The organism is Methylobacterium sp. CM6246, assembly GCF_054818005.1.
This window is the reverse complement of sequence record NZ_JBTXKY010000001.1, coordinates 230,261-450,435: the sequence shown is the minus strand read 5'-3', so window position 1 is coordinate 450,435 and position 220,175 is coordinate 230,261. Positions and strand designations below refer to the sequence as shown.

General features: G+C 68.6%; 228 protein-coding genes, 1 tRNA gene and 9 pseudogenes (1 of these 238 cut by a window edge). 115 read left to right on the top strand and 123 right to left on the bottom strand.

Annotated features, from left to right (window positions below):
* Positions 1-418 precede the first annotated feature (418 nt).
* Positions 419-1,672, top strand: a complete 1,254-nt coding sequence (locus ACYQPG_RS02285; RefSeq protein WP_461230163.1) for an acyltransferase family protein — start codon at positions 419-421, stop codon at positions 1,670-1,672.
* Between the two features lie 3 nt (positions 1,673-1,675).
* On the opposite strand, the gene ACYQPG_RS02280 is transcribed toward ACYQPG_RS02285, so the two are convergent.
* Both ACYQPG_RS02280 and ACYQPG_RS02275 read right to left on the bottom strand, forming a co-directional pair.
* Positions 1,676-2,755 carry an acyltransferase family protein gene (locus ACYQPG_RS02280; protein ID WP_147906521.1) on the bottom strand — a complete coding sequence of 360 codons (1,080 nt, stop codon included), beginning with the start codon at positions 2,753-2,755 and terminating at the stop codon, positions 1,676-1,678.
* A gap of 385 nt (positions 2,756-3,140) precedes the next feature.
* Positions 3,141-3,293, bottom strand: a complete 153-nt coding sequence (locus tag ACYQPG_RS02275) for a hypothetical protein (protein ID WP_187193450.1) — start codon at positions 3,291-3,293, stop codon at positions 3,141-3,143.
* A 187-nt stretch (positions 3,294-3,480) separates the two neighbouring features.
* Here ACYQPG_RS02275 and ACYQPG_RS02270 point away from each other — a divergent pair, with 187 nt between their 5' ends.
* On the top strand, positions 3,481-4,218 hold the full coding sequence (locus tag ACYQPG_RS02270) for a sugar transferase (protein ID WP_147939439.1): 738 nt from the start codon (positions 3,481-3,483) through the stop codon (positions 4,216-4,218).
* Positions 4,219-4,585: 367 nt separating this feature from the next.
* On the opposite strand, the gene ACYQPG_RS02265 is transcribed toward ACYQPG_RS02270, so the two are convergent.
* Positions 4,586-5,422 carry a family 16 glycosylhydrolase gene (locus tag ACYQPG_RS02265; RefSeq protein ID WP_461230162.1) on the bottom strand — a complete coding sequence of 279 codons (837 nt, stop codon included), beginning with the start codon at positions 5,420-5,422 and terminating at the stop codon, positions 4,586-4,588.
* Between the two features lie 200 nt (positions 5,423-5,622).
* On the opposite strand from ACYQPG_RS02265, the gene ACYQPG_RS02260 reads away from it, so the two are divergent.
* On the top strand, positions 5,623-6,648 hold the full coding sequence (locus ACYQPG_RS02260) for a glycosyltransferase family 2 protein (RefSeq protein WP_461230161.1): 1,026 nt from the start codon (positions 5,623-5,625) through the stop codon (positions 6,646-6,648).
* Positions 6,649-6,670: 22 nt separating this feature from the next.
* Here ACYQPG_RS02260 and ACYQPG_RS02255 read toward each other — a convergent pair whose 3' ends face one another.
* Both ACYQPG_RS02255 and ACYQPG_RS02250 read right to left on the bottom strand, forming a co-directional pair.
* Complete coding sequence (locus ACYQPG_RS02255) at positions 6,671-6,979, bottom strand: hypothetical protein (RefSeq protein WP_147906517.1); 309 nt, start codon at positions 6,977-6,979, stop codon at positions 6,671-6,673.
* 431 nt (positions 6,980-7,410) lie between these two features.
* Positions 7,411-7,686, bottom strand: a complete 276-nt coding sequence (locus ACYQPG_RS02250; protein ID WP_147906516.1) for a hypothetical protein — start codon at positions 7,684-7,686, stop codon at positions 7,411-7,413.
* 540 nt (positions 7,687-8,226) lie between these two features.
* Here ACYQPG_RS02250 and ACYQPG_RS02245 point away from each other — a divergent pair.
* Positions 8,227-9,867, top strand: a complete 1,641-nt coding sequence (locus ACYQPG_RS02245) for a methyl-accepting chemotaxis protein (protein WP_461230160.1) — start codon at positions 8,227-8,229, stop codon at positions 9,865-9,867.
* A gap of 153 nt (positions 9,868-10,020) precedes the next feature.
* Here the strand turns inward: ACYQPG_RS02245 and ACYQPG_RS02240 are convergent, their stop codons facing one another.
* Both ACYQPG_RS02240 and ACYQPG_RS02235 read right to left on the bottom strand, forming a co-directional pair.
* Positions 10,021-10,242: a hypothetical protein gene (locus ACYQPG_RS02240; protein ID WP_147939441.1), complete on the bottom strand. Its 222-nt coding sequence runs from the start codon at positions 10,240-10,242 to the stop codon at positions 10,021-10,023.
* 72 nt (positions 10,243-10,314) lie between these two features.
* On the bottom strand, positions 10,315-10,536 hold the full coding sequence (locus ACYQPG_RS02235) for a DUF6894 family protein (protein ID WP_147906513.1): 222 nt from the start codon (positions 10,534-10,536) through the stop codon (positions 10,315-10,317).
* Between the two features lie 320 nt (positions 10,537-10,856).
* On the opposite strand from ACYQPG_RS02235, the gene ACYQPG_RS02230 reads away from it, so the two are divergent.
* The gene (locus tag ACYQPG_RS02230) at positions 10,857-12,215 is read left to right on the top strand and encodes a UDP-glucose dehydrogenase family protein (protein ID WP_147939442.1); all 1,359 of its coding nucleotides are present in this window, start codon (positions 10,857-10,859) and stop codon (positions 12,213-12,215) included.
* A gap of 104 nt (positions 12,216-12,319) precedes the next feature.
* Here ACYQPG_RS02230 and ACYQPG_RS02225 read toward each other — a convergent pair whose 3' ends face one another.
* The 4 genes from ACYQPG_RS02225 to ACYQPG_RS02210 form a co-directional block, all read right to left on the bottom strand.
* Positions 12,320-13,147, bottom strand: coding sequence for a LuxR C-terminal-related transcriptional regulator (locus ACYQPG_RS02225; RefSeq protein ID WP_461230159.1), 828 nt, complete (start codon positions 13,145-13,147; stop codon positions 12,320-12,322).
* 956 nt (positions 13,148-14,103) lie between these two features.
* The gene (locus ACYQPG_RS02220) at positions 14,104-15,282 is read right to left on the bottom strand and encodes a glycosyltransferase family protein (protein ID WP_461230158.1); all 1,179 of its coding nucleotides are present in this window, start codon (positions 15,280-15,282) and stop codon (positions 14,104-14,106) included.
* 59 nt (positions 15,283-15,341) lie between these two features.
* Positions 15,342-17,750, bottom strand: coding sequence for a GumC family protein (locus tag ACYQPG_RS02215; protein WP_461230157.1), 2,409 nt, complete (start codon positions 17,748-17,750; stop codon positions 15,342-15,344).
* A 137-nt stretch (positions 17,751-17,887) separates the two neighbouring features.
* Entirely contained in the window at positions 17,888-19,198 is a 1,311-nt protein-coding gene (locus ACYQPG_RS02210; RefSeq protein ID WP_461230156.1) for a polysaccharide biosynthesis/export family protein, read from the bottom strand.
* Between the two features lie 350 nt (positions 19,199-19,548).
* On the opposite strand from ACYQPG_RS02210, the gene ACYQPG_RS02205 reads away from it, so the two are divergent.
* Genes ACYQPG_RS02205 through ACYQPG_RS02175 form a run of 7 tightly spaced genes read left to right on the top strand, consistent with a single transcriptional unit; the run spans position 19,549 to position 26,144 of the window.
* Positions 19,549-20,079: an acyltransferase gene (locus ACYQPG_RS02205; RefSeq protein ID WP_147939447.1), complete on the top strand. Its 531-nt coding sequence runs from the start codon at positions 19,549-19,551 to the stop codon at positions 20,077-20,079.
* A gap of 14 nt (positions 20,080-20,093) precedes the next feature.
* Positions 20,094-21,122 (top strand): Gfo/Idh/MocA family protein, encoded by a 1,029-nt coding sequence (locus ACYQPG_RS02200; RefSeq protein ID WP_461230155.1) that lies wholly within the window; start codon positions 20,094-20,096, stop codon positions 21,120-21,122.
* Positions 21,119-22,234: a DegT/DnrJ/EryC1/StrS family aminotransferase gene (locus ACYQPG_RS02195; protein ID WP_147939448.1), complete on the top strand. Its 1,116-nt coding sequence runs from the start codon at positions 21,119-21,121 to the stop codon at positions 22,232-22,234. Before ACYQPG_RS02200 ends, ACYQPG_RS02195 begins: the two co-directional genes overlap by 4 nt.
* On the top strand, positions 22,218-23,249 hold the full coding sequence (locus ACYQPG_RS02190; RefSeq protein ID WP_147906505.1) for an SDR family NAD(P)-dependent oxidoreductase: 1,032 nt from the start codon (positions 22,218-22,220) through the stop codon (positions 23,247-23,249). The genes ACYQPG_RS02195 and ACYQPG_RS02190 overlap by 17 nt, the downstream gene beginning before the upstream one ends.
* The gene (locus ACYQPG_RS02185; RefSeq protein WP_461230154.1) at positions 23,246-24,382 is read left to right on the top strand and encodes a DegT/DnrJ/EryC1/StrS family aminotransferase; all 1,137 of its coding nucleotides are present in this window, start codon (positions 23,246-23,248) and stop codon (positions 24,380-24,382) included. Before ACYQPG_RS02190 ends, ACYQPG_RS02185 begins: the two co-directional genes overlap by 4 nt.
* Positions 24,379-25,179, top strand: coding sequence for a polysaccharide deacetylase family protein (locus ACYQPG_RS02180; protein WP_461230153.1), 801 nt, complete (start codon positions 24,379-24,381; stop codon positions 25,177-25,179). The genes ACYQPG_RS02185 and ACYQPG_RS02180 overlap by 4 nt, the downstream gene beginning before the upstream one ends.
* A complete protein-coding gene (locus tag ACYQPG_RS02175) occupies positions 25,176-26,144 on the top strand; it encodes a glycosyltransferase family 2 protein (RefSeq protein WP_461230152.1) in 969 nt (322 codons plus the stop codon). Before ACYQPG_RS02180 ends, ACYQPG_RS02175 begins: the two co-directional genes overlap by 4 nt.
* 168 nt (positions 26,145-26,312) lie before the next feature.
* Here the strand turns inward: ACYQPG_RS02175 and ACYQPG_RS02170 are convergent, their stop codons facing one another.
* The 3 genes from ACYQPG_RS02170 to ACYQPG_RS02160 are packed head-to-tail and all read right to left on the bottom strand — an operon-like array spanning position 26,313 to position 30,046.
* Positions 26,313-27,980, bottom strand: a complete 1,668-nt coding sequence (locus ACYQPG_RS02170) for a glycosyltransferase (protein ID WP_461230151.1) — start codon at positions 27,978-27,980, stop codon at positions 26,313-26,315.
* 15 nt (positions 27,981-27,995) lie between these two features.
* Positions 27,996-29,228, bottom strand: a complete 1,233-nt coding sequence (locus ACYQPG_RS02165; RefSeq protein WP_461230150.1) for an ABC transporter ATP-binding protein — start codon at positions 29,226-29,228, stop codon at positions 27,996-27,998.
* Positions 29,228-30,046, bottom strand: a complete 819-nt coding sequence (locus tag ACYQPG_RS02160; protein WP_246692058.1) for an ABC transporter permease — start codon at positions 30,044-30,046, stop codon at positions 29,228-29,230. Before ACYQPG_RS02160 ends, ACYQPG_RS02165 begins: the two co-directional genes overlap by 1 nt.
* A gap of 433 nt (positions 30,047-30,479) precedes the next feature.
* On the opposite strand from ACYQPG_RS02160, the gene ACYQPG_RS02155 reads away from it, so the two are divergent.
* From ACYQPG_RS02155 to ACYQPG_RS02140, 4 genes are all read left to right on the top strand, one after another.
* Positions 30,480-31,559 (top strand): glycosyltransferase family 2 protein, encoded by a 1,080-nt coding sequence (locus ACYQPG_RS02155; protein ID WP_461230148.1) that lies wholly within the window; start codon positions 30,480-30,482, stop codon positions 31,557-31,559.
* 215 nt (positions 31,560-31,774) lie between these two features.
* Positions 31,775-33,274: a 2,3-bisphosphoglycerate-independent phosphoglycerate mutase gene (gpmI, locus tag ACYQPG_RS02150; protein ID WP_147906548.1), complete on the top strand. Its 1,500-nt coding sequence runs from the start codon at positions 31,775-31,777 to the stop codon at positions 33,272-33,274.
* A gap of 104 nt (positions 33,275-33,378) precedes the next feature.
* Complete coding sequence (locus tag ACYQPG_RS02145) at positions 33,379-34,794, top strand: lipopolysaccharide biosynthesis protein (protein ID WP_147906497.1); 1,416 nt, start codon at positions 33,379-33,381, stop codon at positions 34,792-34,794.
* Between the two features lie 10 nt (positions 34,795-34,804).
* Positions 34,805-35,968, top strand: coding sequence for a GNAT family N-acetyltransferase (locus ACYQPG_RS02140; protein ID WP_461230147.1), 1,164 nt, complete (start codon positions 34,805-34,807; stop codon positions 35,966-35,968).
* Here ACYQPG_RS02140 and ACYQPG_RS02135 read toward each other — a convergent pair.
* From ACYQPG_RS02135 to ACYQPG_RS02120, 4 genes are all read right to left on the bottom strand, one after another.
* Positions 35,940-36,296 carry a hypothetical protein gene (locus tag ACYQPG_RS02135; RefSeq protein ID WP_147906495.1) on the bottom strand — a complete coding sequence of 119 codons (357 nt, stop codon included), beginning with the start codon at positions 36,294-36,296 and terminating at the stop codon, positions 35,940-35,942. The two genes, ACYQPG_RS02140 and ACYQPG_RS02135, sit on opposite strands and share 29 nt — an antisense overlap.
* Before the next feature lie 7 nt (positions 36,297-36,303).
* On the bottom strand, positions 36,304-36,531 hold the full coding sequence (locus ACYQPG_RS02130) for a hypothetical protein (RefSeq protein ID WP_147897275.1): 228 nt from the start codon (positions 36,529-36,531) through the stop codon (positions 36,304-36,306).
* Between the two features lie 310 nt (positions 36,532-36,841).
* Complete coding sequence (locus ACYQPG_RS02125) at positions 36,842-38,272, bottom strand: protein adenylyltransferase SelO (RefSeq protein ID WP_461230146.1); 1,431 nt, start codon at positions 38,270-38,272, stop codon at positions 36,842-36,844.
* 68 nt (positions 38,273-38,340) lie between these two features.
* Positions 38,341-38,820, bottom strand: a complete 480-nt coding sequence (locus ACYQPG_RS02120) for a tRNA (cytidine(34)-2'-O)-methyltransferase (RefSeq protein ID WP_147906493.1) — start codon at positions 38,818-38,820, stop codon at positions 38,341-38,343.
* A 179-nt stretch (positions 38,821-38,999) separates the two neighbouring features.
* On the opposite strand from ACYQPG_RS02120, the gene ACYQPG_RS02115 reads away from it, so the two are divergent.
* Together ACYQPG_RS02115 and ACYQPG_RS02110 are read left to right on the top strand one after the other, a co-directional pair.
* Positions 39,000-39,497 (top strand): PRC-barrel domain-containing protein, encoded by a 498-nt coding sequence (locus tag ACYQPG_RS02115; protein ID WP_461230145.1) that lies wholly within the window; start codon positions 39,000-39,002, stop codon positions 39,495-39,497.
* A 99-nt stretch (positions 39,498-39,596) separates the two neighbouring features.
* A complete protein-coding gene (locus tag ACYQPG_RS02110; protein WP_461232407.1) occupies positions 39,597-40,178 on the top strand; it encodes an SCO family protein in 582 nt (193 codons plus the stop codon).
* A gap of 43 nt (positions 40,179-40,221) precedes the next feature.
* Here the strand turns inward: ACYQPG_RS02110 and ACYQPG_RS02105 are convergent, their stop codons facing one another.
* Positions 40,222-40,860, bottom strand: a complete 639-nt coding sequence (locus ACYQPG_RS02105) for a PilZ domain-containing protein (RefSeq protein ID WP_147852858.1) — start codon at positions 40,858-40,860, stop codon at positions 40,222-40,224.
* Between the two features lie 229 nt (positions 40,861-41,089).
* Complete coding sequence (locus ACYQPG_RS02100) at positions 41,090-41,689, bottom strand: PAS domain-containing protein (protein WP_147852857.1); 600 nt, start codon at positions 41,687-41,689, stop codon at positions 41,090-41,092.
* A gap of 347 nt (positions 41,690-42,036) precedes the next feature.
* Between ACYQPG_RS02100 and ACYQPG_RS02095 the strand changes: the two genes are divergently transcribed.
* Positions 42,037-42,858, top strand: coding sequence for a rhomboid family intramembrane serine protease (locus tag ACYQPG_RS02095; protein WP_461230144.1), 822 nt, complete (start codon positions 42,037-42,039; stop codon positions 42,856-42,858).
* A gap of 141 nt (positions 42,859-42,999) precedes the next feature.
* Complete coding sequence (locus tag ACYQPG_RS02090) at positions 43,000-43,431, top strand: CBS domain-containing protein (protein ID WP_461230143.1); 432 nt, start codon at positions 43,000-43,002, stop codon at positions 43,429-43,431.
* Positions 43,432-43,483: 52 nt separating this feature from the next.
* Here ACYQPG_RS02090 and ACYQPG_RS02085 read toward each other — a convergent pair whose 3' ends face one another.
* The 4 genes from ACYQPG_RS02085 to folE all read right to left on the bottom strand — a co-directional run bounded on the left by ACYQPG_RS02085 (position 43,484) and on the right by folE (position 47,551).
* A complete protein-coding gene (locus ACYQPG_RS02085) occupies positions 43,484-45,055 on the bottom strand; it encodes an alkaline phosphatase D family protein (protein ID WP_461230142.1) in 1,572 nt (523 codons plus the stop codon).
* 149 nt (positions 45,056-45,204) lie between these two features.
* A complete protein-coding gene (locus ACYQPG_RS02080) occupies positions 45,205-46,188 on the bottom strand; it encodes a patatin-like phospholipase family protein (protein WP_147941080.1) in 984 nt (327 codons plus the stop codon).
* The gene (gene hisI / locus ACYQPG_RS02075; protein ID WP_147941081.1) at positions 46,185-46,607 is read right to left on the bottom strand and encodes a phosphoribosyl-AMP cyclohydrolase; all 423 of its coding nucleotides are present in this window, start codon (positions 46,605-46,607) and stop codon (positions 46,185-46,187) included. The genes ACYQPG_RS02080 and hisI overlap by 4 nt, the downstream gene beginning before the upstream one ends.
* Positions 46,608-46,714: 107 nt before the next feature.
* The gene (folE, locus tag ACYQPG_RS02070) at positions 46,715-47,551 is read right to left on the bottom strand and encodes a GTP cyclohydrolase I FolE (RefSeq protein WP_461230141.1); all 837 of its coding nucleotides are present in this window, start codon (positions 47,549-47,551) and stop codon (positions 46,715-46,717) included.
* Between the two features lie 251 nt (positions 47,552-47,802).
* Between folE and ACYQPG_RS02065 the strand changes: the two genes are divergently transcribed.
* The 7 genes from ACYQPG_RS02065 (at position 47,803) to uraD (ending at position 50,892) form a co-directional block, all read left to right on the top strand.
* A complete protein-coding gene (locus tag ACYQPG_RS02065) occupies positions 47,803-48,294 on the top strand; it encodes an iron-sulfur cluster assembly scaffold protein (protein WP_147906484.1) in 492 nt (163 codons plus the stop codon).
* Between the two features lie 6 nt (positions 48,295-48,300).
* The gene (yidD, locus tag ACYQPG_RS02060) at positions 48,301-48,675 is read left to right on the top strand and encodes a membrane protein insertion efficiency factor YidD (RefSeq protein WP_461230140.1); all 375 of its coding nucleotides are present in this window, start codon (positions 48,301-48,303) and stop codon (positions 48,673-48,675) included.
* Between the two features lie 132 nt (positions 48,676-48,807).
* Positions 48,808-48,978 (top strand): DUF3606 domain-containing protein, encoded by a 171-nt coding sequence (locus ACYQPG_RS02055; RefSeq protein ID WP_147906482.1) that lies wholly within the window; start codon positions 48,808-48,810, stop codon positions 48,976-48,978.
* Positions 48,978-49,241, top strand: coding sequence for a DUF2934 domain-containing protein (locus tag ACYQPG_RS02050; protein ID WP_147941089.1), 264 nt, complete (start codon positions 48,978-48,980; stop codon positions 49,239-49,241). Before ACYQPG_RS02055 ends, ACYQPG_RS02050 begins: the two co-directional genes overlap by 1 nt.
* A gap of 245 nt (positions 49,242-49,486) precedes the next feature.
* Complete coding sequence (gene uraH, locus ACYQPG_RS02045) at positions 49,487-49,999, top strand: hydroxyisourate hydrolase (protein WP_246692901.1); 513 nt, start codon at positions 49,487-49,489, stop codon at positions 49,997-49,999.
* Positions 50,000-50,024: 25 nt separating this feature from the next.
* Entirely contained in the window at positions 50,025-50,378 is a 354-nt protein-coding gene (uraH, locus tag ACYQPG_RS02040) for a hydroxyisourate hydrolase (RefSeq protein ID WP_147857696.1), read from the top strand.
* A gap of 4 nt (positions 50,379-50,382) precedes the next feature.
* The gene (uraD, locus tag ACYQPG_RS02035) at positions 50,383-50,892 is read left to right on the top strand and encodes a 2-oxo-4-hydroxy-4-carboxy-5-ureidoimidazoline decarboxylase (RefSeq protein WP_147906480.1); all 510 of its coding nucleotides are present in this window, start codon (positions 50,383-50,385) and stop codon (positions 50,890-50,892) included.
* A gap of 6 nt (positions 50,893-50,898) precedes the next feature.
* On the opposite strand, the gene ACYQPG_RS02030 is transcribed toward uraD, so the two are convergent.
* From ACYQPG_RS02030 to ACYQPG_RS02010, 5 genes are all read right to left on the bottom strand, one after another.
* The gene (locus tag ACYQPG_RS02030; protein ID WP_147941086.1) at positions 50,899-52,140 is read right to left on the bottom strand and encodes a methyl-accepting chemotaxis protein; all 1,242 of its coding nucleotides are present in this window, start codon (positions 52,138-52,140) and stop codon (positions 50,899-50,901) included.
* A gap of 155 nt (positions 52,141-52,295) precedes the next feature.
* On the bottom strand, positions 52,296-55,448 hold the full coding sequence (locus ACYQPG_RS02025; RefSeq protein ID WP_461230139.1) for an Rne/Rng family ribonuclease: 3,153 nt from the start codon (positions 55,446-55,448) through the stop codon (positions 52,296-52,298).
* A gap of 903 nt (positions 55,449-56,351) precedes the next feature.
* Positions 56,352-57,680, bottom strand: coding sequence for a glycolate oxidase subunit GlcF (gene glcF, locus ACYQPG_RS02020; protein ID WP_147906477.1), 1,329 nt, complete (start codon positions 57,678-57,680; stop codon positions 56,352-56,354).
* A gap of 46 nt (positions 57,681-57,726) precedes the next feature.
* The gene (gene glcE / locus ACYQPG_RS02015) at positions 57,727-58,914 is read right to left on the bottom strand and encodes a glycolate oxidase subunit GlcE (protein WP_461230138.1); all 1,188 of its coding nucleotides are present in this window, start codon (positions 58,912-58,914) and stop codon (positions 57,727-57,729) included.
* 122 nt (positions 58,915-59,036) lie between these two features.
* Positions 59,037-60,479, bottom strand: a complete 1,443-nt coding sequence (locus ACYQPG_RS02010; protein WP_147906475.1) for a lipopolysaccharide biosynthesis protein — start codon at positions 60,477-60,479, stop codon at positions 59,037-59,039.
* 429 nt (positions 60,480-60,908) lie between these two features.
* Here ACYQPG_RS02010 and ACYQPG_RS02005 point away from each other — a divergent pair, with 429 nt between their 5' ends.
* Positions 60,909-62,618: a methyl-accepting chemotaxis protein gene (locus tag ACYQPG_RS02005; RefSeq protein WP_461230137.1), complete on the top strand. Its 1,710-nt coding sequence runs from the start codon at positions 60,909-60,911 to the stop codon at positions 62,616-62,618.
* 124 nt (positions 62,619-62,742) lie between these two features.
* Here ACYQPG_RS02005 and ACYQPG_RS02000 read toward each other — a convergent pair whose 3' ends face one another.
* Entirely contained in the window at positions 62,743-63,243 is a 501-nt protein-coding gene (locus ACYQPG_RS02000) for a GNAT family N-acetyltransferase (protein ID WP_147906544.1), read from the bottom strand.
* 848 nt (positions 63,244-64,091) lie between these two features.
* Between ACYQPG_RS02000 and ACYQPG_RS01995 the strand changes: the two genes are divergently transcribed.
* The gene (locus tag ACYQPG_RS01995) at positions 64,092-65,258 is read left to right on the top strand and encodes a type III PLP-dependent enzyme (RefSeq protein ID WP_461230136.1); all 1,167 of its coding nucleotides are present in this window, start codon (positions 64,092-64,094) and stop codon (positions 65,256-65,258) included.
* A 130-nt stretch (positions 65,259-65,388) separates the two neighbouring features.
* Positions 65,389-65,940 carry a GNAT family N-acetyltransferase gene (locus tag ACYQPG_RS01990; RefSeq protein WP_461230135.1) on the top strand — a complete coding sequence of 184 codons (552 nt, stop codon included), beginning with the start codon at positions 65,389-65,391 and terminating at the stop codon, positions 65,938-65,940.
* A gap of 35 nt (positions 65,941-65,975) precedes the next feature.
* On the opposite strand, the gene ACYQPG_RS01985 is transcribed toward ACYQPG_RS01990, so the two are convergent.
* Positions 65,976-66,545 (bottom strand): PAS domain-containing protein, encoded by a 570-nt coding sequence (locus ACYQPG_RS01985; protein ID WP_147906471.1) that lies wholly within the window; start codon positions 66,543-66,545, stop codon positions 65,976-65,978.
* Between the two features lie 271 nt (positions 66,546-66,816).
* Here ACYQPG_RS01985 and dgcN point away from each other — a divergent pair, with 271 nt between their 5' ends.
* Positions 66,817-67,830, top strand: coding sequence for an N-acetyltransferase DgcN (gene dgcN / locus ACYQPG_RS01980; protein WP_147906470.1), 1,014 nt, complete (start codon positions 66,817-66,819; stop codon positions 67,828-67,830).
* A 1-nt stretch (position 67,831) separates the two neighbouring features.
* Positions 67,832-68,815: an N-acetyl-D-Glu racemase DgcA gene (dgcA, locus tag ACYQPG_RS01975; RefSeq protein ID WP_461230134.1), complete on the top strand. Its 984-nt coding sequence runs from the start codon at positions 67,832-67,834 to the stop codon at positions 68,813-68,815.
* A gap of 125 nt (positions 68,816-68,940) precedes the next feature.
* Here the strand turns inward: dgcA and ACYQPG_RS01970 are convergent, their stop codons facing one another.
* Positions 68,941-69,279 carry a DUF1491 family protein gene (locus ACYQPG_RS01970; RefSeq protein ID WP_461230133.1) on the bottom strand — a complete coding sequence of 113 codons (339 nt, stop codon included), beginning with the start codon at positions 69,277-69,279 and terminating at the stop codon, positions 68,941-68,943.
* Between the two features lie 277 nt (positions 69,280-69,556).
* Here ACYQPG_RS01970 and ACYQPG_RS01965 point away from each other — a divergent pair, with 277 nt between their 5' ends.
* A complete protein-coding gene (locus ACYQPG_RS01965) occupies positions 69,557-69,847 on the top strand; it encodes a hypothetical protein (RefSeq protein ID WP_147897041.1) in 291 nt (96 codons plus the stop codon).
* A gap of 77 nt (positions 69,848-69,924) precedes the next feature.
* On the opposite strand, the gene ACYQPG_RS01960 is transcribed toward ACYQPG_RS01965, so the two are convergent.
* On the bottom strand, positions 69,925-70,623 hold the full coding sequence (locus ACYQPG_RS01960) for a peptidoglycan-binding domain-containing protein (protein ID WP_461230132.1): 699 nt from the start codon (positions 70,621-70,623) through the stop codon (positions 69,925-69,927).
* Between the two features lie 27 nt (positions 70,624-70,650).
* Positions 70,651-72,528: a sensor histidine kinase gene (locus ACYQPG_RS01955; protein WP_147906466.1), complete on the bottom strand. Its 1,878-nt coding sequence runs from the start codon at positions 72,526-72,528 to the stop codon at positions 70,651-70,653.
* A gap of 272 nt (positions 72,529-72,800) precedes the next feature.
* On the opposite strand from ACYQPG_RS01955, the gene ACYQPG_RS01950 reads away from it, so the two are divergent.
* Positions 72,801-73,121: a hypothetical protein gene (locus ACYQPG_RS01950; RefSeq protein ID WP_461230131.1), complete on the top strand. Its 321-nt coding sequence runs from the start codon at positions 72,801-72,803 to the stop codon at positions 73,119-73,121.
* Between the two features lie 50 nt (positions 73,122-73,171).
* On the opposite strand, the gene ACYQPG_RS01945 is transcribed toward ACYQPG_RS01950, so the two are convergent.
* The 3 genes from ACYQPG_RS01945 to ACYQPG_RS01935 form a co-directional block, all read right to left on the bottom strand.
* Positions 73,172-74,302, bottom strand: a complete 1,131-nt coding sequence (locus tag ACYQPG_RS01945) for a hypothetical protein (protein ID WP_461230130.1) — start codon at positions 74,300-74,302, stop codon at positions 73,172-73,174.
* Between the two features lie 226 nt (positions 74,303-74,528).
* A complete protein-coding gene (locus ACYQPG_RS01940) occupies positions 74,529-74,885 on the bottom strand; it encodes a hypothetical protein (RefSeq protein WP_147906463.1) in 357 nt (118 codons plus the stop codon).
* 71 nt (positions 74,886-74,956) lie between these two features.
* Positions 74,957-75,418, bottom strand: a complete 462-nt coding sequence (locus ACYQPG_RS01935; protein ID WP_461230129.1) for a GNAT family N-acetyltransferase — start codon at positions 75,416-75,418, stop codon at positions 74,957-74,959.
* A gap of 311 nt (positions 75,419-75,729) precedes the next feature.
* Between ACYQPG_RS01935 and ACYQPG_RS01930 the strand changes: the two genes are divergently transcribed.
* Positions 75,730-75,930, top strand: a complete 201-nt coding sequence (locus ACYQPG_RS01930; protein ID WP_461230128.1) for a hypothetical protein — start codon at positions 75,730-75,732, stop codon at positions 75,928-75,930.
* Positions 75,931-76,067: 137 nt separating this feature from the next.
* On the opposite strand, the gene ACYQPG_RS01925 is transcribed toward ACYQPG_RS01930, so the two are convergent.
* Entirely contained in the window at positions 76,068-76,571 is a 504-nt protein-coding gene (locus ACYQPG_RS01925) for a Ros/MucR family transcriptional regulator (RefSeq protein WP_147855615.1), read from the bottom strand.
* Positions 76,572-76,952: 381 nt separating this feature from the next.
* Here ACYQPG_RS01925 and ACYQPG_RS01920 point away from each other — a divergent pair, with 381 nt between their 5' ends.
* The 4 genes from ACYQPG_RS01920 to ACYQPG_RS01905 all read left to right on the top strand — a co-directional run bounded on the left by ACYQPG_RS01920 (position 76,953) and on the right by ACYQPG_RS01905 (position 79,658).
* Positions 76,953-77,363, top strand: a complete 411-nt coding sequence (locus ACYQPG_RS01920) for a PaaI family thioesterase (RefSeq protein ID WP_147940359.1) — start codon at positions 76,953-76,955, stop codon at positions 77,361-77,363.
* Between the two features lie 71 nt (positions 77,364-77,434).
* Positions 77,435-78,367 carry an oxygen-dependent coproporphyrinogen oxidase gene (gene hemF / locus ACYQPG_RS01915; RefSeq protein WP_461230127.1) on the top strand — a complete coding sequence of 311 codons (933 nt, stop codon included), beginning with the start codon at positions 77,435-77,437 and terminating at the stop codon, positions 78,365-78,367.
* Positions 78,368-78,377: 10 nt separating this feature from the next.
* A complete protein-coding gene (locus ACYQPG_RS01910; RefSeq protein WP_147906460.1) occupies positions 78,378-79,496 on the top strand; it encodes an ATP-dependent DNA helicase in 1,119 nt (372 codons plus the stop codon).
* A 72-nt stretch (positions 79,497-79,568) separates the two neighbouring features.
* Positions 79,569-79,658 (top strand) — tRNA-Ser (locus ACYQPG_RS01905).
* A gap of 335 nt (positions 79,659-79,993) precedes the next feature.
* Here the strand turns inward: ACYQPG_RS01905 and ACYQPG_RS01900 are convergent.
* From ACYQPG_RS01900 to ACYQPG_RS01885, 4 genes are all read right to left on the bottom strand, one after another.
* Positions 79,994-81,802 carry a recombinase family protein gene (locus tag ACYQPG_RS01900; protein ID WP_461230126.1) on the bottom strand — a complete coding sequence of 603 codons (1,809 nt, stop codon included), beginning with the start codon at positions 81,800-81,802 and terminating at the stop codon, positions 79,994-79,996.
* The gene (locus ACYQPG_RS01895) at positions 81,795-82,265 is read right to left on the bottom strand and encodes a DUF2924 domain-containing protein (protein ID WP_461230125.1); all 471 of its coding nucleotides are present in this window, start codon (positions 82,263-82,265) and stop codon (positions 81,795-81,797) included. The genes ACYQPG_RS01900 and ACYQPG_RS01895 overlap by 8 nt, the downstream gene beginning before the upstream one ends.
* Positions 82,262-82,849, bottom strand: coding sequence for a DUF3489 domain-containing protein (locus ACYQPG_RS01890; protein ID WP_461230124.1), 588 nt, complete (start codon positions 82,847-82,849; stop codon positions 82,262-82,264). The genes ACYQPG_RS01895 and ACYQPG_RS01890 overlap by 4 nt, the downstream gene beginning before the upstream one ends.
* 667 nt (positions 82,850-83,516) lie before the next feature.
* On the bottom strand, positions 83,517-83,861 hold the full coding sequence (locus ACYQPG_RS01885) for a hypothetical protein (RefSeq protein ID WP_461230123.1): 345 nt from the start codon (positions 83,859-83,861) through the stop codon (positions 83,517-83,519).
* Positions 83,862-83,978: 117 nt separating this feature from the next.
* On the opposite strand from ACYQPG_RS01885, the gene ACYQPG_RS01880 reads away from it, so the two are divergent.
* Positions 83,979-84,383 carry a hypothetical protein gene (locus ACYQPG_RS01880; protein WP_461230122.1) on the top strand — a complete coding sequence of 135 codons (405 nt, stop codon included), beginning with the start codon at positions 83,979-83,981 and terminating at the stop codon, positions 84,381-84,383.
* Between the two features lie 47 nt (positions 84,384-84,430).
* Here ACYQPG_RS01880 and ACYQPG_RS01875 read toward each other — a convergent pair whose 3' ends face one another.
* The 4 genes from ACYQPG_RS01875 to ACYQPG_RS01860 form a co-directional block, all read right to left on the bottom strand.
* Positions 84,431-85,402 carry an alpha/beta fold hydrolase gene (locus ACYQPG_RS01875; RefSeq protein WP_461230121.1) on the bottom strand — a complete coding sequence of 324 codons (972 nt, stop codon included), beginning with the start codon at positions 85,400-85,402 and terminating at the stop codon, positions 84,431-84,433.
* Positions 85,403-85,514: 112 nt separating this feature from the next.
* Positions 85,515-85,877, bottom strand: coding sequence for a hypothetical protein (locus ACYQPG_RS01870; protein WP_461230120.1), 363 nt, complete (start codon positions 85,875-85,877; stop codon positions 85,515-85,517).
* A 599-nt stretch (positions 85,878-86,476) separates the two neighbouring features.
* Positions 86,477-86,725 carry a hypothetical protein gene (locus ACYQPG_RS01865; protein ID WP_461230119.1) on the bottom strand — a complete coding sequence of 83 codons (249 nt, stop codon included), beginning with the start codon at positions 86,723-86,725 and terminating at the stop codon, positions 86,477-86,479.
* Positions 86,726-87,938: 1,213 nt separating this feature from the next.
* Positions 87,939-88,181 (bottom strand): hypothetical protein, encoded by a 243-nt coding sequence (locus tag ACYQPG_RS01860; RefSeq protein WP_461230118.1) that lies wholly within the window; start codon positions 88,179-88,181, stop codon positions 87,939-87,941.
* A gap of 568 nt (positions 88,182-88,749) precedes the next feature.
* Here ACYQPG_RS01860 and ACYQPG_RS01855 point away from each other — a divergent pair.
* Positions 88,750-88,947 carry a hypothetical protein gene (locus tag ACYQPG_RS01855; protein ID WP_461230117.1) on the top strand — a complete coding sequence of 66 codons (198 nt, stop codon included), beginning with the start codon at positions 88,750-88,752 and terminating at the stop codon, positions 88,945-88,947.
* A 273-nt stretch (positions 88,948-89,220) separates the two neighbouring features.
* Complete coding sequence (locus tag ACYQPG_RS01850; protein ID WP_461230116.1) at positions 89,221-89,475, top strand: hypothetical protein; 255 nt, start codon at positions 89,221-89,223, stop codon at positions 89,473-89,475.
* A gap of 21 nt (positions 89,476-89,496) precedes the next feature.
* On the opposite strand, the gene ACYQPG_RS01845 is transcribed toward ACYQPG_RS01850, so the two are convergent.
* The 3 genes from ACYQPG_RS01845 to ACYQPG_RS01835 all read right to left on the bottom strand — a co-directional run bounded on the left by ACYQPG_RS01845 (position 89,497) and on the right by ACYQPG_RS01835 (position 92,076).
* Complete coding sequence (locus ACYQPG_RS01845) at positions 89,497-89,994, bottom strand: hypothetical protein (protein WP_461230115.1); 498 nt, start codon at positions 89,992-89,994, stop codon at positions 89,497-89,499.
* A gap of 43 nt (positions 89,995-90,037) precedes the next feature.
* Positions 90,038-90,553: a lytic transglycosylase domain-containing protein gene (locus ACYQPG_RS01840; RefSeq protein ID WP_461230114.1), complete on the bottom strand. Its 516-nt coding sequence runs from the start codon at positions 90,551-90,553 to the stop codon at positions 90,038-90,040.
* 443 nt (positions 90,554-90,996) lie between these two features.
* Positions 90,997-92,076 carry an IS630 family transposase gene (locus ACYQPG_RS01835; RefSeq protein WP_461230113.1) on the bottom strand — a complete coding sequence of 360 codons (1,080 nt, stop codon included), beginning with the start codon at positions 92,074-92,076 and terminating at the stop codon, positions 90,997-90,999.
* Positions 92,077-92,175: 99 nt separating this feature from the next.
* Between ACYQPG_RS01835 and ACYQPG_RS01830 the strand changes: the two genes are divergently transcribed.
* Positions 92,176-92,307, top strand: coding sequence for a hypothetical protein (locus ACYQPG_RS01830; RefSeq protein WP_461230112.1), 132 nt, complete (start codon positions 92,176-92,178; stop codon positions 92,305-92,307).
* Positions 92,308-92,838: 531 nt separating this feature from the next.
* On the opposite strand, the gene ACYQPG_RS01825 is transcribed toward ACYQPG_RS01830, so the two are convergent.
* Both ACYQPG_RS01825 and ACYQPG_RS01820 read right to left on the bottom strand, forming a co-directional pair.
* Entirely contained in the window at positions 92,839-93,114 is a 276-nt protein-coding gene (locus ACYQPG_RS01825) for a hypothetical protein (RefSeq protein WP_461230111.1), read from the bottom strand.
* Positions 93,115-93,215: 101 nt separating this feature from the next.
* Positions 93,216-93,452, bottom strand: coding sequence for a DUF6894 family protein (locus ACYQPG_RS01820; RefSeq protein WP_461230110.1), 237 nt, complete (start codon positions 93,450-93,452; stop codon positions 93,216-93,218).
* Positions 93,453-94,083: 631 nt separating this feature from the next.
* Between ACYQPG_RS01820 and ACYQPG_RS01815 the strand changes: the two genes are divergently transcribed.
* On the top strand, positions 94,084-94,899 hold the full coding sequence (locus ACYQPG_RS01815; RefSeq protein ID WP_461230109.1) for a transglutaminase-like domain-containing protein: 816 nt from the start codon (positions 94,084-94,086) through the stop codon (positions 94,897-94,899).
* A 785-nt stretch (positions 94,900-95,684) separates the two neighbouring features.
* On the opposite strand, the gene ACYQPG_RS01810 is transcribed toward ACYQPG_RS01815, so the two are convergent.
* From ACYQPG_RS01810 to ACYQPG_RS01795, 4 genes are all read right to left on the bottom strand, one after another.
* Positions 95,685-95,816, bottom strand: coding sequence for a hypothetical protein (locus ACYQPG_RS01810; protein ID WP_461230108.1), 132 nt, complete (start codon positions 95,814-95,816; stop codon positions 95,685-95,687).
* A 2-nt stretch (positions 95,817-95,818) separates the two neighbouring features.
* The gene (locus ACYQPG_RS01805; RefSeq protein WP_461230107.1) at positions 95,819-95,992 is read right to left on the bottom strand and encodes a hypothetical protein; all 174 of its coding nucleotides are present in this window, start codon (positions 95,990-95,992) and stop codon (positions 95,819-95,821) included.
* 334 nt (positions 95,993-96,326) lie between these two features.
* A complete protein-coding gene (locus ACYQPG_RS01800) occupies positions 96,327-96,947 on the bottom strand; it encodes a PAS domain-containing protein (RefSeq protein ID WP_461230106.1) in 621 nt (206 codons plus the stop codon).
* 1,270 nt (positions 96,948-98,217) lie between these two features.
* Positions 98,218-98,670, bottom strand: a complete 453-nt coding sequence (locus ACYQPG_RS01795) for a Ros/MucR family transcriptional regulator (RefSeq protein WP_461230105.1) — start codon at positions 98,668-98,670, stop codon at positions 98,218-98,220.
* A 407-nt stretch (positions 98,671-99,077) separates the two neighbouring features.
* Between ACYQPG_RS01795 and ACYQPG_RS01790 the strand changes: the two genes are divergently transcribed.
* The 5 genes from ACYQPG_RS01790 to ACYQPG_RS01770 all read left to right on the top strand — a co-directional run bounded on the left by ACYQPG_RS01790 (position 99,078) and on the right by ACYQPG_RS01770 (position 101,111).
* Positions 99,078-99,332 (top strand): hypothetical protein, encoded by a 255-nt coding sequence (locus ACYQPG_RS01790; protein WP_461230104.1) that lies wholly within the window; start codon positions 99,078-99,080, stop codon positions 99,330-99,332.
* Positions 99,333-99,582: 250 nt separating this feature from the next.
* Positions 99,583-99,714 (top strand): hypothetical protein, encoded by a 132-nt coding sequence (locus tag ACYQPG_RS01785; RefSeq protein ID WP_461230103.1) that lies wholly within the window; start codon positions 99,583-99,585, stop codon positions 99,712-99,714.
* Between the two features lie 51 nt (positions 99,715-99,765).
* A complete protein-coding gene (locus ACYQPG_RS01780) occupies positions 99,766-100,554 on the top strand; it encodes a Crp/Fnr family transcriptional regulator (RefSeq protein WP_461230102.1) in 789 nt (262 codons plus the stop codon).
* Positions 100,551-100,796, top strand: coding sequence for a hypothetical protein (locus ACYQPG_RS01775; protein ID WP_461230101.1), 246 nt, complete (start codon positions 100,551-100,553; stop codon positions 100,794-100,796). Before ACYQPG_RS01780 ends, ACYQPG_RS01775 begins: the two co-directional genes overlap by 4 nt.
* A gap of 63 nt (positions 100,797-100,859) precedes the next feature.
* Entirely contained in the window at positions 100,860-101,111 is a 252-nt protein-coding gene (locus tag ACYQPG_RS01770) for a DUF6894 family protein (RefSeq protein WP_461230100.1), read from the top strand.
* A gap of 213 nt (positions 101,112-101,324) precedes the next feature.
* On the opposite strand, the gene ACYQPG_RS01765 is transcribed toward ACYQPG_RS01770, so the two are convergent.
* The 7 genes from ACYQPG_RS01765 to ACYQPG_RS01735 all read right to left on the bottom strand — a co-directional run bounded on the left by ACYQPG_RS01765 (position 101,325) and on the right by ACYQPG_RS01735 (position 105,599).
* Positions 101,325-101,510 (bottom strand): hypothetical protein, encoded by a 186-nt coding sequence (locus tag ACYQPG_RS01765; RefSeq protein ID WP_461230099.1) that lies wholly within the window; start codon positions 101,508-101,510, stop codon positions 101,325-101,327.
* A gap of 7 nt (positions 101,511-101,517) precedes the next feature.
* Positions 101,518-101,709 (bottom strand): hypothetical protein, encoded by a 192-nt coding sequence (locus ACYQPG_RS01760; protein ID WP_461230098.1) that lies wholly within the window; start codon positions 101,707-101,709, stop codon positions 101,518-101,520.
* Complete coding sequence (locus tag ACYQPG_RS01755) at positions 101,706-101,969, bottom strand: hypothetical protein (protein ID WP_461230097.1); 264 nt, start codon at positions 101,967-101,969, stop codon at positions 101,706-101,708. Before ACYQPG_RS01755 ends, ACYQPG_RS01760 begins: the two co-directional genes overlap by 4 nt.
* A gap of 907 nt (positions 101,970-102,876) precedes the next feature.
* On the bottom strand, positions 102,877-103,080 hold the full coding sequence (locus tag ACYQPG_RS01750) for a DUF2934 domain-containing protein (protein ID WP_461230096.1): 204 nt from the start codon (positions 103,078-103,080) through the stop codon (positions 102,877-102,879).
* Positions 103,081-103,127: 47 nt separating this feature from the next.
* The gene (locus ACYQPG_RS01745) at positions 103,128-103,514 is read right to left on the bottom strand and encodes a hypothetical protein (RefSeq protein ID WP_461230095.1); all 387 of its coding nucleotides are present in this window, start codon (positions 103,512-103,514) and stop codon (positions 103,128-103,130) included.
* A gap of 69 nt (positions 103,515-103,583) precedes the next feature.
* Entirely contained in the window at positions 103,584-104,234 is a 651-nt protein-coding gene (locus tag ACYQPG_RS01740; protein WP_461230094.1) for a BON domain-containing protein, read from the bottom strand.
* 219 nt (positions 104,235-104,453) lie between these two features.
* Positions 104,454-105,599: an acetate/propionate family kinase gene (locus ACYQPG_RS01735; protein ID WP_461230093.1), complete on the bottom strand. Its 1,146-nt coding sequence runs from the start codon at positions 105,597-105,599 to the stop codon at positions 104,454-104,456.
* 178 nt (positions 105,600-105,777) lie between these two features.
* Here ACYQPG_RS01735 and ACYQPG_RS01730 point away from each other — a divergent pair.
* A pseudogene (locus ACYQPG_RS01730) lies at positions 105,778-108,265 on the top strand (phosphoketolase family protein); the annotation flags it as partial.
* Between the two features lie 118 nt (positions 108,266-108,383).
* Entirely contained in the window at positions 108,384-108,701 is a 318-nt protein-coding gene (locus ACYQPG_RS01725) for a c-type cytochrome (protein WP_461232406.1), read from the top strand.
* A gap of 1 nt (position 108,702) precedes the next feature.
* On the opposite strand, the gene ACYQPG_RS01720 is transcribed toward ACYQPG_RS01725, so the two are convergent.
* Entirely contained in the window at positions 108,703-109,404 is a 702-nt protein-coding gene (locus ACYQPG_RS01720) for a DUF1003 domain-containing protein (protein ID WP_461230092.1), read from the bottom strand.
* The gene (locus tag ACYQPG_RS01715; protein ID WP_461230091.1) at positions 109,404-110,222 is read right to left on the bottom strand and encodes a universal stress protein; all 819 of its coding nucleotides are present in this window, start codon (positions 110,220-110,222) and stop codon (positions 109,404-109,406) included. Before ACYQPG_RS01715 ends, ACYQPG_RS01720 begins: the two co-directional genes overlap by 1 nt.
* A gap of 216 nt (positions 110,223-110,438) precedes the next feature.
* Between ACYQPG_RS01715 and ACYQPG_RS01710 the strand changes: the two genes are divergently transcribed.
* Positions 110,439-111,257, top strand: a complete 819-nt coding sequence (locus ACYQPG_RS01710) for a universal stress protein (protein ID WP_461230090.1) — start codon at positions 110,439-110,441, stop codon at positions 111,255-111,257.
* Positions 111,258-111,391: 134 nt separating this feature from the next.
* The gene (locus ACYQPG_RS01705) at positions 111,392-111,805 is read left to right on the top strand and encodes a hypothetical protein (protein WP_461230089.1); all 414 of its coding nucleotides are present in this window, start codon (positions 111,392-111,394) and stop codon (positions 111,803-111,805) included.
* Positions 111,806-111,850: 45 nt separating this feature from the next.
* Here ACYQPG_RS01705 and ACYQPG_RS01700 read toward each other — a convergent pair whose 3' ends face one another.
* The 7 genes and pseudogenes from ACYQPG_RS01700 to ACYQPG_RS01670 form a co-directional block, all read right to left on the bottom strand.
* Positions 111,851-112,594 (bottom strand): oleate hydratase, encoded by a 744-nt coding sequence (locus ACYQPG_RS01700; RefSeq protein ID WP_461232405.1) that lies wholly within the window; start codon positions 112,592-112,594, stop codon positions 111,851-111,853.
* 99 nt (positions 112,595-112,693) lie between these two features.
* Positions 112,694-113,165: pseudogene (locus tag ACYQPG_RS01695) on the bottom strand (oleate hydratase); the annotation flags it as partial.
* Positions 113,166-113,229: 64 nt separating this feature from the next.
* Entirely contained in the window at positions 113,230-114,090 is an 861-nt protein-coding gene (locus tag ACYQPG_RS01690) for a universal stress protein (RefSeq protein WP_461230088.1), read from the bottom strand.
* A 114-nt stretch (positions 114,091-114,204) separates the two neighbouring features.
* The gene (locus ACYQPG_RS01685; protein WP_461230087.1) at positions 114,205-114,786 is read right to left on the bottom strand and encodes a GlcG/HbpS family heme-binding protein; all 582 of its coding nucleotides are present in this window, start codon (positions 114,784-114,786) and stop codon (positions 114,205-114,207) included.
* 17 nt (positions 114,787-114,803) lie between these two features.
* The gene (locus tag ACYQPG_RS01680) at positions 114,804-115,517 is read right to left on the bottom strand and encodes a hypothetical protein (protein WP_461230086.1); all 714 of its coding nucleotides are present in this window, start codon (positions 115,515-115,517) and stop codon (positions 114,804-114,806) included.
* 72 nt (positions 115,518-115,589) lie between these two features.
* Positions 115,590-116,237 (bottom strand): BON domain-containing protein, encoded by a 648-nt coding sequence (locus ACYQPG_RS01675; RefSeq protein WP_461230085.1) that lies wholly within the window; start codon positions 116,235-116,237, stop codon positions 115,590-115,592.
* 692 nt (positions 116,238-116,929) lie between these two features.
* Positions 116,930-117,637 (bottom strand): Crp/Fnr family transcriptional regulator, encoded by a 708-nt coding sequence (locus ACYQPG_RS01670; protein WP_461230084.1) that lies wholly within the window; start codon positions 117,635-117,637, stop codon positions 116,930-116,932.
* On the opposite strand from ACYQPG_RS01670, the gene ACYQPG_RS01665 reads away from it, so the two are divergent.
* The gene (locus ACYQPG_RS01665; RefSeq protein WP_461230083.1) at positions 117,636-118,004 is read left to right on the top strand and encodes a hypothetical protein; all 369 of its coding nucleotides are present in this window, start codon (positions 117,636-117,638) and stop codon (positions 118,002-118,004) included. The genes ACYQPG_RS01670 and ACYQPG_RS01665 overlap by 2 nt on opposite strands.
* An 88-nt stretch (positions 118,005-118,092) precedes the next feature.
* On the opposite strand, the gene ACYQPG_RS01660 is transcribed toward ACYQPG_RS01665, so the two are convergent.
* Entirely contained in the window at positions 118,093-118,659 is a 567-nt protein-coding gene (locus ACYQPG_RS01660) for an OsmC family protein (protein WP_461230082.1), read from the bottom strand.
* Between the two features lie 158 nt (positions 118,660-118,817).
* On the opposite strand from ACYQPG_RS01660, the gene ACYQPG_RS01655 reads away from it, so the two are divergent.
* The 5 genes from ACYQPG_RS01655 (at position 118,818) to ACYQPG_RS01635 (ending at position 123,521) form a co-directional block, all read left to right on the top strand.
* Positions 118,818-119,747 carry a LysR family transcriptional regulator gene (locus tag ACYQPG_RS01655; RefSeq protein WP_461230081.1) on the top strand — a complete coding sequence of 310 codons (930 nt, stop codon included), beginning with the start codon at positions 118,818-118,820 and terminating at the stop codon, positions 119,745-119,747.
* 182 nt (positions 119,748-119,929) lie between these two features.
* Positions 119,930-120,748, top strand: coding sequence for a PRC-barrel domain-containing protein (locus ACYQPG_RS01650; RefSeq protein ID WP_461230080.1), 819 nt, complete (start codon positions 119,930-119,932; stop codon positions 120,746-120,748).
* 63 nt (positions 120,749-120,811) lie between these two features.
* The gene (locus ACYQPG_RS01645; protein ID WP_461230079.1) at positions 120,812-121,381 is read left to right on the top strand and encodes a hypothetical protein; all 570 of its coding nucleotides are present in this window, start codon (positions 120,812-120,814) and stop codon (positions 121,379-121,381) included.
* Between the two features lie 52 nt (positions 121,382-121,433).
* A complete protein-coding gene (locus ACYQPG_RS01640) occupies positions 121,434-121,673 on the top strand; it encodes a hypothetical protein (protein ID WP_461230078.1) in 240 nt (79 codons plus the stop codon).
* Positions 121,674-121,904: 231 nt separating this feature from the next.
* Entirely contained in the window at positions 121,905-123,521 is a 1,617-nt protein-coding gene (locus tag ACYQPG_RS01635; protein WP_461230077.1) for an HWE histidine kinase domain-containing protein, read from the top strand.
* Between the two features lie 137 nt (positions 123,522-123,658).
* Here ACYQPG_RS01635 and ACYQPG_RS01630 read toward each other — a convergent pair whose 3' ends face one another.
* From ACYQPG_RS01630 to ACYQPG_RS01610, 5 genes are all read right to left on the bottom strand, one after another.
* Positions 123,659-125,083, bottom strand: coding sequence for a site-specific DNA-methyltransferase (locus ACYQPG_RS01630; protein ID WP_461230076.1), 1,425 nt, complete (start codon positions 125,081-125,083; stop codon positions 123,659-123,661).
* Between the two features lie 67 nt (positions 125,084-125,150).
* The gene (locus tag ACYQPG_RS01625) at positions 125,151-126,281 is read right to left on the bottom strand and encodes a hypothetical protein (protein WP_461230075.1); all 1,131 of its coding nucleotides are present in this window, start codon (positions 126,279-126,281) and stop codon (positions 125,151-125,153) included.
* The gene (locus tag ACYQPG_RS01620) at positions 126,281-126,661 is read right to left on the bottom strand and encodes a DUF5681 domain-containing protein (protein ID WP_461230074.1); all 381 of its coding nucleotides are present in this window, start codon (positions 126,659-126,661) and stop codon (positions 126,281-126,283) included. The genes ACYQPG_RS01625 and ACYQPG_RS01620 overlap by 1 nt, the downstream gene beginning before the upstream one ends.
* Complete coding sequence (locus ACYQPG_RS01615; RefSeq protein WP_461230073.1) at positions 126,651-127,466, bottom strand: hypothetical protein; 816 nt, start codon at positions 127,464-127,466, stop codon at positions 126,651-126,653. Before ACYQPG_RS01615 ends, ACYQPG_RS01620 begins: the two co-directional genes overlap by 11 nt.
* Positions 127,467-127,487: 21 nt before the next feature.
* Positions 127,488-127,763 (bottom strand): hypothetical protein, encoded by a 276-nt coding sequence (locus ACYQPG_RS01610; RefSeq protein ID WP_461230072.1) that lies wholly within the window; start codon positions 127,761-127,763, stop codon positions 127,488-127,490.
* A 93-nt stretch (positions 127,764-127,856) separates the two neighbouring features.
* On the opposite strand from ACYQPG_RS01610, the gene ACYQPG_RS01605 reads away from it, so the two are divergent.
* On the top strand, positions 127,857-129,212 hold the full coding sequence (locus tag ACYQPG_RS01605) for a DUF6538 domain-containing protein (RefSeq protein ID WP_461230071.1): 1,356 nt from the start codon (positions 127,857-127,859) through the stop codon (positions 129,210-129,212).
* A gap of 392 nt (positions 129,213-129,604) precedes the next feature.
* Here ACYQPG_RS01605 and ACYQPG_RS01600 read toward each other — a convergent pair whose 3' ends face one another.
* From ACYQPG_RS01600 to ACYQPG_RS01580, 5 genes are all read right to left on the bottom strand, one after another.
* Positions 129,605-130,345 (bottom strand): hypothetical protein, encoded by a 741-nt coding sequence (locus ACYQPG_RS01600; protein WP_461230070.1) that lies wholly within the window; start codon positions 130,343-130,345, stop codon positions 129,605-129,607.
* 340 nt (positions 130,346-130,685) lie between these two features.
* On the bottom strand, positions 130,686-131,537 hold the full coding sequence (locus ACYQPG_RS01595) for a fumarylacetoacetate hydrolase family protein (RefSeq protein WP_461230069.1): 852 nt from the start codon (positions 131,535-131,537) through the stop codon (positions 130,686-130,688).
* Between the two features lie 59 nt (positions 131,538-131,596).
* Entirely contained in the window at positions 131,597-132,208 is a 612-nt protein-coding gene (locus ACYQPG_RS01590; protein WP_461230068.1) for an alpha/beta hydrolase, read from the bottom strand.
* Complete coding sequence (locus ACYQPG_RS01585) at positions 132,205-133,599, bottom strand: MFS transporter (RefSeq protein ID WP_461230067.1); 1,395 nt, start codon at positions 133,597-133,599, stop codon at positions 132,205-132,207. The genes ACYQPG_RS01590 and ACYQPG_RS01585 overlap by 4 nt, the downstream gene beginning before the upstream one ends.
* An 81-nt stretch (positions 133,600-133,680) precedes the next feature.
* The gene (locus tag ACYQPG_RS01580) at positions 133,681-134,223 is read right to left on the bottom strand and encodes a carboxymuconolactone decarboxylase family protein (protein ID WP_461230066.1); all 543 of its coding nucleotides are present in this window, start codon (positions 134,221-134,223) and stop codon (positions 133,681-133,683) included.
* Positions 134,224-134,375: 152 nt separating this feature from the next.
* Here ACYQPG_RS01580 and ACYQPG_RS01575 point away from each other — a divergent pair, with 152 nt between their 5' ends.
* Both ACYQPG_RS01575 and ACYQPG_RS01570 read left to right on the top strand, forming a co-directional pair.
* The gene (locus ACYQPG_RS01575; protein WP_461230065.1) at positions 134,376-135,278 is read left to right on the top strand and encodes a LysR substrate-binding domain-containing protein; all 903 of its coding nucleotides are present in this window, start codon (positions 134,376-134,378) and stop codon (positions 135,276-135,278) included.
* Between the two features lie 85 nt (positions 135,279-135,363).
* The gene (locus ACYQPG_RS01570) at positions 135,364-136,014 is read left to right on the top strand and encodes a polysaccharide deacetylase family protein (protein ID WP_461230064.1); all 651 of its coding nucleotides are present in this window, start codon (positions 135,364-135,366) and stop codon (positions 136,012-136,014) included.
* An 8-nt stretch (positions 136,015-136,022) separates the two neighbouring features.
* On the opposite strand, the gene ACYQPG_RS01565 is transcribed toward ACYQPG_RS01570, so the two are convergent.
* Positions 136,023-136,970 carry an IS481 family transposase gene (locus ACYQPG_RS01565; RefSeq protein WP_147899421.1) on the bottom strand — a complete coding sequence of 316 codons (948 nt, stop codon included), beginning with the start codon at positions 136,968-136,970 and terminating at the stop codon, positions 136,023-136,025.
* Positions 136,971-137,109: 139 nt separating this feature from the next.
* Here ACYQPG_RS01565 and ACYQPG_RS01560 point away from each other — a divergent pair.
* Positions 137,110-138,058 (top strand): annotated as a pseudogene (locus ACYQPG_RS01560) (IS110 family RNA-guided transposase).
* 279 nt (positions 138,059-138,337) lie between these two features.
* Here ACYQPG_RS01560 and ACYQPG_RS01555 read toward each other — a convergent pair.
* Positions 138,338-138,691 (bottom strand): hypothetical protein, encoded by a 354-nt coding sequence (locus ACYQPG_RS01555; protein ID WP_461230063.1) that lies wholly within the window; start codon positions 138,689-138,691, stop codon positions 138,338-138,340.
* Positions 138,692-138,913: 222 nt separating this feature from the next.
* Between ACYQPG_RS01555 and ACYQPG_RS01550 the strand changes: the two genes are divergently transcribed.
* The 4 genes and pseudogenes from ACYQPG_RS01550 (at position 138,914) to ACYQPG_RS01535 (ending at position 143,844) form a co-directional block, all read left to right on the top strand.
* Entirely contained in the window at positions 138,914-139,546 is a 633-nt protein-coding gene (locus tag ACYQPG_RS01550) for an IS110 family RNA-guided transposase (RefSeq protein WP_461230062.1), read from the top strand.
* Positions 139,547-139,851: 305 nt separating this feature from the next.
* Positions 139,852-140,728: pseudogene (locus tag ACYQPG_RS01545) on the top strand (integrase core domain-containing protein); the annotation flags it as partial.
* Between the two features lie 291 nt (positions 140,729-141,019).
* Positions 141,020-143,377, top strand: coding sequence for a bifunctional diguanylate cyclase/phosphodiesterase (locus tag ACYQPG_RS01540; RefSeq protein WP_147909908.1), 2,358 nt, complete (start codon positions 141,020-141,022; stop codon positions 143,375-143,377).
* Entirely contained in the window at positions 143,374-143,844 is a 471-nt protein-coding gene (locus ACYQPG_RS01535; protein ID WP_419830983.1) for a BLUF domain-containing protein, read from the top strand. The genes ACYQPG_RS01540 and ACYQPG_RS01535 overlap by 4 nt, the downstream gene beginning before the upstream one ends.
* A 258-nt stretch (positions 143,845-144,102) precedes the next feature.
* Here the strand turns inward: ACYQPG_RS01535 and ACYQPG_RS01530 are convergent, their stop codons facing one another.
* A complete protein-coding gene (locus ACYQPG_RS01530; RefSeq protein WP_187193442.1) occupies positions 144,103-144,279 on the bottom strand; it encodes a hypothetical protein in 177 nt (58 codons plus the stop codon).
* A 224-nt stretch (positions 144,280-144,503) separates the two neighbouring features.
* Positions 144,504-144,668, bottom strand: a complete 165-nt coding sequence (locus ACYQPG_RS01525) for a hypothetical protein (RefSeq protein WP_187193443.1) — start codon at positions 144,666-144,668, stop codon at positions 144,504-144,506.
* A 366-nt stretch (positions 144,669-145,034) separates the two neighbouring features.
* On the opposite strand from ACYQPG_RS01525, the gene ACYQPG_RS01520 reads away from it, so the two are divergent.
* Both ACYQPG_RS01520 and ACYQPG_RS01515 read left to right on the top strand, forming a co-directional pair.
* Positions 145,035-145,220 (top strand): hypothetical protein, encoded by a 186-nt coding sequence (locus ACYQPG_RS01520; protein WP_461232531.1) that lies wholly within the window; start codon positions 145,035-145,037, stop codon positions 145,218-145,220.
* Positions 145,205-145,378 (top strand): annotated as a pseudogene (locus ACYQPG_RS01515) (DUF4113 domain-containing protein); the annotation flags it as partial. The gene ACYQPG_RS01520 and the pseudogene ACYQPG_RS01515, both read left to right, overlap by 16 nt.
* 253 nt (positions 145,379-145,631) lie before the next feature.
* On the opposite strand, the gene ACYQPG_RS01510 reads toward ACYQPG_RS01515, so the two are convergent.
* From ACYQPG_RS01510 to ACYQPG_RS01500, 3 genes are all read right to left on the bottom strand, one after another.
* Complete coding sequence (locus ACYQPG_RS01510) at positions 145,632-145,865, bottom strand: hypothetical protein (RefSeq protein WP_147941622.1); 234 nt, start codon at positions 145,863-145,865, stop codon at positions 145,632-145,634.
* Positions 145,866-146,299: 434 nt separating this feature from the next.
* The gene (locus ACYQPG_RS01505) at positions 146,300-146,485 is read right to left on the bottom strand and encodes a hypothetical protein (protein ID WP_147909903.1); all 186 of its coding nucleotides are present in this window, start codon (positions 146,483-146,485) and stop codon (positions 146,300-146,302) included.
* Positions 146,486-146,685: 200 nt separating this feature from the next.
* Entirely contained in the window at positions 146,686-146,952 is a 267-nt protein-coding gene (locus tag ACYQPG_RS01500) for a hypothetical protein (RefSeq protein ID WP_147941623.1), read from the bottom strand.
* A 149-nt stretch (positions 146,953-147,101) separates the two neighbouring features.
* On the opposite strand from ACYQPG_RS01500, the gene ACYQPG_RS01495 reads away from it, so the two are divergent.
* From ACYQPG_RS01495 to ACYQPG_RS01475, 5 genes and pseudogenes are all read left to right on the top strand, one after another.
* On the top strand, positions 147,102-147,257 hold the full coding sequence (locus ACYQPG_RS01495) for a hypothetical protein (RefSeq protein ID WP_187193444.1): 156 nt from the start codon (positions 147,102-147,104) through the stop codon (positions 147,255-147,257).
* Positions 147,258-147,473: 216 nt separating this feature from the next.
* Complete coding sequence (locus ACYQPG_RS01490) at positions 147,474-147,752, top strand: hypothetical protein (RefSeq protein ID WP_147909900.1); 279 nt, start codon at positions 147,474-147,476, stop codon at positions 147,750-147,752.
* A gap of 76 nt (positions 147,753-147,828) precedes the next feature.
* Positions 147,829-148,433: pseudogene (locus tag ACYQPG_RS01485) on the top strand (Na+/H+ antiporter NhaA); the annotation flags it as partial.
* 131 nt (positions 148,434-148,564) lie between these two features.
* Positions 148,565-149,335 (top strand): potassium channel family protein, encoded by a 771-nt coding sequence (locus ACYQPG_RS01480; RefSeq protein ID WP_147909899.1) that lies wholly within the window; start codon positions 148,565-148,567, stop codon positions 149,333-149,335.
* 104 nt (positions 149,336-149,439) lie between these two features.
* Positions 149,440-150,469 (top strand): annotated as a pseudogene (locus tag ACYQPG_RS01475) (ISL3 family transposase).
* A 119-nt stretch (positions 150,470-150,588) separates the two neighbouring features.
* Here ACYQPG_RS01475 and ACYQPG_RS01470 read toward each other — a convergent pair.
* Positions 150,589-151,284: a FadR/GntR family transcriptional regulator gene (locus tag ACYQPG_RS01470; RefSeq protein ID WP_419830979.1), complete on the bottom strand. Its 696-nt coding sequence runs from the start codon at positions 151,282-151,284 to the stop codon at positions 150,589-150,591.
* A gap of 322 nt (positions 151,285-151,606) precedes the next feature.
* Here ACYQPG_RS01470 and ACYQPG_RS01465 point away from each other — a divergent pair.
* Together ACYQPG_RS01465 and ACYQPG_RS01460 are read left to right on the top strand one after the other, a co-directional pair.
* Positions 151,607-151,987: pseudogene (locus ACYQPG_RS01465) on the top strand (ATP-binding cassette domain-containing protein); the annotation flags it as partial.
* A 598-nt stretch (positions 151,988-152,585) separates the two neighbouring features.
* Entirely contained in the window at positions 152,586-153,077 is a 492-nt protein-coding gene (locus ACYQPG_RS01460) for a hypothetical protein (RefSeq protein ID WP_419831109.1), read from the top strand.
* A 22-nt stretch (positions 153,078-153,099) separates the two neighbouring features.
* On the opposite strand, the pseudogene ACYQPG_RS01455 reads toward ACYQPG_RS01460, so the two are convergent.
* Positions 153,100-153,465 (bottom strand): annotated as a pseudogene (locus ACYQPG_RS01455) (hypothetical protein); the annotation flags it as partial.
* 123 nt (positions 153,466-153,588) lie between these two features.
* Here ACYQPG_RS01455 and ACYQPG_RS01450 point away from each other — a divergent pair.
* Positions 153,589-153,771 carry a hypothetical protein gene (locus ACYQPG_RS01450; RefSeq protein ID WP_147909917.1) on the top strand — a complete coding sequence of 61 codons (183 nt, stop codon included), beginning with the start codon at positions 153,589-153,591 and terminating at the stop codon, positions 153,769-153,771.
* An 88-nt stretch (positions 153,772-153,859) separates the two neighbouring features.
* Entirely contained in the window at positions 153,860-154,084 is a 225-nt protein-coding gene (locus ACYQPG_RS01445; RefSeq protein ID WP_147909918.1) for a hypothetical protein, read from the top strand.
* Positions 154,085-154,131: 47 nt separating this feature from the next.
* Here ACYQPG_RS01445 and ACYQPG_RS01440 read toward each other — a convergent pair whose 3' ends face one another.
* Positions 154,132-154,602, bottom strand: a complete 471-nt coding sequence (locus ACYQPG_RS01440; protein ID WP_461230061.1) for a cupin domain-containing protein — start codon at positions 154,600-154,602, stop codon at positions 154,132-154,134.
* Between the two features lie 584 nt (positions 154,603-155,186).
* Here ACYQPG_RS01440 and ACYQPG_RS01435 point away from each other — a divergent pair.
* Complete coding sequence (locus ACYQPG_RS01435) at positions 155,187-156,020, top strand: outer membrane protein (RefSeq protein WP_419830977.1); 834 nt, start codon at positions 155,187-155,189, stop codon at positions 156,018-156,020.
* An 803-nt stretch (positions 156,021-156,823) separates the two neighbouring features.
* A complete protein-coding gene (locus tag ACYQPG_RS01430; RefSeq protein WP_003600567.1) occupies positions 156,824-157,006 on the top strand; it encodes a DUF3606 domain-containing protein in 183 nt (60 codons plus the stop codon).
* Positions 157,007-157,116: 110 nt separating this feature from the next.
* Here ACYQPG_RS01430 and ACYQPG_RS01425 read toward each other — a convergent pair whose 3' ends face one another.
* The 5 genes from ACYQPG_RS01425 to ACYQPG_RS01405 all read right to left on the bottom strand — a co-directional run bounded on the left by ACYQPG_RS01425 (position 157,117) and on the right by ACYQPG_RS01405 (position 160,857).
* Positions 157,117-158,526, bottom strand: coding sequence for an amidase (locus ACYQPG_RS01425; protein ID WP_419830975.1), 1,410 nt, complete (start codon positions 158,524-158,526; stop codon positions 157,117-157,119).
* A gap of 147 nt (positions 158,527-158,673) precedes the next feature.
* A complete protein-coding gene (locus ACYQPG_RS01420; protein ID WP_461230060.1) occupies positions 158,674-159,357 on the bottom strand; it encodes a type 1 glutamine amidotransferase domain-containing protein in 684 nt (227 codons plus the stop codon).
* Positions 159,358-159,456: 99 nt separating this feature from the next.
* Positions 159,457-159,699, bottom strand: coding sequence for a hypothetical protein (locus ACYQPG_RS01415; protein ID WP_147941822.1), 243 nt, complete (start codon positions 159,697-159,699; stop codon positions 159,457-159,459).
* Positions 159,700-159,835: 136 nt separating this feature from the next.
* Positions 159,836-160,432 (bottom strand): TetR/AcrR family transcriptional regulator, encoded by a 597-nt coding sequence (locus ACYQPG_RS01410; protein WP_147941823.1) that lies wholly within the window; start codon positions 160,430-160,432, stop codon positions 159,836-159,838.
* Positions 160,433-160,686: 254 nt separating this feature from the next.
* Complete coding sequence (locus ACYQPG_RS01405) at positions 160,687-160,857, bottom strand: hypothetical protein (protein WP_246692700.1); 171 nt, start codon at positions 160,855-160,857, stop codon at positions 160,687-160,689.
* Between the two features lie 176 nt (positions 160,858-161,033).
* On the opposite strand from ACYQPG_RS01405, the gene ACYQPG_RS01400 reads away from it, so the two are divergent.
* Positions 161,034-163,364, top strand: coding sequence for an FdhF/YdeP family oxidoreductase (locus ACYQPG_RS01400; RefSeq protein ID WP_246692699.1), 2,331 nt, complete (start codon positions 161,034-161,036; stop codon positions 163,362-163,364).
* 231 nt (positions 163,365-163,595) lie between these two features.
* Here ACYQPG_RS01400 and ACYQPG_RS01395 read toward each other — a convergent pair whose 3' ends face one another.
* Entirely contained in the window at positions 163,596-163,844 is a 249-nt protein-coding gene (locus tag ACYQPG_RS01395; RefSeq protein ID WP_147908051.1) for a hypothetical protein, read from the bottom strand.
* Complete coding sequence (locus ACYQPG_RS01390) at positions 163,841-164,626, bottom strand: Crp/Fnr family transcriptional regulator (protein WP_461230059.1); 786 nt, start codon at positions 164,624-164,626, stop codon at positions 163,841-163,843. Before ACYQPG_RS01390 ends, ACYQPG_RS01395 begins: the two co-directional genes overlap by 4 nt.
* A 548-nt stretch (positions 164,627-165,174) precedes the next feature.
* Here ACYQPG_RS01390 and ACYQPG_RS01385 point away from each other — a divergent pair.
* From ACYQPG_RS01385 to ACYQPG_RS01315, 15 genes are all read left to right on the top strand, one after another.
* Positions 165,175-166,302 carry an SDR family NAD(P)-dependent oxidoreductase gene (locus ACYQPG_RS01385; protein WP_419830972.1) on the top strand — a complete coding sequence of 376 codons (1,128 nt, stop codon included), beginning with the start codon at positions 165,175-165,177 and terminating at the stop codon, positions 166,300-166,302.
* A complete protein-coding gene (locus ACYQPG_RS01380; protein WP_461230058.1) occupies positions 166,299-167,408 on the top strand; it encodes an SDR family NAD(P)-dependent oxidoreductase in 1,110 nt (369 codons plus the stop codon). The genes ACYQPG_RS01385 and ACYQPG_RS01380 overlap by 4 nt, the downstream gene beginning before the upstream one ends.
* Positions 167,405-168,697: a TIGR04295 family B12-binding domain-containing radical SAM protein gene (locus ACYQPG_RS01375; protein WP_147908054.1), complete on the top strand. Its 1,293-nt coding sequence runs from the start codon at positions 167,405-167,407 to the stop codon at positions 168,695-168,697. Before ACYQPG_RS01380 ends, ACYQPG_RS01375 begins: the two co-directional genes overlap by 4 nt.
* The gene (locus ACYQPG_RS01370; protein ID WP_461230057.1) at positions 168,682-169,833 is read left to right on the top strand and encodes a glycosyltransferase family 4 protein; all 1,152 of its coding nucleotides are present in this window, start codon (positions 168,682-168,684) and stop codon (positions 169,831-169,833) included. The genes ACYQPG_RS01375 and ACYQPG_RS01370 overlap by 16 nt, the downstream gene beginning before the upstream one ends.
* Positions 169,830-170,942: a CgeB family protein gene (locus ACYQPG_RS01365; protein WP_461230056.1), complete on the top strand. Its 1,113-nt coding sequence runs from the start codon at positions 169,830-169,832 to the stop codon at positions 170,940-170,942. Before ACYQPG_RS01370 ends, ACYQPG_RS01365 begins: the two co-directional genes overlap by 4 nt.
* Positions 170,939-172,033 carry a CgeB family protein gene (locus ACYQPG_RS01360; protein ID WP_147939321.1) on the top strand — a complete coding sequence of 365 codons (1,095 nt, stop codon included), beginning with the start codon at positions 170,939-170,941 and terminating at the stop codon, positions 172,031-172,033. Before ACYQPG_RS01365 ends, ACYQPG_RS01360 begins: the two co-directional genes overlap by 4 nt.
* Positions 172,030-173,157, top strand: a complete 1,128-nt coding sequence (locus ACYQPG_RS01355) for a CgeB family protein (protein WP_419830968.1) — start codon at positions 172,030-172,032, stop codon at positions 173,155-173,157. Before ACYQPG_RS01360 ends, ACYQPG_RS01355 begins: the two co-directional genes overlap by 4 nt.
* A gap of 34 nt (positions 173,158-173,191) precedes the next feature.
* Complete coding sequence (locus tag ACYQPG_RS01350; RefSeq protein ID WP_419830967.1) at positions 173,192-174,220, top strand: UDP-glucuronic acid decarboxylase family protein; 1,029 nt, start codon at positions 173,192-173,194, stop codon at positions 174,218-174,220.
* Between the two features lie 69 nt (positions 174,221-174,289).
* Positions 174,290-175,402, top strand: coding sequence for an inositol-3-phosphate synthase (locus ACYQPG_RS01345; RefSeq protein WP_147908059.1), 1,113 nt, complete (start codon positions 174,290-174,292; stop codon positions 175,400-175,402).
* Entirely contained in the window at positions 175,399-175,983 is a 585-nt protein-coding gene (locus tag ACYQPG_RS01340; protein WP_147939317.1) for a histidine phosphatase family protein, read from the top strand. The genes ACYQPG_RS01345 and ACYQPG_RS01340 overlap by 4 nt, the downstream gene beginning before the upstream one ends.
* A 7-nt stretch (positions 175,984-175,990) precedes the next feature.
* Positions 175,991-177,106: a CgeB family protein gene (locus ACYQPG_RS01335; RefSeq protein ID WP_147908060.1), complete on the top strand. Its 1,116-nt coding sequence runs from the start codon at positions 175,991-175,993 to the stop codon at positions 177,104-177,106.
* A gap of 2 nt (positions 177,107-177,108) precedes the next feature.
* On the top strand, positions 177,109-177,903 hold the full coding sequence (locus ACYQPG_RS01330; RefSeq protein ID WP_147939316.1) for a nucleotidyltransferase family protein: 795 nt from the start codon (positions 177,109-177,111) through the stop codon (positions 177,901-177,903).
* 17 nt (positions 177,904-177,920) lie between these two features.
* Complete coding sequence (locus ACYQPG_RS01325; protein WP_147939315.1) at positions 177,921-178,724, top strand: TIGR04290 family methyltransferase; 804 nt, start codon at positions 177,921-177,923, stop codon at positions 178,722-178,724.
* Entirely contained in the window at positions 178,721-179,620 is a 900-nt protein-coding gene (locus tag ACYQPG_RS01320; RefSeq protein WP_461230055.1) for a glycoside hydrolase 5 family protein, read from the top strand. The genes ACYQPG_RS01325 and ACYQPG_RS01320 overlap by 4 nt, the downstream gene beginning before the upstream one ends.
* 9 nt (positions 179,621-179,629) lie before the next feature.
* Entirely contained in the window at positions 179,630-181,387 is a 1,758-nt protein-coding gene (locus ACYQPG_RS01315; RefSeq protein WP_461230054.1) for a hypothetical protein, read from the top strand.
* Positions 181,388-181,424: 37 nt separating this feature from the next.
* Here ACYQPG_RS01315 and ACYQPG_RS01310 read toward each other — a convergent pair whose 3' ends face one another.
* The 4 genes from ACYQPG_RS01310 to ACYQPG_RS01295 all read right to left on the bottom strand — a co-directional run bounded on the left by ACYQPG_RS01310 (position 181,425) and on the right by ACYQPG_RS01295 (position 183,089).
* Entirely contained in the window at positions 181,425-181,643 is a 219-nt protein-coding gene (locus ACYQPG_RS01310) for a hypothetical protein (RefSeq protein WP_147908064.1), read from the bottom strand.
* Positions 181,643-181,828, bottom strand: a complete 186-nt coding sequence (locus ACYQPG_RS01305; RefSeq protein ID WP_147908065.1) for a hypothetical protein — start codon at positions 181,826-181,828, stop codon at positions 181,643-181,645. Before ACYQPG_RS01305 ends, ACYQPG_RS01310 begins: the two co-directional genes overlap by 1 nt.
* Before the next feature lie 105 nt (positions 181,829-181,933).
* Complete coding sequence (locus ACYQPG_RS01300) at positions 181,934-182,113, bottom strand: hypothetical protein (RefSeq protein WP_461230053.1); 180 nt, start codon at positions 182,111-182,113, stop codon at positions 181,934-181,936.
* 115 nt (positions 182,114-182,228) lie between these two features.
* Entirely contained in the window at positions 182,229-183,089 is an 861-nt protein-coding gene (locus tag ACYQPG_RS01295) for an SDR family oxidoreductase (protein ID WP_461230052.1), read from the bottom strand.
* Positions 183,090-183,922: 833 nt separating this feature from the next.
* Between ACYQPG_RS01295 and ACYQPG_RS01290 the strand changes: the two genes are divergently transcribed.
* The 3 genes from ACYQPG_RS01290 to ACYQPG_RS01280 are packed head-to-tail and all read left to right on the top strand — an operon-like array spanning position 183,923 to position 186,558.
* Positions 183,923-184,648: an NUDIX hydrolase gene (locus ACYQPG_RS01290; protein ID WP_147939312.1), complete on the top strand. Its 726-nt coding sequence runs from the start codon at positions 183,923-183,925 to the stop codon at positions 184,646-184,648.
* 17 nt (positions 184,649-184,665) lie between these two features.
* Positions 184,666-185,652 carry an SPFH domain-containing protein gene (locus ACYQPG_RS01285; RefSeq protein WP_147939311.1) on the top strand — a complete coding sequence of 329 codons (987 nt, stop codon included), beginning with the start codon at positions 184,666-184,668 and terminating at the stop codon, positions 185,650-185,652.
* 12 nt (positions 185,653-185,664) lie between these two features.
* On the top strand, positions 185,665-186,558 hold the full coding sequence (locus ACYQPG_RS01280; protein ID WP_461230051.1) for an NAD(+)/NADH kinase: 894 nt from the start codon (positions 185,665-185,667) through the stop codon (positions 186,556-186,558).
* A 110-nt stretch (positions 186,559-186,668) separates the two neighbouring features.
* On the opposite strand, the gene ACYQPG_RS01275 is transcribed toward ACYQPG_RS01280, so the two are convergent.
* Positions 186,669-187,046 (bottom strand): hypothetical protein, encoded by a 378-nt coding sequence (locus ACYQPG_RS01275; protein ID WP_147939309.1) that lies wholly within the window; start codon positions 187,044-187,046, stop codon positions 186,669-186,671.
* Between the two features lie 134 nt (positions 187,047-187,180).
* Between ACYQPG_RS01275 and ACYQPG_RS01270 the strand changes: the two genes are divergently transcribed.
* Positions 187,181-187,558 carry a PH domain-containing protein gene (locus ACYQPG_RS01270; RefSeq protein ID WP_461230050.1) on the top strand — a complete coding sequence of 126 codons (378 nt, stop codon included), beginning with the start codon at positions 187,181-187,183 and terminating at the stop codon, positions 187,556-187,558.
* A 27-nt stretch (positions 187,559-187,585) separates the two neighbouring features.
* On the opposite strand, the gene ACYQPG_RS01265 is transcribed toward ACYQPG_RS01270, so the two are convergent.
* The 3 genes from ACYQPG_RS01265 to serA form a co-directional block, all read right to left on the bottom strand.
* Entirely contained in the window at positions 187,586-188,146 is a 561-nt protein-coding gene (locus ACYQPG_RS01265) for a cytochrome b (protein WP_419830963.1), read from the bottom strand.
* Positions 188,143-189,198, bottom strand: a complete 1,056-nt coding sequence (locus ACYQPG_RS01260) for a catalase family peroxidase (RefSeq protein ID WP_419830962.1) — start codon at positions 189,196-189,198, stop codon at positions 188,143-188,145. Before ACYQPG_RS01260 ends, ACYQPG_RS01265 begins: the two co-directional genes overlap by 4 nt.
* A 229-nt stretch (positions 189,199-189,427) precedes the next feature.
* A complete protein-coding gene (gene serA, locus ACYQPG_RS01255) occupies positions 189,428-190,651 on the bottom strand; it encodes a phosphoglycerate dehydrogenase (protein ID WP_461230049.1) in 1,224 nt (407 codons plus the stop codon).
* 413 nt (positions 190,652-191,064) lie between these two features.
* Between serA and ACYQPG_RS01250 the strand changes: the two genes are divergently transcribed.
* The 6 genes from ACYQPG_RS01250 to ACYQPG_RS01225 all read left to right on the top strand — a co-directional run bounded on the left by ACYQPG_RS01250 (position 191,065) and on the right by ACYQPG_RS01225 (position 197,834).
* A complete protein-coding gene (locus ACYQPG_RS01250) occupies positions 191,065-192,021 on the top strand; it encodes a GlxA family transcriptional regulator (RefSeq protein ID WP_147908075.1) in 957 nt (318 codons plus the stop codon).
* Positions 192,022-192,161: 140 nt separating this feature from the next.
* On the top strand, positions 192,162-192,608 hold the full coding sequence (locus ACYQPG_RS01245; protein WP_147908076.1) for a (2Fe-2S)-binding protein: 447 nt from the start codon (positions 192,162-192,164) through the stop codon (positions 192,606-192,608).
* A 10-nt stretch (positions 192,609-192,618) separates the two neighbouring features.
* A complete protein-coding gene (locus tag ACYQPG_RS01240; protein ID WP_419830960.1) occupies positions 192,619-194,880 on the top strand; it encodes a xanthine dehydrogenase family protein molybdopterin-binding subunit in 2,262 nt (753 codons plus the stop codon).
* Between the two features lie 72 nt (positions 194,881-194,952).
* Positions 194,953-196,014, top strand: coding sequence for an SLAC1 anion channel family protein (locus ACYQPG_RS01235; RefSeq protein WP_461230048.1), 1,062 nt, complete (start codon positions 194,953-194,955; stop codon positions 196,012-196,014).
* 224 nt (positions 196,015-196,238) lie between these two features.
* Positions 196,239-197,288, top strand: a complete 1,050-nt coding sequence (locus ACYQPG_RS01230) for an alpha/beta fold hydrolase (protein ID WP_461230047.1) — start codon at positions 196,239-196,241, stop codon at positions 197,286-197,288.
* A gap of 45 nt (positions 197,289-197,333) precedes the next feature.
* Positions 197,334-197,834, top strand: coding sequence for a cytochrome P460 family protein (locus tag ACYQPG_RS01225; RefSeq protein WP_461230046.1), 501 nt, complete (start codon positions 197,334-197,336; stop codon positions 197,832-197,834).
* A gap of 42 nt (positions 197,835-197,876) precedes the next feature.
* On the opposite strand, the gene ACYQPG_RS01220 is transcribed toward ACYQPG_RS01225, so the two are convergent.
* From ACYQPG_RS01220 to ACYQPG_RS01210, 3 genes are all read right to left on the bottom strand, one after another.
* Positions 197,877-198,878: a 4-hydroxyproline epimerase gene (locus ACYQPG_RS01220; RefSeq protein WP_147908081.1), complete on the bottom strand. Its 1,002-nt coding sequence runs from the start codon at positions 198,876-198,878 to the stop codon at positions 197,877-197,879.
* A 10-nt stretch (positions 198,879-198,888) separates the two neighbouring features.
* Positions 198,889-200,139, bottom strand: a complete 1,251-nt coding sequence (locus ACYQPG_RS01215; protein ID WP_461230045.1) for an NAD(P)/FAD-dependent oxidoreductase — start codon at positions 200,137-200,139, stop codon at positions 198,889-198,891.
* A gap of 426 nt (positions 200,140-200,565) precedes the next feature.
* A complete protein-coding gene (locus tag ACYQPG_RS01210) occupies positions 200,566-201,588 on the bottom strand; it encodes a glycosyltransferase family 2 protein (protein ID WP_461230044.1) in 1,023 nt (340 codons plus the stop codon).
* Between the two features lie 595 nt (positions 201,589-202,183).
* Between ACYQPG_RS01210 and ACYQPG_RS01205 the strand changes: the two genes are divergently transcribed.
* Entirely contained in the window at positions 202,184-202,504 is a 321-nt protein-coding gene (locus tag ACYQPG_RS01205) for a hypothetical protein (RefSeq protein ID WP_147939300.1), read from the top strand.
* An 18-nt stretch (positions 202,505-202,522) separates the two neighbouring features.
* Here ACYQPG_RS01205 and ACYQPG_RS01200 read toward each other — a convergent pair whose 3' ends face one another.
* Both ACYQPG_RS01200 and ACYQPG_RS01195 read right to left on the bottom strand, forming a co-directional pair.
* Positions 202,523-202,927 (bottom strand): lysozyme inhibitor LprI family protein, encoded by a 405-nt coding sequence (locus ACYQPG_RS01200; RefSeq protein ID WP_419830953.1) that lies wholly within the window; start codon positions 202,925-202,927, stop codon positions 202,523-202,525.
* Positions 202,928-202,953: 26 nt separating this feature from the next.
* A complete protein-coding gene (locus tag ACYQPG_RS01195) occupies positions 202,954-204,054 on the bottom strand; it encodes a hypothetical protein (protein ID WP_461230043.1) in 1,101 nt (366 codons plus the stop codon).
* Positions 204,055-204,854: 800 nt separating this feature from the next.
* On the opposite strand from ACYQPG_RS01195, the gene ACYQPG_RS01190 reads away from it, so the two are divergent.
* Positions 204,855-205,079, top strand: coding sequence for a hypothetical protein (locus ACYQPG_RS01190; RefSeq protein WP_147939296.1), 225 nt, complete (start codon positions 204,855-204,857; stop codon positions 205,077-205,079).
* A gap of 13 nt (positions 205,080-205,092) precedes the next feature.
* Here the strand turns inward: ACYQPG_RS01190 and ACYQPG_RS01185 are convergent, their stop codons facing one another.
* Positions 205,093-206,568 carry a protein adenylyltransferase SelO gene (locus ACYQPG_RS01185; protein ID WP_461230042.1) on the bottom strand — a complete coding sequence of 492 codons (1,476 nt, stop codon included), beginning with the start codon at positions 206,566-206,568 and terminating at the stop codon, positions 205,093-205,095.
* Positions 206,569-207,052: 484 nt separating this feature from the next.
* Here ACYQPG_RS01185 and ACYQPG_RS01180 point away from each other — a divergent pair, with 484 nt between their 5' ends.
* Positions 207,053-209,194, top strand: coding sequence for a PAS domain-containing protein (locus ACYQPG_RS01180; protein WP_461230041.1), 2,142 nt, complete (start codon positions 207,053-207,055; stop codon positions 209,192-209,194).
* A 10-nt stretch (positions 209,195-209,204) separates the two neighbouring features.
* Here ACYQPG_RS01180 and ACYQPG_RS01175 read toward each other — a convergent pair whose 3' ends face one another.
* From ACYQPG_RS01175 to ACYQPG_RS01150, 6 genes are all read right to left on the bottom strand, one after another.
* The gene (locus tag ACYQPG_RS01175) at positions 209,205-210,260 is read right to left on the bottom strand and encodes a serine endopeptidase (RefSeq protein ID WP_461230040.1); all 1,056 of its coding nucleotides are present in this window, start codon (positions 210,258-210,260) and stop codon (positions 209,205-209,207) included.
* 161 nt (positions 210,261-210,421) lie between these two features.
* The gene (locus ACYQPG_RS01170) at positions 210,422-211,735 is read right to left on the bottom strand and encodes an MFS transporter (protein ID WP_147908090.1); all 1,314 of its coding nucleotides are present in this window, start codon (positions 211,733-211,735) and stop codon (positions 210,422-210,424) included.
* A gap of 36 nt (positions 211,736-211,771) precedes the next feature.
* Positions 211,772-211,915, bottom strand: a complete 144-nt coding sequence (locus tag ACYQPG_RS01165; RefSeq protein ID WP_187278418.1) for a hypothetical protein — start codon at positions 211,913-211,915, stop codon at positions 211,772-211,774.
* Positions 211,916-212,112: 197 nt separating this feature from the next.
* Complete coding sequence (locus ACYQPG_RS01160; protein ID WP_461230039.1) at positions 212,113-212,616, bottom strand: Ros/MucR family transcriptional regulator; 504 nt, start codon at positions 212,614-212,616, stop codon at positions 212,113-212,115.
* A 350-nt stretch (positions 212,617-212,966) separates the two neighbouring features.
* Positions 212,967-213,263 carry a hypothetical protein gene (locus ACYQPG_RS01155; protein ID WP_147939292.1) on the bottom strand — a complete coding sequence of 99 codons (297 nt, stop codon included), beginning with the start codon at positions 213,261-213,263 and terminating at the stop codon, positions 212,967-212,969.
* Positions 213,264-213,323: 60 nt separating this feature from the next.
* On the bottom strand, positions 213,324-213,695 hold the full coding sequence (locus ACYQPG_RS01150; protein WP_461232404.1) for a hypothetical protein: 372 nt from the start codon (positions 213,693-213,695) through the stop codon (positions 213,324-213,326).
* 230 nt (positions 213,696-213,925) lie between these two features.
* On the opposite strand from ACYQPG_RS01150, the gene ACYQPG_RS01145 reads away from it, so the two are divergent.
* Entirely contained in the window at positions 213,926-214,255 is a 330-nt protein-coding gene (locus ACYQPG_RS01145) for a hypothetical protein (RefSeq protein WP_461230038.1), read from the top strand.
* Between the two features lie 21 nt (positions 214,256-214,276).
* Here the strand turns inward: ACYQPG_RS01145 and ACYQPG_RS01140 are convergent, their stop codons facing one another.
* Positions 214,277-214,510 (bottom strand): DUF2171 domain-containing protein, encoded by a 234-nt coding sequence (locus ACYQPG_RS01140; RefSeq protein ID WP_092037671.1) that lies wholly within the window; start codon positions 214,508-214,510, stop codon positions 214,277-214,279.
* A gap of 227 nt (positions 214,511-214,737) precedes the next feature.
* Between ACYQPG_RS01140 and ACYQPG_RS01135 the strand changes: the two genes are divergently transcribed.
* Positions 214,738-214,923 carry a hypothetical protein gene (locus tag ACYQPG_RS01135; protein WP_147908094.1) on the top strand — a complete coding sequence of 62 codons (186 nt, stop codon included), beginning with the start codon at positions 214,738-214,740 and terminating at the stop codon, positions 214,921-214,923.
* A gap of 74 nt (positions 214,924-214,997) precedes the next feature.
* On the opposite strand, the gene ACYQPG_RS01130 is transcribed toward ACYQPG_RS01135, so the two are convergent.
* Positions 214,998-215,261, bottom strand: coding sequence for a hypothetical protein (locus ACYQPG_RS01130; RefSeq protein ID WP_147939290.1), 264 nt, complete (start codon positions 215,259-215,261; stop codon positions 214,998-215,000).
* A gap of 230 nt (positions 215,262-215,491) precedes the next feature.
* On the opposite strand from ACYQPG_RS01130, the gene ACYQPG_RS01125 reads away from it, so the two are divergent.
* On the top strand, positions 215,492-215,857 hold the full coding sequence (locus ACYQPG_RS01125) for a hypothetical protein (RefSeq protein ID WP_419830945.1): 366 nt from the start codon (positions 215,492-215,494) through the stop codon (positions 215,855-215,857).
* Positions 215,858-216,223: 366 nt separating this feature from the next.
* Positions 216,224-216,487, top strand: coding sequence for a hypothetical protein (locus ACYQPG_RS01120; RefSeq protein WP_147853809.1), 264 nt, complete (start codon positions 216,224-216,226; stop codon positions 216,485-216,487).
* A gap of 30 nt (positions 216,488-216,517) precedes the next feature.
* Here ACYQPG_RS01120 and ACYQPG_RS01115 read toward each other — a convergent pair whose 3' ends face one another.
* Complete coding sequence (locus ACYQPG_RS01115) at positions 216,518-217,258, bottom strand: DUF4336 domain-containing protein (protein WP_461230037.1); 741 nt, start codon at positions 217,256-217,258, stop codon at positions 216,518-216,520.
* 104 nt (positions 217,259-217,362) lie between these two features.
* Positions 217,363-217,941 carry a YgjV family protein gene (locus ACYQPG_RS01110; RefSeq protein WP_461230036.1) on the bottom strand — a complete coding sequence of 193 codons (579 nt, stop codon included), beginning with the start codon at positions 217,939-217,941 and terminating at the stop codon, positions 217,363-217,365.
* 534 nt (positions 217,942-218,475) lie between these two features.
* On the opposite strand from ACYQPG_RS01110, the gene ACYQPG_RS01105 reads away from it, so the two are divergent.
* A complete protein-coding gene (locus tag ACYQPG_RS01105; protein WP_461230035.1) occupies positions 218,476-219,438 on the top strand; it encodes a methyltransferase in 963 nt (320 codons plus the stop codon).
* Positions 219,435-220,175, top strand: the 5' portion of a protein-coding gene (egtD, locus tag ACYQPG_RS01100) for an L-histidine N(alpha)-methyltransferase (RefSeq protein ID WP_461230034.1). The gene runs 219 nt beyond the window's last position; 741 of the gene's 960 nt are visible here — the first part of the coding sequence; the start codon lies at positions 219,435-219,437; its stop codon lies beyond the right edge, outside the window. The genes ACYQPG_RS01105 and egtD overlap by 4 nt, the downstream gene beginning before the upstream one ends.

Here is a 220,175-nt window from a genome sequence, read left to right as displayed (position 1 = left end):
TTTCGCGAGTCAAGAAAAAGATGTCGTCCAGATCGAGATTTGGCTTTTTCGGCTGTGCGTCCTGACAGATCTTGGGCGTTGCTGAGGGTTGTGCCGCCTCATGCCTGTGTCCCGGCTGTGTATTTTCTATTCATATGCAGGGCCGATGCCCGGCGCCATCGGGTGTGGCCCCGATTGGAACAGGGGCGCCTGCAAGCCGATTGCGCCACGCGGTCGCTCGTCCGGGCAAAATCCCGTCCGGCTACGCCCTTCGGAGGAGGCCCGCCCCGCCAAGGGTGGACGGCAGCCGCACCCCAGGCGGCGGATCTGGCGCGGGATCCCTCCTTTTGCGCGGCTGCGGCCGTCCCTCGCCTCGGGCCAACCGGTGGCATGGATCGGAGGCGCCGCGCCCCGCTGCGTGTCCGTGCGAGGCTCTCTCATGCGTCAACAGATGCCCCGTCGCGGGCGGACGATCGGAGGTGCGCTCGCGGCCGGCGGCGGCTACGGCGCCGGCTTCGATACCCTGCGCCTGGTGCTCGCGCTGCTGGTGATGCTGTTCCATGCCGGCGCCACGGTGGGCAGCACGCTCTGGACCGATACGCTGTCGCCGCTGACCGGCAGCCTCGTGCCGCTGTTCTTCGGCGTCAGCGGTTTCCTGGTCGCGGGCAGCGCGTCGCGGCTCCCGGCCGGACCGTTCCTGATCAACCGCGCCGTGCGGATCCTGCCCGCCCTCACCACCGTGACCCTGGTCACGGCCTTCGTGATCGGCCCGGTGTTTTCCACCGATGCTCCGGCGGCCTACTTCGCGCAGGCGGGGGTCTGGCAGTATTGCGCGAACAGCATCGGCCTGTTCCGCGCGCAGCTGCCCGGGGTGTTCACCCAGAACGGGCAGCCCGGCATCGTTAACGCCGCGCTCTGGACGCTCGCGTACGAACTCGCCTGCTACGGGCTGGCGGCGGCCCTGATCGTGGCGGGGCTGTTGCGGCGGCCCGGGGTGCTCCTGGCCGTACTCGTCGCCTTGGCGGTCACGCCCGCCCTGCTGGCCGCGTGCGGGGGGCTGCCCCTGTTCGAGCGGAACGGGCTGTTCCGCCTGTTCTTCCTCGGCCGCGGCGCGATCCTGTTCTCCACCTTCCTGAGCGGCTGCCTGCTGTATGTCTGGCGACACGCCGTGCCGCTCGATGGCCGGCTGTTCGCGGCGGCGGTGGCCGGGTGCGGCCTCGTCTACGGGCTCGGCCCGGACCGGTGGCACCTGGCCGATCCGGCCCTGTCGGGGCTCTGCTTGGCCTATATCGCCGTCGCGATCGGCGTCAGCGATTTCGGCGGGTGGCTCGGGCCGTACAAGGTCGACTACTCGTACGGGCTGTACCTGTCTCACTGCCCGATCCTCAACGCGGTCTATTCCCTGGTCCCCGGGATCGATTCGACGGCCCCGCTGGTCCTGCTGGCCATCGGCCCGACGCTCCTCGCCGCCGCCGCGTCGTGGCACGGCATCGAGAGCCCGGCCTTGCGCGCGCGAAAGCGCCTCGCCCCGGTCGCTGCGGCCCTGGTCGGCCGTCTCATGGAAAGGCGCCGGATCCCACAGGGCGAGCCCTTTGGCAGGGTTCGGGACAGCGTCCCGCTGGAGCGCGGCTTCGCACGACCGCAGGGCTCCGCCCTGCACCCGCAAAAGGTCGAGGACCTTTTGAATCCGTGACGTCTACAGCGGATGGATCAACGCGGGACGCCGGGCCGCCCGGGGCGGGCTCCGCAGGATCCGGCGGGCCGGGGATTCGAGGAGCCGCCACGACGCTTCCGCCAGGAGCAGGGTCAGTGCCAGGTCGAGCGCGAGGGTGACCGAGCGCGGCCCGGCGAGATGCAGGCCGACGGCTGCCAGCACCTGCTCCGCGTGCAGGGGCACGTGGAACAGGTAGGCGGCGTAGCTGATGACGCCGATCCGGCGCAGCCAGGCCGTGTCCAGCAGCGCGACGATGCGGTTGCCCGGGGATTGGACGATCTGGAGCAGGACGAGCGCCGCCAGGATCCCGCTGAGCCGCCCGAGGATCAGCCACCGGCCGGTCTCCCCGGCGAGCAGCGGCAGGGCCAGGAACAGGGCGAGCGCGCCGAGCAGGGCGGCGTCGCCCCGGAGCCAGCCCGGCAGGGGCTGCGTGCGCAGGCCGGCCAGACCCCCCAGGGCGATCAGCCCGAGATTGGCCACCGTGTCGACGTCGAAGCTCACCGGCCAGGCGCCGGCCGACCACAGGGCGACGTGCATCAGCACGCTGGCGCCCACGAGCGCGCCGCACAGCGCCCCGAGACGGCGCCGGGGCAGGAACAGGGCCGCCGGCGCGAACAGCAGGTAGAACTGCTGCTCGACGGCCAGGCTCCAGAGATGGCCCAGCTCCGTCCCCCAGCCGTTCCGCTCGATATAGACGTTGGTCAGGTACAGCCACGTCGAAAGCTTGAACGCGTCGTCGCCGAGGTTCAGCGGGCCGCCCAGTCGGGTGGTGTAGAGCACGAACAGGAAGACGTAATACACTGGCACGATGCGGGCGAGCCGGTTCCGGTAGAACGCAAGCAGGCTGTCCATCGGCGTCGCCGCGCCGGCCTCGATGCGCCCGCGGGCCGCCGCCAGGATGCGGACGATCAGGAAGCCGCTCAGCACGAAGAACAGCCAGACCCCGGCGCTGCCCAGCGCCTCGGTGCGCGGGCTCGGCGCCTTGTGACTGGCGAAGACCATCAGGAAGGCCACCGCCCGCAGGCCGTCGAACCCGATGATGCGGCGCTCTGCTGGGACCATGCACGCCTCGTCCGATGCCGGAGCCCGTCCCGCCGCGCGGGCGCGGTCGAAGCGGATCGAGCGCCCGGTCTAGGCCGGCCGGACGCGGGGGGCGGCCTACCTCGATCGGCGTAGGCCGGGTCGCCTGAACATCTGCCGCATTGCTGTATTCGGCCTTAGACCCTTCGTGTTTAGGGTTGTTTAACAATATCGAAGTGGGGTATGGTCGCGATGGCCCGTCCGATTCCGGGTGGAACACTGATGTGAACGGTCATCGCTCACACGCACCGGTTTGCAGACGACGCGATGCCGTGCAGCGCGATGTCTCGCGCCACGCCATGCCACAGGCCGTCCCGGGGGCCCGCCGCACGCGGCGCGGATTCGGGGCTCCGCCCGGCCGGGGCGCTCACCGACGCATCCCGAGCAGGACCACGAGGCCCACGCCGATCGCGGCTCCGGCCTGGGCCGCCAGCAACGCGACCAGCCAGCCCTGCAGCAGGCCCACCGCGAAACCGATCGCGCCCCCGATCAGCGCAGCAAAGACCAGAAGGACCAGCAATTACTTATCTCCACTGGTGATTCGGTGGTCCTGCCCCGGCTTTATCCCGCAAGTTTTCCGCTGTGCCAACGGCTCAAGACTTTCGCGTGTCAAATATTGTCCCCGTCCCGGCCGCACCGGCCCGCGGGTTTCGATCGCATCTCGCACTGTCGCATCCACCTTTCGCACCGAGTGAGGAGCCGCCGCCATGCTGCGTCCGGTTGGGACCCCGACCTCCATCACCCCGTCGTCGCCGCACCATATGGTCGAGACGATCAACGAAGCGTTGGTCATGACGCTGCCGACGGCTTCTCCAGCGCGCTTCGGGCTCCGGCTCGGCTGGGCCACCAAGCGCACGCTCGATACCGGGGTGGCGTTGACGGCCCTGTGTCTGCTGCTGCCGCTGCTCCTGTTCATCGCCCTGTTGATCTGGGCCAGCGACGGCCACGCGCCGATCTTCCGGCATCGGCGGCTCGGCCGGAACGGGCGTCCGTTCGGGTGCCTGAAGTTCCGGTCCATGATCGCGAACGGCGACGCGGTCCTGGCCGCGCACCTGGCGGCGCATCCCGAGGCCCGGGCCGAGTGGGAGGCGACCCACAAGCTTACCCGGGATCCCCGGGTGACCACCCTGGGCCAGGTGCTGCGCAAGACCTCGCTCGACGAACTGCCGCAGCTCTGGAACGTGCTGCGCGGCGAGATGAGCCTGGTCGGCCCGCGCCCGATCGTGCAGGGGGAGGTCGTCCGCTACGGGACGGCGTTCACGCTCTGCTTCTCCGTGCCGCCCGGGGTCACCGGTCTGTGGCAGGTCTCGGGCCGCTCCGACACCAGCTACGCCGAGCGCGTCGCCCTCGACCTGGACTACGCCAGCCGCTGGAGCCTGCGCCGGGATCTCGCGATCATGCTGCGCACCATTCCGGCGGTGCTGGCCCAGCGCGGCAGCAAGTAGCGCCGCGAGCCGACGACGGGACGCCGCGAGAGCGCTCGCCGCCGAGGTGGATCCCGGTTTGGCGTCAGCGAGCGCGTTGCATCAAGGGCTGAGAGCTGTTGGCGATTGCAACGCGATCCGGGACGGCTCTCGGCGTCGGGTGTGGGCTGCGTCGGGTCGGGCAGGCCCTCAGGCCGGGTCGTCCTGGTCCAGGGGCGCCACGACGCAGAGGCGCCAGAACTCCACGAAGCCGACCGCATACACAGCGATGAGAAGGCTGAACCCGGACATCAAACTTGGCCCCGCAGTGACCGCAATCGTGAACGTGCGGGGGACAAGGTTAATGTTTCGTTAGGGTTCCGCGATAAGCCGGCGGCGTCGTGCCGCCCTACCGGCAGACGATCGAGCCCTTGAAGCCGCACGGGTCGCCCAGCTTGGTGAAGGCGACGCGCTCGAAGGCGGCCGAGACCGGCTGTCCCGGGTAGGTGGCCGGCCCGAGCCACGACTCGAAGTCGCGGCCCTGGCCCGTCCAGATGCTGAGCATGATCTTGCCGGGATGCGACGGGATCGGCCGGTCGGGCGCGGCCCGCACTTCACGCAGCAGCCGGCCGTTGACCGACCAGCGGATCCGGTCGGGTAGCCATTCGAGCGCGTAGTCGGCCATGGTCGTCGCGGCGTCGAAGCCCAGCGCCTCGACGCTCTCGTGCTGGCCGGTACCGCCGGTGAAGTAGTTGAGCTGGACGCCCTTCGTGTCCTTGCCCAAGAATTCGAAATCGATCTCGTCGTTCGTCCGGCGGTCGCCGTCGTCCGGGCCGTTATAGGTGAAGAACGCCGAGACCAGGCCGGAGGCCGCGCCTGGCCGCATCCGGACCTCGTAGGTGCCGTAGCCGTAGCGCTCCTTGGTCTGGATCTCCGCGCAGCTGAAGGCGCGCTCCTTGTAGGGGCTGTCGGCCAGGGTGAGGGTCAGCGCCCCGGGGCTGGGGATCTGCACGCGCTGGCGCGACCACGTGCACTTCTGGAAGTCGCCGTTGACCCAGCCGTCGGCCACGTACCAGCGTCGATCGCCGAGGGTCGCGAAGGTCTCCACGAAGGAGCCGCCGCCCCGTAACGCCGGCGCGTCGCCGGAAGCCGGGGCGGGATCGTCCCCGGCCGCGACCGGCAGGACCGGCAGCAACAGGGCCGCGGCCAGGCAGCCGGTGCGGATCGGGCGGCGCGGTCTCGTCATGCTCATCGTCTCGCGTTGGCCGGTTCACGGATTCCGGCGCAGTATCGGCGCGTCCGGCCGCGGCGGCGGTGATCTTTCGGACGAGCGGATCCGGCGCCCGCGCCCTCCTTTTGGACGATGTCGCGTGCCGCGCGCGGGCCGCCTACGGTGCGGGATGGCCGTCCGGCCCCTGCCGGGCGGGGAGTCTTCGGAGTCGTCCGGTGCGAAGCGTCCAGGCCCAGAGCGACGGAGCGGATGTCTGCGTCATCATCGCGGCGCGCAACGCCGAGGCCACCATCGCGACCGCGGTCGCCTCGGCGTTGCGCCAGCCGGAGGTCGCCGAGGTCATCGTCGTCGACGATGCCTCGACGGACCGGACCAGCGCGGCCGCCGAGGCCGCCGGTGACGGGACCGGCCGGCTGAAGCTGCTCCGGCTGACGCGCAACGCCGGACCGGCCGCTGCCCGCAACGCGGCGCTGGCGGTGGCGACCGCGCGGCTGCTCTGCGTCCTCGATGCCGACGACACTTTCCTGGACGGGCGCCTGGGCCGCCTGCTGTCGGCCCCCCGCAGCTGGGACCTGATCGCCGACGACATCATCCTGGTCCGGGGGAGCGCGGCGGCCGCGGCCGGGAGCCTCGTGACGGGGCCCGGCCGGCCACAATTGCTGTCGCTCGCGGGGTTCGTCTCCGGCAACATCGGACGCGCGGGCGAGCACCGGCGGGAACTCGGGTTCCTCAAGCCGATCATGCGGCGCTCGTTCCTGCAGCGCCACGGCCTGCGCTACGACGCCCGGCTGCGCCTCGGAGAGGATTACGCCCTCTACGTCGAGGCCCTGGCGGCGGGCGCCGTGTTCGCCGTCACGGCGCCATGCGGCTACGTGGCGGTCGAGCGCGCGGATTCGTTGAGTACGCAGCACCGGACCGAGGACCTCGCGGCGATCATCGCGTTCGACGAGACGATGCTGGCCCGTCCGGACCTCGCGCCGGGCGCCCGCAAGGCCCTGCGGTCCCATCGCGACGCCACGATGCGGAAATGGCAGCACCGGCGCGTCCTCGACCGCCGGCGCTCGCACGGCTACGCGGCGGCCCTGCGCGAACTGCTGTACGCCCCGCGGGCCTGGCGGCACATCGCGTCCGAGACCCTGGAGGCCAAGCTGGCCCGGCTGATCCCGAACCGTGCCGCGACCGGGGATACGGCTCCGCGCCTGCTGCTCGGGCCGAGCGAGCGCCTGCGGCCGGCGCCCTGAGAACGCGCCGCCCCCGGCTTCGTCAGTGATCGCGCTCGCCGCTCCGGGGCCGGACGGCCGACACGTCGCACTGGACGTCGTCCAGCGCGCAGCGGACCCGCTCCAGCGCGGCGCTGAACAACGCGGTGGTGTGCGGATCGCCGGTCCGCGCCGCCTCGGCGTTCCGGAAACTGTCCAGCAGGTACGGCATCATCTTTCCATGAAGTGCCAGGTAGGCGCCGGGGTTCGAGAGTTCATAGACGACTGCCAGGGCATGATAGGCTCGCGCCAAAACCTCGAGTGCAACATCCGCACTACGTGAGCCCTGGTCACAATCATCGCTGATCTTCATCGCGCCGATAATCTTGTTTCCATCCCTAGTTGGGGACTAACATGCTCCGTTAACACTGTCGATGCTTCAAGCTAGGGCCAGTGTCGCCGCCCTAGCGTGGTGAGAGATTTAGCGCGGCCTCATGGCTCAACTGCAACAGTCCGGTATTCGGCCTTCGGATACCCCGTGCGCGGTACAGAGCGGAGGCTCGCCTGGTCCGGGTTGGCGCGGTTCCACCCCACTCCCGTCATCCGGGGGTGAGGGAGCGAAGCGCAGGCCTTTGCGTTCGCGCAGCCGGCCGGAGGGCTTCTTCGAGGCGTCCGCGTGCGGGGAGGGGCGCGGGATCGTCCCCATTCTGTATGGCTCTGTCCACACCCGAAGGCAGGCCTCAGCGGGCGCGGTCGATCGGCCCGGTACGATTCGATGGCACCCCGTCGTGTCCCGCGCGCGGCTCAGCCACGCATGTATCGGGTCGGCCGGATCATCGTCGCGATCTTGCTTTCGACCTCGAGCAGGACGCCGTTCACAAGGTGAGCCGCGCCTTCGACCGTTCCCGCCGCCAGGGTCTCGCGGCCGCTGGTCTCCTGGATGATACGGAAATTGTCTTCGACGAACGCGCGAATCTTCTGCTGGACGCCATCGAACTCGCCCGGGTGCGCTGTCTCGTAGAGGAGGGCCAGGGCGAGATAGGCGCGACCGACCATGTCGAGCGCGAGGCCGGCGCTCATCTCGCTGTCTGTCGGGGGCACGGCGCGTGAGTTCCTTGTCAAGCTCTATCTTGCAAATCTACCAGGCTGTTCGGGTGTAAACAATCAGCAAAAACACTTGTGCGGGTGCTTTTATTGAATTTTTAGCTGTTGATCGCTTGCAAGCCGGCCGGATACTGTTCCTCGTGTGGCCGCTGGATGACGTCGGGCCCAAGTATGCGCGATGCGCAGCCGCCTTGTGCGTGTGTGCCAAGTGGCTGGACCGTCATCATAAGATTTAACACCTCAATTTCTCAGCCAGCACGAAATATGGTTCGATCACCCGCACTATTAGAAGTTATGATCCGAAACGATGGACGTTCTTGTGTAAAGTTATATGATTCAGATCTGCCGGTAAATTTTTTTACATACTGATACGTAACAAATGATCATGTCAACCCACTTGATTAATTTCAGGGCACGTTTTTAAGGTCGGCACAATGCCGGGTTAGAGAATCTTTCCATATGAAAATCTTCGAACGCTTAAGAATACTGCACAAGATGTTTGTGCCGATCTTAATCATGGCGCTCGTGAGCGTTGGAACGATCTATTATACGCTCAGTATGTTGGGGGATATCACCGAGCGTAACCACGTGTTGGTGGATTATTACGTCGCGCGGTTGGAGGCGTTCGCGCGGGTCCGGCAGAACGTGCAGACCGCCGGCCTCATGAACCGCGCGATCATCATCGGTCAGCCGCAGAACGAGATGTCCGACTTCGAGAAGGCGTATCGCGATGCGGTGAAGGGCACGGCGGACGATATCGCGACGCTCGCCGAGGGCGCGCTGAAGAAGGAGGTGCGGGACCTGCTGCTCGAGATCGGTACGATCACGCGCGAGTATTACGATGTCCTCGACAGATCCAACGCGCTCGCGCTGAAGAACGATCAGGCCGCCGCCACGCAGCTGGCCATGGGGACGAGCCAGCAGGTCGCGAAGCGGTTCGACCGGACCGCGCGGGTCTACGAGGGGCGGGTCGATGCCCGCCTCTCCGACGGGAAGAACGCCACCGAGGCCGCGGCCAAGCAGGCGCGGCTGGTCCTGATCGGCTCGGCCGCGGCGGGGCTGCTCGCCGCCCTGGCCCTCTCGGGCGCCATCATCGTGTTCGGTGTGACCCGGCCCCTCGGCAGCCTCGTGGCCGTCCTGCAGCGGATGGCGAAAGGCGAGATCGACGCGGTCATCGCGGAGGCGCGCCGTGGCGACGAGATCGGTGCGGTCGGGCGCGCGGTCGAGCGCATCAAGGAGAGCGTCGCCCGCAGCGCGGCCGAGGAAGCCGAGCACAAGCTGGCCGCCGATGCCGCGGCCTCCGCGGCGCGCCGGCGCGCCCGGCTGGACCTGGCCCAGGGCTTCGAGCAGGCGGTCGCCGGCATCGTCGATCAGGTCGCGTCCTCGGCCACGGAGCTGCAAGTCACCGCCCGGGCGATGACGGACATCGCCCAGGAGGCCGGCACCCAATCCGGCGCGGTGGCGTTGGCGGCCGAGGAAGCGGCCGCCAACGTCAACACGGTCGCGGCCGCCACCAAGGAACTCGGTGGTTCCATCCAGGAGATCGGCCGGCAGGTGCAGGGGTCCACCGATCTGGCCCAGCGGGCCGTCGGCGAGGCCGACCAGACCGCCGCCCTGGTTGCCGAGCTGAGTGCGGCGGCCACGCGGATCGGCGACGTGGTGCAGACGATCTCGGCGATCGCCAGCCAGACCAACCTGCTGGCGCTCAACGCCACGATCGAGGCTGCCCGCGCCGGCGAGGCGGGCCGTGGCTTCGCCGTCGTGGCCTCCGAGGTGAAGGAGCTGGCCGGCCAGACCGCCAAGGCGACCGAGGAGATCGCCAGCCAGATCGGCCGGATCCAGGGCGTCACCGGCGAGGCCGTCGGCGCGATCGGCACGATCACCAACCGGATCCGTGAGTTGAACGGGGTGGCGAGCTCGATCGCCGCCGCGGTCGAGCAGCAGGGCGCGGCGACCCAGGAGATCGTGCGCAACATCGCCCAGGCCACCGCCGGGACCCGGGAGGTCACCGGCAACATCGTCGGTGTCGCGGGTGCTTCCGAGCAGACCGGGGAAGCCGCCGGCAAGGTGCTCTCGGCCGCGACCGGTCTGTCACGCCAGTCCGAGCGTCTCACCGCCGAGGTCGCCCGCTTGCTGGCCACCATGCGCGCAGCGTGACGGCTCCCGCCGGTTCGAGCGCCGCAGGCCGCCGACGCTGTCCCTCACCCATCGCCCGCCGGGACGCCCTTCCCCGCAGGGAGGGGCGTCCGGCCCGATCCGTCGTGCGGGAGTGCGGGAGAGCAGTCGTCCGGACGATCGGATCGCCCGGGTTCAGGCGGTACGCGCCAGGCCCATCCGGTCCTGCGCCACGCCCCGCATCGTCCGCAGCTTGAGCGCCGCGACCCGGTTGTGCCGCGCCATCGCGCGCAGGGTCTCGGCGGTCTCGGGATCGCCGCGCTCCGCCAGGGCCTGTGCGGCTTGCGCCAGGCCGGCGGCGGTGGCGTCGGCCAGCGCGGCGACGCGCGGATCGGGCGAGGACGTCGGTCTGGCCATGGTTGTCCCTGATCGAAGGCGTCTCGATCCTCCGAACGAAGGGTTAACAACCGGTAAAGGCCGCGCGTCCGGTCATTTGCGGATCGGAAAGCGCCCGACCAGCCATCCGGCCTCGTCCCGCACCAGCAGGGTCCAGGGCGGCCCCGGATGCGCGTCGGCGATCTCGTCGGCCATCTCGGCGATGACGCTGCGCGCTTCGAACAGGGCTTCCTCGAGGTCGGTGGCCTCGACGCCCGTCGGGTCGTGGAGCGTGATCTCGGCGTTGGCAAGCTCGAAGTAGAAGCGTGCGGCCAAACGGGCTCTCCCCCTGCGAAAATCCCCGAGAGAGTTCGTCCCTGCGATCGTCTCCGTCTAAACCCCATGAGATCCGGCCTAATAGAAGGGAAAAAGACTTAGCTTTTAGGCTGCCTGGTCTCTTGCGTGGCCGGGGAACACCGCGGGAGCGGCCGGACCTAAGCCTAGCGAGGTATCCGGCCGGCCTTGGGGCCGGGCAGCCCCGCGACCGCGCCCGTACCCCGTCCCGCCGACCGGCCCTACGCCTAAGTCATGAGGTGCCGCCCCGCCGCCGCCGCCGTAGACCGGACTCACAGGGCGCGCGGTGCGACGAGGCGAGCATGAACATCACGATGGTCGGGTCGGGCTATGTCGGGCTGGTCTCCGGGGCGTGCCTGGCCGATTTCGGCCACAGCGTCGTGTGCGTCGACACCAACCGCGACCGGATCGATGCACTGAATGCCGGGCAGATCCCGATCTACGAGCCCGAGCTCGGTGCCCTCGTGGCGGAGAACGTCCGCCAGGGCCGGCTGTCCTTCGTCGCCGACCTGGAGCTCGCCGTCGCGGAGGCCGACGCGGTGTTCATCGCGGTGGGGACCCCCTCGCGACGCGGCGACGGCTTCGCCGACCTCTCTTTCGTGTACCAGGCGGCCCGCAGCATCGCCCGGGCGCTGACCCGCTTCACCGTGGTGGTGACGAAGTCGACGGTCCCGGTGGGCACCGGCGACGAGGTCGAGCGCATCATCCGCGAATTGCGGCCGGACGCCGACTTCGCCGTGGTGTCGAACCCGGAATTCCTGCGCGAGGGCGCGGCGATCTCCGACTTCAAGCGCCCGGACCGGATCGTCGTCGGCACCGAGGATCCCCGGGCCGAGGCCGTGATGCGCGAGGTCTACCGGCCGCTCTACCTCAACGAGGCGCCGATCCTGGTGACGTCGCGGCGCACCGCCGAGCTGACAAAATACGCCGCCAACGCGTTCCTGGCCGCCAAGATCACCTTCATCAACGAGATCGCCGACCTGTGCGAGCAGGTCGGCGCCGACGTGCAGCAGGTCGCCCGCGGCATGGGCCTCGACAACCGGATCGGCGGCAAGTTCCTGCATGCGGGGCCGGGCTACGGCGGCTCGTGCTTCCCCAAGGATACGCTGGCTCTGGTCAAGACCGCCCAGGATGCGGGGACGCCGCTGCGGCTGGTCGAGACCGTGGTCGCGGTCAACGACCAGAGGAAGCGCGGCATGGCCCGCAAGGTCATCAAGGCGTGCGGCGGGGTCCGCGGCAAGACGATCGCGGTGCTGGGGCTGACCTTCAAGCCGAACACCGACGACATGCGCGATGCGCCCGCTCTCGCGATCGTGGCCGGCCTGCAGGATGCCGGCGCCCATGTCCGCGCCTACGACCCGGAGGGCATGGAGCAGGCCCGGCCGCTCCTGCCGGGCGTGGACTTCGCGCAGGATGCCTACGCGTGCGCGGAGGGTGCGGACGCCCTGGTGATCGTCACCGAGTGGAACGCGTTCCGGGCGCTGGACCTGCCGCGGCTCCACGCCACGATGCGCATTCCGGTCCTGGTCGATCTGCGCAACGTCTACCGGCCCGAGGAGGCCCGGCTGCACGGGTTCGCCTATACCAGCGTCGGCCGCGCCGAGGAGCCTGCCGCGCCCCGGGTCGAGCCCGCGGCCCGGCCGCTGCTGGCCGTCGGCTGAGGCGGCCGCCCTGCGGGGCGGTCCGGCTCAAAACAGAGCGCCGTGCCCGATCGCGGATGGATCGGGCACGGCGCTCTGTCGGGGCCGGCGCGGCCGGGCGGCGTTCAGGCCGCCGGGGCCTTCACGGCGGCCAGGCTCGAATCCTCGCGCAGGAAGTACTTGTTGGTCAGGTACGCGACCTCGGTGCGGTTCTTCGCCTTCAACTTCTTCATGATGTTGCGGACGTGAACCTTCACAGTGCTCTCGCACATGTTCAGCTCGTAGGCGATGATCTTGTTCGGCGTGCCCTTGCGCAGGGCCCGGGCGACGCAGAGCTGGCGCGGTGAGAAGATCTCGTCCTCGCCGGGCTCGACCGGCTCCTCGACCTTGATGCTGGCGAGAAGCGGGAACAGGCATTCCGCCGGGATGTAGACGCCGCCCGCCTGGACGAGCTGGAGCGCCTGCAGGGCGATGTCGACCGAGGTCGTCGTCGGAATGTAGCCCTTCACCCCGAGCTTGATGGTCCGCACGATCTGGTCGAGGTTTTCCCCGTCCGAGATGACCGCGACCGGGGGCGCGTCGACCTCGCCCTGCAGCAGGGCCAGCTCCCGGGAGACCTCGGCCCACTCGGTCTCCGACAGGTTGCCGTCCGGCCGGCACAGCACGACCACGTTGGCGGCCGCGAACGGGGTCTGGCGCTTCCACGACTCGATGTCCGGGAACACCTCGAACACGGTGTCCTTGTCGGCCTCCCGGAGGGATGCGGCCAGGCACCGACCGACGAGTTGCCGGCGATCGATGATCACGATGCGGTTCGTGCGGGCCAGGGTCGGGTCCCGCCGCTCGATGACGTCCGAACCGTCACCGCCCTGCGCTCCCGGAAAGCCGCTGCGGCTCCTGGGACTATCCCGCTCGACGATGACGCGCTCGTCTCGAGTACCAAGACTGGCCATAGGAAATTACCTCCTTTCGCAGGAAGCCCGTTGTCAGGCGAGGGCGTGGAAACCCACGAACTCGCCGTCGACATGACACTAGCGGATGGCGGTCTGTTCGGCGCCTTATTGAAAGGCTCTCGATGACCGTGGATATAATGCTAACTTTCGTAAAATCGGCTGTAAATACCCTATCTGCTCCGGGTTGATTAAATTTCTACGCATATCAAAACAGTCACAAACTACGTACGTAGCTACTGGTGCAGTGGCCGCCGATCCGGATCGTAGATCTCGTCCTGCATCCGTGCGATCTTCTGGTGTCTGGCCCGGTTCATTGCGGTCGATCGACCGTATCCAGGCGGTCGATCGCAAGTTTTTGGCAACCAAAGAATTGAAATGTCGCGGCGGCTATTTCCGCCTCGGCGGCCTGCCGGTTCGGGGATCGGATTCCGTCACCGGATGCGGCCTTGGCCAAATTGTTTAGCCTATTCGACTGATGTCTAATTGCCCCGCCTATCTCGCGCTCCAGCACGGTGGCGAATCCAGTTTTCGCCGCTGAAACTGAGTTGATGGACTGATTTTGTAGATATGATGACGGTTTGGAGGCTCGAACCGCCGGTCCGATGGCGAATCACCCCCGAATCAGGGCTTTCGGTGGCCGGCACGCCGCATCCTGAGCCGATCGATTCGCCCCCGCGCGGGGCGCCCGTCGGAACTACGTAACCGGCGCCCCCCGATCCGGGCGTGCCCGTCCGCTGCGGGCCCCACAGGCTCGAGGCAGTCTCGCTTTCAGAGCGCGACAGGCCCCATTTCCCGCAACGGGCGAGGATCCGCGCTTCCTCGTGCGGCCGTCGCGCACCACCGGATGTGTGAGTCCGTCAGCGCCCGGTCGCGGGGCGGAGACGATGCGCCCGAATCCGGCCCCAGCCCGCGTCCGGCGGCGCGGCGTAAATCGCCGCGGCGCGCGAGAAAACCAATCAGGCGACCCGGGCCAGCAGGTCGCGCATGCCGTGGACGTCGACGAAGTCCGTGATCGCCCGGGTAGCGAGCCCGCCGTGCATCGCCGCGTAGGTCGCCCCGTCGAGGCCGCGCAGGAACGCGATGACGGCGTCCTCGAGCGGTTCCGGGAAGGCCCACCCGAGCTGCTCGGCCACCGCGTAGCGGCCCGTGGCGGTCTCGGCGCGCGCGAGCGTCAGCGCCCCGCACAGGCCGCCCTCGTAGAGCCGGTTCGGCAGCAGCCAGTCCGAGTTGAGGCCGTCATCCAAGTAATCGACCGCCCAGCTGAAGTGGACGCCGCCGTAGATGTCGGGCAGCTCCTCCGGATTGGCGTAGGGGCCGCGGAACGACATGTTCGGATGCCGGCGCAGCGTCTCCGCGAAGGCCTGCGGGTCGATATCCTCCTCGGAGAGCCGGCCGGCGATCACGACCCGCACCGCGTCGCCCAGCGCCTGCGCCACCGCCGCCAGGATGGTCAGGCTCCGGAGGCAGCGCAGCGTGCCGAACCAGCCGATGACCCAGGGCGGCCCGGCGCTGCGGTCGCGGTCGATCCGGTGCGCCACCTCGGCGAGGCGGTGCGCCATGACCTTGTTCTCGAGGAGGTGCCAGGGGCCCGAAAAACCCTGGACCGGCCCGAAGTAGCGGCCCACGAAGTCCGGCGCGCTAACGACCAGCAGCGCGCTGCGGCCCAGGATCCAGCGCTCCACCGCCCGGGCGACCCGTCCGACCCGGTCCGGCCGCACCATCAGGCGCTGGATGTCGAGCACCTCGTAGACCAGAGGCGCCCGGCTGCCCGCGAGCCGGGTCGAGGCCCAGGCCACCAGCGCCATGTCGAGGTTGCGCACGTAGACCACGTCCGCGGCGCGCAGGTCCCGCCACCGTGCCAGCGCCCGGACGATCCCGAGCGCCAGCATCGGGAGCCGCCGTCCGTACTGCCGATCCACGGTCTGCCCGAGCGGCACGACGTCGCCGGCGGTCCCGGGATCGGCGAGGCCGACCCGCGCCCGCACGAACATGTACTCGACCACCGACCAGCCGGTCTCCCGGATGGCGCCGACCCGCTTCCGGATCGTCGGCTCGATCCGGTCGTGGCCGAAGAAGGCGACACGGCCCACCGGCCCGGCGCCGGGCAACGCGGCATCCGGCGCAATCGGCGTCATGGCGCGCGGCCCATTCAACCTTCCTTGCGACCGCGAACCCGACGCTGCGCGAAACGCCGTCACACGGAGGCTCCTGCATCCGTCGCCTCGGCGCCCGGGCGGCGGCGCCAGGACCGGGCGACCCGGGGCTGGGCGGACGGCCGCATCGCCGCGGCGCGGCGGACCAGGGCGTCCACCAGGGTGCCGCGCCGGACCGCCGGCGTGGCGTTCGTCTTGTTGAGCACGACGCCCAGGACGGTGCAGCCGCTCGATTCCAGGTCCTGGACGGCCGCGATCACGTCGTCGATGTTGGTCTTGCCCGCCTCGGCCACGAGGATCACCCCGTCCAGCATATCGAGGAGCGGCCGCAGGGTCGGCAGATCGTCGGCTGGGGGCAGGTCCACCACGATGCGGTCGAGGTTGGTGCGCTCGTCGCGGACCAGGCTGGCGATCGCCTCCGGGGTCATCAGGTCGCTGAAATGCGGGTCGCCCGGGTGGAGGCTGCCGCAGGCGAGCAGGCGGACGTCCCCGGGCTGGGGCCGGACGGCCTCCTCGGCGCAGCAGCGGCCGGCGAGGACGTCGAGGAGCCCGCGCTGGTCCGAGGCCTGGCTGAGCCGCGACAGGGTCGCCTGCCGCACGTCGGCGTCGATCAGCAGGATCCGGCTCGCGGAGGCTGCGCGCGACCGGGCCAGCAACTGGCTGAAGTTGCTCGCGAAGGTGGTCTTGCCGGTGCCGGCCCCGACCGAGGTCACCCCGATGGCGAAGACCGGGCCGCGGCGGTCGTTGCCGATCAGGTGCGACTTCAGGCTGTGCAGCCGCTCCACGAAGATCGATTGCGGCATGTACCGCACCGCGCCGGCCTTGAACGCCTCGACGCTGGCCGGCCGCAGGGCCTCGTCGGCGTGGCTCTGCGCCAGCGCCAGGGCGGCCCGGTAGGCCGGCTCGCGCCGCAGCTCGGGGAGGGCGGCCAGGCAGGACAGGCCCTGGCCGGTGATCTGCCCGGGCGACCGCAGGGTCCGGTCGAACCAGTGCCGCGCGAAGGCGCCGCTGACGCCGAGGCCGGCCCCGACCAGCATGCCGAGCATCACGATCAGGCCGCCGCGCGGCGCGCTCGGGCGCTCGGGGACGCTCGCCGGGGTGATCACGTGCGCGGAGGGCTGCGGGTAGGATTGCTGGTTGACCGCGTCGATGTAGCGGCTGAGCAGGTTCGTGTAGATCTGGTCGTAGGTCTCGGCCGCCCGGTCGAGCTCCTTCGCCTTCACCCGCGCCTCGCTGGTCACGAGCGTCTTCGAGATCAGCGCGTCGAAGGACGCCGACATGCTGTCCTCGCGGGCCTTGGCGACCTCGTAGTCCCGGTCCAGGGAGGCGGCGAGGCGCTCCAGCTCGGCCCGCAGGGATTGCTTGGCCGCCAGCACGTCCTTCTGGATCGCCGTGACCGCGTCGTGGTCGGGGCCGAGGCGGCGCTTCAGGTCGTCGGCGCGCTGCACAAGGTCGACGTACTGCTTGCGCAGCTGGATGATCACCGTGTCCTTGAAGGCCTCGGTGATGCCGGGATCGGCGATATCGGAGGCCAGCAGCGCGCGGATCTGGTCGCGGGTCGAGCGGGCGTCCACGGTCCTGGATCGGGCGGAGGCGACCGCGGTGTTGAGTTCCTCCAGCTGCTGCTCGCCCACCAGGCCGCGCTTGCCGAGATCGATGATGGCGTGCTCGGCCTTGTAGGTCTGGGCCTCGCGGGAGGCCGCGCTGGCGCGCTGCTGCATCTCCTTCAGCCGCGGCAGGATCCACTCGCCGGCGACCTTCCAGATCTGCGACCGGTTCTCCAACTGCGTGGCCACGTAGGCGTCCGCCACCGCGTTGGCGACGGCGGCCGCGGTCGTGGGGTTGTCGAGGCTGTAGCCGACCTCGATGACGTAGGCCGCGCCGATGCGGGCGGCTTCCAGGTTCTCCCGCACGGTCGCGGCCTGGCGCTCGTCCGGGCCCACCGCGACGCCCGGCTTGGGAGCGGGGGAGAGGCCGATCAGGCCGGCGACGAACAGCTTGACCGCGCCGATGCCCTCCCGGACCCGTGCCACCAGCGGGTGCGGCGGCACCGACAGGTCCTGCGTCGGCGCCAGGCCGAGCCGGTGCACCGCGGCCAGGGCGATCTTCTCGGAGCGGATGTACTCGACCTGGCTCTCGACCTCGGGGATCTCCAGGGGGGTCGCGGCGCCGGGCGTGTCGCGGGCCGTGACCGGGCTCGACCGGCTCTCGATGTAGACCCGCGCCCTGGCGGTGTAGATCGACGGCGCGGTGGCGACGTAGATGATCGCGGCGATCAGCCCGACGCCGCTAAGCGCCAGGATCGACCGCCAGTTCCGCCGCATGATCGTCAGGATCGCGACCTGGGAATCGGGATCGGGCGTCCGCGGCGCGTCCCGCCACGGCCTGCCGGCGCCGGTGCCCACGGGGTCGGCCCGCAGGAAGGCCGCGCTGGTCGAGTGTCTGTTCATGGCGTGTCCCTCACCGGGGCGGGGTTTGCGCATCGTCTCGGATCCCGGATCCTGAACGACGGGCTAAGCGTTTGTTCTGGAATATTTTTTCCCGAAGGCCGGCGGTCGCCGTCCGGCGCGATGGGCATCCGGTGGCGTCAGTTCTGGCCGGCGCCGTCGCCGATCCCCCGCATGGCGGGGTCCGGCTTGAGCACCACCTCCACGACGTCGCCCGGCTGGAGCTCCATGTCCTCGGCGGCGTCGACCGCGCTCGGGGTGGTGCTGTTGGGGCGGAAGACGGCGATCGACGCCCGGGCGCGGCTGCCGGACAGGAGCTGGCTGCGCAGCGCGCCGGTATAGACCAGCTTGTCGTTGATGCTGTTCAGGCGCGAGCGGAGCGCGGTCAGGTTGTCTTCCGAAACCTGCAGCTTCTCCATGGCATCCATGGCCTGCTGGTCGTCGACCCGTTCGAGCTTGCGGGTCAGCTCACCCTTGTCGCGCTCCAGCTGCGCCACCTGGACGGTGGTCTGGAGCGCCCGGGTCGAGGACAGCAGTACCGCCCGCCGGGCATCCGTCAGCCGCGTCGTCACGACGGCGCCGCGCTGGAACAGTGCCCGCACCGCGTCGTAATCGTCCGCGTCGGCGGTGACGCCTTCCTTCTCCTTGGCCTGCTGCTCGGTCAGGCTGACCAGCTGGTTCTGGGAGCGGGTGAGGGAGCGCTGCAGGTACTCCTTCTCCTTGGCGACGTCGGACATCTGCACGCGCAGCTGCTGCTCGGCGAGCTTCTGCGCGACGCTCGCCCGGACCGGCGGGACGTTCGGGTCCGCCCCGGCCGGCGCCGCCTTGTCGGCCCGCGCCGCCGCGATGACCGCCTTGAGCCGCCAGACGTTGGCGCTCTCCCGGGCGATGCTCGCCCAGACGCTGTCGTACTCGGCGCGCAGGTTGGCGCTCTCGACGACCGGGTTCTCCATCCGGAAGCGCAGGAGGTTGTAGCCGCCCGCCAGCGCCACCGCCTGCCGGACGGTCATGCCGGGATGGAACGGGTGCTCGCCCTGCTTGGTCACGTCGCCGCTCAGGTAGACCGGCTGGTACTTCGCGATCCGCACCCCGATCTCGTCGGGCTCGATCACGGCGATCGATTCCTTGCCCTCCGCGTTGCGCTGCCGCACCGCCTTGGCCGGCAGCGCCTTCTGCAGGGTCTTGCGGAACTCCGACACCGTCAGCCCGACCGCCGGCACCTCGCCGAGCAGCGGCACCATGACGGTGCCGTCGATCCCGACCGTGGCCTCCTGCTTGAACCCGGGAATGCTGAGCGCCGTCACCTCGAGGGAATCGCCCGCCGCGATCCGGTATTCGGCGAAGGCCGGTTGCGCGGCCAGCGTCAGCAGGATCGCCGCGCCCGTTGCGAAGACACTTCGCAGCGACGCCCCCCTGCGGACGGCTCTGGGTCTGTGATTCGACGCGCGCACTGTCGTCGAACCGGTATCCGCTTCGGCGGCAAGCGCACTGGCCGCGAAGACTTTGGGGCAGGCCGGATGGGACCAGGTGTTCAACGCGTCGTCCCTTCATGCTCGGGCACAGCTCAGCCGGCATGATGCGCAGCGGCGCAGTTCGCCGGGACTCGTCCAAAAGGAGGCCGGCGTTCCGCTCCGGCGCGGCGCCTTGCGCCTTTCGAGGTAGGCCCCCGGGGGCCGCGCCGCCCCGGGGAAGGGCGGTGCACCTTTCGGGGGAGGGACGGGTATCGAAAGCCTGGGTTCCCGATCGTCCGCAGGTCCGCGCAGTTTTGCCGCACAGAAGTTCGGCAGAAGGAGTTGCGGGGATGCCGATTACCGATGCGGATATTGAGCGAGACGTGGGTATCTTTTACCCAGATCTCGTTAATATTTACGGATGTGCAATAAAGACCGGGTCGCGCATCGGGCCCTTCGTCGAGATCCAGCGCAACAGCACCATCGGCCCCCGCTGCAAGATCTCCTCGCACACCTTCATCTGCGAAGGCGTGTCGATCGGCGCGGAAGTCTTCGTCGGGCACGGCGTGGTCTTCACCAACGAGCGCTATCCGGAGGCCACGAACGCGGACGGCAGCCTGAAGCGCGACGGCGACTGGGAGCTCGTCGAGACCCTGGTCGGGGATCGCGCCTCGATCGGCTCCAACGCCACCATCGTGGCCGGCATCACCATCGGGGAGGGCGCCCTCGTCGGCGCAGGCGCGGTCGTGACCCGCGACGTCCCACCCTACGCCATCGTCGCCGGATGCCCCGCCCGGGTCATCGGCGACACGCGCCAGAAGCGCGCGCGGTCCCAGCGGCCGTCCCGGCCGGCGGCGGCCGAGCCTCTGCAGATCGCTTGAGGGGACACACGCACATGATCGCCATCGGAATCGTCGGCTACGGCTACTGGGGGCCGAACCTGGCCCGCTGCACTTCGGAGACCGAGCAGTGCCGGCTCGCGGCCATCGCCGACCAGTCGGGCGCGGCGCTCGCCCGGGCGGGCAAGCGGTATCCCGCCGCTCAGCTTCACCAGGATTGGCGCGACCTCGTCGCGGATCCCGAGATCGACGCCGTCATGGTGGCGACCCCGGTGAGCTCGCATTTCGAGATCGCCATCAACGCGCTCCGGGCCGGCAAGCACGTCTTCATCGAGAAGCCGATCACCTCCTCGGCCTTCGAGGCGCGGCTGCTGATCGAGGAGGCGGCCAAGCGCAACCTGACCCTCATGGTCGACCACACCTTCGTCTACACGGGCGCGGTCGAGAAGATCAACGACCTGATCAAGGACGGCGCGCTCGGCGAGGTCTTCTACTACGACTCGACCCGGGTGAACCTCGGCCTGTTCCAGCGCGACGTGAACGTGATCTGGGATCTCGCGGTCCATGATCTCGCGATCCTCGACCATGTCCTGGACCTCGCCCCGGTGGCGATCTCGGCGAGCGGCACCGGCCATTTCAGCGGCCGCCCCGAGAACATGGCCCACCTGACGATCTTCTACCCGCGCGGCGTCGTCGCGCAGATCAACGTCAACTGGCTGGCCCCCGTGAAGGTCCGGCAGACGCTGATCGGCGGCAGCAAGAAGATGATCGTCTACAACGACCTGGACCCGATCGAGAAGGTCAAGGTCTACGACCGCGGCGTCACCGTCGGCGACGGCTCCGGGGACATCACCGAGCTGATGGTCTCCTACCGGACCGGGGACATGTGGTCGCCGCACCTCTCCTTCCGCGAGGCGCTCGTCGTCGAGATCGAGCACTTCGTCGACTGCATCGAGACCGGCAAGGCGCCGAAGACCGACGGCCACAGCGGCTTGCGCGTGGTCGAACTCCTCGAGGCCGCGATGCGCTCCCTGCGCCAGAACGGCCACCCGATCGACCTCATGCCACTTGCGAGGGCCTCGTGATCCCGTTTCTCGACCTCAAGGCGCAATACGCGGCCATCGGCGGCGACGTCGAGACCGCCGTCCTCAACGTCCTGCGCAGCGGCGACTTCGTCCTCGGACCGGCGGTCACCGCGTTCGAGGCGGCCTTCGCCGAGGCCTGCGGCGCCAAGCACGCGGTCGCCGTCAGCAGCGGCACCGCGGCGCTCCATCTCGCGCTGCTGGCCCTGGATATCGGCCCGGGCGACGAGGTGATCACGGTCTCGGCCACCTTCGTGGCCACCGTCGCGGCGGTGCTCTACGCCGGCGCGACGCCGGTCCTCGTCGACATCGACCCGGTGACCTGGACCATGGATCCGGCCCTGGTCGAGGCGGCGATCACGCCCCGCACCAAGGCGATCCTGCCGGTGCACCTCCACGGCCGCATGGCCGATCTGGACGCGCTCGGGGCCATCGCCCGGCGCCACGGCCTCGCCCTGGTGGAGGACGCCGCGCAGGCGCATCTCGCCGAGCGCGGCGGCCGGAAGGCCGGCACGATCGGGGATATCGGCTGCTTCAGCTTCTATCCCGGCAAGAACCTGGGCGCGTACGGCGAGGGCGGTGCCATCGTCACCGACCGGGACGACCTCGCCGAGGCGGCGCGGTGCCTGCGCGATTGGGGCCAGCAGGGCAAGTACAACCACGTCCGGCACGGCTTCAACCTGCGCATGGACGGGGTCCAGGGCGCGGTCCTGGGCACCAAGCTCCCCTACCTGGAGGGCTGGACCCGGGCCCGGCAGGCGGTGGCGGCCGAGTACGGCGCGCGGCTCGCAGGCCTCGGGCTCGACCTGCCGGGCGCGGCCGGACGCGACCACGCCTTCCACGTCTACGCGGTCAGCACCCCCGACCGCGAGGGCCTGCGCCAGCACCTGGCCGAGGCCGGCGTCGCCACCGGGATCCACTACCCCGTCCCGGTCCACAGGCAGCCCGCCTACCGCCACCTCGACGACGGGACCGGCCGCCTGCCGGTCACCGAGCGCCTGGCCGCCCGGACCCTGTCCCTGCCGATGTTCCCGGAACTGACGTCCAGCCAGATCGACAGCGTCTGCCGGGCCGTCTCGAGCTACTGCGAGGTCGCCGATGCAAAAGCTGCGTGATGTCAGCAAGGGACGCCGCTTCGCCGGCGACCTGCGCGGGACCCGGATCCTCGTCACCGGCGGATCCGGCTTCATCGGATCCCACATCATCGACCTGCTGGTCGAGGCCGGCTGCGACGAGATCGTGGCCGTCGACAACATGGTCCGCGGGCGGCCCGAGAACCTGAAGGACGCCCTCGGCTCGGGCCGTGTCCGGCTGGTGCAGGGCGACATCCGCGACCGGGCCCTGATGGACGGCCTGGTCAAGGGCACCGACGTGGTGTTCCACCAGGCGGCCCTCCGGATCACCCAATGCGCCGCCGAGCCGCGTCAGGCCTTCGAGGTGATGGCGACCGCGACCTTCGACCTGCTGGAGCGCTGCGTCGAGGCCGGCGTCGCCAAGGTGGTGATGGCCTCGTCCGCGTCGGTCTACGGCATGGCCGAGAGCTTCCCGACCACGGAGAAGCACCACCCATACGACAACCGCACCCTCTACGGGGCGGCCAAGTCGTTCGGCGAGGGCCTGCTGCGCTCGTTCAACGACATGTACGGCCTGGACTACGTCGCCCTGCGCTACTTCAACGCCTACGGGCCGCGCATGGACCTGACCGGCCGCTACACCGAGGTGATGGTGCGCTGGATGCAGCGCCTGGCCGAGGGTCAGTCCCCCATCGTGTTCGGTGACGGCCTGCAGACCATGGACCTCGTCCATGTCCGCGACATCGCCCGGGCCAACATCCTGTCGGCGACCGCACCGGCCACCGACGTGGTGCTGAATGTCGGCACCGGCGTGGAGACCTCCCTGGTCGATCTCGCCGGCCATCTCACCCGGATCATGGGCCGGGACGGCACCCCGCTGATCCATGAGGCCGAGCGCGCCGTGAACCCGGTGCCCCGGCGCCTGTGCGACACCAGCCTCGCCCGGGATCTGATCGGCTTCGAGGCCGAGATCGGGGCGGCCGAGGGCCTCGCCGACCTGGTGTCCTGGTGGAGCGACGAGGCCGGTTCGGATCACCTGAGGCGGGCGCTGGCATGATCCCGATCGCGAAACCCGATGTCGGCGAGCGGGAAGCGGAGGCCGCCGCCGCCGTCGTCCGGTCCGGCTGGCTGACCCAGGGGCCGCAGGTCGCGGCCTTCGAGGCGGAGTTCGCCGCGATCGTCGGCGCGCCCCATGCCTGCGCGGTCTCGAACTGCACCACCGCGCTGCATCTCGCGCTCCTCGCCGCCGGGGTCGGACCCGGCGACGAGGTGGTGACGGTGAGCCACAGCTTCATCGCCACCGCCAACGCCATCGCCCAGTGCGGGGCGACGCCGATCTTCGTCGACATCGACCCGGCGACCTTCAACATGGCCCCGGAGGCCGCCGCCGCGGCGGTGACCGAGCGGACCAGGGCGATCGTCTGCGTCCACCAGATGGGCATGCCCTGCGACCTCGAGGCCATCGTGGCGCTCGGGCGCCGGTCCGGCATCCCGGTGATCGAGGACGCGGCCTGCGCGATCGGCTCCGAGCGGCTCCAGGGCGACGTCTGGCGGCCGATCGGCGGACCCGCAGGCGACGTCGCCTGCTTCTCGTTCCACCCGCGCAAGGTCCTGACCACCGGCGACGGCGGCATGATCACGACGGCCAATCCCGAATGGGACCGCAAGTTCAGGCTGTGGCGCCAGCACGGGATGAGCGTGTCCGACGTGGCGCGCCACGGCAGCGCCCGGGTGGTGGCCGAGGAATACACGGTCGCGGGCTTCAATTACCGGATGACGGACGTGCAGGCGGCCATCGGCCGTGCGCAGCTCACCCGGCTGCCCGGCCTGATCGCCCGTCGGCGCGCCCTCGCGGACGGTTACCGGGCGCGGCTCGCGGACCTGCCGGAGGTGACGCCGCCGCCCGAGCCGATGGGCTCGCGCAGCAACTGGCAGAGCTTCTGCATCCGCCTGCCGGAGACGGCCGACCAGGGCGCCGTGATGCAGGCGATGCTCGATCAGGGCATCGCCACCCGCCGGGGCATCATGTGCGCCCACCTGGAGCCGCCCTACGCCGAGGCGCCCCGGCTTTTCGCCCTGGCGGAATCGGAGCGGGCGCGCGACCACGCGATCCTGCTGCCGCTCTACGCCGGCATGGACGACGCGATGCAGGACCAGGTCGTCGCCGGCCTGCGCGACGCCCTGCGATGATCCCCGGACCGGTCAAGAGCCTCGCCCGCACCGTGGGGCTCACCCGTCCGCGGTTCGCGGCCGCCCGGATGGCCTACGAACGCACCACCCTGGCGGTTGCCGGGACGCGCCGTGAGCGGCCGGGCGGGCGCATCCTCTGCTACCACTCGCTCGGGCAGCCCGAATGCGGCGTCAACGACGTCACGCCCGAGCGCTTCCGGCACCAGATCGAGCTGGCCCTGCGCCTCGGCTACCGCTTCGTGCCGGCCGCCGCCATCGCGGAGGGAAACGGCGAGCCCTGTGACCTCGCGATCACCTTCGACGACGGCTGGCGCAGCGTGATGGACGCCGCGGAGCCGATCCTGCGGGATCACGGGATTCCGTGGACGCTGTTCGTTGTCTCCGGGTGGCTCGACCGGCCGGGGACCGGCCCGCGCGGGATCCTGGGCTGGCGCGAGGTCGAGGCCCTGGCCTCGGCCGGCGCCGAGATCGGCAGCCATTCCATCACCCATCCGAATTTCGGGGGCCTCAGCGCCGAGCGGGCGGCCGAGGAGCTCGACGGCTCGCGCCGGGCGATCGCAGCCCGGCTCGGCATCCGGCCCGACAGCTTCGCGATCCCGCTGGGGCAGTCGGCGAACTGGACACCGGCTGCCGCCCGCGCCGCCCAGCAGGCCGGCTACCGGATCGTCTACGCGCAGGCCGTGGAGACGCGGCCGCTCGGGACCATCGGGCGCAGCTTCGTCACGCATTTCGACAACGACCTGGTCTTCGGGGCCCTCCTGAACGGCGTCTACGACGCCTGGGAAGAATGGACATGATGCAGCCCGCGCCCCGCGCCACGGTTTCCGTGGTGGTCCCCACCTGCAACCGGCCCGCCCTGCTGCGCGAGGCCCTGGCGAGCATCCGCGCCCTGGAGGCGCCCGATCTCGCCTTCGAGATCATCGTGGGCGACAACGGTCAGGCGGGTCCGGCCGCCGAGGTCGCCGCCGCGTTCGGCGCCATCCACGTGCCGGTCGCGCGTGCCGGAGCGGGGGCCGCCCGCAACGCGGCGCTGCTGCGGGCTAGCGCACCCTACGTGGCGTTCCTCGACGACGACGATGTCTGGCTGCCGGGCCACATCCGCCCCCATCTCCGACGGCTCGAAGCGGAGCCCGGTCTCGGCATCGTCTTCGGGCAGGTGATCACCACCTCCCCGGAACTGGAGCCGGTCTACGGTCCCTGGCCGGCGGAGCTCCCGGCCGACGGGGCCGCGCTGCTGCGCCGGATGTTGAGCGGCTACTTCCCGCAGGTCGGCGCGACCGTGGTGCGCCGGAGCCTGGTCGACAGCGTCGGCCTGTTCGACGAGGCGCTGCTCGGCGACCAGGATTGGGATTGGCAGATTCGGGCGGTGCGCCGGCACGGGGCCGCCTTCGTGGCCGTGCCCGGTGTCCATTTCCGGCAACGGCCGGCCGGGACCTTCGACAGCCTGATCGCCCGCCGGATCCGCTTCACGCGGCTGGTCTTCCGGCGGCACGCGCCGGCCCTCGGCGTTTCGCGCCTTCAGGCCCTGAGCCTCTATTTCGCGACCGTGCAGGGGTATTACGACGCCTTCCTGGACGGCGCCCAGGCCCATGCGGCCCGGGGCGACCGGCGCGCCGCCGCCGGCGCGCTGCTCTCCGCCTTCCGGCTGATGCCGCACCGGGCGGTCAAGGACGCGATCCGGCCGACCCATCTGCGCGCGGCCCTGGTGGCCGTCGCCCAGGCAAGCCGCCCCCTCGCGGCGGCCGGGCCGGGGACGCGCTGACGGATCGGGCTTGCCCGTCGCAGGGACGTCCAGGCATCCAACCCGTGATTCCGGGCGCCGCTGTGGGTTCCTGACCTGACGAGGGCATTGGAACGGACAAGAAAACAGGCCCGGGAAACCGCAGGGTTTCCCGGGCCTGTTTTTGCGTGATCCGATGGATACGCCTTCTCAACCGGCCCGCAGAAGCCCCGGCCGGTCCTTCACGTTGCGCACCAGCCATTCCGGCAGCAGCAGGCGCACCCGCTCCCAGGGGCTGGAGAAGTCGCCGGCGCGGCGCAGGGCCGCCCAGGAGGCGACGCGTTGCCGGAGCGGCAGCATGCCGATGTAGTTCTTGGTCATGCCGGAGATCGGGAAGTCCGAGCCGAACATGTCCTGATGGCGCAGGTCCGGTTCGCCCAGATGAGGCGCCTCGACCGTCACCGGCCCGGCACCCGGCGCGAGCCGGGGCAGCGCCTGGGCCTGCGCGTAGACCGCGTCGAGCCCGGCGGCCCAGCTCGCCGGCGCGTAGAGGCGCGCGATGGCGGCGCTGATCTCGGCCCCCGTGGTCCGGCGGTCCTCCGCGTCGGTGATCAGCGCGGTGAGGTGAGCCTCGTATTCCGCTTGGTCGCGGGCGACCCGAGCCGTGGTGTCGAGCCCCGGATGGTTGATTGCGACGATCTCGGCCGCCGCGGGCGCCTCGAAGCGCGTCACCAGCGGCAGCCCGTAGGCGGCGGCTTCGAGCATCGAGGTCGACGAGACGAACGGGTAGGAATCGACGTAGATGTCCGCCGCCTCGAAGAAGGCCCGCGGATCCGACTGCTCGGCATAGGCCACGATCCGCCCGCCCGTGGCGGCCTGCGCCCGGGCCCAGTCCGCGCGCTCGCCCGCGCCGACCACGATCAGGCGGGCCTTCGGATGCGCTGCCAGGAGATCGACGTGGCGGTCGGCGTAGGTGACGTCGCCGACGTTGCGGTACTTGGCGCCGCGCGCCACGGAGACCAGCAGGACCTCGTCGTCCGCGATCCCGAGGGCGCGCTTGGCCGCCGCGCGGCTCCGCTGGCGCTCGGGCAGCGTGATCAGGGTCGGGAGCAGGAAGCTCCGGGCCGGATCGACGCCGCGCCGCGTGATCGCGAGCCGGCGGGCGGCCTCGCGCAGGTTGATCACCGCGTGGCTGATCCGGGTCCCGATCCAGAACAGGTGATCCGCGTGGTTCAGGAGGAGGACCGGCGGGTGCTTGCCCGGATCCGCGAAGGCGATCAGCGGGACCACGTCCTCGCAATGGATGTGGAGGACGACGACGTCGTAATCCCGCGCGACCCGGCGCAGCTCCCGCGCCCAGGCGAGCTTGCCGCCCTGGCGGTGGTTCAGGTGGTGGATCGCGCCGCCGCTGGCGCGGACCGCCTCGGCGATCCGCCCATCGACCGGGCCGCGATGCTGGGTCAGGGCGAGGCTGTTGGTCCGGTGGGCGTCGGCGCCGATCCACAACGCCAGCATCTTGGTGAGGCCGCCCACCGGGGCGAGCTGCGTGCAGACGTGGAGGACGCGCCGGAACGGGGCCGGCTCCGGGGCCGTGCGAGGGCCGGCCTCCGGCTCGAGCCGCCGGCCGATTTCGGCGGTCAGACGCTCCAGGCGCGGGCTCGCGAAGACGCCGCAATGGCGATGGGCCGCCATCGTCGCCGCAATGGCGGCTTCGACGGCGGCGCCTTCGAGGTCGCCCGCAGCCGCCCGGCGCTCGGCCTCCCGCACCCGGGCATCGAAGGCCGAGAAATTCGCCTGGATTCGCCCGGCGCGCCGGGCGGTCTCGTCGTCGATGTCTCGGCGTCCGTCATGGCGGAGCTCTGACGCAACAATGGCCATCGTGCCCTCCGGGCTTCAGCGATGCGGTGCGGGATCCGCCGTCCAGGTGCCGGGAGTGTGGAAGACACCGAACACGTCGGGGGCGAAGACCGGGTGCTCCACGTGGAAGCGGGCGCCGATCCGCGCGGCGAGCAGGCGCTCGAAGCCCCGCTGCCGGACCACCACGGAGACCTTGTAGGTGTCCGCGGTGAGGGTCAGCGGCGGCGTCAGCAGCTCGATCGTGCCGTCGCCCGACAGGGTCTGCAGCTTGGCGCGATCCGTCATCGTGCTGAAGTTGCAGCAGAGCAGCTCGTCCGATCGCGTGATCGAGAACAGCACATGCGGGTCGGTGATCGGCTCCGAGGCGGTGTAGCGCGCCGTGATCCGCATCCGCTCGCCGTGCCGGAACAGCGTCTTCGGAGCGCCCGATTCGTCGGCGACCGTGACGTCCTGGATCTCCACCGGGTGGTGGCCGCCCTCGGGCCGGAACCAGGGTGCGTCGGCCAGGTAGCTGTCGCGCTCGTAGTGGTGCAGCCCCTCGTCGGTGGGGCCGTCGAAGGCGACGCGGCCGTTTTTGATGTAGATCACCCGCTCGCACATGGTCTTCACGCTGAACATGTTGTGCGAGACGAGCAGGATCGTCGAGCCCTTGCTCTGGAGGCGGCGGGCGAAGTCGATGCACTTCTTCTGGAAGGTGTAGTCGCCGACCGCCAGGACCTCGTCGAGGAGCAGGATGTCGGGCTCGAGATGGGCGGCGACCGAGAAGGCCAGCCGGACATACATGCCGCTGGAATAGCGCTTCACCGGCATGTCGATGAAGTCGCCGATCTCCGAGAACTCGACGATCGCGTCGAACTTCTCGGCGATCTCGTGGCGGTGCATGCCCAGGATCGAGCCGTAGAGGAAGATGTTCTCGCGGCCGGTGAGCTCCCGGTGGAAGCCCGTGCCGACTTCGAGCAGGGCGCCGACCCGGCCGACCAGCCGGATGCTGCCGGTGGTCGGGGCGGCGATCCGCGAGATCAGCTTGAGCAGGGTGCTCTTGCCCGCCCCGTTCATCCCGATGATGCCGACGTTCTCGCCGTGCTTGATGCCGAAGCTGACATCCTTCAGCGCCCAGAACCCCTCCTTGGTCGGGCGTGCCTGGGACCGGCGCGTCAGCAGGCCCCGCGCGCCGTCGATGAGCGCCTCGCGCAGGGAGTTGTCGTGCGTGGCCCGCGGGGCACGCCAGTATTGCTTGCCGATATCCTGTACGCTGATCGCCATCGACATCAGATTATATCCGCGAAAGAGCGCTCCATGCGCTGGAAGAAGATCAGTCCGGTGAACAGCAGCAGCGACGACACCGTGACCGAGACCGCGAGGGCGAACAGGTCGGGCGTGGTTCCGCCGAGGATCGCGAACCGGAACGCCTCGATCAGCCCGACCATCGGGTTGAGCGCGTAGAGCCAGCGCACCGAGTCGGGGACGATGCTCGCCGCGTAGACGATCGGCGAGGCGTACATCCAGATCTGGATGAGGAACGGCAGCGTGTGCTTGACGTCCCGGAAGCGGACGTTGACCGGCCCGAGCCACAGGCTCACCCCGAGCGCCAGCATCGCGGTGACCGCGAGCGTCGGCACCGCGAGGACGATGTGCCAGCTCGGCATCACCCCGTAGCAAAGCATCAGCACCAGCATCACCGCGAGGGCGATGGCGAAGTCCACCATCGGCGACACCACGGTGGCGAGCGGGATCACCAGGCGCGGGAAGTAGATCTTGCGGATGAGCTCCGCCTCGGTGACGAGGCCGGTGGCGCTCCGGCGTACCGACTCGGCGAAGTAGGTCCACAGGATGATCGCGCTGCCGGCGAACAGCGCATAGGGCGCCCCGTCGGTGGGGATCTTGGCGAAATGGCCGAAGATGACGGTGAAGATCGCCACCGTGAAAAGCGGCTGCGCGATCGCCCAGCAGGCGCCCAGGGCGGTCTGGCGATAGAGCACCTTCAGGTCGCGCAGGATCAGGACCCACAGCAACCCGCGATACTGCCAGACCCCCGCGGCATCGAAGGCGACGAGTTGATTGTCGGGAAGGATTTCGGTGACCGGCATCGCGGTCGGTTCCGATCTGGGCCCGCCAAGGCCATGTTTCGGCGCATCGAGCGCAAGCGCGTCCAAAGAGTCCATCATTCGAAGCGATCCCGCACGACGATCGGTGCTTGCTGGATCCGTTCGCGGCATCAGCTGCCGGATCGGCGATCCCACTGAGCCGGGCTATCACCGCGGTCATCCGGCACGAATTACATCTTTCGTCGTACCGAGCCTCCCGACTGAAGAGGTGGTTGTCGTTGACCACCGTATTGATTGCTTATGAGGACAGAAGAGACCCCGGGCGCGGGACGTCGTCTCTGTCGATGCCGGCTCGGCCGGCCCGGACACGCGTGCCGGGCGAACGGGCCGTCCTCACCGAGGCGCTGGGCTTCCTCCGGAACGGGGCCACCGCGGGGCCGGCGCAAGATCGGGCTCGGGTCTCAGGAGAACCGCCATGAAGGACGCTTCGGTCGACGGCCCGGACGGCGCGGGCATCCCGTTGGTGACGATCGCCATGCCGGCCCTGAACGAGGCCCAGCACATCGCCGAGGCGATCCGCTCGGTGATGCCGGCCCCAGGGTCGCTCGCGTGTGAATTGCTGGTGATGGACGGCGGCAGCAGCGACGCGACCTGCGCCATCGTCCAGGCGCTCAGCGACAAGGATCCGCGAATCCAGCTGATCCACAATGCCCGCCGCATCCAGGCCTCGGCGCTCAACCTAGCGGCCCGCCTCGCACATCCGGGCTCGACCTATCTCGTGCGCGCCGATTGCCACGCGGCCTATCCCGAGAACTGGGTGCAGGACCTGATGCGGACGATTCGCCAGTGGGACGCCGTCTCGGTGGTCGTGCCCCTGCGGACCATCGGGGTGACGCCGCTGCAGCGTGCCATCGCAGCCGCCCAGAACAGCCGGCTCGGCAACGGCGGCTCGGCGCACCGCCTGGGCGGGATCTCGGGCTACGTCGCCCACGGCCACCACGCCATCTTCGACCGGCGCGAGTTCCTGCGGGTCGGTGGATACGACGAGAGTTTCTCGCACAACGAGGACGCCGAACTCGACCGCCGGCTCTGCGCGGCCGGCGGCAAGATCTATCTCGCGGCCGACCTCGTCGTGACCTACTACCCCCGCGCGACCCTGTTCAGCCTGACCCGGCAATATTTCCTGTACGGCCGTGGCTGCGCCCGAACCCTGGAGAAGCACGCCAGCCTGCCGCGGATGCGCCAGATGCTGCCGCCCCTGGTCCTGCTCTACGGCGTTGCCGCCCTGGCCCTCGTCACGGTTGCCCCGATGCTGCTGATCCTGCTGGCGGTCTATGTGGGGGGCTGCGGCCTCAGCGGCCTCGCGCTGGCCCTGAAGGCGCGGGAGCCGGGCCTGGTCATGAGCGGCCCGGCGGCGATCGCGATGCACCTGGCCTGGGCCGCCGGCTTCCTGTCGCATCGTGGTTATCGCCGGACCCTGTTGCGGACCGCCTTGCGCCGGAAGCCGCCCCTGCTCGGCGTCGCACCCGGATCGGATCCGGCGAGCGTCAACTGACCGGGATTCTGCGAACGGGCCCCGCGAATCCCGTGTCAGATACCGGACGCCGTTCCCCTTCCGTCGCCAATTCCTACCCTGGGCTGTAGTCTCGCGCGGCCAAGCCGATTATCGACACGCGCATCTCTCCGGACCTCGAGGGTCCGGAGAGATGCGCCGTGCCGTGCAGGCCTTGGAGTGTTGTGACCGTGCCCGACAGGACCCCGCGCCCCGTGATGCTCGTGATCCTCGACGGCTGGGGACTCCGGGACGCGGTCGCCGACAATGCCGTCCACCAGGCCCGCACGCCCGTCTTCGACGGCCTGATGCGCGAGGGTCCCCGGGCGCGGCTGCAGACCTTCGGGGCCGATGTCGGCCTGCCCGAGGGGCAGATGGGCAATTCCGAGGTCGGGCACCTGAACATCGGCGCGGGCCGGGTGGTCATGCAGGACCTGCCACGCATCGATACCGCCGTCGCGGACGGCTCGCTCGCCAGCAACCCGGCCCTGACCCGGTTCATCGACGCGCTGCGGGCGAGCGGCGGGACCTGCCACCTCGTCGGCCTGCTGTCGCCCGGGGGCGTCCACGCGCACCAGGACCACGCGGTGGCGCTGGCGCGGGTGCTGGTCGAGGCCGGCGTGCCGGTCCGCCTCCACGCCTTCACGGACGGGCGCGATATGCCGCCGCGCTCCGCGGCCGGCTGCCTGGAGGCCGTCGAGGCCGCACTCCCCGACGGCGCCCGCATCGCCACCTTGTGCGGCCGCTACTACGCGATGGACCGCGACCGGCGCTGGGAGCGGGTCTCGATCGCCTACGACGCGATGACCGCGGCGCGCGGCGCCCGGTTCGCGAGCGCCCTGGAGGCGATCGCCGCCTCCTATGTGCTCGACCTGTCGGACGAGTTCCTGCGGCCGGCCATCATCGGCGACTATGCCGGCATGCAGGACGGCGACGGCGTGCTGAGCTTCAATTTCCGCGCCGACCGGACCCGGCAGATCCTCGAGGCCCTGCTCGATCCGGCCTTCGCGGGCTTCGCGCGGACCCGGACGGTCCGGTTCGCCGCAGCCCTCGGCATCGTCCAGTACAGCGTCGAGATCGACGCCTTCGCCGACACCCTGTTCGGCCCCCTCGACCTGCCGAACGGCCTCGGCGAGACCGTGGCCCGGGCCGGGCGCACCCAGCTGCGCATGGCCGAGACCGAAAAGTATCCGCACGTCACCTATTTCATGAACGGCGGCCGCGAGGCGCCGTTCGAGGGCCAGGACGCGATCCTGGTGCCGTCCCCGAAGGTGGCGACCTACGACCTGCAGCCGGAGATGTCGGCCGCGGAATTGACCGACCGCGCCGTGGAGGCGATCGGCTCCGGCCGCTACGACATGATCCTGCTGAACTTCGCCAATCCCGACATGGTCGGCCATACCGGCAGCCTCGCCGCCGCCGTGAAGGCGGTGGAGACGGTGGATGCCTGCCTCGGCCGGGTGGTCGACGCGATCAGGTCCAGCGGGGGCGCGCTGCTCGTCACCGCCGACCACGGCAATTGCGAGATGATGCGCGATCCGGAGACCGGCGAGCCGCACACCGCCCACACCCTCAACCCGGTGCCGGCGATGCTGGTCGGCGTCGATGGCGTGACGCTCGCCGACGGCCGCCTGGCCGACGTCGCGCCGACCCTCCTCGACCTGATGGGCCTCGAACAGCCTGCCGAGATGACCGGGCGGTCGCTGATCCGCCGCTGAGCGGGCCGACCACACGGCACCCGCCGGAACGATGCCCTAACGCTTGCGCCCGCATAAGGGATATCGCCGAAGCGGCGACCCGGATGGCGCATGATGCGTAGGACATGATTGCGCGGCACAGCCTGATCTATGTCGGCTCGCGCGGCTTCGCCGCCGCCCTGAACATGGCCTCCGTGGCCGTGTTCACGCGCCTCGCGCCGGTGGAGAGCTACGGGATCTACCTGTACGTCCTGTCCTGGGCGCTGGTGCTCTACGGGGCGACCTGCCAGTGGCCGAAATTCGCGTTCTTCGCCCTCTACGACGAGGCCCGTGAGCCGGCGCAGGTCGGCACCGTGGTGCGGATCCTGGGCGGCACGCTGCTGCTCGCCGGGCTCGGCAGCGCGCTCGCGGCCGGGCTCGGGCTGGTCCCGGCCGATATGGCGGCCGCGATCCTGGCGCTCGCCTTCGGCACCACCCTGTTCGAGGGCTCCACCGAGATCGCCCGCACGCGCCTGAAGGCCGGTGCGGTGGCGGCCTCGGTGATGAGCCGGGCCGTGCTGATGCTCGCACTGGGCAGCCTGGCGCTGCACCTGTCGACCGATCCGCTGCACCTCGCTTTTGCCGTGGCCGCCGCCAACGCCCTGGCGGCGCTGCCGGCCGCGATCACCATCGCCCCGATGATGCCCGGCCGCGGCAGCCGCGCCGAGGCTCTGCGGCTGTTCGCCTATGGCTGGCCGCTGGTGCTGTCCTTCGGGACGGCGGCCCTGGCCCAGAGCCTCGACCGGCTGATCATCGCCAAGACCGTGGGGCCCGCGGGGCTGGGCGCCTACGGGGCGCTGGCCGACTTCCTGAAGCAGAGCTTCATCGTGTTCGGCGAGGCGATCGCCCTGTCGCTGATCTCCATCGCCAAGCGCGAGGCGCGGGTCGGTGGCATCGCGGCGGCCTCCGGGGTGCTGAGCGACGCCGCCCGGGCGATGACCCTGATCGCCGCCTTCGGGGCGGTGTTCTTCCTCTGCTTCGACGACCTCGTCGTCGCGGTGCTGCTCGGGCCGGCCTACCGGGCGGAGGCCCGCGCGCTCGCCCCGGTGCTGATCCTGGCCAGCATCCTGATGATGTTCCGCGCCTATTATTTCGGGCAGGTGATCTACTTCACCCGCACCAGCCGGCTCGAGGCGGGGGCGGCCTTCGCCACCCTGGCGGCGGTGGCGGCACTCTCCCTGCTGCTGATCCCGACGCTCGGCGCCGCCGGGGCGGCTTTGGCCTTCGCGGGCGGGCAGGCTGCGGCCTGCCTGGTGCTGGTGCTCGGCGCCTATCGGGCCGGCACCACGATGCCGCTGCCGCTCGCCGACATGACGGGGATCGCCGGCGCGGCCCTGGTCTGCGGCGCGGTGATGGCCGGGATCGGCCTGATCCCGGGTGGCCTGATGCCGCCCGGCCAGGCCCTGCGGCTGGTCCTGCTCCTCACCGTGGCCGGGGCGACCGCGTGGCGCTACGACGTGCTCGGGTTCGCCGGGGCGATCCGCCACCGGCTCGCGGCCTGAGGGGCGCGCCATGCCGGACACTGCGACCCTTGCCGGCGGCCTCGTGGCGGCGGTCCGTCCCCTCGATCCGGCCGCCGCCTGGATCCCGGCCTGGCGGGCGCTCGGTGCGGGCGCCGCGGTCCGCAACCCGTTCTACGAGGCCGGCTACGCGCTGGCGGCCCGAGCCCCCTTCGGCGACGGCGTGCGGCTCCTGATCGTGGCCGACCGTCCCCCCGAGGCGCCGGGCGCGCGGATCCTGGCCGCCTGGCCGTTCCGCCGGCTGTGGCGCCGTTGGGGCCTGCCGCTGCCCGTGCTGATGGGCTGGACCCACGGATACGGCCCGTTCGGCGCGCCGCTGCTCGACGCCGCCGACCCGGGGGCCGCGCTCGCGGGACTGCTCGCCGCGCCGCGGGCGCTCGGCCTGCCGCCGCGGCTGCTGCTGCCGAACGCGCCCGCAACCGGCCCCCTGGCCGACCTGCTGTCCGCGTGCGGGGTGCGGCGGGTCGCCTACTGGCCGCACGAACGGGGGTTGCTCGACGTGACCGGCCGGTCGATGCAGGCACGGGCGACGTATCTCGACCACCTATCCGGCAAGCGGCGGCGCAAGCTGCGCCTCGCCCGGCAGCGCCTGGAGGCCGCGGGGCCGGTCGCGCTCGAGATCCTGGACGCCCCCGCGGCGCTCGACCGCGCCCTGGACGACCACGTCGCCCTCGAGGCGGCGGGCTGGAAGGGCCGGGCCGGCACCGGCCTGGGGGAGCGGCCCGACGAGGTGGCGTTCCTGCGCGCCGTGCTGGCCGATCTCGGATCCGAGGGGCGGCTACGCGTGGCGCGGCTGCGCCGGGACGGCCGCGTCCTGGCCTCCGCGATCCTGCCGATCACCGGCGCCGAGGCCTGGGTCCTCAAGATCGCCCACGACGAGGCGGACCCGGAGGCCGCCCCCGGGGTGCAACTCGTCCACCGCCTGACCGAGACGGTGCTGGCCCGCGAGGGCATCGACCGGATCGATCGGATCGATTCTTGCGCCCCGCCGGATTTCGCCCTCGGCTCGACATTCTGGACGGAACGGCGCCCGATCGCCCACCTGCTGGTTGAGGCCGGCCGCGACCCGCTGTTCCCCCTGGCCCGCACTCTGGAGCGCGCCCGCGAGCGCGTGGCGCGGGCGCGCCTCACCAGCCGAAGCGGGCGATCTGCGTGAGCCGGGCCTGCACCGCCGCGTCGTCGCGGCCGATGCGTGCGATCCGCTCGGACAGACCGTAGCAGGTCGCGCAGAACGGCAACTGGATCACCGGGATGCCCTCGCTCCGCGCGCGCGCGACCGAGGCGATCAGGCAGGGGACGACCGGCTCGTCCGCAGGCGTTCCGAGGCAGTCGGCCCGCGGGCTTCCGAACGCCGGGCGGTTGGGCCAGGTCAGCTGGAGCGTCGTGCCGCCGCGCCGGTCGGGGGCGGGCGCCAGGGTGTAGCTGCGCAGGAACAGGCCGCAGCTCAGCAGGACGAGCCCGGGCAGGATCAGGGCGGCGCGCATCGGCCCCTCAATCCGCCGCGTCGAAGCGGCTGCGGAAGAACACCTCGCGGCCGGCGCCGTCGATGACCCGCACGGCCTCGGCCGGCTCGCCGGACCGCTGCGGCACCCGGGCGCGGGCGAACAGGCGCAGGGCCCGCTCCTGGGCGGTCTCCAGGCTGCCGACGCGCACCGAGATCCGCGTCTGGACCTCGCCGGATTCCGGACCGAGGACTTCGATATGGAACGTCTCGCGCAACGGCACCTGCCTGATCGTGAGCGCCCGCCGCCGGAGCGGGCCCGGTTCGGCGCGGGGTGAAAACCGTCCCGGGAGACGGCCTCGGAGCCAAGTCCGATTGCAACGCGATCCGGGGCGGCTCTAAGAGGGGCCCGCCCCGACATAGGGGAGATTGTTCGAGGAGTCCCGTGGACCCGCTCAAGGCTGCCGCCGCGACTGCCGTCTGCCTCGTCCTGTTCTGGCTGGCCTTCCGGCTGACCCGGCGCCTCGTCGACATGGCGATCGCGGGCGGCTACGCCGAGGAGCAGCGGCGGCTGGCCGAAGAGGAGGCTCAGGCGGCCGAGGGCGCGGTGCCGCAGGCCTCGGCCATCTGCGCCACCGCGGCGAGCTTGGCCGCAAACAGCGACCAGTCGTCGGCCGCAGCGATCGGGGCCCAGAGCGCCTCGACCTCCTCGATCAGCATCGTGCAGGGCTCCCCCGCGAAATAGGGATGGTCGAGCCGCGCGCCCGGAGCCGGGGTGAGCGCGTCGAGCGCCGCCCGCACCGGCGCGAAGGCCTCCGATCGGTAATGACCGGCGCTCGGGCCGGCCTCCGCCCGGCCGGCGCTCGCCGGGCCGCCGTACCAGTCGAAGAAGAAGCGCTCGAACGGCGCGCGGGTCTCGGCCAGGAACCGCCAGACCGCCGAGACCAGCCGGTCGGTCTCGGGCCGGGGCGCCTCAGCCAACCCGAGCCGGCCGAACAGCGCCTGCGCAAACCCGTCCTGCAGGGCGGGGCCGAAGCCGGACAGGGCCGCTTCCAGGCGCGCCTGCGGGCTGAGCGTCAGCAGGCAATCGGCCAGCCGGGCCAGGTTCCAGAACAGCGCCTCGGGCTGGCGGCCGAAGCTGTAGAGCCCGGTCTCGTCGAAATACGCGGCGGTGAAGTCCGGGTCGTAATGCGGCAGGACGCGCCAGGGGCCGTAATCGAAGCTCTCGCCGGTGACGTTGATGTTGTCGGAGTTGAGCACTCCGTGGACGAAGCCCGCGGCCGCCCATTGCGCGCCGAGCCGGGCGACCCGGGCGACCACATCCTCCAGGAAGGCGACGCCCCGGTCCTCCAGGGTTTCGCGCCAGAGGTCCGGCCGGTGGGTCTCGATGGTGTGGTCGAGCAGCCGGGCGATGTTGTCCGGCTCGCCCAGCGCCAGGAAGCGCTGGAAGCTGCCGACGCGAATATGCCCGTGCGAGAGCCGCACCAGCACGCTGGACCGGGCCGGGGAAGGCTCGTCGCCGCGCACCAGATCCTCGCCGGTCTCGATCAGGCTGAAGCTCTTCGACGTGTAGACGCCCTGCGCCTCCAGCAGCGCCGTGGCCAGCACCTCGCGCACGCCGCCCTTGAGGGTGAGCCGCCCGTCGGCCCCGCGGGACCACGGCGTCGTGCCGCTGCCCTTGGTGCCGAGATCGAGCAGCCGCCCGTCCTCCAGGTCGTGCAGCTGCGCGAACAGGAAGCCGCGGCCGTCGCCCAGTTCCGGATTGTACGAGCGGAACTGGTGGCCGTGATAGCGCAGCGCCAGGGGCGTCTCGAAGCTACCAGGCAGCGGCGCGAACCGGCCAAAATGGGCGATCCAGTCCTCATCCGACAAGCCGGAGAGGCCAACGCGCGCGGCCCAGGCCTGGTTGCGGTAGCGCAGGATCGTGGCCGGGACGCGCGCGGCCGCCACGGGATCGTAGAAGGCGGATCCAAGATCGGCGTGGCGCCGGGACGGCCGGTAGGGTCTGGGTTCGGTCACGCGGCGCGTCTCCCGGGCTGGCGGCGCGGGTGCTGCCGAGGACCCGCCCCCATGATGCCCCGCCCCTATCAAGCCGGTGGGCCGCGATCCGGTTCGAACCCGCCGGTCCGGCGCAGGGCCTCGCCGGCGATCATCGCGGCCGCGACCGCGACGTTGAGCGAGCGCAGGCCCGGCCGGATCGGCACCACGACCCGGGCGTCGGCGGCCGCATGGACGGAATCGGGTACGCCGGCCGATTCGCGCCCGACCATGATGCAATCGTCCGGGCCGAACGCGAAATCCGTATGGGGCCGGGCGCCCGCCGTTGTGGCGAGGACAAGCCGCAGGCCGGCCTCGGCCCGCCACGCCTCGAAGGCCGAAAACGAGCGGTGCCGGGTGATCGCCACGTGGTCGAGGTAATCGAGCCCCGAGCGGCGCAGGTGCCGGTCCGAGACGTCGAAGCCCGCGGGCTCCACGATCTCGACCGCGAGCCCGAGGCAGGCGGCCATCCGCAGCATCGTGCCGGTGTTCTGGGGGATGTCGGGTTGGTAGAGGACGAGGCGCAGCATGGGGCCAGGCTTGTGATGGGCCGGCGCCGTGCCGTCAAAGCGCCGGGCGTCGGACCCACAGCCGGCAAAGGGGCGCGCAATCCGGGGCGCCCGAAGAAAATCGGCGGAACTTACGCTGCGCCAAAGGTTTAAGGCGGCGCCACCTTCGTTTGCGAACGCTGTCCGAAAGTCCTCACCCGATGCGCACTCCGCTCCTGGCCTCGGCCCTTCTGTTGGCCGGTCTCGCAACCGCCGCGGCGCAGAATGCCACCCCGAATGCCGGAGCGCCGGCCGCGCCGGTGGCCGGTCAGCCGGCCACCATGGCCGACAACCTGCGCCCGACCTTCGTGGCCCAGTCCCCGGACGACATGGTCGCCAGCAAGCTGATCGGGGCCAACGTCACCAACGAGGCCAACGACACGATCGGGCAGATCGCGGACTTCGTCCTCGACCAGAAGGGCAGCGTGAAGTCCTGGGTCATCGGCGTCGGCGGCTTCCTCGGGATCGGATCCAAGTACGTGGCCGTCGACCCGTCGGTGATGAAGCTCGACCGGACCGACGACAAGACGCTCCAGGCCCGCATCGACACGACCAAGGATCAGCTGAAGGCCGCGCCGGAATACATCTACCTCGGCAAGGAGCCGCCGAAGGGCGCGGCCGCCGCCCCGGCCGCCGGAGAGCCCGCCGCCAAGCCCTGACATCGGGTCCGAGGCGAGCCGGCGGCATAACGCTGGCTTGCCTTCGCGCGCCGTTCCGTGCTGTGCCAGCCGCTGCACGGAGGTCGGAGTCCGATGAAGATGCGCCGCGCCCTGATCCCGCTTCTGGCCTTCTGCCTGGGTCTCGTCGGCCTGACCGGGGCAGCGGTGTTCGCCTTCATGCCGGACCGGGCGCCTGTGGGCGTGTCCGGGGTCGGCGGCCCGTTCACGCTGGTCGACCAGAACGGGCGCACGGTCACCGAGCGCGATTTCGCCGGCGCGCCGCACCTCGTGTTCTTCGGCTTCACCCACTGCCCGGACGTGTGCCCGACGACGCTCCAGCAGGTTTCGGACGTGCTCGCCGCCCTCGGGCCGAAGGCCGAGCGGATGCGTGTCGCGTTCGTCACCGTCGATCCTGAGCGCGACGACCCGGCGAGCCTGAAGACCTACCTGTCGAGCTTCGATCCGCGCATCACCGGTCTCACCGGCAGCCCCGAGCAGATCGTGGCCACCGAGAAGGCGTATCGGGCCTATGCCCGCAAGGTCCCCGGTAAGGACGGGGACTACACGATGGAGCACACGGCGATCGTCTACGTGATGGACGCGCAGAACCGCTTCCTCGGCGCCCTCGACCTCTCCCGCCCGGCCGAGGAGACCGCGGCGCAGCTGTCCAAGAAGATCTGACAACAAGATCTGACGAGACGATCCCAACGCGGTCGGGACGGCTCTAGAGCGTCATCCCGGCATGGAAGCGGTCGGGGGAGAGCGGCAGCAGGAACTGCACGCCGAAGCCCCCCTCGAAGTAGCGCACCAGCCGCCCGGGCGTGCTGCCCACCGTGACGGCCGCCCCGAGGGGCAGCGTGGCCGTGCTGGAGATCGCCACGCCGGAAATCGAGATGTCGATCAGCCGGGCCTTGATCTCCCGGCCGCTCTCGACGCGCAGGGTCACCGCCGTGTGGGTCGGCACGAGCCGCTCGTGGGAGCGCCCCTCGGGCAGGCCCAGGATCTCCCGGTTGGCGAGCCAGGTCAGCTGGGACGCGATCTTGTCCCGCTTGCGTGGCGTGGCGTTGAGCTGGACCGCGAAGCCGCCCTCGCTGTGGCGGGCGATGACGCCCTCGATCCGGCCGATATGCTCGAGGTAGAGCACCACGCGCTCGCCGACCTCGCCCACCACAGCGCAGGTCAGCCGGACGCCGCCCGGCGACATGTCCACGGTCTGGCAGGGATATTCGCGGCGGTCGGCCAGCATGTAGCGGCCCAGCACGGCGACCCGGACGCGCTGGTGGCGTCGCTGGTCGGCCGCGTCGCGCCCCCGGCTGGCCGCGCGGCTCACGTCCGTCCCGGCGGTGGCGTCGACCGCGATCATACCGAGATGGGCTCCACGCCGCGACAATCGTCATCGCAAGCTAGACCGGGACTGTTACGAAAGCCTTTTTTCCGATTCGACAATATCCGCCGTGCCGTAGATTTTTCTGTCCTGACCGAGCGCCAGGGCCGGTCTGGCCTGTACAGTTGCCAGTTCGTCCCGATCGGACGCGATCTTCGGTCGAAAAATCGATGTCTAATATTCCAAATGCAGTTCTCGGCGCGCGGTTTTACGCCCGTCCGCCGGCATGAACGAGGAGATGCCCCCGGCGCACCGGGCCGGGAAAGCCGGCAGGACCGCGCAAGGCCGGTCGCGCCGGCGGCGCGGCCTCCATCCTGCGGCCGGGGAGGATGCGCAGGGAGGTGGTCTCGGCTTGGACCAGCGGGCGCAGGCCGATCCAGTGGGGCGTGCTCTCGACGCTCAGGGTGCCGAGCGCCCGGACCTGCATCCGTCCGCGATGGCGCAGCGGCAGGAGCAGGAGCTCCAGATCCACCGCCTCGCCGGCCGTGTTCAGGCCGCGCAGGCCCGCGACCACGCCCAGGGTATCGCTGGCCACGATCTCGACGATGCGCCAGGGATCGGGGGCCTCCGCGCCCCACAGGCCGGCGAAGGTCTCGCCCTTCAACTCGCGGCCGTAGAGGGCGCAGACCCGCGTGCCGGCGAGCCGGATTGTGGCCGCGCGCGTCGCCATGTCGAGTTCCAGGATCAGGCTGTCGGCCAGCAGATGCCGGATCTCGCCCGGCTCGATCTCGGCGCGCTCGGGCGCGGCGCGCTCACCGCGCAGGCGCTCCCAATAGGCATGGAGCATGCGGCTCGTGGGATGTTTCATCGGAGTCCCGGATCGATACGCCTGGTGTCCGTCCCTGGATCATCCTGGCACATCCGCGTGGGACGGGCCGGTGATCCGGGGCGATCTGGATCGTCCGGCGCATACGCCGTGCCGCCCGGCGCGGGACGCTTCCTGGGATCGAGAGCAGGACAGACCGAGGCTGCCGGCATGAGGCTGATCACGGTCCGGATCTCGTCGTAGGCGGCGCGCACGCCGCCGCCATCGGTTCGATCGAGCCGGCCGGCATTCGTTCTTTCGAACCCCCTAGCAGCCAAACATCACCCGAAAAGGCTTCAATACGTCGCCGGGACTTGCCCGACACCCCGCAGCCCCGACATGGTGCCAGGATGGATGCCTCCCCCGAATTCCCGCGCCAGAGCCGCGTGCCCGTGTTCAACATGCCGGGGGTGGTGACGCTCTCGATCGGATTGCTGATGGCGATCCAGGCCCTGCGCGAGTTCGTGCTGCCGGACACGCTCGACATCCGGGTCGTCCTCGACCTCGCCCTGGTGCCCGCCCGCTGGACGGTGTGGTTCGATCCCGGGAAGGCCGCCGACGTGATCCAGGCGGCCGCCGGCCTCGGCGACCCCGACATGGAGGCCGCCCGCGAGGCGTTCGCCCGCTACATCACCTCCGAGCACGCGCTGCTGCCCTGGACGCTGGCGACCTACGCCCTGCTGCACGGCTCCTGGATGCACGTGATCTTCAACAGCGTCTGGCTGGCCGCCTTCGGGTCGCCCGTGGCCCGGCGCTGCGGCGCTTGGCGCTACTTCCTGATTGCGCTGGCCGGAACCGTGGCCGGCGGCCTGCTGCATGTGATGATCGACCCCCTGAGCGCGGGACCGCTGGTCGGCGCCTCGGCGGGAATCTCGGCCCTGATGGCGGCGGCGGCCCGCTTCGTGTTCCAGCCGCCCGCCTCCGGGTATGCCGGCCCGTCCTGGCAATTGCCGCCGCACCGGCCGGCCGAGACGGTTCCCGAACTCCTGCGCAACCGGACCGCGGTGGCCTTTCTGGCGATCTGGCTCATCACCAATCTGCTGTTCGGGCTCGTCAGCGTGCCGCTCGTGGGCGAGAACGCCGCCATCGCGTGGGACGCGCATCTCGGCGGCTTCATCGCGGGCTTCCTGCTGTTCCCGCTGCTCGATCGACGCGAGGCGACCCGGCCCTGAGACGAAATCCCGGCATCTTGCCAACGCGCCGGATCGGTCACACACTCGCCATAATGTGAACGAGCCGGGGCCAACCCGGACGACAGCGTAACGGAGGCGCCGCGGCTGACGGCGCACGCACCGCGTCACAGGGAGAGAGCCATGACCGTCGCACGCATCCTTGCCGAGAAGGGCAGCTCCGTCGTCACCGTGAGCCCCGACAAGACCCTCGAGGAGGTGATCCAGATCCTTGCCGACAAGCGGATCGGCGCACTGGTGGTCGCCCATGCCGACGGGTCGGTGGCCGGGATCATCTCGGAGCGGGACATCATGCGGGCGCTCGCCCGCCACGGCGGCGCGACCTTCGACGCGCCGGTCTCGGACCACATGACCGGCACGGTCACCACCTGCGGCCGAAGCTCCACCATCGAGGAAGTGATGGGCTTGATGACGGAAGGGCGGTTCCGCCACGTCCCGGTTTGCGAGGACGGCCGACTCGTCGGCCTGATCTCCATCGGCGACGTGGTGGCGCGCCGCATCGCCACGGTCGAGGCCGAGCACCAGGCCCTGCGCGATTACATCACCATGGCGTGAGATCGCGCGCCGGCCGGACGCGGAGTCCGGCGGGCGGCGACGTTGCCTGCGCCTACGCCTTCGCGGGGTCGAGGGTGACGTGCCAGAGGTCGGTGTCGGCCGCGTCCTTGAGGGTCACGGTCATCTGCTCGGTGTCACCATCCACCGCGACGTGGCCGAAGAACTGGTAGCCCGCGGCCGGTGACAGGTTCACCTGGCCCTTGTCGGGCGCCTTCACGTAGCGCAGTTGCGGGCCGAACGTGTTGTCGAGCGCGTTGGGCCCGAAGGTGCCGGCGTGGAGCGGGCCCGAGACGAACTCCCAGAACGGGTCGAAATCCTGGAACTGCGCCTTGTTCGGGTCGTAGTAGTGGGCGGCCGTGTAGTGCACGTCCGCGGTCAGCCAGACCGTGTTGCGGATCTTGGCCTGCTTGATGAACCGCAGCAGGTCGGCGATCTCCAGCTCGCGCCCGAGCGGCGGCCCGTCACCCTGCGCCACCGCCTCCGAGCCGAAATTGCGGTCCACGTCGTAGGTCACCACGAGGCCGAGCGGCATGTCGGCGGCGATCACCTTCCAGGTCGCGCGGGATGCCGTGAGCGCCCGCTTCAGCCACGCGATCTGTTGCGGCCCCAGGAAATACGCGTCGGGGCCGTATTCCTTCTGCCGGTTCTCGCCGTTCGGGCCCCGGTAGGAGCGCATGTCGAGCATGAACACGTCGACCAGCGGGCCGTAGGCGATTTTGCGGTAGACCCGGCCGGGCTCGGCCGGCTCGAAGCGCATCGGCATGTACTCGTGGAAGGCGCGCGCCGCGCGCAGCTGCATCGCGAGCACGTTCGGGTCCGTGTACTTCTTCTTGAGGTGCTCGGCCCGGGTCAACGGCTCGCCCGGCCACCAATTGTTGGTGACCTCGTGGTCGTCCCACTGCGCCAGGATCGGCACGGCGGCGTTCATCGCCAGCACGTTCCGGTCGGTGAGGTTGTACTTGTGGCGGCCGCGGAACTCGGCGAGCGTCTCGGCGGGCTTGGCGACCTCCTCAGTGACGCGGTTGCGCCAGAGGCTGCCGTCCGGGAGCTTCACCTCGGCCTGGATCGGCCCGTCGGCATAGATCGTGTCGCCGGAATGGATGAAGAAGTCCGGCCGGTTCTTGAGGATCGCCGCGTAGATCGTCATGCCGCCGCGGGCCTCGTCGATGCCCCAGCCCTGGCCGACCGTGTCGCCCGACCAGCAGAACGAGACCGAGCGCTTGTCCGCCGGCGCGGTGCGGAACCGCCCGACCTGCGCGGGTCCGACGATGGTCGGCGCCGCGACGTCCTGCAGGCGGACCCGGTAGAACACGTCCTGCCCCGGCGGCAGGCCGGCCAGCGCCACCTTCACGGTGCCGTCGCTCTCGGGCAGTGCATCCGCGAAGACGCCGCCGCGGATCTCGGAGAAGCTCTCGGTGGTGGCCCACTCGATGATCGCCCGGGCCGGGCGGTCGGAGCGGGCCCAGACCACCGCGGAATCGGTCCCGACATCGCCGGACTGGAGGCCGTGGCTGAGGAGCGGCCGGTCGGCGGCCCGGCTCAGGCCGGGGCGGGCCACGCCGGTGGCGATCCCGACGAGGCTTGCGCCTCCGGACAGGAGGATCTGGCGGCGGCTCGTATGCATTGGAAGCCCTCTCATTCGATGAGGGGCCATCGCAACCGGTCGTTACAACCGCGTGACGATCCTTCGCGCGAAAGCCGTCAACACGATGCGCGCTCCTTGATCCGCATCGCCTTTTTCCGAAAGCCCGCGGGCCCCTTCGGAACGATGCTCTAGGCCCGCGCGGCGGCGCCGTTCACGACAGCGCGGATCCGGGGCAGGGCCGCCCGGGCCGCCCGGTAGCCGATATCGATCCCCTCGGCGGCCTTGTGGAAGTCGAACAGGCCGAAGGCGGCGACATCCGGGCCGATGGCCACGTCCGGCGGGTCGCGCTCCAGCCGCGCCCGGGAGATCCGGTCCTGGGTGATGTTGAAGGCGCCGAGCACGACCCGGGCGATGCCCGGGACCGGGATCTCGGCTTCCTGGGGCTCGAAGCCCGGCAGGCGCGCGCGGATCAGCTGGAGGAAGCTCCGGCGCGCGGCCGGCGCCGGCACCTCGTGCACCACCGGGCCACCGGTATCGCCGTTGAGGTTCACGCAGATCACGAGATCGGCCCCGAGCGCGCGGGCGAGCGCCACCGGGACGGGGTTGACCAGGGTCCCGTCCATCAGCACGCGCCCCTCGTGGGTCACGGGCGGGAACAGGCCGGGGATCGCGTAGGAGGCGCGCACCGCATCGACGGTCGGCCCTTCGGTCAGGTTCACCTCCAGGCCGCTGCCGAACTCGGTGGCGACGCAGCCGAAGCGGATCGGCAGGCTCTCGATCCGGCGCGTGCCGAGATCGGCGAACAGCCGCCGACGGAGGCGGTTGCCGGCGATCAGCCCGGAACCGGGAAAGCGCGGGTCGATCAGCCGGACTACCCGGTGCCGGGTGAGTTCCCGCGCGAAGCTCTCCAGGCGGTCGAGGCGCCCGGCGGCGTAGCAGGCGCCGACCACGGCGCCGATCGAGCAGCCCGCCACCACGGTGGGATGGATGCCGCCCTCCTCGAGGGCGCGGATCACCCCGATATGGGCCCAGCCCCGGGCCGAACCACCGCCGAGCGCCAGGCCGATGCGGGGGCCGGCAGCGGGCAGGGGCCGGATCGGCTCGACGGTTCCGGGGAGGAAATAGGGGACGGCCGGACATTCTTGCCATTGCAAGGCAAGGGACGCGCTCATGCCCCGGCGGCCTCCAGGGTGACGGCGCCATCCGGCCCGCGGACGACCCGGCGATAGAAGCAGGCGCGGCGGCCGGTGTGGCAGCAGCCGCCGTCGCCACCGACCTCCACGCGGATCAGCAGCGCGTCCTGGTCGCAATCGACCCGCATCTCGACGACGCGCTGGATCTGCCCGCTGGTCGCGCCCTTGTGCCAGAGTTCCTGCCGGGACCGCGACCAGTACCAGGCTTCCCCGGTCGCGACGGTCCGGGCCAGCGATTCGGCGTTCATGTAGGCGAGCATCAGCACACGCCCGTCCTGCGCGTCGACCGCGATGCAGGCGACCAGGCCGTCCCGGTCGAAGCGCGGGGTGAAGGCCGCGCCTTCCTCGACCTCGGCCCGGGTGCCGGGGGGATCGAAAGCGATGTCGCTTGCGGTCATGGCGGCAGAAGCGAGTCCGGTGAAGCTTGAGTCGAGGCTATTGGGTGTAGCCCGATCGATGAAGACCGCATGACGGTGGCCGCCTGATCGGGCCATCCGGCCTGCGGTTACTTGGTTCCGCCACGCACCAGGGTGAGGAAGCGCACCTGCTCGCTGGCATCGTCCTTGAAGACGCCGCGGAACTGGCTGGTGATCGTCGAGACGCCGGCCTTCTGCACGCCGCGCATCGCCATGCAGAGGTGCTCGGCCTCCACCATCACGGCGACGCCCCGGGGCTTGAGGATGCTCTCGATCACGTCGGCGATCTGCGCGGTCATCGTCTCCTGCGTCTGCAGGCGGCGCGCGAAGGTATCGACCACGCGGGCGAGCTTCGAGAGTCCGACGACGCCGCGGGTCGGGTAATAGGCGATGTGGGCGAGCCCCATGAACGGTACCATGTGGTGCTCGCAGTGGGAGTAGAACGGGATGTCGCGCACCAGCACGATGTCCGAATAGCCCTCGACCTCCTCGAAGACGCGGGCCAGCAAGGCCTCGGCGTCCATCTCGTAGCCGCCGAACAGCTGCCCGAAGGCCTTGGTGACCCGGGCCGGCGTGTCGCGCAGGCCCTCGCGGGTCGGATCGTCGCCGGCCCAGCGCAGGAGCGTGCGCACCGCGGCCTCGGCCTCGGCGCGGCTCGGGCGGCCGGTCTCGATCCCCTCGGGCACACGGGTTGCGGAGGCGGGCTGCGGCGCGATCTCGACCGCTGCGGGGCGGCCGTCATCGACCGGTCGGTTGTCGTTGCGCATGCCGGTCAGACTCTGTCCCAGATCCCGCCCATCGATGCCGCCCCGGTCCAGACCGTGTCCTTCGCCTCGATAGGACAATGATTTAAGCGCGGCATCCATGGCATCTCCGGCCCGCGCCACACGGGACTTCATCGTGGTGCTGTCAGGCTTGGCATACATCGTCGGATCGCGTCGGGCTTGTGAGGGAGATCCCGGGCTCGAAACGAATTCGAGCCGGCGCCCCGGTTGGACTAGAGCCGTGGGAACTACCTTGGCCGTGGGCGCGACCCTGGTCGACGAACCGCCTCCTCGCGAAGCGACCGTAGGGGGCCTATATCATTGTTCGCGCGGCAACACGCAATGCACGGGTCGCGCGGCAGAATCCCGATGGGCAATAGCTCGATCGGATGACGCACCCGCCCGAGGCCCCGATGCTCGACGACATCTACAACCGCCGTATCCTCGAACTGGCCGCCGACATCCCGCATCTGGGGCGCCTGGAGCGGCCCGATGCCAGCGCCACCGCGCATTCCCGCCTGTGCGGTTCGACGGTCACGGTCGACGTCGTCCTCGGCGCGGACGGCCGCGTGGCCGATTTCGCGCAGGAGGTCCGCGCCTGCGCCCTGGGGCAGGCCTCCTCGTCGCTGATGGGCCGCCACGTGGTCGGCGCCACCGAGAACGAGCTGCGCGGCGTCCGCGAGGCCATGCGGGCGATGCTCAAGGCCAACGGCCCCGCGCCCGGCGGGGCCTGGGCGGACCTCGCGGTCCTGGAGCCGGTGCGGGAGTTCAAGGCGCGCCACGCCTCGACCCTGCTGACCTTCGACGCGGTGGTGGACGCCCTCGACCAGATCGCTGCCAAGCGCCGATCCGGCGGAGAACAGGGCACCGGGCAGCAGGCCACCGCGGCGACGGCCGACGCGTAGGGTCCGATGGTTCGCCGCGCCGCGCATTGGGCGATTCACACCTACCAGCTGACCCTGTCGGGATTGATCGGCCGCCAGTGCCGCCACTGGCCGAGCTGCTCCGAATACGCCGACCAGGCCATCACCCGGCACGGCTTCTGGCCAGGCGCCTGGATGGGCTTCGCGCGGATCTGCCGCTGCGGCCCGTTCGGGACCCACGGCATCGATCTCGTACCGGAGCGGCTACCCGGCGGGAGCGTCTGGTACCGCCCCTGGGCCTATGCCCGCTGGCGCGGCGTCGAGGCCCCGCCGTCGCCCTTCGCCTGCGAGGCGGTTGCGCTCGGGGCCGACCGCCCGGAGGAGCCGGGCCGGGACGGAACGCGGCGTTCCCACTGCATCTGACGCCCGCGCGTTCCGCCATCCACAAGCCGCCGTCGATCGGACGAGGCCTGGCAACCGATCCCGCCGAGTCCGGTTGTCTCTCCAGACGGCTCGGCCTCGCACGGCTGGGCGGCAATCCAGAGCATGCGAACCATGTCCATCGAATTCAGAGGCAAGACGCATATCGACATCTACGACCGGGTCATGCGCGAAGAATGGGCGCAGCGCTTCGGTGTCAGCGAGGAGCGGTTGCGCAAGGCCGTGACCATGGTGGGGAGCCGGATCACCAGCGTCGCCGCCTATCTCGACAAGCCGGCCTCGTGATGAAAGCCGAGTCGTCGGAACCCGGTCGCGACGCACGGCCTGCTCCGGACCCCGCTGCCCCGGAGCCGGCGGTCCCGGAGAGCGGACCGCGGCCGCCCCCGTCACGGACCGAAGACAAATCCGCGCCGGACGCGATCCCGTTCGAGGAGATCCGGGAGCGCGCCTACGAGTTGTGGGAGCGCAACCACCGGCCAGAGGGCTTCGAGATCGAGTTCTGGCTGCTGGCGGAGCGGGAACTGCGCAAGGAGCGCAGCCGCAAGTAGGCCGACGCGGTCCCTGCGCCTGCTTGGACCGATCCGTCGTCTTGAGCCCCTCGACGGCTGGCGCAGGTTTGCCAGATGGCGCAGGCCTTGCGACAGGTCGCCGCGACAGCCTTCAGCGGCAACCGGCGATGTCGAGGGGACGGAATGGAACCGGCAAACCTGCCAGACCGGCCTTGCCGTCCTCCGTGGACGGCATGCCTCGCCGTTCCGGGACGTCAGGGACAGAGCGATGCCCGGAGCTGCATGTGGGCACCGTGACTCGCCGGGCCTTCGCTGAACTCGGCCTCGGTGGCGCGGCCATGGCGGCTGCCGCGGGCGGATCCCAGGCGGGGCCAGCCCCTCCGGGCGACGGGGGGCGGCGGCCCGGGGCGCTCACCGTGGCCCCGACCTCACAGGCGGGGCTCGGGCCGCGGCTGACCCTGCACGCGCTCGACAATGCCCATGGAACCCCGGCGGCCGGACTGGTTTGCGACCTCTCGATCCGCGAGGACGACGTCTACCGGCCGATCAAGACGGTCACCACGGCGGCCAACGGCCGGCCGGCCGAACCGCTCCTCGTCAACGACGCGCTGAAGGCCGGCCGCTACGAGCTGCTGCTGCATGTCGGGGCATATTTCGCGGCCCTCGGGGTGACGCTGCCGAGCCCGAATTTCCTGAGCCTCGTGCCGATCCGCTTCCAGATCCGCGACGCGCGCCAGCGCTACCACCTGCCGGTGCTGTTCACGCCCTGGGGTTATTCCTACTATCGGGGCAGCTGAGCCCAACCTTACGGGACCCCCATCCATGGCCGGCATCTCGACGCATGTCCTCGATACCGATCGCGGCCGCCCGGCCGCGGGCGTGCGGATCGACTTCTCGGTCCTGGAGGACGGGACGTGGCGGCTGGTGAAGAGCGTCGTCACCAACGCGGATGGGCGCACCGACGCGCCGATCCTGCCGGCCGGCGAGGCCCGGACCGGGCAGTACGAGCTGGCGTTCCATGTCGCGGATTATTTCCGGGACCGTCCGGGCACCGACCCGGGCGACGTCTTCATCGACGACCCGGTGGTGCGCTTCGCGATCTTCGATGCCGGGCAGCACTACCATGTGCCGATGCTGTGCGCGCCGGCGAGCTTCACCACCTACCGCGGCAGCTGACGCCATGCCAGATCTGGCGGCGATCAACCGGCTGGACGAAGAGGCCTTCGTGGCGCTTCTCGGGGGCGTGTTCGAGCACGCGCCCTGGGTCGCGCAGGCCGCCTGGCCGCATCGGCCCTTCGCGAGCCGCGCCGCTTTGCACGACGCGATGATGCAGGCGGTCCGTGCCGCGCCGACGGAACACCGCCGCGCCTTCCTCAACAACCACCCGGAGCTGGCCGGCCCGGAGGCCCGGGCACGCCGCCTCACGGAGGATTCGACGCGCGAGCAGGGTAGCGCCGGCCTCGACCGCATGGATGCACAGGAGGGCGCGGCCTTCGATCGCCTGAACGCGGCCTATCGCGCCCGGTTCGGCTTCCCGTTCATCATCGCGGTGCGCGGGCGCGGGCGGGCCGAGATCCTGTCCGCCTTCGAGGCGCGCCTGTCCCGGGAGCCGGCCGCCGAGGAGGCGATCGCCCTCGAGGAGGTCGCCCTGATCACGCGCATGCGCCTCGACGGGCTGGTCTCGGCCTGACCCGGCTCAAGCCTCGGCCGCCGCCTTCGCTTCGACCAGGGCCGCCTCGAATCCGGTGAAGGCCGTTGTGGCCTCGTCCCAGGCGTGGGCCCGGACGTGGCGGCCCAAGGCCGCGGCGAGCTCCCGGGCCCGGGTGAGGGCCGATTCCACGGCGGCCGGTCGGGCCGGATCGGCGGGGATGCCGACCGGCGGCGTGTCGGCCGGGCGCATCCCCACCAGGGTCGCCGCCATGGCCCGGCGCCAGGCCGCGCAATCCGCCGGGATGCGGGCGAGCCGCATCGCCGTGTCGCTCCCGGCCTGCCGGTCGAGCAGGGTGCGGCCGAGATCCTCGATCCGGTCGAGCTGGCCGAGCGCGTCGCCGATCTCCCGGCGGCCCTTGTCGGTGCCCTCCGCGATCCGGCCGACGCTCCGGGCGATCTCACCGGTGGCCTGGATCTGCTGGCCCATGATCTCGGAGGCCTCGCGCATCTGGGCCGCCACCGTGGCGACGGCGCCGCTCTCCGCCTCGACCCGGACGTTGGCCCGCACCATGGCGGCTGCGCCGGTCTCCACGGCGCTGCGGCTGCGCGTGACCGCCGCCTGCATCGCCGCCATTTCTTCACGAAGTCCGCCGAGCCGGGCGCGGATCTCGTCCGTCGCCTTCGCGGTCTGCGCGGAGAGCATCTTCACTTCCGCGGCCACGACCGCGAAGCCTCGGCCGGCCTCGCCGGCCCGGGCGGCCTCGATGGTGGCGTTGAGCGCCAGCAGGTTGGTCTGGGCCGAGATCGCCGCGATGGTCCCGGCCATCTCCTCGATTCGCAGGGCGGCGGCCGAGAAGCTGTCGAGCCGGCTGCCGATCTCGTCGGTGCCCTGCTCGATCCCGCGCATGCCGTCGCTGGCGCGCTGGAGGTCGTCGACGCAGGTGGCGATGCCGGCGCGGGCGGTCTCGGCGGTCTCGGCCGCCGAGGAGGAGCGCGCCGCGATCTCGCTGGTGCTGGCGGCGAGTTCCTCGCTGGCGGCGGCGATCAGCCGGGCCTGCTCGGCGGTGCCGGATGCGTCGTGCGTCATCCAGCCGATCGAGGTGCCGGCATCCGAGGCCGCGGCCGACAGGCGCGCCAGGAGCGCCAACAATTCGCGGTCGGGCGCGGCAGCAGCCTGCGGGACGCTTTCCAGGACGGTCGTCGACACGGGCGCGGACGTCTGGGCGTCGGCCGTCACCGCGGTCCCGGCCAGCTCCGGGGCCGGGCGCTTGCGGCGCAAACTCAACATGCGAGGGCTCCTGCGAACGTCGATTCGGGAGCCATATTTGCACGGAACCTTCAACCGAAGATGAAGGATAACCCGCCCTTATTGGAATTGGGCGAAGCCGCCCGTTTCCCGGACGGCGCCCCCGGACGAAAACCGTCCGGGGGCGCCGTCATATCTCACTCGCCGGTCAGGGCGGCCTTGGTGCGGGACCACCAGCCGGCGCGCTTGGGCCGGTCCGGATCGCTGGGCTGGGTCAGCACCACCGCAACCGGCTCCGGCGGCGGGGCGGCCTCCGTCGGCGCCGCCTCGGGCGGGGCTTCCGCGGCCTGCGTCTCGAACCGCTCCGCAGCCTGCCTCTCGAACCGTTCCGCGGACTCCGGAGCGGCCGCAACCGGCAACTCGACGGCGACCTCGTCGTGGACGGGGGACGGCGCGGCCTCGACTGCCTCGGCCACCGCCTCGGCGCTCACCGGCTCCTCGGCCGACAGGGCGACCGCGTCGGAATCCACCTCCGCGGAACCCTCCGCGTCGCCACCCTCGCGGGTGCGACCCTCGGCGCGACCACGACCGCCCCGCCGTCCGCGGCGACGGCGGCGCGTGCCGTCCTCCTCGGACCGGGTGGACTCGTCCGCGACGGCCACGGTCTCGTCGGACCCCGCTCCCTCGGCGGCCACGGCCGCGATCGGGGCCTCGGCGGCCTCGTCGGAATCGGACGGGTCCTCGGTGCCGCGCTCCTCGTCCGGGTCGTCGGAATCCTGACGCTCGCCGTCGGCCTGGCCCTCCTCGGACCGACCGTCCTGGCGACCGCCGCGCCGACGACGCCGACGGCGGCGGCGACGGCCGTCGCCTTCGTCGCGGGTCTCGTCCTCGCGGGCGCCGTCCTCGCGCGATGAGCCGTCCTCGCGAGCCTCGGTCCGCACCTCTTCGGCGTCACCCTCGGACTCAGCCTCGGCCAGGTCGGTCTCCTCGACGTCGTCCTCGTCCTCGAACTCCATGGCGGGCGAGATCGCCTGCGCGCGTACGCCCGTCACCGGACCCTCCGCCCGCTGGGCCGGCTCGCCGCGGTCGAGCTGGAACGCGGTGGTCACCGGCAGCCGCTCGTCGGCCGCGATCGTGAGCGTGACGCCGAAGCGTATTTCCAGCTCGCGCAGGTGCCCGCGCTTCTGGTTGAGGATGTACAGCGCCACCTCGGTCTTGGTGCGCAGGATCAGGTTGTGGGAGGCCGACTTGAGCAGCGCCTCCTCGATGGAGCGCAGGATGTGCAGCGCCACGGAGGCGGTGGCCCGCACGTAGCCCGAGCCGCCGCAATGCACGCAGGGGATCGAGGACGATTCGAGCACGCCGGTGCGGATGCGCTGCCGGCTCATCTCCATCAGGCCGAAGGGCGAGATCCGGCCGACCTGGATGCGGGCGCGGTCGTTCTTCAGGCAGTCGTTGAGCTTCTTCTCGACCGCGCGGTTGTTGCGCTTCTCCTCCATGTCGATGAAGTCGATGACGATCAGGCCCGCGAGGTCGCGCAGGCGCAGTTGGCGGGCGACCTCCTCGGCCGCCTCCAAGTTCGTCCGCAGCGCGGTGTCCTCGATGTCGTGCTCGCGGGTCGAGCGGCCCGAGTTCACGTCGATCGAGACCAGCGCCTCGGTCGGGTTGATGACCAGGTAGCCGCCGGACTTCAGCGAGACGTGGGTCGAGAACATCGCGTCGAGCTGCTGCTCGACGCCGTAGCGGGCGAAGATCGGCGTCGGGTCGCGGTAGGGCTTCACGACCTTGGACTGGCCGGGCATCAGCATCCGCATGAAGTCCTTGGCCTCGGCATAGGCCTCCTCGCCGGAGACCAGAACCTCGTCCAGGTCCTTGTTGTAGAGGTCGCGGATGGCCCGCTTGATCAGCGATCCCTCCTCGTAGACCAGGGCAGGCGCCATCGAGGTCAGGGTCAGCTCGCGGACCGATTCCCAGAGCCGCATCAGGTACTCGAAGTCGCGGGCGATCTCGGGCTTGGAGCGCGAGGCGCCGGCGGTGCGCAGGATCACGCCCATGCCGTCCGGCACCTCCAGGTCGGCCACGACCTCCTTGAGGCGCTTGCGGTCGGCGGCCGAGGTGATCTTGCGGGAGATGCCGCCGCCACGGCCGGTGTTGGGCATCAGGACCGAGTAGCGTCCGGCGAGCGACAGGTAGGTGGTGAGCGCCGCGCCCTTCGTGCCGCGCTCCTCCTTGACCACCTGCACCAGGATGATCTGGCGGCGCTTGATCACCTCCTGGATCTTGTAGTGGCGGCGGTAGTGACGCGGCCGCTCGGGGATCTCGGCGAGCGCGTCGCCGTTGCCGCCGACCTGCGCGATCCGGGGCTCGGCATCGGGGTCGTCGGAATCCTCGTCCGACCCCTCATCCGATTCCTCGTCGGACTCGTCCTCGTCCTCGTCGTCCGAGTCGTCCTCGTCCGAATCGTCTTCGTCGTCCTCGGACTCCTCGTCCTCCAAGTCGGTCTCAAGGTCGGTCTCAAGCTCGGCCTCGTCGTCGGCCTCGCCCGTCGCGGACGCGCCGCGGCCGGACGGCTCGACGGCATCCTCGGCGATCGTCTCGGCCGGCACGTCGGCGACGGTCAGGGCCTCGGCCACGGCGACCACGGTCTCGGGCTCGACAGTGCCGTCATGGTCGGCCGTCTGCCGCTCGCCCGCCTCGGCGTGGACCTCGACGGCCGGCGCCGCCGCGGCAGAATGCTCGGGGATACCGCCGGCGGCGGTCTCGGAGGTGATCGCCTCCTGCACGGCTTCCGGGTTCTCGGCGAGGGTGTCGGGCGTCCCGTCCGGGGCGGACCCGGCCTCGTGCGCCGCAGTGTGATCCTCGCCCTGCGAAGCGTCCGCGTGCGCGGTCTCGGCAGCCGGCTGGAAGCCCGAATCCTGCTGGGCGTCCAGGCCCAGCGGGGCCTCGGACGCGTCCTCGGCGCTCACCGTCTCGTCGGCGCGCGAGCGCGCCTCGGCGCGGCGTCCGCGGGAGCGGCGGGGCGACCGGCGACGGCGCTCCTCGCGCTCGCGGTGCTCCTCGGCATCGCGCGCCTCGTCCTCCAGCAGCGCCTGCCGGTCGGCCAGCGGGATCTGGTAATAGTCGGGGTGGATCTCGTTGAAGGCGAGGAATCCGTGGCGGTTGCCGCCGTACTCGACGAAGGCCGCCTGGAGCGACGGCTCCACCCGGGTGACCTTGGCGAGGTAGATGTTGCCGCGCAGCTGGCGCCGGTTGGCGGCTTCGAAGTCGAACTCCTCGACCCTAGATCCGTGGACCGTGACGACCCGGGTCTCCTCCGGGTGCATCGCGTCGATCAGCATTTTGTTGGCCATGTCGGACTCTCGGCATGGCGGCCGACGTCGTTCTCCGTGCCCGTGGTCCCGGCGGCGCCTCGCACGACCTCAGAACGGTCGCGCATGGAGCCGGCCTCGTCGCCGAGGCGGCTGGGTTCGAGGGGAAATTGCCGTCAACCGCCGTTCGGCGCCCTGGGCGCCTGGGGTTGAACTTGGCCGGTAGGCTGAACGGGCCGGTGCGACGCAGATCCTGCGCCTCCGGGGCACGCGCAGCGCCATGCTGAGCCGTGCGTCCGTTCATCCTGGTTCCGACCTCGCGAAACAATCTCGGCCGGATGGGACCGGCCGTGAAATCTGGATGCGGCGGAACAGCTCCACCGCGTCGTGCGACACCTGCCCGATCGGGAAAACACCCGTCGCCGCCAGGCGGGCAAACAGGCCCGCCGCGACGCCGCGTCCGTTTTCTCGAAGGAATTCGGCCGCGTCCGCAAGCCGTTACGACGGCCGGCGGGACCGGAGAAGGGTCAGTATCATTACAGACGGGCACGGGGATTTGGCAAGGGTCAAGCGCGGGACGATGTCACGGTATCGTCACGGCGGTGGGTCGCGGTGCTTCGGACCGGTCGGGGGGATTCTTCATTGGGTCCGACAGCGGACGCTCGATACGCCGCACTCTCCTCGCCCATCGCTGACGGAATGAGGGCAACGGCCGGGGCCCTGGCACGCGTCTCCCTCCCCCCTCTGCAGGGGAGGGTGGGCCGGCCGTCAGGCCGGGTCGGGAGAGGGGAGCCCGGGTTCAGCAGAGGGCGCGACCGGCATGACGGGCAAAGCCCTGTTCTGCACCGTCGCTCCCCTTTTGCAGTCGAGAACCATCCGGATCGCGTTCCGTGAATCCGATAGCCCGCAGCAGGGGAGGGCAGGCGCCCGCATCCGGCCGCAATCCTACTCCGCCGCCTCCAGCCGCGGCGTGACGCCGTCGAGCGCGGCCGGCCTCGGGCCGCCGGTCGCCCAATCGAGCAACTCCACCGTGTGCACGATCGGGATGCCGGTGCCTTTGCCGATCTGCGTGGCGCAGCCGATGTTGCCGGTGGCGATCACGTCGGGGCGGATGCGCTCGATGTTGGCGACCTTGCGGGCGCGCAGCTTGGCGGCGAGCTCGGGCTGCAGGATGTTGTAGGTCCCGGCCGAGCCGCAGCAGATATGGCCCTCCGGCACGTCCTTCACGGTGAAGCCCGCGCGCTTGAGCAGCGTCTTCGGCTCGGTCCGGATGCCCTGGCCGTGCTGCATCGAGCAGGCCGAGTGGTAGGCCACCACGAGGTCGCTCTCCGCGGTCGCCGCCAGATCGAGCTGCGCCACGTACTCGGTCACGTCCTTCGCGAGGCTCGAGACCCGCTTCGCCTTCTCGGCGTAGGCCGGGTCGTCGCGGAACATGAAGCCGTAATCCTTGATCGTCGTGCCGCAGCCCGAGGCCGTGACCAGGATCGCGTCGAGACCCTTGGCGATCTCCGCGTCCCAGATATCGATCGTCCGCTTGGCGTGGGCGTGGGACGAGGCCTCCTTGCCCATGTGGTGGGTCAGCGCCCCGCAGCAGCCCTCCTCGGCATGGACGACCTCGACTCCGTGCCGGTTGAGCAGCCGGATCGCCGCCGCGTTGAAGTCCGGCCGCAGCACGCTCTGGGCGCAGCCGCGCAGCAGGGCGACGCGCCTCGTCGCCTGGCCGCCCGCCGGCGGGAAGCGCCCGACCCGGTTGGTCGGCTCGCGTCCGGGCAGCCGCGCCGGGGCGAGGTCGAGCATCGCGGCGAGCCGGTTGCCCACCCGCGGCAGCCGCGCCACCAGCCCCCGGAACGGCGCGCCGAGCTTGGCGGCGACCAGCGCCAGCCGGAACCGGTTCGGATAGGGCAGGACCTGCGCCAGCAGCGCGCGCAGGAACCGATCGTCCGTCGGGCGCGCGAAGGTCGTCTCGATATGCGCCCGGGCGTGGTCGACGAGGTGCATGTAATGCACTCCGGACGGGCAGGTGGTCATGCAGGACAGGCAGGAAAGGCAGCGGTCGATGTGCTTCACCACCTCCTGCGAGGCAGGCTTCCCGCCCTCCAGCATATCCTTGATCAGGTAGATCCGGCCGCGCGGTGAATCGAGCTCGTCACCCAGCAGCAGGTAGGTCGGGCAGGTCGCCGTGCAGAAGCCGCAATGCACGCAGGTCCGCAGGATCTTTTCCGACGCCGCCATGGCGGGATCGGCGAGCTGGGCGAGATTGAAATTGGTCTGCACGATGCCTTCCTGCTGCTCTCCTCTCCGGGCGGAGAGGGGACCGGACTCACACGCCCGCGTACATCCGGCCCGGGTTCAGCACCCCGGCGGGATCGTGCGCCGTCTTGATCCCGGCGGTGATCCGCATCAGCGGCTCCGCCAGGGGCTGGAACACCGGCACGGCGGCCCGGACCGCATCGGGGGCGCGCACCAGCGTCGCATGGCCGCCCTGGGCCCGCACGGCCGCGCGCACGACGGCGGCGCCGGCATCGCCGGCCGATTCCGTGGCGAGCCAGATCAGGCCGCCGCCCCAATCGTAGAACCAGCGTGCCGCGCGCTCGGCCGCGATCGCCGCCACCAGGGCCGGGCCCTGACTGGGCGCGGTCGAGATCCGCCACAGGGCGGCCTCCCGGGGCTCGGCGAGCGGGGCGGCATCCCGCACCGCCTGCCACAGGGCGGTGCCGGCCTCGCCCTCCACCAGCTCGGGCGTTCCGAAGCGCTTGAGCAGGCGGCGCAACTCGCCGGTCCGGTAGTCGATCGACTCCGCGAATCCTTCGAGGCGCATCAGCGTCCGCGCCGCCGAGGCGCCGATCCCGGCCGGCAGGTGCGCCGCGCCGGTGAGCTCGAACGGCGAGCCGAGGGCCGCCGCCAGGGCCGCGACCGCGCGGGCATCGTCCAGGCCGGGAAACACCAGGGTGGCGACGCGCTCGCAGGCCGGCAGCACCTTGAAGGTGACTTCGGTGAGCAGCCCGAGCGTGCCGTGGGCGCCGGCCATCAGCTTCACCAGGTCGAGCCCGGTGACGTTCTTCATCACCCGGCCGCCCGACTTGATCGCCTCGCCACGCCCGTTGACGAAGCGCACGCCGATCAGGCTGTCGCGGGCCGCCCCGGCATTGATCCGGCGGGGGCCGGCATTGTTGGTCGCGGCGACCGCGCCCAGGGTCGGCTCACCGCCGGTGCCGTAGAGAGTGCGAAAGTCCATCGGCTCGAACGGCAGCATCTGGCCCCGGGAGGCCAGCAGCGCCTCGACCTCCGCGAGCGGTGTGCCCGCGCGCGCCGACACCACCATCTCGGCGGGCTCATAGAGCGTGACGCCGTCGAGCTTCCGGGCCGAGAGCGTCGCATTGTCCTGCGCCGGGCGGCCGAGCTCCGACGCGGTGCCGCCACCGGCGAGCCGCAGGCGCTCGCCGCGCCCGGCGGCCGCGCGCACGATGTCCTCTGCTTCCGCCTCGCTGCCGGGCTCGTAGCCGCCCATCGTCTCCGCCCCGGTTCTTTTTGGACTCGTTCCAGGCCCGGTTTCGCCGGAACGCGCGGCGGATTCAAGCGGAGGTGGCGTCGCGGGCTTGCCGAAGCGTGAACGTTGAACATCGGGGGCGGCTACTCCGCCGCGATCGTCCGGTCCGGGCGCAGGCGCGACGCGACCTGCCGGCGCAGGCCGGCGATGTCGAAGATCCAGACCAGCGCCCCGTACAGGACCGCCCCGGCCGGGACCAGAACCGCCAGGGCGGCGGCGGGCGGCAGGTGCCGGAACGGCGCGAGCGCCAGGCCCATCGCCCCGCAGGCGAGGGTCGCCGCACCGATCTGGCCCCAGGGCAGCACGATCCGCTCCGGGCCGGTCAGCGCCCGCCAGCCGAGCCAGAGCGCGGCGGCGGCGAGGCCCAGCGTCTGGGCCAGGGCGACGCCCATCCCGCCCATCCGGTCGGGCAGGAGCAGGAGGCCGGCCCCGTTGACCGCGAGCCCGACCAGGGCCGCCGCGATCACCGGAAAGGTCCGGCGGCGGATCTGGAAGACCGGGTTGAGGGCGTAGAACATCATCGCCAGGCAGAACAGGCCGGGCATCAGCGCGACGCTGTAGCTCTCGAACGGGCCGCGATAGGCATCGGGCACCACCAGCCCCTGGAGCGCCGGCAGCACCGCCCAGAAGCCGACCGCGCAGGGTGCCAGCAGGGCGAACACGGTTCCGGCATTCTCGGCCACCTGCGCCTCGGCCGCCGCGCGGCCGTGCTGCTCCTCGGCCTGCACGGCGAACTGGAACAGCAGCAAGTCCAGCGCGGTGCCCAGCGTCATCAGCGAGCGGGAGGTCACGTCGGCGGCGAGCGCGAAGTAGCCGGCCTCGGCGAAGCCCGCATGGCCGGCGATCGCGCCTCGGTTCACGAAGGCGAGGCATTGGTAGGCGGTGTTGGCGGCGATCAGCGGCAGGCCGTAGCGGGCGAAGACCCGCCAGGTCGCGGTCAGGCGCGGCCGCTCGAACGCACTCCGCGGGTCGCGCAGCGGGTGGCGCAGCAGGACCACGGCGACGAACTGGCTGAGCCCCGCCGCCGCCAGCACCCAGGCCGGTTGTGGCAGCCACCAGGCGGCCGCCGCCATCAGGATGAAGGCCAAGACGTTCTTGACCGCCACGAGACCGAGATAGAGCTTCCCGTCGAACCGCGCCCGCGCCAGGGCCGCGTGGTAGTCGAACACCCCGATGCCGAGCGCGGCCAGGGCGGTGCCGCACAGGACCGCCTCCCGCCCGCTCGCGCCGCCGCCGAAGCCGAACGCCCCGCACAGGGCGGCGGCGCAGAGCAGCACCAGGCCGATGCGCAGGTAGGCCCGGTCGAGCCCATGGCGGATCCAGGGCTCGTCCACCCGCACGCGCCCCGAGTAGAACCGCGTCGCCGACAGCCGCAGCCATTCGAACAGCACCGTGTTGAGCACGATCGCCCCGGTGGTCGCCAGCGCGAACCGGCCGAAATCGGCGGGCCCGAGCAGCTGCGCGATCAGCAGCCCGAGGACGAAGTTGAGCCCCGCATTGATCACGAAGGCGGCGATCACGGCCATGGACGGCGCCTCATGCGCGGCGAGGTTTTATAAGGTGCCCCAGGGCTTAGGGTCGGACCCGTAAGACTCTCCTAACAGGGCGGGAACAGGGCGAGGGGCCGCGTGCAGGCCGCAAGCCGCCGCTCGCCTGCCGCGCAGTTTCGACGCGGGCGCGCCATCTCGGAGGCGCGATATACAAAATACGGCAAACAGCAGCTCGATCGTCGATTGATGGTCGAATGACCGAGCTGTAAATAATATCAAATCCATCAGAGTAGAGAATTAAATTAAGCCATTTTGCGGGCAGTAAGCCGTATAGATGACTCAAATGTTGACATCAATTCGAGCCTGTGAAATTTACTTGCAAGAAATTGGCAGTCATATGGATATTTATAACCGATGTTTGAGATAGATACGAGACATTCGATATCTTTTCGCGTCGGTATATTGGTGACCGTGCTGATCGCATTGTCGATCGCAAGCATTTCCGGCCTGATGCTGACGGAGATGCGTGGCGAACTTCGGGATCGCGCCCAGCTGGCACTCGACAGCAATCTTCGCCTGCTTCGCCAAACCCTCATCGACGAGGGCGGGGCGGGGGCGGCCTTCGCGATCACGGCCGGACAGCTGGTGATCGGGCGGCACGCGATTGCCGCCGACGATCCAGCGGTCGATCGTGTCCGCGACATTCTCGGAGGGACCGCCACCGTGTTCCTCGGCGATACGCGGATCGCCACCAATGTGATGGCGCCGGACGGCCGGCGCGCGATCGGAACGCATCTCGCCGCCGGGGCCGCCCGTGACACGGTCCTGCGTGACGGCCGGGGCTTTCGCGGCGAGGTGGATATTCTCGGCACAGCCTATCTCACCCGGTACGAGCCCATTCAGGACGCCGGCGGCCAGACGATCGGCATCCTCTACGTCGGCGTGAAGAAGGCGGACTTCCTGGCGACCCTGGATGCGTTGTTGCAGCACGCCGTGCTCGTCGGTGTCGCGATCACCCTGGTCAGCGTCGCCCTTCTTTGGGGCGTCCTAAACCGTGCGATGGTGCCGCTTAGAAGACTGACCCATGTCCTCATCGATCTCGGCCGTGGGGATCTCGACCGCGACATCCCCGCCACCCAGCGTCGGGACGAGGTCGGCGCCATGGCGCGCGCCGTGCAGATCCTGCAGATGGACGCTCAGGCGCGCCAGCGTCTCGAACGGGAGGCCGAGATGGCCGCTGTCGAGAAAGCCAGAACCCTGGATCAGCTCGAGGACACGCTCAGCGGCTTCCAGGGTGCCATGCAGGATGTGGTCACGACCGTTGCCCGCAACACCCGCGAGATGGGCGACATGGCGGAGGCGCTGACGGCGATTTCGACACAGACGGCCCGCGAGGCGGATAGCGCGTCGACGATCTCGACCGACACCGCCGCGCATGTCTCGGCCGTATCCGCCGCCACACAGGAATTGTCGGGGTCGATCCAGGAGATCGCGCAGCAGATCGACCGGATGTCGCAAACGGTCCGTCAGGGGAGCGTCACCGCCGGAGAAACGGCCGGGCAAGTGCGGGACCTTGCCGCGACGGGCGAGCGTATCGGACTGGTCGTGGCCTCGGTGCAGGCGATCGCCGAACAGACGAACCTGCTCGCGCTCAACGCCACCATCGAGGCGGCCCGCGCCGGCGAGGCGGGGAAGGGGTTCGCCGTGGTGGCTGCCGAGGTGAAGACGCTCGCGGCCCAGACGGCGAAGGCCACGCAGGACATCGTCGCGCACGTCGCCGAGATCCAAGACGGTACGCGCCGTGCGGTGGTCGCCAACGATCAGGTCTCAGATGTCATGGCCGTCATCTTGGACTCGGCCGCCAGCGTGGCTTTGGCGATTGGGCAACAGGATGCCGCGACACATGAGATCGCCCGCAACGTCCGGAAGGCCGTGGACGGGGCAAGCCAGCTCTCCGGAAGCATCTCGGGCGTTCGCTCGGTCGCCGGCGAAACCGCGGGCGCGGCCGGCGGCGCCCTCGAGGTCGCGCGCGCGATGCGGTCGCAATCGGTACAGATCGATTCTCAGGTCCGCGCCTTCTTGCTGGCGCTGCGGCAGGGGCCGATGGATCGTAGCCAGCGGACGGGCTTGAATGGCTCCGGCCCCGAGCGGGACGCATCGCGCGCCGTCGCTTGACGCATACGGGTCGCGGGTCGGTCTGCGGCGCCAAGCCAGGGTCGCCGCGGCGCTCGAGCGGGCGTCCATCTCGATCGCCGGGTCGAACGCAAACCCAGGCCTGCGCCCGTCGTCGACCGGCTCCCTACAGCCCGCGCTCGTAGCGCCAGGCCTCCATCCCGTCCTCGTAATAGGCGGGCTGCACGGCGAAGCGGGTGTAGCCCCGGCGCTGGTACAGACGGATGCCGGCGCCGTTGTCCGCGCGGACCTCGAGGCGCAGGCGGTCGCAGCCATGGGTGCGGGCCTGGGCCTCCGCGGCGTCGAGGAGCTTGCCGCCGAGCCCGAGGCCGCCGCGGTTGGGCGCCACCGCGATCGAGGCGAGGCGGGCGATCCGGCTCCCGCGTCGCCGCTCCAGCACCGCCGCGCCGACCAGGACCGGATCGCCATCCCCCTCCGGCCCCGCGATCAGCGCCGCCAGGACGTCCATGCTCGGGGACAGGATCGCGTGGCGGATCGCCCGGCGCTCGGCCCGGTCGGTGGCGAAGGCGGCGTGTTCCAGGGCGACGAGGGCGTCGAGGTCGGCGAGCCCGGCCGTGCGGATCTCCGGCTCCGGGAGCCCGTCTCCGCTAGGATCGCGCGCGTTCATGCCCAGGGGGGCGTTCACGGGGGCGTTCACGGGGGCGCTCACGCCCGGGCCGTCGTGCCGGCGCCGAAGCCGGTTCGGTCCGTGCGGATGGATGATGAGGACGCCGCGCCGGAGCCGGGCGCGATGGCGAGGCGATCCGGCACCGCTCTCGATCTGTTCGGCCCGGCCATCACACGCTCGACTAAGGACATCGCTCCGGCGGTCAGATGCCCGCTTCCGGACCGATTGGGAAGCCCGCGCGACCCGGCCGCTGGTCCAGGATGCGGCGTTTTTGCAACGGCGGCGGCCGTGGGCGGATCTCGCGGGGGAATACGGGTCGATCGGGCCCGAAACCCCTTGTTGTCGGGGGTCGTTCTCCGTATATGCGCGGTGCCCAATTTCGCACGTGCCTGTGGCCGCGTGCCGGTTGGTGGGCATCCGGTCAACTGCCGGACAGCCGCCAGGGGTCTTAAAGGATCGATGGTCGCAAGGGTGGATCCCTACGGCCGGCATCCAGGTGGCAACACCGGACCCCGACAACAACCGGCAGCCGGAGGCGAAACCGGCGAACCCCGCTCTCCACGGGGGACGCAGCTTAAAGCAACGACGAACGGGCTTTTTTGGTCTCGTCGGCCCTCCAAAGGCCGGCACCGAAGAGGCTTGTTTCTCTTTGCCCGGCGTGCGGTGGGGGTCCTCCCTTCCAATCCACGGCAGCTTCCGGGTGCTCTGCGCCCGCATGGATCGACGCGTCTCCAAAGCGCGTGGGTCCGCGCGACGCATCGCCCCCTGACGCCGACGGCCCGTTGGGCCGTCACATCGACAGCGCGCCCGCAAGTCGGGCGCTCGCGAACCCGTGCCGGGAGACGACCATGACCGATCGCATCCGTGATTTCCTGCGCGTGCGCCGTGACCTCGGTCAGGACGAGGGACCCGTGATGGTCCTCGACCTCGATGTCGTGCGCGACAACTACACCGCCTTCGCGCGCTCCCTGCCGGACACCCGCGTGTTCTACGCCGTGAAGGCCAATCCGGCCCCCGAGGTGCTGCGCCTTCTCGCCGAGATGGGCTCCTGCTTCGACACCGCCTCGGTGGCCGAGATGGAGATGGCGCTGGCCGCCGGCGCCACCCCGGACCGGATCTCCTTCGGCAACACCATCAAGAAGGAGCGCTGCATCGGCCGTGCGCTCAAGCTCGGCATCCGCCTGTTCGCGGTGGATTGCCAGGCCGAGGTCGACAAGATCGCCCGGGCCGCCGAGACCGTGGAGGTCGCGGCCTCCGACGTGCGCGTGTTCTGCCGCATCCTGTGCGACGGCGCCGGCGCCGACTGGCCGCTGTCGCGCAAGTTCGGCTGCGTGCCCGAGATGGCGACCGACGTGCTCGAGCACGCCCACCGGCACGGTCTGGAGGCCTACGGCATCTCGTTCCACGTCGGCTCGCAGCAGGGCAACACCGAGGCCTGGGACGGCGCGCTGAGCTCCGCGGCGGCGATCTTCCGCGAATGCGCCGAGCGCGGCATCGGCCTGTCGATGGTCAACCTCGGCGGCGGTTTCCCGACCAAGTACCTCAAGGCGGTGCCGGGCGTGGAGAGCTACGGCGAGGCGATCTTCCGCGGCCTCACCAAGCATTTCGGCAACCAGATCCCGGAGACGATCATCGAGCCAGGCCGCGGCATGGTCGGCAATGCCGGCCTGATCGAGGCGGAAGTCGTGCTGGTGTCGAAGAAGTCCGCCGATCCCGACGAGGTGCGCTGGGTCTATCTCGACATCGGCAAGTTCGGCGGGCTCGCCGAGACCATGGACGAGTCGATCCGCTATCCGATCCGCACCACCCGGGACGGGGACCGGACCGAGCCGTGTGTCATCGCCGGCCCGACCTGCGATTCGGTGGACGTGCTCTACGAGCGGCAGCTCTACCCGCTGCCGGTCTCGCTCTCGATCGGCGACAAGGTCCTGATCGAGGGCACCGGCGCCTACACCACGACCTACGCGGCGGTGGCCTTCAACGGCTTCCCGCCCCTCCAGCAGATCGTCATCTGATTTTTTTTCGGATCGTTCCGGCGGCCCACGGCCGCCGGACGTCGATCTCGAAAGCCGCAGGGATGGAGGGCGTTCGGCCCGCCATCCAAAAATAGCTTCTCCCGCTTGTCGGCCCGGGGAGGGCGTTGCCATGATCGAGATCCGCGCGGAGCACCTGCACGACGTCCCGGCGCGCGAGCGCCTGCTGGACGCCTGTTTTGCCGGCAATCGACGCGCCCGGACCTCGGAGCGCCTGCGCGAGGGACGGCGTCCCGCCCGCGGCCTCGCCTTCGCGGCAACCCGGGCCGGCCGTCTCGTCGGCACCCTGCGGTTGTGGCACGTCGAGGCCGGCCTCGCCCGCGCGGCGCTGCTGCTGGGGCCGCTCGCGGTCGATCCGGCGATCCAGGGCCAGGGGCTCGGCTCGGTGATGATGCAGGCCGCCCTCGGGCGGGCGGAATCGCTGGGTCACGGCGCGGTGCTGCTCGTCGGCGACGCGCCCTACTACGCGCGCTTCGGCTTCGACCAGGCGCTTACCGAAGGGCTGACCCTGCCGGGTCCGTTCGAGCGCGCGCGCTTCCTCGGACTGGAACTCCGCAAGGGGGGGCTCGCGGGCGCCGCGGGCATGGTCCGGCCGACGGGCGTCCTCGCCCCGGTCGAGCCCGTGGCGGACGAGGCGGTGGTTGCGCGACGACGCGCCGCCTGATGGCCGCGGCCGGTCCGGGTGAGCCCGGGCCGGCCTCAGTGAACCGTTTCGCCGTCCCCGACGCCGGATGCGTCGGGCGAGACCGCCATCAGCCGCGCGATCTCCTGCGCGACCCGGAACAGGGCCTCCTGCAGGGGCGCCAGCGCGGCCTTGCCGCCATCCTCTTCGATCAGGCCGTGCGCGATCAGCAGATGGTCGGCTACGAGATCGAGGGTCGAGACCGGAGCCGTGGAGGGACTCGGCGGCGGCGGGACGAAGCGCCCGAGGCCGCCCTGCGCCTGCAGGGCCTCGCTGCCGGGGGTGATCTCGGTGATCGAGCCCAGGAATCCCAGAAAGGTTCGGCCGGGCGGCCCGTAGGAAGGCACCGCCCCGGCCATCGCCCAGATCGACGCGCCGCCCTCGCTGGACAGGCGGAACTGGACGGTGAACTCGGCCTGCGCCTCCGCGGCCTCCTTGATGACCGCCCGCAGCACTGCGCCGTCCTCGCTGTGGAGCCGCTCGAACCAGCCCTGCCCGACGGCGTCGCGGCTGGCCTGCCCGGTAAGGCCATGCCATTCGGAGCTGACATACGTCAGGGCGCCTGTAGCGTCGGTCATGAAGATCATCGGATGACCTCCGGATGCGGAAGGCGGCTCGACGGATAGAATCCGCCCATCGCGAGCGGGACTCCCTCGGCAATCGTGCGCGGATGCCGCCCGTTCCGGCGCGCGGGCCGAAAGGACGGAGCGGCCTGGGAAATCCACCGCTGCCCGGACATGCCGGCGATGCGCCGGACAGGGGCGGCGTCCACCGCCCTGGCCGCCATCGTGCATTGCGCCGGGCGGCCACGATCCCGCATAGACGGACCGCCGGCTTCCCCAGAAGGCTTTTCGACCGATGCAGATCGCCACGCCCTATCTGATGTTCCTGGGTGACGTGCCCGACACGCTGGCGGCCAAGACCGCCTACGGCATCAAGGATTGGCGCCCGGAATGGTGCGTCGGCCAGATGCGTCTCCCCGGCTGCGCGGCCGATCTGGGGATCCCCGACATGACCCTGCCGGAGGCCCTGGCCAAGGGCTGCCGGACCCTGGTGATCGGCGTGGTCAACGCCGGCGGCACGCTGCCGGACCATTGGATCAAAGAGATCGTGGCGGCGATCGAGGCCGGTCTCGACGTGGCGAGCGGCCTGCATGTCAAGCTCGGTGCGGTCCCGGCGATCGCGGAGGCCGCCGCCCGGCGCGGCCGCCAGCTCCACGACGTCCGCCACACCGATGAGCGCTTCCCCACCGGCAAGGGCACCAAGCGCGCGGGCCGGCGCCTGCTCACCGTCGGCACCGACTGCTCGGTCGGCAAGAAGTACACCGTGCTGGCCTTGGAGCGCGGCATGCGCGAGCGCGGCCTCGACGCGGATTTCTGCGCCACCGGACAGACCGGCGTGTTCATCTCCGGCCGGGGCGTCGCCATCGACGCGGTGGTGGCCGACTTCATCTCCGGTGCGGTCGAGACGATCTCGCCGGAGGCCGCCCCGAATCACTGGGACCTGCTGGAAGGGCAGGGTTCGCTGTTCCACCCGTCCTTCGCGGGGGTCAGCCTGGGCCTCCTGCACGGTGCGCAGGCCGACGCCTTCGTGGTCTGCCATGAGCCGACCCGCACCACGATGCGGGGCGTGAAACACCCGTTGCCGACCCTCCAGCAGGTGATCGACCTCACCGTGCAGCTCGGCAGCCTGACCAACCCGGCGATCCGCCCGGTGGGCATTGCCGTGAACACGCAGGCGCTTAGCGAGGGCGAGGCCAAGGCGCTTCTCGACAAACTCGCCGCCGAGCACGGCCTGCCCGCCACCGACCCGGTGCGCTTCGGCGTCGCCGGGCTGGTCGACCGGATCGTCGCCGACTTCCCGGAGGTCTGACATGGCCCGCCGCCTGACCCTCTCCGTCGAGCGCTTCCCGATCGCCGGCGCGTTCACGATCTCCCGGGGCAGCCGCACCGAGATCGCCGTGGTGGTGGCGACCATCACGGATGCGAACGGGATCGGGCGCGGCGAGTGCGTGCCTTATCCGCGCTACGGCGAAAGCGTCGAGAGCGTCGTCGCGCTGATCGAGGGGCAGGCGGAGGCGATCGCCGCCGGGATCGGCCGAGACGAGCTGACCGCACGGATGAAGGCGGGGGCGGCGCGCAACGCCCTCGACTCGGCCCTGTTCGACCTGGAGGCCAAGCTCCAGGGCCGCCGGGCCTGGGAGATCGCCGGGCTGCCGGCGCCGCAGCCGGCCGTCACCGCCTACACGCTAAGCCTCGGCACGCCCGAGAGCATGGGCGAGGCCGCCCGCACGGCGTCCCACCGGCCGCTGCTCAAGGTGAAGCTCGGCGGCGTCGGCGACCCCGAGCGCATTGCAGCGGTGCGGGCGGGCGCCCCGCAAGCCCGGCTGATCGTCGACGCCAACGAGGCGTGGCGCCCGGAGACCGTCGAGGCCAACCTCGCGGCCTGCCTGGCGGCGGGCGTCGCGCTGATCGAGCAGCCCCTGCCGGCCGACGCCGACGCGCTGCTCGCCGAGATCCCGCACCCGGTCCCGGTCTGCGCCGACGAGAGCCTGCACGACCGCGCCGGCCTCGACAGGCTGGCCGGCCGCTACGACGCGATCAACATCAAGCTCGACAAGACCGGCGGCCTGACCGAGGCGGTACTGCTCGCCCGCGAGGCCCGGGCCCGGGGCCTGTCCGTGATGGTCGGCTGCATGCTCGGCACCTCGCTCGGCATGGCGCCCGCCACGCTGCTGGCGTCCCAGGCCGACTTCGTCGACCTCGACGGCCCCCTGCTGCTCGCCCGCGACCGCGCCCCGCCGCTGCACTACGACGGCAGCATCGTGCATCCGCCGGAGCCGGAATTGTGGGGGTAGGGGAAGCGACAGGATCGGGGCGATGGCTCACCGCCCCGCCCTGAATCCGGGGGCGGTATTGAGCTGAATAATACGATTATCATTCACATTATTATTGGCGATCTCCCGGGCTGAGAGCGTTTAAACTACTCCGCCAATTCCAAAACATGCCGTCCCTGTCGATCGTCGATCTCGATGATCCAGAGATCGGAATCGAACCGGATCTCCTTGGTCAACCGCTCCTCGACGTCGAGCGGCGTGCCGCCCGTGACGAGCGCGGTGAAGCGGCGGTCGCCGCTGTCCTCAGCCTCGAACAGGGCCTGGGGGGCAGGGCCGTAGAGGTCGGCGGTGCCGTCGAGGCGGTCGACCTTGACGAAGATCGCGCCGGCCTCCGGAGAGCCGCGCCGCCGCTGGACCGCCGGGATGCCCTCGATGCCGAGGCGGCGCAGGTGGGCCGAGACCCAGAAATCGGAGCGCAGGCGCATGCGTGTCGGGCCTCCCGGACGAGCGCCCGGGATGCGCGAAAGCGGCCCCTGGAGCAACCGTGGATCGGACCGCTCGCATCGCGCCAGACCCGGCCTTCGCCCGACCGGATGCACAACGATCAAGTCGGCCGAGTAATCCGAGAAAATAATCCGTCAAGATCGGGATTAAAATAAGATCAATCGATGTGTTATTGCGCACATAATCACTGAATTCTGATGATTAACTGAGCATAAGCCGCTCAGATTTGCAGGAGACGGCGCGGAAAGGAGCATCTACATGCCGAGATTCGCTTGGATTGCTGCACTCATCCTGTCCTCCGCCTGCGCGGTCAGCGCACCGGCCGACGTCAAGGCGGAAACGCTGATGGATCTGCTGGGCAACCGCGAGTCGAGGTCCTGCCCACGCTATCAGCGGACCGCGAGCGACCCCTGCAACATCGTGGTCCATCGATCCGGGGGAAATCCGACCCAGGACATGACCGGGTCGATCGGCCATGCGAAGTCCTGGCAGGGTAATGGCGGCCCGCGCTGCAAGACGATCTGCCGCTTCACCGGCACGCAATACTGAGTGCGCCAAGCCGGCGGATCCGGGCCTCGCCCGGTTCTCGCCGGCTCCTATAGGCCCTCGCCGCGCCGGCGAGCGCCTCAACCCTGTCCGGCGTGGGACAGCAATGCGCGCAGGGTCCGGCCCGCGGCCTCGCCGGTCACCGGCAGCTTGGCGCCGCGCTCGAACTTTTCGATCGCCGCCCGGGTGCCCGGCCCCATCGCACCGTCCGGCTTGACCGGATAGCCGAGCTTCGACAGCGCCTTCTGCGCGCGCAACACCGGATCGGCGTCCTTTTCGGATTTGGCCGTCTTCGGGGTCTCTTTGGCGGTCTCCTTCGGTGCCGGCTTCGCGGCAGACCGGGTCGGGACGGCCCTGGGCGTCACCGAGGCGGTCGTCTCGTCGGAGCGGATCAACTCGGCGATCGGGTCGCGGACGGCCTGCTTGGCCGCGGCGCGTTCGGGTTGCACCGGCTCCTTGGCGACATCCCGGATCGCCTCCTTCGGGGCCGCCGCCGCCTCGCGCGGGGCAGGGACCTTCTGAGCCGCGACCTTGGGCAGGATCGGCGCCGGATGGCGGCCGGATTGATGGCCGAGGGCGTTGAAGCAGATGAAGCCGGCCGCTCCCACGGCCACGAGGCTGCTGACCACCGTGCCGGGGCTGTTCCGGCACGAGGCGCCCGTGGCCTTCATGGCCCCCACGAGCACGCCGCGCCAGTCGCTCGGGGCGGCGCGCCGCTGGACGGGACGGCGGGCGGAGCGTGCCTCGCCCGGGACGGTGATCTCGCGGTAGCCTGACATCGTGTCTCCTTCTCGCGGATCGCTGGCTCAGCCGGCGCGGCGCAGGGCCGGCTCCGACGCGGCGCCGGGTTCCGCGTCGAACAGGCCGAGCGGCAGGCGCACCACCGCCCGGCGCGGGGCGGCCGCGCCGCGCACGGCCGTGCGGATCGGGGCGGGGCCGGCGGCGGCCGCGGGATCCCGGCAGACGAAAGGCAGCGTCACGGTGACGGCGGTCCCGGCACTCGGGGCGCTCTCGATCAGCATCGCGCCGCCGTGCAGGCCGACGAGGCCCTGCACCACCGAGAGGCCGAGGCCGGTTCCCTCGTGCTGGCGCTTGTAGCCGCCGCTGCCGGCCTGGAAGAACGGCGTGCCGAGCTTGGGCAAGTCGCCCTCGCCGACGCCGACGCCGGTATCGGCGACGACGATCTCCAGGCCATCCGGGCCACGGCGCAGGGACAGGTCGACCCGTCCGCCCCGCGGGGTGAACTTCACCGCGTTCGAGATCAGGTTGATCAGCACCTGTCGGCACGCGCTGGGATCGGCCGTGATCTCGATCGGGCCCGGCACGGAGGCCGCCAGCGTGACCCCTGCGGTCTCGGCCTTGAGACGCATCAGGTCGCAGCAGGTCTGCACCAGCGCAGCGGCATCGAACGTCTCCGGCGCGTAGTCGAAGTTGCCGCTCTGGATCCGGCTCATGTCGAGGAGCGTGTTGACGACGCCGAGGAGGTGGTGGCCGGAGGAGCCGATGATCCCGGCATATTCCCGGGCCTGGTCCGGGCTGAGGCTGACCGCGCCTTCACCGGCAAGCACTTCCGAGAAGCCGATGATCGCGTTGAGCGGCGTGCGCAGCTCGTGCGTGACGTTGGCCAGGAACCGCCCCTTGATCGCGTCGGCGCGCTCGGCCTCGGCGCGGGCGCGCTCCAGCTCCTCGGCGTGGCGGTGATGCTCGGTCATGTCGCGGGTCACCGCCACCACCGTCATGGCCGTGTCATGGGGGCCATGCGCGATCCGGTGGGCGCGCATCTCGGCATGGATCAGGCGGGCGCCGTCGGGCCGGCCGGCGGCGGGCTCGACGTGGAGGCGCAGCGGCAGCGTGGCCGGGCGCCCGCTGGCGGCGACGTCGCTCACCGCCTTGAGGAAGGCGGGACGGTCGGCGACGTGGACCCGCTCCAGCAGGCCGTGGCCGCGCAGCTGCGCCGCGTCGCTGCCGACCATCCGGCTCGCCGAGACCGACGCCTCGAGCACGCGGCCGTTGCGGTCGTGCCAGGTCACGAGGTCGTCGATCGCCGACAGCAGCAACCGGTCGCGGGCCTCGTTGTCGCGCAGCCGCTCGCGCCAGGTGCCCTCGTTGCGCATGTGCTCCAGGGCCTGGGCGGCGACGTGGCCGATCGCGGTGATCGCGAAGACCGGAAGGGCGACGCTGGCGGAGATGTCCACCAGCGGGACGGCGCCGCCCCAGGAGCCCAGGAAGACCACCCCCAGGACGCCGAGGACGGCCAGGAATGCCGCTGCGGCGGTGGCCCGCATCGAGCCGGACACCAGCGCCTCGAGCGGGATCGCCACCAGCCAGACCGCGGCCGGGGAGGTGGCTCCGCCGGTGAGGCCCGCGAGGCAGACCACCAGCCCGGTCAGGCCGGCCGACGAGATCGCGTGCGCCATCCAGAGGCACCCGGTGCGGGCGAGCAGCACGGCGGCCAGCACCGGCAGCAGCAGGCTGGCGATCGCCACCACCTCGATGCCCGACGGCACCCCGCGCCAGAGCAGGTAGGGCGGCAGGGCCGCCATCATCACCACGCCGGTGGCGAGGCGAGACACCAGGAAGCGCTCATGCCGGAACCGGACGCTCGCATCGTCCGCCACGGATTCGTGGACGAGCCCCGCGAGACGGTCGTCGAGCAGAGACGTCAGGGCTTTTTTAACAGGCAAGGCTCACACGCGCCGCGGTGAATGCCAATCGACATTCCCCGCGCCTCCGGCTCGACTTCAAAACGACTACCGGACAGTCGCAGGGGCGGCTTAAACGAGTGTTGCGCGACTTGGCCGAATGCGCGGGATGCTTTCCGTAAGGTAACCAGACTTCTACGCGCGGGCTTCGTTCACCATGGCGCGTGAAAACCGAACCGGTTGAGGCGGAGTTCACGAAACCGGACGGATTTTCGCGTTCGATAGCGCGCGACATCCGCCACGGAGCCCGCCCGATGACTTTCCTGCTGCGCGCCGCGCTGGTGATCGGCGCGCTCTCGTACTGCGCCCTGCTGCGCACCGGCGCGGATCCGGCCGCGGATACCCGCAAGCTCACGGGCGCGGCCGCCGCGAACGCTCGGAATGCGGTTCCGGCCGCCCTCGACGCAATCCCTGCGGAGACCCGGGACCGGGCGGTGCGTGCGGTGCTGGCCCGGGGCCTGATGGCGGAGCTGAGCCGACGCGCCGGCGTTGACGAGCCCGAGCCGGCCTCGAACGACACGCTGGAAGCCTCCGACCGGCAGCCCGCCTGGCGGGGCCCGTCGGATCCGCACTGATATCGGGTTTCCAAAGGGCCGAGCCCTTCTGAATCCCTGACCGCGATGGCTCAGCCGGCCTCGCCGCCGGTCGCCCGGAAGGCACGCATCGGCAGGGGCGGGCGCTGTGCCCCGGCGCGCTCGGGGCCCTGGCGCAGCGTTGCCTCCGGGCCGTGCAGCGGCTGGTGGGCTTCACTGCGTCCGCGCTCGGCCAGCGGCGTATCGAGGATCGCCGCGATCAGGTCGCGGGAGGCCGGCCGGCTCACGGTCCGGAACAGGCGCACCAGGCCGGAGACACGCTCGGCCGAGCGCGCGACGCCCTGGTTGAGGGTGAGGAAGATGAAGACCGCCTCCTCCTCGTGCAGGCCGGCGGCGCGCAACCCGAGCGTCAGCAAGTCGTAGCGTGCCCCGGGATCGGTGACGACGGCGAGGAAGTCGTGGGCAATTCCGAGGCTGTCGGCCAGGGCCGCGATGAAGCGCGGGACGTCCTGGGCCGCCGAGAGGCCGGTCAGGGTCTCGCCCAGGCCGCGCGGCGGCGGCGGGCAGGGGCGCAGGGCGGCGGTCGCCTCGACGGTCCGGCCGATCACCTCGCGGCGAATCGGATCGGCGTGCAGGTAGAGCGGCACGAGGTCGGCGGCCGAGACATCCGGCCGGGCCAGGAGCCGGTGCGCGAGGTCGGCGACGCCGCGGCCGCGGCTCACGAGGCGGGCGAGCGCCGCACCGCGCAGGATGATGCCGACATTGGCGGCGAGCGCCACGTCGATCTCGAGGCGGTCCTCGCGGGACAGTCCGTCGACCGCCTCGCGGCTCAGCCCAACCCGGGTGGCGATGCGGGCGGCGATGTCGGATCCGTCGGCGAGGGCGGCCTCGATCAGGCTGTGGCTCAGGACCGGGGCGAGCGTCACCACCGTGTCGCGGACGGCGCCGCCGCGGAGGGCGAGCGCCTCCAGGACGGTGGGTGGCGTCTCGGGGAAGGGGGCGAGCTTGCGGGCGACGACCTCGGCGGTCTCTTCGTCCACCGTGGGGATCAGGCCGCAGGCGAGGGATTCGAAAATCTCGATCTCGGCCCGGTCCCGTCCGGGTGCCCGAACGAACAAGTCGGTCTGCACGCGGAGGATCACCGGCTTGAGATCGAGATTCTCGATCCGTGCCAATTCGAGGAGCCCGGACAGGTCCGGCGGAGCGTCGACGGATGGGGGCATGAGGATCGGTTTACGCAAGACTGCAGTAAGCTCACGCTAACCGCATCGACGTGAATCGACCTTTAAGCCGCCTCCAGCGGTGCCGTGTCGTCTTGCATCATCCCGGGACCCCGCGGGGTCCGGCCCGGAGCGCTCGCCGCCGGCGTAGATGCCGGTTCGGCCTCAGCGAGCGCGTCGGATCTAGGACGGAGAGCCGTTCCGGATCGCAACGCGATCGGGAACGGGCCTAATGCGTCAGCCAGAGGGACACCGTCAGCACCACCGCGATCGCCACGATGGCGCCCGCGAAGGCCGGGGTGATCCAGGGCGTGCGCGTCTGCATGATCCCGGCCGCCGCCTTCTCGGAGGGCGCGCGCTCGTTCTGCCGCGCCAGGCGGACTTCCTGGGAGGTCGGCGGTGCGCCTCCGGCCTCCTCGCAGGTGCCGAGCGGGGCGGCGCCGACATCGACATGGGGAATCTTGTCGCCGGTTCGCCCGCTGTCGATATCGCCCTTGAGCTGCGCCGAGGTCGGGTTATTCGAATCCGGCGGCGGATCGGCCTGAAGGTTTCCGGGTGACGGCGGGGTTTCGGATCTCAGCAGCATCGGTGGAACTCCAGTATCTCCGGGTCAACGCCCGATATCCGCTGCCGGCTGCGCCCATGGTGTCGCGGATCTCAAGTCTCGCCGGATCCGCGCTTCAGCAAGGGCCGCGCGAGGCTGTGCCCGTCGGCGACGAACCCGGCGGCCTCGCAGAAGGCGCGCAGGTCGTCCTGGCCGGGCCCGACGCTCAGGACCAGCCGGTCGCAGCCGGCCTGGCGCGCCGCCCGCCCGGCCGCCTTCAGGAGCACTCGGCCGATGCCCCGGCGCCGGGACTCCGCCCCGACGATCAGGGTGGTGATCAGGCCTGTCGCCCTGGGCGCCTCCAGGGTGCGGACGGGACTGAGCGCGATCAGGCCGCTCGGCGGCCCCCATTCCACCGCCACGAGGGCCGTGCCGCCGCCGCCCTGGAGCGCGTCGAGCCGGACCGTCAGATCCGCCGCGCCGACCGCGACACCGGCCGCACCCATGAGTTCGGCGAGACCTGGAGCGTCGGACCCTGCGGCGGCGCGGATCTCCAACCCGTAGCGATTGCCCAATCCACGCTCCCGTCCCGTGTTGCCGGGCGGTCAACGCGAGCCTTCGCGATCGGTCGCATCCGGTGCATCTCAGATCCGGCGCCAGCCGGGTGGGGCCGGCTCGCCGCCGTCACGATACGGTGTGCGTTCCGCCCGGTCTGCGGAGCGGCCGACCCCGGGCAGGCCGGTGAGCCGCGGGGTCGAGATCCGGTCCGCCGCCGCGCCGGCACGCCTCGAACGGGATCACGCAGAGCCTGTCCGTCACCGGACGCGCAGTGGTGGGTTCGGAACGGGTGTGTCGTTGGGGGCTTTGCACCCCAGCCGAACGGGCCATGGGAGTGCGCAGCATGTCGAGCCGGATGCCGGACCGAACCAAGGACGGGCAGGGCGTTGATGCGCCGGACGCGGATGGGCTGTCGACGGCGCCCGGCCGTCAGCCAGAGGCCGACAAGCCTGAGAAGAGCGAGGCCGAGAAAGCCGAGACGGAGCGCGCCGCGGGGGATGTGGCCGACGATCTCGCCGACTTCGCCTGATCGGTTTCCACGGTGCGCGGGGCGGGCCCCGGAACGCAGATATGGTTCGGGCGGCGCACGGGATGTGCGCCGCCCGAACCATCAGTCGGATCGAGGCTGCGGGATCGGGGCCGCCCGAGACCGGGCGACCGGCTGGATCAGGCGGTTTCCTTGGCCTTGCGCGGACGGCTCGCCTTCTTCGGCTTCTCGGCCGGCTCCTCCTCGGGCTCCTGCACGGGCGCCGCGGACTTGCGGCGCTGCTGGCCGAGGCCGAGGCTGCGGGCGAGCTCGGAACGCTGCGCCGAGTAGCTGGCGGCCGTCGAGGGGTAGTCCCGCGGCAGGCCGAAGCGCTCGCGATACTGCTCGATGGTCAGGCCGTTGCGCGACAGGTGACGCTTCAGCGTCTTGTAGGGCTTGCCGTCGATGAACGAGATCAGCGCGTCCGGGGTCACCGACTTGCGGATCTGGGCCGGCGTGGGCTTGTCGGCCGTCTCGGTGACGGCAGCCGCCGGAGCGGAGAGCTTTGCCAGAGCCGCGTGAACGCCGGCCAGGAGCGCGGGCAATTCGCTGATCGGGACGGAATTGTTCGAGACATACGCGGACACGATGTCCGAGGCCTGCTCGATAAAGGTCTGCTGCTGATCTGTGGCGATGTCGTCCATCGATGACTCCCTCTATCCGACGGTGGGGCACGGTTCTATCGTCTGTGCAACAAAATCAAGTCGTCGTCGAGAGTTTCCTTACATAATGCGTCGGCCATGAACACGCATATTACTCAAGCCGTCGGTGCAGCTGAAATCGTCGGCCGAGCAACGCGACAGCGGCGAGCCGCACTTGAACGAGATCCGGTCCTTGCGGTCTGCAGGCGTTACGCCTTTGGGACGCGCCGATTCCGCGGCTTCGTCTGAGAAAATCGTTGCCCGGTCTCGCAACAAACCGGAAACACGTCGCACGCGGCGGGATCCGGGGCGTGAGCGGGTCACGGGATTGTATACTGTCGGCCCGATGACGATGTCGGCGGAATCAGATCTGGGGATGGCGGCGTGGATCAACCATCGGAGCAGGGCACGGTCTTCGGCGCCCACATCCCGTTCGTGGACCATTGCGGGATCGAGGCCCTGGACGTGCGGGAGGGCCGCACCCGGCTGCGCCTCGTCCTGCGGCCCGAGCACGCCAACAACCTCGGCATCGCCCATGGCGGCGTGATCTGCACGCTGCTCGATGTCGCCCTCGGGACCGCCGCCCGCCTGAAGGCCGGGCGGCCCGTGGTGACCCTGGACATGCAGACCCGGTTCCTCGCACCGGGGCGCGGAACCCTGATCGCGGAGGGGCGCGTCACCCGGGCCGGGCGCTCGGTGACCTTCTGCGAGGCCGAGATCCGCGACGCGCAGGGCGAGCTGGTGGCAAGCGCCACCGGCCTGCTCAAGCCCGTGGGCGAGGGCGCCCGGCGCTGACGCCGGTTCCGGTTCGGCGAATTGACGCCCACCGATTGACGCCCAATCGGCGCAGTGGGAAAGCCTACCGCATGACCATGCCGGACGCCGCCCGCGCAGCCCTGACTGCCCCCCTGTCCGAGGCCGACGTGACGGCCATGAAATCCGAGGCCGCGGCTTGGTTCGCGACCCTGCGCGACCACATCCTGGCGGCCTTCGAGGCCCTGGAGGCCGAGGTCGAGGGGCCGTTCCATCCGGATGCCCCCACGGGACCCGGCACCTTCGAGAAGACGCCCTGGAGCCGCACCGACCATACCGGTCGGCCCGGCGGCGGCGGCGTCATGGCGATGCTCAAGGGCCGGGTGTTCGAGAAGGCCGGCGTCCACATCTCCACGGTTCACGGCGAGTTCGCCCCGGAATTCCGTGCCCAGATGCCCGGGGCCGCCGAGGATCCGCGCTTCTTCGCCACCGGCATCTCGCTGATCGCGCATCCATGGAACCCGCATGTGCCGACGGTGCACATGAACACCCGCTTCGTGGTGACCACGAAGGCGTGGTTCGGCGGCGGCGCCGACCTCACGCCCGTTCTGGTGCGGCGGCGCAGCCAGGACGATCCTGACAGCCGGCATTTCCACGCCTGCCTGGAGCGCGCCTGCGCGGCCCACGGCGTCGACCATGCGGCCTACAAGGCTTGGTGCGACGAATACTTCCATCTCAAGCACCGCAACGAGCCCCGCGGCATCGGCGGTATCTTCTATGACTATCGCTGGACTGGAGATCCGCAGGCGGATCTGGCCTTCACCCGCGACGTGGGGCGCGCCTTCCTTGAGGCGTATCCGAAAATCGTGCGCGACAACGCCCACACCGCCTGGACCGAGGCTGATCGCGAGGAGCAGCAGGTCCGGCGCGGGCGCTACGTCGAGTTCAACCTGCTCTACGACCGGGGCACGATCTTCGGGCTGAAGACCGGCGGCAACGTCGCCTCGATCCTGTCGTCCCTGCCGCCCACCGTGCGCTGGCCATGAGGGTGTTCCGTTGAGCGCCGGGTTGCCGGCGGCTTTCGCGCCCCAGCAGGATGCGGCGCTGAAGGCCATCGCCGCCTGGCGGAAGGCCGGCGGAAGCCAGGTGTTCCGGCTGTTCGGCTATGCCGGCACCGGCAAGACCACGCTCGCCCGCCGGATCGCCGAGGATGTCGACGGCACCGTGGTCTACGGCGCCTTCACCGGCAAGGCGGCCTCGGTGATGCGCCAGAAGGGCTGCTACGACGCCGCCACGATCCACTCGCTGATCTACCGCACCAAGGAGGCGGAGGAGGGCGGCCCCACCTTCACGCTGAACCGGTCCGGCCCGGCCGCGAAGGCCGACCTGATCATCATCGACGAGTGCTCGATGGTCGATTCCGACCTCGGCAACGACCTGCTGTCCTTCGACCGGCCGGTGCTGGTGCTGGGCGACCCGGCGCAACTGCCCCCCGTGCGCGGCGGCGGCTTCTTCACGGAGGCCGAGCCCGACGTGATGCTCACCGAGGTGCACCGGCAGGCCAAGGACGACCCGATCGTCCGTATGGCCATGACCGTGCGCGAGGGCGGGCGGCTGGAACTCGGGACCTACGGGCAGAGCCGGATCGTCTCCCGGCGCACGCTGGACCCGGCCGAGGTGCTGGAATGCGACCAGGTCCTGGTCGGCCTCAACAAGACCCGCCGCCTCTACAACAACCGGCTCCGGGAGCTCGCCGGCCACACCGACCCGATGCCGGCGGTGGGCGAGAAGCTGGTCTGCCTGCGCAACGACCGGGTGAAGGGCCTGCTCAACGGCTCGACCTGGACAGTGCAGGCCCTGCGCGCCCCGCCGCGCCCGGACCTGATCCGCCTCGACGTCGTGCCCGAGGACGACCCGGCGCTGCGCCGCCGCGCCACCGACATCAAGGTGCTGCGCGCGATGATCTCGGGCACGGACGAGGAGATCCCGCTGTTCCTGCGTCGCGAGACCGACGAGTTCACCTACGGCTACGCGCTGACCGTCCACAAGGCGCAGGGTTCGCAATGGGACCGGGTGACCTTGTTCGACGAATCCTACGCCTTCCGCGAGCACCGCGCCCGCTGGCTCTACACCGGCCTCACCCGGGCCGCGCAGGCGATCACGATCGTGGTCTGACCGGCCCACGCCGCAGCTTGTGAAGCCCGACCCCGCGTGCTACGCACCGCCCGTCTCATTGAGGCACCTCGCGGAGAGGTGGCAGAGCGGTTGAATGCACCGCACTCGAAATGCGGCATGCCTGCAAGGGCATCGGGGGTTCGAATCCCCCCCTCTCCGCCACTTTTGCGTTTCTGCTTTGTGGCTTGGTGGAATTTCCACCGGTCACCGAATTTCGTCGGTTGTGCCGGGACTTTGCGCCGGCTTCGAACACGCATCCGGTCACAGAGACGAAGGCGATTGCAGATCGGCGCCGATTCTGTCCCGCGGTCTCGCTTTGGCTCTTTGCCAGTACCACCGTCTCAGCCTGCCCCCTGACCAAGCTGCGTCAGCCGTGTCTCTGACGGGCATAGTGATTCTTCGAAGACGGGCTGCCGTGCGAACGAGACGAGACCCCGTAGGGTCTCGTACATCAGGGCTGCGCCGATGGGGTCTCGGACGTTAGGGGACCGGGCTGATCAGGCCATCGCGAGAGCCGTGCGCTGCTCGGCCCAATCCATGGGCAGACGCGTATCCTGCATCAGCTGGGTCGCGTTCAACTCTGGTGGATGCTCGCCCGAGATCAGCCGCGCCGTGATGTCTGGAGCGAGGTAGCTCAGCCGCAGAAGCCGCGTCGCGTACGATCGAGTTAGCGCCTCTGCCTTCGCTACCTCGTCGATCGACAGTGGTGTGTCGCCGGTCAGACGCTCGCGGATGCGATGGGCACGGGCGATCAGCCTGGCCAGGCTCTCATCCCGATCTGGCCCAGCCGCCTCGCCGGGCATCATCAGACGCATCTCCATCCCAACCCGCTTCAGAGCCACCGGTAGCGTCAGCTGCAGCGTGGCGTCGGTTGCGATCGCGGTCGGGTGCTCCGCTGTTTCGTGTACCGATCCGACGCCAATTCGGTGCAGCAGGCGCTCACCATCGATGCCGATGTCGATCTGGTCCGCACCGACATCGATCCGAACGATCACGGCCTGGACGATTTGACGTTGAACCGGGTGTGGCAGCGCGGGCCAGTCGACCGCCAACCGTGCCGCGGCTGCGACCAGCGCGCGTTGCTCCGGGGCGGGACGGTCCCGGGTGATATCCTGCATAGCAGTGCCGCTGCCGAGCAGCGCACGCAGGCGGTCCGTGACGATGGCCTCGAGTTTGGCCGCCGGAATGCGTTGGCCGCTGGGCTTGGCTTCGTCGGTCCCAGACGAATCACCCGGTGATACGCTTCGGTTCTTAGTGGCCTGTCGATTGGCCTCTGCGGCATCGGCCGCGCCCGTGATCAGCCGCCGCGAGACGTAGTACCGGTAGCGCACCCCGCGCTTGTTGGTGTGCGACGGCGTCAGCCGCTCCCCGGCCGCGTCGTAGACCAGACCCGCGAGCAGGCTCGGCGCCTCCGCCCGCACCCCATCATCCCGCTCGACCCGGTTGTGCGCCAGGATCGCCTGCGCCTCGGCGAACAGCTCGGCATCGATGATCGCGTCGTGCTCGCCCGGGTAGCTCTGGCTCTTGTGCACGACCTCACCGCGATACAGCCGGTTGGCCAGCATCGCGTACAGCGCCCCGCGCCCGAGCGGCTGGGCACCGTAGCCACCGCCATCGGCCCCGCGCCGCGCCTTGCTCAGGATGCCCGCCTGCGCGAGTTCGGCTGCCAGCAGTCGTACTGAGCGCAAGCTGCAGTAGCGCCGGAAGATCAGCCGCACGGTCTCGGCCTCGGCGGCGTTGACCACGAGCTTCTTGTCGGAGACATCGTAGCCGAGCGGGGGTAGCCCGCCCATCCACATCCCCTTGCGCTTACTCGCGGCGATCTTGTCGCGGATGCGCTCTCCGGTGACCTCGCGCTCGAACTGGGCGAACGAGAGCAGCACGTTCAGCGTCAGCCGGCCCATGCTGCTGGTGGTGTTGAACGCCTGGGTCACCGACACGAATGAGACCTGGCGGCGGTCAAACACCTCGACGATCTTGGCGAAATCCGAGAGTGCGCGGGTGAGGCGGTCGACCTTGTAGACCACGACCACGTCGATGCGCCCGGCCTGGACGTCGGCGAGTAGGCGGGTGAGGGCCGGCCGATCCATGCTGCCGCCGGAGAAGCCGCCATCGTCGTAGAAGGTCGGTAAGAGCTGCCAGCCTTCGTGGCGCTGGCTGGCGACGTAGGCGGCGCAGGCCTCACGCTGGGCGTCGAGCGAGTTGAAGCTTTGCTCCAAGCCCTCCTCGCTCGACTTGCGCGTGTACACGGCGCAGCGCAGCCGGGTCTGGCCGATACGAGGGGCGGGAGGCTTCGGTTTAGCCATGGCGGACGGCCCTCCTGGTTCCGGTGAGGCCGAAGAAGCGCGGGCCTGACCAGTGTGCGCCGGTGATCGCCTCGGCGATCTGGCTGAGCGAGCGGTAGCGCTTGCCCTCGTGCTCGAAGCCATCCACCGTGACGCTGATCACGTGGGTGCGGCCGCCCCACTCGCGCACGAGCCGGGCACCAGGGGAAAGCGTCACGTCCTTCCGTGCAGCCGCGGACGTGGCTTCACCGCGTCCCGGATCGGCCTCGGCGGTCGTGTCCGCGAGGGTCCGCAGGCGACGCTGCATGCTGCGGGTCAGCCCGCCATGGGCGAGTTCCTGGACGCGGTAGGCCAGAGCGCGCACGAGCAGGTCTCTGCTGAGCAGAGGCGGTGTTTGCCGGAACAGGCGGCGCCATTCTGCTCGAAGCTCGACTGTGCTCATGCCCGGCAGCTCGGCCAGAGTGGTCGAAGCCTCTCCGGTCATCGCGCGAGCTCCGCGATCGCGTTCGCCGTATTCGGCGCTGCTGTGGCTAAGGTCGCGGCACTCCCGCCATCGCGATTGATCACGGGCGCATCGCCGAGGCGGTAGAGCGTCCCCGCTCCCGCCTCGCGAACCGTCTCGATGGCGAAGCCGCGCTTGCGCAGGACGGTCAGGGCGGCGCGGGTCGTATGCGGGAGCCAGCCGGTGGCGGCGATGAGTTCCGCGATGTTGGCACCATCCGCCCGCATGAGCATCGTGACGACGAGCGCCTGCTTCGTGCCTGGCCTCGGCACTCGCGCAGCCACACGCTCGGTCGCGGCCGCTTCCTCGATCGGTGCGAGGACCTTCAGTCCGAGGAGAGCGACAGCATCTTGCGTGAGCACCGAGCCCGCGGGGCGGTTGGTCCCCTTGGTCTCGGGTCCCTCCGCGAGTAGGCCGCGGCGGCGCAGCGCTTGGACGGCGGACCGGTAGGTCGAGGGCTTGACGGTCTCGGGTCGGGTGAGGCGACGCTCAGGATGACGGGTGGCACCTTCGACGATGAGGCGCTGGATCTGGCTGAGCGTGTCGGTTCGGGCGGTGCGGGGCATGACGGGACCTGATCTCGGCGGCAGCGGCGTGCTGTCACTGAGCAGACCCCGCGAATGGCCAAGGGCCAGCGGGGGTGCGCGGGGCTACGAGCCGTACGCCTGTGCACGCCGACAGCAATGCTCCGTTCGAACGTGGAGTCCAGTCCATAAAGTCATGCTGGCGCACCGACGCACGACCAGCGATTGCTGATCCGAATTGTGATCTGATCATTTTAGATAACGCCCCCCTCCGGGACTTGGAAATGTCTGCTTCCGGGCAGCTTGATGCAGCAACCTTGAATGACCGGGTCTGGCCGAAAGCGGCCCGTCCGCTTCGGAGAAGGTCGGCTGGAAAAGCGGACGGGCCCCTACCGATACTTTGCAGACCCAGCGAAGGTCCGCTCCCCGACAGCTTGGTGGGCAACGATTTACGACTGGAGCGGGTAATTCAGTTGCGACCCGCTCCCCAATCATCTGCTGGTGTATGGTATTGTGCATCGTGGCCCGACGCCCACACACACGCCACCTTCCGTATGTGCCAAGCCGGCATTTACGCTCGGCGGTACCACCAGGTGCTTCCCCAATGTCTCGTCATCGAGAGCATTATTCCAAGCTGATACCCGTCGCCCTGATCAGTCTCGCCATTGCGGCTACGGCGGGGACTGCCACCGCGGCGCAAGGCAGTCGATCAAGGGTAGCCCCGTCTGAGCAGCATCTCGATCTCCGCCAAACCGCCCACGCGATCGTTCGCGTCAATGTCGTCGGGCGCGAGTGCCCGATGTTTTATGCCGTCGATCGCGCGAGAGTGCAGGACATCGAACAGGCCCTGTTCAACAAAGGGCTTGATTGGTTCGGCAAGCGGAAGCTGCAGCAAGCCATCAATGCGGCGGAGGGCGAATTCTCGACCGAATTCGAGACTGATGGCGCCGAGACCTGGTGCCCGGCGCAGCGCACTCACTTCGATCGCCTCGGCGTTCGTGACTTGGTCGGCGCCCCGCGGAATTAACCCGGCCTCGAACAGCGCACTGAACACCGGAGCAGCTCGACACCTGCGGAACATCAGGTGGCTGTAGCGGTTGGGCTAAACAGTCATGCTTGGCAGTTTATCGCTCAAGCAGTCCATTGATAGGGCGAGTTTCGCAAATGAGGCATGACTGACATCGAAGGTCGCGATCCAGCGAGGCTGGAGACGTCAGATGAACAGCACCTTCGTGCAGCGCGCCCACTCGTTGACCTGCTCGTCCGGATCGATCGGGCTGTAGCTGGGCTAGCGGCCGGTTCAGACGAGCGCGAGGCACTGCATGCGCTTCGCAGTGGATTGTCGGATATCTGTGCGTTGACCGAGCCGGACCCACGCATCCTACGAGCGGTTGATCGCCTCGTGAATGCTGGCGACCGCCTGGCGGAAGCCGCGATCCCGCCGTTGCAGGTGCCGCGGCGGAACCTGAAGCCAGCCCGATTGAACGCAGCTCGCCAAGCCCTGGCGAAACTCACCGTGGCATTGACGGATGCACGCCCAAGCCGGATCGCCAAAAGCCTTGGCCGCGACTGGTAATGGCGAGATGCCGTTACGGCTGCCCCCCGATCCGCCCCGCATGCTTGTTAGGCAGCTTCGCGAACCAGCTCTGAGGCGCGGTCGATCGCGGCGATGACCTCGGTCGGTGCCAGATGTTGGATCATGTGGCCCATGCCAGGCACGACGATGAGGTCACTGTTGGGTAGCTCGTTGTGTAGGCGCTTCGACTGGCGGTCGACGTCGGCGATCTGATCGTCCCCACCGACGATGATCACGAGCGGGAGCTTCAGATCGCGGTAGTGCTTCTCAAGCTCGACAGTCACCGGCGTCATCAGAGCGGCGTCTTCCGTCGACGCACGCAGCTGCATCGGGCGCAGCATCATGGCCTTCGGGAACTGGCGGTCGAAGCGCTCTGTGACGGCGGCCGGCGCGAACATCGTCTTGATCATGGCGGGCTGCAGGATCCGACCGATCACGGGCGACACGGTGTGACGCATCAGGTCGCCGATACCCGGGATCGCCGCCGGGGATGAGAGCAGTACGTCGGCGCGCAGCGTCGGGTAGTAGTACCCGGAGGCCAAGACGAGGCTACGGACGAGCTGCGGGGCCTGAAGCGCGAGGGCAACTGCGACCAGCGCACCCCAGGAGTGTCCAAGCACGACAGCCTGCGTGACGCCGAGCTTCTGAAGCGCTTTCTGGAACAGCGTGGCGTGGGCGCGTGGCGTCCAGAGCCTACGCGGGCGGTCGCTGTAGCCGTAGCCGGGCCGGTCGATGATGATGACCCGGTAGCGCTTGGCGAGATCCTCGACGATGCCGCTGACCAGAAAATCCTGGATCATCATGCCGTTACCGTGGATCAGCACCAGCGGCTCGCCGCGGCCCCGCTCGACGTAGTGCAGTCTCACCCCATCGACGATCAGGAACTGGCCGATTGGTGGGGTCTGGTGCTCGGCCTCACGCGTCTTCGAGGCAGCGTAGAGCGCCGATGCAGCGAGCGCCGCGGCGGACCCGAGTAGCGTCGGTCCGAGCCAACGGCCGGCAGAGGAATGGCGTGTCATCGTGTGATCCTGGTCGAGTACGGAAAATGCTCGTCGATCATCCGGATCGCCTTGAAGCCATGCTGTCGGGTCGGTGCGGGACGGACATAGAGGCGAGAGCAGTTGCGTCGCCCTACGGCAGCGCGCCGATCATGCCCTTGGCTTGGGTCATCGTGTCTTCGCAGGCACGCTGATGACCATGGCGATCCTCCTCGACCGCTCGGTTGAGGAGCTGTCTCGCATATGCGACGTGCGCCGGCGTGGGGATCATCGCCGCGTCGCTGGGTTCGGCAGTTGGAGCCGCTGCGAGAGCCTTCGGCGAGTGGCTGCTGCGGAGCGTATGCCCGTCTTGGAGCCCCGCCACGTGAATAGCTCCGGCGCTGTCGAGACGGCGTTCGATCGTCCCAATCTGCTCGGCACAGGAGCTGGCCCAAGCCGGAAGCTGTGAGAGGCCGAGCAGGAGTGCTGAAGCCGCCAGGGAGAGTTCAAGGCGCATGGAAGGATCCTTTGTACCGCGGGCCATTGACCCACGCTCTGCCCTAGCGGCAGGTCGTGCGATCCGAGCGACCGCGAGAGATACGCGCAGTTGCTCGGATGATCGCTGGGATTGTTGCGGTGCAACATGACAACCATCGGATGTCTCGATCGATCCCTTGCGTTCGAGGAAAGATCCTGACCGAGGCGTATGCACGTGACGTCCCGGGCAGCGAGGGCTGCGTTGCGAGACTGCCATCTGGCTGACTGCAACGAACAGAGCCCGGGCGCTCCCGACTTGCTACGAACGGCGGCGAAACGTGTCGCTGCGGGGCGTGGAAGGCGCCAAGCTCGAGAAGGGCATCCGCCGGTCGGGCCAGGGGGAGGGATCAGGCACCCCTCTTGCAGACTCTCGTTTGCGCCCTCCCCGGTGCGATCCAGCACAAGATGGTTTGCGATGGTGGTCTCGGCCCGCATGCGGACGGTGAACGACTGGACGGATGAGGGATACCGCGGCCTGCGCATCCCGAGATGCACGTCATGCCGAACGATGACGTGGCGGACCTGGGATCAGCTTCAGGCCAAAGGCGCGGAAGAGGTTCTGGCGGTCGCTCAGCGTTTTCACTGTGGGAAATGCGACCAGGTGCCAGCTGGGCTCCCGGTCATAGTGGGCACCGGCCGGTAGCGCGACCGCTCGGCCTCGTCCCGCCACGCATCACGCTCCGTCCGCATGGCATCGACGAGGGCATACATGTTCCCGGCGTCGATCGCCGTCTCCATGAGCATGTCCTGGGCGATCGCGAGCTGCTGGCGCAGGTCAGCGTTTTCGCGCGCGATGGCGACGAGCAGGGCAGTCACATCATCGTTCACGCAAGCCTCTCCGCACTAGCCAACCATCTCAGGTAGCCCGGTTTGGCCGACATCGTCCGTATCGAGGTCGATGTCGGCGATCGCTGTGTGCAGGTTGCGGCACATTCCATTGCCGGGGGTTGTGTCCTTGTGGGCGCATTTCGCTCGCCAGAGCGACTGGTCGACCTGAACGACAACACACGCTCCGTGAGTGATAACGGTGACGGGCATGGCGCACGACGCGCAGTGGGTGAGGTTGAAATGCATGTTGTTGGGCTGGGCCTACCACATGCCTCAGCTCAAACTACAGGCCATGTGGGTTCGCGAACGTCGCGGCCGCGCCGGCGGGAAGAAGCGGTGCTGTAGGAAAATCCCGCAACGATCACCCTGGAGATAAGCGGCCTCAGAATGCCTCCTCCAGCACGCGCTCCATCTGGAGATCAGCCAGGTAGTTCATCAGGCGATCGGCCGTCCCAGAGTTAGCCCCCGCGACCCAGGCTGGAACGGGCAACTAGGTTTGCGGGATGGCGGCGATGACGGACTCGGCCTGCAGCGCAGCCTCCCGCGGTGTGGCGGCAGCGAGGAAGCGTACCCCCTGTGGGGTTTCGAGCAGAATCGCGATGCAGGTCATGGCCCCCTCAACGGGTCGGCCGCAAGAACCGTTTCGTTCTCAACTCTGCTTTCTCGTCCGGTCTGCCGAACGCTCTCAGACCGTCACCGCATGGCTCGGCCCGCTCCACCACCCGCGCGGACCCGAGAGCGTGCCTCTCGGTTGAGGTCGACCGCTGCCCCTCGGCAGCCTCTCTTCGGTTCCGCATCCACAACTCGCTTCTGTGGATCTCCCGTATCCGTGGGGCGCACGCTTTTGCACCCTATGCTGCCCAGCAGCGCCGGGGCAGCGGACCACCCTCCCCGGCGGAGCCACTGCAACCACTCGCGGCTGATGATCCGGACCACGTTCGACTCGTTCTTCCGGCCTTGGTGGCGGCGCTCCTGGATGGTCAGCAGCCCGTCGCCCTCAGCGAGACGGATCGCAGCCTGCGCGAGTCGCCGGCAGACACTGGCCCGAGCCGCAATGGCGTCGATGCACAGTCCACAGGCGCCGCTCCGGGCCATCTCTTCCCCAACGATCCGCAGGACCGCAAGCTGTCCGGTGGTGAACCGGGATCCGAGCGCGGGCGCCATCGGGCCGGAGCAGGCAAGTCGGCGACGCCGCTCGATAGCCACAGACCGCTCAGGAGCCCGCTGGAGACGCTTCACTGGAAACAGCGTCAACGCGGCCGAGCGGGATGCCGACAGGCGCCACGGCCCCCCGTATCGCATTCCTGCGGGCATACAGCGTCTCGGCCAAGCCTTGAGCGTCGGCGTCGGTGACGGTTTCGGCGACGTGAGCCTGCCAGATCTTGCGCGACAGGTCGTCGAGCTGCGCCAGAGTCCGCGCGCCCTCGATCGCCGACCGCATGGTGGCGTGAAACATCGAACCCGGTCCCTCACGGGCCGCGGCTAGGGTCCAGGCAAAGCCTTCGGGTTGACGGAAACGAGTTCCGTCTTGACACCCCGGGGGGTCTCATGGCTTGTGGGGAGGAACGACGCGGCCCCACCAGGCCTCAGGATTTTCAGCAGCCTCTTCCTTGCCGGGAAGGGGCTGTTGGCTTTTCAGGGTCTATCTCGCGGCGACGGTCTCCTGAATTGCCGGCTCTCGACTCGCCAAGGCGGGCCCGGCCGGAACATCCCATGTCGTCCGGGCGGCACGGTTAAGTCAACGTTGGGACCCGAGTCGGCAGCCTGCGCATTCTCGGTGGCGCAACAGGGTCCCATTGAGCATGATCGCGCCGACCCCATCGGATATCGGTCGCAGGGTCGCTTATCGTGACCGCCCGGAGGTGGAACCCGAACTGGGCGTCGTGACCTCGTTCGACAGGTTCTTCGTGTTCGTCCGCTATGGCGCTGACGTGCACAGCCGAGCGACGAAGGCCAGTCACCTCGAATGGGTTCGGCTGTCCTCGTCCGGTGCGTCGTGTGGTTGACCAAATTGAGGAGCCGTTGTGACCGAGCTTGAGAAGGTCGAGCGCGAGATCGCCACCCTGGAGGAGAGCATCCGGTCCTCATTGCGAGCACTCGAAGACCCGGACCTGTCCACGGAAGGGGCGAGGCAAGAACGCGCGAGCATCGAGCTCTATCGACGGCACCTTGGCGATCTGCTCATGAAGCGCGACGACCTCCAGGCTTTGATAGGCGACTGAGCGTAGCTGTCCCAGACCGGCCGGCGAGGGCAACGCTTCATTGACCACTCAGATGTAGGTTTTCTTCAGCGACCGGGCTCAACGCCCGAACGCCGGTAGAGCAGTGTGGCCCATCCCCCCGGTGCCATGCGGCCTCGTCAGCATCGTCGCGTGAAGGCCCGCCCCCGTCGATCTGTCGAGGGCGGGCCTTCTGCATTCAAAAGTGGCGTTTGGGCTTGCCGTCGCAGTCCATCGATCTGGTGCTGCCGACCCTACGCGGGTATCAGCCCCGGCATGGCCAAACGTGCACGGCAGCTCCCGCAGGAGCGGGGGTACATTCTGTTCGATGTCGTCTTCGAGGACGGTAGTCGCGCCTCGAACCGGCGCGTGCCGATGGAGATCCTGGGCGGTCTGGACGGCGATCAACCGGCCCGCGATCTCATCGAGCAGCAAGAAGCCGAGATCGCCCAGAAAGCTGGTCGAGCACCGCGCGCAATCCAGAGCCTTGTGCGGACCGCCAAACCAGAGCCCAAGCCCGTTCGGGAGTAGTACGACGGGCGGCTACGTGGGTCACGCGGCCAGCAGCGCCGTCCATGCCCCTGCTGCGTTGACCTGCTTGGCGCACACCAGAGCCCCGTCTGCCAAGCGACGCACCTCGACGACGTGTGACACGCTTGGCGCCAGCCGCACGTCCAGTCCGAGATCGAAGCCGTATCGACCCTCTCCCATGCCGGCCGCGGCAAGGTCCGCGCGGTACTCGCTCGCTACAGCGAACGCCACCACAGCGATGTTCTCCAGCGTCGCCGGCAAGTCGGCGGCGGCGTCGGTCAGGCCGTGGCGACGCTCCTGCAGCTCCTTATAGGAAGTGCTCTCTTCCTCGGTCTCATCCGGTCCCTGCTGTGCGGCGCGCAGGACCTCTGGCAGTTGGCGGTCATTCACATGTCGAGCGGCAGCACCGAATGGCAGGAGCGCTTCGCGACGGACCGAGACGCCTACGCTGCCTTCTGGGCGGTGGTAGAAGAGCGTGGCCTTGTGTCTTTCGGTGCTGTTACTGACGGGACTCAGCACTGATCCCATCCGCCGCCCCGCGGAAGTGGCGCGGCCACAGTGGTCACCATCCGTCCCTAATAACCGGCTCGGCGATGGCGAGCATGTCACCGCTCTGCCGCCAGTCCTCAGCCGAACGACCTGTGATTTTAGAGACGTAAGCCCTCGTCTCCTGCGGCAGTGATGAGCGCCCGGCGAGCCAATTTCTCACACGCTGCGGACCGGCGTTGTAGGCGGCGGCTGCCATGCCCAGGCTGCCGAAGGCCGCACGCTGCTCGCGCAAAAACTCCGCGGCCTTGGGTATCGCCTCGAACGGATCGAACGGATCTATCAAACCCCGCTCGGCTGCCGTCGCGGGCATGAACTGCGCGACGCCTTGAGCCCCCGCACGGCTGACGGCACGATGATCAAGCCCACTTTCCTGCTGGAGCAGCCGCAGGAAGAAATCGACCGGCAGGCCGCTAGCATCGGCCGTGTGCTCGATGAACTGCTTCAGGCGCTGTTTATCACCGTAGAAGGCGTTCAGCCACGTGTCTTGGAGCGTCCCGACAAGTTGGGGGATCGCTGCCGCTGCGTTCATAGCTATCAGGTTTGTCCGGACGAAATTGGCTATGGCGCCCTCGGCCGACATGACTGCGATGAGGCGGGGTGGCCGCGGAGTAGGCACTGAAATAACGGCGAACGGAACAGCCACTCCAAGTTCAGGTTGCGAAGGGAAAATTGTTAGTGCGGCTCCGAGAAACCCCGCACCCATAAGGGCCGCGGATCTGCTGCATCTCAAAATTATCGAATGCACGCGTCTGCGGGCGGCGCTGCGATAGGCCCGCGCCCAGAACTCACGCTTCCCGATCGGCGATAGATCGCGCATCCCTACCTTGCGGGCACCGTCCTCGCTGCTGTCAGGGGGTGGTCGTCCTGAAAGCAGGCAGATTTAGGAGCAAGCTTACCACAGCGGAAGTGACCTTGGCCGGCGACTGGTCCCGAGCCGAGGACCTGTCCTGTTGATTGCTCAGCCCCCACAACCTAGTGGTGCGAGTCTAACACTTGGTGCCCGCGCTTCGCGGCCTGGATGATGCGATCCGGGTCGGCGGTCCAGACGAAGGGCTTCGGGTCGCCGTTGCTCTCGGCGATGAAGCGTTTGATGGCGGCCTGCACCTCGATCAGCGATCCGAACACGCCGCGTCGGAGCCGGCGTTTTGCGAGCTTGGCGAAGAAGCCCTCGACGGCATTGAGCCACGAGGCTGAGGTCGGGGTGAAGTGGAAGGTCCAGCGCGGGTGGCGGCCGAGCCAAGCACGGACCTTCTGGTGCTTGTGGACGGCATAGTTGTCCAGGATCGCGTGGACGATCTTGCCCTCCGGAACCGCCGCTTCGACCGCGTTGAGGAAGCGGATGAACTCCTGATGTCGGTGGCGCTGCATGCAGCGGCCGATCACCTTGCCCTCCAGCACGTCCAGAGCGGCAAACAGGGTCGTCGTCCCGTGGCGCTTGTAGTCGTGGGTGCGCGTCGTCGGGTAGCCCGGCTTCATCGGCAACGGGGCCTGCGTGCGGGCGAGCGCCTGGATCTGGCTCTTCTCGTCGACCGAGAGGACGACGGCATGAGCGGGCGGATCGACGTAGAGCCCGACGACGTCGCCCAATTTGGCGGCGAAGGCTGGGTCGGTGGAGAGCTTGAACTGCCGGACCCGATGCGGCTGTAGGCCGTGCCCCCGCCAGATCCGCTGCACCGACGAGACGCTGATGGCCGCGGCCTTGCTCATGGCGGCGGCCGTCCAATGCGTGGTCTCGCCGGGCGGATCTCCTTGCGTCAGAGCCACTACGCGCGCCGCCACCTCCGGCCCCAGCGGCGGGATGCGCGCCGGCCGCGTCTTGTCCCGAAGGAGTCCGTCGACGCCCTCCTGCGCGAAGCGGTCCTGCCAGCGCCAGACCACCGTCTTGGACACGCCTGCCTCACGCATGATCGCGTGCGTCCCGAGTCCATTGGCACTCAGCAGCGCGATGCGGGCGCGCCAGACGTGCTTCTGCGACGTGTTTCGATCCGCAACGAGTGCTTCGAGCCGAAGGCGATCCGAGGTTGAGAGCGTGAAAGATATACCACTGCGCATCCCGCTAGACTCGCAGGATGGGCCTCAAACCGAAACCCCACACGGACTCAACCGTCAGGGCTCAACCACTAGGTGACCGACCCTTACAGGAAGATGCCCATGGCCACGGACAACAAGCGCGGCAATCGCGAGGCGAAGAAGCCCAAGGCTCCTAAGGTGAAGACTAACGCCTCAGCGCCGTCGACGAAGGGCTTGGTGGCCGCCAAGCCCGCTGCAGGATCGAAGAAGTAGGGGCACCGCTCCGATCGGCCGGATGGCGCGTCTAGTCCGGGCGGCCCTTCACCTCTGCCCGTAGCTCGGCGTCATCACGAAGGACCAGCTGCTTCCTCGACACACGCTACCCAGCGGCTATCTTCCCGGCATGTGCTACGCTTTCGCCGCCAAGAAGCGCACATTGCAAGACGCGGAATGATCATGAGAACCGCGCTGAGCAGGTGGTTCGTGGTGGCGGTTACGAGCATCGTGAGCACCGCAGCTATCGCGCAGCGCAGTCGTGTCCATAGGGCAGTTCCTCATCCGACAATCGAAGCGCCGCAATTCGGCAACTCGCGACTGCCGACCACGACGTTGCGACCACCTGATGACGGCATCATCCATTGGAACACGCCGAACAAGGACGGCAACCTCGGTGGTCCTGGGACAGGTGGTAGCGGCGGAGGCGGAGGTTAGACCTGTCGCGCGAAAAGCCAGCGCCGGCAAACCGGAGGGGGGGCGGAAGTGATCCTCGGGTTTCGAGGCTACCTGTGTGACTATGGGCGAAGTTTAGGAAGATGCCAGAGAGGGTGCCTGAACCGCGGGCGCCTCGGCCTGCTGCGTAGACCAGACGATCTGTCCCGCATCGTTCCTCAAGGCCGCACAGCCGGTACGACCGGCGAGCAAGTGCGAGAAGCGTGATTTAGCTTTCGTGACCGCTGCTTCCTCGGTGTGCTCGATGATCTGCTCGCCTTGGATGATGATACCGCTGACACTTTCCCGATGAATGACACACTGCAGACGGTAAATTGCTGGTTCCTGAGGAGCCATCACGTCAGCTTCCATACCGTGAGCAGGTTGCCGGGGCCGGCATTCGCATAACCTATGTGCCTACCCGTAGTTCGCCGCCACACCGAAGGAAGCGAGTGTCTATCTCGCCCGGATGCTCAACTGGATCGGATCCCGCCCTTGAACGGCAGGACGGCTAATACCCTTCCCACCGCATCCGCGATCTCGAAACAGCGATCGTCGATGACATCACCGGCCTTGATTTTCTCGGTATGAAGGTAGCGAGCTGAGGCGATCGCGTCGGCGCGAGCTGCTTCCATGCTCGGTAAGTCGCTACCGTCGCGATCTCTGGTCAGAACATCCCCGTCCCGGATGTTGAAGTGATATCGCGGCATATCTCGGAAACTCGCTAACGGTGTCCCGACCCGCGATCATAGAAGCATAGGTTGTGCCTGACTGACCGCGGTGCCGGGATATGCCCTCCATCCCGCGGCTCAGCACCGCGTCCTTGAACAGGTCGGCGGGGACAGCCGCCGGCCAAGAAAAAGCCGCACCGGCGAGCCGGGCGGGCTAATCCAGATCCGGCACCTCGTGGGGCGAGCCAGCAAGATCCGAACGGCTTTTAGCGGGATGACGGGCGAAAAATACCCCAGCCGTGACGTCGAGCTGGGCCGTCCTAAGTGGCCAAGCTCAAGCCTGCCCACTCGCTCGTGGGCGTCCCATAAAAAGGGCCCCATTTTTTTATTCGAAAATAGGGGTGCTACTCGGGAGAAGCTCTCATTTTCCAGCCCCCTAAAAGGCCTCTTTCCGAGGAGCCCAGCAGTCCGCCTTGGCCGTAGCGGGCGTGCATGCGAAGACACCTACATGCACACCACTTCAAGCCCAACCTGCATGATGACGACGCGCATGCTTTCGCTCCGCGTGTCATCGTTATGATCGTGGCCGGCTCGCATCGTGATGCGGTCCAAAGCTTGCGGTATCGGCGGTACTAACGCTGATCTCATAGTTGCCCCAAGGACAGAGCCTATGCGCATTCTAGTCGGCTGCGAGATGACGTACGAGTTTCCGCAGCCCACCCCCGTCATCGCGACGCTCAACGTCCACGCATCCCGCTTCTCCGATCTCGAACGGCCCGACTATCTCATCACAACACCTGCAGTCCCCCTGGATGGCTACCGCGACAGCTTCGGGAACTGGTGCAACCGTATGGTCGCTCCTGCAGGTCGCTTCACGCTCAAGACCGATACGATTGTGCGGGATCACGGTAGCGGCGATACGCAGGAGGCTGATGCCCAAGAGACCGCGGTCGAGAAACTGCCTTCTGATACCGTGCTGTTTCTGCTCGGCAGCCGATATTGCGAAACTGATCGCCTGTCGTCCATCGCCTGGAATTTATTTGGCCATATCCCGCCAGGCTGGGGCCGGGTGCAGGCGATCTGCGACTACGTGCATGATCGAATCACCTTTGGGTATGAACATGCCCGCGCAACCCGGACAGCCTTCGACGTCTTCGAAGAGCAGCACGGCGTCTGCCGCGACTATGCGCATCTGGCGATCACCTTGTGCCGCTGCCTCAACATCCCGACCCGCTACTGCAACGGCTACGTCAGCGACATCGGCCTGCCTCTACCGCATGCGCCGGGTGATTTCGCTGCCTGGATGGAGGTCTATCTCGGAGGTCGCTGGCACACCTTCGACCCACGCAACAACAGCTCGCGGATTGGCCGGATCCTCATCTCCTACGGTCGAGATGCCGCGGATGTACCGCTGACGCTCGCTTTCGGAGCGAACAATCTCACCGGGTTTCATGTGACGACCGAGGAAGCCCTGCCTCTACCCTGAATGGTTGTTGTAGGCGGCGCGGTTCGCAAACATCCCCAGATCATGCCTAGCGCGTCGTGCCGGATATCGCAACCGGCACGACACGCTATCTCCTTAATCCGCATCATCTTTTTCCAAGAGCCGGCGGCTACTTTTCGGAACGATGCTTTAAACGTAGGCGAGATAGACGACCTCCCCCGCCAGCCCGTGATCAGATTGGGTGGCAGGGTCGGCGCGAGAAGAACCGCTACGTCAACCAGAAGGGCGGCGCCCGCTCGATGTGCCGGTTCGACCGGCCATAAAACAAAGGCGTTCACCACGACTGACTGGGGACATCGGCCATACGGTCATTCTGCCGCACAGCACAGATTTCACCCTCGACCTGTTGATCCCCGAACAGGCGTGGAGTCGTGAAACCTTGTCTCTCCCTTACATCGTCATGCTGGTCGCCGCCGTAGGCGCCATCGCGCTTACCGTCGCGGCTCTGCCGGCCCTCGATCGGTTCTGGAGATGGTGAGCCGACACAACTGAACTTTCCCCAGGCATACCAGTTGATTGCGCACAATCATTTGGAGGATCCGCGATGGAATTCGTGGTGATGATCGCAGGGGTAATTGGAGCCGGGGCGACGCTCGCATTTATGCTGCCCGGCCTCGACTCGTTCTTCTCCTGGTAGGCGATCGAACTCACCTACTCGACGTCGCTCCACTTCCCCGGCGGCAGGTCTGGCCCAGACGTCCGGAGGCTCTCCTGATGCAACCGCTGGCGATCGCTGGTCGCGAGCTCGTCGATCGCATCCACGACATCTATTCGACCACGATCGCCCCAAGCGATTGCGCGATGGCATGAGCCTGGTCTCTGGTGAGGCCAGTCACCAGAGCGGCGTGGTCTCGGTAGACGACGTATGTGCCGTCATCGGTGGCGCGGATGCGGATCATGCCTACGAGTTCCGGTTGAGCCGGTTGTCGCGGACGGCGCGCTGGCTCGCATGAGCGTTGCGTAGGCGGCGCATCAACTGCTGATAATCCTGATCCTGCATCCGTGGGTGAACCACTATCGGATGCGCCAGGGAGGATGCCGCGGTGTCGACGCGATGCGCTTCATCCAGCTTCATGGCGAGCTCCTCCGTTACTACTTTTGGATGAACCTATCCCTTCGCTATCGCTTTGCAATAGGCGACACGCCGCTCTGGGTTCCACTTCAATGCCGACGCATTAAAACAGGCATGTCCCCCAAGGACACCTGCCGGCCTGGTCCCTATACCGCCCCTCAGCGTGGATCGGGCTGGTGGGCTTCGAGCGGGCGCTGGACGGCAGGCTGCCTCATGATCGGGGAGGGCAGCCTGCTCCACATTCACGCTGCAGGTAGCCGCCGGGTGGCCGTACCATCACGGCGCACTTTCGCGATCTCACGGTTAGATCGGGCGGTACGGTCGAGCGCAGCAGCGCTCAGTTCATGTGCCTGCGCCGCTCTTGGACTTCCTGCTGGGCCAGCCTGCGTCCCAGCGACAGCAGAAGCGCGTCCACCTGGGCCTTCAGCGCTGGGTCCTGCAACTTGATGATCGCCTTCTGAGCGGCCATGGCCAGGTCGACAGCCTCCTCTAAGGGCGGCAGGAAAAAATCGGGCGCATCGGCTGTGGAGGTGAGCCTGCCCGTTCGAGACTGCGTGATATCAACGATGATGCCGCGCCCGCGTACAGGACGCCCACATGCGTCTCGGATCGTGTAGCCGCGGTCGAGTACCCACCGCGTGACACCATCGGCCGAAAGCACTCGGTACTCGGCGACGAAGGGGGTGTCTTCTTCGATGCTGCGAAGGATCAAGGCATGAACGTGCTCCCGGTCGTCCGGGTGCATGCCGTCGATGTAGGCCGACAGAGGAAGCCCCACGCTGGCTTCCCCCGGATCGACGTTGAACAGCAGCGCTACGAACGTGTCCGCACGCACCAAGTCAGAAGCAATATCCCAGTCCCAAGTGCCAGCCACGTCTACGGCATCCAGTGCACGCTGAAGCGCCACCGGGCAGGTCTGGACACCATGAACCTGAGGTTTGAACTTCGGCACCGTCACATCATCATCCGAACTGGACCCACGCCTTTGTGAACGATCGCACGCCACATTTTCAAGGGGAGGCGACACGTTGGCGCAACTTCTACGTGTTGAGCGCTATTCGTTAGCGCGCAAAATGGATTATGAATTCAACCAAGAGGCGTCGCGCGTACGCCCGGACGGGGAATGATGGGATCTAAGATGCAGCCCCAAGGTGTGCTCTCTCCGCACGACACCGCCGAAGATGATGACCACGGTCATTCTCTATCGTCGAACGGTGGAGCAACAAGCCGTCTTCTGAAGCGCATCGCCGATGCGCTGCAGGTATCGCCTGCCGCACTGTACGACTCGCCCAACGCCAGTACACTAGTCCGAAAGGCCAATAGCCAAGACGCTACCGACAGGGACCTCGATCAGGATTGCAAGGCGCTGCTGGACGCCTACAGATGCATCAGCGATCCCGAGGAGCGGTGTCGCGTCTTGGCCCTCGTACAGGCTGCGGCTGAGCCCGCTTAGGCCGACGCAACGATCATCCGGTTGCGTGCCTCAGTCAGTCGCTCCCCGTCGAGGATCTCGATAAGCCCTTCGTGAGCGCTCCGGACCAGGTGCCGTTCAAGCAGCCGTACCATCAAAGATGGCGCCGCTCGGTCCGTCCAATCCACGCCTGGACCGACTGCCATTCCGGACTGGCTTTCCCAATCCGGGATCTCGTCAAGCGCGGCCGTTCTGCCTCCGATAACCGTCCCGGCCAACTGTGCAGCTTGGGCCGTGTCACTTACCAGGCCCCATCGTCGTGAAGAACGGCATCAAGCCCCGCCGGCCCTGAAACGATGGGCGGCGGGGCCGAGCCAGCCCCAAAGCAACCAAATTTTTCAGCCTCATCTAATCGGGGGATGCAAGCCCAGCTTGCGGCAGCGCTATTGGCAGCACCTGACACCCCGATAGGGGAGCATCGCCTATGTCTCCATCCAAGCGCGTCGACATCCGCCCAGCGCAGCGGTGGTCCGTGCCTGATAGAGCGCCGGCCTCGCGGCACGGGCGTGAGCACTTGATCGTGCGCTGGATTGGCGCCGCCAACTTCCGCGACCCAAGATCGAACAAGGTTGCCGCTATCGACATACCCAGCGCCCAGATCGTTCGGTTAAGTTGGGCCGACACTTTCGGTCGGCCGATGCGCATCATTCCGACTCGGCTTCTTCAGTTCGCCGGAGCCCTGGTACCGCTGCTATCATTCTGAAGCTGGCGGAACGGCGGCCTGACTATGCTGAGCCGCCGTTCCGTACCGCACTTCCTACGCAGCCCGGCGCGCGCTCGGCACACCTAGGCCGATCGCCTTGGCGAGAGCGGAGCGCCGCTCGGCGTAGCTTGAGGCGACCATCGGATAGTCCGTGGGCAGGCTGTAGCGCTCGCGGTAGCTCTGCGGGCTGAGGCCGTTGGCGGTCAGGTGCCGCTTGAGCGTCTTGTAGGTCTTGCCGTCGATGAAGCTGACGATCCCGTCATGCTGGACCGACTTGCGGATCTGGGCCGCGCTCGGCTTGTCGATGGCCACAGGCGCCTCGGCTCCGGCTGCGACCGCGCTCGTCCCGGAGGCGAGACCTGCGATCGCGCCGTGCACGCGGGCGATCAGCGTGGGCAGCTCAGAAACTGGAACGGGATTGTTCGAGACGTAAGCCGCGACGACTTCGCCGGCCAGACCAGTCACATCAAGAGCATGATCTAAGGTTTTTTCTGTCACTTCGTCCATTCCAGTTCCACTCACAGCTCACCCAATGCTGCACTTGAACGGCGAAAGCAATTCGAGTCATGCCGTCGTTGCAGCATTACTGGCATGCTGGGCGATCATGACGCAGACGAGGCGCGCAATACTGCCGTGCTTCTCCCGAAGAGACCTCCGCGTTAAGGAACCAGAGCGATCAATGGCGATAAGCCAAAAAGCCAAGCTCTCACGCAATGTCGGGCAATCCCGCTTCTGGCCGCATGGTCGAGAGCCACGCCCTGCTGTAGCGCGACTGGATGTCAGCCGGTCTCGCCCCCACCCTGATCCCGAACGCCGTCGCGATCTGGCACGGCGCCATCGAGAACATGTCCCCGCACGCCTCGCCCCGCCGGCACATGTCAACGAGCCGGTGGAGCCCAATACGGGATAGCTGCTTGGACTTCATCACCCGGTTCGGAGACGAGGCACACCGGCTTGGCTGGACGGCCGAGCAGCTATTCGGCGTCCATCCCGAGCACGGCACGCTCCGGGTCGACTATTGGGGGGCACTGATGACCGCTCCCGACAAGGCGATTGGCGTCGAGGCGACCCTGGTTCTGTACGAGCGGACGTCGAGCTACCGGAACCGGCAGGGGCAGGAATGGGGCCCGCCGATCTGGGAGTTCAAGGCGAAGGCGGGGGGCAAGTGAGCAGGCCGATCCGCTTCAGAAGCTGGCGCAATGCGCAGCCACCCGCTCTGCGAGACGATCGGCTGTCAGGCAACCCTCTGGGTGATCGCGCCTCAACGCCGCTATGGGCATGTCAGGCGTCGCGGCCTCATCCGGTTCCTGAACCAAGCTGAATCCACCGTGCGCCTTGATCCAGGCTGGCTACCGGGTGCTGGGACCAGCCGGCACGGTTACTGAGGCGCTGCGCCTCCTCGTGCAGGAGAAGCCGACGGTGGCCATCATCGACGTGGCCCTGAGAGATGGCCCCTGTACTGAGCTGGCAAACACCCTGCGCCGCCTCAACGTGCCGTTCCTCGTTCACTCGGGCAGGCAGCAGGACCGTCAACTGACCCGTGACGTGTAGGGTGCGCCCTGGCTCGGCAAGCCGGCGCTGTCCGCAGACATCGTCATTTCTTTGAACCAGCTCTCCGCGTCAGCGCCAGCGGCGACCGCCGTTGTACGGCGCTCTAAGCCCGAGGCCACGGATAATCCGCTGATCCGCAAGCTGGGCGCCTTCACGTTCCTGTCGGACGCGGACCAGACTACGCTGGCGCGGATCAGCGCCGAGCCTCGCCAGGTCATGCCCGGTACCGACCTGGTGCGCGAGGGCGACGCCCCCGACGGCGTGTTCTTGGTGATGAGCGGCATGGCGATCCGCCACAAGCTGCGGGCGACCGGCGCCCGGCAGATCATGGCCTACCTCCTGTCGGGCGACCTGTGCGACCTTGATGTCGCCCTGCTGAGCGAGATGGATCACACCATCACCACCGCGTCGGCCTGCGAGGTCGTGCGCCTGCCCCCTGAAACTGTGGCCGACCTCCTGGCCAACCACCCGCAGATCGCCAGAGGGCTGCGCAAGGCCCAGCTCGTCGACGAGGCGACCCTGCGCGAGTGGCTGGTCAACGTCGGCCGCCGTTCCGCTGCCGAGCGGCTGGCGCACCTGTTCTGCGAGCTGCTGTTGCGCATGCGAGCGGTCGGATTGGCATCGGGCAACAGCTACGATCTGCCGGTCACCCAGATGGACCTCGCCGACACCACGGGGCTCACGCCTGTGCATGTGAACCGCATGCTCAAGGAACTCCGGGAACAAGGGCTGATTGAATTGAAAAGCAAACGGCTCAAGATCCTCGACCTGCCCCGCCTTCGGTCGCTGGCGGAGTTTCGGCCCAACTACCTGCATCTGGGAGATCAAGCCGCAGCATGAGCCTGCACCTCCAGCCTGTCCAAGTCACAACGGGTAGCTACGACATCGATGGGCAGTTGGTCTTTGTTGACGGCTTTCTCGCAGCAGTGCTGGTCAGACTCTCGGATTTTCACGAGGGTATGGCTGGGATGTGGTTTTTGGAGGCGGGCTTTGGACGGCTTGATAATCCAACCCGGCCCACGTTTTCCGATCTCGACGAGGCACAAGACTGGACCGAGCAGCAGTTCAAGCACGCCGCCTGACACATGTTAATGATCGCGCCACTGACACTGTGCATCTTCATACCGTTGTGAAGGAGAGCCAGTGTGGCGCACTACACGATCGATACTGATGCCGATGATCTGCTTATCGAGGGTGACTACGGCGAGGGTCTAACATGTCTCTCGGCTGCCCGTCGCATGGCGCTATCCGCGCTCCCAGATATGGCCAGGGACACGCTACCTGACGGCGACCGCCGCACATTCAGGGCGATCGTCCGGGACCACAACGGCGAGGAGATCTACACCGCGACGCTCACGCTCGTCGGTGAGTGGAAAGTAACCCCTCCTCCTTCCTGAACCGTGCTGCGCCGACCGAACGGCTGTATCCCTGCGCTTTGACTGGCTGATCATGGCGCCGCATCATGGGCCGTCCTGATGAGGGACACCCATCGGTTCGATCCGGATTTACCCCCGGAAGTGTGGGTTGGGCCGGTGGGCCTCATGTTCGTGCTGCCCCGTCGCCGCGGCACCCCTCGCGTGGCTGCGCACCGTTGCGTTCGACGGGCATCGCTACTGCAGCCTTCCGACCCCAGCGTTCAGGCCGAGGCGGATGGCCAGCGCCAGCAGGCCACCGGCGGTGAGCCAGTCGCCACCGTCCACGCGCCAGTTCTCGAAATCATCGTCTGGTTCGACGTTGTGGCCGCGGGAGGTGATCACCGTCACGGCCTCCACGATCGGATCCGAGTCCTCGAACATGATGCGGCTACGCGGATGCCACGATCATCCGGCGGCGCGCCTCGGCAAGGCGCTCGTCGTGCAGATGCTCGGGCATGTCGGCGATCACCTTCTCGACGATCTTGCGCGTCGTTGACTCGTCCAGGCCGAGGCCGCGTGCGAACCCATCGAGCCCCCGCATCATTTGCCCGACCGCAAGCCGATCAACTGGTTCGCTCATGCCTTCACCGGATGCGCCAGCAGGATCGCAGATTTGACCGCCGCTCGCCTGCTGCCAGGTCGGGCTGTCGGCTCCTTCAGGGTGGCCGTCGCGTGCCGGTCCGCCTTAACGGCCGCGGTGACGTCCAGGACCCAGTCGAAAGCCAGCTCGAACGGCCCGGTCCTTGGGTTGGCGAGCACCGCGTCGACCGCAGCGCTCACTTGCGCGTCGGTGACCTCTTTCGATTTCAGGAGGTCGGACACGGTCGGGTTGCTGGCCATGCCGGAGAGCTACCCCGGGGCCCTTACCCCGTCCACTTCTGCTTGTAGCGCGGGACATGACCAAAATTAGCGGGTTGGGAGGCGACGGACGTTCTCATACCCAATGACAACGATTTTACCGATCTTCATACTCGCTCGTAGTGAACCCGCCTGCAGTATTGACGTATCCGCCAGGCTGGTACCCGTCAGCACGAGCCGCATTTGAAACAACAACGGCGCCCAGCATAGCAACTGCCAAGATGATCTTTGCCATGATTTCCTCCTATTGGGAGACCGTGGCCGGCCCCGCTGATCTGATAGATACAGCATGGTCGCCAAGCCCGCCGTGCGCGTTGTCACCTGAGGAGTGTGGCTGCGCGGTGCGCAAGAGCGTGGGGGTCAAGCCGGAGTTAGCGGGCTGACAGAGCATAGTCGTTTGCCAGGCGGCCATATCATCACAGCTCGCCCGGCCTTGCGCACTCCCAACCGCGTCCGCGGCGGATAATCCTGAGATAGGCACGAGCGCGGCTGCAGGGAAGCCGCGGTGTGCCTCCGGCGCTCTCGCGCCGCGGTGTTTCATCCGGTTGAACGTCCGATTGAACCGACGTGTCGAGTGATAACGTGCCCTTATGCGAATCGCCCGGCGAAACAGCCGTCGCGCTGAATGTCCGCTATTGGTGAGCGGCCGAGGCTCCCTGAATGACCGGGATGGGCGCAAAGCCGAAAGGCCGGTTTTGCGCAGACTGGCGTTCCACCGTGGCGTAGTCTGGCCGAAAGCGGCCCGACTGCTTTCGGTCACGAAAACCGAAAAAGCGGACCTTCGTGGCGAAACGCTCGATCAGATGGTTTTCCTTACGGATGGAGGCATTGGCGTCAGGGTCTCTCGACGAGGACACTCTTCTTGGTCCAGGCGTTCGAGGGCCGGATGTCAGCAGCAGCACTCGGACCCCGACCCGCTCTTCACGAAGTCCCCGTCGGGGAGCACCGGCCGCCCGGTCATTTCGGCGTGGAGTTCCCGTTCGGCCTGGAGCCAGAACTCGTCCGCGTGGCCATGCGGTTGGTCGCGGCGCTTCCAGAGGTGGAAGGCGCGGTCGCGGACCTCACCGTCGGTCGGTCTCGTCTCGGGGATCATGCGCTGTTTCCGTAAGGATTATGGTCAATGGGAACGGGCTGCGGCGGTCACGCGGCAGGTGCCGCGGGCAGGGGCTTGTCCGGCACCACACCCGCCGACGTGGGACGACGTTTCGGCAAGCTCCCCTGGATCAGGGTGGCGATGGCGTAACCCATGGCGCCGACGGCCAGCGCGGTGGCGAAGGGCGAAGTGCCGCCGCGACCACCCCGGCCCGGTTGCCCGCCGCGGCTCGACCGCTCCGCCTTCCTGACGCCCGCCCGCCCACGTCCGAGTGCGTCCTGCGCCAGATGGGTCGCCCGCTCGGCGACGTCGCTGACGGCGTCGCTCGCGCGCAAGAAAATCTCGTCGGCGGCACCCTCAATGCGGCGACCGTCATCGACGCCGATATCCTCGCCGTTCGTGGACCGGCCGTGCTCGTAGTTGGGTTTGGTCATGGTCGATTTCCTTTTCGAGTTTCGAAACCCCTGCCGGGGCCGTGGAGACCGGCAGGGGCGTCGCCTCGCTCAGACGACGCTGATGCGATTCTCGACCGCCGTGGTGCCGGGGGAAGCCCACGCGGCGCCGACTGCCTCGCGCCGCTCCTGCATCGAACGAACGGTGCCGCCGAGGTAGACGGTCCCACCATCCGCCTTGACGGTCACGGTTTTTGGGTCGAACAGCCACGAGCGATCCAGCGCCTCGCTGATGCTGTCGCTGACGGCCTCGACGTCGACCTGGGGTTTGACCACGATCCGGTTGTCCACCGCGACGACGCCGGATAGTTGCCTCAGCTCCCGTTCGGCGACCTCGGATTGGAAGCGATGGTCGACTTCGCCCGTCAGGGTGACGGTGCCCTTCGAAACTTTCACCAGGACGTGGTCCGGCGGCACCGCCACGTTCCAGGCGAGCCGTGCGATGGCGGTGGCAGCGATGTCCACGTCCGACTGCTCGCGGGCATAGGGCACGGCGACTTCAATCTCCTGGACGAGGGCCATGACGCCCCTGACGCGGCAGGCGGCGGCCTCGGCGGCGAGCTTCTCGTCGTAGGTGTCGACCTGACCCGAGAGCGCGACCACGCCGTCCTTGGCCGTAACGCCAATTTCCGATGAGGTCACAGCCGGGTCCCAGATGAGTTCGGCCGTGACACGATGCTGCAAGCTGGTGTCGTGAGACATGAAAGTTTCCTTGGGCGTTCCGGTATCGCCGATGCTGAGAAGGGTTTGCGTCCCAGTCCGATGCGAGGATTTCCGGCGTCCACGTAGAATCGCGTCCCGGCATTCGGCGAACGTAGGTAGCGGGACCGGCTCGGTCCTTGATCCAGCGCAAGGATCAAGATGGGCCGGCACGGTCGGCAAGTCGCTTGGTGACACGACGCCAACCACCGTCCTTTTTCATCAATCGCCGATGAGCCATCCGGCTTCGTCGGCGATCTCTCGCTCCTCGTCGGCCGGGATGACCAGGACTGCAACGGAGGAACCGCCCCGGTCGATGCGCGTGCAACCTTCCTTGTTGCGACCGGGATCGAGGGTCAGCCCGAGAAACGCCAGCCTTTCACAGACATCGGCCCGGATAGTCGCCGCGTTCTCGCCGATGCCGCCGGTGAAGACGAAGGCGTCGAGGCCGCCGAGGGCAGCTGCCAGTGAGCCCGTCTCGCGCACGATGCGATAGGCGAACAAGTTGAGGGCTTCGCGGGCCTCGGCTGCGTCACTCTCCTCCAGGGCCCGAACGTCGTCGCTAATGCCCGAGACGCCGAGCAGGCCAGATCGCCGGTTGAGAAGCTCTCCCACCTCGGACGCGACCATGCCGCGCTCTTGGATCAAGTGTAGTACGAGGCCCGGATCGACCGTGCCGGAACGGGTCCCCATCATCACTCCCCCGAGGGTCGTCAGTCCCATCGTGGTGGCGACGCTACGCCCTTCCGCCATGGCGCAGAGGCTCGCGCCGTGGCCGAGATGGGCGACCACGACGCGTCCCTTCGCCGTCTCGCCGATGAGCCGGGGCAGCACCCCGGCGATGTAGGCATAGGATAGGCCGTGAAAGCCGAAGCGCAGGAGGCCGTCCTCGGTCAGCTCGCGCGGGATCGCCTCGATCTGAGCCAACCGGTCCTGGGTCCGGTGGAAGGCGGTGTCGAAGCAAGCGACCTGCGGCAGGTCGGGCCAAGCCTTCCCGACGGCGGCGATGCAGGCGAGCCCTTGTGGTTGGTGGTCCGGGGCGAACGGAACGAGCACCTCCAACTCCGCGATCAGGCCTCCGTCTACGAGTGCGGGGCCGGCATGCCGGGCGCCGCCATGGACGATGCGATGACCGACCGCCCGGAGGTCGAGGTCCGGCAGGCGTCTCAGGCGTGCCAGCAGCCAGCCGGCGACGGCGATGAGGTCGCCTGGGGGCGGCGCGTCGTCGAGGTCGAGGTCTCCCGTGACGGTTAGGTGCACGGCACCGCCTATCTCGGCAACGTGCACGCGCCAGACGGCGACGTCCTCGCCGTCCCGGAACAGGGCGCATCGCAAGCTGGACGATCCGGCATTGAGGACGAGGATCATACGCATCTCCGGACGAGGCCCTGACTGGCACGGCTCGGCGGGGAGCGGCGTGATCCAGATCAAAGCGCCGGCGCTTCGGGGATGCGACGACGTAGGCGGGAGGCGCCTCTTCTCCTGTTCTACCCCGGGAGCCAGAGATGCCTGTCACGAACCCGCCGAGAGAAAGCAGTCAGGACACCGGCATGACGGTGGCCGGTCTCGACTTCGTGCCGGGGCCGTTGGGCCCGACCGGCCTAGACGCCATCGACGCCTATTGGCGGGCTGCGAACTACCTTTCGGTCGGCCAGATCTACCTGCTCGACAACCCGCTGCTGCGGGAACCCCTGTCCATCGCGAACGTGAAGCCGCGACTGCTCGGCCATTGGGGAACGACGCCAGGGCTGAACTTCGTCTACGCCCACCTCAACCGGACCATCGTCTTGCGCGACCTCGACATGATGGCGGTGTGGGGTCCAGGGCACGGCGCGCCGGGGCTTGTGGCCAACGCCTGGCTCGAAGGGACCTACGGCGAGGTCTACCCGGACGTCGGTCCCGACACGGACGGGATGCGCCGCCTATTCCGGCAGTTCTCGTTCCCGGGCGGCATCCCGAGCCACGCCTCGCCGGAACTGCCCGGCTCGATCCACGAGGGCGGGGAGCTCGGCTACTCCCTGATCCATGCGTTCGGGGCCGCCCTCGACAATCCGGGCCTGATCGTCGCCTGCGTTATCGGCGACGGCGAGGCCGAGACAGGACCGCTCGCCGCCTCCTGGCACGCATCCAAGTTCCTCGACCCCGTCGGCGACGGCACCGTCCTGCCGATCCTCCATCTCAACGGCTACAAGATAGCCAACCCGACCCTGTTGGCGCGCATGCCGGCGGCGGAACTGCGCAGCCTGCTCGTCGGCTACGGCTACGAGCCGCTGTTCGTCGAGGGCGACGAGCCCGGCCCGATGCATCAGGCCATGGCGACGGCCCTAGATTACGCCCTGGACCGCATCGCCGAGATCCGGGAACTCGCCTCGAACCGCGATGTCGGCCGGCCGAACTGGCCGATGATCGTGCTGCGTAGCCCAAAGGGATGGACCGGACCGAAGGTCGTCGACGGCAAGCCGGTGGAGGGGACGTGGCGGTCCCATCAGGTACCGGTGGCCGCACTGCGCGAGAACCCGGAGCACCTCGCGATCCTGGAGCGCTGGATGCGGTCCTACCGGCCGGAGGAACTCTTCGATGATGCGGGCAGCCTGGTGCCGGAGCTAGCCGCGCTCCACCCACGCGGCAACCGGCGGCTGAGCGCCAACCCCCACACCAATGGAGGACGCGATCCAAGGCCCCTGCGCCTGCCCGATCTCACCGAATACGCCATCGTGATGCAGTCACACGGGACGGCAATCGCCGAGGGGACCCGGGTGATCGGCCGCTACCTCCGCGACGTGCTCGACCTCAACGCCGAGGCTCACAACTTCCGCCTGATGGGACCGGACGAGACCCTGTCCAACCGGCTCGACGCCGTCTTCGACGTCACCGACCGAGTCTGGCGCGACGCCATCCTACCCACCGACGAAAATCTCGCCCGTCAGGGCCGGGTGATGGAGGTGCTATCCGAGCACCTCTGCGAGGGCTGGCTCGAAGGCTACCTGCTCACCGGCCGGCACGGCGTCTTCGCCTGCTACGAGGCCTTCATCCACATCGTCGACTCTATGGTGAACCAGCACGCGAAGTGGCTCAAGGCATCCCGCGCCCTGGCCTGGCGCAAGCCCGTGCCGTCGCTCAACATCCTGTTGACCTCGCATGTCTGGCGCCAGGACCAGAACGGGTTCAGCCATCAGGACCCGGGCTTCATCGATTTCATCGCGAACAAGAAGGGCGACACGGCGCGGGTCTACCTGCCGCCGGACGCGAACTGCCTGCTCTGGGTGATGGACCACTGCCTGCGGACCCACGACCGCATCAACGTCGTCGTCGCCGGCAAGCAGCCCGCCCTGCAGTGGCTCGGAGTGGAAGAGGCAGCCCGGCATTGCGCGACCGGCATCGGCGTGTGGGAATGGGCCTCGAACGACGGCGATGGCATGCCGGACGTGGTCATGGCCTGCGCCGGGGACGTGCCCACCATGGAGACCCTGGCGGCCGTCGCATGGCTGCGCGACCGCATCCCGAAGATCCGGATCAGGGTCGTGAATGTCGTCGACCTGATGACGCTGCCCTCGCCGGACATGCACCCGCACGGGCTCGACGACACCACCTTCGACAGCCTTTTCACCGGCGACCGGCCGGTCGTGCTCGCCTATCACGGGTATCCCTGGCTCATCCACCGCCTGACCTACCGGCGCACCAATCATGCGAACATCCACGTCCACGGCTTCGTCGAGGAGGGGACGACCACGACCCCTTTCGACATGGCGGTGCTGAACGGCCTTGACCGCTACCACCTCGCCCTGGCGGCTCTGAAATGGTCGTCCAGTCTCGGACCGCATGTGGAGCATGCCGAGGAGGAACTCCGCGATTTGCTGGCGCTGCATCGCGAGCACGTCTGCCGCACGGGGGAGGACCTGCCGCAGGTGCGCGAGTGGGCTTGGACGGATGCATTCACTCCCGCCGGCAGGCCGGCCGCGGGCGCCGGGTTCGACCTGCGGATGATGAGGGACGTCGTGGAATACGAGACCGGGCCGGACGGCCAGCCAACCTAGTCGCCGCATTCCCGGTGTCGGTAGGGAGGCAGGCTCGGTCGCGCATGTGGCCCGGCCGGACGTGCCAATGGCCCTTGCCGGATCCACGACCTACCGAACCCGGAGACTTCCCGTGTCCATGCGCCTTGCCTTATCGATGCTTCTCCTCACCGGACTGATGGTGACCGCGGCGGCCGCCACCGACGGACAGGTCCAACGCGGCAGGACCTTCGTCGGAGCGAACTGCGCCGCTTGCCATGCCGTCGGACGGATCGGCGCGAGCCCGCTGGGCGTCGCGCCGGCATTCCGTGACCTCCATACGAAGTATCCGGTCGAGGACCTTGGCGAGGCCCTGGCAGAGGGCATCACCACCGGGCATCCGACCATGCCGCAGTTCCAGCTTGAACCCGACCAGATCACGGACGTGCTGGCCTACATGAAGTCCCTGGAACGCTGACCTAATCCCGGTGGGGGGCACCGGGAGAAATCGATGAAGGGTGATCCACGGCGCATCCTTGGGTCGTGACCGGCTTTTCCGGAACGACGCCGACCGCCGCGGCGATGGCCTCGATCTGCGTTGCCTGCGAAGCCAGCATGCCTTCGAGTCGCTCCATACGGATGCGGTCGAGCTTGTCGTGCAGAGCCATGATCTCGACCTCTGCCTTCAGGTTGATCTCGTAGTCGAGCCCAGCCGCCAGCCGGTCACGCGCCGCCTGTCGGTTCTGCGACATCAGGATCACCGGGGCCTGGAGCGCCGCCACCATCGACAGGATCAAGTTCAGGAAGATGTACGGGTAGGGGTCGAACCCGCCGACGTGGCCGAGGATGACGCTGTTCACGACCACCCACGCGACGAGCATGCCCGTGAAGACCAGGATGAAGCCCCACGAACCGCCGAGCTGGGCCACGCGATCCGCGAGGCGCTCGCCGAACGTCTGGTGCTCGACGAGGACGCGGTTCACGTCCCGGGACACGTGGCACCGCTTGGCGACATGGAGGATCACCCGCCGCTCGCGCTCGGACAATCCCTCCAATCCGGCCTCCATCAACTGGCGGGCGAGGTTGGTGACCGCGCCGTCGACGGGCGGCTTTGCGGCGTCGATGGGCACTACCGGGGCGGATGGGGAGATCGTTCCGGTCGCGGGGGGGCGGTCGCTCATCAGTGGCTCAGGAAGCTGCAGACCGGGGAGTACCGCAGGACATCCCGCGTGACACCGCCAAGAATCATCTCCCGCACACGGGCGTGCCCGTAGGCCCCGAAGACGATCAGGTCCGATGCATGCTCGGATGCGAGGTCGAGCAGGGTTTCCGCGTCGCCGGTCCCCTCGGACCGGTGCTCGGAGGCGGTTGCGGCGATGCCGTGCGTCGAGAGGTAGGCGACCACGTCGGCGGCGCCGGAAACACGTTCCTCGTGCGTGACCGCGACGACGTCGACCCGGCTCGCCAGGCGGAGGATCGGGAGCGCGTCCAGCACCGCGCGACGGGCCTCCCGCGTATCCTTCCACGCCACCATGACACGTCGGACTTCGAGGTAGTAGATGCCGGGTGGCACGACGAGCACCGGACGTCCCGTCGCGAGCACCACGGAGGCGGCGTCGAGCGGCAAGGGGCATCCGGTCGCCCTGTCCGGGCATCCCCGCCCGACCACGACGAGGTCGGCGACCCGGGCTTGGCGGGCCAGGAAGTCGAGCCCTGGTTCGAGGGCGGAGCGCCATGAGACCCGGCTCCGGGTGCCTACGGCCGCGCGGAACAACGTCTGCGCGCTGGCCAGCCCGTCCGAGACGGCCCGTTGCGAAAGGGCCGGCAGGAAGGCCGAGGCACCCATCGGACCGACCTGGGCGGTGACATGATCGGGCGCCTGCGCGGCGACGCCTATCGTCCGGGCCCCGAGGGCATCCGCGAGATGGGCCGCGACTTCGATCCGTCCGTCCGCATCGCCTGCGAGGTCGACGGAGACCATGATGCTGGCGAGGGTCATGGTTGGCACGGCTCATTCGGTTCCAGGGAAAGGGAGGGTGCCTGTCGAGCTAGGCGCATGCTTTGACCTGGCGCAAAAGCGGCCCGCGAAATCGTTCTCCGCGTTGTTCTCCCGGATGAGGCCATGCCGACCCCAATGCTCGGAATGGATTTGCGCTGGATCAACGATGGCTCCTCGATGTTGGGGCACGGTCAGCCTCCTCAGTCGGAGGCCCCCATGTCGTACGCCAGCATCATCGTCGCCGTTGACCCCGGGGAGCAGGCGGCGCCACGCGTGACGCTTGCCGCGCATCTGGCGCGAAAACTCGATGCACGGCTCATCGGCGTCGCGGCATGGCAACCGGACTACCCGCGGGGCTTCGGCGAGACGTCGGTGCCGACGGGATACGGCGTCGAGGAGATCCGCCGGAAAGCCCTTGATGAGCTGAGGCAGGCAGGGGAGGTCTTCAAACTGGCCGCCCAGCCTGCGGAGCGGGTCGAGTGGCGGTCCGAACTCAGGGAAACGGTCACCTTCCTAGAAGAGCAAGCGCGGGCCGCCGACCTCATCATCGTCGGACGTCAGGGCAAGAAAGACATGCCGCGCCTCGCGGCAGCCATCGACCCCGGCGACGCACTGATGGCGGTGGGCCGGCCAGTGCTCGTCGCGCCGCGCGGCGTTGAACGCTTGTCGGCATCCCGCGTGATCGTCGCCTGGAAGAACACCCCGCAGAGCCGACGGGCGATCTCGGACGCGATGCCGTTCCTTAAGCTCGCCGACGAGGTCCAAGTCGTCCGGGTGGCGGACGATGGCGACCGGACCGAGTTGGACGACGTCGTCGCCTATCTCGGCCTGCACGACGTCAAGGCCGCGGGACTTCTGAAGGTCCCGAACGGTGGCGGGACGGCCGAGACCCTGCTTTATGCTGCCGAGGGCTTCAGAGCGGACCTCATCGTCGGCGGGGCCTTCGGTTACAGCCGCATGCGGGAATGGTTCTTCGGCGGCGTCACGCGCAACCTCCTCGACCACAGCCCGGTCTGCTGCCTGATGTCCCACTGAACGCCATCCAGTGGATCGACATCCGGCGAGGTCGTTGATCCACCGCAAGGACGAAACCGGCCCGGCATCTACGGTGACCTCCACGCCCGCGCGGTCGACGCCCGCGTTCGGCCATGGCGAGAAGGAGCTCCAACATGATCTGTCCCCGTGCTGTCGAAGCATTGACCAAGCAACGTGACCGCCTCGTCGAGGTGCTCCGCCTGATCGACGACGGGCGGTGGTGGACCGGGGACGATGCCTGCCTGATCGACGAGGACGAGGTCTGTCTGCAGGCCAACAGGATCGGGGCCGCCCTCGACGTGGTCGAGCGTCTCGCCGGCGAGATGGCAGCCGAGGACGGCACCGGCACCGGGTCGCAGCTAGCCCCGAAGGCGACGCGTGCAGTCCCGACACCGGTACATCACAGTTCTGAGAACCGCGCCGTGCCGGAAGGCTTGGGTCCGTTCTCTCCGGGCCAAGTCGGTCCCCAGCACGACGAGATCCATGCGTCGGGAGGTTACGAGCAGCGGGCTTGGGGGCTCTCCGGCGGCGTCCCGAACCTGTCCTGACAGATTTGAGCGCCCCACCTGGGCGGGGCTCAACCTCGTTCGGGATTACGCGTCATGCAGGTCATGCAGGGCCCGGTAAGCCTTGAACAGCACGCGGGGATCGAACTTGCCCTGGTAGACGGCCGGCGGCTCGCGTTCGAGACCGAGAAGGCCGTAGACGGCCGCCTGCGCCGTGCGGATCGAATATTCGACCGTGAACACCACGTCGTCGGGCAGTTCGCAGAACTGGCCCATGAGGCCGATGTTCGTCGTGCCCCTCGGGATCACTTGCGGTCGGTCGCCGGGCTCGCGCGGCAGGAACTGGCTGGTGATGAAGGGCATCATGCACGGGATGCAGATGGCCTTGTCCAGGATGCCGGCCGCCTCCGCCTCGATGCGCAGGTGCCCGAAGATTTCGGTCATGATCTCACGGCCGGTGCAGGCCGACATCGGCTTCTTCACGAAGTTGCCCGGCTCGTCGACCGCGAGGCCGTAGCCCCAGAAGACGCCGACGTCCTCGGGCTGGCCGATGAAGTGCGGCTGGAACGGGATGACGAGGGAGGCCAGCCAGTTCGAGCGCGGGAACGTGACGAGGCCGCCCTCACCGGGCACGTTGCCGGTGAAATCACGGACCATCCGCAGGAACGTCGGGTCGTGCAGGGTAGTGGTGAAGGACACCCACTTGGACTGGTCGATATGGTCGGCGAAGACTTCGGGGCGTCCGAACTCCGGGCGATCCTTCGCCAGGTGTTCCCAGAGCGTCCAGGCGCCGCCGTCCGTCTTGCCCTTGAGGGTGGGGACGCTGTCCATCCCGCCCAGCGACGAGCCTTCGGTCATCGAGCCACTTTCGCAGCGGCAGGACCATCGAGTCGTACTGGTTGTAGACCGTCCGCATGATGCCGTGCAGGCGGTTGAAGCCCGATACCATGTGGGCGAACCGGAAGAGGTAGCGCCTGAACTCGACCGCCCCGTGCCAGGGCTGGAACGCGAACGTCGTGCACCACATGAACCAGAAGTTCGTCTCGAAGAACGACGGGTCGAACTGCTCGGCGATGGTGGTTTTCCCGAGCACGGATTCCGGTAGGAGCGCGAGCCGCTCGATCGTGAGGATGTGTCCCTCGCCCAAGCCGAACCGAGGTGCCGTCTCGCGGACCCCGTCGCTGACGAGGCGCGCCTTCGACGAGGTCCTCATGGTCTCGTTCCAGGCGAAGGTCTCCTGCGTCACGGTCCGGGTGCCGTCGAGCGTCGGGATCGAGGCGAACAGGTCGAAGGTGCAGAGGTACTTGCTTTCCAGCATGCGGCCGCCGCGCAGGACGTAGCCATCCGTCGGATTGCCCAATCCGTCGAGGCTGCCTCCCAGAACGCCTGTCTCCTCGATCACGGTGATGTCGCATCCTCGCCGAATGCCGGAGACGGCGCTTGCGGTGGACGGCCGTCCCCACGCGTCAGTGGGCCATCAGCACGGGCATGCTGGCGTTCTCGACGACGTGTCGGGTGACGCCGCCAAGCAGGAATTCTCGCACGCGGCTATGGGTGTAGGCGCCCATGGCGAGCATGGAGGCACCCTGACGCTCGGCCTCGGCCAATATGACCGCGCCGACCGAGGCCCCGTCCACGACCGGCAGGGTGACGGCCTCAGCCACGACCCCGTGCCAGCTCAGGTAGCCGCACAGGTCTGCGGCCCGGGTCTCGTCGAAACGCTCGGTCCTGGCATGCACGACCGTGACGCGCGTGGCCTCGTGCAGCAGGTCAATGGACTGGCCGACGAGTCGCGTCGCCTCCAAGCTGCCGTTCCAGGCGATCACGACATGGTGCATCAGGTCGTACGGGACGGTCTCGCCTACCATTAGCGTCGGCCGCCCGACCGAGAACAGCGCGGTGTCGAGCGCGCGCCCCGTGAACGGCAGCTTCGGATCGGGCCGGTCGACGATGACCAGGTCGTTGACGCGCCCGGCCAGCGTCAGGAGGGGTTCGACCTCGCCGCTGAGCTCCGTCCAGGTCACGAACGTAGCGTCGAGGCGCTCCGACTTCGCATTGAACGCCACCTTCTCGCGCAGGCACCACGCCAGCAGGGCCGCCTTGCCGTCTGCTGCCGCCTCGCACACGCCTCGTTGGATGGCCTCTATGCTGCCTTCGTCGAGGGGGGCGAGGCTCGCGAAGCCGGCCAGCATATGGTCTAACCCGGGCGCTATGAAGCGCACGCCGATATGGGCCTGGAGGCGCCGACCGAGACGAAGGGCGGCATCGAGCCGACGGTTCGGGTCGATGCCCGGGGCGGTAGGGACGAGCAGGCAACGCATGTACATTGGGCAATTTCCTCGCTTGGGGTGACGGCGAATTCGGACGGTGTGGTCGCGGGCGCAGATGGTCCGAGCCACGGCATCGTCCCGCTGTGGCTGGCGGCCCCCGACCACAGCGAGCTACGAACCGGTCGGCAAGGGCGCCCGTCGCGCCGCGTGGTGGTCGGACGGACGCGTCGCCTCGACGCCGGTAGCCCCGAGTTCTGTTTCGTGGCCGCCGATCCGATGGGCGTCATCGGCCTCGACATGGCGTTCCATGGAGGAGGCAAGGTCGCCGTCCACCGCCCTATCGGCGTGCCGCAAGGCCTCGATCCCGGCGGTCGCACAGGCGAAATCCTGTTCATGCGACGCATCCCCGAAAACGCCGACGGCACCAATCAGAGTACCGTTCCGTCTCAAGGGTATGCCGCCGCGTTCGTGGAAGGCCGCCGTCCCTTCGCCTTGGACGACGGAGGAGTAGAGATCGTCCCCAGGCGGCGGCATGATCTCGCTCGGCTCGCCCGAGATAGCCGAGGCCACGGCCTTTCCGATGGCCCTGCGCGCGTCCATGCAACCCGCCCCATCCATCTTCGAGAAGGCGACGAGGCGACCCTGGTCGCCGCAAACGGCGACGCTGACGGCGATCCCGAGGCGGCCGGCCTCCGCCACTGCATGTCCGACGACCGCCGTCGCCTCTTCGAGCGTCAGGCCGGCCTCGCTCACGGCTGAAACGCGAGTAGTCATCGCAGGTCCTCCCGGGTCAGCATCTCGCGACCGAGCGCCAGCAACTGCCCGTCCGTCGAGGCGGAGATGTCGATGGTCGCGATCGCAACGACGCGTCCCTGCGTCTCGTGATGGTGCTCGCGCAGGCGGTCGGATAGGACGGCCATCGCGCTGGCCTTGCCGGTGCCGTGCCCGACGATGGCGATGCGTGGGGCGTTCGCGACGGCGGCCGCGATGCGGTCGTAGTAGCCGAGGTCCTCCGACGCGCGCTGGCCGGGATAGTTGCCGTCCTCCTTGTGAGCGAGATGGTGGATGTAGCCCTTCGGATCGTACGGGCGCAGCGTGGTCTCGGTCTCGCTGCCAACGGTCTCGGGGTCGAGGCGATAAATCCGCGCCTCGTGATGGTCGACGACGATGAGGGCGTCGCTGTCCGCCAGCGCCGGGGAGGCCTCAAGGATCTCGGTCGAGTAGGGCGAGAGACCGGCATCCTGCATCAGGTGGCGCAGGCGCTCGACCTCGCGCGGGTCCATGTCCTTGTCCCGCGGCCGCAGGAAGGTCGCCGTCTGGCCTGCCAGGGTGAAGCCCCATTGGTCGTCGCGCTTCTCCTCCGTGCTGCCGATCCGCCCGATGAAGGCCACCACCTCGCGCCATTCCAGGTTGTTGCTGGTCGGGTGGTGGAAGATCCGGCCTAGGAGGGTCCAGTCGTGACCGTGGATCCGCGCGTTGATCATCGAAGGGGTTCCTGACGGACCCCGCACCTGGCGATTTGCCCGGTGCGGTTGCGTGGGAGGTTCGCGGTTCGCTCAGACGACGCGGATGTCGTTGTCGACCGTCGTCGCGCCGGGGGCGCCCCAGGCCGTCCAGCCGGCCATCTGGCGGTCGTACCAAGTGTGGACCGTCCCGCTGAGGTGGACGACGCCGCCGTGGGCGGTGACGTTGATCGTCTTCGGGTCGAACCAGCTCCGATGCAGGGCATGCGTGATGTCGGCGCCGATGTCGGTCGCGTTCGGATGTGCCTTGATCGTGATCTGATTGGAAATGCCGATGACCCCGAGCATCCCGCGGATGTCGTGCTCGGCCGCGGCCTTCTGGTACTGCCACTCGACCTTGCCCGTAAGCGTGACCCAGCCCTTCTCGACCTTCACCTTCACCGCCTCGTCGGGAACGGAAACGTTCCAATCCAGGCGTTGAACGAGGGCCACCGCGATCTCGTCGTCGCTCTTCCTGGCCTCGAACGGAAGGCGGACCTCGATCTCCTCGGCGACGGCGCGGACGCCCTTCACGCGGCCGGCTGCCTTCTCGGCGGTGTGCTTCTCCATGTAGTTCTGCACGTGGCCCGTGAGGGTCACGACGCCGTCTTTGGCGGTGACGCCGATGTGGGCGGCTGTGACGCTCGGCTCCCAGCCGAGCTCGGCGAGCACGTTGTCCTGCAAGGTCTTGTCCATGGTCATGATGTTTTTCCTGGATCGGGGCGGCTCGGCGGAGAGGGAACCCGCGCGGGGGCCTGAGACATCGGGGGTCGTGCGGGACCGCCTATGGGCTATCCCAGGCTCGGGTCGCGCCGTCAGTCCCGACGAACGAACCGTAGTCTTCGGTCCTGATCAGTCCTTGATCCATCGCAAAGCCGGGCCTCGCCGGCGCGTGAATGCCATTCCTTGTCGCGGGCGGAATGGCCCGACCCCAAGCCGCGAAGTGGGCGCTCCCACGATGGCGAACTTTCCGCGCTCGCAGCGCCCCCGTCGCCGCCGTGGCGCGGGCTGGGCGTACCGATGAACCTCAGGCTGGTCCCGACGGGCCGAACATGCGGCGGTCCGGCGACGTTGTGCCCAGCGAGATCCGCCCCCGGGGACTAGCTGCGTTGGGGGACGGTGCGGAAGCTCGACGATGGGTGCCGCTGGGAGGGCATTCGCCGGCCGATGGGTTGAGACGCGTACCTATCAAATCGGCGTGGCATGCCGAGGACGGCGAGGCACATCCGTCGGACGGGCCTCCTCGACAGAGGGCGCACCCTGCATGGCACGCGTGGGGGTGAAGCCCTGCTTTCGCCCGGTGCGGACACGGTTCCAGGCGCCAGGATGCAGCGCGCCGCCAACCGTCGTCATGATGGCAACGGGTCCCGTACCCTAGCCTGCCAGCTCGGCCGTCAGTGAGCCGACATCCGATCGAGGCGGGCCTGGTCGACGAGGCGCACGCCGCCCGGCACGATCAGGATGCAGCCGTCCCGGTCGAGGCGTGACAAAGTCCGGCTCACCGTCTCGATGGTCAGGCCGAGATGATCGGCGATGTCGAGTCGGCCCATGGGTAGTTCCAGGGTGACCGAGGTCCGTCCGATCCGGGCGTAGCGCGCCTGCAACCCCGTCAGGAAGGCGGCGATCTTCTCGTCCGCGGTGCGGCGTCCGAGCAGCATCATCATGTCCTTGGCTCGCGACAGCTCATGTCCCATGGCCTCGTGGAGGTGCATCATGAGACCTGGCTGTCCCATGAGCAGCTCCATGAAGGCCAATCGGTCGAACCGGCATGCGGTCACCGGTCCGAGCGCGTCGGCCGAGACGGCGAACCGGTCAAGCAGCGAGAGCCCGAGGAAGTCGCCGGGGAAGGCGAAGCCGGTCACTTGCCGGCGTCCGTCGGGAAGAATGCGATACAGGCGGAGCGCGCCGGAGGTGACGTTGAAGACCGACCCCGCCGGTTCGTCCTGACCGAACAGGGTCTCCTTTTGATGGAGCGCGACGCGTCGGCTCAGCGGCTCCAGCGTGTCGCGCTCCGCCGGCGACAGGGCCGTCGAGAGGCTGACAAGACGGGTCTTCCCGAAACGCCCCTCAAGGTACGACGGGCCGGCGGGGAAAGGCGGCATGGTCGCCGGGGTGACCGGTAACGAATGGATCGACATGGGTCTGTCCTTCGGGTTGGTGATGGCCTCGCGCGGTGGTTCGGCGTTCCACGCCGTCATGACGGTGTCGTCTCGCAGGATCGAGGGCGTCGCCTCAGCGGCCTCGCCAGCGTTCGGTCGCTCGCTTCCGTTCCTCGCGCCGTGCGATTTCGAGGAACGCGTCCCGTGCATCCTCGTCGAGCCTGAAGGCGCGTTGCAGCACCGCCGCGGCCAAGCCGACCGTGATTTCGTCTCAGGTCCGTCCGTCGCCGGGCCGATCCCCGATGTCCGAGACCGATCTGGTGAGGACGGAGAAGGCATCGGCTTCGAACATCTCGGGCCCGTTCGATGATGCAGCGTCGAGACGACGTGTGTGGTGTCAACGTGACAGCTGCGTCAAAGTCCGCGTCCAAAATCGACGACCGGGATCGCAGGTTTGCTCAGGCGGCCGCGGACGCGGTCGAAGCGAAGGCGACGTCGAGATGGACCGGGTTGTGCAGGGTGTTCGCGACCGGCGACCACAGCACCGTGTGCTTGACGAGGGCCGCCAAGATCTTCCGCGATGCGTCCGCGTCGATGCTGACTGAGACCCGGATCGTCTCGAACCCGATGGTCTTGGGATGGAGGTCACCGCTGCCACAGACCGCCGTCGTGTTGATGTCGGCCTCGACGCTGAGCTCCAAGGACCGGATCGGGATACCGCGGGCCAGGGCGTTCGCATGGATCCCGATCGAGAGGCACGACCCGAGCGCAGCGAGCAAGGCTTCCGAAGCGTTCGGCGCTGTGCCTTCCCCCAATAGGCCCTCAGGCTCATCCTCCATCACGGCCTGCGGCGGCAGGTTCCGAATGTAGTTCAGTTGGCTGAGTCGTCCCTGTGCGACCGTCCGGCACCGCAGGGTTCGGACGGCGGTCGGGTCCGCCTTACCCTTGTCGATCACCGCCTGAAGTTCGCGCCTGTCGATGGGTACGGCGGCTCCAAGACCTGGTTTCACGGGTGGTGATGCCATCGAACTCTCCGGGAAGCGGATAGTCGCCAGGAAAATCCTCGGATGGCGAAAATATTTCCCGCGTGGTTATTTTCTGAATTTCAGCATAGGCTCATCCGTTGCGAAGTCGGCCACCAAAGCTGACGAGGAGGAATGCGAAAACGGATCGCGGAGGACACATGCTGGACTGGGACGACCTGAGATTTTTCCTGACGCTCGTCCGGCACGGCAGCCTCTCAAGCGCCGCCAAGGTCCTCCACGTCTCGCAATCGACCGTCGGACGGCGTTTGAACTCGCTGGAGGCGACCCTCGCGGTACGCCTGCTGAACCGGACACCCGACGGCTATGTACCGACGCTGGCCGGGGAGGAGGTGCGCGAGAAGGCCGAACGGCTGGAAGCCGAGGCCTTGGCCCTTGAGCGGGATGTCACCGGGCGCGATAGCCGGCTACGGGGGCTGGTGCGGGTGACCTGCGCCGAGGCCATCGCCGCGCACCTGCTCGCACCAAGCTTCGCCCGGCTGCACGCCAGGCATCCCGACATCATGATCGAGTTGATCCCCAACCCGAGGGAACTCAGCCTGGCGATGCGCGAGGCCGACATCTCGGTCCGCATGAGGCAGCCCGAGCAGCATGACCTCGTGGTGCGGCGCATCGGCGGCATCGCCTTCGGTCTCTACGCGACCTCCGGCTACATTGGGGAGATGGGCGAACCGAGCTTCGATGACGGCTGTCCGGACCATCACCTGATCACCCAGATGGAAGACAGCCAGGAGATGACGCAGTCGGCCTGGCTGACCGAGATGGCCTCAAGGTCCCGTGTCGTTCTGCAGACGAGCAGTCACGAGGCCGCCGTGCAGGCAGCAGCCAGCGGCGGCGGGCTGGCCTGCCTCGCGCGTTTCCGCGGGGACGACGAGCCCAGGCTGATCCGGATGGAAGTGCCGACGGAACCGCCCAGCGCCGATATCCTCCTGCTGGTCCACAAGGACAACCGGGACACGCCGAGGATCCGGACGGTGCTGACCCACATCACCGAAAGCATCCAGGCGCTCGGCGACGTGCTCCAGCCGCCGGGGAGGAACGAGGAGGGCGTGGGGGCCGTCGGCGCCTGACGGGCCGCCTTTACTCACCAACGGGTGGCCGGCCTTGATCCAGAACAAAGTATCGAGGGGGCCGACGGGTCAAACCCGGGGAATGGACGGGGCGAACACTCTTTGAGCGCCCGACACCCCGGAACACGAACATGCAACGGCCAGCCAGATCCATCGCCCTCGGGGCGGTCCTTTCACTTTCCATGATGGCTCCTCTCCATGCCGCTGAGGAGCCGCAGGCCGGCCGAGCGGTGGAGACGGACGCTAAGCCCGCCCAGGCCTGCCTCGACCACCTCAAGGCGTTCGACGCGCAGATGGAGAAGGACGGGTACTGGCTGGGCGGCTCGGGCTACGGCTACGGGTATCCGCTCGGCGGGTATTGGGCAGGAAGCCTGGGCTCTGACGCTGGTATGGCGATGGGCGCCGCATCCGCGATGATGCGGTACGCGAACGCCCGCCCCGGATACGAGGTCCGGGTGCTGCTCGCCGGCGCCGACATCCTGGCGCGCAACGGCAGGCAGCAGCCGTGCGAGGATGTGCTTGTCCAGATCCGGGCGAGCTACGAGGAATACAAGACCGACTTACAAAGTCGTGACCTCCGGGTCGCGAACGCGCTGGGCTTCCGCAAGCAGGAACTCTCGCTCGCCGAGCCGGTCGCATCGCGGACCACTGCCTTACGCTCCGACGACCTGCTCGGGAGCGAGGTGCGCACCCCCGGCAACGTGGCGCTCGGGAGCGTCGACGACATCGTTATGGGACCGGAGGGCGGCGGGATCGCCTACCTCGTGGTCGCCCGCGGCGGCGTCTTCGGCCTGGGTGAGCGCCACGTCGCGGTCCCGTGGGACCGGTTCAAGGTCTCGCCGAACCTGCACATCCTCGTCCTCGACACGACCAAGGACGCGATGGATCAAGCCCCCCGGATCATCGAGGGGCGCTTCGTGAAGGCGGAACCGTTCGCCCGGCAGACGGCGAAGGCGGACGCCTATTGGACCCCCGCCGCGAAGATCCCGCGCACGGACTGAGCTGCGCATCGACCGCCTGGCGACCACGGCCTCCCATCCTCGATGACACGATTGGATATTACCATGCGTACGATGACGGCACTTACGGCGACGTTCCTCGTCCTGTCGGCAATCACCACGGCTCAGGCGCAGGCGCCGATGGCACCCTCCGGCGATGCCGCGGCGACGATGCGGGAGGCGGGACGCGAGGCGAACGAGGCCGCCGATGCGGCCCGTGAGGCGGCCCGGCTCGCGATGCAGGCCTCGAAGGCGACGCTGAAGGATGCCCCTAAGCAATCCGCCGATATGATCGGGAAACTCGCCACCGATGCCGCGGATGCAGCCAACCGCGCGGAGACCAAGATCGCCGAGGCCAACAGGGCGGCGGGGATCGCGGCTAACGCATCGATGCGGAAGGCCGTTGATTCCGCACGGAAGTCGGTCGAGGCGACCCAGGTGGCGGTGCGTAAGTCGCAGGATGCCATGGCGGCCTCGGCCAGTACCAACATGGCGACGATGCGCCGGGCGGTGTCAGGGGCGCGGGCGTCCATAGTCCGGGCCGCCACGGCCACCGCGAACGCCGCGCGCGCCGCCCGCGAGGCCGCCAGGACAACCTGGGACCGTGACATGGCGCAGAGCCAGGTCCGCGGCTGACGACGGCCGGACGCGGCTGCCGGACACCAACTTAGGGGGACTGACGATTGCGATGAGCAAGATGGCACGCATCTGCGAGGAAGCCGCGCACCAGCATGGCCGGGCCGCCGCCCACTACCGGTATTCGGCCCGGCATCTGACGAACGGCGAGCACGCCGCCGCCGCCAAGGAGCGTGACCTCGCCCTTGACCACTCCGATAAGGCCCGGATCGACGAGATCGGGCTGCGACCGGACGGCGTCGTTTCCGACGGGCGGACAAGATCCGAGGCCGCGTGGCACTTCATGGGTTGAAAGCCCGAGCCGCGCGGTGATCCGCCCCCTCGACGAGGAATTTCCCATGGCAAATCCGGCATCCCCTGAGCGGCACGACCCGACCTTTCCAGATCCGTCTCCGGCCCATCCCCCGCAGCCCGACCAGAGCCCGTTGCCCGAGCCACGCGGTGTGCCCGACTACGGCCCGGAGGAGATGCCACCGTCCAATGAACCGCTCGGCATCCCGTCCGGCGCTCCGCCGGAGATCGAATGACCGCCCATACGCTGGTTCCACCGCCATCCGGCAATGCGCTCGCGAAGGCGCCGTCGGCCATGTGCGAGTGCGAGTACGACGCGTCCCGCGTCCATGCCATCGGGACGTCTCAGGGTGTCCAGGACCAAGGCGTGCATCGCGAGCATGACCGCATCGTCACGGAACTCGCGCGGACGGTCGATGGCGCCGACCCCTTCGCCGCCGCGGTCCGCGCGTCGCAGATTGCGATGGTCGTCACCGACCCCGTCCAGTGGGACAACCCCATCGTCTTCGCCAACGATGCCTTCTGCGACCTGACGGGCTACCGTCGCGACGAGATCATGGGGCGGAACTGCCGGTTCTTGCAGGAGCCGGATACGGACGCCGCCGAGGTCACCCGTCTCCGTGAAGCCATCGAAGGGCGCGTCCCGTTCGAAACCCAACTCCTGAACCGCCGGAAGGACGGGAGCCTGTTCTGGAACAGGCTCTTCGTGTCCCCAGTGTTCCAGGGCGCGACCCTCGCGTTCTGGGTCGCTTCCCAGTTCGATGCCACGTCGGAGAGGGTGCGCCTCGACCGTCTGAAGACCGACCGCGAAGCGCTTGAGCGCGAGGTGGAGCGGCGCATCCGCGACCTGACCCGAAGCGAGGAGCGGCTACGTTTCGTGCTTCAAGCCGGACGGCTGGGCTCGTGGGACCTGGACCTTGCCGACATGGGTTTCGTCGCATCCGAGACCTTCAGGCTCGCCCTCGGGCTCGAACCGAATGCCTCGCTCAGCCACTCCGAATACGTTGGCCTGATCCACGAGGATGACCGTATCCGCCACGACGACAGCGTCGCCGCCTGCATTGCGGGTCACGGCGACTACGACATTGAGTATCGGATCACGACCTCAGCCGGCGAGATCCGGTGGTTCAAGATCCGCGGGCAGCCGTTCTACGGGGTCGACGGGGTGCCTCTGCGGCTCGCCGGCATCGCCTTTGACGTCACCGAGCGCAAGATCGCCGAGGCACATCGGACGCTGCTCTCAAACGAACTCAACCACCGCGTCAAGAACACGTTGGCAACAGTCCAGTCCATCGTCGCCCAGACCCTGCGCGCGAACCTGTCGCCGGAGGAGACCCGCGACGTCATCCAGGGCCGCATCCACGCCCTGGCCACGGCGACCGACGTGCTCACACGCGAGAGCTGGGACGGCGCAACGCTGACCGCCGTGGCGACGACGGCCCTGGCCCCGTTCCGGACGGATGGCGACCGACGCATCACGATCCGGGGGCCCGAGGTGGCGCTGACCCCGCGGCTGGCGCTGGCGTTTTCTATGGCGTTCCATGAACTCGCGACCAACGCCGTGAAGTACGGTGCCCTAACCAGCGAGGTGGGACACATCCTACTCGACTGGGACATCATCGACGGCTCGCAGCCGGAGACGTTGTGCCTGACCTGGCGGGAATCCGATGGTCCTCCTGTCTACCCACCGACGCGGCGCGGGTTCGGCTCGCGCATGATCGAGCGGGCCCTGGCGGACGAGCTCGAAGGCCGTGCCGAGATCGACTACCGGCGCGACGGCATCGTCTTCACGGCGGAGGCTCGCCTGCCGGGACCATCCCGCCTCGCTCATAGCCGGGTGTCGGTCTGAAGGACCTTGCCAATCGACCTCACGTCGCGGTCGGCGATTTCCCCTTATGGAATGTCGTCACAGCCCGCTGAATGGCCGGGATGGGCGCAAAGCCGAAGGTCGGCTTTGCGCATTTAGAAGGGCGCTTGCTCTCAATATTAATCAGAAATTTTGCAGCTTTCGCCATTATCAGTCGGCGACGCCTGCGATCCTTCGACATTCCGGACAGCTCGCTTGCCCGTGACCTCCTCGTAGCGGGTAATAATCAAATCGACATAGCGCGGCTCGTACTCGACTCCGTAGCAGCGCCTACCGGTCTGCTCGGCCGCGATCAGCGTCGAGCCGGAACCGAGGAACGGATCAAGGACTACCTCATCCCGCTCGGTGAGATCGAGCAATGCATCGGCCAGCAGCGCGACTGGCTTAACCGTTGGATGATGCTGCAAGCCCTTGCGCGCGTCTGAACCGAGCGAGGAGGCGCCCGGATAGGTCCACAAATTCGAGCGCCAACGGCCACGCCGGCCAAGCCCGACGTTGTTGACATGCGCCGCTGCACCCTTCTTGAATAAGGGCAGCAGCTCATGCTGCGAGCGGTACAGGCTGCCCATTCCCGCGTTCGTCTTCGCCCACACGATCAGGTTTAGGGGCGTCAGCTCCAGCTCGGCCGCCACACTCTGAACTACGTGGACGCTGCGCCAGTCGATGAAGGTACCGAACACCGCGCCGTCGACGAGATGAGGAAGCGCCTCGGCGATCCAGGAACGGTTGAAGTCCAGGAACTCCGCCTCGCTCATCTCGCCGCTGGCCATCGCAAACTCGCGGTGGTGCCCACCCGTGACATGTCCGCGGATCTGCACGTTGTAGGGTTCGTCCGTGAGCAGCAGACGAGCTCGCTCACCGTCCATGAGCGTGGCCAAAAGGGTAGGATCTCGAGCATCTCCGCAGATGACCCGATGCCGACCGAGCACGAACACGTCGCCGGGCTGTGCCACCGGTGCGTCGGACGATGGCGTCAGCGGACCGGGCTCGATAGGATCGGGCTCCTCGTCCAGCAGCACCTGGTCGATCTCGCAGTCCGTGAAGCCGGTGATCTCCAGCGCGCCGTCCTCCAGCGCGAGTTCCTTGAACTCGAGCTTGAGCTCCTCCAGATCCCAGCTACCGCGCTCCTGCAGGCGATTCAACGATAGCCTCAGGGTGCGCTGCTCGCTGGGGCTCAGGTGGTCCGCGACGATGCAGGAGATGGCCCTCAACCCGAGGAGCTTAGCCGCTGCGACGCGGGTCACGCCATCGAGGATCCGGTTCTGCCCGTCGATCAGCACGGGGTCGCAGAAGCCATGCGCGCGGATTGATGCTGCCACCCGCTGCACTTGCGCAGGATCGCACTTGCGGACTGAGCGGCTCGGCGCCGTCAGGGCTTCGGGCGCACGCTCAACCGACGTCAGGCGCGGCGACAGATCGTTGCGGGCTCGTCCGTCCGCTGGGCTCGGCCGATCCAGGTTCAGTCGACGCTGACGACTCTTGGTGCGCAGAGCACCGACCATGGGATCGGAGGCGTCCAGGATCTCTCGCCGCGGTCCGGCCATGGTCGTCGCTCTTTCTATGCTCGTCATCACTGATCGATCGTGCAAGCAGTCTTCGTTCATTAAACAGTCAGCCCGCTGGCGCTGCCCGCTCGCTGCCGCGGTGATCCTGGCAGCGATCCCTGTCGCCTTGCGCATTTGCAACGAGCTGCTTTTGCTGGATCTGCGCTGCCGCCTCCCACTCCTCGTCGCTGTACGGCAGTGAAGCGGATGCAATGGGCGGTTGTGCGCCTGTCCCGAAGACCTCGAACAGAATGTAACGGCTCTCGCGAATTTTGACGAAACCGCCTTTACTCAGTCCCATCTCCGGCTGCCAATCGGTGGGACGTGGATTGTGGTAGAAGCCCACACGCTGCAGGCCTGGCGCATGTAGTGGCTGCTGCAGGTACTGGGCCGAGAAGTTGTAGGCCTCGATCTCGCGAAGGATCTCGATCAGTTGTCCCGTGCCCTCGCGGTGCGGCTGCAGCGGCTCGCCCTTTCGCCGCACTACTGCGCGACGCCGATGTAGCCTCCATTCTTCATCGTGAAGTGCGATGGCTGGCAATACGATCTTGGACCATTCGCCGTGCCGGCAGACGTGCCCTGTAAGGTCGTCCGGGTGCAGGCGCTGCATGACCAGGACGATCACGCCGTTCGCCTTGTCGTTCAGGCGCGGGATGACCTCAGCATCATACCAAGCGTTGACGAGCTCGCGTGCGGCCCTATCGTGCGCCAAATGTGACGCGAGCGGGTCATCGATCACGATGAGGTCTGCACCGCGCCCGATAAGGCTCTGACCGACGACGGCGTAGAAGATCCCGCCGCCGTGCGGCAGGATGATCTCGCCTGGAACCTCCGTCACCTGCAGGTGCGGAAACAAGGCGCGACAGCGCGGATTGCGCATCAGGGCGACTGTCCTGAGCTGCAGGTCGCGGGCCAGTGCCCGGGAGCCGGCGATCATCATGATCTTCAGCGTCGGATTGTGGCCGAGGGCGAAGACCACTGCCGCGACCGAGGCACAGTGCGATTTGAGGCTGCGCGGCGGGGCGTTGAGGATCAGGCGGCGGGTGCCGCGATCGACGCAGCCCTGGAGCGCGTCGGCCATGACGTCGACGTGCCAACAAGTACCGAGCTGTTGCTGAGGCAGTAACTCGTGGAAGGCGAGCTTGGTGAAAGAAGGCAAATCTGCACGGTACAGCTGCTCGTAAATCGAACTCGGCATCACTCTTCCTCCGGTTTGTCGTCGCTGGCTGGAGCGAGCGTAGCAGCGAGCTCGGCGAAGATGGCGTCGTCGTAAGCCTTAGATCCGAATGGATCGGGCTTAACGCCTTCGCGCATGTGCTTAAGCAAGATCTCCTGAGCGCGGACTTTGCCGTTGAGTGCGTCGCTAGCGATCTTCATCACGACGGCTTGGCGCAACGGCACTCTGACCTTTCGCCCCCCGAGCGACAGAGAGACCTTCTTATCGAGCTGCTGCTCAAGCAGCGTATCAAAGTTTTTGGATCGGGCTCGACGACCGCTCGGATTGCCGGACACGCCCTTTTTGAACTGATGTTTGCGCGGCGGCTTACCGTAGCCGACTTCATCTCCATCATCGGTCATTGCTGCGATCCCGGACACGGAACTGCGCCATGACCTCGCCCCAGTTGTTTGGCGGCTCCGATAAGGATGGCTGCGCCGGCTCGGACAGAGACGACTGCGGTGGCTGATGCCCGCGAATGCGCGCTGGCGTCACTTGGATGAGTTCGACGATGCGGACCGCCAACTCAGCCAGCTCGACCACGAAGAGGCTGAACAAGCCGTCGCGCAATTCGGTCGCAAGGTAGCCTTCGAGCTCTTCTTGGCCTTCCAGCAGCCGCCGGTCGTAGAGCCGTTCGCCAACAGCAACTGATCCACCGAGATGCTCGGCACCCCGCGGTGTGACCTCGACGCAGCGGAGAACGAGATAAATCTTCAGCACGTCCAGCTTCTCACGTAAGGACGTTGAAGCCATCTCAGACGTCTGCTGGGTGACGTTCGTACGCCCGGACGTTTTACGACCACTATCGGCTTTGTCGAAGACGCGCTTCAGATCGTCTTGGATCTGCGCGATGAAGTCGACGGCTTCGCCTTGCTTCGCGCCGAACCGGACGAGTTCGAGCGCTACGGCGAGGGTAAACACGCGAAATGGCGAGTACCGAACTTCGTGCCCGGTCCCGAGCGGCAACTGATCATAGAAAGCTAGGCCGTAGCTATGCAACAGCTCCGGATTAGCGCGGGCCCACTTAAGGTCGACCTCCAGTAGACGCTTGATGCGAGTGACGAAGAAGGAAGGCACCTCCGTTGCGAGGCGGTCGCGCGCGCTATGGGATTCCCCGTACGTCAGAGCAAACAGGATTTGCACGACCTGCTGGCGCTTGGCGAACACGGCAATCCCTCGGAGCTTTCCTCAGATCATGCCTTTATAAACCCCAGTCGGGGTTTCTGACAAGCGCCAAGAGCGGTATTGTTGGGGCTGCGCAATCGTTCGCTGCAACGCGCGGCAAATTCCCTGAAAAGTGAGCTGGTTTCCCTGCTCGACGATGCAGGGATCGCTGCTCGCAAGTGCAAGAACTTTCGAGCGTAATTCTGCTTTTGCGCCAAACGAAACCGCAGAAACGCGGCAGATTTCCCTGAAGGCAGGGAAAACAACGGCAGAGACGAGTTCGCGTACGACTGCGCCCACCGCCAAAATTCCCGATCCCATTGTAATCGTTAGCTTTTTTCCCCGATTTGGGGCGATTTGACGTCGTTGTGGTACACATGGGTGGTACACACGATGATACTCGCGTTCGCGCGGCCCTGGCGCCATCCGAAGACCGGCACCTACTGGTTCCGACGGCGCGTCCCGAAGGAACTGCGTTCCCTCGTCGGAAGGACCGAGGAGCGGAAGAGCCTCCGAACAAAGGAGCCGGATCAGGCTTGGACGCGGTTTCTCCAGGTCGCCGTTGAGGTCGACGGGCGCTGGGCGCTTCTAAGAAGGTCGGCTGCGGCTCTGGCGGCGCTCGCGCCGCCTCCCGACGCAGCGCCGCCAGGCGGGCTGGATGCTCCCTCGGATCCGGACCGATCCGATTTTCGTTCCTTGCGAAGCGACCCCGATCGGACCTTGACCGTTCCTTTCGGAAATGCGGCCGCTCCTTCGTCGACGACGAAAGCCGTTCCTTGGCGCCCTACCTTCGAGCTCTACGCGGCCGAGGCGAAACTGGCGCCGTCGACCATCAAGCGGTGGGCGGGTGTCCTGACCGCGCTCGAGGCCGCCGTAGGCACCGACGATCTCGCTCTGGTCACCCGCGCCGACCTCATCACCTGGAAGCACGATCTGCTCGCCTCCGGCCGGGACCCGCGTACCGTCCGCGACGCCTACATCGCCGCGACGAAGGCGCTCATGAACTGGTCCGTGGCGAACGGCCATCTTGAAGCGAATCCCGCCGCGGGCATCGTCGTCGCCGCACCCGGCAAGCCTCTACTCCGCGACCGCGACTTCACCGACGAGGAAGCGGATAGGATCCTGCGCGCCTCGCTCGGTCCCCATGAGCCGAGACTATCGCGAGAACATGCCGCGGCAAGACGATGGATTCCCTGGCTGTGCGCGTACGGCGGAGCCCGCGTCAACGAGATGACGCAGCTGCGCGGCCGCGACCTGCGTCGGGAGGGATCCGTCTGGGTCGTCCGCATCACGCCGGAGGCCGGGAGCGTCAAGACCGGGAGATGGCGCGACGTCCCGCTCCATCCCCACATCGTCGAACAGGGCTTTCCCGACTTCGTCCGCGGACGCGGATCGGGCCCGCTCTTCTACGACTCCGCGCGCGGACGGAACGGCCAAGCCGCGCATCCCATATACAAGAAGGTCGGCGAGCGTCTGGCCGCCTGGGTCCGTGCGATTGGAGTCGCAGACATCGGCGTTGATCCGAATCACGGCTGGCGCCATCGCTTCAAGACGATCGGCCGCCGCGTGGGGATCGACCCCGGTATCCTCGATGCGATCCAGGGGCACGCACCGCGCACCGAGGGCGAGCAGTACGGGCGATACCCGATCGAAGCGACCTTCGGTGCGATCTGTCGGATGCCGAGATACGACGCCGCCACCGGCCGCGGACCACGGAACCTCGGTGCGACCGACGAAATGAGGACATAGGATCGGCTCGATCAGTGTGTCGAACTTGAACCGGTCCAAAACGGGGAGCCGAAAATCCCCTCCGTGATGCGACGCGTAGTCGGATCGAACAGGACGGCATCGAACCGGTCGGGTGCCGCGCGGGTCTTTCCGTGGTCCGAAGAGGGTCGCGTGACGACATCGCCGCGTCTGCACGTTGCGCATGCGGCGGACGTCACGGGCCGTATTTCGCCAGGGTGCATTGTGGATTCATGCGGCTATCGTCACACGCCAGCCGATACGAAGCGGATTCGCTCTTATCCCATGGCCAAGGTTTCGACTTCTCATGGATGGCGGGCCATGAGCCGCAGACCGACAGGCGTGGGGACAACTGTCGCCGATGGATCCGAGCAATACCGCAGACATCGGATGCTCTATTCGTCGCCCGTGCGCTGACCAGGGAGGCGCCGCTTCGGCATGGATGGCGCATCCCGCAGCCACGTCAGCAAGCCGAGGTTGTCACGGTACGAGCGCAGGATCGCAGCCTCGTCCTGAACGGCGTCCTCTGCACGAGGCGGCTTCGGCCTTGTGCCGAGCGTCTGATAGTACTGAAAAAACGCTTTGGCATGGTGGATGGTGACGTAGAACGCTGTCGAAGAAACTATTATTGCAATAATGATGCAGATCCATAACCTGGTATCGTAGCTTGCCGGGTTTGCGTAAAACAGCCCGCCGATGCAAATTATGGATCCTATGGTTGCCCTGAATGCAAGATATGGAACGACGCCTACTTTGTAGGACTCGTAAGGCCCTGTCTCATCCGGCTTATACGCCGTGAGAGCGAAATCGGCGTCTACCTTGAGGAAAGTGCCCAACTTTTTCGACAGATCGACTTTTCTTTCAAGCGCCAGGAGAATCAGAGAGCTATATAGCGAGCTCTGAATGAAGGCGATCGACATCAGGAAGGACGCGAGCAGCGTCATATACACTGGCGTATTTCCGCTTTTTTGAATGTATTGAGACGATGAAAGTCCAACGATGGCCGCCACGATTGTCGCCATGACGGCGACTATCTTTTGATCGGCTTCCGACCAAGCACCGATCTGCTTGTTGACCATGTCGTTCTCGATCTTCAGCCACTCGAAAAGCGCTTTGTCCCGATCCGCAACTTCCATCTCAACGAGCTCCGGCGACGGTTTCGAACTCCCGAACCCTTCCGCGCGACATCGGTAGCACGCGGGGTCGACCCTGGTCATGCGAATGAAAATCGGGACTCCGCGAGGCCGTCGGGGAACTCGGTTCCTTAGCTGGGGGGCATCGCGCCGCTCCGTCCGCATCGAAATCCTGCCTGAACGGCTCCGACAGGTCGGCTATGCGCATTGCCGGGACGATTTGGAGAAGCGCCTCGCGCCGCGCGCCGAAATCCACCGACGTGCGGCGAGGAGGGCGGGCCGGTTGCCCTTCCGACCCTACGATCCCAAGCCGGCCGGCAGGGCCCGAGCACGTGTGACGGACCTAGCCGTGATCGTATCGCCTGATCCGCTGGCTCTGCTGCCCGAGGCCTTCGATTCCGAGCGAGACCGTGTCGCCCGGCTGCAACCAGACGGGCTCGGGCTTGATCCCCATGCCGACGCCCGGCGGCGTGCCCGTCGCGATGATGTCGCCGGGCAGGAGCGTCATGTATCGGCTGCAATAGGCGATGATCGCTCGCACGCCGAAGATCATCGTGCGTGTATTGCCCGTCTGACGACGGGTTCCGTTCACGTCGAGCCACATGTCGAGACGCTGCGGATCGGGGATCTCGTCCTTCGTCACGAGCCAGGGTCCGATCGGGCCGAACGTATCGCATCCCTTGCCCTTGTCCCATTGACTGGACTGAAGCTGGAAGGCTCGTTCGGAGACGTCGTTCACGACGCAGTACCCTGCGACATGATCGAGGGAACGCTCTTCGGTGACGTACCGCGCCGTCGATCCGATCACGATGCCGAGCTCCACCTCCCAGTCGAGCTTGGTGGAGTCGCGGGGCTGGATCGTGTCGTCGTTCGGCCCGCAGACGGCGCTTGGGGCCTTGAGGAAGATGATTGGCTCGCTCGGAATGGCCATGCCGGCCTCGGCCGCGTGGTCCGAGTAGTTGAGCCCGATGCAGATGAACTTCGAGAGGCCCGTGAACGGAACGCCGAGGCGTGGGCTTCCTTCGACCCGGGGCAGGCGCGTCGGATCCGTCCGCGCGATCCTGGCGAGACCGTCGGGGGCGAGTTCAGTCGGGTCCATGTCGCGGCACACCGACGAGAGGTCGCGCAGGACGCCCGCGGCATCGACCAGAGCGGGCCGCTCGGACCCGACCTCACCGTAGCGACAGAGCTTCATCGATTATCTCCTGATGGGGGGTGGTTCGAGTGGGAGGAAACCGGCCCGGCGGATGCCCTTTAGGCGAAGGCGGCGAGCCAGTCGCGGGCAAGGGCCACGTCGGCCGCCGTCAAATCATGACCGCAGGGTAGGACATGGTGGGTCGCTCCGGCGCCCTGGTCGGACAGACACCGCGCCAGATCGGCCCCGAGTGCCGGCGGCGCGATCAAGTCCGTCTCGCCCGAAACGACGACGGCGCGGCGACCAACGAGGACAGCGGACGCGATACCCGTCAGCGGTGGAACGGCGCGCAGTAGGATCGCGCCCGCCAGGAGGGCGGGATGCAGGAGCATGAGGGCAGCCGCGATGTTCGCTCCGTTCGAGAAACCGAGAGCGACAGGGCGCTCGAAGCCGTATCGGCCGCGGGCGGCCGCGACGAAGGCGGCGAGATCGTCGGCCCGTCGGACGACCTCGGATCGCTCGAAACACCCGTCCGGACGGCGGGCGAAGTGGCGCAGCTTGCCAGCTTCCGACACGGCCCCGCGGACGGCCAACATCGACGCGTTGGGAGCCGCTGCCCGGGCGAAGGGTACGAGTTCGTCTTCGTCGCCCCCGGTGCCGTGCAGGAGGAGAAGCGGCCACCGTCCGCCCTTCGACGGATGCCAGCTGTGGATCAAGGCGTCGAGGCTCACCGGCCGGCCTCCGGCTCGAAGGCGAGCCCGGAGGCGGCGGGAAGAGGTGTGGCTCGCGTGAAGGGACGTCGTGTCGCCAGGAGCAGCACGGCGATGCCCGTCAGCATCAGGCCCGTCATGAACCAAAGGCCGGGCGTCAGGCTCCCGGTCGCGTTCCGGATCCAGCCGAGCAGGAAGGGACTCACGAAGCCTCCCGTGAGGCCGAGGCAATTGATCAGCGCCAACCCGCCCGCAGCCGAGCGCTCGGGGAGATAGGCCATCGGGATGCCGTAGAAGATCGGCATTGCGCCGAACAGCGTCGCGGTCGCGACCGAGAGGAGAGCCAGGACGACGGGGAGGTTCGCGCCGGCGAGGGACGCCCCGATCAGTGCGCAGGCGCCGACACCGACGCACACGGCGTAGTGCCACCGCCGCTCCTGCCGCCGGTCCGAGCGCCGGGACAGCCACACCATGCCGATGCCGCCGACCGCATAAGGGATCACGGACCAGAGGCCGATCGCGGCGGCCCCTCGGATACCGGCGGCCTGCATCATCACGGGCATCCAGAAGGTGATCGCGTAGAGGCCGCAGACGAGGGTGAAATACGCCAGCGCCAGGACGTAGATCCGGGGATCGCGGAACGCCGCACCGAAGGCGTGGCCGCCGCCGGCCAGGTTTGCGTCCCGGTCGATCTCCGTCAGGAGGAGCGTCTTCTCGGACGGCGTCAGCCAGGGAGCATCCTGGGGCTTGTCGACGAGGACCCGGAGGGCGGCGAGCCCGAGGAGCACGGCCGGCATTCCTTCGAGGAGGAACATCCACTGCCAGCCCCTGAGCCCGAGGACACCCTGCATGCCTTCGAGGATGAAGCCCGACACGGGCGCCCCGATCACCCCGGCGAGCATGCTGCCGCTCAGGAAGATTGCGGTCACTTCCGCCCGGCGCCGGTTCGGATACCAGAGGGTCAGGTAGTACATCACCCCGGGTGCGAGGCCCGCCTCGAACGCGCCGAGGACAAGCCTCAAGGCATAGAACGAATGCGGGCCGGTGATGAACATGGTCGCCGAGGACGCGAGCCCCCAGAGGATCAGGATGCGCGCCAACGTTCGCCGGGCGCCGACGCGCTGCAGGACGATGTTGCTCGGGACCTCGCAGAGGAAATAGCTGACGAAGAACAGTCCGGCGGCGAGGCCGTAGACCGCGTCGTCGAAGCTCAGCTCCGCGCGCATGTGCAACTGTGCGTAGCCGATGTTCACCCGGTCGAGATAGGCGGCCACGTAGCAGGCGAAGAGGAACGGCAGCAGGCGCCACTGCAATTTGCGGTATAGGGCGGCGCGATTCACATCGTCCGACGCGAATGAACCGGCCGGCGGCCGGCCGAGCACGGGCAAATCACCTCCGGGCGTCACGTTCATTCCCTGTCCTCCCTGTTTGGCTTCCGGAACTTGCGTCCGGTTCGAGGGTGATTCGGGCGTAGACCCCCTCTGCGTTCGCCGTCAGAGACGTGCGAACCCGTCCTCGAGCGCGATATCGAGGGGGAGGAGGATGCGGACGACGCAGTTGTACCAAGCGACGGTCAGGACCAATTCCAGTCGCTCCTGCTCGTCCAGGACGCCGCACAGTTCGGCCCACAGGCCGTCATCGGCCCGACCGGTCCGCGTCACGTCTCGGGCGAAGCGCATGACGGCGCGTTCGGGAGCGGTGAATAGGTCGTCCGTCTCGAACGTCGCGAGCCGCTCCAGCTTGGCGTGGGGCAGCCCTGCCTTCACCGCCGAGTTCCAATGATGCGCGACCTCGTAATCGGCCCGCGTCTCCAGGCCGACGGTCAAGACGGCGAGTTCGCGCAGTTGCCGGTCGAGAAGCGTGCTGCGACGCAGCGACATCGCCATGGCGAGGACCCCGTCACAGAGGTCGGGCGCATTCGCGACGGCGAGGAAGACGTTCTCGACCGGCTGTCCGCGCAGCGCCTCCAGGCGGTCGAACAACCCCTGATGATCCGGTCCGACGCTGTCCCGGCTGGCATTGGCAATCCTCGGCAAGTCGAACTCCCGACCAGGGCGGTTGCACAGGGCGGCACCTCCGTCGGGGGGAGCGCGTCCAGGTCCGAAGCCGTATAGCGCGCCGGCTCGCATCGATATAATGATATCGACGCATTTAATTGATCGATGTCGTCGATCGAACGGGCAGACAGATGGAACTCCGTCACCTGCGCTACTTCGTGGCTCTGGCCGAGCACCTGAGCTTCACGCGGGCCGCGCGGCAGACGCACATCACGCAATCGACCCTGTCTCATCAGATCCGGCAACTCGAGGACGAGATCGGGCAACGCCTGTTCGACCGCGTCGGCAAGCGCGTGTTTCTCACGGAGGCGGGGCATAACCTGCTGCCCCGTGTCCTGCGTGCCCTAGGCGAACTGGACCAGGGCCTGCGGGCGCTCTCCCCCCAGGATCAGGTGCTGACGGGCCGGCTCAGGATCGCGGCCACGCATACCTTCAACATCAATCTCGTTCCCGCCTGCCTGACCGAGTTTCTCACCCGGAACCCGTCGACGCGTGTCGTCGTGGAGGAACTCGCCGCCGGCGTGATCGAGGAACGGCTCCTCGCCGGCGCGCTCGATCTCGGCATCTCCTACAGGCCGGAGCACCAGCAGGATCTGGCCTTCGAACCCCTCTACGACGAACCCCTGGACCTTGTGCTATCGCCCGACCACCGGTGGTCGACCCGGAAATGGGTGCGGATGGCGGAGCTCCACCATCAGCCTGTCGTGCTGCTCTCGCCGGAATTCACCACGCGTAGGCTGCTGGATGAATGCTTCCGGCAATGCGGCGCCGTCCCGCACTTGGTCGCGGAGATGAATACGATCGGCCCGATCCTCGGCCTCGTACGGCGGATGAACATCGCCGCGATCCTATCGAGGCAGGCCGTCCCGGAGGACGGGACGCTGCTGTCGGTGCCGCTGGAGACACCCACGCCCATGCGGAGCCCCGGCGTGCTGCTGCGCCGGAACGAGGTCCTGCCCCCACACGTCGCTTCCTTCCTGCACACGCTCCGTCGCGCCTGCGATGGGGCTTCCCCCCCGCAGCGACGATTGTGAATTCGGTATCCTCGCGGGGCGCGGGGCTCTTCGATGCGTCCGCGCGCCCCACGGCGGACGAGCCGGATCCGGATTGGAGCGAGATATGGCAACCAAGCAGGTGACCCTCACCTTCGACAACGGCCCCACGCCGCACGTGACGGACCGGGTCCTGGACATCCTCGACCGCGCCGGGATCAAGACCACCTTCTTCGTGATCGGCCAGAGGCTCGACGACCCCGCCGCGGCCGATCTGATGCGGGCCGCCCACGCGGCGGGGCACTGGATCGCGAATCACACCTTCACGCATTCGGTGGCGCTCGGCGACCGGACGGACCGGGACTATGCGCTCCGGGAGATCGAAGAGACGCAGCGCCGGATCGGCTCGCTCGCGAGACCCGAGAAGCTCTTCCGCCCATACGGGAACGACGGGCTGATCGGCCGGCACCTGTTGAGCCGGGCGGCGCTCGATCACCTTCTCGCCGAACACTACACGACGGTGACCTGGAACAGCGTTCCAGGCGACTGGAAGGACGCGGACGGCTGGGTTGAGACCGCGATCGCGCAGGTGCGGAAACTGGATTGGAGCGTCGTAGTCATCCACGACATCGAAGCGGGATGCCTTTCCCGGTTGCCCGAGCTGATCCGACGCCTGACGGATCTGGGGGCGACGTTCGAGCAGGCCCTTCCGCGGTCGGTGATCCTGACCGAAGCCGGACGGGCCGTGTCGATGTCTTCGGAATTCATCTCCGATTAATCGTCGCACTAGGTGTATGGTCCCGGGATGAGGTGTGACGGGTCGATCCTGAAGCGATTGGGTTCTTTCGTCCAGGCGTTCAAGATGAACTCAGTTGGTGTCAGGCCCCGCAGGGTCTTGAGCCTGCGAGCATGATTGTAGGCATCGACGAACAGGTGCAGATGCGTTCGAAGCTGGTCGTGGCTGTCGTAGTGGTAGCGCTTGACCGTCGCCTCCTTGATCGTGCGGTTCATCCGCTCGACCTGTCCGTTGGTCCAAGGATGGTTCACCTTGGTAAGCCGATGCTCGATGTCGTGCTCGTTGCAGACGCGGTCGAAGATGTGCTGGCTATCGTAGATGTCCTGTCGGCGTGATGTGAACTGAACGCCGTTGTCTGTGAGCACGGTGTGGATGCGGTAAGGCACCGCCTCGATGAAGTCGCGCAGGAACTGCGCCGCCTCCATCTTGCCGGCGCTCTCCACGAGCCGCACGAAGGCAAACTTGCTGGTTCGATCAATGGCTACGAACAGCCTGAGCTTACCTTCGGCCGTGCTCACCTCAGCGATGTCGACGTGCACATAGCCGATGGCGTAGGTCGCAAAGCGCTGCTTCTTGGGTTTGTTGCCGTCGATCTCGGGTAGTCGGCTGATGCCATGCCGTTCCAGGCAGCGATGCAGCGAGGATCGCGTCAGGTGCGGGATCGTCGGCTGCAAGCCGTAAAGGCAGTCGTCAAGCGGCAGCAGGGTGTGCCGGCGGAAAGCGACAATGATCGCTTCCTCCTCAACGGTGAGCACGGTGGAGCGCGGTTCCTTGGGTCCCATCCGGGCATCCGCTGTGCTCGTCCGTTTACGCCACTTCTGCACCGTCGTCGGACTGACGCCGTAGCGCTTGGCCAGCGACCTTACGCTCTCTTCACGTAGCTGGATCGCGCGACGGACTGCCTTGTATCTTTGAGTTGCCCGCTGGAGTGAAGCCAGTGAGGCTACAAGGTGAGGGTCAGCCCGTGTTTGCCTAGGGTTTTCTAAGCCCGCGACAGAGCAAGGTGCGGCCCTCACCGCCACAGTCCCGAACCCGGACAGCCGCTCGGGCCAGAGCCCGCATTTGCAAGGTAGGGTCATGGACGAACAACCCACCATCTTCGTCGGCATCGACGTGTCGAAGGATCGTCTCGACGTTCACCTCAGACCGTCGGACGAGGCATTCCATGTCCCGCGTAACACCTAAAGAGCTGGATGCTCTCGCGCGTCGGCTCAGTGGCTTACCTGTGGCCCTCATCGTCCTGGAGGCTACCGGTGGCTTCGAGGCGAGCGTCGCTGCAGCACTGGCCGCTGTCGGGCTGCCGCTTTGTATCGTCAACCCGCGTCAGATCCGCGACTTCGCCAGAGCGATGGGCCGGTTGGCGAAGACCGACACGCTCGACGCCGAGGTCATTGCCCTCTTCGCCGAACGCATCAGACCACCGGCCAGGCCCTTGCCGGAGCCGGAGAGACGGCACTTCGCCGAGTTCGTGAGCCGGCGGCGGCAGATCATCGGGATGATCTGCATGGAGACCAACCGTCGCGATCAAGCCGTGGACAAGCAGCTGACCCGGCGGCTCGACCGACACATCGGCTTCCTGGAGAAAGAACTCGCAGAACTCGACAGCGACATTGGACAAGCCATCAAGGCCTCTCCGGTCTGGTGCGAGACCGAGGCGCTGCTCAAGTCCGTGCCCGGGATCGGTGACGTGACCGCACGCACGCTTCTGGCCCAGTTGCCCGAGCTCGGCACCATCGGGCGCCACCAAATTGCGGCGCTCGTCGGCATCGCTCCCATCAACCGCGACTCCGGTCTGATGCGAGGTCGAAGATCCATCGCGGGTGGACGAACCTCGGTGCGGGGCGTGCTCTACATGGCCGCTCTGACCGCGATCCGGCGAGGCTCTCCTTTTCGGTCCTTCTACGAGCAGCTGACCCAGCGAGGTCGGCCGAAGAAGGTCGCCCTCGTCGCCGTGATGCGAAAGCTCCTGGTGACGCTCAACGCCATCGTTCGCGACCGCACGCCCTGGCGGTCGATCACCGCTTGACCTTCAACACAGCCGCTCCGTCGTGGTGGCGCTTCCATGGAGAACCTGGCCCATAGCGCATCCCTCGCAGCATGGTGGTCAACCGTACCACCACACCGCGGGATCAAACACCTAGCCCCCTGCGGGGGGGCGAGACAGTTTGGACACCGGTAGGAACGTGCGAGGGCATTCCCCACCAAAATCCTGATACGCGAAATCTTCTCGGCGACGATAACCGCTGGCGATCAAGCCCACTCGACATCCCTCGTGGATGGCGAATGAGCCTGTAGGATATAAGGCCTATGGCTGCGGATCTTGTCCGGACATCTCCTCCTGATACAGCCTCGCATCCTCCACGCGCTGTTTGAAGGCTTCCTCCCGATACCTCCCCAGGCTGAATACGAATGCCACGCACATTTCCATGCGATGTGCCGCGAGTGTCTTGCGGGCCTCTTCAAGGTCCGGGTATGGCCTGGAATAATCTCTGAATATTCCCCCCATACCTCTCATGCGTATCGTGTAAATGTTGGTTCCATCATCGTCGATGTTATCGATTATATGTGAGTAAGAGACCAAAAAATTAATGAAATCGGTTTCATCATCGGGTGTAGAGATTACAGGTTCATCCAAGGCGTGACCTTTGTCATTGATCATTTTGTATATGTTCCTTTAAAACTTTGTGTTCAGATTGGGCAAATTCGGACGCTTGGCGTTATTGTCTATCAGTCTAACTCGTGTCCAAACGTGGCACAGAATAATGATGCTCGCTTCGATATATGCTCTTGACTACTTGATGGAATTTTTCGGGAGTCAAGTCGTAAAATGATGCTTGGTTCGGATTTTTCGGGGGAAAACACGATTTGATCGTCCCGACGAATGACCGCATATGGAAAGCGTACATTGCGATCCGAGCGGCCGGGTTGGGTCATTTCCGGAACAACCGCTTCCCGATGCTGCGCCGCGAACGGATTGTCATCCTCGGAGAGATTGTTCGCAAAATGCGCGCTTATGGATCTGGCCGATCACATCGAAGCGTTGAGCGAGCGCCTTCACCGCTTGGACCGCGAGATTGTAGCCCGGTCACGGGAGAACGCGGATCTCCGGAGGTTGACGGCGATCCCTGGTCTCGGACCCATCTCGGCCGCGTCGCTGAAGGCCCTCGTCCCTGATCCGAGTGGGTTCGTCTCGGGACGGCACTTCGCAGCTTGGCTTGGTCTGACACCGCGCGCTCATTCCAGCGGAGGCAAGGAGGGTCTGGGCCGGATCTCGAAAATGGGCAATCCGACCTTGCGAACCTTGCCGATCCTGAGCGCGACCGTAATCCTGCGCCAAGCGCGCAATGGCGGCAAATCTCCGCCGTGGTTGCAGGCGCTCTTGTCGCGTCGTCCTCCGAAGGTCGCCGCCGTTGCGCTGGCCAACAAGACGGCGCGCATCGTCTGGGCCCTCCTTACAAAGGGTAGCCATCATCGGAAACCTGTTATCGCTACATCGAGCGCAATGGGCGCGTGACGGCAGAGACCAGACATAGCTGACCCGCGCCGGTGCCTGGCAGGGGCAGGGTGTGCAGCAGCAGCGATGAGACCCGACGGGACGTCACCCCGAAGTGAGACAGGCCTTCAAAGCCGATGCGCCTCCGAGCGCGCAGATATGATCTGCCACTCACCTCGCGGACTCCATCGAGGCCAGCCGGTCCATGACCGCGCCCAAAGGCCGGACATATGACTGCACCGTTTTCGGTGGGGGATCTGTTGCTGAGCGCTCTTGTCCGCAGGGCCGTTCCACATAGGGCTTCGAGCCATGTGGAGGATGCTGTCCTGGGACGAAAGAAGCATACGGCTGAAGAGAGTGTTGCCAAGCTTCGCCAAGTCGGTGTTCTAGGCTCGCAAGGACGCAAGGTCGCCGAAGCAATTCGATCCATCGAGGTGACCGAGGCCACGTATTTCCGCTGGCGGTCCGAATACGGTGGCCTGAAGGGTGATCAGGTCAAGCGGCTGAAGTCCCTGGAGACCGAGAATTAGCGCCTTCGTTGGGCGATCTCTGACCTGACCTTGGAGAAGCTGATCCTGAAGGAGGCGGTATCGGGAAACTTTTGAGCCCAGCTCGCCGCCGGGCTTGTGTCGACGACGTCGTTGCCGAGCACGGTGTGTCCGAACGCTTCGCATGCCGTGTCTTGGGTCAGTATCGCTCGACGCAGCGCAAATCCTCCGTCGTGGTCGAAGACGCCGGAGCGTCCCGACTACGACTGGTCGTACGATTTCGTTGAGCACCGCACGCACAACAGGCGCAAGTAACCGGATGCTGAACGTCATCGACGCGTTCACACGCGCGGGTCTGGCCATCCGGATCGCTCGTAAGCTTAAGGCGCTGGACGTGATCGACGTGCTCTCGGACCGGTTCAGCCTACGCGGGATACCCGTTCATATCCGCTCCGATAACGGGCCGGAGTTCATCGCCAAAGCCGTTCAGGACTGGATCGCAACGGTCGGATCGACGACCGCCTACATCGAGCCGAGCAGTCCATGTGAGAACGGGTACTACGAGAGCTTCAACGCGAAGCTGCGGGATGGACTCCTCAACGGCGAGATGTTCGACATCCTCAAGCAGGCCAGCGTCGTGATCGAGCAATGGCGGAGGCACTACAACGGCATCCGATTGCACGCGTCGCTCGGCTACCACCCGCCTCCCCCGGAGGTCGTCATTTGGCCAACGGAACCGAGCAGTTCAGGGCCGATCGCTCACCCCGCAATCGTCGCGCCCCGACGATGCACTAACGTCGAGCTTGGGCCACCGAATGAGGGCAGGCCAATGTCGCGACCGCCTCCCGCACAGCCAGCCAAGGACCAGTGGCATTGTAACTTATGTTATTGGCGACTCGAAGTCATGGTCCACGTCGCCCAATAACTGTGATGCATCTTCTAGCACCTCGAATTCTGCAGCTTTTATTAACTGACCAAGCTTAGGTTTTAGGCCCCGGAGCTTGGTATGCGATCAGTTTATACGTGTCTCACCCAGGCGCACGATCACGGGCTGATCCTGCTCGCTGCAGGCGTCTGCATCGTTGGCGTCTACGGCTCGTTTTCCGTCGCGACCCATGCGGCGCGTTCCGAAGGGCGCGCGGCTGCGGTTTGGGCGTGCGCTAGCATCATCGCCTCGGGCTGCACCGCCTGGGCCACTCACATGATCGGCCTGCTGGCTTTTCAGCCAGGCATGCCCGCGGCGTTCGATCCCTATCTGACCACCCTGTCGCTGATGGTCGCCATAGCGGGGATCGGGATCAGCGTCGCCCTGGCGATCGGCCAGCGCAGTCGTGCCTATCGCTTCCTGATCGGCATCCTCCTCGGCGCCAGCGTCGCCGCTCTGCACTACCTCGGCGAGGCATCCTACGTCGTCGCTGGCACAGTCGCCTGGGATCCGCACCTGTTGGCCCTGTCCATCCCCACGAGCCTGCTCGTATTCGGCACCGCCATGGTCGTTACGGGCGAGCGGCGCCGCGACCTCCGACGCGCTGGGGCGCCACTCCTGATCGCTGCCATCGCCATCCTGCATTTCTGCGGGATGGCCGCGATGACGCTCACCTTCGATCCGGCGCGCCTGCTGCCCCCCGAGGCCGTCCCGCCGGAGCTGATGGCGCCCGTGGTGGCGGGCGTATCGCTCGGCTTGCTGGCTCTGGCCTTGGTCGGGCTGCGCCTGACCCTGAATTTCCGCGCCCAGGTTCGGCGAGACCAGGAACGCTTGCGCGAATTGGCCAGCCTCGCGGTCGAGGGGCTAGCGGTCTGTGACGGGATGGTGATCACGACCGCGAACCGCAGCCTCGAGCGTCTTTCGGGCCTGGGCGCAGGCGCGCTGAACGGCCGCCACCTGTCCGAGCTGTTCCCCGGGCTCGACGTCACCACGATGCCTGAGCGCGAGGAGCGGGAGGCGGAGCTGATCGGCGCCGACGGGCAGCGCGTCCCGGTGCGCGTCCTGCGCAGCGACGTCCGACTGGGCGGCAAGCCGCAGACCGTGCTGGCCGTCCGCGACCAGCGGGAGCGCCTGCAAACCGAGTCCCGGATGCGCCTGCTGGCCTTTTCTGATGCGCTGACCAATCTGCCCAACCGGACCCGTTTCCACGAATTGGTCGCGCAGCACGCGGCGTCGTACCATGAGCACGGGCGTGCTTTCGCGATCCTCATGCTCGACCTCGACCGGTTCAAATTGGTCAACGACACGCTCGGTCACGGCCTTGGCGATACGCTCCTGCGAAAGACCGCCGAGCGCCTGAAATCAGCGCTCGGCGCGCATGACATCGTCGCACGCCTTGGCGGCGATGAGTTCGCGGTCCTTCAGGTCGACGTTGCGGGCTCCGAGGCCACCCATGCGCTGGCGACTCGCATCATCGATCTGATGGGCCGGCCGTTCCTGATCGACGGCATGCTCGTCAACGTCGGCGCATCGGTGGGCGCTGCGCTCGCCCCGATGGATGGCATCGATCCCGATCAGCTTCTGCGCAATGCCGACCTCGCGCTCTACAAGGCCAAGGCGGACGGCAAGGGTACGTTCCGGAGGTTCGAGCCCGCGCTGGACGCGCGAATGCAGGCCCGCCGCGGGTTGGAGGCCGATCTGCGGCGCGCCATCGCCGTTCAGGAGTTCGAGCTGTACTACCAACCGCTCGTCGACGCGCGCACCGGCCGCATTAACGCCGCCGAGGCGCTGGTGCGCTGGCATCATCCGGATCGTGGCCTGGTCTCGCCGGCCGACTTTATCCCGCTGGCCGAGGAAACCGGTCTGATCGGACCGTTGGGGCAATGGGTGCTGCGCACCGCCTGTGCCCAGGCGGCGCGTTGGCCGACGCATATCCGCGTGGCCGTGAACCTCTCGCCGGCCCAGTTCCGGGACGTGCGGCTCGCCGACACCGTGAAGGCTGCGCTTTCAGCCGGAGGCCTGAGCGCCGACCGGCTGGAACTCGAGATCACCGAGGGCGTGCTGCTGTCGGACGAGGAACGCACGCTCGCCACGCTGACCCGGTTGCGGGCAGCCGGCGTGAGCATCTCGATGGACGATTTCGGGACAGGCTATTCCTCGCTCAGCTATCTCCGCCGCTTCCCGTTCGACAAGATCAAGGTCGACCAGTCGTTCGTGCGCCAGCTCCCGTCCGATCCGGAGAGCGCCGCAATCGTGCGGGCGATCATCACCATGGGGACGTGCCTTGGGATGAGCATCACGGTGGAGGGTGTCGAAACGGCAGAGCAGTTCGCCTTCACGACCGCGGAAGGCTGCGATCAGGTGCAGGGCTACCACGTCAGCCGCCCGCTGCCGCTCGGCGAGTTCCTGTCGTTCGTTGATGCGCGCGAGGCTGCATGACACCGCCCGACGATACCGACCTGTTCCGCTTGGTCTATCGGAGCCGCAGTACGATCGCCGGGGACGCCGAGGCGGTGCAGCAAACCATCGACGCGGCGGTCGCCACCTCGCAGCGCCGCAACGTCCAGGCCGGCGTCACGGGTACGCTGATGTTCACCGGGCTGTTCTTCGTACAGGCCCTGGAGGGGTCGCCTGCGGCTGTGGAGGCGATCTTCGATCGGATCTGCTGCGACCTGCGCCATACCAGTCTCGAGGTCATCGAGTGCGGTCCGGTGCTGGAGCCGGGCTTTGGCAACGGTGCGATGACCTACCTCGTGCCGGACGCTGTCGCCGGGGCGCTGCTCGACCGTATGGGGGTTGAGGTCGAGCTCGCTGATGCCGCAGCAGCCGCGATGAGGCTTATGGCTGCCCTGGTTCGAACTGGACCTCGCGCCATCGAGCCGGTTCAGAACGTCGTAGCTGAATAAGTCCGAGCGCTCGTTCTGCGTTCGCCATGCCGGACTCCCGCAGACCCGCACCGTCTGTTCCGACCCAGTGCCAGCCCAGCTCACAGTGCGCTAACCGGATCCCGGCACCCTACACGGGCGCCGGTGCGATAGACGACCTCCCCCGCCAGCCCGTGATCGGATCGGGCCGCGCGTCCAGCAGGCTGACAGCGCTCCCCACGCCATCGACCTCCACCTCGGATGTCAGCCGATCGATCGCCGGCGTGAGGCTCGATGTCGTCAGACCCGGATCTCTTCAGCATGCAGGCCACCAGCCCGCAGGTGATCGGGGATGTCGGCGTGATCGTAGTATCCGGCCTCGTGGGCCATGGCGTCCAACGCGGCGATCGGGTCGGCGGCCGAGCCGGTCCAGAGGATCGTGCCGGTCGCGCCCTGACGGATCTGAAACACCTTCATCACCACACCTCCCACGCATGTCGAGCGGTCAAGCGTAGCGGCGTCTTCGACGTTCCTGGCCTACCTCAATCGGTCAGCGTTCCGGATGGGCAGCCCTTGCTCGCTTCCGGGCTATCTGAGCGTCCACCAGCGGCCGGCGCCCACCCGCACCAAGACCATCGGCGCGGCCCCAATCGCGGACGTGTTGGTCGCGTTATGCGGAACCGGAACTCGTCGGAGTCGAATCAGGGCCATGGGATCTTCCATCGGGTCCTGGTCGAGGCTTCACCGGCCGCAAACCCATGCTTGTAGCCGACCTTGTAGATGCCAGACAGGATCGCGGCGATGCAGGTCCCGATCACGATCTGGTCGAACAGCGACAGGGAGTCGAACCAGGCCCAAAACAGCATGCCGCTATACCTCGAACCCTGTATCGACGCGACGCATGAACCAGAGCGTCATCCGGTGACAGTCCCTGGCCCATTCCATTGCATGAGTACGACGCCAGAAGGTGATGATCTCGTGAACCGGCAACGAGCAGGGCTCCCGGTAGCGGAAGCGGTATCCGGCTCTCGACGCCTCGACCATGCCGCGGTCAGCCGGAGCCATCAGGTTGCATCCTCGCAAGCCGAGGCCGTGCTTGTGTCTTGGAGATAGCTCGGCAGGAGGCCAGGCGGGGCGGCTACAAAGGGGGCGCCTGACCGCGGCAACCCCTTGCTGGGCAACCCCGCTTCTGGTCGCATGGCTCAGTGGCTGCCTCGGCGTAGCTCGACCGGATGTCATCCGGTCTCGCCTCCACGTTGATCCCGAACCCCGCCGCGATGTGGCACGGGGCCAGCGAGAACATCTCCGAACGTGCCTCGCCGTGCCGCCACCGGACCCCGGCGCGATGGGCGACGGTGCGCGAATCGGCGCTCGACTTTTGCTTCGGCGCCGACGCCCACGGCGATCCGAGCCGCTGATGGCCGCCATGGACGCCTGCAATGCACGCTGGGGGCGTGGCTCAATGGTGCCGGCCCGTGCGGGACTGGTGGCCAAGCGGGAAGGGAACGCGACGTTCGAGATGCGCACCCAGCGCTACACCACCCAGGTGGGCGACCTGCCGATAGCCCACACCTGACTATGGCCCGAAGCGATGGTGTGAATGCAGCCTGGGAAGGACGTCAGCTTCACGGCTGCGTAAAACGGAGCCTGCCGGCGATTGTTTGCTGAGGTCGGTCGGCATACGTCGATCACGTCGGATCGCGATGGCGTCGCTGTCCTGCAGCCCTCCCAAGGGCGTTTCCTCTCAAGTCTTCGGGCCGCCCCTTCGGGCGTGGCCTTTTCGTATCTAAGCGTGGTCGAGGCGGTCGCCGGGATTTAGAGCGTCGTCGTCACCCGGCCTCGGCCAATTCATCGACACTGGAGGCGACGGTGAAGCCTTCACGATCGAATACAGTGTAGATCACCACCGCCGGCGCGACGTCGAGGCTGGCGATATGTGCGACAGCGGCCTCTCTAGCGCTCGCTACCGTCTCGTAGGGATCCGGCAGTTGATACATGCGCGTCTCTACCTCCTCATCGGATGAGGCAGGCTCGGCAATCGTGACTTCGATCGTGTAAGACATGCCCGTACGCCCCCTGGTTCAGTGAAAAACACCAAAAAACCATAGCAATAAAATGATCGGCAACGGTATTCCGATCAGCCATAGCAACCCACCGCGTAGCATGTCCGCCTCCGCTCGTTCGTCCAACTCGCTCGGTTCTCAGCGATTGCCAATCAGAAACGCACGAGAACCAGAAAGCGATGCGTGCCCTCAGAACGAAAGCTGGGGAGATTGCCGAATGCTGACCGAATAACCCGCAGACACCTCTTCCTGCCTGCACGCCCAAGCACTCCGGCGCGAGCAAGGGCCAGGCTGGCCTCGCATCCCCGTTCCCGGCCGGCATGCCGGCGCGCTCGCGATCTGGGCGGCAATCGGAGGCTCGCACGTCAGCAACACCAGGATCCTGGCGCGTGTGTTCTTGCGCAGCCGCGTGCCGGTGCGTTCCACGCACGCCGCTACTGCAACCTCCCGGTCCCGGCGTTCAGGCCCAGGCAGATGGCCAGCGCGAGCAGATCGCCGGCGGTGAGCCACACACCGCCATCCACGCGCCAATGTTCGAAATCGTCATCGGCCTCGACGGTGTGGCCGCGGGACGTGATGACGGCCACGGCCTCGGCGATCGGGTCCGAATCCTCGAGCATGCGCTATGCCGACGCCACGGTCATCCGGCGGCGCGCTTCAGCAAGGCGCTCGTCGTCCGCTACATCGGGCATGTCGGCCGCGACCTTCTCGACGATCTCGCGCGTCATCGCCTCGTCCAACCCAAGGCCGCGGGCGAACCCATCGAGGCGGCGCATCATATGCTGCGTTGCAGTCCGATCGGGCGGGGACGGCTCATCGCTCATCCCTGGACCGGGAAGCCCATGAGGACAGCGGTCATCACCATCGTGCGCCTCAGCCCCGGGGTGGTGGCCTCTTCCGCCAGCAGTTTCTTGGCCTGGGGGTGCATCTCGATCGCCTTGGCTACGTCGACCCGGTGACCGGACTTGAAGACGAACGGCTCGGCGTTGGCATCCGTCAGGTAGGCGGTCGTAGCCGCTGCGATCTCGTCGTCCGTCACCTCGGACTTGCGGCGCAGGTCGCCGACGCTGGGGATTTCTTTGGCCATGCGGTAGAGCTACAGCGCCCTGCCCGGGGCGTCCATCAGGCCGCCACTCGACGCCAGCTTGGCCGTATTAGGTTTCAGCCCCGATAGGGCGCATAGGGTCTCATCCCTCAGCGCAATCCCGTGCCCTGGGCCACGACACGGAGGCCGAGATGGCGCTCGAACTCAAGACCGGCAAAGCGCAGAGCGTCACGGCAGAGGACTTCAACGAGCGGGTGAAGCGCCTGCTCGCAAACAAGCCCGACCCGCAGAAGGCTGAGCCAAGGGGTAGAAGCTTCAAACCCAGCAAGCCCCCGACGAACACCTGAACAGCGACTACGTCGGCCGGGCGGCCATAACATCACGGCTCGCCCGGCCCGCGCGCACGCTCCCACCGCGTCCGCGGCTGGTGTGCGCCACATGATATCGTCGAGATCCCGTCGCCACGTGACCACGTTACAACGTGGCAGCGCGATAACGTTGTCACCTCCTGCGCGACGGTCTACTTTCCGATAAAAATCCATTTTAGGACCTCAGAAGACTACATGCCATCAACGCCTCCTCGCCTCTCATTCTCACACGCCGGGCAGGACTTCATCGTCAAGGCGCGGCCGGTCGCGGACGGCATCGAGGTTCGCGGCTTCTGGCATGCCCGTTCACGGGGTCGGACGCGGTTCTTCGTCGTCGTGCCGTCTGAGGCCATCCAGAAGGCCCAACGGCCTGACTGGGCCGATCCGGTACAAGCCGCATTGAAGCTCGTGCGGACCCGGATCGTCACGGCGCTCGACGAAGGCGAGCCGCTCGTCGAGGAAACCCAGCCGTGAGAACCGACATCGCCCTCCCGTCACCGATTGGCCTGCAAGCCTTCGCCGACAGGGCCAGAGGGTATGCCGGTCGGCGGACGATCCGACCTCGCCACTGCACATCCTGGAGCACGCGGTCCATCCCGGGTCAGCTGACCTGATCCTGCCGGCCTTCGGCTGCGCCGACGCGGGCGTATCGCTGGCGGGAAACACGCCGCGGGTGCTCCTCGACCCGGCGACCGGACTTGAAGACGAACGGCTCGGCGTTGCGCTCGGCCTGTTTGTGGGCAAGCAGGCCGGGGGGGCGGGCTCGCCCCCGCTGCCGTGAGGCTCGGGCTGGCGCAGCGCCCCGCCCATACCGGATGGTGGGGGGTCTACGGCGTTACGCTCCTCTGCGGCGTCGGCTTCACCGTGAGCCTGTTCATCGGTCTGCGCGCCTGCGCAAAGGCGCCCGGGCTTGAGGCCGAGACCCAGGTCGGCGTGCTGATCGGCTTGCTGGCCTGCATGGCCCCCGGGGCGCTGGTGCTGCGGTTCGCCCCGGCCGGCCCGGCCCGGACCTCAGCCAGCGCCCAGCCGCTGCACCCGGCCGCATCAGCCTTCCTCGACCTCCCAGAACCGCGTGAAGCATCGTGCCGCCTCAGTTCCCAGGGCGCCGTCCCGGCGCCATCGACGGCCGTCTGTCCGATATCATCCTCGCCCTGACGGGGGTTCTACTCCTCGGGATGGGTGCCGTGATGGTGCTGTCGTGGCTTTTGGGGGATGAAGCGGGCGCCGTGGCCGGGTACGGCATCACGCGGGATTTCTGAGATCCACCCCTTACGGCCCTTCAACCAATGACGACGTTCACCGCGACGCTGCGCGAGCTCTACGAGGAGGACACCGGACGCGCACATCGCTTCCGCTACGGCCTGCTCGTCTTCGACGTCGCGACCATCGTCTTCGTGGTCGTCACCTCGTTCCTGCCGCTAAGCCCCTGGATCGTTGCCAGCGACGTGGCGCTTGGCCTGTGCGTACTGCTGGACTTCGCGGCCCGTCTGTTCATCAGCCCAGCGCCGCTGCGCGAGTTCCGGCACCTCAGCACCTGGACGGACGTGGTGGCGGTGGCCTCGTTCCTCGCCCCCGTGCTGGTCGAGGGCGTCGGCTTCCTGCGCATCCTGCGGACCTTGCGCCTGCTGCGGACCTACCACCTCTTGGAGCGGCTGCGGCAGGACAGCGACCTGTTCCGCCGCAACGAGGACGCGATCCTGGCCGCGACCAACCTCGTGGTCTTCGTGTTCACGATGACCGGCATCGTCTACGCCACGCAGCACGGCTCCAACCCGGCCATCCAGACGCCGGTCGACGCGCTGTACTTCACGGTGACCTCGCTGACGACGACGGGCTACGGCGACATTACCCTGCCGGGGCCGACCGGCCGGCTGTTGTCGGTCTTCGTGATGATCTGCGGCGTGACGCTGTTCTTCCGCCTCGCGCAGGTGGTGTTCCGCCCCTACAAGGTTCGCTTCCCCTGCAACGCATGCGGGCTGCAGCGCCATGAGCCGGACGCCGTGCACTGCAAGGCCTGCGGCACCCTCCTCAACATCCCCGACGAGGGTGCCTACTAGGGGCGAGATCTGGGTTCTTACGCACTTTTGGTGCTGAGCGGTGGTTTGGATGTTGATTCGCATGTTGGCCCGAGGGCAGTGCGATGCCGATCTCGAGCCCGTCCATGCCGTCGGTCCCGGACGGCCTGCACGTCGATGGTCTGACGCTGGACACGTCCGGGTTGCTGATCACCGCCCGAACCACGGCAACCCAAGCCTGCTGTCGGGGCTGCGGGCGTGCTTCGTCGCGGGTGCACAGCAGGTGTTGACGGACGTTCGACGACCTGCCCTGGCGGGACTCATCGGTGACGTTGCGGGTGCAGGTGCGCCGCTTCCGCTGCGGCCATTGCCGGGGGCGGATCTTTGCCGAACGCGTGCCGGGGCTGGGTGCGCGCAAGGCGCGCCGCAGCGACCGGTTGGCCAAGGCACAGACCGACATCGGCATGGTGCTGGGTGGTGAGGCCGGCGCAAGTTGTTGTGGCGGCTGGGGATGCCTGTCAGCGGCGACACCGGCCTGCGCCTGATCCGTCGTCGCGGGACCATACCGTCTCCGCCGCCGCGGGTCATCGGCATCGGCGATTGGGCGTGGCGGCGCGGCCGGTCCTACGGCACCATCGTGTGCGACTTGGAGCTGCGGCACGTCATCGATCTGTTGCCCGGCCGCTCGTCGGCACCGGTGCGGGACTGGCTCACCGCCCATCCGAGCGTGACCGTCGTCAGCCGTGACCGTTCGGGACCCTGCGCCGAGGCCGCGCGCACGGGAGCACCGACGGCGACGCCGGTCGCGGATCGCTGGCACTGCTCGTCAACGCTTCCGAGGCCCTGCGCGGCGTCGTCGAGCGGCACCAGTCCGAGATCCGAGGCATGGCGCACCGCGCCGTGCACGACCCCGATATACGCGCCTTCGCCGACCACCTGCGCCAGAACGATCCCACCGGACTGACGCCCTAGCTGGAAGCTGCAGCCGCGACCGATCTCGGCGGCTTCGTCACCGGGCTCCGGCAGGACGAGCCAGCCGTGCGCGCCGCCATCGTCGAGCTTCGGAGCACCGGCCCCGTCGAGGGGCAGGTCAACCGCCTCAAGGTGATCAAGCGGATCACGTACGGTCGCGCCGGTTTCAATCTCCAACGCCAACGCGACCTGCATGCTGCATGAGCCAGGATCGGCAAAGCTTAATCGGATGCCAAACCTTAAGCACCGAACGTGTGGAAGAATTACGCTTCGACAACGATCCACAGTCCAGCCGGGCCGAAGCGATCCGATTGGGCCCTGCTTCAACGCGGGTCGCTCCCGAGCCACCGGCGCTTCGACTGATCCAGATGCACGTGCATCAGGGCCTGGGCGAGCAGCGGATCCCCGACCTCGAGCGCAGACAGGATGGCCTCGTGCTCGGCCAAGGCGAGGGTCCAGGCGGTGACCGTCTCGAAGCGGTTGCGGAACTCGGTCGAGATCGGGCTGTGCCGCCCGTCGAAGAGTTCGCCGACGATGCGGGCTAGCACGCTATTGCCCGACTGCGCCGCGATCGTCGTGTGGAAAAGCCGGTCATGGTCGAGCGGCTTGCTCCCCTGCGCGATCGTCTCGCGCATCCCATCGACAGTCCGGCGCAGGATACTCACCGCCCCCTGCGTCATCCGGGGAACCGCCAGGACGACCACGGCGCCCTCGATGACCGCGCGGGCCTGCATGAGCTCGACTGGGCTATCGCCGATGATAGCGGCCCGGGGAGGGCGCGTCTCGCCGGAGGTCAGGACGTAGAGGCCCGAGCCCATCCGGATCTCGATCGTCCCCTCAATCTCCAGCGCGATCAACGCTTCCCGCAAGGACGGACGCGACACGCCGAGTTGCTGCGCCAGTTCGCGCTCGGCCGGAAGCCGATCCCCGGGTGCGAATGCACCATCCTGGATCAGGATGCGGATCTGGTCGGCGACCTGCTGGTAGAGCCTGCGCTCGTTCGTGCGAGGAGAAGGCAACTCATGTCCCATGACTGGCCTGACCAAATCTGCGCGCCCCAACGCCGCTTATGGGTTGCGGACTGAAAAAGCCATTCGACCTAGGGCTGTTTTGTGTCGATGTCCCACCATCCTTAATCCATGTCGCCGAAATTGGACTGACCAATTTTGGTGAAGCGCTATCGATCGGGCCTGTAACGAGTCTGCCCCCGAGAGCAGGCCGACGCCCACAGGGAGGGTTGCCGTGGTTTTCGACGGCGGATCGCACGTGCTTGAGCGCGAGGGGCGCGACGAGACGGACGCGCCGCCAGCGCGGGACCGGTCGACCGGTCCCGACGCGGTCATCCTGGCCCTTCACCAGATCGGCAAGACATTCGCCGGGGTCGTAGCGCTCGCGGATGTGAGCTTCGATCTCCGTCGCGGCGAGGTACATGCCGTCTGCGGAGAGAACGGTGCTGGGAAGTCGACGCTAATGAAGATCATCAGCGGCGTCTACACGCCGACGACCGGACGGATCCTCTACAAAGGAGTAGAGCGGCACTTCTCCTCGCCGCTGCAGGCCGAGAAGGCCGGGATCGCGATGATCCACCAGGAGCTGAACCTGGTGCCTCACCTGTCGGTGGCGGAGAACATCTACTTAGCTCGCGAGCCGCGGCGGGGGTTCTTGATCGACCGGGCCAAGCTTCGGGCCGATGCGCGGCGCTGCCTCGACCTGACCGGTATTTTGGACCGAGCCGATTGAGAGTGCCTACCGCGGACATGCGGCGAGCGAGGGACAATCTGGTTAACGGTCGGTGTCTACAGGACCGTATCGCGACCAGGCGCATGCGACCGCACGCTCCATTGGAAGCGCTAAGCCGTGAATGGGGAGGCGGTGAGGCCGCCCCATTCGAGGGACGTTCAGCGGTTGCCAGGCGTTCCGCTGGTCCCGCTTGGCTTCGAGCCTGACCCAGCGTCGTTGGCCCCCGTGCTGTTCGTCGTGCCGGAGCGGCTCATCCCGCCAGTTGAAGGGCCGCTGCCGGCCGCACCCGGGGATGAGCCTGAGCCCGCATCGTTCGGGCCGGTACTGTTCGCGGTTCCTGAACGGCTTGAGCCGCCAGCTCCACTTTCAGCAGCGAAGGCTGTGCTTCCGAGGGCGAGAATGGCTGCAACAACAAGCAGTGATGCCTTCATTAGCGTTCTCCCGTTGACCCGCCTCCCGAGTGCTTCGGGACCCTTGGGCGGTACTAGGGTAATCGTGCTCCCGTGAAGCTGTTCCTCGACGGGATGGTAGCTGCCGGAAGGCTTCGTCAACCCTTCGTGGCTCCCGACGAGAAGCCTTCGTGAAAGCTCGGATCGTTCCCGCCGCCGGGCTGAACGGCATCCGTAAAGTCACGGTTAGCTATCCCGGGAGAGCAAGCGGAACGGCAAGCTTGGCCGTCGGTTCCACCGACATGGAACACTACAGATCCACCCTCGCCACCACCGCGATTGCTGCCTTTGGGCTGCTCGCCGCCGCCCATGTCCTACATCCGGGCAACGACGAGAGGCCGGAGCGCACGGTGCGGGTTGTCATGGTCGCCAATGAAACGGCGGCCGGGCCGACGATCTGGGCCGATCCTCCGCGTAGGCTACACGGCAGTGAGCCTGCTGCGTTGATGGCGGACAGCGGCGCGCTGTTGGCCCGTCGCCCAACGATGCCCCTGCCGCCGGGGGTGGGGACATTGCCCAGGCTTTCGAGCACCTTGATACATCCAGCTGCCCAAAGTGGGACCGCCGACGGCGATCCGATCGGTGACCTGATCCGCAATCTCGACCGCGATCAGGATAGCTGACGGCTTTCTCGACCGTATCTCGGGCGTAGGGTCCACCGAATGGATCCCCCATCGCCTTCCGCTGGAACAGCGTGCGTCGGCGTCGGCGTTGGTGCTCCGGTCTGTCGCGGATCATGTGGCCGCGATGGCAGAAGGCTGCGCGGTTGGCGTCCGCGTTGTCGGCCGTGTCGTGATCCCGGTGGGCGGCTGCCGGGACGACACGGGTTCGGCGGTCGCGGCCGAGGATACCAGCGCCAGACCTGACCCGGATCCTACGGCCCCAGTCATCGCGCCGGCGGCCGGGTGTAGCATCCCGCCGACGCCCATCGCCGAGGTGGTAGACTATCGGCCCGTGCGGTCGCCCGCAGCGCTCACAGCGGCCCTGCGCCCGACCAAAGCGGATTGCCATCGACAGCTCGCGCCGGTCGAGCGGGTAGAGTGAGCGGTGCTCGGGCCGGATCGGCCTGGTGGCGGCATTGTGCCACCAGGTGTGAAGGAAGCGTCGCGGTAGGAAAGCCCCTACCTACCGCTCATGAACCTGTCCGACGTCGAAGTCTGGGCGTTCCTCACCATCGCCATCCTCGGCCTGTTCGTGCCGGTGATCATCGTGTGGTGGAAGGACCGCCCGATCCTGCCGGTCGCGGTGCTGAGCCTCGCGTTTTGGCCCGGCGCTCTGATCCTGGCGCTGCGGTTGCGACGGCGTCAGGATCTGTAACGTCAATCAGCGTCGGTGCCTGAACGATACCGACCGCGGGGATGTTTGCTCCTGGGCTGATCGAACCGATCGGTCTGGAGGAACGTCCATGTCGATCAAGACAATCGCTCTCGCTGCCGCGCTCACCGTCGCGATGGCAGGAGCAGCGATGGCGCAGACACCCGCCGGGGGCGGTAGCGCCGAAGGCAACATGAATAACCCGGGCAGCGTGAAGAGCTCGTCCCAGAAGCGGATGGGTGGCCAGACCGGCATGATGGGGCGGCGACACATGACCCGTCACCGGCATCATCACATGCGCCGCGCCCGCATGTGATTCCATGGTTCAGCCCCGCGGCTGCAAAACTGCGGGGCTCCTTCCCATCAGACGGGGCGACCGGCCACCTTCGCGGCTGACCCGTCTGCGATCTGTGCCTCGAGCTGTGCCCGGAAGTCGGCGATCCCCAGCACCTGCATCGTGCGCCCGTCCTTGTCGAGGAACTCGTAGAGCGCGTCTTCGATGTTGCGGTTGCTGAAGAAGACGATCGCATCCCGATCTCCGCCGCCCTCCTCGTGAGGTTCGCCATGGGCGGGCCCGGAGACGAAGCTGCCGCTGGGGCGGATCTCCTTCAGCGCACCGTTCGGGCGGTAGAACCGCAGTTCGCCCTGCATGACCAGCGTGACGTAAGGGCAGTGATGCCGGTGCAGCATCACCCGCTGGTTGGCGGCAAACTTGAAGAGCACGTCGACAATCCGGTTCTCCTCGTCGACCTTGTAGACGAAGAAGGCGATGTGATCGAGCCAATCCAGGGTGCGCCACGTGATGTTGGTCTGGTCGAAGCTGTGCCGATCCACGTATTTTCCTCCGTATTGTTTTATACGGAGCGATAAACGTAGCTATATCGCTTATGAGCCCCGCTAAATGCGGAGACTGGGACTTCCGTATCGCTGGGTCAAACTCGTCCGGTGCAGGTCTGCTACCCAGGGCGATACTCGCCACCGACCGGATCCACGAAAGCCTTCCTCAGGAACAGCAGCGGCCGCATCTGGAGGCGAGGACCGGAATTGTTGGCCGTATCATGCTCCCGAGGTGCAGCGGCCGGCATGACATGTGTCCGGCGGGCGCGGCCGGATCGGCATGGTGTGGCGTGAAGCCCCCAAGTGAAGTGCCACCTTGCAGTGAGCCTCACAATCCAAGCTGTGACTTGCGGGTCACAGTTCGCGGGCGCCGCCGCTGCATGATGCAACCAAATCGCAACCTAGTAGTTACGGCGCATGACGCAGTACATTGCGAAATACTTAGCGCGCACAAAGCCGCTTCATAAATGGTTTACTACGCCGTCTTGCTTCATCGGCGACAAGTGTGTCCGTAAAACTACAGCTATTTGGCTCATGGGCCGGTAGCCTTACCGTCAGATAGAAATCCCGGACCCAACACGATGACCAAGCTTCTCGCCTCCCTGGCCGCCTTCACCGCCCTGACCGGCGCCGCCTCGGCCGCCGACCTGCCGCGCCGCGCCGCCCCGCCGCCCGTGTTCACCCCGGTGCCGGTGTTCACCTGGACCGGCTTCTACGCGGGTTTCAACGCCGGCTACGCCTTCGACGCCAGCAGCCGCTCGAACAACTCCACCTTCGGCGTCCCGGCCCCGTTCGCCGTTCCCGGCACCACCGCCACCTTCCGCAACCGCAGCCAGGACGGCTTCTCCGGCGGCGCGCAGATCGGCTACAACGTCCAGTTCACCCCGGGTTCGGGCGTGGTCGTCGGCATCGAGGCCGACGCCCAGTACCTCGACTTCGGCCGTAGCCGGAACAACGCCTTCGTGAACGGCGCCGTCGCCCCGGGCTTCTACGTCACCGACCCGCGCGGCCTGTCGAGCCTCGACTACTTCGGCACCGTGCGCGGCCGCCTCGGCTACGCCTTCGACCGCACCCTCGTGTACGGCACCGGCGGCTTCGCCTACGGCTCGGGCAGCGCCGACCGCTCGTTCGGCGGCTACGCCGGCAACGACAGCTTCCGCACCGGCTACGCCGTCGGCGGCGGTGTCGAGTTCGCCCTCCCCACCGAGTCGTTCCTGAACTTCTTCCGGTCCTCGGCCGTGACGTTCAAGATCGAAGGTCTGTACGTCAACCTGGAGCGCGGCAACCGCAACCAGGGCGCCCTGGTCGTCAACGCCGCCAACCTCGTCCCGGTGGCCTACAGCGCCATCGGTCGTCGCGACGACGAGTTCGCCGTCGTCCGCGCCGGCCTGAACTACAAGTTCGGCTCGTACTAGTATCGGATCGCGCTCCTCACGGCCTCAACGCCGGGAGATGTGGCCGGTGGGCGAGAGGTGTTGGTCCTCCTCCTCGCTCCCCGCCGCGGAAGGCGCCGGCAACTTGTCGGCCTCCGGATCCCCAGCCCGATCAATCTGGCCGCGAGGTCGGCAACACCCTGGGAGCACCCGCTCCTGGGGTGTTTTTCATTTCTGTTTCGGCCTGGCGCGCTGATCCCGACGCTGCGTTTGCAACGCTGTCACGATCCGTCACTTCAATCCGTGTGGGAGCCTGAACCGCGATGGGGACGGGCCCCCGGGCTGACTGGATCAGACGTCTTCACAGTGTGGTCATGCTCACGCCTTTCCCGGGCTCATCGCCGGTCACGATTTCGGCTCCCGGGTCGCGGGCTTCTGCGCCCTGGCCCGGCCCGACGTGTTCGGATCGGTCGTCCTGATGAGCGCGCCGTTTGCGAGGGCGCCCACCCGCGACGCCCTCGCGGACAGTCCGCGACCGCCCGCGCAGGATCCGATCCACGCCGCTTTGACCGGTCTGCCGCGCCCGCGCGACGAGCACCATCACCGGGACTTCGCCTCCCCGGCCGCGGCGCCCGACATGGCCGGCAGCCCGACACAGGGCGCCGCGTTCCTGCGCGCCGACTTCCATCACAAGAGCGCCGACCGGCCGGGCAACCCGCCGCATCGGTGCGCTGCGTGGCCCCATGGGTCTGGGCATCGCTGCGATTCCCCCGCATGTCTCGCGCCCGAGAGGTTCGTCGCGCGCCTCCTCCTAACCCGCAGTCACCAACACAACAGGATTTCCCATGGCTGGCCTCAAGGACAAGCGTGGCTTCATCGATAAGGACCGGCTCGATCTGTCGGAACGCAAGGCCGTCGAGTTCTGGATGAAGCGCTGGGGCGTCACCCAGGACCAGCTGACGGCGGCGCATCGGAAGGTCGGCCGGATGACGAAGGACATCGCCGCGGAGCTGGGCAAGAAGCGGTAGGCGCATCTGCGCCCCGACGGGGCAGCGCGTCAGGTCGGGGCGCCGATCGTGAGTTGGAGGCAGCATCCGGCTTCGTAAGCGCGATCCCGCGGGACAAGCGCGACGGCGGCCTACAGGTTCGGGTGCAGCCCACGCACCGGGCTCGCCGCCTCCAGCAGCGCGGCGACGTGCAGGATCGTCGATTCGGCCTGCCAGCTGCCGACGACCTGGACGTTGATCGGCAGTCCCTCGCCGCTCGTCCCGAACCGCATCGACAGGCCGGGCAGGCCGGTGACGTTCAGCGGCACGGTCGCGCCCTGGAGGTAGGTGGCGTCGACGGTCTGCCCGTTGATAACGAAGTGCGTGACGCCGTGCTTGTGGGCCGGGATCGGCAGGACCGGGGTGATCAGCGCGTCGTAGCGCCGGAAGTAGTCGGCGTAGCCGTCCCGCAGCCGCTCCGCCGCCTGCTCGGCCGCGATGTAGTCGTCCATCGACGAGTCCGGGAGCGCCAGCATGGTCCTGGCCATGGTGTAGATCTCGTCCCGGCTCCGGCCCTCCGTCGCCTCCCGGAAGGCCGGCTTCATCTCCATGACGTGCAGCGTGTTGAAGACGTCGAGGGCGAAGTCACGCTCCAGCGCCGGGATGCGCACGGCCTCCACGACGCAGCCCGCGGCCTTGAGGGCCTCGGCCGCCGCCCGGACGGTGGCGGCGACCTCGGGATCGATTGGGCCGAAGCCCGGCTCGACCAGCCAGCCCACCCGGAGCGGACGGCCGGGCGCGGAGCCCAGGCCGGCATCGGCGGCGACGGTGCGGGACGCGTAGCCGTCCTCGCCGTCGGGACCGGACAGGAGCGAGAAGGCCAGCGCGAGGTCCCGGATGGAGCGGGCCATCGGGCCGACATGCCAGAAGCGCCGCGGCGCGCGCGGCCAGATCCCCGTCATCGGCACCCGCCCGTGGGTCGGCTTCAGCGAGACGATCCCGGTCTGCGCGGCCGGGCCCCGGACCGAGATGGCGAGGTCGGTGCCGAGGCCCAGCGGCGACATACCCGCCGCGATGGCCGCCGACTCGCCCCCGCTCGACCCGCCGGGCGTCCGCTCGAGGTCCCAGGGGTTGTTCGAGCGACCGGAGAGCAGGTTGTCGCTCTCGATCCAGTATGAGAATTCCGGCAGGTTGGTCTTGGCCAGCAGGATCGCCCCGGCGGCCTTGAGGCGGGCGACGCTCGTGGCGTCCGCGGTGGGGATGCGGCCCCGGAAGATCGGCGACCCGCGCTGGGTCGGGACGCCGGCGGTGTCGATCGAATCCTTGACGGTGAACGGCACCCCGTGCAGGGGCCCGATCTCGCCCCCGGCCAGGATCGCGGCTTCGGCCGCGCGGGCGCCCTCGAGCGCCCGCTCCGCCACGGTGACGATGGCGTTGACCTTGGGATCGACGGCCGCGATGCGGTCGAGGTGGGCCTGCATGACCTCCACCGGCGAGACCTGGCGGGTGCGGATCAGCGCGGCGAGCTGGGTCGCGTCCGAGAAGACGATATCGTTTGTCATGGGCCGGTGTCCTTCGCGATGGATGTCGAGGGGGGAGGCTTCTGCCGACGTGCGGACCTCAGTCGGGCCGGCGGCGTCGCCCCGGGGCCGGTCGCCGCCCGCGCGGATGCGCGGGCGGACGGTGTCCGGGGACGGAGGGCGGTGTCGTCAGCCGTTCGCGAGATGCGCGAGGAGACGCTCGGCGGCCGGCCCGGACGAGGCCGGGTTCTGGCCGGTGATGAGCAGGCCGTCGGCCACCACGTACGGCGCCCAGTCGCCGGCCTTGGAGAACCGGCCGCCGTTCCGGCGCAGCGCATCCTCGACCAGGAGGGGAACGACCTCGGTGAGGCCGACCGCCTCCTCCTCGGTGTTCGTGAACCCGGTGACGGCCTTGCCCTGGACGAGCGGCGTCCCGTCGGGGGCCTTCGCGTGGCGCAGGACGCCGGGGGCATGGCAGACGAGGGTGGCGGGCTTGCCGGCCGCCAGCGTCGTCTCGATCAGCCTGATCGAGACGGGGTCCTCGGCGAGGTCCCAAAGCGGACCGTGGCCGCCCGGATAGAACACGGCGTCGAACCCGTCATGGGAGACGGCATCGAGCCGGGTCGTGGTCTCGAGCGCCGCCAGCGCTTCCTCGTCCGCCTCGAACCGGCGCGTCGCGTCGGTCTGCGAACCCGGCTCGCTGCTCTTCGGGTCCAGCGGCGGCCGTCCGCCCCGGGGCGAGGCCAGCACGATCTCGGCGCCGGCATCCTTGAACACGTAGTAGGGCGCGGCGAGCTCTTCCAGCCAGAAACCGGTTTTGCGGCTGGTGTCGCCGAGCTGATCGTGGGAGGTCAGCACCATCAGGATCTTCATCGTCGTTCTCCGTGATCGTTCAGGTCGAAGGGAAGCTTCCGGCAGCCGATCGATCGATCGGCCGGGATTTCACATGGCATGGGGGACGCCGAGGCGGCGTCAGTGCGCCTTCGACGGATCGTCCGCGCGCTGCTCTTGCGCGGATCCCGTCTCGGCCGGCCGAACCTGCGGGTTCACGCGGCGGCCGTCGTCGAGCCTGCTGCCGGCCATGCGGACTGCGCCGATGGTCTCCAGGGTGATCCGCTCCTGCGCCATGGCCGCGGAGGTGCCGAGCAGGGCGGCGCTCATCAACCCGGCGGTGACGAGGGCGGGGACGGCTGCAGTCTTCGTTCCGTGGGGCATGAGCTCGCTCCTTGCGTGGTGTCCTCGCCTCCGCCAGTTCGGGGAGGCTTCATCGTTTACTTGAGTAGACCAGTCGTCTAGTAGTTCGACACGAGCAGGCACGGTTCGACCGCCCGCGCCGTACCTCGGGCTCGCGTCAGGCGAGTCCGAGGATCTGTCGCGTCGTCGTCATCGCGGCCTCGAACGGCGCGTCGGTCCGCACGATCTTCGCCATCAGGCTCGCGCCGAGCCACACGTGATAGAGCGCCTCGGCGGTGGCGTGGGGCGTGCCCTCCACCTTCAAGGAGCCCTCCGCGGCCCCCGCCTCGATCGCCCGCGCCAGCCGTTCGATGATCCCGGCGGTCCCGCCCTTGAGGGCGAGCCGCATGGCCTCGGACAGGTCCGAGACTTCCGCGGCGAGCTTCACCGCCAGGCACTTGCGCTGATAATCGACGCTGCCCTGCGTCGCCTGCCATTTGCGCCAGTAGTTCATCAGGCGCTCGGCGTGGTCCAAGCCGGGCTCGGCGAGCGTCGCATCCAGAGCGGCGAGATACCCCTCGAAGTAATCGGCCAGGAGCGCCTCGCCGAAAGCCTCCTTCGAGCCGAAGTAGTGGTAGAACGATCCCTTCGGGACCCCGGCCGAAGCCAGGATCTCGTTGAGCCCGACCCCGGAAAACCCCTTCGCGCCCACCAGGCCGTAGGCGGTGTCGAGAATCTCCTGCCGGGTGTCGGTATGCGTGTTGAGGCGTGCCATGACGCTGAGATAGCCCTGATTAGACCGGTCGTCTAGTACCTGGCCCCTTCTTTTTTCGCCAAGGCTTCGAAAGCCTCCCGGCGAAGCGAATCCGTGGCGGGGCCGCGCTGGCGCAGCACCACGGACCTCTGGTCGGCGCTGGTCCGTCTGCACGAGCCGGCCTCAACCTGTGCGACCAAGGCCGCCGGGCAAGGGGGCCGGGCAAGGGGGAGGCGGGTCGAAAGACGTGCGCCTCACGCGCCGCGACAGCCCGCCTAGCGGCTCCCGCCCCGTACCCGGCGACCCACGACGATCGCCGCGGTCGCGATGCCGACGAGCAGGAGCATCGGGTGGAGCCCGGTTCGTGCCGAGGCCCGGTTCAAAGCAACTTCCACACCGCCGGCGATATTGACGACGGCCGGCACCACGCGCGTATCCAGGAACATCTTCGGGGCACTGGGTCCCGAAGGTTTCCTCAGCATGTAGTCGTATCCAACGGTCATATTAACCTCTGTTATAAACATAAGATATGGGTGGGTATTATTCGCAAGTGTGTGCGGTTTTCGGGAAACACGGATCGACGGCAGGTGTTTCCTTGTCATTCAGGTTCGGAGTGCGCCTCTTGGAAAAGCCGACGTTCAAGCCCTACCGACGTCCCTCCGGCGGATGGGGATCGGCGTTCTCGGTCGGCAACATCCTGAGGCGTGAGGGCGTCCTGGCGAGTGTCCCGGTCGCGTTGACGCGTCACAACAAGGTCGACGGCTACCAGTGCAACAGCTGCGCCTGGGTGAAGCCGGCAAGCCCGCTCCCGTTCGAGTTCTGTGAGAACGGGGTCAAGGCCGTCGCCTGGGAGCTGACATCCCACCGGTGCACGCCGGACTTCTTCGCCGCCCACACGGTGACCGAACTCCGCGACTGGGACGATTACCATCTCGAACAGACCGGCCGCCTGACGCATCCGCTGCGCTACGATGCGACCAGCGACACCTACGTGCCGGTGTCATGGGGCCATGCGGTCGAGGAGATCGCCCGCGAATTGCGCGCGGTCGAGGACCGCAAGAAGGGAACGGTGTTCTACAGCTCCGGCCGCCTGTCCAACGAGGGCAGCTACCTCTACCAGCTCTTCGCCCGGATCTACGGCAACAACAACCTGCCGGACAGTTCCAACATGTGCCACGAGACGACCTCGGTCGCCTTGCCGGCGAGCATCGGGCAGGCCATCGGCACCGTGGCGCTCGACGACTTCGCCAAGGCCGACTGCCTGCTCTTCTTCGGCCAGAACCCGGGCAGCAACTCGCCGCGCATGCTCCACCCGTTGCAGGAGGCGAGTCGGCGCGGCGTGCCGATCATCACATACAACCCCCTGCGCGAACGCGGGCTCGAGCGCTTCCTGAACCCGCAATCGCCGACGGAAATGCTGACCCGCAAGGACACCCGGATCAGCTCGCAATACCATCAGGTCAAGGCGGGCGGCGACCTCGCGGCGCTCACCGGGATCTGCAAGGCGGTGGTGGCCCTGCACGACGAGGCGCTGGCGGCCGGCGGGGCGGCGGTGCTCGATGAAGCCTTCATCAAGGACCACACGCACGGCTTCGAGACCTTCGTGGCCTGGTTGCGGGCACAAGACTGGGACGTGCTCGAGCGCCGCTCGGGGCTGCACCGGGCGGACATGGAATCGACCGCGATGGTCTACAGCCGGTCGCGGACCGTGATCGGCGTCTACGGCATGGGGCTGACCCAGCACCGGGCCGGGGTCGAAACCGTGCAGATGCTGGTGAACCTCTTGATGCTGCGCGGCAATATGGGTCGCGATGGCGCCGGGATCTGCCCGGTGCGCGGGCATTCCAACGTCCAGGGGCAGCGCACGGTCGGGATCACCGAGAAGCCCGAGCTGTTCCCGCTCACGCGGCTCGGCGAGCAGTTCGATTTCGAGCCGCCCCGCGAGCCCGGATACAACACGGTCGAGGCCTGCGAGGCCGTCCTCAAAGGCGATGTCCGGGCCTTCGTGATGCTCGGCGGCAACTTCGTGCGCGCCATCCCCGATCACGGTCAGATGGAGCCGGCCTGGCGCCGGTTGCGCCTGACCGTCAACGTGATCACCAAGCTCAACCGAAGCGCGCTGCTTCCGGGGGAGATCAGCTACATCCTGCCGGTGATCGGGCGACTGGAGATCGATGAGACCGCGGCCGGCCAGCAGGTCCTCTCCATGGAGGACACCTCGGCCTGCGTCCACGGCAACCGCGGCCTGCGCAAGCCCGCCTCGCCGCACCTGATCAGCGAGATCCGCCTGATCTGCGAACTCGCCCTTAAGGTGCTCGATCCGAACCCGCGGGTGCGGTGGACGGATTACATGACCGACTACGCCGAGATCCGCCGGGAGATCAGCGCGACGCTGCCGGATTCGTTCTGGGACTACGAGCGGCGCATGTGGGAGCCCGGCGGCTTCCAGCGCGACCTGCCGGTGAAGCGGCGCGAGTGGCGCACCGATACGGGCCGGGCCAATTTCGTCACGCCGGGCGGGCTGGACGAGGATGCGGACATGCCCGATGTCGGGCACGACGTGCTGCGCCTGATGACGCTGCGCAGCAACGACCAGTTCAACACCACGGTCTACGGCTACGATGACCGGTTCCGCGGCATCAACAACACCCGCAAGGTGGTGCTGATGAACCGCTCGGACATCGACCGCCTGGGTTTGAAGGTCGGGCAGGCCGTGACGCTGAAGACATGCGCCGACGACGGCGTCGACCGTCGGCTCGCCGGCATGCTCGTCGTCGCCTACGACGTCCCGATCGGGTGCATCGGCGGGTACTACCCGGAATGCAACGTCCTGATGCCGATCTGGCACTATGCCGTCGGCAGCAAGACGCCCGCGGCCAAGACCGTCCCGGTCACCGTGCACCCGGAAGGCGACCGCGTGCTGGAACCGCAGCTGGCGGACGCCGCAGGTTAGCGCATCGTCCCGAAAGGTGGCCACCGGCTTTCGGAAGGAGACGATGCGGATCGAGGAGATCAAGCATCGTCCCGAAAGGTGGCCACCGGCTTTCGGAAGGAGACGATGCGGATCGGGAAGGTCGCGCATCGTCCTGGACGACAGGAACTGCACCTCGGCGGCCTCACCCACGCTCTCATGGCGAGATCCGACCGGCGCGCCCGGCCCGATCCCGCCCGGCGCGGGTCGCACTCAGACGACTTGAAGGCCGAGCCGTCCGCAGATCCAGTCCTGCGCCGCCTCGATGTCGGCGAATGTCGGCGGGCACGGATCGTCTACCACGCCGAACCCGGCCTCGAGGAACCACTTGCCGGCATCGGCCTCGTGCAGGTCCGAGAGCCGCACGAGGACCGCGACGAGGAAGCCTTCGTGAAAGACGAGCTGGCTCTCCTGATCCTCGCTCCCGGTGCCGACCTGCACGGGTTGAAGGCGTAGGCTCATGCCGCGTCCCTCCCCCCGAGATGCAGATAGTTCGGCTTGAACTCGGCGAACGCCTCCAGGCCCGCGAGATCCGAGATCGTTACCTCCTGCCCCGAGAACGCGATCAGGCCGCGCCGCTGCAGGTTGATCAGGACGCGGTTGACGTGCACGGCGGCCAGCCCGGTGGTGTCGGCCAGGTCATCCTGGGTGACCGGAAGCGCGTAGCTCTGGCCCTGGCCGGCCGTGCGGCCGACGGCGCGCAGCCGCAACAGCAATTCGCAGAGCAGATGCGCGATGCGCTCGTCCGCGGAGCGGCGGCCGATGTTGACCAGCCATTCGCGCAGGGTCGCCTCGTCCACCAGGGTCGCCAGCCGCAGGGCGTGAGTGATGCCGGGATGGCGTTCGAGCAGGCCCTGGATGGTGAGGAGGTCGATCCGCACCACGTGACACGTGGAGAGCGTGCCGATCGCATGGTCCATGGCCTTCAGCAGCGCCACGTCGAGGTCGCAGTAATCGCCCGGAACCAGGTAGGCCATGATCTGGCGCGCGCCGCTCGCCCGGAGCTTGTAGCGGCAGGCGATGCCGTCGAGGATCAGGTAGACGCCGTCCGGTTTGTCACCCTCCCGGATCAGGGCGGTCCCGGGCTCGATGACCTGCGGGTTCGCGCTGATCCGCTGCAGCACGTCCTTGTCCTCCGCCGAGAGCTTGGCCAGGCTCTCGAGCTTCGCGATCAGAGGATTGTTCGTTGCCCCGGCGGGAGGCTTCGCACCGCCACCGGTATTCGTCCTGTCGTCGTCCTGCATCGCCTCTCACCTGGGTCACGCACGGGGAATACGATCCCGTATTCGCCATCCGGCGGGGGCTGTTTAGATCAGCGCTTCGTGCATCGATACCCTGTCCAACGGTCGCAATACAAAGCGTCGGATATCGCACACGGGGTGCGGGCCGAGCGGCCCTGTCCGCCGCAGATCGCCTGATCCGCGACGGATGCATGCGGGCATGCGCCCGCTCGACTCTGCGACCCCTTGCACGGCCATTCCACCCCTGCATCGCCTGCTTCAGCGCCACGGGCGGACATGTCGGCGCCACGGAGCCGATGTGCAGAATAGGCGCCAATTCGCCGGCCGAATCTAAACCAGGATATTTTTCGGTTCGATTTTCAGAGGTAAGTTGAACAAATCGAAGGCTCTTTCAGCAGCATAGCGCCTGCTGTGTCAGGTTGTCGACTGCAGCCGATTGCCGGTCCCGCGGGTGTGGGGCGCGATCTACTGTAACCGGGGCTTCTTCTGCGAAGCTTCGATCCACCGAATTGGACCTGTGCCGGACCGCATCCCCGCTTGGGCGTGCGAGCATGGAGGCAGCGCGTTTGAGAGAGACCGTCCTCATCACCGGCGGCGCCGGTTTCATCGGATCCCATCTGGCGCGTGCGCTGCTGACCCGCAACTACAGGGTCCGTGTCCTCGACAGCCTGATCGAGCAGGTTCACGGGACGGAAGCAGAACCGAAACGGTTGCCGCACGAGGTCGAGTTCATCGAGGGCGACGTCCGCGACGCAGCCGCTTTGATACGAGCCCTGGACGGTGTGGGCGCGATCGTACACCTCGCCGCCGAGGTCGGCGTCGGCCAGAGCATGTACGCGGTCGAGCGGTACGTCTCGGTCAACGATTGCGGCACCGCCGCACTGTTCCAGCAGCTCATCGACCGGCCGGTGCGACGCGTGGTCGTCGCCTCCTCGATGAGCATCTACGGCGAGGGTCTCTACCGGGCCGGGGACGGCAGCATCGTCCAGGACGCGGTGCGCGGGCCGAGGCGCCCGGGCGAGCCCTGGGACCCGGTGGATGCTCAAGGGCATCCGCTCGTGCCCGTACCGACCCCCGAGTGGAAGGCCCCGACCCTGGCGTCGGTCTACGCCCTGACCAAGTACGTGCAGGAGCGCCTGACCCTGACGCTCAGCCCGGTCTACGGCATGGAAGGCGTCGCCCTGCGGCTCTGGAACGTCTACGGGCCGGGGCAGGCGCTCTCGAACCCCTACACGGGCGTCCTCGCGATCTTCGCCGCGCGGCTGCACAACGGGCAGCCGCCGATGATCTTCGAGGACGGCGAGCAGCGCCGCGACTTCGTCCATGTCGAGGACGTGGCCGAGGCCTTCGTGCTGGCGCTCGAGCACCCGCGGGCACCCGGGAACGTCTACAATGTCGGGAGCGGCCGGGACCGGTCGGTCCGCGAGGTCGCCGAGATCCTCGCGCGGGCCATGGGCAAGCCGCATCTCGCGCCGGAGATCATCGCCCAGGCCCGGACGGGCGACATCCGGCACTGCATCGCCGACATCGGTCGGATCCAGCGGGACCTGGGCTTCGCCCCGCAGCGCGATTTCGCCGACGGGGTCGCCGAACTGGCGGCCTGGGTCGCCGAGCAGCAGGCCGTCGACCGCGTGACCGAGGCCCGCCGGGAACTCGAAGCCCGGGGGCTCGTCGCGTGACGGCGGCCCGCCCCCGTCCGCCGGGCGACCCGACCGGCTGCAGCGTCCTGATCACCGGCGGCGCCGGCTTCATCGGTGCGAACCTCGCCGACAGCCTGGCCTCGGCCGGACACCGCGTCGTCGTCCTCGACACCCTGGCGCGCCCGGGCGTCGCGGCGAACCTGGCCTGGCTGGTAGAGCGCCATCCCGCCGCTCTGACGGCGGTGACCGGCGACGTTCGCGATGCGGACCTGGTCGCGGATTGCGTGGCCGAGGCGGATGTCGTCTTCCACCTCGCGGCCCAGGTCGCCGTGACCACGAGTCTCGTCGCGCCGCGAGAGGATTTCACGGTCAATCTCGGCGGCACGATCACGGTGCTCGAAGCCGCGCGCGCGCGGCGGGTGCCTTTCGTCTTCGCGTCGACCAACAAGGTCTACGGCAACCTGCCCGATCTGCCGCTGACCGCCGCGAACGACGCCTACGTCCCCGCCGATCCCGAGATCAGCCGCTGGGGCATCGCGGAGCGCCAGCCCCTCGATTTCCACACGCCCTACGGCTGCTCGAAGGGTGGCGCCGACCAGTACGTCCTCGACTACGCCCGCAGCTTCGGCATCCCGACCGCGGTCCTGCGGATGAGCTGCATCTATGGCCCGCGCCAGATGGGCACCGAGGACCAGGGCTGGGTCGCACATTTCCTGATCAGCGCCCTCGCGGGCCGGCCCATCAGCATCTACGGGGACGGGCGGCAGGTCCGCGACATCCTGCACGTCTCGGACGCGGTCACGGCCTACCGGGCGGCCTGGGCGCGGATCGAGAGCATCGCCGGCCAGGCCTTCAACCTCGGCGGCGGTCCGGACAATGCCGTGAGCCTGCGCCAGGTCCTCGCCCATATCGAGACGCTCGTGGGGCGCCCGGTCGATCACCGCTTCTCGGAGTGGCGCGCCGGCGACCAGCGCTACTACGTGTCCGACACGCGCCGCGCCGCCGCGATCCTCGGCCTTCCGGCCCCGATGCCGTGGCGGCAGGGCGTGGCCGATCTCGCCGCCTGGCTCACCCAGGAACGGGACGGCGGCGCGACCCACGGCCTGCGCGATCGGGACAGGCCTCTGATGGGAGCGGCCGGATGAAGGTCGCCCTCGTCAATCCCGCCTGGGATTACCGCAACAGCATCTATTTCGGCTGCCGCGAGCCCCATCTCGCGCTCGAACTCGGCTACAGCGCCGCGCTCCTGACCGCCGCGGGCCACGACGTGCTGATGCTCGATGCGCACCTCTGCCGGCTCACGCACGCGCAGGCCGCCGAGAAGGTCGCGGCGTTCGGCGCCGACATGACCGTGGTGACGACCGCGCCGACCTACCTGTTCTGGCGCTGCGCCCCACCGGAATTGCGGGTGCCGCGCGCCTTCCTGGACGCCCTCGCCGGGCGCGGAGGCCGCACGGTCGCGGTCGGACCGCACGGCTCGGCGACCCCGCGCCCGACCCTGGAGAAGCTCGACGTCGACGCGGTGGTGCGCGGAGAGTGCGAGGAGATCGTCCTGCGTCTCGCACAGGCGCAGGAGCTCCGGAGCGTGCCGTCGATCGCCTACCGCGACGACGACGGCGTGCGGATTACCGGGGGCCCGCACGCGGCCAGGTTCAGCGATGCCCCGGCACTGCGCTGGCCGGCGGAGTGGATCGCGCGCCACACCCACCACCACCACCGCTTCGACCGGGAGCCCGACGGTCCCGGCGCCGAGGTCGAGGCCTCGCGAGGCTGCCCGTATACCTGCAGTTTCTGCGCGAAGATCGACTTTCGCGACGCGTATCGCCGGCGCGATCTCGAACCCGTCCTCGCCGAGATCGACGGGCTGATCGCCCAGGGCGTCACCTACGTCTACTTCATCGACGAGATCTTCCTGCCCCAGAAGCCGCTCCTCGAAGCCCTGGTCGCGCGCGACCTGCGCTTCGGCATCCAGACCCGGATCGACCTGTGGAAGCCGGACATGCTGGATCTGCTCGGGGCGGCCGGATGCGTCTCGATCGAGGCCGGCATCGAGAGCCTGACGGTCGAGGGCCGGGCCGCCCTCGACAAGAAGTGCCGCGCCACCACCGACGAACTCGCAGAGCGGCTGATCCACGCCCGCAGGACCGTGCCGTTCGTGCAGGCGAACCTGATCAAGGTCGCGGGCGACGACCCCGCGATGGTGGCGCAGTGGCGCGATCGCCTGCGCGGGCGGGGCGTCTGGGCGAACGATCCCGTGCCGCTCTACCCCTATCCCAGCTCCCCCGATTACCGGCGCCTCTGGGGCGAGCCGGACGATGCGGCCTGGGAGCGGGCGCACGCCCATTACCTCGGCCTCTTCGACGCGTTCAGCGACATCCAGGACGAGCGGCCGCTGACGCTTCGCGAACTGGAGGCGGCATGCGGACGGACCTGACGCGGCAGCGCTTCCACGTCCTGATGACCGCCGACGCCGTCGGCGGCGTCTGGTCCTACGCGGTCGACCTCGCCGGGGGGCTCGTCGAAGCCGGTGTCGGCGTGACGCTCGCCGTGCTCGGTCCGGACCCGTCCGCGGCGCAGGCCGCACGTGCCGAAGCCGCCGGGTGCCGCCTCGTCAGGACCGGGCTGCCCCTCGACTGGATGGCGACGGATCCCGGCGCGGTGACGGGGGCCGGCGAAGCGCTGGCGCGGACGGCCCGCGCGGTCGGGGCCGATCTCGTCCACCTGCACAGCCCCGCCTTCGCGGCGGCTGCGGACTTCCCGGTGCCCGTCGTCGCGGTCTGCCATTCCTGCGTAGCGACCTGGTGGGCGGCGGCCGGGACCGGGCCGCTCCCCGGGGATCTGGCGTGGCGGGCGGAACTCGTCGCACGCGGGTGCCGCCGCGCCGACGCGCTCCTGGCTCCGAGCCGGGCGTTCGCGGACGCGACGGCCCGCGCCTACGGTCTGTCCCGGCCGCCGAGGGCCGTCCACAACGGTCGGCGGCAGCTGGCCCCTGATCTGGCTTCCGTCGCTTCCCCCGGCACCGATCCGGTGCCCTTCGCCTTCACGGCCGGCCGGTTGTGGGACCGGGCCAAGAACTGCGCCGGTCTCGACCGCGTCGCGGCCAGGACCGCCCTGCCGGTGCGGGCGGCCGGTCCGGTGACGGGCCCCAACGGCGAGCGCGTCCGGCCGGTCCACCTCACGGTTCTGGGCGAACTCGACGAGGCCGGCATCGCGGCGGAACTCTCCGGGCGACCGATCTTCGTCTCGCTGGCCCGCTACGAGCCGTTCGGCCTCGCCGTCCTGGAGGCGGCCCAGGCCGGTTGTGCCCTCGTGCTGTCAGACCTGCCGACCTTCCGGGAAGTGTGGGCGGATGCCGCCCTGTTCGTCGAGGCCGACGACGCGGACGCGGTCGCCGGCCTGCTGGATTGCCTCGCGGCCGACCCGGACCGGCGTGCGCGCCTCGGGCGGGCGGCGCAGGAACGGGCGGGTCGCTACACGGTCGCCGCCGCGACGGCTTCCGTCCTCGACGTGTTCGAGGCGCTCCGCGCCGGCCCCGGGATTCGCGCCGCCCGACAGGGAGCGGCCGCATGAGGATCGCCTACTTCACCCACTCGCTCGCCGCGTGCTGGAACCACGGCAACGCCCATTTCCTGCGCGGCGTCCTCCGCGAGCTGATCCGGCGCGGGCACGAGGTCCAGTCGTTCGAGCCCCGCGGGGCCTGGAGCCTGGCGAACCTCCTGCGCGACCACGGTGAGGCGGGGCTTGCGCCGTTCCGGGCCGCCTACCCGGAGCTGCAGGCCGAGATCTACGACGCGATCGAGCCGGCGGTGGAGCGTGCCGCGCGGGCCGACCTCGTCATCGTGCACGAGTGGAACGCGCCCGCCCTCGTCGCGGCGCTCGGCGCGGCCCGCAAGCGCGGCGCGTTCGACACGCTTCTGTTCCACGACACGCATCACCGGGCGGTCAGCGAGCCGGAGACGATGCGGCGCTTCGATCTGTCGGGCTACGACGGCGTGCTGGCCTTCGGCGAAGCCCTGGCCGCGGTGTATCGCGATTGGGGCTGGGGCGACCGGGTCTTCGTCTGGCACGAGGCCGCCGATATCCGGCTGTTCCATCCGCCGATCGTGGAGGGCCCGCGGCAGGGTCTGGTCTGGATCGGCAACTGGGGCGACGACGAGCGCGGCGCCGAGCTGGAGAGCTTCCTGTTCGGGCCCGCGCAGGCGGTGGGCCTGCCCCTCGACGTCTACGGCGTTCGCTATCCCGAGGCCGCCCTGGCGACGCTCGCCCGCTACGGCGCGCGCTATCACGGCTGGGCCGCCAACGCGGCCGCCCCGGCGCTGTTCGCCCGTCACAGCGCCACCGTGCACGTGCCGCGCCGCTTCTACGTGGAGCGGCTGCCCGGCATTCCGACCATCCGGGTGTTCGAGGCGCTGGCCTGCGGCATCCCCCTGGTCTGTTCGCCCTGGGAGGATGCCGAGCGCCTGTTCCGGCCGGGCATGGATTACCTCGTCGCCCGCAGCGGCGCGGAGATGGAGCGCGCCCTGCGCGCCCTGCGCGACGATGCCGAACTGCGGCGCAACCTCGTCCAGAACGGCCTCGCGGTGATCCGAGCCCGTCATACCTGCGGCCACCGGGCCGAGGAGCTTCTGCGTGTCGTCCAGCGGCTGCGCGCCCCAACCCTGCAGGAGAGGTGCGCATGAGGATCGCTTTCTACGGATCGAGCCTGCTCTCCTCCTACTGGAACGGCGCGGCCACGTATTACCGCGGCCTGCTGCGGGACCTCGCGGCGCGCGGCCACCGCATCACCTTCTACGAGCCGGACGCCTACGACCGGCAGAAGCACCGCGACATCGACCCGCCGCCCTACGCCGACGTGCGCGTGTATCCCGCGACGCCGGAGGCGATGCGCGCCGTCGTGGCGGAGGCGGCCCAGGCGGACGTGGTCGTGAAGGCGAGCGGCGTCGGCGTGTTCGACGACGCGTTGCTGGCCGGCCTCGTCGCGGCCTCCCGTCCCGACGCGATCCGCATCTTCTGGGATGTCGACGCCCCCGCGACCCTCGCCGAGATCGCGCAGGATCCGGGGCACGCCCTGCGCCGCGCGATGCCGGCGCTGGACCTTGTCCTCACCTATGGCGGCGGTCCGCCGGTGATCGCCGCGTACGAGGGCCTCGGCGCGGCGCGCTGCATCCCGATCTACAACGCGCTCGATCCCGACACCCATCACCCGGTTCCGGCCGATCCGCGCTTCGCGGCCGACCTCGCCTTCCTGGGCAACCGCCTGCCGGACCGGGAGGCGCGCGTGGAGACGTTCTTCCTCGGCGCCGCGGCGCGGCTGCCGGATCGGTCCTTCCTGATCGGCGGCAACGGCTGGGACGGCAAGGCCATGCCGGCCAACGTCCGCGCGCTCGGGCACGTCTACACGCGCGAGCACAACGCCTTCAACACGACGCCGCGCGCGGTGCTCAACATCGCCCGCGACAGCATGGCGGCGGTGGGCTTCTCGCCCGCGACCCGCGTGTTCGAGGCGGCGGGCGCCGGCGCCTGCCTGATCACCGACGCCTGGACCGGGCTCGAGCTGTTCCTCCGGGACGGCGCGGAGGTTCTGGTCGCCCGCGACGGCCAGGACGTCGCCGACCACGTGGCCGGGCTGACCCCCGAGCGCGCGCGTTCGATCGGAGCCGCCGCCCGCGCCCGGATCACCCGCGAACACACCTACGCGCATCGGGGCGCGGAGGTCGACGCGATCCTGCGCGCGGTCTGCGCGCGCAAGCGCGAACGGAGCGTCGCGTGACCGGCGCCCCGCTCCGTCTCGTCGTGCTCGGGCTCAGCCTGTCCTCGTCCTGGGGCAACGGCCACGCCACCACCTACCGGGCGCTCCTGAAGGCCTTCGCCCGGCGCGGGCACGCGATCCTGTTCCTGGAGCGCGAGGTGCCCTGGTACGCCGAGCACCGCGATCTGACGGCCCCGGATTATTGCGACCTCGCCTTCTACCGCGATCTCGCGGATCTCGAACGGTTCCGCGACCGGATCGCCGCCGCCGACGCGGTGATCGTGGGCTCCTACGTGCCGGAGGGTGCCGCGGTCGGCCGGCGCGTCCGCGCCTGGACCCGATCGGTCTGCGCCTTCTACGACATCGACACGCCCGTCACCCTGGCGAAGCTCGAGGCCCGTGACCACGGGTATCTCACGCCCGACCTGATCCGCGCCTACGACCTCTACCTGTCCTTCACCGGCGGTCCGACCCTGCGCCGGATCGAGGCGCGCTACGGCTCGCCCGCGGCGCGCCAGCTCTATTGCTCGGTCGATCCCGAAGCATATCCGGCGCTGGCGCGGGACGCGCGCTGGGACCTCTCCTATCTCGGGACCTACAGCCCGGATCGGCAGCCGACCCTGACGCGGCTCCTCGTGGACGCGGCCCGGCAGGCCCCGCACCTGCGCTTCGTGGTGGCGGGCCCGCAATATCCCGACGCCGTGGACTGGCCGCGCAACGTCGAGCGGATCGAACACGTCGCGCCGCGGGATCACCCGGCCTTCTACGCGGCGAGCCGCTACACGCTGAACGTGACCCGGGCCGACATGATCCGAGCCGGCTACAGCCCGAGCGTCCGCCTGTTCGAAGCCGCCGCCTGCGGCACGCCGATCCTCACCGACCGCTGGGACGGCCTGGAGACCGTGCTGGCTCCGGGGCGCGAGATCCTGCCGGTCGAGACCGCCGGGGAGGTCCTGGGCCTGCTCGAAGGGCAGCCCGAGACCGAGCGCCGGAGGCTCGCGGACGCCGCGCGCGCCCGGGTTCTCGCGCGCCACAGCGCCGGGCACCGGGCCGCGGAACTCGAGGCCCACCTGCGCGAAGCCGCCGGCCGCCGCGGGAACATCACAGCGCGACCAGTACTTGGCGAAATGTCGCCGATGGTCTGATCAATAGAGATCGGTCTCAGAAAAGGATAGCGTCATGCCGGGAGAGAGGGGACTCAAAGTTCTTGTGGCAGGAGGAGCCGGTTTTATCGGCTCTCACCTGACCGATGCTCTGCTCGCCGACGGCGCACGCGTGACCTGCCTCGACAACCTTCTGACCGGGCGCCAGGCTAATCTCGATCATCTTCGGCGCGAGCCCCGCTTCGACTTCCTGGAGGCGGACCTCGTCGATCCGCTGCCGCACCTGCCGCGGTTCGACCGGATCTTCAATTTCGCCTGTGCGGCCTCGCCGCCACACTACCAGGCGAACCCGGTCCACACGATGATGACCAGCGTGCTGGGGACCAACCGCCTGCTGGAACGGGCCCGGGCGGACGGAGCCCGCTTCCTCCAGGCCTCGACCAGCGAGGTCTACGGCGATCCCGATGTCCACCCGCAGCGGGAATCCTACTGGGGCAACGTGAACCCGACCGGCCCACGGGCCTGTTACGACGAAGGCAAGCGGGCGGCGGAGACCCTGGTCTTCGACTTCGAGCGCGGCCACGGCACGGACGTGCGGGTGGCCCGCATCTTCAACACCTACGGGCCGCGCATGCGCGCGGATGACGGGCGCGTCGTCTCGAACGTCATCTGCCAGGCCCTCGCGGGCTCGGACATCACGATCTACGGCGACGGCAGCCAGACCCGCTCGTTCTGCTACGTCAGCGACCTGGTCGACGGCCTGATGCGCCTGATGGCGCGGGACACGGTGCCGGGCGGCCCGGTGAACCTCGGAAACCCGAGCGAGCTGACGATCGGCGACCTGGTCGAGCGCGTCGTCGGCCTGACGGGGACCGCCTCACGGGTGGTCGAGCGGCCGCTCCCGATCGACGATCCGCGCCGCCGCAAGCCCGATATCACGCGGGCGCGGGACCTGCTCGGCTGGTCCCCCACCGTGGCCCTCCAGGACGGACTCACGGCCACGATCGCCTGGTTCGCGCAGGAAGTCGCGCCCCAGGAGGTCGCGCCGCCGGAGGTCGCGACACCGGCGCAGCCGCCGCGGGACCGCATCCTTGCCGCGGAGTGACGGCGCCCCCGCGGGAGAACATCGATCGCCGTCCGCAACCCGAATGCCAGTGCGCCCGTGGAGGTCGTGATGGGTGGACCGAAAGTACGCGTCGGCCTCGTCGGCGTCGGCAACTGCGCCTCATCGTTCGTGCAGGGCCTGCACTACTACCGTGCCGCGAGCCCCGAAGAGACCGTGCCGGGGCTGATGAACGTCGCGCTCGGCGGCTATCACGTCGCCGATATCGAGGTGGTCTGCGCCTTCGACATCAACGCCGGAAAAGTCGGGCGCGACCTCGCGGATGCGATCCTCGCGCCGCCGAACAACACGCAGCGTTTCGCCGACGTGCCGGCGAGCGGGGTCGTGGTGCGGCGCGGGCCGACGCTTGACGGGCTCGGGACCTACCTGCGGGCCGACGTGCCGGAATCGGACGAGACGCCCATCGACGTCGCGGCGGAACTCGAGCGGACCCGCACCGACGTCCTCGTCTGCTACCTGCCGGTCGGCTCCGAGCGCGCCGCCGAATACTACGCCGACTGCGCCCTGCGGGCGGGCTGCGCACTGGTCAATTGCATCCCGGTCTTCATCGCCTCGAACCCGGCATGGCGGGCGCGGTTCGAGGCGCGCGGGCTGCCGCTGATCGGCGACGACATCAAGAGCCAGGTCGGCGCCACGATCGTGCACCGGATGCTCGCCAACCTCCTGCGCGAGCGCGGCGTCCGCCTCGATCGGACCTACCAGCTCAACTTCGGCGGCAACGCCGATTTCAAGAACATGCTGGAGCGGGAGCGGCTGGAATCGAAGAAGCTCTCGAAGACCCGCGCCGTCACCAGCCAGCTCGACGTGCCCCTCGCCCCTCACGACATCCATGTCGGTCCGAGCGACCACGTGCCGTGGCTCACCGATCGCAAATGGGCGCATATCCGGCTCGAGGGCACGGCCTTCGGCGGAACGCCGCTCAACATCGAGCTGAAGCTCGAAGTCTGGGATTCGCCGAACTCGGCCGGCATCGTGATCGATGCCGTGCGCTGCGCCAAGCTCGCCCGGGACCGTGGCACCGGAGGCGCCCTGATCGGCCCGTCGAGCTACTTCATGAAGGCGCCGCCGCGCCAGTTCACCGATCACGAGGCGCGGGAGCGGGCGCTCCGATTCATCGCCGGCCTGCCCGATCCGGAGCCGTCCGGGTCGCCGGAGCCGACGTGACCCGGGTCTACCTCGTGCGCCACGCCTCGCACGACCGCGTGCACGGGGTCCTGTGCGGACGGATGCCCGGTGTTGCGCTCGGTGCACGCGGCCACGCCGAGGCGGCGGCGCTGGCCGGCCGGCTCGCGGGCTCCGGCGCCACCGAAATCCTGTCCAGCCCGCAGCGGCGCGCCCTGGAGACCGCCGAGCCCATCGCGGCTCGCCTGGGCCGGCCGATCGCCGTCGCGCCGGAACTCAACGAGATCGCGTTCGGCGACTGGACCGGCCGCAGCTTCGCGGACCTCGCGGACGACCCGCTCTGGCGGTGCTGGAACGAGGCGCGTGCGACGGCCCGTACGCCGGGCGGGGAGAGCATGGCGGAGGCGCAGGGCCGCATCCTCGGGCTCCTCGAGCGGCTCAGCGGGACCTGCGTGTTGGTGAGCCACTGCGACGTGATCCGGGCGGCCCTCGTGACGGTCCTCGGGCTGTCCCTCGACGCCTACGACCGGATCGCGGTCGATCCCGGCTCGCTGAGCCTCGTGGAACTCTGGCCGGGGGGCGGGCGCCTCCTCGGCCTGAACGAGCAACCGGCCATCGCATGAGGCCACGATGAAGCTGATCGTCTTCGGACTCACCGTCAGCTCCGCCTGGGGCAACGGTCATGCGACCCTGTGGCGGGGCCTCTGCCGCGCCATGGCGGAACGCGGGCATCACGTCGTCTTCTTCGAGCGCGACGTGCCGTATTACCGCGCGCATCGCGACCTCGCCGCGCTGCCAGGCGGCCAGCTCGTCCTGTTCGAGGCCTGGAGTGCGGTCGAGGCCCGCGCGGCGCGCGAGCTGGCCGACGCGGATGTCGCCATGGTGACGTCCTATTGCCCGGACGCGGGTGCGGCCACCGATCTCGTGCTCAACGCCTCTCGGGCGAAGCGGGTCTTCTACGACCTCGACACGCCCGTGACGCTGGCGCGCCTGCGGCGCGGCGAGGCGGTCTCGTATATCGGGCCCGACGGTCTGGCCGGCTTCGACCTCGTGCTGAGCTACACCGGCGGCCGCGCCTTGACCGCCCTGCGGGACGAGCTCGGGGCAGGCCGGGTGGCGCCGCTCTACGGGCATGTCGACCCCGCCGTGCACCGCCCCGCGGCCGCCATCGTGCGCTACCGTTCGGACCTCTCCTATCTCGGGACCTACGCGGCCGACCGGCAGGCCGGCGTCGCGGACCTCCTCGTCGAGCCGGCCCGGCGCCGTCCGGAGCGCCGCTTCCTGATCGGCGGGGCGCAATACCCCGCGGACTTCCCCTGGGGGCCGAACATCCACTTCGTGCATCACGTCGTCCCCGAGGAGCACGCCGCCTTCTTCTCCTCCTCGCGGCTCACGCTCAACGTGACGCGGGCCGCCATGGCCGAGACGGGGTGGTGCCCGTCCGGCCGGGTGTTCGAGGCCGCGGCCTGCGGCGCCGCCGTGCTGAGCGACGACTGGGCCGGGCTCGATGCCTTCTACCGGCCCGGCGCGGAGATCCTGATCGCGCGCGACGCGGACGACGTCTGCGCCGCCATGGACCTCACCGATACCGAACTCCGGCGGGTCGCGGAGGCGGGCCGCGACCGGACCCTGACCGATCACACCGCGGCCCGGCGGGTCGATGCCCTCGAGCGGATCCTCGCGGACCTGCCCGGATGCGCATCCGCCGTCGATGCGCGCCAGCCCGAACTCAGCGCGGAGCCTTGAGCATGTGGGGAATCGTGCCGGCGGCGGGCCTGGGCAGCCGCATCCAGCCCCTTGCCTTCTCGAAGGAGCTGCTGCCGGTCGGAAGCCGCCTGCGCGAGGGCGCGGCACGCCCCTGCGCCGTGAGCGAATACCTGGTGGAGCGGATGCTGCGCGCGGGGGTCACGCGGATCTGCTTCGTGATCGCACCGGGCAAGTCCGACATCGTCGAGTATTACGGCGCCGGCTACGGCAGCGTTCCGATCGCCTACGTGGTTCAGCCGCGGGCGAGCGGGCTGTGCGACGCGGTGTTCCGCGCCCTTCCGCTGATCGGCCCCGACGAGCCGGTGATCGTGGGGCTTCCCGACACGATCTGGTTTCCGGAAGACGCCCTGACGACGCTTCCGGACGCGATCCTCTCGTTCCTGCTCTTCCCCGTGGATCGGCCTGAACGCTTCGACGCGGTCGTCCTGGATGCGCAGGACCGGATCACGGAGATCCAGGTGAAGCGCAGCGATGCCACCTCCCGCTGGATCTGGGGGGCCTTCAAGATGCCGGGGCGAACCCTCGGCGCGCTGCACGCGCTCTGGCAGTCGCGGGGCTGCGCCGACGACTATGTCGGCACCCTGGTCAACGCCTACCTGGCCGGGGGCGGGCAGGCGCGGGGGATCCGGGCCGGACGATCCTACGTCGATGTCGGTACCCTCGACGGGTATCGCGCCGCCATCGCGCTCCTCGGCGAGGCCGAGCGGACCGGAGGGCCCGGACGCCTCTCCCTCGGCGAGCCCGCCGCGAAAGCCTGCGCGCTGTCCATCCCCTGACGCCTGGAGGAAGCCTGATGATGAGCCTGGCCGAGGAGAACGCCACCCTGCGCCGCGAGATCGACGCGCTGGGGGACTGGTTCCACAACATCGAGCTCGACGGCGTGCCGACCGCGCCGAACCATTTCCTGGGGGATTACCCGCGGGTGAAATGGCGGCGCTTCGCCGACGCGATCCCGGCCGATCTCACCGGCAAGAGCGTGCTGGACATCGGCTGCAACGGCGGCTTCTACGCCATCGAGATGAAGCGTCGCGGCGCCGCGCGGGTGCTCGGTCTGGATTCCGACGCGCGCTACCTGGAACAGGCCCGCTTCGCCGCCGCGCGGACCGGCCAGGACATCGAGTTCCGCAACCTCTCGGTCTACGATGTCGGGGCGCTCGGCGAACGCTTCGACGTCGTGCTGTTCATGGGCGTGCTCTACCACCTGCGCCACCCGCTCCTGGCCCTGGACCTGATCCGCACGCACGCGGCCCGCGACCTGCTCGTGTTCCAGTCCATGCAGCGCGGGGCGCCGGACATCGCTCCGGTCGCCGAGAATTACGATTTCTGGGATGTCGGCCATTTCGCCGAGCCCGGCTACCCGAAGCTGCACTTCATCGAGCATCGCTACGCGAACGACTGGACCAACTGGTGGGTCCCCAACCGGGCCTGCACCGAGGCGATGCTGCGCGCGAGCGGCTTCGCGATCGCCGCCCACCCGGAGGAGGAGGTCTACGTCTGCCGCTGCGCGCCCCTTCCGCCGGGCGCCGGTGCCGTCCACCCGGCGCCGGCACCCGGCCCGCGGCCCGATTCCCCGACAGCCGAGGATTCCCACCTGTGATCGAAGCGGTGATGCTCTGGAACGAGCCGAACAACAAATCGCACTGGGACCCCGAGATCGATCCCGACTGGTTGCGCTTCGGCGCCATGGCGAAGGCGGCCGGCGAGGCGATCCACGCCGTCAATCCGAGCGTGCCGCGGGTCCTCGGCGGCATCTCGCCGATCGACCCGCTCTTCATCCGCCGCATGGAGAGCCAGGGCGTCCTCGATGCGGTGGACGCGGTCGCGGTGCACGGCTTCCCGCTCGACTGGAACCTCTGGCAGATCCACGAATGGCCGCAGAAGATCGCGGAGATCCGCGCCGTCACGCCGCTGCCGATCTGGGTCTCGGAAGTCGGCGTCTCGACCTTCGGAGCCGAGGAGGTGCAGGCCTGGGGGCTCGCCCGCACCGCCGAACTGCTGATCGGGCGCGCGCCGCGCATCCACTGGTACAGCCTCTACGATCTGCCCCGCGAGTGGGAGGCGACCACCCGCCACCGGGAGGCGGAGGGCTCGTCCTACTACCGGCACTTCCACATGGGCCTGCTGCGCCAGGACGGCACGCCGAAGCTCGCGCTCGCGGCTTTCGCCAAGCACACCCCGGCCCTCGGGCTCTGCCAGTGGTTCCACTTCGAGGATCACCGCCTGGACGATGCGGTGGCCTGGATGAAGCGCCTCGGCGTGACCTATCTGCGCACGGGCCTGTCCTGGGCCGACAGCTTCCGGCCGAACGCCCTCGACTGGTTCGACCGGCAGATGGACGCGCTGCGCGATTTCGACGTCACCGTGACCTTCTGCTTCACCCCGGAGCATCGCGGCATCGCACCCCATCACACCAGCGCGCCGCAGGAGCCCGCGGAGTTCGCCGCGTTCTGCGCCGACATGGTGCGCCGCTACGCACCGGCGGGCGCCGGATGAGCGGCAGCCGTGCTGGTCTACGGTAAGGCGAGCCGGACCGGCGATCCCCGCGACCGGCTCGCCACGCTGGCGATCCTGCTGCGCGCCGTGGCGGAGGAGCCGCCCGGCATCCGCCGGCACGGCGCCCGGGTCGCCGCCCTGATCGAGGCCGGGGAACTCGCGCAGGGGATCGCCGACGCGGCGTTCCACGATCACGGCCGGGACCTGGCCTGCCCCGCCCGGGACGCCACGACCGCGCTGCTGTTGGACCTTGCCCGATCGGTCTGGGACTCGTGGCGGACGGGGTTCGGAACGCCGCCCGGCACCCCGGACCTGTCCGCCCTGGCCGCGACGCGGCTGCCCGCGCGCATCACCACGCGCTGGGCCGAAGGCTTCGCCTTCTACGCGCTCTATCCGGAGAGCTACGCGATGGCCGCGGCGCGGGCCGCCCTGGCCGCGACCACCCGCGTCGTCGGCATCCGCAGCATCGGGGTCCCCCTCGGCGCCATGGTGGCGGCCGGCCTCGGATCGTCCGACCTGCGGACGGTGCGCCCCGTCGGCCACCCGTTCCGGCGTGCGTTGGCCCTGGACGGTGCCTTCGCGGCAGCCTTGACCGCGGGCGACCCGGCGGGATTCGCGATCGTCGACGAGGGACCGGGCCTGTCCGGAAGTTCGTTCGGCGCGGTCATGGACACCCTCGCGCATCTCGGGATCGCCGAGGATCGGCTTACCCTGTTCCCGAGCCACACGGGGACGCCGGGACCGCAAGCGACCGAACGGGACCAGGCACGCTGGCGGCGCGCGACGCGCCACACCGTTCCGTTCGGGGATGTGGTGCTGGCCAATGGCGGGCTCGCGTCCTGGGTGGCCGATCTGGTCGGCCCCGTGCAGGCGCCCCCGATCGAGATCTCGGGCGGGCGCTGGCGCGCGTTCCAGGGCCGCGGCGCGGATGCGTGGCCGCCCGTCAATGCGCAACAGGAGAAGCGGAAATTCCTGCTCCGGGCGGGCGGCACGCTCTGGCACCTCAAGTTCGCCGGTCTCGGCCCCGCCGGCCGCGCGAAGCTCGACCGCGCCCGCGCCCTGCATGCGGCCGGGTTCACGCCGCCGGTCGCAGGGTATCGCCACGGCTTCCTCGTCGAGCGCTGGGACGCGGATGGCCGGCCCCTCGATCTCGGCCCCGTGGCGGCAGGCGCGCTCATCGACTGGGTCGGTCGCTACCTCGGCTTCCGGGCCCGACATTTCCCGAGCGGGCCGGAACGCGGCGCACGCCTGAGCGAACTCGTCGCGATGGCGCGACACAACGTCGGCGAGGCCCTCGGGCCGGACTGGGCCGAACGGCTCGACGCCTGGGTCGGACCCCGCATGGCCGGATCCCGCATGGCCTTGCTCGCCGACCGCGCGCGTCCGGTCGAGATCGATGGCCGGATGCAACCCTGGGAATTCCTGGTCCGACCCGATGGCGGCCTGCTGAAATGCGACGCCCTCGACCACCATGCCGCCCACGATCTCGTGGGGTGCCAGGACATCGCCTGGGACATCGTCGGAGCGGCCGTCGAACTCCCGCTTCCGGAGGACGCGCAAGGGCACCTCGCCACGATCGTGGAACGCGTGGGCGGGTACCCGGTCGACCCCGAACTCCTTGCCGTCCTGACGCCCTGTTACCTCGCCTTCCAACTCGGCGCTGCGGACATGGCGGGGGAGGGCGCGCACGATCCGCTCGAAGCCGGTCGTCATCGACGATCGTGCGCGCGCTACACGCAGCAGCTGCGGCACGTGCTCGGGGGCTGACGCGGGTGGCCGACAAAAGGGCCACCCGCGATCCCGCTCAGTGCGAGCGGCTCGCGGCCTTGCCGGCGGCGGTGTGGGTATGATGGCTGTCACGCTCCCCGCCGCCCCCGGAGACGTGCGACCGGGAATCGCTGGTCGGGCTGCCCGGGGCGGGGCCGCGATGCGCCTCCGGCTGCGGCTTCGAGGCATCCTGATGGCTGCTGCCGGGGCCGCCGTGGTGGCGGTCGGCCGCGGGCGTCTTTTGCGAGCTGCTCATTAGCGGTCCTGCTGATAGCCCTGGTTCGTGGTGTTGATCTTCGAATTGCCGGACTGACCCACCGAATCGGGATTCTTGGTCTGGCCGGATCCCTTCGGACCGGTGGCCACCGGCGTCTCGGGTGCGCTTCCGGGCCCCTTGTCGGACTGGTTGGCCGGTGGAACGGGCGGTGGCTTCGCCGTCATGCTGGGCTCCTCTCGTCACGAGACCGATACATCGATGGCAATCGCTGTCACGGCGCGCCTGTTCCCGTGATCGGCGATGGCGCATGGAAGATCTGTCGTCTTACGCTAAAGCTTGCGGATGTTCTGCGAGATACGCTTCGCCTCCGCTTCGTCGACTTGAACCGGACGGCCGCTGTCGTCGGGAATACCTTCGCCGGTCTGGGCGATCGTGCTCTTGCGCGGTCGCGCGTTGGGCCCCGTGGAATCCGGTTTCCCGGACACCGGCTCACGGGTTTCGCGGGTCATGCCAGCCTCCTGGAATGCGTATCCGGCGCGAGCGCGGACGCTCGACAGGGATGCCCGCGCGCCTCGGGCATCTCCGTCGCGCGCAGGCTCCGCCTGCGGTCGGCAGCCATCGGGATCAGAGGATCGGCTTGCCGCCCGTCACGGCGATGGTCGCGCCCGAGACGTAACTCGATTCCGCGCTCGCCAGCAGGACGTAGACGGGGGCGAGCTCGCACGGCTGGCCGGGGCGCTGCATCGGCACCTGCGAGCCGAAGGTCCGCACCTTCTCGGGCGGCATCGTGGAGGGGATCAGAGGCGTCCAGACGGGCCCGGGCGCGACGCAGTTCACCCGGATCTCCCGCTCGGCCAACATCTGCGCGAGGCCGCCGGTGAAGTTCTGGATGGCGCCCTTGGTGGTCGCGTAGGCGAGCAATTGCGGGCTCGGCGTATCGGCGTTGACCGAGGTTGTGTTGATGATCGCGGCGCCCGCCTTCATGTGCGGCAGCGCCGCCTTCACCAGGTAGAACATCGCGTGGATGTTCGTGGCGAAGGTGATCTCCCATTCCGTATCGGAGATGTCTTCCGGCGACGCGAAGGTCTTCTGGTGCGCCGCGTTGTTGACGAGCACGTCCACCTGCCCGAACTCGGCCACCGCCCGATCGATGATCGCGCGACAATGCGCGGCGTCCTTGATGTCGCCCGGCACCGCCACGGCCTTGCGACCGGCCTCCTCGACGAGGCGGCAGGTCTCCTGCGCGTCATCGTGCTCGTCGAAGTAGCTGACCAGCACATCGGCGCCCTCGCGGGCGAAGGCGAGGGCCACCGCGCGGCCGATGCCGCTGTCGGCGCCGGTGATCACGGTCTTGCGCCCGGTGAGACGTCCCGACCCCCGGTAATGCGCCTCGCCATAATCGGGCCTGGGATCCATGTCGGCGTCGCGGGCCGGGGGCGTCAGCGGGCGCTGCCGCTCGAAGGGGGGTTTTGGGAAATTCGTCATCCGCGGATCTCCATTCTCTGACGCGGGTGGGTCGGGGCGCGGACGCATCCGGTGTCGCGAAGACGGCGCAGCCATCCGGGCACGGCGGCCGGATGCGAGGCGGTCCCGTTGTCGAGCCGTGCGGCGGCCCGAGGTGGACTTAGGTTTTCCAGGTCGCCGTCGCGCACAACGTCGCCGTCGCGCACAACGTCGCCGTCCTCTCGGTCGTCCGGCACGAAGCGTGATCCGCGCGCCGGATCGGCCCGCCGCCGACCGTTGGCCGCCCGAGCGACGCGGACGAGCCGTCCCGCTCTCCGCACGCGGAGCACAGTCTTCGTCTCGTCCCGGACGAGCCCGCGCAGCAGCGGCGCGCTGGAAAGGAAACAGAGCGCCCGTCTCGTCCGACATGACAGGCCCAGCGGACGTTCTTGGTAAGACGGTTCAGCTGCATAACGCGACGATGATGCCGGTTCTTGAGGCGATAACCTTCGAGGGAAATATTTGTTTCGATGATTTTCTATTGACGCATGTTAAGTGTTCGAACGATCGGCGCTGCTTCATAGGCGCCTCCTCACCCGCGCGTCGTGCCTTGGCCGTGACCCGGCAAACCGGTTCGCGCCGCCCGCAGGCCATGCCGCGGGGCGGATCGAACCCGTGAGGCCGGCTCGCACATCGGGTTCTCGCGCACGGCTTCCGGCGGCCACGCGACGCGTCGCCCGTCTTCGGCGCCCACTCTCCCCGGCCGGTCGCGCCCCGGCAGATCGGGGCGCCCGCTCCGCACCTGAACCCGGTGGCTCCTTGACTTATGCGCAATCTGCGTCTTAGTTATGCTCAAGTTGAGCATAGTTGGCGCCATGACCGAACCCGAGTTCCTCGCCGGATACGACCCCGCCGCCTACGAGCGGCCGGCGCTCGCCGTCGATCTCGTCCTGCTCGGCCTGCGTCAGGGGCGCCTGACGGCGCTCCTGACGGAGCGCACGCAGCATCCCCATGCCGGGCGCTGGGCGCTGCCGGGCGGCTTCGTCGGCATCGCCGAGACCCTGGACGCGGCGGCCTGGCGGGTCCTGCGGGAGAAGGCCGGGATCCCGCAAGCGCGCCTCGAACAGCTCTACACCTTCGGCGCCCTGGACCGCGATCCGCGCATGCGCATCGTCTCCGTGGCCTACTTGGCGCTGCTGCCGGAGCGGACCTTCGCGGAAGCGCTCGCGGGTAAACGAGGCCTGACGGCCGCGAGCGTCGCGGTGCCCTGGGAGGGCGAGGCCGGCGGCCCCGTCTCGGCCCTGCCGGAGGACGGGGACCCGCTCGCGCTGGCCTTCGACCATGCCGACATCCTGGCGCTGGCCGTGCTGCGGCTGCGCGGCAAGCTCGACTATTCGGACGTCGCCTTCGCGCTGCTGCCGGAGCACTTCACGCTCCGGCAGCTGCAGGACGTGCACGCGGCGATCCTCGGTACGTCGCTCAACAAGCCCGCCTTCCGCCGCCGCATGCTCGACCGCGGCTGGCTGGAGCCGACCGGCGCGCGCGAGGCCGGCACGGCGTTCCGCCCCGCCGAACTCTACCGGTTCCGACCGTCCCGTTGACCCGCAAGGAGGACATCATGGCTACGATCCGCAACATCGGCCTGATCGCCCAGCTGAGGAGCGAGGCGAGCCGCCACGTCATCCGCTACAGCAGCGGCCGCGTCCGGCAGAGCGGCCGGGGACTGGTCTTCTGGTTCAGGCCCGAGACCGCCAGCATCAGCGAGGTGCCGGTGGACGACCGCGAGATGACGCTGTTCGTGCGCGGCCGCAGCCGGGACTTCCAGACGGTCGCGGTGCAGGGGACGGTCGGCTGGCACGTGGTCGATCCCGAACTGCTGGCACGCCGGGTCGATTTCTCGATCAACCTCGCCACCGGCCGCCTGCAGGGCGAGCCGATCGAGCAGATCGAGGCGCGCCTCAGCGGCATCGCCGGCCAGGCGGTCCTGCAATATCTCGGCGCCGCGCCGATCGGTGCCCTGCTCGATGCAGGCCCCGAGCCGCTGCGGGTGATCCTCGAGGCGGTCCTGGCATCGGCCCCGGCGCTCGCCGAGATCGGGGTCGCGGCGGTGTCGGTGCGGCTCACCAACCTCGCACCCACCAGCGAGCTGGAACGCGCCCTGCAGACGCCGACCTACGAGGCGCTGCAGCAGAAGGCCGACGAGGCGACCTTCGCCCGCCGTGCCCTCGCGGTCGAGAAGGAGCGGGCCATCGCGGAGAACGAACTCGCGACCAAGACCGAGCTGGCCCGGCGCGAGACGCTCCTGATCGTGCAGGAGACGCAGAACGCCCGCGATCGGGCGGCCGGCCTCGCCGAAGCCCAGGGGCTCGAGGCGGCCGCCGAGGCCGAGCGGATCCGGCTCGTCGAGGGCGCCCGCGCCGAGGCCGAGCAGCAGCGCGCCGCGATCTACCGCGACATGCCGCCGGCCGTGCTGCTGGGGCTCGCCGCACGGGAATTCGCCGGCAAGCTCGACACGATCGAGCACCTCAACGTCACGCCCGACCTGCTCGCGGCGGCCCTGGGCGAATTCCGCCGGGCCGTGCCGCTGCCGGCCGCGACGCGCTGAGGGGGGCGGGCCATGGCAGGGGTCACGCCCCGGGTGGTCTTCGTGATCCGCGACACCGATTACGAACTGCTGCTGATCCGGCACGCGACCCGCGGCCAGGTCCGGTTCTTCCTGGAGAGCCGCGGGCAGTCGATCGCGGAGATCGAGGAGCGCCACGCGCGCGCCCACGCGGTCCTCGCGCAGGCCCGCGCTTGCGTGCCGACGGAGTGGCGCCAGGCGCTGGTGCGCCGCCCCGACCTCGATCGCTTCCTGTTCGCCCCCGAGGACGTCGTGGTCGCGGTGGGCCAGGACGGGCTCGTGGCCAACGTCGCGAAGTATCTCGACGGGCAGCCGGTGGTCGGCGTCAATCCGGCGCCCGACCTCTACGACGGCATCCTGGCGCGCGCCCCGGTGGAGCGGCTGGGGGCGCTGCTGCCGGCCAGCGTCGCCGGAGCCGCGCGGATCGAGCGCCGCACCATGGTGCAGGCGGTGCTCGACGGCGGCGAGCGGCTGCTGGCGTTGAACGAGATCTTCGTCGGCCACCGCAGCCACCAATCCGCGCGCTACCGGATCGAGGATCGCGGCCGGGCGGAGGACCAGTCGTCGAGCGGCCTGATCGTGGCGTCCGGGACCGGCCTGACCGGCTGGGCCCGGTCGATCAGCGACGCGACCCACATCGCCCTCGCTGTCGGCGTCGAGGAGGCGGCGGTCGGCTACTGGGTGCGCGAGCCGTTTCCGAGCGTCGCCACCGCGACGGGCCTGCGCGCGGGCAAGCTCGCCGACGCGGCCCTGGCCGTGACCTCCCGGATGAACGAGGGCGGCGTCGTGTTCGCCGACGGGATCGAGCAGGATTTCCTCGCCTTCGACTGGGGGCGGCGCGTGGACATCGCCCCCGCCGCCCGGACCCTCAACCTCGTCGTCGATTGAGACCGCGGGCCGCGTTCGGGGCGGGCGGCGTCACCGGCCCAGCGCACGCGGCCCTCGTCGAGACGCCGGCAACCGGGCGGGGCAACGCGTCGGCGCGCGCCGCCGTCGCGTCATGCGGCGACGGGCCTGACCACCACGTCCTCGGCGTCGACGAGGGTCGCCATGACGCCGGACTGGATCCGCGCGAAGACCGCGTCGGGATCGCCCATGCTCTGCATCAGGACGGCGCACGAGAGGGCGATGACGTGCGGGGTGCGGTCAGGCCCTTCGGCGAGGAACGCGCGGATCGCCTCGACCAGGGAGGCGTTCGGATCCTCCTCCGGCAGGGTGCTCAGGACATGCGCGCAATCCTGCCGCAGCGACGCCAACGCGGTGTCCACGACCGAAACCCAGTGCCGGGCCTGGTCATGGATGAGCCAGCGCACCGACCCCTCGGCCACCGGGGCCAGTCCCGCGAGATAGCGTCGAGCGGCTGCGTCATCGAACATGGCGTGGCCTTTAGCGCCCGCCCTTCGAAACGCCAACGCGTCGGATGACCGGTTCGGACCGCCGGCCTGTTGCCGGCGCGGGACCCGGCCGGCATGGTGTCGGCCCCGGAACAGGCGAAGCGAGCATTCGAGCCATGGTTCTGCTGGATGGATTGCTGGGACACGGCGCCGAAGTCGACGCCGCCTCGCTCGAGCGAAGGCTCGCGGGCATCCTGATCGACGGCGAGACGGCGCGCCTGGCGTTCAAGATCATCCGGGACGTGTTCGTGTTCACGGAACGCCGGATCATCCTGATCGACGTGCAGGGCGTCACCGGCAGCAAGGTCGAATTCACCTCGATTCCCTACCGGGCGGTGGTCCGCTTCTCGGTGGAGACGGCCGGCACCTTCGATCTCGATGCCGAGCTCAAGATCTGGGTCTCGGGCACGCCGCAGCCGATCGAGCGCACCCTCAAGAAGGGCGCCGACGTGCGCGGCATCCAGCGCGCCCTGGCCGAGGGCGTGCTGCGCTAGAGTGGTGCCCGAGCGCTGGACGCCGGCTCACCGGGGCGCCGCGCCGCTCCGCGATCCGACCGGGGCCATCGCCTCGAACACGCCGTCCCGGCGGACCAGCGCGTGGAACAGCGCCGCCGCCACATGGGTCAGCACCAGGGCGAAGAACGCGAAGGCGAGGTAGAAATGCGCGTTCCACAGCAGCGTATGGAGCGCGGCGTTCTGCGGTAGGATCGCGGGCAGGCGTAGGCCGCCGTAGAGCACGACCGGGTAGGCCCCGGCCGACAGCATCGCCCAGCCCAGAAGCGGCATGGCGAACATCAGCGCGTAGAGCCCGTAATGGGACAGGTGCGCGGCGAGCTTCATCGGCGCCGGCAGGTCGGCCGGCAGGGGCGGGCTCCCGCTTCGCGCCCGCACCGCCAGCCGGATCAGGGCGAGGACGAAGATCGCCACGCCCAGCGTCTTATGGGTCGCCAGCAACGGCACGTATGTGGGCATGATCGTCGAGACCATGCCGACCCCGATGAAGAACATCGCGATGATGCACGCCGCCATCGACCAGTGCAGCAGCCGCTGGCCGCCCGTGAAGCGCGTCCTGTCTGTCGTCATCGCCGCGCCTCCGCCGTGCGCCCAGGATAATCCTTTTCCTCCGCGGTGCGGAGGTCGTAGGATCGCGCGTAGGCCGCCGAGCGCGCCGCCGGGAACGGGTCGTCGGAGACCCGGATGCCATCCGGCAGGATCGTCGGATCGAAGTTGATGTCGCGGCAGGGGCCGTCCGCCTCGGGTTCGATGCGCCGAACCACCAGGGTGCCCGCCTCCACGCTGCGCCGTCCCTCCGGCCAGGCCCGGCTCGGATCGGCGGTCGGGTCGCCGGGCTCGGCGACGGTGAGGACCAGGGTCCAGCGTTGCGGCGCGGCCGCGACCCGGTCCGCGATCTCCTGCTCCAGGTAGGCGGGGCCGCGCTTGGCCAGATCCTCGGGCGTGATCCGCACCGCCTGCGCTTCGGGACGGAACGACCAGCGCACGGCCCGCTCGGCGCCGGACGCGTCGGTCACCAGGAAGGCGTTGAGGCTGTTGTAGGGCTCCTGCGCGTAGCTCGCGGTCCAGTCGGGGCTCTTGGCCCAGGCGCCGAACGGGGCGAATCCCGGATGCGCGGCGACGAAGGCCGCCATCGCGTTCGGCTCCTTGCTCGCCGGGACCCGCAGCAGGGCGTAGAACGCCTCCGGGGTGGAAACCGGGAAGACCGGCGCGTTGATCATGGCGGTGCGCCACACCGCGCCGTCGTCCGACGTGATCTGCAGCCCGAGGCCCCGCACCCGGACGGTGGCATCCGGCGCGCCCGGATTGGGGGTGCCGAGGTTGAACCGCCCCAGCGCCGGATGGTGCCCGGCCTCAAAGATGCGTGCCCGCGAGAGCGCGCTGCCCTGGCCGTTGGCCTCGAACGTTCCGGTGAAGCAGATGCCCTTGGCGTGGTTGCGGCGATACCCGGGAACCGGGCCGGTCGGCGGCGCGAGCGCGTCGACGAGCTTCGTGGGCGTCAGGCGGTCGGGCGAGAGCCAGCCCGCCGTGTAGGCGAGCGCCCCGGTCGCGCCGACGCAGACGGCCGCGATGACCGCGAGCGAGGTCAGGGTCGAGCGCGGCCCCGATGATGGAAGCGGCATGCGAGGGTCTCCCTTGGACGTCGCGCGGCGCCGGCCGCCGACGGCCCCGGCGCGGCGACGAACGATCCCGGACTCCGGCGGAGACCGGCTCCGCCCGCGTTCGAGGACTCACAAGCTGCCAGAAATTTTGAATGCAGGAAAGCAAAGCTTCGGAGCGGCGACGAATACGGGCGGCATTCGTGGAAAGACGGGTTTCTGCCCGGGCCGTACTGCTCCACGCCGGTACCGCTCACGCGGCCCGGGGCACCAGGCGCCGGGCGCGCACGGTGCCGTCGATGCTCCGGAGCGCCTGGAGAACCGCATCCGCCTCCGTCCGCTCCACCGACGCATCCACGACCACGTAGCCGAAATCGCCATCGGTCTGCAGATACTGCGCGTCGATGTTGAGCGCGCGGCCCGAGAAGACCGTATTGATCTTGCCCAGGACGCCGGGCACGTTCCGGTGCACGTGGAGGAAGCGTGCGCCGGACAGGCGCGGTGGCAATTGCACCTGCGGGAAGTTGACGGCGCCCAGCGTCGAGCCGGTCTGGGCATACTCCACCAGCTTGCGGGCGACCTCCGCGCCGATGCGGTCCTGCGCTTCTTCCGTCGATCCGCCGATATGCGGGGTCAGGATCACGTTCGCGAGGCCCTGGAGCGGCGAGACGAAGCGCTCCGCGTTGGAGGTCGGCTCGACAGGGAAGACGTCGATCGCGGCGCCGCAGAGACGGCCCTCCCGCAGCGCCGCGGCCAGGGCCTCCAGGTCCACCACCGTGCCGCGGCTGTTGTTGATCAGGTAGGCGCCGGGCTTCATGGCGCGGATCCGTGCCGCGTTCATGAGCCCGTGCGTCGCCGGTGTTTCGGGAACGTGCAGGCTGACCACGTCGCTCAGGGCGAGCAGGGTCTCCAGGCTGTCCACCGGCTCGGTGTTGCCGTGGCGCAGCTTGTCGGTCAGGTCGTGGAAGATGACGCGCATGCCCATCGCCTCGGCGAGATTGGACAGCTGCGAGCCGATATTGCCGTAGCCGACGATCCCCAGTGTCTTGCCGCGGACCTCGAAGGCGCCCGTCGCGGATTTGTCCCATCCGCCCGCATGCGCGGAGGCCGAGCGCGGCAGGATGCGCCGCAGCAGCATCACGATCTCGCCGATCGTGAGTTCGGCGACGCTGCGCGTGTTCGAGAACGGCGCGTTGAAGACGGGCACGCCCCGCGCCCGGGCGCTCTCGAGATCGACCTGATTGGTCCCGACGCTGAAGCACCCGATGACGGTCAGGTCGGGCAGCGCGTCGAGCAGCTCCGCCGTGACCGTGGTCCGCGAGCGGATCCCGAGCACGTTGGTGTCGGCGAGGCGCGCCGCCTCGGCGAGGCCGAAGGCGTGGGACAGCGGTTGGACCGCGCCGAATCCCGCCTGCGCGAAGATCGCGTGGGCCGTGGCGGCGATGTTCTCGCTCAGGACGATGCGTTCCGTAGGCAAAACCGGCACCTCTGCGGAAGGGATGTTGCAGAGTATCACGATCTGCGCGGCGCTGTTCGTCGTCAATCGTCTTCGATCGGCGAACAGGACAAGACGGAAGAATCGTCGTGGTGTTGTGCAATACGATGGGAAGAATGTATCGTTCGCGGCTGGCGTCCTGCTTCATTGCGATCTTGAGGGATCGGTGCTTCCGATTCGCCCTTCGCTGAGTCCGGCGGGCGTCGAGATCGCGCGTCCGGCCCGAAGGATCCGCGGCGCCTGCGTCGGTCATGCGCTCCATTCGCCCGGCGGTTGACCCGTATCCGGTGCGAAAACCGCGTCGCGCACGTCTGGATGTGCTTCTACCGTTCGCCCTCTCTCGAAAGGAATGCTACTACAAAAGCCGATACCGGGGCGGAACGGGACGGTTCTTCATGGCAGCGACGCGTCGCATCGGCCTCGTCCTCTGTCCCGATTTCGACTTCATGGGTCTGGCCGTCACCTCGCCGTTCGAGATGGCGAATTGGTATGCGGGCGAGAAGCTCTACGACGTCCGCCTGCATTCCGAGTTGGGCGGCCGGCTCCGGGCCGGCCTGGGCGCCGACGTCGCCACCGAGCCGCTGGCCGAGCCGGACGCCTTCGACACGATCCTGGTCGCGGCCGGCGTCGGCATCCCGACGACCGCGCCGGGGCTCGCCGCCTATATCCGCGCCGCCGCGCAGGGGACACGCAGGCTCGCCGGCCTGTGCCTGGGGGCCTTCACCCTCGCCGATGCAGGGATACTCGACGGGCGGCGCGCGACCACGCACTGGTATTTCGCGCCCCATTTCCGCGCGCGCTACCCCGCCTGCAAGCTCGACGTCGACAAGATCTACATCGCCGACGACAACATCTGGACCTCGGCCGGCATGTCGGCGGCCATCGACCTCGCGGTCGGCATGGTCGAGCGCGACCACGGCCGGGACCTCGCCACCTCGGTCGCCCGGGGGCTGGTGATGGAGCGGCGCCGGTCCGGCGGCCAGGCGCAGCGCTCGGCCCTGCTCGATGTCGATCCCCCCACCGATCGGATCCAGAGGGTGCTGGACTACGCCCGGCGCAACCCGGGCAAGCCGCTGACGGCCGAGGACCTGGCGGCGGTGGCTTGCCTGAGCCCGCGCCAGCTGACGCGCCTGTTCCGCGCCGAGACCGGGACCTCCCCGGCCAAGGCCGTCGAGACGATCCGGGTCGATGCGGCCAAGCTGATGCTGGAGGAGAGCCGGCTGCCGCTGGAGGCCATCGCCCAGGCGGTCGGGTTCGCCAACCGGGAGCGGATGCGCCGGTCGTTCCTCCGGGTCTACGGCGAGGTCCCCCGGCGAATCCGCCAGGCTGCCGGGCCGCTCGCCGTGATGTGACGCGGACCATGTCCGCGGGCGGTGCCGGCGGGCTGCGGCCGCGGGCGATGTCCGAAAACGTGGCCTTTATGGCGTAGGCCGCGGGCAGGGCCACGCTTAAGCATGGTGCAGGCCCTGCTGATATTCGGACGGACACGATCATGGTGAACCTGTCGATCAATGGTCGCCAGCATGCAGTCGATGCCGAGCCCGACACGCCATTACTGTTCGTCCTGCGTGATACGCTGGGCCTGACCGGCACCAAGTACGGGTGCGGTATCGGCCAATGCGGCGCCTGCACGGTGCTGCTGGACGGCCAGGCGACGCGCTCCTGCCAGATCCCGATCGAGAGCGTCGGCACGCAGCCCGTCGCCACGATCGAGGCGGTGGAGCAGGACGCGGTCGGCCAAAAGGTCGTGGCGGCCTGGGTGGCGCTTCAGGTGCCCCAATGCGGCTATTGCCAGTCGGGTCAGGTCATGGCCGCGACCGCCCTGCTCAAGCAGACGCCGCGCCCCACCGACGCCGATATCGCCGACGCGATGACCAACCTGTGCCGCTGCGGAACCTACAACGCCATCGCCGCCGCCGTGCGGCAGGCCTCGGCCTGAGGAGAGCGGCATGGAACAGTTTCTCGCTCCGGCCCCGGCGGACGCCGTGACCGTGGTCGAACCGATGCCGCGCGAGGCATCGCGGCGCGGCTTCCTGACGGCCGCCGGCAGCGCGCTGGTGCTCAGCGTGGCGCTCCCCGGCCGCAGCGCCCGCGCCCAGGCGCAGGGGCCCGCGGAGGGAGCGGGCGCGATCGCGCCCAAGCCCGGCACCCGGGTCGCCGCCTTCCTGGAGATCCACCCGGACGGCACCGTCAAGCTGCTCAGCCCCTTCGTCGAGGGCGGTCAGGGCATCGCCACCGGCATCGCGCAGATCGTCGGCGAGGAGCTCGACGTGCCGCCCGCGCGGTTCGTCGTGGAATGCGCGCCGCCCGGTCCCGACTATGCCGTGGTGAACGGGCTGCGCATGACCGGCGGCAGCTTCTCGACCCGCTCCAGCTACGCGGTGATGCGCCGGCTCGGCGCGACCGCCCGCGACATGCTGATCCGCGCCGCCGCGGCCCGGCTCAAGGTCCCGGAGGCCGAACTCACCACCCGCGACGGGGTCGTGCTGCACGCGGCGACCAACCGGTCGCTGCCCTACGGTGACCTGGCGGCCGACGCCCTGCTGCTGAAGCCGAACGAGGCCGTACAACTGCGCGACCCGGCGACCTTCCGGTATATCCGCCAGCCGGTCCCGCGGCTCGACGTGCACGACAAGGCGACCGGGCGGGCGGTCTACGCGATCGACCAGAAACTCGACGGCATGCTGTACGCGGCCGTGCAGCACGCCCCGCATCTCGGCACCGAGCCGGAGGCGCTCACCAACGAGGCGGACATCCGGGCGATGCCGGGGGTCCATTCGGTGCATCGCCTGCCGGGCGCCGTCGCGGTCGCGGCCGACAGCTGGTGGCGGGCCCGCAAGGCGGTCGAGGCGCTCACCGTGCGCTGGTCGGCGCCCAAGCCCGGCGGGCTCGACACGGTCGCGGCCGACTTCTCGTCCGACGGGATGGTGGCAGCGCTCAAGGCTTCCACCGATCCGGGCCTCGCGGCCGAGGCGGTGGGCGACACCGCCGACGCCTTCGCCAAGGCGGCCAAGGTCATCGAGGCGGAGTACGAGGCGCCCTATCTCGCCCACGCCCAGCTCGAGCCGCCCTCGGCGCTCGCGCGCTTTGCCGAGGACGGGACGCTCGACCTCTGGCTGCCCAACCAGATGCCGGAGCTGTTCCAGGCGATCTCCGCCCAGGCCGCGGGCCTGCAGCCGGCGCAGGTGCGGATCCATTCGCCGATGCTCGGCGGCTTCTTCGGCCGCCACTTCGCCTACGGACCCGGCAACCCGTTCCCGCAGGCGATCCGCCTCGCGCAGGCGACCAAGCGTCCGGTGAAGGTGCTGTGGTCGCGCGAGGAGGAGTTCCGCTCCGACGCCCTGCGCCCGCTCAGCTACAGTCGCTTCCGGGCCGCCCTCGACGCAGAGGGCCGGCCGAGCGCCATCGAGGTCCGCACCGTCGGCGAGGGGCCGATCGGGCGCTATTTCGGGGCGCTGTTCAAGAACCCGATCGATTCCTCCGCCGTGGAGGGGATCGTCGAGAAGCCCTACGCCATCCCGAACCGGCGGATGACCTTCACCAAGCTCGCCCACCCGGTGACCATCGCGTTCTGGCGCTCCGTCGGCCACTCGATGAACGATGCGTTCTACGAGAGCTTCCTCGACGAGATCGCGCAAGGGGGCGGGCAGGACCCGTTCGCGCTGCGCCAGGCGCTCCTGAAGGACAGCCCGCGCCACCTGGCGCTGCTCGCGGCGGTGGCCGAGATGTCCGGCGGCTGGCGGCGCGGGCCCTACGCGGCCGAGGGCGGCATGCGCGCCCGCGGCCTCGCGATGGCCTCGCCGTTCGGGTCGGAGACGGCCACGATCGCCGAGGTGTCGGTCGAGGGCGGCGAGGCGCGGGTCCACACCCTGTGGATCGCGTTCGATCCCGGCAGCGTGGTCAACCCGGCGATCGTGCGGGCCCAGGTCGAGTCGGCCGCGGCCCTGGGCCTCTCGTCGGTGCTGTTCGAGCAGATCGTCTACCGCGACGGCGTACGCCAGTCGCAGAATTACGACACCTACCCGATCCTGCGCCGGGAGCACATGCCGGCGGTCCACGTGCGCATCGTCGAGAGCGGCGCGCCCATGGGCGGCGTCGGCGAGCCGGGGCTTCCGGGGGTGCCGCCCGCCGTGCTGAACGCGGTCGCGGCCCTCACCGGGCAGCGCATCCGCGCCCTCCCGATCGCCAACACCAGGCTCACCGCGGCCTGACGAGTTTTGGGGACGCGTCCGGCAGGCCGGCGACGGGGGCCGGGCTCGCCGGGGCCATCTTGGAGGCAGCCGATGCTGGATATGGTCGCGCCGGGCGTGCGGATCGCGGATCCGCCCGAGACCGCCCTGACCGCGCACAAGGCCCCCGACACGCCGCCGGCCGCCCCGGCGGGCTGGCGGCAGCTCGCGGCGCTGCCGGTCGGCCTGTTCGCCGCGGTGATGGGCCTGACCGGCCTCAGCGTCGCCTGGAGCCTGGCCCAGGCCCGCTATGCCGCGCCGGCCTGGATCGCGGATGCCCTGGGATTGGCCGCGCTCGCCGCCTTCGTGGCGATCGCGGCGGGCTACGCCGTGAAGGCTGCCATCGCCCCGCAGGCGGTGCGCGCCGAGTTTCTCCATCCGATCGCCGGAAACCTGTTCGGGACGCCGCTGATCAGCCTGCTGCTGCTGCCGATCCCGCTGGCGCGAGCGAACCTGCTCGTCGCGCAGGTCCTGTGGGTTCTGGGCGCCGTGGGCATGACCCTGTTCGCGTGGCTGATCGTGACCCGCTGGCTGAGCGAGCGCCAGCAGGCGGCGCACGCGACGCCGGCCTGGATCGTCCCGGTGGTGGGCCTCCTCGACGTGCCGCTCGCCCTGCCGGGGCTGGGCCTGCCGCCGATGCACGCGGTCATGATGTTCGGGCTCGCGGTCGGCCTGTTCTTCGCGGTGCCGCTGTTCACGCTGATCCTGTCGCGCCTGCTGTTCGAGGCGCCGCTTCCGGTGGCGCTGCAGCCGGCGCTGCTGATCCTGATCGCCCCGTTCGCGGTCGGGTTCTCGACCTACGTGGCGACCACCGGGACGATCGACCTGTTCGCGGAGGCGCTCTACGCCGTCGCGCTGTTCCTGCTGGCGGTGCTGCTGCCGAAGCTCGCCCGCCTCGTCCAGGCCTGCCCGTTCCGGGTCGCCTGGTGGGCGGTGAGCTTCCCCCTCGCCGCCGCCGCGGTGGCGTCCCTGCGCGTCGCGACCGCGATGCCGGGCGCGCTCGCCGACGGCACCGCCCTGGCGCTCCTGGCGCTGGCGACGCTGGTGATCCTGTGGCTGCTCGGCCGGACCCTGGTCGGCCTCGCCCGCGGCGAGCTGCGCACCCTGTCCCAGTGATGCGATCGTGGCGGGGATGCGAGCGGAGATCGTGTCGCCGACGCCGTGAGTAACACCGGCGTCCCGAAAGTCTTCGGCCACCGTTCGGGACGATGGACGGCCACAGGCACCGCCCTGTAAGACACAAGCGCTTCCGAGAGCTATCTCGAAGCTGTGTTCGAGCGCGATGCCGGCCCGTGATGCAGTCTTCGCGCACTCGAAGATCCGTCAAAGCGGAGGCCTCCATGCCCGCCGACACGCGCCCCGAACCCCCTCCCGAGACCATCGACCGGAGCCGCCGCCGGCTCCTCGGCGCCACGGCCGCGACCGTGGCGGTCGCCGAGCTGGGCCGCATCGGCGTCGCGCGGGCCGAGACGGGAGCCTCCGCGGCCGGAACCATGCCCGGCACGCTGAAGCAGGTCGAGGCCGGAATGCTCGATGTCGGCTATGTCGAGGCCGGCCCCGCCGACGGTCCGGCGGTCATTCTGCTGCACGGCTGGCCCTACGACATCCACGCCTTCGCGGAGGTCGTCCCGATCCTCGCCGCAGCGGGCCATCGGGTGATCGTTCCGCATCTGCGCGGCTACGGGACGACCCGCTTCCTGGCCACGGACGCGGTCCGCAACGGCGAGCAGGCGGCGCTGGCGGTGGACGTCATCGCCCTCATGGACGCCCTCGGCATCCCCCGCGCCGTGCTCGGCGGCTTCGACTGGGGCGCCCGGACGGCTTGCATCGTCGCGGCGCTCTGGCCGGACCGGTGCCGCGCCCTCGTCTCGGTGAGCGGCTACCTGATCGGCAGCCAGGAGGCCGGCAAGGCGCCGCTGCCGCCGAAGGCCGAGCTGTCCTGGTGGTACCAGTTCTACTTCGCCACCAGCCGGGGCCGGGCCGGCTACGAGGCGTATCGCGACGCCTTCGCCCGGCTGATCTGGCAGAGCGCCTCGCCGCGCTGGGCGTTCGACGACGCGACCTTCGCCCGCAGCGCCCAGTCCTTCGACAACCCCGACCATGTCGGCATCGTCGTCCACAATTACCGCTGGCGGCTCGGGCTCGCCGAGGGCGAGCGGCGCTACGAGGCCCTGGAGGACCGGCTGGCCCGGGCGCCGGAGATCGCCGTGCCGACGATCACGCTCGAGGGCGACGCCAACGGCGCCCCGCATCCGGAGCCTGCGACCTATGCCGGGAAATTCATCGGCCGCTACGCGCACCGGCCGATCACCGGCGGGATCGGCCACAACCTGCCCCAGGAGGCGCCGCACGCCTTCGCGCAGGCCGTCATCGATGCGGCCTCGGCCTGAGGTCCCCCGCGTCCGGATCGGCCTGAGACGGCACAGGAGCCTGCGATGCGTGCCATCACCGTTGCTGCGTCCAGCTTGCTGGCGGCCGCCCTGCTGGGCGCCGCCGCCCTCCGTGCCGGGACCGCGCCCGAAGCGTCGCCGCTTTACGGCGTGACCGTTCCGGACGGTTTTCGCGACTGGCCGCTCATCGGGGTCGCGCAGGAGACCGGCGCCCTCGACGAGCTGCGCGCGGTGGTGGGCAACGCCCCGGCGCTGCAGGCCTACCGGGCGGGCACGCTGCCCTTCCCGGACGGGACGATCCTGGTGAAGCGCGCCTGGAAACGCACCTCCTCCCGGGAATTCGAGCCCGCCTTCGTCCCCGGGGCGGCGACCACGATCCAGGTCATGGTCAAGGATTCGAAGCGCTACCCGGAAACCGGCGGCTGGGGGTTCGGCCGCTTCATCGACGGCAAGCCCACGGACGCGGCCCAGCACGAGACCTGCTTCGCCTGCCATCAGGCCAACGTCCGGGACCACGACTACGTGTTCACCCGGCTCGCGCCCTGAGGGACCGCGGGCACGGCGACTTCGACGCGGACCCGCTGGGAGCTACGCCACCACGAAGCCGTGCGCGAACGGATCGCGGTCGTCGATGAAGATGGTGTTGATGCCGGTCTGGCGCGCCCAGCCCGCCACCGAGGGCACGATCGCGGGCTTGCCGGCCACCGTGGTCGCGGCCTCGACCCGGCCGCGGAACAGCGAGCCGATGATCGATTCGTGCACGAAATCGTCGCCGACCCCGAGGCGCCCCTTGGCGGCGAGCTGCGCCATGCGGGCCGAGGTGCCGGTGCCGCAGGGCGAGCGATCGATCGCCTTGTCGCCGTAGAACACGGCGTTGCGGGCCTGGGCCTCGGGGTGGCGTGGCGCGCCGGTCCACAGGATGTGGGACAGGCCCCGGATCTCCGGATGCTCGGGATGGACGAAGTCGTACGTGGCATTGAGCGCCGCGCGCAGCTTCGGCGACCGGGCGATGAGGTCCCCGGCGGTGTGATCGGCCATGTCCCGGAAGTTTTTTTGGGGCTCGACGATCGCATAGAAGTTGCCCCCGTAGGCGACGTCCACCACGATCTCGCCGACCCCATCGAGATGCGCGGTCAGCCCTTCGGCGTGCAGGAAGCCCGGCACGTTGCGCAGCCGCACCTCCTCCACGAAACGGCCCTCCTGCCGGTAGGTGATGTCCACCTTGCCGGCCGGCGCGTCGATCGAGAGCCGCCCCGGCGCGCGCGGCGTGACCAGGCCGTTCTCGATCGCCATGGTGACCGTGCCGATGGTGCCGTGGCCGCACATCGGCAGGCAGCCGCTGGTCTCGATGAACAGCACCGCGACGTCGCAATCGGGCCGCGTCGGCGGATACAGGATCGCGCCCGACATCATGTCGTGGCCGCGCGGCTCGAACATCAGCCCGGTGCGGATCCAGTCGTAGGTGCGCAGGAAATGGGCGCGCTTCTCCAGCATGGTGCCGCCTTCGAGGATCGGGCCCCCGCCCGAGACGAGGCGGACCGGGTTGCCGCAGGTATGGCCGTCGAGGCACGAGAAGGTGTGGTTGGCCATAGGCGAAGCCCTATCGGAAGCGCTGGGGCGAGAACGGCGCGAGGTCGATGGACGGCGGCGCGCCGGTGACGAGGTCGGCGACGAGGCGCGCGGTGCCCGCCGACTGGGTCAGCCCCAGATGACCGTGCCCGAAGGCGTAGACGACCCGGCGGGTGGACGCGGCCCGACCGATGGCGGGCAACGAGTCGGGCAGCGACGGTCGGAAGCCCATCCAGGGCTGGCCGCCCTCGGTTTTGAGGCCCGGCAGGAAGGTCTTGGCCTTGCGCAGCATCGCCTCCGAGCGCCGGAAATCCGGCGGCCGGTCGAGGCCGCCGAGTTCCACCGCGCCGCCGACCCGGATCCCGCAGGAGAGCCGCGTCACCACGAAGCCGTGGCCCCCGAAGGTGACCTGCGTGCGCAGGTCGAGGGCGCCCTCGGGCAGGGTCGTGTTGTAGCCCCGCTCCGTCTCCAGCGGGATCCGCTCGCCCAAGGTGCGGGCAAGGCGGTGCGAGAAGGCCCCGGCCGCGACCACGACCTGCCCGGCCATGCGGGTGCCGGCGGATGTCACCACGGCGACGCCGTCGGCCGTGGGGCGCAGCGCCGTGACCTCGGCCCGCGCGATCGCGCCGCCTTCGTCCCGCAGGCGCTCGGCCAGGGCGAGCACGTAGGTTTTCGGTTCGGCGATCGAGTACCAGCCGGGGGTGAACGTCCCGTGCGTGAAGCGGGGCGCCAGGCCCGGCTGGATCGCCGCCATCGCGGCGGCGTCGAGGTGCTGGAAGGCGATGCCGTGATCGGCGCGGACGTCCCAGCCGGGGAGGGCGGCCTCGAATTCCGGCTTTCCCTCGTAGACCTGGAGGTTGCCGTCCTTGCGCAGCATCCCCCGCGTGCCGGTGGCCTCGAGGAATGGCTCCAGCGTGTCCCGCGACAGGTCCATGAGCGCGGTCTGGGCGGCGGTCGCCTGGCGGACGCGATCCGGCGCGCAGGCTCGCCAGAAGCGCAGCATCCAGGGCAGGATCCGGGGCGCGTAGGCCGGCGGCACCGAGAGCGGCCCGAGCGGATCGAGCAGCCAGCGCGGCGCCCTCCTGAGGATGCCGGGCGAGGCTAGCGGCAGGATGTCGGAGAACGCGAAGGCGCCGGCATTGCCCGCGCTCGCCCCGGCCGCCGGGCCCTCCCGATCGAGCACCGTGACCGACAGGCCGCGCGCGCGCAGGGCCAGGGCGGCGGACAGCCCGATGACGCCCGCTCCGACGACGATGACGTCCGGTGGCTCCGCGGCCGCCATCCTAGCGCGCCACCGCCCGGTGCGGACGCGTCGCGCTCCCGGACGTGACGCCCCTTGGACAGCAAGAAATGGCGTCCTTCATGCCGGTCGACAGGCCTCCGAAGATGAGCGGGCCCGGCATCGGGCCCCGCGCAGACATCCGGAACCGATGCCTCTATCGAGATGCATAGTTCCGGCGTCTGCATCCAAGCACGTTCTGGGCCGGTCGGCAAAAAGAGCCCGGACGGACTATCGCAGGCAAGCCTGACGCCCCGGAGATCTCGCCATTGCCGTCTCCGCGATCGCTTCGTCTTGCGCTCCGGTTCCGGTGCTCGCCGGCGTGGACACCGGTCGTCCCACGTCTGGCGCGCGTGTGCCGCCTCTCCCTACCGGGGCCGATGGTCCCCGATCGCTGCCGGATGCGGGCAAAGGCCGGCTTGCGGCCCATCAGCCCGACCGGGCCATGCCCAAGGTGCGGATGTTCGACACGACAGGCCTCCAACTCCCGGTCAGACGCGCCTCCAGGATCGATCTGACCGTCCGGCGCGGCAGGATTGTGCAGGCCAGCAGGAACAGCACGACGGATACGCGCCTGAGCGGGCTGTACCAGGTCGGGAACGATCGGATCGTGACGACGACGCCCGCCCAGGTGATGCGGCGCATCTCCAGTATATCGCAGTAATTATCGTACCGAGCATGCATGTACATACGGGTCGGTGGGGCGATTTTGCAGGATCCATCCCTGTCGGGCAGTGCGGTTCTAAGATGTTCCAGCCGATCGACGAACCGTTTCTGGTGCTTTCTGATCAGGGCCACCGTCGGTGTCCGGTTGGTGCCGGACTTGTTCTTGTTGTGCAATCTGTAGCGGCCGAGCGGTTCGGACAGGCTCACGACGTCACCGTGGAACGGCGCGGCGAGCAGCATCACGCCGTCGACGGCCGAATCGTAATGGGCGTCCTCCAGGAGCGCGCACAGGTCCCTGCGAAACACGTTGCCCGAGGTCGGTGGCGAGATGTAGGTCCCCGCCCTCTCGATGGCCTTGACGAACGTGGCGCGCGCCCGGCCTTTCGCCAGATTCGGAAAAGACGTGCCGAGCGGCGTGCCGTTGCTGTCGATGCGAAGCAATGGGAACTGTAGCTTCGCAACGTCCGCATCGGGATGCTGGATGATCGTCTGTATCGAGCCCGGAACGAGTTCGTCGTCGGCATCCAAGAACAGGATGAACGGGGCATCCGTTTTCGACACGCCGTATCGGCAGGCGCTGACTTGACCGCCGTTCTCTTTCCTGAACGCGCGAACCTTGAACTGCTCGATTACCTCCCACGAACGATCAGTCGATCCATCATCGACGACGATGACATCGCAGTGGGTCGTGTCCTGGGAGAGTACGCTTGCGATCGCATTTCGAACGTAATCTTCATAATTATGACAATTTATTATGATCTCAAGCTTTAGTTCCCTGTCTTCCATGTTATTTTCCCACGTAGAGATTACGCAATATTTCTTGAGGGCATCTTTAATAGGTTTTGATGTTGCTATTATCCACGTATTAAGGCTTTCGGTAAATACCCTGATCCATAAATAAGGCCGGGATTAAAATCATCGCTCGGCGATAGGCCGTCCGGATTGCAGAGATCCCTGCGTGGGACGCGATCATCACCCCGCCGCACGTCCGCAACCGGGAAGGGGGCGACTGGCAGCGCCGACGATCGGACGCTTGGCCCTCGCCCGGCACGACCGGCTCACCGACCGGGACACGGAACCCGCACCCATCGACCTGGATCGGCGGCGTCACGCCGGCCGGGGCGCGGACCGGCCGGCCGCGTCCGCCCCACGTGCGAAGGTCTTCGCGTTGAGTCAGCGTTCCGCGGCCGCAGGTCGTACACTTCGCATTGACTGCGCGGGATCGCGCGGCCACGGCCCGAGTTAACGCGCGGTCTGACCGACGATCGGGCTGTCGGACACCCGGTGTCTTCGCTGGGACTACACCGATGCGCATACCGGTTATCAATCCGTCCCGCGCATACCGTCCCGGGATTGGACGCGGCGCGAGGAGGGACGATCGGTGGGCCTGCCCGGTGTGAAGGACGGGGAGAAATCCCGTCACATCCTCCCGACCGCCAGCACGATGATCGGAATCAGCACCACGCTGATTGGTCTGGTGAAGCTGCTGGAGCACTATTCCGGTCCCAGCCAGGTCGACGTCTACAGCGGCATCGTCGCCGTCCTGTTCCTGCTGAGCGCGATCCTGTCCTACCTGTCGACGCGGCTCGAGGCCCGGCCGCGCATCAGCCGCTTCGCCGAGCAGGTGGCGGACAACTTCTTCCTGCTCGGCCTCATGGGCATCACCGGCGTCGCCTTCCTGTTCGCCTACGAGGTGATCTGAGGCCGGTCCGTATCCCGCTCAGGGTGCGCAGGCGAGGTCGCCGCCCGGGCACTTGATCTGTGCGGTCAGGTCCTGGATGCGCTGGCGGGTCAACTCGGTCTTGCAGGTGCCGTCGAGCAGGGGCGCGATCGTTCCGTTGGAATCGGGCGCGGAGGCGTCGTAGCCGGTGCGCAGGTTGCACTCGAGGTCGCGGAAGGCGATCCAGGCCCGCTGCGCCGCCACCAGGTTGTGCCGCCCGTTGCTGTCGAGCTTGTCGCGCAGGGCAGCGTAGCGCCGGTTCAGTTCCGCATCGGCCTGCGCGAAATTCTGGGCCGCGCAGAGATTCGCCGCCGTCTGATCGGGCGCCTGCGTGCAGTCCGCCCCCACGGCGGAGCCGACGGCCGGCAGGGCGATCAGGACTCCGATGAGGACGGTTCGCAGCATGGCAGGCTCCAGGACCGAGGCGGGCTTCAGGGCTCATCATCCGTCTGCCGGGCGCGGAAGGCGTAGAAGCCGCCGTCGGCGTCGTACAGGACGTCGAAGCCGTTGAGCAGGCGCAGGCCGGTATTGACGAAGGGCAGCGGACGCGTGGTGTTGAGGACGATGCGCTCCGGCGCCAGAGGCGAGGCGGTATCGCCGCTCGTGATCGCGTAGCCGGCCGCGTCGCCGAAGCGGAAGCGCAGCCGCGTCCCGGGGGCGAGCGCGCGGTGGCCGGCGCCATCGGTACGGAGGCTCTCAGTGACTTGCTCGGGCGGGAGCGTCAGGAACATGTCGGTCACGCCGGTATCGATCAGCGCGCGACCGCAGGCGCCCGGCTCCCGGGCATTCACCCCGATACACACCGGTACGCCGAGCCAGTCGCCCGAGACCCGCGGATGCGGATCGAGCTTCACGAAGCGGAAGCGTCCCCGGGTGTTGGCGCGTGTCAGCCCGACATGCACCCCCGACTTGGTCACGACGTAGCCGCGATGGACCGGACCGGGACCCGGCGGCTCGGCGTTGAGCAGCGGATTGGTGTCCGGCGTGCTCTGGGTCTGGCTGTCGTCCTCGCGCCCGAAGCCGATCCCCAGCATGGCCACGTGCCCGGGGGCATCCTCCGGGGTGCAGGAGCGGGCCTTCTCTGTGCAGTCGATCCGGTCGACCGCCAGCACGGGAAGCGGCCGCGTCGAGACCCTGGCGCCGTCGCGGCCCGACAGGGTCACCGGCACCGTCACCCAGCGGCCGATCATGATCCGGCCGGAACTCGTGTAGGTCAGGCGACCGGGCCGGCTCGGCAGGGCGTCGACATCCGGGATGCGCCCGGCCGACACGACGATGCCGGTGGAGCCGGTATCGACGAGCACCGGGAGGGCCTCGCCTCCGAAGGACAGGCCGAAACGCGGTGAGCGAGCGATCGCTTCGCCGGGACCGGGTGCGTTGAGGAAGGTCAGGAAGACGCCGCGCCGGTCGCTCTCGTAGTTCGGGCGCTCATCCGCCCTCGCGGCGGCAGCGCGCGCGATCAGCCCGGCTCCGAGCAGCGTCGTCCAGGCAAGCCCGCGCGTTCCGACGTGTAGCGTGTTGATGAGACGCATCGTGGGACCCGGAGATGGGAAGCCCGAGCCTAGCATCCGGTCGAACCGCCGGCACGCTGGAGTCCCTCCCGCCGATGTGGAGACGAAACGGAATCGGCCGGTACGGTGAATCTCGCCGCGCCGGACCTGCCTGACGGCGGCACGACCGGGAGTAGCGCTATCGCCGGGGGGGCGCCCGCTCCTCCAACCCGCCCAGGAGGACCAGGATCCGGCCCAGCAGCACGCGTGTGTGCAGCGCCGCACCGGTGACGGCGCGATCGTCGGCCTGTCTGGCACAGGCCTCGTAGGCAGCCCGCAGAGCGGCAAGCTGGCGCGCACGCAGTTCGGGAACATCGGAGCCCATGGGCCACCCCCGACAGGCTCGTGTCCGCGGTACGTCCCCGCAGACAAGCCTCCTGAACCATCCATAGTCGGGGAGTTGGAAAACCGTGCTCGAACGGTCCCTACGACCTTTAGTGCCGGAACACCTGGACATACGCCGCAGGCTCCCCGACCCACGCGGTCAAGGATTCGGGTGCCATCGCGGCCGGCACCAAACCGTCGAGCAAGAGGTTTCCACGCCCCAGGGCGGCACGTACCGCCCCGGGCAGGCAGGTAACCAATTCTAGGAAGCGAATCCAGACCGATGACGCTTCCGCCCCGATGCGTTTTCGGGATGCCTGGTGGCGCGTGCAGGACAGCATTTGGTAGATAAAATGCTCGAATTTGTCTTAAAAATCATTAACCTTGTTGCTCGGCGATGTTGAACAAATGCCTCGCCTTCGACATCTGCTTCCGTCCAGCAGGTTGTCTCAGGTGTGATGAAGATGAAATCGTATTCCATCTTTCTTCGCGATCGGGCGCAGGCCGACGCGGATCATCCGCGCTTGCTCGCGTACGAGATTTCAGATCGGGATGTGGCGCAGGCGCTCGTCTCGTCGATTGCCGCGTCTCATGAGGATCACGGCTTCAATCCAGCGACGGGCGTGCATTGGTTCAGGTACGGCGGCAGCCTTCACGAGATCTACGCTTGGCCGCAACGCTGAGTGCGGGGTCGGCTCAGGTACCGCAGAACGTGCGGTATCCGACCCCGCCGCCCTCGGGTGGCTCGGCATAAGGGGCGGCCGCGGGCTGGTCCTCGTAGGGGCGCGACAGCACCGCCAGAAAGGCTTCGAAGGGAGCGAAGTCGTCACGCTCCACTGCCGCCTCGATCATCTCCTCGACCCGGTGGTTGCGCGGGATGTAGGCGGGGTTGACCTGCCGCATCGCCGCCGCGACCGCCGCAGGGCTGCGGCCGTCCTGGGCCAGGCGGGCGCGCCAGCGCCACGCCCAGTCGTCATAGGCCGTCGGATCGACGAACAGGTCGCGCGGATCGGCGCCGGCCCCCGGTCGTTCCGCGACCGCGCACAAGGCCCGGAACGTGCGGGTGAAGTCCGCCTGATTCTCTGCCATACGCTTCAGGAGGTCGCCTGCCAGCGCGGGGTCGCCGTCCCGGATGTCGGACAGGCCGAGCTTGGCATTGAGACCGCCCTGATAGGCGGCCTCGAAGCGCGGCGCGTAGCCGGCCAGCGCCGCTTCGGCCTGCGCGACCGCCTCGGTCTCGTCCGGATCGAGCAGCGGCAGCAGCGTCTCAGCCAGGCGCGTCAGGTTCCAAAGCGCGATCCGGGGCTGCTCGCCATAGGCATAGCGGCCGTTCCGGTCGATGGAGCTGAACACCGTCCGGGGATCGTAGGCGTCCAGGAAGGCGCAGGGGCCGTAATCGATGGTCTCGCCCGCCACCGACATGTTGTCGGTGTTCATCACCCCGTGGACGAAGCCAACCAAGAGCCAGCGGGCCACCAGTTCGGCTTGGCGGGCGACGACGCCTTCCAGCAGTGCCCGGTAAGGTTTCTCCGCACCGGCCGCATCGGGATAGTGCCGGGCGATCACGTGGTCGGCGAGTGCCCGCAGACCCTCGACGTCGCTCCGCGCGGCGAAGAATTGGAACGTGCCAACCCGGATATGGCTCGCCGCCACGCGGGTCAGGATTGCGCCGGGCAGGACCGTCTCGCGCGCCACCGGCTCGCCGGTCGCGACGGCGGCGAGTGCCCGGGTGGTCGGAATGCCGAGCGCCGCCATGGCTTCGCTGACGAGGTACTCGCGCAGCACAGGCCCCAGCGCTGCGCGGCCGTCGCCCCGTCGGGAGAACGGTGTCGGGCCGGACCCCTTCAACTGGATGTCGCGGCGCTGTCCCGCCCGGTCGATCACCTCGCCGAGCAGGACCGCACGGCCGTCGCCGAGCTGCGGTACGAACTGGCCGAACTGGTGCCCGGCATAGGCCGCTGCGAGCGGTGCCGCGCCCTCCGGGACACGGTTGCCCGCCAAAGCCGCGACGCCCTCGGAACCGGCCAGCCAGTCCGGATCGAGGCCGAGGTCCTGGGCCAACGCTCGGTTCAGCCGGATCAGGCGCGGTGCCGCCACCGGCGTCGGCGCGCGGGACGCATAGAAGCGCTCCGGGAGGCTGGCGTAGCTGTTGTCGAATGGGATCGGGGTCATCGACGCCATCTATGAATGCGCCCGGCGGCCAGCAAGCGCGGCCAAGGTTGGTTCTCATGGGCCGCCGTTGGTCCAAGACCGTTCGCGCGTGCCCGGTTCCGTACGTCGCAGTCGTGGCGCTGCGGATCCGGCTGGATTGCGACCGAACCGCCGGGATGCGCGTTCGCTCCAGACGCCGATCAATCCCGGCTCCGTCGTGCCCGGCCCCGTCGTGAGCCGTCGAGCGGCGTGTGGCGGGCGGGTCTCAGGACGTTTCCTCTGGACGAAAATACGCGGTGACGGCCAACCGGATGCTTGTAAGCCTTCCCCCCACGGGCGATGCCGCTGCCATGGCTGTGTGCGAACCCGTATTAATCTTGCCGAAGCCCGAACCGGGGGCTGCGATGCACGTGCATGACACCGCCAACCGAGCCTGCGCGACCGATCGCGAGCCCGGTCTGGCGGTGCGAAGGGCTGCCGCAGGACCGCGCAGTTCGAGCGAGCCATGAGCGCCACGGCCGCATTTCTGCCTGGAGGCGGCGAACTGGGCGCGATCGTCCGGGCCTACGACTGGGCGACGACGCCGCTGGGTCCAATCGCCCGCTGGTCTCAGAGCCTGCGCTCCGCGGTCAGCACCGTGCTGCTGTCGCCGGTGCCGATCGTGCTGCTCTGGGGCGCGGACGGCATCATGATCTACAACGATGCCTACTCGGCTTTCGCGGGCGGCCGGCACCCGCAGCTCCTCGGCTCGAAGGTCCGCGAGGGCTGGCCTGAGGTCGCCGACTTCAACGACAACGTCATGCGGGTGGGGCTCGCCGGCGGCACGCTGTCCTACAAGGATCAGGAACTCACTCTGCACCGCTACGGCCGACCCGAGCAGGTCTGGATGAATCTCGACTACTCGCCGGTGCTCGACGAGGCCGGGCAGCCGGCCGGGGTGATCGCAGTCGTGGTCGAGACCACCGAGCGCGTGCTCGCGGAGCAGCGGCTGAAGGCGAGCCAGGCGCTGGCTCAGCTCTATGCCGACCGCATCCAGCTCGCCCTGTCGGCCGGCGCGATCATCGGCACCTGGGTGTGGGATCTGCCCGCCGACGCGTTCACCGTGGACGAGGCCTTCGCCCGCAGCTTCGGCCTCGATCCGGCCCTCGGCCGGGTCGGGCTCAGCCTCGAGCAGGTAATCGCTACGGTCCATCCCGAAGACCGGCAGGGGCTGATCGCGGCGATCAACGAGGTCATCGCCCGCGGGGGGGCGTACGCGCACCAGTACCGGGTGCGGCGCACCGACGGGAAGTACTACTGGATCGAGGCGAACGGCCGGGTCGACCGCGCTCCGGACGGGACGCCGCTGAGCTTCCCGGGGGTGCTGATCAATGTCGAGGACCGCCGGGCCATCGAGGCCGAGCGCGACCGCGCCATCATGATGCTGCGCACCCTTACCGACACGCTGGAGCAGCGTGTTGCCGAGCGGACCAGCGAACTGATGCGCGCCGAAGACGCCCTGCGTCAGTCGCAGAAGATGGAGGCGGTTGGCCAGCTCACAGGCGGTGTCGCACACGACTTCAACAACCTGCTGACGATCATCCGTTCCTCGGTGGACTTCCTGCGCCGGCCCGATCTGCCGGAGGCGCGCAAGACCCGCTACCTCGATGCGGTCTCCGACACGGTGGACCGCGCCGCCAAGCTCACCGGCCAGCTCCTCGCCTTCGCCCGGCGGCAGGCGCTCAAGCCCGAGGTGTTCCATGTTGGGCAGAAGGTCCGCGGGATCGCCGACATGCTCGACACCGTGATCGGCGCCCGCGTCCGGGTGATCGCCGAGGTCCCGGACGAGCCCTGCCATATCCGGGCTGACGTCAGCCAGTTCGAGACCGCCCTGGTGAACATGGCGGTCAACGCCCGGGACGCCATGAACGGGGAGGGCACGCTGACCCTGCGGCTCGCCGGCGGTCGGACTATGCCGGCGATCCGCGGGCATGCCGGGGCCGACACCGCCTTCGTGGCGGTGTCGCTGACCGATACCGGCTCAGGGATCTCGGGGGCCGACCTGGGTCGTCTGTTCGAGCCGTTCTTCACCACCAAGGAGGTCGGCAAGGGCACCGGCCTCGGCCTCAGCCAGGTGTTCGGATTCGCCAAGCAGTCTGGCGGCAACGTCGACGTCACCAGCGCGCCGGGGCAGGGGGCGACCTTCACCCTGTATCTGCCGCAGGTCGAGGTCGATCGCGGGATCGACGAGGCGGAGGGCGTCCCGGCGACAATTTCGCCGCTCGGCACCGGGCAGCGGGTCCTGGTGGTCGAGGACAATGTCGAGGTCGGTCAGTTCGCCACCCAGATCCTGCAGGATCTCGGCTACGAAACCGTCTGGGCGGCCAACGCCGAGGCGGCGCTCGAGCGGCTCGGCCGGGACGGCGGCGGGTTCGAGGTGGTGTTCTCGGACGTGGTCATGCCCGGGATGGGCGGCCTGGCGCTCGCCCAGGAGCTGGCGCGCCGCCTTCCGGACCTGCCGGTGCTGCTGACCTCGGGCTACAGCCACGTCCTGGCCCAGGAAGGCACCCACGGCTTCGAGTTGCTACACAAGCCCTATTCCGCCGACCAGCTCGGGCGCGTGCTGAGCCGGGTCGTCGGACGGCCCACACCAGCCTCGGTGGAGTGAAGGCGACGCCTTAAGCCGCCGGCAGGACCGCACCGGCCCCCGGGGTGCCGCAGGCGTGGCAGAACCGCTCGAAGGTGCTCTTGCGCTGCGTGCAGGCTTGGCAATCCTCGAACAGGCCGAGCCCGCAATGGGGGCAGAAATTCGTGTTCGGATCGCCGAGCGCGACCGGCCGCTCGCAGCCCGGGCAGATCTTCTTGGCAAGTCGGGCCAGAGCCTGATCGGTGGCGATCTCGGTGCGGCGCTCCTCGTTGGGCCGTGTCTCGACCAGCGCCTGACGTGCGCGGTAGGCATGCAGGGCGTTGATCGCCGCCCGACCGCCGACCAGCGTCACGACCACGCCGACACCGTACTGCACGTAGCCGCCGTAGCTCGGCATGTACGGGACCAGCTCGACGAAGAACGCGAAGGCGGCGGCGAACGCGAAGCCCCAGACGAACGGCCAGTTGCGCGTGTTCCGCCGCTTCAGCAGCAGCCATCCGGCGAGCACCAGCAGCGGCAGGGTCAGAGCGAGCCGGTAGCCGAACACCCGGAGTTCCTGGCCACGCTCCGCCGAGTCGAGCTTCTGCTGAGCCGCCGCGCGGAGTTCGCCGTCCACCCGGCTCTGGTCCTGCTCCCGCTCGGACAGCGTGCGCTGCGTTTCGGCAAGCCCGGCCAGCCGCTCCTCGATCGTCCGCTCGGCGTCCTTGAGTGCGTCGAGCTGCCGGGTGCGTGCGATGAGTCCCGGATCCTGATCGACGCGCTGGGTCGCATCCCTGGTCTTTAGCCAATTGGCGAAGGTCTCGCGGGCGCCTTCCGAGGCCGCCTGGGCGGCATCGAGGGCGAGTTGGTCCCGCTCCGTCCGGCGCCGGCTGTCGTCCATCTCGCGGCGGATTTGCTTCAGCGCGTCGGTCGAGGCCCGGGCTTGGTCGTATCCGAGGAACTGCTCGAGGGTGTAGTGCTGCTCCACCTGCGGCAGGTCGCCAACGACCAGGGAGCCCAGCCCGATCAGGAACCAGGCGAACAGCAGTGCGACGAGCCAGAGGGCGACGTTGAACCAGCGCTCGGACAATCGGGAACCAGCACGCACGCCGTCGACTCCACAGATCCCATTATCGCCCGCCGCACACGCGTCGGACCGACGACCGTGAGCCGTGCTCGACCGCTATTCGGTCGGGCACGGCTCCGGTGTCGGCAAGCTCTAGCATAGGTCGGCCTCCGCCCAACTCGGTCGGCTGACGGAGCCGATAGTCAGCGGGCCGACGCTGTTCGCGAGGCGCCCGGCGCGGCGCGTGCCCGGCCAGGAACAAGCGACAGTCCGGCCGAAATCAGCGCGAACAGGATCAGCGGCGTCAGGCTCAGAGTGAAGCTGCCGGTGGCATCCTTGATCGCGCCGATCAGGTAGGGGCCTAGGAATCCGCCGAGATTGCCCACAGCGTTGATCGCCGCGATGCTGGCAGCCGCCGCAGCCGGCGGCAGCTCCTCGGTCGCCAGGGCCCAGAACGGCCCCTTCAGCATGTAGACGCCGACCGCCGCGACGGTCAGCGCCCCGACCAGCGGCAGGATCCCATTCAGGACGGTCCCGCCTGCCAGCCCTGCGGCCAGGACCAGGAACGGGATGGCGAGGTGCCAGCGCCGCTCGCCGACCTGGTCGCTGTGCCGCCCCCACAGGATCATCGCCACGGAGGCGACACCGTAGGGAACGCTGTTCAGCAGGCCGGTCTCGAAATTGCCCAGGCCGTAGCTCTTGACGATCTGCGGGGTCCAGAAGGTCAGGCCGTAACTACTGGCGGTCGAGCCGAAATAGATGGCGGCGAACAGGATCAGCCGCCGATCGCGCAGCATCGTTCCAAGCGACGGCGAGGCGGCACCGCCGCTGCGCGCGGCGTTCCGGGCGGATTCTTCCTTCAGGCGTCCCTCCAGCCAGTCCCGCTCGGCCGGCGGGAGCCATTTCGCGTGGCGCGGCCCATCGGGCAGGAACCACAGCACGGCCCCGGCCATCAGGACGGCGGGCAGGCCTTCCAGGATGAACAACCACTGCCAGCCGCGCAGACCCCATCCGTTCAGGCCGAGCAGCGCCCCGGAGATCGGCGAGCCCAGGAACGACGAGATCGGGATCGAGATCATGAAGATGCCGACGATCCGAGCCCGGTACGCCGAGGGGAACCAGTAGGTCAGGTACAGGATCACGCCCGGGAAGAACCCGGCCTCGGCAACGCCCAGCAGGAAACGCAGGGCAATGAACGACCAGGGACCCTGCACCATCGCCATCGCCATGGAGATCACACCCCAGGTCGCCATGATCCGGGCGATCCAGAGCCGCGCCCCGAACCGCTCCAGCATCAGGTTGCTGGGGACCTCCATCAGGAAGTAGCCGAGGAAGAAGATTCCGGCGCCCCAGCCGAACAGCGTGGCGGTCAATCCGACATCGTGGTTCATCTGGATGGCCGCGAAGCCGACATTCACCCGGTCCAGGAAGGACACGAAGTAGGCGAGGATCAGGAACGGCACCAGCCGCCACCCGATCCGCCGCATCGCCGATCGTTCGAGTTCAGACTCAGCCATGATGATCCTCCTCGGCGGCGGCTGTCTTCGAGCCGCTCACGGGTGCAGGCGCAGGCTCCGGGCGCGCCGGTTCGGCGCTCCGGCGTCGGAGTTTTCGACATCGAAAAGGCAGGCGGCCGTGCGCATCCACTCGAACGGCGCGCCCCGGTCGTCCGGGCCGGAGTCGATCGTGGACGCCATCAGAGCGCCGCCGCAGCGCAGCGCGTGCGGATCATCTCGGGTTTCCTCGCGGCCCGTCGGTTCGATTGCCGATCTTGGTCAGCCGATCTAACGCGAAAGCCCGATGACCGGAAGTCGTCGCCCGATGAAGACCTCCGATTTGTCGCGGGTTTACCGGATCGCGGCCGACGCCGGGGTGCCCCGGGGCGGGCGCAACCTCACGCCGGCTTGCGTGCGCGGGCGGGCTTTGCCGCCGGAGCCTCGACCGTCTCAGCGGCCTCGGAGGCGTGCGCGGCAGGCTTCCGACGCTTGTGGCCGAGGCCTGCGGTGCGGGCGAACTCGGCGCGCATGGCCGAGTAGTTGGCAGCGGTGGCCGGGTAGTCGCGTGGCAGCCCGAAACGCTCTCGATAGGCCTCGATGGTAAGGCCATGGCCGCTCAGGTGCCGCTTCAGGGTCTTGTACGGCTTGCCGTCGATGAAACTGATCAGCGCGTCGGGGGTGATCGACTTCCGGATCTGGCCGGGCGTGGTCTTCTTGGCGTCCGGCTCGGCGGGTGTGCCGGCCTGACCAAGCCCCGTGAGGGCTTCATGGACACGCGACAGCAGGGTCGCCAGTTCGGGCATCGGGACGGAATTGTTGGATACGTATGCCGACACGATGTCGGCGGTCAGAGCAATGACATCGGTCTGATCGTCTTGCTGTAATGCGGTGTCGTCTTCCATGGGCAGCTCTCGCGAGGACAGTACGCGATGAACATCGCTGTATCTGTCGGCAGTCAAGCGCTAAATCGCACAAAACAAATGACGCTGTGGGTTATCGACTGTTGTATCGAATGAATACCAACATAGATTTGCAACGGTGTAAGCGTGGGACTGCGTTCCGCTGGCTCAGGCCCAACGGCGAGGCGCGTCGAGCCGCCGGGCGCCCGCCGCGTGACGGCCCGTTCGAGATGTCTTAACGATCCTGTGGTCTCTCGAGGCGTCGCTGCGGCCTCGAGGGGTACGAAGCCGAACGACAGGCGGGCCGAGCCCTGCCCTTCATGCTCGGCCCGCGCCATTCTACCTGGCAGCGCTCAGGCGTTGGCTGCGTGCCCGATCGGCGCTGGTATCGTTCCGCGATTGACCGACGGCGCGGCGGCCGGAAGCGTCGCGCTGGATCCGTATTCGGCGCGGTAGGCGCGCTCCAGGGTCATCAGTGTACGCATCGGCGCCTCGGCCAGATCGAGCAGCCGTGCGTCTCGCCAGCGCGGCTTAGTCAGCTTCTTGCGGCTGAACCAGCGCGGCCTTTCTTCCTCGACGAGCAGAATCAGCTTGCCCGACCACGTTTTCCGAAACCAGAACCGCCCCGTGAGCTTGCCTGCGCCGAACATGGCAGCACCTTGCATGAGAGTCCGGAACGACAACGCCCCCGAAACTCGGCGGTTTCCCTGTCACCCGCTGGTGCGGGCCTGGAGGCGCCGGTCCACCCAGGATGCCAACCCGAGGCCCACAATGCCGCCCACCAGCGCCGCTGCCGCCTTCACGAGGAAGTCGTCAAACCGGCCGTGACGCGTACCCGTGAGGGACTGCCCGGCTTCCAGCCCGCCGGCCAGCAGCACGGCTCCGAGCAGGATCCACGGCCAGCGACGCGGGTAGCCCAGGGTCAGAAGAAGGCCGGCCAACGCGTAGGCGGCCGCCCGCTCGAAGCTGGGATTGGCCGTCACCACCGGACGGAGGCCGATCGGCACCAGCGTGATGGCGACGATCGCCGCCACCAGGATCCAGGCCGCGACCCGCACGAGACCCAGTGCCCACTTCTCCATCATGCGCCGCATATCCCGTAACCCTTTGCCGAGCCTCCGGCTTACAGGGCCTTAGGGTTGGAAACTGTTGCAGTTCGGCGGCCAGGGCCGGGAAAGCCGATGCCGCAAGTTCAACCGACGGTCCGAGCGGCGTCGCAGGCTTGGCGCCTCATCCGAGTGGGCAGCTTCTGATCGCGAGTGTTGCTTGTTCGTTCTAGGCACTAGGTCGTCGAATCGGGCATAGAGGCGTCATGCGCCCGCCCGTGCTCAGCCTCCTCGCGATGCTCGTCCTGATCGACGCTGGGTCGACAGCGATGGCGGCGGCGACCGATCCGCGTGCGCTCGAACGGGCGTGGCATCGCTGCTTGCGGGAATCCTACGCCCATCAGCCGCCCGGTCAGAGCCGGGCTGGGGACGAACGCAACGCCCTCGACGAATGCAAGGTGCAGGAAGATGCGTTCGTGGCGTCGCTCATAGCAGCCGGGCCTGCGCAGGATGGCAGAACCGGGACCGTCTGGGCCCGGACCTGGGCAGCCTTCGTGGAGCCGCTCACCGCCTGGATCGGCGGTCTTCGGCGTTGAGCCTGCGCCGATGCGTGCCGATCAGGAGGTCGACCACTCGCGCTTCACCTCGTCGGCCGGCCGGTCGAGATGGACCTTGCCGCCCTCGACGGCCCGAACGAAGTCGAGCGGGATGTAGTGGTGGAGGCCACCCGCCGCCGCGTCGCGCTTGGTCAGTTTGATCTCGCCTTTGTCGATGTGATCGACGGTTCCAACATGGGCCCCGTCCGAGCCGACGACCTCGGCGTGTTCCTGGATCTGCGCAGCGTCCACCATCTTCATCCTCCCTGTGAAGTCGTCAAACCGTGCCCTGCTCACAGCGGTTCCTGGCTGCGCCATTCCAGCTCAGGCCTGGGTTTCATGGATGCAGCGTTCGGGATGCGTGCCGCAGGGTCGCACCGTGCGGACGTGACTGAACCGGCATCTGCCCGGACCGTTGGACCGCCATGACCGAGCCAACATCCGCCTCACTGGAACACGTTGCCGACGCCCGGCGACACGAGATGGCCACCGAACACCTGCTGTTCGGCACGATCCGCTTCCTGGCTCACCGCCACCCGGAACTGCTGGATGAACTTGACGCCAGCTTGGCGCACCTATGGGACCGCGCGGAGGGCGAGGCGCGGGACGACGAGGCCGTGCGCAAGATCGCCAGCCGCATCATCAAGAGCCTCCGGGCGGAGAGCTAGCGACGCCGGGTCGGCCGCCTATCCGTGGCCGACCCGCTAGATGCTGCTTTTCGGGGACACGTGATTGGCGTCTGTCAGCGCGTACAGCCGATGCAGATCCCGCGTGTGATCGCGTCGTTGCGCTGTTCGCCCGGGCTCCGCCGTTCGATGCTGCCGGTCTCGCTGGGTCCGAGTGCGTTCGGATTGGGCACCGTCTGCCCGGTAGCCGCGGTATGTGGGGCCTTCGCAGCCGTGGTCGGACCGCCCCCCGTCCCCGTCTGGCTGATGGATTGTGCCCAGCCTGGCTGAATGCCGACGACGAGGAAGGCGACGGTGGCGATCTTCAAGGGCGCGCGCATGATAACCTCCCGGCGCTTTGTTCTGCGTGGAACTGACGCACTTGCCGAGCGAAAGTTCCGTTGATGCGCAGATTCGGACTTTCAGCTCCAACCGTTGATGTTGCCGCATCCAGATTTCGTACGCCCCATTCAGGACGTCGCCATCCGGCGTATCGGCTAAGTCCTATTGAGGCTTGCCGGCTGCGCGGGATTACTAGTCCCTGACACGGTCGCGCTTAATGGGGCTCCCGATGAACCCGACCGTCAAGGCTGTGTTGCTGAACGAGCGGGCGACCGTCCTCTCGGCCATCGCGGCCCGTGAAGGGACCGTCTCAGACCTTCTTGTCCAGTTGAATGGCGTAGAAAATGACATCTGGCGGTTGCGTCACCGCTTGATCGACCTGGAAGCCTATCTGGTCGGCCAGCGGATCGACCTGCCGGCGGATCCGACCGACCCGGAAGCGGCTGCCCCATGCCTGGATGCAGTGGCGACCCCGGCATCAGGCCTGCCGGCTTGCAAGCCCCTCGACGATTTTGTGCGCCACAGGTCCGGCAAGCGAAAGGTCCTCGCCAGCACCGCACCGCGCCGCATCGAGGATGCGAGCCGCTCGGCCTGAGCCTTCCATGCGGATCGGCGCGGCTTGGTTGAGGCGGAGCCGGGTCAGGCTTCCCGCAGGTCGGAGCCAATTACCGGAAAGCCTGACCCGGCTCATCGGCGACCGCCGCGTAGAGTCGATGCCCGTATGGGCTATCGATCGCAAGCGCGATATCCTGCTTGCCGCGATCGCCCTGGCGATCTTGGCATCGGTTGGAGGACCTAGTGTTCCGGCATGGTGAGCTGTCTTGGCCCCGGGGCAGGGCGTGAGCGCCATGTAGACCCGGCTCGCGGTCGTTCGGATCGCTGATGCGGCTTCCGCCGGGATTGCCGAGACCCCCATCCTGAGGCCTATCTGAGGCCTGCGAGGATCCGAAAGGGGTGAGGGATGGGCAACCGGGATGGTGCCGGCGCGTCGAATGCGCGGATCGCCGAGGTCCAGCGCCTCGCGACCGCCCTGGCTGCCCGGGTGCGATACGCCCAGCTGGTTCAGCGGCCGATCTTCGAGGAGCAGGTCAATGCCCTGGTCGGCGCGGCGCGGCTGTTGGACGAGGAGAGGGTACCCTGGCCGCCCATGGTGGAAGAGGTGTTGATGGAGCTGGCCAAGTCGCTGGACAGCTCCGGGGATACCGACACGCCAGCGGAGCCCTGAGGCTGGGACGGCCGGCCGACCGGTCGGCGGTCAGCTGAAGTCGCCGAGCCAGCGCAGCGAGTGGCGCAGGCGTGCGGTGCCCTCCCGTGCGAACCAGAGCCCGTGCGCGAAGACAACGGCTTCGGGCTTGAGGGCCACGAGATCCGCCGCGCCCCGGGCCGCGTCGCGCCGACGCAGCTTGATCACGAGGCGCAGATAGGGCGGCGGCTTCCCCTCCGGCGCGGTCATTCCGGCCAGCCGCAGCAGCGGGCGCAGGAGCGCCGGCATCTTCGCCGGTTCCAGGTTCAGGACGAGGTCGGTGAGCACCAGCGTCCGGCTGCGCTTGTGGAAGAAGGCGACCTCGCGGAAGCCGAGGCCGCCCGGCACCACCTGCTGGCGCAGGTCCGCCTGCCACTCGGGTGGCGCAGCGTCCCCGAGCACGCGGTCGATCCGCAGGCCGGAGCGGCGAACCTGTCTGCGCTGGCGCAGGTTGGGCGCCGCCCAGGTCAGCGCCTCCGGACACTGGCTCTGCCAGTCCTTCAGGAAGGTCCAGTGCGCTATGTTCGGCGCGACGAGGTGGCGGATCGGTCCCAGCGCCTCGATCGCCCGATGCAGCGCCGCGTCGTAGCGGGTTGGCGAATGGAGCCACAGGCCACCATCGCCGAGCCGGACCACGGTCATCCGCACCGGGAGCGGGAAGCCCAGGATCCGCAACGGGCCGCTGTCGACGATCCAGACGCCCTCGGCGACCGGCTTGAGCACGTCGAGGGGTGGATAGGTTGCTTCAGGCAAGGCCTGGTTCTCTCGGCTGCCTCCGGCTGTGCGGCCGGAAAGTGAGGCAACCGCCGCGGCGCATCGGGTTTCCCGGATGGATCGCCGCAGCCCGCTGCCTCAGGTCAGGCCTGAAGATAGGTGGGCGCCGCGATGGGCCGGGCCGGGAGGGCGCGCCACAGGGCGATCCCGAGGCCCAGGAGGGTCAGGAGATCGCAGGTCAGCCCGAACACGGAGCCGACGAGGAGGTTGTGGCCGGCCCAGCACAGGGACGCGCCCAGGAACAGCAGGCGCATCGTCTGGGGCGCGGCCTGCAGGCGTGCGGCCGTCGCCAGCAGGGTGCCGATCGCCGCGCAGGCGGAGGGCGTCCCGTTCCAGGTGGCGATCGTCAGCCAGACCGCCAGCAGGGTGGTGGCGGCGAACAGGGGATGGACCCATCCGTTCCGGTTCGGTGCGCCGAGGCAGGTCAGGGAGACCAGGCTCTGCACCACCGCGATGGCGCACATCGCGGCGCCGGTGAGCGCTCCGAGCGTCAGGTAGTGGGCGCCGAAGCAGGCGGCGCAGGCCGCCGACCCGGCAAGCATCCACGGGCGGCGCGGCATCAGGCCGGCAATGAATCCCAGGGTCAGGCCCAGGGATCCGAAGATGTCGAGATGGGTCCCGGCGAGATCATACCAGGTCAATACGGTGTCGGCGGCAATCATCGGTCGCGCTCAGCCGGCGCGGATGCGCCGTTTCCGCCGAATGCGCTAGGTTCGCATGGTAATCAGATGGTTAACGATAAATCGCCCGGTGATCACGTCCCTGCGAGGGTGGCGAAACGGCCGCACGGGCGACGCGCTCAGATCTACCGCGTACATCAAGTATTGGATCGGCAATAACCCGAGAATAACATAGGTTATCGCTCGGTTGTCCGGAGATAAATCCGGGAACAAGGCCTGAGAATTCCAGTTGCCGGGGTATTCATTCGGACGTGTCCGGGGCCGATCGAGGCCGCGGGGCGTCCGCTCCTGCCGTCCTGCGGCGACCCGACCCGACGCGCCCATGCAGCTTTCCAACCCGGATATCCGTCGCCCGATCGCCGTCCCGGCCCGGCTCCGCGCGCCCGGCGGCACCGGTCCCTTCGCGGTCCCGGCCCGCGCGCAGCGCCGGACGACGCGAAGAATCGACGAAGTCTGGGGCCACCACCCGCCCGGGTCCCGCCAGACTTCGCGTAGCCGGCAGGCGGGGTCCGGCCGATGACCCGATCCGCAGCGTTTCCCGAAAACCAGGATGCCCTGCTGGCCCTGGGGCGCACCCTGCGCGACAGCGGCTACACCTTTACGACGGTGACCCCCGCGACCCATGCCATCGTCAACGCACGGTCGTGCAACGCCGAGGCGCGCACACTGCGCGACGTGATTGGCTGGAGCCGCCCGTTCCGGCCCGAGATCCTGTCCGGAGAGATCCTGAGCCGGCTTCGGGATGCCGGGGCCGTGGTCGAGGACGGCGCGCTGCTGCGCCCGACCGTCCGGTTCTCCAGCCTCGACGGCGAATTGCTCGCGCATTCCTCCTACCCGCCGACCGCCACCGATGCCGTGTTCTTCGGGCCGGACACGATGCGCTTCGTCGCGGCGGTGGTGGCCCATGTGGAGGCACGGCCGACGCCGGTGCGCCGGGCGGTCGATCTCGGCTGCGGCTCCGGAGCCGCCGGGATCTGCATCGCCAAGCGGTCGCCCGGCGCCGAGGTGGTGCTGGTGGACATCAACCCCGCCGCGCTGCGGGCCGCCCGGGTCAACGCCCGGCTGGCCGGGACCGACGGCGTCGATGTCCGGCACAGCGACATGCTGCGCGACGTCGAGGGGACGTTCGACCTGATCGTCTCGAACCCGCCCTTCATGATCGATCCGGCGGCCCGGGCCTACCGGCATGGCGGCGGTCCGCTCGGGGCCGGCCTGCCGCTGGCGGTGGTGGAGCAGGCGATCGCGCGGCTGGCGCCGGGGGGCAGCCTGGTGCTGTTCACCGGGGCGGCGATCGTCGAGGGGGCGGACCCGTTCCGGGACGCGGTGGCCGAGGCCTGCGGCCGCGCCGGCCTGGACTGGACCTACCGCGAGTTCGATCCGGACGAGTACGGTGAGGAGTTGGCCAACCCGGAATATGCCGCCGTCGAGCGCCTCGCCTTGGTGGTGCTCACGGTGACCCAGCCAGGGACCCGGTCATGAGCGAGGCCGATGGCGGGCGCGATGAGGTCCTGGACGACGAGGTCCTGAACGATGTTCTGGCCGGCCTCACGGCCGACGTGAAGACCCTGCCGGGCAAGTATCTCTGGGACGAGACCGGCTCGGACCTGTTCGACCGGATCTGCCACAGCCCCGATTACTATCCGACCCGCCAGGAGATGGCGCTGCTGCCCCGGGTCGCCGCCGTGCTGGCCGGCAAGGTCGCACCGGGCGTGACCGTGGTGGAGTTCGGCAGCGGCGCCAGCCGCAAGATCCGCACCCTGCTCGACGCGCTGACCCGGCCGGCCGCCTACGTGGCGATCGACATCTCCGGCGAATACCTGGAGGGCGCGATCCGGCGCCTGGCCGCGGATTACCCCGACATCGCCATGGTGCCGGTCTGCGCCGACTACGCCAAGCCGGTGCCGCTCCCCGTCGCGGCGGGGCCGGGCGGCATCCTGGGCTTCTACCCGGGCACCAGCATCGGTAACTTCGCGCCCCCGGAGGCCGGCCTGTTCCTGGAGCGGGCGCGCACGACCCTCGGGCCCAGCCTGTTCCTGGTGGGCGCCGACGCCACGGTCGAGCCCGAGCGCCTGCAGCGGGCCTATGCCGGGGCGGACGGTCTGATGGCGGCGTTCCACCGGAACATCCTGGTCCGGCTCAACCGCGAGCTCGGGGCCGACTTCGACCTCGACAACTTCCGGCACGGGATCACCCTGTGCCCCGATCCGCAGCGGGTC

Coding starts and splice junctions, on each gene's coding strand:
- ACYQPG_RS01510 (WP_147941622.1), bottom strand. CDS start 145,865: ATGTCTTACACGATCGAAGTCACGATTGCCGAGCCTGCCTCATCCGAT.
- ACYQPG_RS02110 (WP_461232407.1), top strand. CDS start 39,597: ATGCGCCGCGCCCTGATCCCGCTTCTGGCCTTCTGCCTGGGTCTCGTC.
- ACYQPG_RS02135 (WP_147906495.1), bottom strand. CDS start 36,296: ATGCGCGCCGCCCTGATCCTGCCCGGGCTCGTCCTGCTGAGCTGCGGC.
- ACYQPG_RS01745 (WP_461230095.1), bottom strand. CDS start 103,514: ATGACCAAACCCAACTACGAGCACGGCCGGTCCACGAACGGCGAGGAT.
- ACYQPG_RS01630 (WP_461230076.1), bottom strand. CDS start 125,083: ATGGCCGGACCGCGGCGAGAGATCCTGGACGCCTCCGATCCCATGGTC.
- ACYQPG_RS01765 (WP_461230099.1), bottom strand. CDS start 101,510: ATGTTCGAGGACTCGGATCCGATCGTGGAGGCCGTGACGGTGATCACC.
- ACYQPG_RS01960 (WP_461230132.1), bottom strand. CDS start 70,623: ATGTCAGGCTACCGCGAGATCACCGTCCCGGGCGAGGCACGCTCCGCC.
- ACYQPG_RS01525 (WP_187193443.1), bottom strand. CDS start 144,668: ATGCTGTTTTGGGCCTGGTTCGACTCCCTGTCGCTGTTCGACCAGATC.
- ACYQPG_RS01415 (WP_147941822.1), bottom strand. CDS start 159,699: ATGCCCCACGGAACGAAGACTGCAGCCGTCCCCGCCCTCGTCACCGCC.
- ACYQPG_RS01240 (WP_419830960.1), top strand. CDS start 192,619: ATGGAACAGTTTCTCGCTCCGGCCCCGGCGGACGCCGTGACCGTGGTC.
- ACYQPG_RS01200 (WP_419830953.1), bottom strand. CDS start 202,927: ATGCTGCGAACCGTCCTCATCGGAGTCCTGATCGCCCTGCCGGCCGTC.
- ACYQPG_RS01620 (WP_461230074.1), bottom strand. CDS start 126,661: ATGACCGATGATGGAGATGAAGTCGGCTACGGTAAGCCGCCGCGCAAA.
- ACYQPG_RS02250 (WP_147906516.1), bottom strand. CDS start 7,686: ATGAGCGCCGGCCTCGCGCTCGACATGGTCGGTCGCGCCTATCTCGCC.
- ACYQPG_RS01270 (WP_461230050.1), top strand. CDS start 187,181: ATGGTTCTGCTGGATGGATTGCTGGGACACGGCGCCGAAGTCGACGCC.
- ACYQPG_RS02200 (WP_461230155.1), top strand. CDS start 20,094: ATGATCGCCATCGGAATCGTCGGCTACGGCTACTGGGGGCCGAACCTG.
- ACYQPG_RS02280 (WP_147906521.1), bottom strand. CDS start 2,755: ATGGTCCCAGCAGAGCGCCGCATCATCGGGTTCGACGGCCTGCGGGCG.
- ACYQPG_RS01360 (WP_147939321.1), top strand. CDS start 170,939: ATGAGGATCGCTTTCTACGGATCGAGCCTGCTCTCCTCCTACTGGAAC.
- ACYQPG_RS01190 (WP_147939296.1), top strand. CDS start 204,855: ATGAAGATGAAATCGTATTCCATCTTTCTTCGCGATCGGGCGCAGGCC.
- ACYQPG_RS01835 (WP_461230113.1), bottom strand. CDS start 92,076: ATGCGCAGTGGTATATCTTTCACGCTCTCAACCTCGGATCGCCTTCGG.
- ACYQPG_RS01575 (WP_461230065.1), top strand. CDS start 134,376: ATGGAACTCCGTCACCTGCGCTACTTCGTGGCTCTGGCCGAGCACCTG.
- uraH (WP_147857696.1), top strand. CDS start 50,025: ATGGCCGGCATCTCGACGCATGTCCTCGATACCGATCGCGGCCGCCCG.
- ACYQPG_RS01930 (WP_461230128.1), top strand. CDS start 75,730: ATGGGAGTGCGCAGCATGTCGAGCCGGATGCCGGACCGAACCAAGGAC.
- ACYQPG_RS01185 (WP_461230042.1), bottom strand. CDS start 206,568: ATGACCCCGATCCCATTCGACAACAGCTACGCCAGCCTCCCGGAGCGC.
- ACYQPG_RS01130 (WP_147939290.1), bottom strand. CDS start 215,261: ATGCGCGCGCCCTTGAAGATCGCCACCGTCGCCTTCCTCGTCGTCGGC.
- ACYQPG_RS01870 (WP_461230120.1), bottom strand. CDS start 85,877: ATGCGCCTTGAACTCTCCCTGGCGGCTTCAGCACTCCTGCTCGGCCTC.
- ACYQPG_RS02225 (WP_461230159.1), bottom strand. CDS start 13,147: ATGGCCAGTCTTGGTACTCGAGACGAGCGCGTCATCGTCGAGCGGGAT.
- ACYQPG_RS02050 (WP_147941089.1), top strand. CDS start 48,978: ATGAAAGCCGAGTCGTCGGAACCCGGTCGCGACGCACGGCCTGCTCCG.
- ACYQPG_RS01405 (WP_246692700.1), bottom strand. CDS start 160,857: ATGTTCCTGGATACGCGCGTGGTGCCGGCCGTCGTCAATATCGCCGGC.
- ACYQPG_RS01995 (WP_461230136.1), top strand. CDS start 64,092: ATGACCGATCGCATCCGTGATTTCCTGCGCGTGCGCCGTGACCTCGGT.
- ACYQPG_RS01680 (WP_461230086.1), bottom strand. CDS start 115,517: ATGATCAACGCGCGGATCCACGGTCACGACTGGACCCTCCTAGGCCGG.
- ACYQPG_RS02220 (WP_461230158.1), bottom strand. CDS start 15,282: ATGACGCCGATTGCGCCGGATGCCGCGTTGCCCGGCGCCGGGCCGGTG.
- ACYQPG_RS01970 (WP_461230133.1), bottom strand. CDS start 69,279: ATGCGCCTGCGCTCCGATTTCTGGGTCTCGGCCCACCTGCGCCGCCTC.
- ACYQPG_RS01140 (WP_092037671.1), bottom strand. CDS start 214,510: ATGGTGGACGCTGCGCAGATCCAGGAACACGCCGAGGTCGTCGGCTCG.
- ACYQPG_RS02115 (WP_461230145.1), top strand. CDS start 39,000: ATGCGCACTCCGCTCCTGGCCTCGGCCCTTCTGTTGGCCGGTCTCGCA.
- ACYQPG_RS01335 (WP_147908060.1), top strand. CDS start 175,991: ATGAAGCTGATCGTCTTCGGACTCACCGTCAGCTCCGCCTGGGGCAAC.
- ACYQPG_RS01900 (WP_461230126.1), bottom strand. CDS start 81,802: ATGGCTAAACCGAAGCCTCCCGCCCCTCGTATCGGCCAGACCCGGCTG.
- ACYQPG_RS01365 (WP_461230056.1), top strand. CDS start 169,830: ATGAGGATCGCCTACTTCACCCACTCGCTCGCCGCGTGCTGGAACCAC.
- ACYQPG_RS01540 (WP_147909908.1), top strand. CDS start 141,020: ATGCGATCAGTTTATACGTGTCTCACCCAGGCGCACGATCACGGGCTG.
- ACYQPG_RS01350 (WP_419830967.1), top strand. CDS start 173,192: ATGCCGGGAGAGAGGGGACTCAAAGTTCTTGTGGCAGGAGGAGCCGGT.
- ACYQPG_RS01820 (WP_461230110.1), bottom strand. CDS start 93,452: ATGCCGCGATATCACTTCAACATCCGGGACGGGGATGTTCTGACCAGA.
- ACYQPG_RS01675 (WP_461230085.1), bottom strand. CDS start 116,237: ATGACCATGGACAAGACCTTGCAGGACAACGTGCTCGCCGAGCTCGGC.
- ACYQPG_RS01390 (WP_461230059.1), bottom strand. CDS start 164,626: ATGCAGGACGACGACAGGACGAATACCGGTGGCGGTGCGAAGCCTCCC.
- ACYQPG_RS01425 (WP_419830975.1), bottom strand. CDS start 158,526: ATGACAAACGATATCGTCTTCTCGGACGCGACCCAGCTCGCCGCGCTG.
- ACYQPG_RS02140 (WP_461230147.1), top strand. CDS start 34,805: ATGCCGGACACTGCGACCCTTGCCGGCGGCCTCGTGGCGGCGGTCCGT.
- ACYQPG_RS01445 (WP_147909918.1), top strand. CDS start 153,860: ATGTCGATCAAGACAATCGCTCTCGCTGCCGCGCTCACCGTCGCGATG.
- ACYQPG_RS01375 (WP_147908054.1), top strand. CDS start 167,405: ATGAAGGTCGCCCTCGTCAATCCCGCCTGGGATTACCGCAACAGCATC.
- ACYQPG_RS01125 (WP_419830945.1), top strand. CDS start 215,492: ATGAACCCGACCGTCAAGGCTGTGTTGCTGAACGAGCGGGCGACCGTC.
- ACYQPG_RS01875 (WP_461230121.1), bottom strand. CDS start 85,402: ATGACACGCCATTCCTCTGCCGGCCGTTGGCTCGGACCGACGCTACTC.
- glcE (WP_461230138.1), bottom strand. CDS start 58,914: ATGGGCGGCTACGAGCCCGGCAGCGAGGCGGAAGCAGAGGACATCGTG.
- ACYQPG_RS01860 (WP_461230118.1), bottom strand. CDS start 88,181: ATGTTTCACGCCACCATGCGGTCGGCGATCGAGGGCGCGCGGACTCTG.
- ACYQPG_RS02025 (WP_461230139.1), bottom strand. CDS start 55,448: ATGGCCAACAAAATGCTGATCGACGCGATGCACCCGGAGGAGACCCGG.
- ACYQPG_RS01715 (WP_461230091.1), bottom strand. CDS start 110,222: ATGACCCTCGCCAGCATCATGGTCTCCGTCGACCTCGCAGGCGATGCG.
- ACYQPG_RS01665 (WP_461230083.1), top strand. CDS start 117,636: ATGGTCGCCGGGGTGACCGGTAACGAATGGATCGACATGGGTCTGTCC.
- ACYQPG_RS01555 (WP_461230063.1), bottom strand. CDS start 138,691: ATGATCAATGACAAAGGTCACGCCTTGGATGAACCTGTAATCTCTACA.
- ACYQPG_RS01155 (WP_147939292.1), bottom strand. CDS start 213,263: ATGTTCGGCGCAGGCAAGCTCACGGGGCGGTTCTGGTTTCGGAAAACG.
- ACYQPG_RS01430 (WP_003600567.1), top strand. CDS start 156,824: ATGGCTGGCCTCAAGGACAAGCGTGGCTTCATCGATAAGGACCGGCTC.
- ACYQPG_RS01670 (WP_461230084.1), bottom strand. CDS start 117,637: ATGCCGCCTTTCCCCGCCGGCCCGTCGTACCTTGAGGGGCGTTTCGGG.
- dgcN (WP_147906470.1), top strand. CDS start 66,817: ATGCAGATCGCCACGCCCTATCTGATGTTCCTGGGTGACGTGCCCGAC.
- ACYQPG_RS01145 (WP_461230038.1), top strand. CDS start 213,926: ATGCGCCCGCCCGTGCTCAGCCTCCTCGCGATGCTCGTCCTGATCGAC.
- ACYQPG_RS01815 (WP_461230109.1), top strand. CDS start 94,084: ATGCGCATTCTAGTCGGCTGCGAGATGACGTACGAGTTTCCGCAGCCC.
- ACYQPG_RS01330 (WP_147939316.1), top strand. CDS start 177,109: ATGTGGGGAATCGTGCCGGCGGCGGGCCTGGGCAGCCGCATCCAGCCC.
- ACYQPG_RS01570 (WP_461230064.1), top strand. CDS start 135,364: ATGGCAACCAAGCAGGTGACCCTCACCTTCGACAACGGCCCCACGCCG.
- ACYQPG_RS01495 (WP_187193444.1), top strand. CDS start 147,102: ATGGCGCTCGAACTCAAGACCGGCAAAGCGCAGAGCGTCACGGCAGAG.
- ACYQPG_RS01690 (WP_461230088.1), bottom strand. CDS start 114,090: ATGTACATGCGTTGCCTGCTCGTCCCTACCGCCCCGGGCATCGACCCG.
- ACYQPG_RS01940 (WP_147906463.1), bottom strand. CDS start 74,885: ATGCTGCTGAGATCCGAAACCCCGCCGTCACCCGGAAACCTTCAGGCC.
- ACYQPG_RS01530 (WP_187193442.1), bottom strand. CDS start 144,279: ATGAAGGTGTTTCAGATCCGTCAGGGCGCGACCGGCACGATCCTCTGG.
- ACYQPG_RS01705 (WP_461230089.1), top strand. CDS start 111,392: ATGATCTGTCCCCGTGCTGTCGAAGCATTGACCAAGCAACGTGACCGC.
- ACYQPG_RS02010 (WP_147906475.1), bottom strand. CDS start 60,479: ATGGCCGTGATCGCCGCCTTCGTGATCAATGCGGGGCTCAACTTCGTC.
- ACYQPG_RS01550 (WP_461230062.1), top strand. CDS start 138,914: ATGACCGCATATGGAAAGCGTACATTGCGATCCGAGCGGCCGGGTTGG.
- ACYQPG_RS02160 (WP_246692058.1), bottom strand. CDS start 30,046: ATGCCGGTCACCGAAATCCTTCCCGACAATCAACTCGTCGCCTTCGAT.
- ACYQPG_RS01135 (WP_147908094.1), top strand. CDS start 214,738: ATGGCCACCGAACACCTGCTGTTCGGCACGATCCGCTTCCTGGCTCAC.
- ACYQPG_RS01650 (WP_461230080.1), top strand. CDS start 119,930: ATGATGGCTCCTCTCCATGCCGCTGAGGAGCCGCAGGCCGGCCGAGCG.
- ACYQPG_RS01600 (WP_461230070.1), bottom strand. CDS start 130,345: ATGGAAGTTGCGGATCGGGACAAAGCGCTTTTCGAGTGGCTGAAGATC.
- ACYQPG_RS02215 (WP_461230157.1), bottom strand. CDS start 17,750: ATGAACAGACACTCGACCAGCGCGGCCTTCCTGCGGGCCGACCCCGTG.
- ACYQPG_RS01120 (WP_147853809.1), top strand. CDS start 216,224: ATGGGCAACCGGGATGGTGCCGGCGCGTCGAATGCGCGGATCGCCGAG.
- ACYQPG_RS01740 (WP_461230094.1), bottom strand. CDS start 104,234: ATGTCTCACGACACCAGCTTGCAGCATCGTGTCACGGCCGAACTCATC.
- ACYQPG_RS02090 (WP_461230143.1), top strand. CDS start 43,000: ATGACCGTCGCACGCATCCTTGCCGAGAAGGGCAGCTCCGTCGTCACC.
- ACYQPG_RS01260 (WP_419830962.1), bottom strand. CDS start 189,198: ATGCCGCTTCCATCATCGGGGCCGCGCTCGACCCTGACCTCGCTCGCG.
- ACYQPG_RS01450 (WP_147909917.1), top strand. CDS start 153,589: ATGAACCTGTCCGACGTCGAAGTCTGGGCGTTCCTCACCATCGCCATC.
- ACYQPG_RS02120 (WP_147906493.1), bottom strand. CDS start 38,820: ATGCTGCGCCTCGTCCTCTACCAACCCGACATCCCCCAGAACACCGGC.
- ACYQPG_RS02240 (WP_147939441.1), bottom strand. CDS start 10,242: ATGGCCAGACCGACGTCCTCGCCCGATCCGCGCGTCGCCGCGCTGGCC.
- ACYQPG_RS01295 (WP_461230052.1), bottom strand. CDS start 183,089: ATGACGAATTTCCCAAAACCCCCCTTCGAGCGGCAGCGCCCGCTGACG.
- ACYQPG_RS01305 (WP_147908065.1), bottom strand. CDS start 181,828: ATGACGGCGAAGCCACCGCCCGTTCCACCGGCCAACCAGTCCGACAAG.
- ACYQPG_RS01215 (WP_461230045.1), bottom strand. CDS start 200,139: ATGGCGGCCGCGGAGCCACCGGACGTCATCGTCGTCGGAGCGGGCGTC.
- ACYQPG_RS02065 (WP_147906484.1), top strand. CDS start 47,803: ATGCTCGACGACATCTACAACCGCCGTATCCTCGAACTGGCCGCCGAC.
- ACYQPG_RS02270 (WP_147939439.1), top strand. CDS start 3,481: ATGCTGCGTCCGGTTGGGACCCCGACCTCCATCACCCCGTCGTCGCCG.
- ACYQPG_RS01990 (WP_461230135.1), top strand. CDS start 65,389: ATGATCGAGATCCGCGCGGAGCACCTGCACGACGTCCCGGCGCGCGAG.
- ACYQPG_RS01250 (WP_147908075.1), top strand. CDS start 191,065: ATGGCAGCGACGCGTCGCATCGGCCTCGTCCTCTGTCCCGATTTCGAC.
- ACYQPG_RS02230 (WP_147939442.1), top strand. CDS start 10,857: ATGAACATCACGATGGTCGGGTCGGGCTATGTCGGGCTGGTCTCCGGG.
- ACYQPG_RS02180 (WP_461230153.1), top strand. CDS start 24,379: ATGATCCCCGGACCGGTCAAGAGCCTCGCCCGCACCGTGGGGCTCACC.
- ACYQPG_RS01370 (WP_461230057.1), top strand. CDS start 168,682: ATGCGGACGGACCTGACGCGGCAGCGCTTCCACGTCCTGATGACCGCC.
- ACYQPG_RS02155 (WP_461230148.1), top strand. CDS start 30,480: ATGAAGGACGCTTCGGTCGACGGCCCGGACGGCGCGGGCATCCCGTTG.
- ACYQPG_RS01300 (WP_461230053.1), bottom strand. CDS start 182,113: ATGACCCGCGAAACCCGTGAGCCGGTGTCCGGGAAACCGGATTCCACG.
- ACYQPG_RS02030 (WP_147941086.1), bottom strand. CDS start 52,140: ATGTTGAGTTTGCGCCGCAAGCGCCCGGCCCCGGAGCTGGCCGGGACC.
- ACYQPG_RS01965 (WP_147897041.1), top strand. CDS start 69,557: ATGCCGAGATTCGCTTGGATTGCTGCACTCATCCTGTCCTCCGCCTGC.
- ACYQPG_RS02170 (WP_461230151.1), bottom strand. CDS start 27,980: ATGGCCATTGTTGCGTCAGAGCTCCGCCATGACGGACGCCGAGACATC.
- ACYQPG_RS02055 (WP_147906482.1), top strand. CDS start 48,808: ATGTCCATCGAATTCAGAGGCAAGACGCATATCGACATCTACGACCGG.
- ACYQPG_RS01410 (WP_147941823.1), bottom strand. CDS start 160,432: ATGGCACGCCTCAACACGCATACCGACACCCGGCAGGAGATTCTCGAC.
- ACYQPG_RS01840 (WP_461230114.1), bottom strand. CDS start 90,553: ATGAACGCAGCGGCAGCGATCCCCCAACTTGTCGGGACGCTCCAAGAC.
- ACYQPG_RS01105 (WP_461230035.1), top strand. CDS start 218,476: ATGACCCGATCCGCAGCGTTTCCCGAAAACCAGGATGCCCTGCTGGCC.
- ACYQPG_RS01220 (WP_147908081.1), bottom strand. CDS start 198,878: ATGGCCAACCACACCTTCTCGTGCCTCGACGGCCATACCTGCGGCAAC.
- ACYQPG_RS02255 (WP_147906517.1), bottom strand. CDS start 6,979: ATGAAGATCAGCGATGATTGTGACCAGGGCTCACGTAGTGCGGATGTT.
- ACYQPG_RS01805 (WP_461230107.1), bottom strand. CDS start 95,992: ATGAAGCTGGATGAAGCGCATCGCGTCGACACCGCGGCATCCTCCCTG.
- ACYQPG_RS01880 (WP_461230122.1), top strand. CDS start 83,979: ATGACTGACATCGAAGGTCGCGATCCAGCGAGGCTGGAGACGTCAGAT.
- ACYQPG_RS01150 (WP_461232404.1), bottom strand. CDS start 213,695: ATGGAGAAGTGGGCACTGGGTCTCGTGCGGGTCGCGGCCTGGATCCTG.
- yidD (WP_461230140.1), top strand. CDS start 48,301: ATGGTTCGCCGCGCCGCGCATTGGGCGATTCACACCTACCAGCTGACC.
- ACYQPG_RS01480 (WP_147909899.1), top strand. CDS start 148,565: ATGACGACGTTCACCGCGACGCTGCGCGAGCTCTACGAGGAGGACACC.
- ACYQPG_RS01385 (WP_419830972.1), top strand. CDS start 165,175: ATGGAGGCAGCGCGTTTGAGAGAGACCGTCCTCATCACCGGCGGCGCC.
- ACYQPG_RS01160 (WP_461230039.1), bottom strand. CDS start 212,616: ATGGAAGACGACACCGCATTACAGCAAGACGATCAGACCGATGTCATT.
- ACYQPG_RS02285 (WP_461230163.1), top strand. CDS start 419: ATGCGTCAACAGATGCCCCGTCGCGGGCGGACGATCGGAGGTGCGCTC.
- ACYQPG_RS01170 (WP_147908090.1), bottom strand. CDS start 211,735: ATGGCTGAGTCTGAACTCGAACGATCGGCGATGCGGCGGATCGGGTGG.
- ACYQPG_RS01985 (WP_147906471.1), bottom strand. CDS start 66,545: ATGATCTTCATGACCGACGCTACAGGCGCCCTGACGTATGTCAGCTCC.
- ACYQPG_RS01180 (WP_461230041.1), top strand. CDS start 207,053: ATGAGCGCCACGGCCGCATTTCTGCCTGGAGGCGGCGAACTGGGCGCG.
- ACYQPG_RS01660 (WP_461230082.1), bottom strand. CDS start 118,659: ATGGCATCACCACCCGTGAAACCAGGTCTTGGAGCCGCCGTACCCATC.
- ACYQPG_RS02265 (WP_461230162.1), bottom strand. CDS start 5,422: ATGACGAGACCGCGCCGCCCGATCCGCACCGGCTGCCTGGCCGCGGCC.
- ACYQPG_RS01725 (WP_461232406.1), top strand. CDS start 108,384: ATGCGCCTTGCCTTATCGATGCTTCTCCTCACCGGACTGATGGTGACC.
- ACYQPG_RS01700 (WP_461232405.1), bottom strand. CDS start 112,594: ATGGACAGCGTCCCCACCCTCAAGGGCAAGACGGACGGCGGCGCCTGG.
- ACYQPG_RS01595 (WP_461230069.1), bottom strand. CDS start 131,537: ATGAAGCTCTGTCGCTACGGTGAGGTCGGGTCCGAGCGGCCCGCTCTG.
- ACYQPG_RS01755 (WP_461230097.1), bottom strand. CDS start 101,969: ATGGCCAGCAACCCGACCGTGTCCGACCTCCTGAAATCGAAAGAGGTC.
- ACYQPG_RS01925 (WP_147855615.1), bottom strand. CDS start 76,571: ATGGACGACATCGCCACAGATCAGCAGCAGACCTTTATCGAGCAGGCC.
- ACYQPG_RS01850 (WP_461230116.1), top strand. CDS start 89,221: ATGGCCAAACGTGCACGGCAGCTCCCGCAGGAGCGGGGGTACATTCTG.
- ACYQPG_RS01500 (WP_147941623.1), bottom strand. CDS start 146,952: ATGGCCAAAGAAATCCCCAGCGTCGGCGACCTGCGCCGCAAGTCCGAG.
- ACYQPG_RS01165 (WP_187278418.1), bottom strand. CDS start 211,915: ATGGCGTCCACGATCGACTCCGGCCCGGACGACCGGGGCGCGCCGTTC.
- ACYQPG_RS01285 (WP_147939311.1), top strand. CDS start 184,666: ATGGCTACGATCCGCAACATCGGCCTGATCGCCCAGCTGAGGAGCGAG.
- dgcA (WP_461230134.1), top strand. CDS start 67,832: ATGGCCCGCCGCCTGACCCTCTCCGTCGAGCGCTTCCCGATCGCCGGC.
- ACYQPG_RS02105 (WP_147852858.1), bottom strand. CDS start 40,860: ATGATCGCGGTCGACGCCACCGCCGGGACGGACGTGAGCCGCGCGGCC.
- ACYQPG_RS02080 (WP_147941080.1), bottom strand. CDS start 46,188: ATGAGCGCGTCCCTTGCCTTGCAATGGCAAGAATGTCCGGCCGTCCCC.
- ACYQPG_RS02190 (WP_147906505.1), top strand. CDS start 22,218: ATGCAAAAGCTGCGTGATGTCAGCAAGGGACGCCGCTTCGCCGGCGAC.
- ACYQPG_RS01310 (WP_147908064.1), bottom strand. CDS start 181,643: ATGAGCAGCTCGCAAAAGACGCCCGCGGCCGACCGCCACCACGGCGGC.
- ACYQPG_RS01420 (WP_461230060.1), bottom strand. CDS start 159,357: ATGAAGATCCTGATGGTGCTGACCTCCCACGATCAGCTCGGCGACACC.
- ACYQPG_RS01585 (WP_461230067.1), bottom strand. CDS start 133,599: ATGAACGTGACGCCCGGAGGTGATTTGCCCGTGCTCGGCCGGCCGCCG.
- ACYQPG_RS01195 (WP_461230043.1), bottom strand. CDS start 204,054: ATGCGTCTCATCAACACGCTACACGTCGGAACGCGCGGGCTTGCCTGG.
- ACYQPG_RS01605 (WP_461230071.1), top strand. CDS start 127,857: ATGATACTCGCGTTCGCGCGGCCCTGGCGCCATCCGAAGACCGGCACC.
- ACYQPG_RS01890 (WP_461230124.1), bottom strand. CDS start 82,849: ATGCCCCGCACCGCCCGAACCGACACGCTCAGCCAGATCCAGCGCCTC.
- ACYQPG_RS01640 (WP_461230078.1), top strand. CDS start 121,434: ATGAGCAAGATGGCACGCATCTGCGAGGAAGCCGCGCACCAGCATGGC.
- ACYQPG_RS01895 (WP_461230125.1), bottom strand. CDS start 82,265: ATGACCGGAGAGGCTTCGACCACTCTGGCCGAGCTGCCGGGCATGAGC.
- ACYQPG_RS01110 (WP_461230036.1), bottom strand. CDS start 217,941: ATGATTGCCGCCGACACCGTATTGACCTGGTATGATCTCGCCGGGACC.
- ACYQPG_RS02100 (WP_147852857.1), bottom strand. CDS start 41,689: ATGAAACATCCCACGAGCCGCATGCTCCATGCCTATTGGGAGCGCCTG.
- ACYQPG_RS01490 (WP_147909900.1), top strand. CDS start 147,474: ATGCCATCAACGCCTCCTCGCCTCTCATTCTCACACGCCGGGCAGGAC.
- ACYQPG_RS01225 (WP_461230046.1), top strand. CDS start 197,334: ATGCGTGCCATCACCGTTGCTGCGTCCAGCTTGCTGGCGGCCGCCCTG.
- gpmI (WP_147906548.1), top strand. CDS start 31,775: ATGCTCGTGATCCTCGACGGCTGGGGACTCCGGGACGCGGTCGCCGAC.
- ACYQPG_RS01280 (WP_461230051.1), top strand. CDS start 185,665: ATGGCAGGGGTCACGCCCCGGGTGGTCTTCGTGATCCGCGACACCGAT.
- ACYQPG_RS01830 (WP_461230112.1), top strand. CDS start 92,176: ATGGCCACGGACAACAAGCGCGGCAATCGCGAGGCGAAGAAGCCCAAG.
- ACYQPG_RS02095 (WP_461230144.1), top strand. CDS start 42,037: ATGGATGCCTCCCCCGAATTCCCGCGCCAGAGCCGCGTGCCCGTGTTC.
- ACYQPG_RS01230 (WP_461230047.1), top strand. CDS start 196,239: ATGCCCGCCGACACGCGCCCCGAACCCCCTCCCGAGACCATCGACCGG.
- hemF (WP_461230127.1), top strand. CDS start 77,435: ATGACCATGCCGGACGCCGCCCGCGCAGCCCTGACTGCCCCCCTGTCC.
- ACYQPG_RS01290 (WP_147939312.1), top strand. CDS start 183,923: ATGACCGAACCCGAGTTCCTCGCCGGATACGACCCCGCCGCCTACGAG.
- ACYQPG_RS01210 (WP_461230044.1), bottom strand. CDS start 201,588: ATGGAAGACAGGGAACTAAAGCTTGAGATCATAATAAATTGTCATAAT.
- ACYQPG_RS01945 (WP_461230130.1), bottom strand. CDS start 74,302: ATGCCCCCATCCGTCGACGCTCCGCCGGACCTGTCCGGGCTCCTCGAA.
- ACYQPG_RS02165 (WP_461230150.1), bottom strand. CDS start 29,228: ATGTCGATGGCGATCAGCGTACAGGATATCGGCAAGCAATACTGGCGT.
- ACYQPG_RS01325 (WP_147939315.1), top strand. CDS start 177,921: ATGATGAGCCTGGCCGAGGAGAACGCCACCCTGCGCCGCGAGATCGAC.
- ACYQPG_RS02145 (WP_147906497.1), top strand. CDS start 33,379: ATGATTGCGCGGCACAGCCTGATCTATGTCGGCTCGCGCGGCTTCGCC.
- ACYQPG_RS01625 (WP_461230075.1), bottom strand. CDS start 126,281: ATGCCGAGTTCGATTTACGAGCAGCTGTACCGTGCAGATTTGCCTTCT.
- ACYQPG_RS01750 (WP_461230096.1), bottom strand. CDS start 103,080: ATGATCCCCGAGACGAGACCGACCGACGGTGAGGTCCGCGACCGCGCC.
- ACYQPG_RS01775 (WP_461230101.1), top strand. CDS start 100,551: ATGAGCCTGCACCTCCAGCCTGTCCAAGTCACAACGGGTAGCTACGAC.
- ACYQPG_RS01265 (WP_419830963.1), bottom strand. CDS start 188,146: ATGACGACAGACAGGACGCGCTTCACGGGCGGCCAGCGGCTGCTGCAC.
- ACYQPG_RS02185 (WP_461230154.1), top strand. CDS start 23,246: ATGATCCCGATCGCGAAACCCGATGTCGGCGAGCGGGAAGCGGAGGCC.
- ACYQPG_RS01245 (WP_147908076.1), top strand. CDS start 192,162: ATGGTGAACCTGTCGATCAATGGTCGCCAGCATGCAGTCGATGCCGAG.
- ACYQPG_RS01435 (WP_419830977.1), top strand. CDS start 155,187: ATGACCAAGCTTCTCGCCTCCCTGGCCGCCTTCACCGCCCTGACCGGC.
- ACYQPG_RS02000 (WP_147906544.1), bottom strand. CDS start 63,243: ATGAACGCGCGCGATCCTAGCGGAGACGGGCTCCCGGAGCCGGAGATC.
- ACYQPG_RS01825 (WP_461230111.1), bottom strand. CDS start 93,114: ATGGAAGCTGACGTGATGGCTCCTCAGGAACCAGCAATTTACCGTCTG.
- ACYQPG_RS01710 (WP_461230090.1), top strand. CDS start 110,439: ATGTCGTACGCCAGCATCATCGTCGCCGTTGACCCCGGGGAGCAGGCG.
- ACYQPG_RS01505 (WP_147909903.1), bottom strand. CDS start 146,485: ATGCTCGAGGATTCGGACCCGATCGCCGAGGCCGTGGCCGTCATCACG.
- ACYQPG_RS01655 (WP_461230081.1), top strand. CDS start 118,818: ATGCTGGACTGGGACGACCTGAGATTTTTCCTGACGCTCGTCCGGCAC.
- ACYQPG_RS02245 (WP_461230160.1), top strand. CDS start 8,227: ATGGCGCTCGTGAGCGTTGGAACGATCTATTATACGCTCAGTATGTTG.
- ACYQPG_RS01635 (WP_461230077.1), top strand. CDS start 121,905: ATGACCGCCCATACGCTGGTTCCACCGCCATCCGGCAATGCGCTCGCG.
- ACYQPG_RS01275 (WP_147939309.1), bottom strand. CDS start 187,046: ATGTTCGATGACGCAGCCGCTCGACGCTATCTCGCGGGACTGGCCCCG.
- ACYQPG_RS01235 (WP_461230048.1), top strand. CDS start 194,953: ATGCTGGATATGGTCGCGCCGGGCGTGCGGATCGCGGATCCGCCCGAG.
- ACYQPG_RS01760 (WP_461230098.1), bottom strand. CDS start 101,709: ATGAGCGAACCAGTTGATCGGCTTGCGGTCGGGCAAATGATGCGGGGG.
- uraD (WP_147906480.1), top strand. CDS start 50,383: ATGCCAGATCTGGCGGCGATCAACCGGCTGGACGAAGAGGCCTTCGTG.
- ACYQPG_RS01950 (WP_461230131.1), top strand. CDS start 72,801: ATGACTTTCCTGCTGCGCGCCGCGCTGGTGATCGGCGCGCTCTCGTAC.
- ACYQPG_RS02085 (WP_461230142.1), bottom strand. CDS start 45,055: ATGCATACGAGCCGCCGCCAGATCCTCCTGTCCGGAGGCGCAAGCCTC.
- ACYQPG_RS01795 (WP_461230105.1), bottom strand. CDS start 98,670: ATGGACGAAGTGACAGAAAAAACCTTAGATCATGCTCTTGATGTGACT.
- ACYQPG_RS01810 (WP_461230108.1), bottom strand. CDS start 95,816: ATGATCCGCATCCGCGCCACCGATGACGGCACATACGTCGTCTACCGA.
- hisI (WP_147941081.1), bottom strand. CDS start 46,607: ATGACCGCAAGCGACATCGCTTTCGATCCCCCCGGCACCCGGGCCGAG.
- ACYQPG_RS01520 (WP_461232531.1), top strand. CDS start 145,035: ATGTCATCCGGTCTCGCCTCCACGTTGATCCCGAACCCCGCCGCGATG.
- ACYQPG_RS01345 (WP_147908059.1), top strand. CDS start 174,290: ATGGGTGGACCGAAAGTACGCGTCGGCCTCGTCGGCGTCGGCAACTGC.
- ACYQPG_RS01735 (WP_461230093.1), bottom strand. CDS start 105,599: ATGATCCTCGTCCTCAATGCCGGATCGTCCAGCTTGCGATGCGCCCTG.
- ACYQPG_RS01535 (WP_419830983.1), top strand. CDS start 143,374: ATGACACCGCCCGACGATACCGACCTGTTCCGCTTGGTCTATCGGAGC.
- folE (WP_461230141.1), bottom strand. CDS start 47,551: ATGTATGCCAAGCCTGACAGCACCACGATGAAGTCCCGTGTGGCGCGG.
- ACYQPG_RS02205 (WP_147939447.1), top strand. CDS start 19,549: ATGCCGATTACCGATGCGGATATTGAGCGAGACGTGGGTATCTTTTAC.
- ACYQPG_RS01645 (WP_461230079.1), top strand. CDS start 120,812: ATGCGTACGATGACGGCACTTACGGCGACGTTCCTCGTCCTGTCGGCA.
- ACYQPG_RS01395 (WP_147908051.1), bottom strand. CDS start 163,844: ATGAGCCTACGCCTTCAACCCGTGCAGGTCGGCACCGGGAGCGAGGAT.
- ACYQPG_RS01720 (WP_461230092.1), bottom strand. CDS start 109,404: ATGAGCGACCGCCCCCCCGCGACCGGAACGATCTCCCCATCCGCCCCG.
- ACYQPG_RS02175 (WP_461230152.1), top strand. CDS start 25,176: ATGATGCAGCCCGCGCCCCGCGCCACGGTTTCCGTGGTGGTCCCCACC.